The sequence below is a fragment of the Paraconexibacter sp. AEG42_29 genome (assembly GCF_040581415.1).
Taxonomy (GTDB): Bacteria; Actinomycetota; Thermoleophilia; order Solirubrobacterales; family Solirubrobacteraceae; genus Paraconexibacter.
Genome location: NZ_CP114014.1, coordinates 5,157,319 through 5,385,931 on the forward strand (window position 1 = coordinate 5,157,319; position 228,613 = coordinate 5,385,931).

194 protein-coding genes and 2 tRNA genes (2 of these 196 running past the window's edge) are annotated in these 228,613 nt (G+C 73.6%); 101 read left to right on the top strand and 95 right to left on the bottom strand.

Translation table 11 applies throughout. From position 1 onward, the window contains the following. The 5 genes in view from DSM112329_RS24570 to DSM112329_RS24590 are tightly spaced (at most 34 nt apart) and all read left to right on the top strand, a layout consistent with a single transcriptional unit that may run on beyond the window. On the top strand, positions 1-128 hold the 3' portion of the coding sequence (locus DSM112329_RS24570; protein WP_354699202.1) for a delta-60 repeat domain-containing protein. Its footprint begins 1,669 nt before the window's first position; the window shows 128 of its 1,797 coding nt (coding positions 1,670-1,797); its start codon lies beyond the left edge, outside the window; the stop codon is at positions 126-128. Next, entirely contained in the window at positions 125-2,095 is a 1,971-nt protein-coding gene (locus tag DSM112329_RS24575; protein WP_354699203.1) for a delta-60 repeat domain-containing protein, read from the top strand. Before DSM112329_RS24570 ends, DSM112329_RS24575 begins: the two co-directional genes overlap by 4 nt. Before the next feature lie 8 nt (positions 2,096-2,103). Next, positions 2,104-2,826, top strand: a complete 723-nt coding sequence (locus tag DSM112329_RS24580; RefSeq protein WP_354699204.1) for a class I SAM-dependent methyltransferase — start codon at positions 2,104-2,106, stop codon at positions 2,824-2,826. An 8-nt stretch (positions 2,827-2,834) separates the two neighbouring features. Then, positions 2,835-4,046 carry a class I SAM-dependent methyltransferase gene (locus DSM112329_RS24585; protein WP_354699205.1) on the top strand — a complete coding sequence of 404 codons (1,212 nt, stop codon included), beginning with the start codon at positions 2,835-2,837 and terminating at the stop codon, positions 4,044-4,046. Positions 4,047-4,080: 34 nt separating this feature from the next. Further along, positions 4,081-5,250, top strand: coding sequence for a class I SAM-dependent methyltransferase (locus DSM112329_RS24590; RefSeq protein ID WP_354699206.1), 1,170 nt, complete (start codon positions 4,081-4,083; stop codon positions 5,248-5,250). A gap of 75 nt (positions 5,251-5,325) precedes the next feature. Here DSM112329_RS24590 and DSM112329_RS24595 read toward each other — a convergent pair whose 3' ends face one another. Genes DSM112329_RS24595 through DSM112329_RS24610 form a run of 4 tightly spaced genes read right to left on the bottom strand, consistent with a single transcriptional unit; the run spans position 5,326 to position 11,028 of the window. After that, entirely contained in the window at positions 5,326-6,213 is an 888-nt protein-coding gene (locus DSM112329_RS24595; RefSeq protein ID WP_354699207.1) for a class I SAM-dependent methyltransferase, read from the bottom strand. After that, positions 6,210-7,241 carry a class I SAM-dependent methyltransferase gene (locus tag DSM112329_RS24600; protein ID WP_354699208.1) on the bottom strand — a complete coding sequence of 344 codons (1,032 nt, stop codon included), beginning with the start codon at positions 7,239-7,241 and terminating at the stop codon, positions 6,210-6,212. The genes DSM112329_RS24595 and DSM112329_RS24600 overlap by 4 nt, the downstream gene beginning before the upstream one ends. After that, positions 7,220-9,208, bottom strand: a complete 1,989-nt coding sequence (locus DSM112329_RS24605; RefSeq protein WP_354699209.1) for a glycosyltransferase — start codon at positions 9,206-9,208, stop codon at positions 7,220-7,222. The genes DSM112329_RS24600 and DSM112329_RS24605 overlap by 22 nt, the downstream gene beginning before the upstream one ends. Next, positions 9,205-11,028: a glycosyltransferase family 2 protein gene (locus tag DSM112329_RS24610; RefSeq protein ID WP_354699210.1), complete on the bottom strand. Its 1,824-nt coding sequence runs from the start codon at positions 11,026-11,028 to the stop codon at positions 9,205-9,207. The genes DSM112329_RS24605 and DSM112329_RS24610 overlap by 4 nt, the downstream gene beginning before the upstream one ends. Before the next feature lie 70 nt (positions 11,029-11,098). On the opposite strand from DSM112329_RS24610, the gene DSM112329_RS24615 reads away from it, so the two are divergent. Further along, entirely contained in the window at positions 11,099-11,650 is a 552-nt protein-coding gene (locus DSM112329_RS24615; protein WP_354699211.1) for a hypothetical protein, read from the top strand. A 19-nt stretch (positions 11,651-11,669) separates the two neighbouring features. Here DSM112329_RS24615 and rfbC read toward each other — a convergent pair whose 3' ends face one another. The 8 genes from rfbC to DSM112329_RS24655 form a co-directional block, all read right to left on the bottom strand. Then, the gene (gene rfbC, locus DSM112329_RS24620) at positions 11,670-12,227 is read right to left on the bottom strand and encodes a dTDP-4-dehydrorhamnose 3,5-epimerase (RefSeq protein WP_354699212.1); all 558 of its coding nucleotides are present in this window, start codon (positions 12,225-12,227) and stop codon (positions 11,670-11,672) included. Between the two features lie 575 nt (positions 12,228-12,802). Beyond that, a complete protein-coding gene (locus DSM112329_RS24625; RefSeq protein WP_354699213.1) occupies positions 12,803-13,561 on the bottom strand; it encodes a glycosyltransferase family 2 protein in 759 nt (252 codons plus the stop codon). Further along, entirely contained in the window at positions 13,558-15,738 is a 2,181-nt protein-coding gene (locus tag DSM112329_RS24630) for a glycosyltransferase (RefSeq protein ID WP_354699214.1), read from the bottom strand. Before DSM112329_RS24630 ends, DSM112329_RS24625 begins: the two co-directional genes overlap by 4 nt. A gap of 9 nt (positions 15,739-15,747) precedes the next feature. Further along, a complete protein-coding gene (locus DSM112329_RS24635) occupies positions 15,748-16,014 on the bottom strand; it encodes a hypothetical protein (protein WP_354699215.1) in 267 nt (88 codons plus the stop codon). Further along, complete coding sequence (locus tag DSM112329_RS24640) at positions 16,011-17,018, bottom strand: class I SAM-dependent methyltransferase (RefSeq protein ID WP_354699216.1); 1,008 nt, start codon at positions 17,016-17,018, stop codon at positions 16,011-16,013. The genes DSM112329_RS24635 and DSM112329_RS24640 overlap by 4 nt, the downstream gene beginning before the upstream one ends. Before the next feature lie 6 nt (positions 17,019-17,024). Then, on the bottom strand, positions 17,025-17,909 hold the full coding sequence (locus DSM112329_RS24645; RefSeq protein WP_354699217.1) for an ABC transporter permease: 885 nt from the start codon (positions 17,907-17,909) through the stop codon (positions 17,025-17,027). Further along, positions 17,906-19,159, bottom strand: a complete 1,254-nt coding sequence (locus DSM112329_RS24650; RefSeq protein ID WP_354699218.1) for an ABC transporter ATP-binding protein — start codon at positions 19,157-19,159, stop codon at positions 17,906-17,908. The genes DSM112329_RS24645 and DSM112329_RS24650 overlap by 4 nt, the downstream gene beginning before the upstream one ends. 324 nt (positions 19,160-19,483) lie before the next feature. After that, positions 19,484-20,509 carry a type IV toxin-antitoxin system AbiEi family antitoxin domain-containing protein gene (locus DSM112329_RS24655; protein WP_354699219.1) on the bottom strand — a complete coding sequence of 342 codons (1,026 nt, stop codon included), beginning with the start codon at positions 20,507-20,509 and terminating at the stop codon, positions 19,484-19,486. A 336-nt stretch (positions 20,510-20,845) separates the two neighbouring features. Here DSM112329_RS24655 and hrpA point away from each other — a divergent pair, with 336 nt between their 5' ends. The 4 genes from hrpA to DSM112329_RS24675 all read left to right on the top strand — a co-directional run bounded on the left by hrpA (position 20,846) and on the right by DSM112329_RS24675 (position 26,882). Next, the gene (hrpA, locus tag DSM112329_RS24660) at positions 20,846-24,733 is read left to right on the top strand and encodes an ATP-dependent RNA helicase HrpA (protein WP_354699220.1); all 3,888 of its coding nucleotides are present in this window, start codon (positions 20,846-20,848) and stop codon (positions 24,731-24,733) included. Positions 24,734-25,033: 300 nt separating this feature from the next. Then, positions 25,034-25,282 (top strand): AbrB/MazE/SpoVT family DNA-binding domain-containing protein, encoded by a 249-nt coding sequence (locus DSM112329_RS24665; RefSeq protein WP_354699221.1) that lies wholly within the window; start codon positions 25,034-25,036, stop codon positions 25,280-25,282. Further along, positions 25,279-25,686 carry a PIN domain-containing protein gene (locus DSM112329_RS24670; RefSeq protein ID WP_354699222.1) on the top strand — a complete coding sequence of 136 codons (408 nt, stop codon included), beginning with the start codon at positions 25,279-25,281 and terminating at the stop codon, positions 25,684-25,686. The genes DSM112329_RS24665 and DSM112329_RS24670 overlap by 4 nt, the downstream gene beginning before the upstream one ends. After that, complete coding sequence (locus DSM112329_RS24675) at positions 25,683-26,882, top strand: glycosyltransferase family 4 protein (protein WP_354699223.1); 1,200 nt, start codon at positions 25,683-25,685, stop codon at positions 26,880-26,882. Before DSM112329_RS24670 ends, DSM112329_RS24675 begins: the two co-directional genes overlap by 4 nt. A gap of 251 nt (positions 26,883-27,133) precedes the next feature. Here the strand turns inward: DSM112329_RS24675 and DSM112329_RS24680 are convergent, their stop codons facing one another. Beyond that, the gene (locus DSM112329_RS24680; protein ID WP_354699224.1) at positions 27,134-29,509 is read right to left on the bottom strand and encodes a hypothetical protein; all 2,376 of its coding nucleotides are present in this window, start codon (positions 29,507-29,509) and stop codon (positions 27,134-27,136) included. Between the two features lie 24 nt (positions 29,510-29,533). Next, positions 29,534-30,721: a glycosyltransferase family 2 protein gene (locus tag DSM112329_RS24685; protein WP_354699225.1), complete on the bottom strand. Its 1,188-nt coding sequence runs from the start codon at positions 30,719-30,721 to the stop codon at positions 29,534-29,536. 110 nt (positions 30,722-30,831) lie between these two features. On the opposite strand from DSM112329_RS24685, the gene DSM112329_RS24690 reads away from it, so the two are divergent. Next, positions 30,832-32,016 carry a glycosyltransferase gene (locus DSM112329_RS24690; protein ID WP_354699226.1) on the top strand — a complete coding sequence of 395 codons (1,185 nt, stop codon included), beginning with the start codon at positions 30,832-30,834 and terminating at the stop codon, positions 32,014-32,016. A 55-nt stretch (positions 32,017-32,071) separates the two neighbouring features. On the opposite strand, the gene DSM112329_RS24695 is transcribed toward DSM112329_RS24690, so the two are convergent. Genes DSM112329_RS24695 through DSM112329_RS24705 form a run of 3 tightly spaced genes read right to left on the bottom strand, consistent with a single transcriptional unit; the run spans position 32,072 to position 35,947 of the window. Next, the gene (locus tag DSM112329_RS24695) at positions 32,072-33,205 is read right to left on the bottom strand and encodes a glycosyltransferase family 1 protein (protein WP_354699227.1); all 1,134 of its coding nucleotides are present in this window, start codon (positions 33,203-33,205) and stop codon (positions 32,072-32,074) included. An 11-nt stretch (positions 33,206-33,216) separates the two neighbouring features. Next, a complete protein-coding gene (locus tag DSM112329_RS24700; protein ID WP_354699228.1) occupies positions 33,217-34,446 on the bottom strand; it encodes a glycosyltransferase family 1 protein in 1,230 nt (409 codons plus the stop codon). Positions 34,447-34,459: 13 nt separating this feature from the next. Then, on the bottom strand, positions 34,460-35,947 hold the full coding sequence (locus tag DSM112329_RS24705) for an oligosaccharide flippase family protein (protein ID WP_354699229.1): 1,488 nt from the start codon (positions 35,945-35,947) through the stop codon (positions 34,460-34,462). A gap of 40 nt (positions 35,948-35,987) precedes the next feature. Between DSM112329_RS24705 and DSM112329_RS24710 the strand changes: the two genes are divergently transcribed. Continuing rightward, on the top strand, positions 35,988-36,878 hold the full coding sequence (locus tag DSM112329_RS24710; RefSeq protein ID WP_354699230.1) for a class I SAM-dependent methyltransferase: 891 nt from the start codon (positions 35,988-35,990) through the stop codon (positions 36,876-36,878). A 10-nt stretch (positions 36,879-36,888) separates the two neighbouring features. Here the strand turns inward: DSM112329_RS24710 and DSM112329_RS24715 are convergent, their stop codons facing one another. Beyond that, positions 36,889-37,878: an FkbM family methyltransferase gene (locus tag DSM112329_RS24715; protein WP_354699231.1), complete on the bottom strand. Its 990-nt coding sequence runs from the start codon at positions 37,876-37,878 to the stop codon at positions 36,889-36,891. A gap of 76 nt (positions 37,879-37,954) precedes the next feature. Here DSM112329_RS24715 and DSM112329_RS24720 point away from each other — a divergent pair, with 76 nt between their 5' ends. Continuing rightward, positions 37,955-38,404: an acyltransferase gene (locus DSM112329_RS24720; RefSeq protein WP_354699232.1), complete on the top strand. Its 450-nt coding sequence runs from the start codon at positions 37,955-37,957 to the stop codon at positions 38,402-38,404. Positions 38,405-38,407: 3 nt separating this feature from the next. Here the strand turns inward: DSM112329_RS24720 and rfbF are convergent, their stop codons facing one another. Together rfbF and rfbG are read right to left on the bottom strand one after the other, a co-directional pair. Further along, a complete protein-coding gene (gene rfbF, locus DSM112329_RS24725; RefSeq protein ID WP_354699233.1) occupies positions 38,408-39,178 on the bottom strand; it encodes a glucose-1-phosphate cytidylyltransferase in 771 nt (256 codons plus the stop codon). Beyond that, positions 39,175-40,299 (bottom strand): CDP-glucose 4,6-dehydratase, encoded by a 1,125-nt coding sequence (gene rfbG / locus DSM112329_RS24730; protein WP_354699234.1) that lies wholly within the window; start codon positions 40,297-40,299, stop codon positions 39,175-39,177. Before rfbG ends, rfbF begins: the two co-directional genes overlap by 4 nt. A 248-nt stretch (positions 40,300-40,547) precedes the next feature. Between rfbG and gmd the strand changes: the two genes are divergently transcribed. The 6 genes from gmd (at position 40,548) to DSM112329_RS24760 (ending at position 44,223) form a co-directional block, all read left to right on the top strand. After that, positions 40,548-41,516, top strand: a complete 969-nt coding sequence (gmd, locus tag DSM112329_RS24735) for a GDP-mannose 4,6-dehydratase (protein ID WP_354699235.1) — start codon at positions 40,548-40,550, stop codon at positions 41,514-41,516. 35 nt (positions 41,517-41,551) lie between these two features. Then, positions 41,552-41,785 (top strand): antitoxin, encoded by a 234-nt coding sequence (locus DSM112329_RS24740; RefSeq protein WP_354699236.1) that lies wholly within the window; start codon positions 41,552-41,554, stop codon positions 41,783-41,785. Continuing rightward, complete coding sequence (locus tag DSM112329_RS24745) at positions 41,785-42,084, top strand: type II toxin-antitoxin system PemK/MazF family toxin (RefSeq protein WP_354699237.1); 300 nt, start codon at positions 41,785-41,787, stop codon at positions 42,082-42,084. The genes DSM112329_RS24740 and DSM112329_RS24745 overlap by 1 nt, the downstream gene beginning before the upstream one ends. A gap of 80 nt (positions 42,085-42,164) precedes the next feature. Continuing rightward, on the top strand, positions 42,165-42,365 hold the full coding sequence (locus DSM112329_RS24750) for a hypothetical protein (RefSeq protein ID WP_354699238.1): 201 nt from the start codon (positions 42,165-42,167) through the stop codon (positions 42,363-42,365). Next, the gene (locus DSM112329_RS24755; RefSeq protein WP_354699239.1) at positions 42,365-42,775 is read left to right on the top strand and encodes a type II toxin-antitoxin system VapC family toxin; all 411 of its coding nucleotides are present in this window, start codon (positions 42,365-42,367) and stop codon (positions 42,773-42,775) included. Before DSM112329_RS24750 ends, DSM112329_RS24755 begins: the two co-directional genes overlap by 1 nt. Further along, positions 42,772-44,223 (top strand): hypothetical protein, encoded by a 1,452-nt coding sequence (locus tag DSM112329_RS24760; protein WP_354699240.1) that lies wholly within the window; start codon positions 42,772-42,774, stop codon positions 44,221-44,223. Before DSM112329_RS24755 ends, DSM112329_RS24760 begins: the two co-directional genes overlap by 4 nt. 13 nt (positions 44,224-44,236) lie before the next feature. On the opposite strand, the gene DSM112329_RS24765 is transcribed toward DSM112329_RS24760, so the two are convergent. Next, a tRNA-Leu gene (locus DSM112329_RS24765) sits at positions 44,237-44,321 on the bottom strand. Positions 44,322-44,365: 44 nt separating this feature from the next. After that, the gene (locus DSM112329_RS24770) at positions 44,366-45,325 is read right to left on the bottom strand and encodes a GDP-mannose 4,6-dehydratase (protein ID WP_354699241.1); all 960 of its coding nucleotides are present in this window, start codon (positions 45,323-45,325) and stop codon (positions 44,366-44,368) included. Positions 45,326-45,601: 276 nt separating this feature from the next. Between DSM112329_RS24770 and DSM112329_RS24775 the strand changes: the two genes are divergently transcribed. The 3 genes from DSM112329_RS24775 (at position 45,602) to DSM112329_RS24785 (ending at position 48,631) form a co-directional block, all read left to right on the top strand. Further along, positions 45,602-46,327, top strand: a complete 726-nt coding sequence (locus tag DSM112329_RS24775) for a WecB/TagA/CpsF family glycosyltransferase (protein ID WP_354699242.1) — start codon at positions 45,602-45,604, stop codon at positions 46,325-46,327. A 63-nt stretch (positions 46,328-46,390) separates the two neighbouring features. Next, positions 46,391-47,638 (top strand): nucleotide sugar dehydrogenase, encoded by a 1,248-nt coding sequence (locus DSM112329_RS24780; protein WP_354699243.1) that lies wholly within the window; start codon positions 46,391-46,393, stop codon positions 47,636-47,638. Between the two features lie 33 nt (positions 47,639-47,671). Further along, a complete protein-coding gene (locus DSM112329_RS24785; RefSeq protein ID WP_354699244.1) occupies positions 47,672-48,631 on the top strand; it encodes an NAD-dependent epimerase/dehydratase family protein in 960 nt (319 codons plus the stop codon). Between the two features lie 26 nt (positions 48,632-48,657). Here the strand turns inward: DSM112329_RS24785 and galE are convergent, their stop codons facing one another. Next, complete coding sequence (gene galE / locus DSM112329_RS24790; RefSeq protein ID WP_354699245.1) at positions 48,658-49,659, bottom strand: UDP-glucose 4-epimerase GalE; 1,002 nt, start codon at positions 49,657-49,659, stop codon at positions 48,658-48,660. A gap of 181 nt (positions 49,660-49,840) precedes the next feature. Beyond that, complete coding sequence (locus tag DSM112329_RS24795; RefSeq protein WP_354699246.1) at positions 49,841-51,025, bottom strand: glycosyltransferase; 1,185 nt, start codon at positions 51,023-51,025, stop codon at positions 49,841-49,843. A gap of 94 nt (positions 51,026-51,119) precedes the next feature. On the opposite strand from DSM112329_RS24795, the gene DSM112329_RS24800 reads away from it, so the two are divergent. From DSM112329_RS24800 to DSM112329_RS24840, 9 genes are all read left to right on the top strand, one after another. Further along, positions 51,120-52,106, top strand: coding sequence for a hypothetical protein (locus DSM112329_RS24800; RefSeq protein ID WP_354699247.1), 987 nt, complete (start codon positions 51,120-51,122; stop codon positions 52,104-52,106). A gap of 64 nt (positions 52,107-52,170) precedes the next feature. After that, complete coding sequence (locus tag DSM112329_RS24805) at positions 52,171-54,099, top strand: glycosyltransferase (RefSeq protein WP_354699248.1); 1,929 nt, start codon at positions 52,171-52,173, stop codon at positions 54,097-54,099. Positions 54,100-54,130: 31 nt separating this feature from the next. Beyond that, a complete protein-coding gene (locus DSM112329_RS24810; protein ID WP_354699249.1) occupies positions 54,131-54,373 on the top strand; it encodes an AbrB/MazE/SpoVT family DNA-binding domain-containing protein in 243 nt (80 codons plus the stop codon). Beyond that, complete coding sequence (locus DSM112329_RS24815; protein ID WP_354699250.1) at positions 54,366-54,779, top strand: type II toxin-antitoxin system VapC family toxin; 414 nt, start codon at positions 54,366-54,368, stop codon at positions 54,777-54,779. Before DSM112329_RS24810 ends, DSM112329_RS24815 begins: the two co-directional genes overlap by 8 nt. After that, positions 54,776-56,032, top strand: coding sequence for a glycosyltransferase (locus DSM112329_RS24820; protein ID WP_354699251.1), 1,257 nt, complete (start codon positions 54,776-54,778; stop codon positions 56,030-56,032). The genes DSM112329_RS24815 and DSM112329_RS24820 overlap by 4 nt, the downstream gene beginning before the upstream one ends. Before the next feature lie 46 nt (positions 56,033-56,078). Then, positions 56,079-57,182, top strand: coding sequence for a glycosyltransferase family 4 protein (locus DSM112329_RS24825; RefSeq protein WP_354699252.1), 1,104 nt, complete (start codon positions 56,079-56,081; stop codon positions 57,180-57,182). A 13-nt stretch (positions 57,183-57,195) separates the two neighbouring features. Further along, positions 57,196-57,843, top strand: coding sequence for a hypothetical protein (locus DSM112329_RS24830; protein WP_354699253.1), 648 nt, complete (start codon positions 57,196-57,198; stop codon positions 57,841-57,843). Beyond that, positions 57,812-60,025, top strand: a complete 2,214-nt coding sequence (locus tag DSM112329_RS24835) for an O-antigen ligase family protein (RefSeq protein WP_354699254.1) — start codon at positions 57,812-57,814, stop codon at positions 60,023-60,025. Before DSM112329_RS24830 ends, DSM112329_RS24835 begins: the two co-directional genes overlap by 32 nt. 36 nt (positions 60,026-60,061) lie before the next feature. Beyond that, a complete protein-coding gene (locus DSM112329_RS24840; RefSeq protein ID WP_354699255.1) occupies positions 60,062-61,729 on the top strand; it encodes a hypothetical protein in 1,668 nt (555 codons plus the stop codon). Here the strand turns inward: DSM112329_RS24840 and DSM112329_RS24845 are convergent. Continuing rightward, positions 61,713-62,984: a glycosyltransferase gene (locus DSM112329_RS24845; protein WP_354699256.1), complete on the bottom strand. Its 1,272-nt coding sequence runs from the start codon at positions 62,982-62,984 to the stop codon at positions 61,713-61,715. The genes DSM112329_RS24840 and DSM112329_RS24845 overlap by 17 nt on opposite strands. Next, a complete protein-coding gene (locus DSM112329_RS24850) occupies positions 62,977-64,062 on the bottom strand; it encodes a glycosyltransferase family 1 protein (protein ID WP_354699257.1) in 1,086 nt (361 codons plus the stop codon). The genes DSM112329_RS24845 and DSM112329_RS24850 overlap by 8 nt, the downstream gene beginning before the upstream one ends. A gap of 118 nt (positions 64,063-64,180) precedes the next feature. On the opposite strand from DSM112329_RS24850, the gene DSM112329_RS24855 reads away from it, so the two are divergent. From DSM112329_RS24855 to DSM112329_RS24865, 3 genes are read left to right on the top strand one after another with little or no spacing between them, the layout of a single operon-like run. Beyond that, positions 64,181-65,119: a hypothetical protein gene (locus DSM112329_RS24855; RefSeq protein ID WP_354699258.1), complete on the top strand. Its 939-nt coding sequence runs from the start codon at positions 64,181-64,183 to the stop codon at positions 65,117-65,119. Next, positions 65,119-66,147 (top strand): glycosyltransferase family 4 protein, encoded by a 1,029-nt coding sequence (locus tag DSM112329_RS24860; RefSeq protein ID WP_354699259.1) that lies wholly within the window; start codon positions 65,119-65,121, stop codon positions 66,145-66,147. Before DSM112329_RS24855 ends, DSM112329_RS24860 begins: the two co-directional genes overlap by 1 nt. After that, a complete protein-coding gene (locus DSM112329_RS24865; protein ID WP_354699260.1) occupies positions 66,144-67,220 on the top strand; it encodes a glycosyltransferase family 1 protein in 1,077 nt (358 codons plus the stop codon). Before DSM112329_RS24860 ends, DSM112329_RS24865 begins: the two co-directional genes overlap by 4 nt. Before the next feature lie 501 nt (positions 67,221-67,721). Here DSM112329_RS24865 and DSM112329_RS24870 read toward each other — a convergent pair. Continuing rightward, a complete protein-coding gene (locus tag DSM112329_RS24870; RefSeq protein WP_354699261.1) occupies positions 67,722-68,540 on the bottom strand; it encodes a fused MFS/spermidine synthase in 819 nt (272 codons plus the stop codon). Positions 68,541-68,555: 15 nt separating this feature from the next. Further along, entirely contained in the window at positions 68,556-69,218 is a 663-nt protein-coding gene (locus DSM112329_RS24875; protein WP_354699262.1) for a TetR family transcriptional regulator, read from the bottom strand. Between the two features lie 137 nt (positions 69,219-69,355). On the opposite strand from DSM112329_RS24875, the gene DSM112329_RS24880 reads away from it, so the two are divergent. Further along, positions 69,356-70,570: an oxygenase MpaB family protein gene (locus DSM112329_RS24880; protein ID WP_354699263.1), complete on the top strand. Its 1,215-nt coding sequence runs from the start codon at positions 69,356-69,358 to the stop codon at positions 70,568-70,570. Positions 70,571-70,638: 68 nt separating this feature from the next. Here the strand turns inward: DSM112329_RS24880 and DSM112329_RS24885 are convergent, their stop codons facing one another. Together DSM112329_RS24885 and DSM112329_RS24890 are read right to left on the bottom strand one after the other, a co-directional pair. After that, on the bottom strand, positions 70,639-71,598 hold the full coding sequence (locus DSM112329_RS24885; RefSeq protein WP_354699264.1) for a glycosyltransferase: 960 nt from the start codon (positions 71,596-71,598) through the stop codon (positions 70,639-70,641). Further along, positions 71,595-72,620 (bottom strand): glycosyltransferase family 1 protein, encoded by a 1,026-nt coding sequence (locus tag DSM112329_RS24890; protein WP_354699265.1) that lies wholly within the window; start codon positions 72,618-72,620, stop codon positions 71,595-71,597. The genes DSM112329_RS24885 and DSM112329_RS24890 overlap by 4 nt, the downstream gene beginning before the upstream one ends. Before the next feature lie 68 nt (positions 72,621-72,688). Between DSM112329_RS24890 and DSM112329_RS24895 the strand changes: the two genes are divergently transcribed. Next, a complete protein-coding gene (locus tag DSM112329_RS24895; protein WP_354699266.1) occupies positions 72,689-73,501 on the top strand; it encodes a WecB/TagA/CpsF family glycosyltransferase in 813 nt (270 codons plus the stop codon). 59 nt (positions 73,502-73,560) lie between these two features. Then, positions 73,561-75,516, top strand: coding sequence for a hypothetical protein (locus DSM112329_RS24900; RefSeq protein WP_354699267.1), 1,956 nt, complete (start codon positions 73,561-73,563; stop codon positions 75,514-75,516). 72 nt (positions 75,517-75,588) lie between these two features. Here DSM112329_RS24900 and DSM112329_RS24905 read toward each other — a convergent pair whose 3' ends face one another. After that, entirely contained in the window at positions 75,589-76,344 is a 756-nt protein-coding gene (locus DSM112329_RS24905; RefSeq protein ID WP_354699268.1) for a methyltransferase domain-containing protein, read from the bottom strand. A gap of 368 nt (positions 76,345-76,712) precedes the next feature. Between DSM112329_RS24905 and DSM112329_RS24910 the strand changes: the two genes are divergently transcribed. Both DSM112329_RS24910 and DSM112329_RS24915 read left to right on the top strand, forming a co-directional pair. Continuing rightward, complete coding sequence (locus DSM112329_RS24910) at positions 76,713-77,054, top strand: PadR family transcriptional regulator (RefSeq protein WP_354699269.1); 342 nt, start codon at positions 76,713-76,715, stop codon at positions 77,052-77,054. Beyond that, on the top strand, positions 77,051-78,097 hold the full coding sequence (locus DSM112329_RS24915) for a hypothetical protein (RefSeq protein ID WP_354699270.1): 1,047 nt from the start codon (positions 77,051-77,053) through the stop codon (positions 78,095-78,097). Before DSM112329_RS24910 ends, DSM112329_RS24915 begins: the two co-directional genes overlap by 4 nt. 254 nt (positions 78,098-78,351) lie before the next feature. Here the strand turns inward: DSM112329_RS24915 and DSM112329_RS24920 are convergent, their stop codons facing one another. From DSM112329_RS24920 to DSM112329_RS24960, 9 genes are all read right to left on the bottom strand, one after another. Continuing rightward, on the bottom strand, positions 78,352-79,434 hold the full coding sequence (locus DSM112329_RS24920; RefSeq protein WP_354699271.1) for a glycosyltransferase family 4 protein: 1,083 nt from the start codon (positions 79,432-79,434) through the stop codon (positions 78,352-78,354). Further along, positions 79,431-80,003 carry a hypothetical protein gene (locus DSM112329_RS24925; protein WP_354699272.1) on the bottom strand — a complete coding sequence of 191 codons (573 nt, stop codon included), beginning with the start codon at positions 80,001-80,003 and terminating at the stop codon, positions 79,431-79,433. The genes DSM112329_RS24920 and DSM112329_RS24925 overlap by 4 nt, the downstream gene beginning before the upstream one ends. Further along, positions 80,000-80,833: an ABC transporter ATP-binding protein gene (locus DSM112329_RS24930; RefSeq protein WP_354699273.1), complete on the bottom strand. Its 834-nt coding sequence runs from the start codon at positions 80,831-80,833 to the stop codon at positions 80,000-80,002. The genes DSM112329_RS24925 and DSM112329_RS24930 overlap by 4 nt, the downstream gene beginning before the upstream one ends. Continuing rightward, positions 80,830-81,606 (bottom strand): ABC transporter permease, encoded by a 777-nt coding sequence (locus DSM112329_RS24935; RefSeq protein ID WP_354699274.1) that lies wholly within the window; start codon positions 81,604-81,606, stop codon positions 80,830-80,832. The genes DSM112329_RS24930 and DSM112329_RS24935 overlap by 4 nt, the downstream gene beginning before the upstream one ends. A 26-nt stretch (positions 81,607-81,632) precedes the next feature. Further along, the gene (locus DSM112329_RS24940; RefSeq protein ID WP_354699275.1) at positions 81,633-82,940 is read right to left on the bottom strand and encodes a hypothetical protein; all 1,308 of its coding nucleotides are present in this window, start codon (positions 82,938-82,940) and stop codon (positions 81,633-81,635) included. Between the two features lie 87 nt (positions 82,941-83,027). After that, on the bottom strand, positions 83,028-85,022 hold the full coding sequence (locus DSM112329_RS24945) for a neutral/alkaline non-lysosomal ceramidase N-terminal domain-containing protein (protein ID WP_354699276.1): 1,995 nt from the start codon (positions 85,020-85,022) through the stop codon (positions 83,028-83,030). A gap of 51 nt (positions 85,023-85,073) precedes the next feature. Then, entirely contained in the window at positions 85,074-86,159 is a 1,086-nt protein-coding gene (locus DSM112329_RS24950) for an endo-1,4-beta-xylanase (RefSeq protein WP_354699277.1), read from the bottom strand. A gap of 3 nt (positions 86,160-86,162) precedes the next feature. Further along, positions 86,163-87,656 carry a sugar transferase gene (locus DSM112329_RS24955; RefSeq protein WP_354699278.1) on the bottom strand — a complete coding sequence of 498 codons (1,494 nt, stop codon included), beginning with the start codon at positions 87,654-87,656 and terminating at the stop codon, positions 86,163-86,165. Between the two features lie 189 nt (positions 87,657-87,845). Further along, entirely contained in the window at positions 87,846-88,793 is a 948-nt protein-coding gene (locus tag DSM112329_RS24960) for a UDP-glucuronic acid decarboxylase family protein (RefSeq protein WP_354699279.1), read from the bottom strand. Positions 88,794-88,840: 47 nt separating this feature from the next. On the opposite strand from DSM112329_RS24960, the gene DSM112329_RS24965 reads away from it, so the two are divergent. From DSM112329_RS24965 to DSM112329_RS24975, 3 genes are all read left to right on the top strand, one after another. Then, complete coding sequence (locus tag DSM112329_RS24965; protein WP_354699280.1) at positions 88,841-90,544, top strand: hypothetical protein; 1,704 nt, start codon at positions 88,841-88,843, stop codon at positions 90,542-90,544. 90 nt (positions 90,545-90,634) lie between these two features. Next, positions 90,635-91,168, top strand: coding sequence for a ferritin (locus tag DSM112329_RS24970; protein ID WP_354699281.1), 534 nt, complete (start codon positions 90,635-90,637; stop codon positions 91,166-91,168). Beyond that, complete coding sequence (locus DSM112329_RS24975) at positions 91,155-91,787, top strand: GNAT family N-acetyltransferase (protein ID WP_354699282.1); 633 nt, start codon at positions 91,155-91,157, stop codon at positions 91,785-91,787. Before DSM112329_RS24970 ends, DSM112329_RS24975 begins: the two co-directional genes overlap by 14 nt. Before the next feature lie 98 nt (positions 91,788-91,885). On the opposite strand, the gene DSM112329_RS24980 is transcribed toward DSM112329_RS24975, so the two are convergent. Next, a complete protein-coding gene (locus tag DSM112329_RS24980; protein WP_354699283.1) occupies positions 91,886-92,536 on the bottom strand; it encodes a molybdenum cofactor biosynthesis protein MoaE in 651 nt (216 codons plus the stop codon). A 35-nt stretch (positions 92,537-92,571) separates the two neighbouring features. Between DSM112329_RS24980 and DSM112329_RS24985 the strand changes: the two genes are divergently transcribed. The 3 genes from DSM112329_RS24985 to DSM112329_RS24995 all read left to right on the top strand — a co-directional run bounded on the left by DSM112329_RS24985 (position 92,572) and on the right by DSM112329_RS24995 (position 95,688). Continuing rightward, entirely contained in the window at positions 92,572-94,194 is a 1,623-nt protein-coding gene (locus DSM112329_RS24985) for a methylmalonyl-CoA mutase family protein (protein WP_354699284.1), read from the top strand. Positions 94,195-94,203: 9 nt separating this feature from the next. Then, on the top strand, positions 94,204-94,701 hold the full coding sequence (locus DSM112329_RS24990; protein ID WP_354699285.1) for a hypothetical protein: 498 nt from the start codon (positions 94,204-94,206) through the stop codon (positions 94,699-94,701). Positions 94,702-94,848: 147 nt separating this feature from the next. Further along, positions 94,849-95,688 (top strand): hypothetical protein, encoded by an 840-nt coding sequence (locus DSM112329_RS24995; protein WP_354699286.1) that lies wholly within the window; start codon positions 94,849-94,851, stop codon positions 95,686-95,688. Between the two features lie 122 nt (positions 95,689-95,810). On the opposite strand, the gene DSM112329_RS25000 is transcribed toward DSM112329_RS24995, so the two are convergent. After that, the gene (locus DSM112329_RS25000) at positions 95,811-96,680 is read right to left on the bottom strand and encodes an alpha/beta hydrolase (RefSeq protein ID WP_354699287.1); all 870 of its coding nucleotides are present in this window, start codon (positions 96,678-96,680) and stop codon (positions 95,811-95,813) included. Between the two features lie 109 nt (positions 96,681-96,789). On the opposite strand from DSM112329_RS25000, the gene DSM112329_RS25005 reads away from it, so the two are divergent. Together DSM112329_RS25005 and DSM112329_RS25010 are read left to right on the top strand one after the other, a co-directional pair. After that, positions 96,790-98,361 carry an acyl-CoA carboxylase subunit beta gene (locus DSM112329_RS25005; RefSeq protein ID WP_354699288.1) on the top strand — a complete coding sequence of 524 codons (1,572 nt, stop codon included), beginning with the start codon at positions 96,790-96,792 and terminating at the stop codon, positions 98,359-98,361. 234 nt (positions 98,362-98,595) lie between these two features. Continuing rightward, a complete protein-coding gene (locus tag DSM112329_RS25010) occupies positions 98,596-99,060 on the top strand; it encodes a hypothetical protein (protein WP_354699289.1) in 465 nt (154 codons plus the stop codon). A 12-nt stretch (positions 99,061-99,072) separates the two neighbouring features. On the opposite strand, the gene DSM112329_RS25015 is transcribed toward DSM112329_RS25010, so the two are convergent. Together DSM112329_RS25015 and DSM112329_RS25020 are read right to left on the bottom strand one after the other, a co-directional pair. Continuing rightward, positions 99,073-99,849: a methyltransferase domain-containing protein gene (locus DSM112329_RS25015; RefSeq protein WP_354699290.1), complete on the bottom strand. Its 777-nt coding sequence runs from the start codon at positions 99,847-99,849 to the stop codon at positions 99,073-99,075. Positions 99,850-99,899: 50 nt separating this feature from the next. Further along, positions 99,900-100,847, bottom strand: coding sequence for an ornithine cyclodeaminase family protein (locus DSM112329_RS25020; RefSeq protein WP_354699291.1), 948 nt, complete (start codon positions 100,845-100,847; stop codon positions 99,900-99,902). Between the two features lie 22 nt (positions 100,848-100,869). Here DSM112329_RS25020 and DSM112329_RS25025 point away from each other — a divergent pair, with 22 nt between their 5' ends. Both DSM112329_RS25025 and DSM112329_RS25030 read left to right on the top strand, forming a co-directional pair. Further along, positions 100,870-101,094, top strand: a complete 225-nt coding sequence (locus DSM112329_RS25025; protein ID WP_354699292.1) for a hypothetical protein — start codon at positions 100,870-100,872, stop codon at positions 101,092-101,094. A gap of 100 nt (positions 101,095-101,194) precedes the next feature. Further along, complete coding sequence (locus DSM112329_RS25030) at positions 101,195-101,767, top strand: hypothetical protein (protein ID WP_354699293.1); 573 nt, start codon at positions 101,195-101,197, stop codon at positions 101,765-101,767. 68 nt (positions 101,768-101,835) lie between these two features. On the opposite strand, the gene DSM112329_RS25035 is transcribed toward DSM112329_RS25030, so the two are convergent. Continuing rightward, a complete protein-coding gene (locus tag DSM112329_RS25035) occupies positions 101,836-102,144 on the bottom strand; it encodes a hypothetical protein (RefSeq protein WP_354699294.1) in 309 nt (102 codons plus the stop codon). 122 nt (positions 102,145-102,266) lie between these two features. On the opposite strand from DSM112329_RS25035, the gene DSM112329_RS25040 reads away from it, so the two are divergent. Genes DSM112329_RS25040 through DSM112329_RS25060 form a run of 5 tightly spaced genes read left to right on the top strand, consistent with a single transcriptional unit; the run spans position 102,267 to position 107,844 of the window. Then, on the top strand, positions 102,267-104,069 hold the full coding sequence (locus DSM112329_RS25040; RefSeq protein ID WP_354699295.1) for a nitrite/sulfite reductase: 1,803 nt from the start codon (positions 102,267-102,269) through the stop codon (positions 104,067-104,069). 2 nt (positions 104,070-104,071) lie between these two features. Next, a complete protein-coding gene (locus tag DSM112329_RS25045; RefSeq protein WP_354699296.1) occupies positions 104,072-104,698 on the top strand; it encodes a phosphoadenylyl-sulfate reductase in 627 nt (208 codons plus the stop codon). Between the two features lie 4 nt (positions 104,699-104,702). After that, the gene (locus DSM112329_RS25050) at positions 104,703-105,632 is read left to right on the top strand and encodes a sulfite exporter TauE/SafE family protein (RefSeq protein WP_354699297.1); all 930 of its coding nucleotides are present in this window, start codon (positions 104,703-104,705) and stop codon (positions 105,630-105,632) included. Then, a complete protein-coding gene (gene cysD / locus DSM112329_RS25055; protein ID WP_354699298.1) occupies positions 105,629-106,561 on the top strand; it encodes a sulfate adenylyltransferase subunit CysD in 933 nt (310 codons plus the stop codon). Before DSM112329_RS25050 ends, cysD begins: the two co-directional genes overlap by 4 nt. Positions 106,562-106,569: 8 nt before the next feature. Continuing rightward, the gene (locus DSM112329_RS25060; RefSeq protein WP_354702527.1) at positions 106,570-107,844 is read left to right on the top strand and encodes a GTP-binding protein; all 1,275 of its coding nucleotides are present in this window, start codon (positions 106,570-106,572) and stop codon (positions 107,842-107,844) included. 183 nt (positions 107,845-108,027) lie between these two features. On the opposite strand, the gene DSM112329_RS25065 is transcribed toward DSM112329_RS25060, so the two are convergent. Next, positions 108,028-110,253 carry a DUF2339 domain-containing protein gene (locus DSM112329_RS25065; RefSeq protein WP_354699299.1) on the bottom strand — a complete coding sequence of 742 codons (2,226 nt, stop codon included), beginning with the start codon at positions 110,251-110,253 and terminating at the stop codon, positions 108,028-108,030. A gap of 116 nt (positions 110,254-110,369) precedes the next feature. On the opposite strand from DSM112329_RS25065, the gene DSM112329_RS25070 reads away from it, so the two are divergent. The 4 genes from DSM112329_RS25070 to DSM112329_RS25085 all read left to right on the top strand — a co-directional run bounded on the left by DSM112329_RS25070 (position 110,370) and on the right by DSM112329_RS25085 (position 113,682). Then, complete coding sequence (locus tag DSM112329_RS25070) at positions 110,370-110,990, top strand: TetR/AcrR family transcriptional regulator (RefSeq protein WP_354699300.1); 621 nt, start codon at positions 110,370-110,372, stop codon at positions 110,988-110,990. A gap of 69 nt (positions 110,991-111,059) precedes the next feature. Further along, positions 111,060-112,856, top strand: coding sequence for an acetyl-CoA carboxylase biotin carboxylase subunit (locus DSM112329_RS25075; protein ID WP_354699301.1), 1,797 nt, complete (start codon positions 111,060-111,062; stop codon positions 112,854-112,856). A 75-nt stretch (positions 112,857-112,931) separates the two neighbouring features. Continuing rightward, positions 112,932-113,171, top strand: coding sequence for a hypothetical protein (locus tag DSM112329_RS25080; RefSeq protein WP_354699302.1), 240 nt, complete (start codon positions 112,932-112,934; stop codon positions 113,169-113,171). Between the two features lie 22 nt (positions 113,172-113,193). Continuing rightward, positions 113,194-113,682 carry a GNAT family N-acetyltransferase gene (locus tag DSM112329_RS25085; protein WP_354699303.1) on the top strand — a complete coding sequence of 163 codons (489 nt, stop codon included), beginning with the start codon at positions 113,194-113,196 and terminating at the stop codon, positions 113,680-113,682. 14 nt (positions 113,683-113,696) lie between these two features. Here DSM112329_RS25085 and DSM112329_RS25090 read toward each other — a convergent pair whose 3' ends face one another. The 5 genes from DSM112329_RS25090 to DSM112329_RS25110 form a co-directional block, all read right to left on the bottom strand. After that, the gene (locus DSM112329_RS25090; protein WP_354699304.1) at positions 113,697-116,705 is read right to left on the bottom strand and encodes a LamG-like jellyroll fold domain-containing protein; all 3,009 of its coding nucleotides are present in this window, start codon (positions 116,703-116,705) and stop codon (positions 113,697-113,699) included. Positions 116,706-116,765: 60 nt separating this feature from the next. Beyond that, a complete protein-coding gene (locus DSM112329_RS25095) occupies positions 116,766-119,840 on the bottom strand; it encodes a LamG-like jellyroll fold domain-containing protein (protein ID WP_354699305.1) in 3,075 nt (1,024 codons plus the stop codon). Between the two features lie 125 nt (positions 119,841-119,965). Then, entirely contained in the window at positions 119,966-120,328 is a 363-nt protein-coding gene (locus DSM112329_RS25100) for a VOC family protein (protein ID WP_354699306.1), read from the bottom strand. Continuing rightward, the gene (locus DSM112329_RS25105) at positions 120,328-121,116 is read right to left on the bottom strand and encodes an MBL fold metallo-hydrolase (RefSeq protein ID WP_354699307.1); all 789 of its coding nucleotides are present in this window, start codon (positions 121,114-121,116) and stop codon (positions 120,328-120,330) included. Before DSM112329_RS25105 ends, DSM112329_RS25100 begins: the two co-directional genes overlap by 1 nt. An 18-nt stretch (positions 121,117-121,134) precedes the next feature. Further along, on the bottom strand, positions 121,135-121,821 hold the full coding sequence (locus DSM112329_RS25110; RefSeq protein ID WP_354699308.1) for an HAD family hydrolase: 687 nt from the start codon (positions 121,819-121,821) through the stop codon (positions 121,135-121,137). Positions 121,822-121,895: 74 nt separating this feature from the next. On the opposite strand from DSM112329_RS25110, the gene DSM112329_RS25115 reads away from it, so the two are divergent. From DSM112329_RS25115 to DSM112329_RS25130, 4 genes are all read left to right on the top strand, one after another. Then, the gene (locus tag DSM112329_RS25115; protein ID WP_354699309.1) at positions 121,896-123,566 is read left to right on the top strand and encodes an FAD-binding dehydrogenase; all 1,671 of its coding nucleotides are present in this window, start codon (positions 121,896-121,898) and stop codon (positions 123,564-123,566) included. Between the two features lie 65 nt (positions 123,567-123,631). Beyond that, positions 123,632-124,780 carry an ADP-forming succinate--CoA ligase subunit beta gene (gene sucC, locus DSM112329_RS25120; RefSeq protein WP_354699310.1) on the top strand — a complete coding sequence of 383 codons (1,149 nt, stop codon included), beginning with the start codon at positions 123,632-123,634 and terminating at the stop codon, positions 124,778-124,780. Position 124,781: 1 nt separating this feature from the next. Further along, positions 124,782-125,666, top strand: a complete 885-nt coding sequence (gene sucD, locus DSM112329_RS25125) for a succinate--CoA ligase subunit alpha (RefSeq protein WP_354699311.1) — start codon at positions 124,782-124,784, stop codon at positions 125,664-125,666. A gap of 379 nt (positions 125,667-126,045) precedes the next feature. After that, positions 126,046-126,933 carry a type IV toxin-antitoxin system AbiEi family antitoxin domain-containing protein gene (locus DSM112329_RS25130; RefSeq protein ID WP_354699312.1) on the top strand — a complete coding sequence of 296 codons (888 nt, stop codon included), beginning with the start codon at positions 126,046-126,048 and terminating at the stop codon, positions 126,931-126,933. 162 nt (positions 126,934-127,095) lie between these two features. Here the strand turns inward: DSM112329_RS25130 and DSM112329_RS25135 are convergent, their stop codons facing one another. The 3 genes from DSM112329_RS25135 to DSM112329_RS25145 form a co-directional block, all read right to left on the bottom strand. Next, positions 127,096-127,764, bottom strand: coding sequence for a Crp/Fnr family transcriptional regulator (locus DSM112329_RS25135; RefSeq protein WP_354699313.1), 669 nt, complete (start codon positions 127,762-127,764; stop codon positions 127,096-127,098). Positions 127,765-127,825: 61 nt separating this feature from the next. Beyond that, positions 127,826-128,680 carry a PhzF family phenazine biosynthesis protein gene (locus DSM112329_RS25140; protein ID WP_354699314.1) on the bottom strand — a complete coding sequence of 285 codons (855 nt, stop codon included), beginning with the start codon at positions 128,678-128,680 and terminating at the stop codon, positions 127,826-127,828. A 31-nt stretch (positions 128,681-128,711) separates the two neighbouring features. Beyond that, positions 128,712-130,883, bottom strand: a complete 2,172-nt coding sequence (locus tag DSM112329_RS25145; RefSeq protein ID WP_354699315.1) for a protein kinase — start codon at positions 130,881-130,883, stop codon at positions 128,712-128,714. 88 nt (positions 130,884-130,971) lie between these two features. Between DSM112329_RS25145 and DSM112329_RS25150 the strand changes: the two genes are divergently transcribed. Both DSM112329_RS25150 and DSM112329_RS25155 read left to right on the top strand, forming a co-directional pair. Then, entirely contained in the window at positions 130,972-131,577 is a 606-nt protein-coding gene (locus tag DSM112329_RS25150) for a TetR/AcrR family transcriptional regulator (RefSeq protein WP_354699316.1), read from the top strand. Between the two features lie 10 nt (positions 131,578-131,587). Further along, the gene (locus DSM112329_RS25155) at positions 131,588-132,397 is read left to right on the top strand and encodes an endo alpha-1,4 polygalactosaminidase (protein WP_354699317.1); all 810 of its coding nucleotides are present in this window, start codon (positions 131,588-131,590) and stop codon (positions 132,395-132,397) included. A gap of 15 nt (positions 132,398-132,412) precedes the next feature. Here the strand turns inward: DSM112329_RS25155 and DSM112329_RS25160 are convergent, their stop codons facing one another. Beyond that, the gene (locus DSM112329_RS25160) at positions 132,413-133,774 is read right to left on the bottom strand and encodes a PLP-dependent aminotransferase family protein (protein WP_354699318.1); all 1,362 of its coding nucleotides are present in this window, start codon (positions 133,772-133,774) and stop codon (positions 132,413-132,415) included. A 126-nt stretch (positions 133,775-133,900) separates the two neighbouring features. Here DSM112329_RS25160 and DSM112329_RS25165 point away from each other — a divergent pair, with 126 nt between their 5' ends. Beyond that, complete coding sequence (locus DSM112329_RS25165; RefSeq protein ID WP_354699319.1) at positions 133,901-134,395, top strand: hypothetical protein; 495 nt, start codon at positions 133,901-133,903, stop codon at positions 134,393-134,395. Positions 134,396-134,477: 82 nt separating this feature from the next. Here DSM112329_RS25165 and DSM112329_RS25170 read toward each other — a convergent pair whose 3' ends face one another. The 5 genes from DSM112329_RS25170 to DSM112329_RS25190 form a co-directional block, all read right to left on the bottom strand. Further along, the gene (locus DSM112329_RS25170) at positions 134,478-135,206 is read right to left on the bottom strand and encodes a TrmH family RNA methyltransferase (protein ID WP_354699320.1); all 729 of its coding nucleotides are present in this window, start codon (positions 135,204-135,206) and stop codon (positions 134,478-134,480) included. Positions 135,207-135,435: 229 nt separating this feature from the next. Beyond that, positions 135,436-136,512: a flippase-like domain-containing protein gene (locus DSM112329_RS25175; RefSeq protein ID WP_354699321.1), complete on the bottom strand. Its 1,077-nt coding sequence runs from the start codon at positions 136,510-136,512 to the stop codon at positions 135,436-135,438. A 128-nt stretch (positions 136,513-136,640) separates the two neighbouring features. After that, a complete protein-coding gene (locus DSM112329_RS25180; protein ID WP_354699322.1) occupies positions 136,641-139,001 on the bottom strand; it encodes an MMPL family transporter in 2,361 nt (786 codons plus the stop codon). A gap of 105 nt (positions 139,002-139,106) precedes the next feature. Continuing rightward, the gene (locus DSM112329_RS25185) at positions 139,107-139,421 is read right to left on the bottom strand and encodes a hypothetical protein (protein ID WP_354699323.1); all 315 of its coding nucleotides are present in this window, start codon (positions 139,419-139,421) and stop codon (positions 139,107-139,109) included. 40 nt (positions 139,422-139,461) lie between these two features. Continuing rightward, positions 139,462-139,935: a hypothetical protein gene (locus tag DSM112329_RS25190; protein WP_354699324.1), complete on the bottom strand. Its 474-nt coding sequence runs from the start codon at positions 139,933-139,935 to the stop codon at positions 139,462-139,464. 113 nt (positions 139,936-140,048) lie between these two features. Between DSM112329_RS25190 and DSM112329_RS25195 the strand changes: the two genes are divergently transcribed. Beyond that, positions 140,049-141,404 carry a GAF domain-containing SpoIIE family protein phosphatase gene (locus DSM112329_RS25195; RefSeq protein ID WP_354699325.1) on the top strand — a complete coding sequence of 452 codons (1,356 nt, stop codon included), beginning with the start codon at positions 140,049-140,051 and terminating at the stop codon, positions 141,402-141,404. 11 nt (positions 141,405-141,415) lie between these two features. On the opposite strand, the gene DSM112329_RS25200 is transcribed toward DSM112329_RS25195, so the two are convergent. From DSM112329_RS25200 to DSM112329_RS25215, 4 genes are all read right to left on the bottom strand, one after another. Then, positions 141,416-142,156, bottom strand: a complete 741-nt coding sequence (locus DSM112329_RS25200; RefSeq protein ID WP_354702528.1) for a DUF4097 family beta strand repeat-containing protein — start codon at positions 142,154-142,156, stop codon at positions 141,416-141,418. A gap of 5 nt (positions 142,157-142,161) precedes the next feature. Next, positions 142,162-142,806, bottom strand: a complete 645-nt coding sequence (locus tag DSM112329_RS25205) for a response regulator transcription factor (protein WP_354699326.1) — start codon at positions 142,804-142,806, stop codon at positions 142,162-142,164. Then, entirely contained in the window at positions 142,794-144,104 is a 1,311-nt protein-coding gene (locus DSM112329_RS25210) for a sensor domain-containing protein (RefSeq protein WP_354699327.1), read from the bottom strand. Before DSM112329_RS25210 ends, DSM112329_RS25205 begins: the two co-directional genes overlap by 13 nt. Positions 144,105-144,208: 104 nt before the next feature. Beyond that, positions 144,209-145,501, bottom strand: coding sequence for an alpha/beta fold hydrolase (locus DSM112329_RS25215; RefSeq protein ID WP_354699328.1), 1,293 nt, complete (start codon positions 145,499-145,501; stop codon positions 144,209-144,211). Positions 145,502-145,655: 154 nt separating this feature from the next. On the opposite strand from DSM112329_RS25215, the gene DSM112329_RS25220 reads away from it, so the two are divergent. From DSM112329_RS25220 to DSM112329_RS25230, 3 genes are all read left to right on the top strand, one after another. Continuing rightward, positions 145,656-146,324: a gamma-glutamyl-gamma-aminobutyrate hydrolase family protein gene (locus DSM112329_RS25220; protein WP_354699329.1), complete on the top strand. Its 669-nt coding sequence runs from the start codon at positions 145,656-145,658 to the stop codon at positions 146,322-146,324. A 136-nt stretch (positions 146,325-146,460) separates the two neighbouring features. Then, positions 146,461-146,784, top strand: a complete 324-nt coding sequence (locus DSM112329_RS25225) for an SMR family transporter (protein WP_354699330.1) — start codon at positions 146,461-146,463, stop codon at positions 146,782-146,784. Further along, positions 146,784-147,380 carry a TetR family transcriptional regulator gene (locus DSM112329_RS25230; RefSeq protein WP_354699331.1) on the top strand — a complete coding sequence of 199 codons (597 nt, stop codon included), beginning with the start codon at positions 146,784-146,786 and terminating at the stop codon, positions 147,378-147,380. The genes DSM112329_RS25225 and DSM112329_RS25230 overlap by 1 nt, the downstream gene beginning before the upstream one ends. A gap of 183 nt (positions 147,381-147,563) precedes the next feature. On the opposite strand, the gene DSM112329_RS25235 is transcribed toward DSM112329_RS25230, so the two are convergent. Beyond that, positions 147,564-148,628, bottom strand: coding sequence for an alkaline phosphatase family protein (locus DSM112329_RS25235; RefSeq protein WP_354699332.1), 1,065 nt, complete (start codon positions 148,626-148,628; stop codon positions 147,564-147,566). Position 148,629: 1 nt separating this feature from the next. Then, positions 148,630-150,237, bottom strand: a complete 1,608-nt coding sequence (locus tag DSM112329_RS25240) for a DHA2 family efflux MFS transporter permease subunit (protein WP_354699333.1) — start codon at positions 150,235-150,237, stop codon at positions 148,630-148,632. Between the two features lie 91 nt (positions 150,238-150,328). Between DSM112329_RS25240 and DSM112329_RS25245 the strand changes: the two genes are divergently transcribed. The 3 genes from DSM112329_RS25245 to DSM112329_RS25255 all read left to right on the top strand — a co-directional run bounded on the left by DSM112329_RS25245 (position 150,329) and on the right by DSM112329_RS25255 (position 152,792). Continuing rightward, entirely contained in the window at positions 150,329-151,267 is a 939-nt protein-coding gene (locus DSM112329_RS25245) for a cation diffusion facilitator family transporter (RefSeq protein ID WP_354699334.1), read from the top strand. Positions 151,268-151,349: 82 nt separating this feature from the next. Then, a complete protein-coding gene (locus DSM112329_RS25250; RefSeq protein ID WP_354699335.1) occupies positions 151,350-152,192 on the top strand; it encodes a CAP domain-containing protein in 843 nt (280 codons plus the stop codon). A gap of 96 nt (positions 152,193-152,288) precedes the next feature. Next, entirely contained in the window at positions 152,289-152,792 is a 504-nt protein-coding gene (locus DSM112329_RS25255; protein WP_354699336.1) for a hypothetical protein, read from the top strand. 13 nt (positions 152,793-152,805) lie between these two features. Here DSM112329_RS25255 and DSM112329_RS25260 read toward each other — a convergent pair whose 3' ends face one another. Continuing rightward, entirely contained in the window at positions 152,806-154,626 is a 1,821-nt protein-coding gene (locus tag DSM112329_RS25260) for an acyl-CoA dehydrogenase (RefSeq protein WP_354699337.1), read from the bottom strand. A gap of 150 nt (positions 154,627-154,776) precedes the next feature. Here DSM112329_RS25260 and DSM112329_RS25265 point away from each other — a divergent pair, with 150 nt between their 5' ends. From DSM112329_RS25265 to DSM112329_RS25290, 6 genes are all read left to right on the top strand, one after another. Beyond that, the gene (locus DSM112329_RS25265) at positions 154,777-155,556 is read left to right on the top strand and encodes a hypothetical protein (RefSeq protein WP_354699338.1); all 780 of its coding nucleotides are present in this window, start codon (positions 154,777-154,779) and stop codon (positions 155,554-155,556) included. A 66-nt stretch (positions 155,557-155,622) separates the two neighbouring features. Next, positions 155,623-155,760, top strand: a complete 138-nt coding sequence (locus DSM112329_RS25270) for a hypothetical protein (RefSeq protein ID WP_354699339.1) — start codon at positions 155,623-155,625, stop codon at positions 155,758-155,760. Between the two features lie 51 nt (positions 155,761-155,811). Next, positions 155,812-155,884: transfer RNA gene (locus DSM112329_RS25275), tRNA-Phe, on the top strand. A 153-nt stretch (positions 155,885-156,037) separates the two neighbouring features. Beyond that, the gene (locus tag DSM112329_RS25280) at positions 156,038-156,325 is read left to right on the top strand and encodes a hypothetical protein (protein ID WP_354699340.1); all 288 of its coding nucleotides are present in this window, start codon (positions 156,038-156,040) and stop codon (positions 156,323-156,325) included. Between the two features lie 66 nt (positions 156,326-156,391). Beyond that, the gene (locus DSM112329_RS25285) at positions 156,392-157,297 is read left to right on the top strand and encodes an ABC transporter permease (RefSeq protein ID WP_354699341.1); all 906 of its coding nucleotides are present in this window, start codon (positions 156,392-156,394) and stop codon (positions 157,295-157,297) included. Positions 157,298-157,509: 212 nt separating this feature from the next. Then, on the top strand, positions 157,510-157,791 hold the full coding sequence (locus tag DSM112329_RS25290; RefSeq protein ID WP_354699342.1) for a hypothetical protein: 282 nt from the start codon (positions 157,510-157,512) through the stop codon (positions 157,789-157,791). Positions 157,792-157,990: 199 nt separating this feature from the next. Here DSM112329_RS25290 and DSM112329_RS25295 read toward each other — a convergent pair whose 3' ends face one another. Next, positions 157,991-158,692 carry an SDR family NAD(P)-dependent oxidoreductase gene (locus tag DSM112329_RS25295; protein ID WP_354699343.1) on the bottom strand — a complete coding sequence of 234 codons (702 nt, stop codon included), beginning with the start codon at positions 158,690-158,692 and terminating at the stop codon, positions 157,991-157,993. 372 nt (positions 158,693-159,064) lie between these two features. Here DSM112329_RS25295 and DSM112329_RS25300 point away from each other — a divergent pair, with 372 nt between their 5' ends. The 8 genes from DSM112329_RS25300 to DSM112329_RS25335 all read left to right on the top strand — a co-directional run bounded on the left by DSM112329_RS25300 (position 159,065) and on the right by DSM112329_RS25335 (position 165,879). Further along, positions 159,065-160,627, top strand: coding sequence for a D-glucuronyl C5-epimerase family protein (locus DSM112329_RS25300; protein ID WP_354699344.1), 1,563 nt, complete (start codon positions 159,065-159,067; stop codon positions 160,625-160,627). 307 nt (positions 160,628-160,934) lie between these two features. Then, complete coding sequence (locus DSM112329_RS25305; RefSeq protein ID WP_354699345.1) at positions 160,935-161,273, top strand: hypothetical protein; 339 nt, start codon at positions 160,935-160,937, stop codon at positions 161,271-161,273. 74 nt (positions 161,274-161,347) lie between these two features. Beyond that, positions 161,348-163,021 carry an alpha/beta hydrolase family protein gene (locus DSM112329_RS25310; RefSeq protein ID WP_354699346.1) on the top strand — a complete coding sequence of 558 codons (1,674 nt, stop codon included), beginning with the start codon at positions 161,348-161,350 and terminating at the stop codon, positions 163,019-163,021. Between the two features lie 56 nt (positions 163,022-163,077). After that, the gene (locus DSM112329_RS25315) at positions 163,078-163,464 is read left to right on the top strand and encodes a hypothetical protein (RefSeq protein ID WP_354699347.1); all 387 of its coding nucleotides are present in this window, start codon (positions 163,078-163,080) and stop codon (positions 163,462-163,464) included. Positions 163,465-163,561: 97 nt separating this feature from the next. Next, positions 163,562-163,756, top strand: a complete 195-nt coding sequence (locus DSM112329_RS25320; protein WP_354699348.1) for a hypothetical protein — start codon at positions 163,562-163,564, stop codon at positions 163,754-163,756. 127 nt (positions 163,757-163,883) lie between these two features. Further along, positions 163,884-164,612 (top strand): hypothetical protein, encoded by a 729-nt coding sequence (locus DSM112329_RS25325; RefSeq protein WP_354699349.1) that lies wholly within the window; start codon positions 163,884-163,886, stop codon positions 164,610-164,612. Positions 164,613-164,809: 197 nt separating this feature from the next. After that, positions 164,810-165,043: a hypothetical protein gene (locus tag DSM112329_RS25330; RefSeq protein ID WP_354699350.1), complete on the top strand. Its 234-nt coding sequence runs from the start codon at positions 164,810-164,812 to the stop codon at positions 165,041-165,043. 86 nt (positions 165,044-165,129) lie between these two features. Further along, on the top strand, positions 165,130-165,879 hold the full coding sequence (locus tag DSM112329_RS25335) for a hypothetical protein (protein WP_354699351.1): 750 nt from the start codon (positions 165,130-165,132) through the stop codon (positions 165,877-165,879). Here the strand turns inward: DSM112329_RS25335 and DSM112329_RS25340 are convergent. From DSM112329_RS25340 to DSM112329_RS25390, 11 genes are all read right to left on the bottom strand, one after another. Further along, positions 165,873-166,307 carry a hypothetical protein gene (locus tag DSM112329_RS25340; protein WP_354699352.1) on the bottom strand — a complete coding sequence of 145 codons (435 nt, stop codon included), beginning with the start codon at positions 166,305-166,307 and terminating at the stop codon, positions 165,873-165,875. The genes DSM112329_RS25335 and DSM112329_RS25340 overlap by 7 nt on opposite strands. A gap of 9 nt (positions 166,308-166,316) precedes the next feature. After that, the gene (locus tag DSM112329_RS25345; RefSeq protein WP_354699353.1) at positions 166,317-167,855 is read right to left on the bottom strand and encodes a pyridoxal-dependent decarboxylase; all 1,539 of its coding nucleotides are present in this window, start codon (positions 167,853-167,855) and stop codon (positions 166,317-166,319) included. Beyond that, on the bottom strand, positions 167,852-169,201 hold the full coding sequence (locus tag DSM112329_RS25350) for a diaminobutyrate--2-oxoglutarate transaminase family protein (protein WP_354699354.1): 1,350 nt from the start codon (positions 169,199-169,201) through the stop codon (positions 167,852-167,854). The genes DSM112329_RS25345 and DSM112329_RS25350 overlap by 4 nt, the downstream gene beginning before the upstream one ends. Then, a complete protein-coding gene (locus tag DSM112329_RS25355) occupies positions 169,198-169,971 on the bottom strand; it encodes an ABC transporter permease (protein ID WP_354699355.1) in 774 nt (257 codons plus the stop codon). Before DSM112329_RS25355 ends, DSM112329_RS25350 begins: the two co-directional genes overlap by 4 nt. Continuing rightward, complete coding sequence (locus tag DSM112329_RS25360; protein ID WP_354699356.1) at positions 169,972-170,925, bottom strand: ABC transporter ATP-binding protein; 954 nt, start codon at positions 170,923-170,925, stop codon at positions 169,972-169,974. It lies immediately after the preceding gene. 55 nt (positions 170,926-170,980) lie between these two features. After that, positions 170,981-171,601, bottom strand: a complete 621-nt coding sequence (locus DSM112329_RS25365) for a GNAT family N-acetyltransferase (RefSeq protein ID WP_354699357.1) — start codon at positions 171,599-171,601, stop codon at positions 170,981-170,983. After that, entirely contained in the window at positions 171,598-173,442 is a 1,845-nt protein-coding gene (locus DSM112329_RS25370; RefSeq protein WP_354699358.1) for an IucA/IucC family protein, read from the bottom strand. The genes DSM112329_RS25365 and DSM112329_RS25370 overlap by 4 nt, the downstream gene beginning before the upstream one ends. After that, positions 173,439-174,842, bottom strand: coding sequence for a SidA/IucD/PvdA family monooxygenase (locus tag DSM112329_RS25375; protein WP_354699359.1), 1,404 nt, complete (start codon positions 174,840-174,842; stop codon positions 173,439-173,441). The genes DSM112329_RS25370 and DSM112329_RS25375 overlap by 4 nt, the downstream gene beginning before the upstream one ends. Further along, positions 174,839-175,393, bottom strand: coding sequence for a GNAT family N-acetyltransferase (locus tag DSM112329_RS25380; protein ID WP_354699360.1), 555 nt, complete (start codon positions 175,391-175,393; stop codon positions 174,839-174,841). The genes DSM112329_RS25375 and DSM112329_RS25380 overlap by 4 nt, the downstream gene beginning before the upstream one ends. Beyond that, a complete protein-coding gene (locus DSM112329_RS25385) occupies positions 175,390-177,231 on the bottom strand; it encodes an IucA/IucC family protein (RefSeq protein WP_354699361.1) in 1,842 nt (613 codons plus the stop codon). The genes DSM112329_RS25380 and DSM112329_RS25385 overlap by 4 nt, the downstream gene beginning before the upstream one ends. Positions 177,232-177,321: 90 nt before the next feature. Continuing rightward, positions 177,322-179,256, bottom strand: a complete 1,935-nt coding sequence (locus tag DSM112329_RS25390) for a hypothetical protein (RefSeq protein WP_354699362.1) — start codon at positions 179,254-179,256, stop codon at positions 177,322-177,324. Between the two features lie 188 nt (positions 179,257-179,444). Between DSM112329_RS25390 and DSM112329_RS25395 the strand changes: the two genes are divergently transcribed. After that, positions 179,445-181,286 (top strand): delta-60 repeat domain-containing protein, encoded by a 1,842-nt coding sequence (locus tag DSM112329_RS25395; RefSeq protein WP_354699363.1) that lies wholly within the window; start codon positions 179,445-179,447, stop codon positions 181,284-181,286. A gap of 54 nt (positions 181,287-181,340) precedes the next feature. Here the strand turns inward: DSM112329_RS25395 and DSM112329_RS25400 are convergent, their stop codons facing one another. Then, positions 181,341-182,042 carry a metal-dependent transcriptional regulator gene (locus DSM112329_RS25400; RefSeq protein ID WP_354699364.1) on the bottom strand — a complete coding sequence of 234 codons (702 nt, stop codon included), beginning with the start codon at positions 182,040-182,042 and terminating at the stop codon, positions 181,341-181,343. A 68-nt stretch (positions 182,043-182,110) separates the two neighbouring features. On the opposite strand from DSM112329_RS25400, the gene DSM112329_RS25405 reads away from it, so the two are divergent. From DSM112329_RS25405 to DSM112329_RS25420, 4 genes are all read left to right on the top strand, one after another. After that, positions 182,111-183,193: a hypothetical protein gene (locus tag DSM112329_RS25405; RefSeq protein WP_354699365.1), complete on the top strand. Its 1,083-nt coding sequence runs from the start codon at positions 182,111-182,113 to the stop codon at positions 183,191-183,193. A 73-nt stretch (positions 183,194-183,266) separates the two neighbouring features. Continuing rightward, complete coding sequence (locus DSM112329_RS25410) at positions 183,267-183,833, top strand: hypothetical protein (protein WP_354699366.1); 567 nt, start codon at positions 183,267-183,269, stop codon at positions 183,831-183,833. 11 nt (positions 183,834-183,844) lie between these two features. Continuing rightward, positions 183,845-193,834: a fatty acid synthase subunit beta domain-containing protein gene (locus tag DSM112329_RS25415; RefSeq protein ID WP_354699367.1), complete on the top strand. Its 9,990-nt coding sequence runs from the start codon at positions 183,845-183,847 to the stop codon at positions 193,832-193,834. 70 nt (positions 193,835-193,904) lie between these two features. Beyond that, positions 193,905-194,318 (top strand): holo-ACP synthase, encoded by a 414-nt coding sequence (locus tag DSM112329_RS25420; RefSeq protein ID WP_354699368.1) that lies wholly within the window; start codon positions 193,905-193,907, stop codon positions 194,316-194,318. Positions 194,319-194,588: 270 nt separating this feature from the next. On the opposite strand, the gene DSM112329_RS25425 is transcribed toward DSM112329_RS25420, so the two are convergent. Beyond that, positions 194,589-195,728 carry a hypothetical protein gene (locus DSM112329_RS25425; protein ID WP_354699369.1) on the bottom strand — a complete coding sequence of 380 codons (1,140 nt, stop codon included), beginning with the start codon at positions 195,726-195,728 and terminating at the stop codon, positions 194,589-194,591. 25 nt (positions 195,729-195,753) lie between these two features. On the opposite strand from DSM112329_RS25425, the gene DSM112329_RS25430 reads away from it, so the two are divergent. Then, positions 195,754-196,605: an ABC transporter ATP-binding protein gene (locus DSM112329_RS25430; RefSeq protein WP_354699370.1), complete on the top strand. Its 852-nt coding sequence runs from the start codon at positions 195,754-195,756 to the stop codon at positions 196,603-196,605. A gap of 56 nt (positions 196,606-196,661) precedes the next feature. On the opposite strand, the gene DSM112329_RS25435 is transcribed toward DSM112329_RS25430, so the two are convergent. The 3 genes from DSM112329_RS25435 to DSM112329_RS25445 all read right to left on the bottom strand — a co-directional run bounded on the left by DSM112329_RS25435 (position 196,662) and on the right by DSM112329_RS25445 (position 201,128). Continuing rightward, on the bottom strand, positions 196,662-198,692 hold the full coding sequence (locus DSM112329_RS25435; protein WP_354699371.1) for an iron ABC transporter permease: 2,031 nt from the start codon (positions 198,690-198,692) through the stop codon (positions 196,662-196,664). 4 nt (positions 198,693-198,696) lie between these two features. Then, complete coding sequence (locus DSM112329_RS25440; RefSeq protein WP_354699372.1) at positions 198,697-199,596, bottom strand: iron-siderophore ABC transporter substrate-binding protein; 900 nt, start codon at positions 199,594-199,596, stop codon at positions 198,697-198,699. A gap of 62 nt (positions 199,597-199,658) precedes the next feature. Then, the gene (locus DSM112329_RS25445; RefSeq protein ID WP_354699373.1) at positions 199,659-201,128 is read right to left on the bottom strand and encodes an endo-1,4-beta-xylanase; all 1,470 of its coding nucleotides are present in this window, start codon (positions 201,126-201,128) and stop codon (positions 199,659-199,661) included. Positions 201,129-201,215: 87 nt separating this feature from the next. Here DSM112329_RS25445 and DSM112329_RS25450 point away from each other — a divergent pair, with 87 nt between their 5' ends. After that, positions 201,216-203,174 (top strand): DEAD/DEAH box helicase, encoded by a 1,959-nt coding sequence (locus tag DSM112329_RS25450; RefSeq protein WP_354699374.1) that lies wholly within the window; start codon positions 201,216-201,218, stop codon positions 203,172-203,174. Positions 203,175-203,239: 65 nt separating this feature from the next. Here the strand turns inward: DSM112329_RS25450 and DSM112329_RS25455 are convergent, their stop codons facing one another. The 3 genes from DSM112329_RS25455 to DSM112329_RS25465 form a co-directional block, all read right to left on the bottom strand. Next, positions 203,240-205,645, bottom strand: coding sequence for a glycosyl hydrolase family 65 protein (locus tag DSM112329_RS25455; protein WP_354699375.1), 2,406 nt, complete (start codon positions 205,643-205,645; stop codon positions 203,240-203,242). Between the two features lie 4 nt (positions 205,646-205,649). Continuing rightward, a complete protein-coding gene (locus tag DSM112329_RS25460) occupies positions 205,650-206,405 on the bottom strand; it encodes a beta-phosphoglucomutase family hydrolase (protein ID WP_354699376.1) in 756 nt (251 codons plus the stop codon). Between the two features lie 112 nt (positions 206,406-206,517). Beyond that, positions 206,518-208,020 carry an NAD(P)/FAD-dependent oxidoreductase gene (locus tag DSM112329_RS25465; protein ID WP_354699377.1) on the bottom strand — a complete coding sequence of 501 codons (1,503 nt, stop codon included), beginning with the start codon at positions 208,018-208,020 and terminating at the stop codon, positions 206,518-206,520. A 119-nt stretch (positions 208,021-208,139) separates the two neighbouring features. Here DSM112329_RS25465 and DSM112329_RS25470 point away from each other — a divergent pair, with 119 nt between their 5' ends. From DSM112329_RS25470 to DSM112329_RS25490, 5 genes are all read left to right on the top strand, one after another. Then, entirely contained in the window at positions 208,140-210,500 is a 2,361-nt protein-coding gene (locus DSM112329_RS25470; RefSeq protein WP_354699378.1) for an ATP-binding protein, read from the top strand. A gap of 78 nt (positions 210,501-210,578) precedes the next feature. Continuing rightward, on the top strand, positions 210,579-212,399 hold the full coding sequence (locus DSM112329_RS25475; protein WP_354699379.1) for an AMP-binding protein: 1,821 nt from the start codon (positions 210,579-210,581) through the stop codon (positions 212,397-212,399). Between the two features lie 73 nt (positions 212,400-212,472). Further along, a complete protein-coding gene (locus DSM112329_RS25480; protein ID WP_354699380.1) occupies positions 212,473-213,078 on the top strand; it encodes a helix-turn-helix domain-containing protein in 606 nt (201 codons plus the stop codon). Continuing rightward, entirely contained in the window at positions 213,075-213,809 is a 735-nt protein-coding gene (locus tag DSM112329_RS25485; RefSeq protein ID WP_354699381.1) for an SRPBCC domain-containing protein, read from the top strand. Before DSM112329_RS25480 ends, DSM112329_RS25485 begins: the two co-directional genes overlap by 4 nt. A gap of 54 nt (positions 213,810-213,863) precedes the next feature. Beyond that, complete coding sequence (locus DSM112329_RS25490) at positions 213,864-214,391, top strand: hypothetical protein (RefSeq protein ID WP_354699382.1); 528 nt, start codon at positions 213,864-213,866, stop codon at positions 214,389-214,391. Positions 214,392-214,401: 10 nt separating this feature from the next. Here the strand turns inward: DSM112329_RS25490 and DSM112329_RS25495 are convergent, their stop codons facing one another. Genes DSM112329_RS25495 through DSM112329_RS25515 form a run of 5 tightly spaced genes read right to left on the bottom strand, consistent with a single transcriptional unit; the run spans position 214,402 to position 221,437 of the window. After that, positions 214,402-215,214, bottom strand: a complete 813-nt coding sequence (locus tag DSM112329_RS25495) for a lysophospholipase (protein WP_354699383.1) — start codon at positions 215,212-215,214, stop codon at positions 214,402-214,404. A gap of 58 nt (positions 215,215-215,272) precedes the next feature. Continuing rightward, entirely contained in the window at positions 215,273-216,676 is a 1,404-nt protein-coding gene (locus DSM112329_RS25500) for a wax ester/triacylglycerol synthase domain-containing protein (RefSeq protein ID WP_354699384.1), read from the bottom strand. Beyond that, a complete protein-coding gene (locus DSM112329_RS25505; RefSeq protein ID WP_354699385.1) occupies positions 216,677-217,687 on the bottom strand; it encodes an NAD(P)H-dependent glycerol-3-phosphate dehydrogenase in 1,011 nt (336 codons plus the stop codon). Next, positions 217,684-219,150 carry an HAD-IB family hydrolase gene (locus DSM112329_RS25510; RefSeq protein ID WP_354699386.1) on the bottom strand — a complete coding sequence of 489 codons (1,467 nt, stop codon included), beginning with the start codon at positions 219,148-219,150 and terminating at the stop codon, positions 217,684-217,686. The genes DSM112329_RS25505 and DSM112329_RS25510 overlap by 4 nt, the downstream gene beginning before the upstream one ends. Next, positions 219,137-221,437 (bottom strand): glycerol-3-phosphate 1-O-acyltransferase, encoded by a 2,301-nt coding sequence (locus DSM112329_RS25515; protein WP_354699387.1) that lies wholly within the window; start codon positions 221,435-221,437, stop codon positions 219,137-219,139. The genes DSM112329_RS25510 and DSM112329_RS25515 overlap by 14 nt, the downstream gene beginning before the upstream one ends. Before the next feature lie 140 nt (positions 221,438-221,577). On the opposite strand from DSM112329_RS25515, the gene DSM112329_RS25520 reads away from it, so the two are divergent. Continuing rightward, the gene (locus DSM112329_RS25520; protein WP_354699388.1) at positions 221,578-223,398 is read left to right on the top strand and encodes a hypothetical protein; all 1,821 of its coding nucleotides are present in this window, start codon (positions 221,578-221,580) and stop codon (positions 223,396-223,398) included. A gap of 109 nt (positions 223,399-223,507) precedes the next feature. On the opposite strand, the gene DSM112329_RS25525 is transcribed toward DSM112329_RS25520, so the two are convergent. The 3 genes from DSM112329_RS25525 to DSM112329_RS25535 form a co-directional block, all read right to left on the bottom strand. Beyond that, complete coding sequence (locus DSM112329_RS25525) at positions 223,508-224,500, bottom strand: M23 family metallopeptidase (protein WP_354699389.1); 993 nt, start codon at positions 224,498-224,500, stop codon at positions 223,508-223,510. 279 nt (positions 224,501-224,779) lie between these two features. Further along, positions 224,780-224,944: a hypothetical protein gene (locus DSM112329_RS25530; protein ID WP_354699390.1), complete on the bottom strand. Its 165-nt coding sequence runs from the start codon at positions 224,942-224,944 to the stop codon at positions 224,780-224,782. Between the two features lie 59 nt (positions 224,945-225,003). Next, positions 225,004-227,301 (bottom strand): DEAD/DEAH box helicase, encoded by a 2,298-nt coding sequence (locus DSM112329_RS25535; protein ID WP_354699391.1) that lies wholly within the window; start codon positions 227,299-227,301, stop codon positions 225,004-225,006. A gap of 107 nt (positions 227,302-227,408) precedes the next feature. Here DSM112329_RS25535 and DSM112329_RS25540 point away from each other — a divergent pair, with 107 nt between their 5' ends. Both DSM112329_RS25540 and DSM112329_RS25545 read left to right on the top strand, forming a co-directional pair. After that, entirely contained in the window at positions 227,409-227,942 is a 534-nt protein-coding gene (locus DSM112329_RS25540) for a DoxX family protein (RefSeq protein ID WP_354699392.1), read from the top strand. A gap of 41 nt (positions 227,943-227,983) precedes the next feature. Then, positions 227,984-228,613: the 5' portion of a hypothetical protein gene (locus DSM112329_RS25545; protein ID WP_354699393.1), read on the top strand. 204 nt of this gene lie beyond the right edge of the window; 630 of the gene's 834 nt are visible here — the first part of the coding sequence; its start codon is at positions 227,984-227,986; the stop codon falls past the right edge of the window.

The following is a 228,613-nucleotide window of genomic DNA, read 5'->3' on the forward strand; positions in this document are numbered from 1 at the left end:
TGACGCTGACCAAGAAGATCACGAACAAGACGCTCAAGCCCGGGACGTACCGCCTCGTGCTGCAGGTGCTGTCGGGCAAGAAGACGACCGGCGCCAAGACGACGAAGACGCTGACGGTGACGAAGTGAGCGCCCTCAAGCAGCGGACCGGGATCACCGGCCGCGGGCTCGCGCTCGGCTGCGCCGCCCTGCTGTGCGGGACCGCGGTCGCGATCGCGGCCGCCCCCGGGACCCCGGCGTCCGGCTCGCCAGGCGCGCTCGTCAGCGGCTTCGGCAACGCGGCCGCCCCGCAGTCCGCCGGGCTCGTGCTCGGCGACGCCGGCAGCCGCTACTACGCGGTGGCCTTCCAGGGCGACGGCAAGATCGTCGTCGCCGGCCAGGCCGGCGTGGACGCCAGCCCGCAGCTCATCGTCGCGCGGTACCTGCCCTCGGGCGCGCTCGACGGCAGCTTCGGCAGCGGCGGCAAGGTCTCCGGCCCGGTCGGCACGATCGGCCGCGGCATCGCGATCCAGGGCGACGGCAAGATCGTCGTCGGCGGCACGAAGGACGGCCGCTTCCTCGCTGCGCGCATGAACACGGACGGCGGGCTCGACGGCAGCTTCGGCTCCGGTGGCCTGGCCACCGGCCCGGCCGCAACCGAGGGCGGCGCCGGTCGGTCGGTCGCACTGGCGGCCGACGGCGGCGTCGTCGTCGCCGGCTCCGCCACGCAGACCGGCGGCTCCGAGCAGCGGATGACGGTCTCCCGCTTCACCTCCACCGGCGCCGTCGACGGTGGCTTCGGGGACAGCGGCGCCCGCCAGGTGCTGGTCAACAACCTCGTCACGCGCGGCGCGAGCGTCGTCGTGCAGTCCGACGGCCACATCGTCGTCGGCGGCAGCATCATCGACCCGTTCGGCGGCCTGTCCGGCATGCTGACGCGCCTCACGGCGACGGGCACCATCGAGAAGACGCTGTTCAAGTCCAAGGCCCGTGGCGGCGCCGCGGCGTCGGAGATCACGAGCGTCGCCAACGGCGCGGCCGGCGGGCTGGTCGTCGCCGGCGCGGCCGGCAACCTCAGCAGCTCGGACTTCTGGGTCTCGCGGCTGGCGGCCGACGGCGAGGACGCCGGTGGCTACACCACCCAGTGGCTCGCGGCGCCGCAGCAGGCGAGCGTCAGCCGCCTGCCGGCCCCTGGCGCACACGCCGTCCTCGCGACGCCGAGCTTCATCTACACGGCGGGGATCGTCGACGTGAACGGCATCCGCCTCGGCGGGCTGTCCGCGCTGAAGGAGTCCGACGGCTCGCCGGTGGCCGGCTTCGGAGCAGCGGTCGGCGGCGATCTGCAGACAGCGTTCGGTGGTGCCAACCGCGAAGGCACGACGTTCACGTTCGTCGACGGCCAGAGCGATAACCCGACGGGCGGCCCGATGAACGAGCCGATGGCGATTGCCCGCGCAGCCGACGGATCCCGTCTGGCCGTGGCCGGCATCTCGGCCGCGCAGCTGAACGGCAGCAAGGAGCCGAAGGGTCCGCGGGGCTTCGTGGCGGTGTACACGCCCGCGACTGAGACCGTGGCGCCGCCGACCGGCACCACGACCACCGGCACGACGACGACCACGACGCCGACGACCACGCCGACCACCACCACGACGACGCCCACCGAGACGGCCACCGTCCCGGCCCCCACGGGCACGACCACCCCGACCACGACCACGACCACGCCGACCACCCCCACGACGCCCAAGCCGCCGACGGTGCCGCAGAAGGTCAGCGGCTCGAAGCTCACGCCGACGGCACTGCGGGCCACGACGAAGGCGAAGCTGACGTTCTCGCTCGCGAAGGCGTCCACGGTGAAGATCACGGTCAGTGAGAAGCGCAGCGGGCGCAAGCGCTCGTCGGGCACGTGCTCGGCGGTCGGCAGCTCGAACCGCCGCGGGGCGAAGTGCACGTACTACGTGACGAAGCCCGGCAGCCGGACCCTCAAGGGCAAGAAGGGCAAGAACACCGTGACGATCACGCGGACGTTCGGTGGGCGCAAGCTGGCGAAGGGCACCTACCGGCTGTCGCTGAAGGCCACGGGCGCGAGCGCGCGCCTCGTGAGCTTCACGGTGCGCTGAGCGCCCCCATGGAGCACGCCGGGCAGGACCAGCCGGCGGATCCCCCGATTCAGGGGGGTCCGCCGGCCGACGGCGCGGACGCCGCGCCGGCGAACGGCGCGACCGCGCAGATCATCGGCCTCTGGGCTGACCCGTCCGCACCGGACTTCGCGTACTTCGAGCGCGTCGAGCAGTACACGGACGACTTCTGGCGGCCCGGCGCGCAGTTCCGCGGCTGGTTCGACCGGCTGGACACGCGCAACGTCCTGGAGATCGCGTGCGGCAAGGGCCGGCACTCCGAGCGGGCCGCGGCGCTGTGCGGGCAGCTCCTGATCTCCGACACGTCGACGACCGCACTCGAGCACGCCGCGGAGCGACTCCGCGATCAGCCGCACGTGCGCAGCGTGCTGTCGCCGGACGGCATGACGCTGCCGGTGGCCGAGGACGGGACGTTCTCCGCGGTCTTCTCCTACGACGCGATGGTCCACTTCGAGTCCGACTGCGTCGCGAGCTACCTGGGCGAGATCGCACGGCTGCTCGAGCCGGGCGGGCTCGCGCTGCTGCACCACTCGAACTACTCGGCGCAGCCGGCGACACCCGTGACGGACGCGCCGGGCTGGCGCAACTACATGAGCCTCGGGCTGCTGGAGCACCTCGCGTCCCGGCGGGGGCTGGCCGTCGTCGAGCAGGAGGCGTTCGACTGGGTCGTCCCTCAGTCCGACGCCCTGTCGTTGCTGCGACGCGTGCAATAGTCGCGCCGATGACGGCCGACGCATCCGTACACCCCGAGTGGCAGCGCCGCCTGGAGCAGGCCCGGGACGAGGTCATCCCGTGGATCGAGAAGGCGATTCCGCTGGTCGGGCGGACCGTGCTGGAGTACGGCTGCGGACAAGGCGCCGTCGCGTGCGCGATCGCGCCCCGGTGCGGGCGGCACATCGGGGTCGACATCGATGCGGGCGAGGTTGCGCTGGCCGAGGGCCACGTCGCCCGCCTGGGCCTCGGGAACGTCGAGCTGCACGCGGCGGCAGTGGACGAGATCCTGGACCACGTGCGGGGCTTCGCCGGCGAGGTCGACGTCATCCTGCTCTACGCGGTGCTGGAGCACCTGACGCTCGACGAACGGCTTGCGGTGCTCCGGGTCGCACGCGAGGTCGTGCGCAAGGACGGCCACATCGTCGTCACCGAGACGCCGAACCGGCTCGTGCCGGTCGACCAGCACACGTCCTACCTGCCGTTCTTCCACGCGCTGCCGCTTCCGCTGGCCGCGCAGTACTACGACCGCTCGCCGCGCAAGGACTTCGTCGCCGCCGTCGACACCGCCGACGCGGCAGGTGGTGGCGCCGCCGTCGAGGAGGCGCTGGCGCGTTGGGGCTGGGGGATGTCGTTCCACGAGTTCGAGCTCGTCTTCGAGGACCTGCCGGCGCACACGGTCGCATCGAGCTACAGCCCGCTGCTCTACCCGGGCCGGCCGGTGCGGTGGGAGGAGCTCCAGCTGGCCGCGACGCTCGACTGCTGGCGGCCGGATCTGCCGCCGTGCTGGTCGCGGAGCTGGATCGACACGATCCTGAGCGCCGAGCCGTCCCCGACACCGCGGACGTTCGTGCGGCCGTGGCAGCTGCAGGTCGAGCACGACGTCCCCGGCGTGGCGATGCTGCCGAACGACCTGATCGAGCTGCGACCGCTCGCGCGGCTGCCGGTCCAGCTGCCGGGGCCGACGAGCGAGCTGCAGGTGGCGCTCACCGCAGCGGCACCCGAGGGAGCGCTGCGGGTGCACCTGCCGGGTGGCGACACGCTCTCCCCGTCCGCCGTCCCCAGCCTGCCTGGCCAGCCCGCGTCGTACGCCGCGGTCCGGCTCGAGACACCGGTCGACCGGGTCGAGCTCGAGCTCGACGGCGGCGGGTGCATCGCCTTCGTGGGATACGCCGGTCCGGCAGACCCCGCGCTGGCGCAGGGTCGCCCGCGCGGCTGGTGACCGTCCCGCGCCGCGCGGTGCAAGAGTTCCGTCCGTGCCCATCGCCTTCCCGGACCCGCGCCCGCCGCTGCCGCCCGACGAGCTGATCTCCCGCGTCCTGCCGCACTTCGGCCCGGACGAGGCGCCCGCGGTCCGCGCGGCATGGCACGAGTACGGCGAGATCACGGTCCGCGCGCAGGAGCGGGCGCTGGCCGGCGTCGGCCGCCGCTTCGACGAGTTCACGCGGGTGCTCGACTTCGGCTGCGGGACCGGCCGCGCGCTGAGCCTGATGGAGGCGCTCACCCCGGGGGTCGAGCTGCACGGGGTCGACATCGACCGGGACGCGATCGCCTGGGCCGGGGCGCACCTGCCCTTCGCGCAGTGGCACGTGGGTCCGCACGAGCCACCGCTCGACTTCCCGGACGGGCACTTCGACCTGATCGTCAACCACAGCGTCTTCACCCATCTGGACGCGCGGATGCAGGACCTGTGGCTCGCGGAGCTGCGGCGCGTCCTGGCTCCCGGCGGGATCGCGCTGCTGACGACGCACGGCGAGACGATGATCCAGCCGCTGCTGGCCGGGCTCGCAGGCGGCGGCGAGGACCCGGTGCCGTACCTGGACACGCTGCGGCGCGAGGGGATCCTGTTCGTCGCGGAGGACGGGTACATCGGCAGCGTCCACCCCGAGTACTACCACTCGACCTACCACGCACCTTGGTACGTCTACTCGCACTGGGGCCAGTTCTTCACGGTGCGCGCGCTCCTGTCGCCGGGGTCGTGGGGCGGGCACGACATCGTGGTGCTGGAGCGGCCGGAAGCCGACGTGCCGGTCCTGGCCCCGATCGTGCCGTCGCTCGCGGGGCAGGGTGCTGATCCGGGGTCAGTCGCTGCGGCGGTCCCGGAGGTGGCGGCGGTCGCTCCCGCCGTGCAGCAGGTGGTCGACGGTTGGCCGGTGCCCCAGAGCGCCGTCGGCCGGCTGAAGCGCCGGCTGCTGGCGTCCGAGTACGACCTCGTGCGGCGGGTGGCAGGGTCGACGGACGCGGCGCTGCAGGCACTGCCGTCGTCGTCCCCGCCGGCCGCCGATGCGGGGGAGCAGGCGCCCTCCCGTCGCGAGCGGATGGTGGCGCTGGCGCTCAAGCAGCAGGCCGAGCGGCTGACCATCGTCGAGCGCGAGTTCCGCGAGCGGCTGGACACCCTGGAGCGCGAGCGTCGCCAGGAGCCGTAGCCGGGACGCCTCAGGGCTACCCGCCCGGGGCCGTCAACCGGAGATTTGCGGGTCCTGGAGCCGCAGAACCCTGGGTCAGCTTCGGGAGAGGGTCCGCTTCGCTGCGCGCAGGGGCGCCGTCACCCGCCACGAGACCGACGTCATGAGGTCCGCCACCAGCGCCTGGTGGTGCGCCGCTTCGGATTCCGCGGCGGCCAGGCGTTCGTCGCCGGCCGCCAGCTCCGCCAGCCGCGCCTCGAGGGCGTCGATGTGCGCGTACGCGTCGCTCAGCTGGCGGGCACGCGGGTCGTGGCCCGACGGGCCCTCGGGCGGGCGGCCGCCGAGGACGTCTCGCGCCACGCTGAGCAGCGCGCCGCCGTGGTGGCGATCGGTCTGCACGGCCGCCCCGGATCCGTAAGCGGGCTGGGCGGCGTCGACCACGATCAGGCCGAGGCCGTACCAGAGCTCCCCCGGGAAGCGGTCCTGCCCGAGGTGACCGGGGACGAAGTCCAGGTCGACGTGCGCGACCTTCGGGTACGCGCCGTACGGCACCGCGTCGAGACCGGCGCGGACCCGCTCGTTGCCGGTGTCGTGCGTGATGATGATCGTGTCGGTCACCGCAGGCGAAGCGAGCAGCGCCTCGACGTCGCGGCGGACGCCCTCTGATGAGTGGTCACCGTCGACGAGCGCGAAGTCGACGCTGCGGCCGGCCTCGGCGAGCTCGGCGAGGAACGCGGGCAGCAGCTGATGCGAGTCGCCGGTGTGGAGCGTCACGTGATCCGGCAGGTCGAGCTGCGGCGTGACGAGGTCGAACGAGTGGACCTCCTGCGCGTGCTGCGCGATGCGGCCTAGGCAGGCGCCCTCGGCTGTTCCCACCTCGATGGCGAGCTGCGGCTGCAGCGCCGACAGGATGCCCTCGATGGCCGCGCGCTCGCCGAGCGCCATCTGCCAGACGGGGTCGTCGAAGAGGTCGCCGATGCTCATGAGCGCGGGAAGCGGTGGCCGGCGAGGCGCGCGGCGAGGTTGGTGAGGCGGCTCGAGTGGACGGCCATGTGGGCCCGACGGTACCCGTCCCGCTCGGCACGGGCGTCTACGGCCTCGGCCTCCAGCGCGGCGAGCTCATCCCGGAGCTGCTGCTCGCGCGCCCCGGCTGCGACGACCGCCGCGTGCAGCGAAGCGACCTCGTCCTCCCGCCGTAGCGCGGCCGACGCGCCGCCGGCTGCGCCGAGGCCCAGGCGCTCGCGGCTGAGCCGGCCGTTGGTGGCCAGCAGCGCCGCGTTCGCGCGCTCGAGCCCGCGCATGTAGCGGTGGTTCACCGGGCCGACGGCGAGGTGCAGGCTCGCGTCGTCCAGCAGCGCGTCCGCGTCCAGCCCCCCGGCGAGGACCAGGAAATGGTTTGCCCAGTCCAGGTCCTGCTCGCCGGTCTCGTGGACTGTGGCCGTAACGGGAGCGGCGGCCGCGCCGCGGATCAGCGAACCCTCCGCGTGGGTCTGGTAGGCGAGCGTGAGGTCGTCGAAGGCGCCGAACAGCGCGCGCGTGGACTCGAGGTCGAAGTCGGTCAGGTGGAACTCGTTGTCCTCCCCGAAGGTCGCGCTGTTGGGGACCGACGCCATCATCGCCGCCCCACCGATGACGAGCCGGTGCAGCTCGGCCACGACGAGGCCGACGTCGGGCAGGTGCTCGAGGCCCTCGAAGCAGACGACCAGGTCGAACGTCCCGGGTGCGACCGAGCGCAGGTACTCCAGGGCGTCGGCGGCGACGAAGGTCACGTCCCGGCCGTTCCCGATCGAGGCCTGCGCGGTGTCGACCGCCGCCGCGTCCCGATCGACGCCGGTGACGGTCCCGCCCGCGTCCGCCAACATCGCGCTGCCGTAGCCCGCGCCGCAGCACAGGTCCAGGACCCGCTTGCCTGGTGCGGCGGCCGCGGCCAGCTCGTAGCGGTGGCGGTGCTCGGCGGCGATCAGCGTGTGCTCGCTGACCGCGTCGAGGCTCAGCCGTTCGTCGACACCCATGTGACCTCCTGCTCGCGGATGAGTGCGTCGACCTCGGCCTGGAGGCGCTCCTCCTGGGGAACGCCGACCGCCTGCAGCATCGAGGTCGGCCTGATGCGGTAGCGCCACAGCATCTCGGGGATGACGTGGCCGAAGCGTCCCGCGTCGTGCAGCTCGCGGTAGAGCGCCCAGTCCTCGAAGGCGGTGAGGTCCTCGAGGTAGTGGTGCTGCTCGAAGAGGCGCCGGCGCAGGACGGCCGTCCCGTCCCCCGCGACGTTGCGCTCGTGCACGATCGCCGACCAGTTGCCGATGGGCCGGTAGCCCTCGTTCGGGGCCGGGTACGGGACGCCGTCGGGGTCGATGAACCGGTTCCAGCTCGTGACGAAGTGAATGTCCTCGCGCGCTTCGAGCAGCGCGACGCAGCGCGCGATGAACGTCGGCTCCAGGACGTTGTCGGCGTCCAGGGGCAGGACGTAGCGGCCGCGGGCCTGGGTGATGCCGAAGTTGCGCGCCGCCGAGAGGCCGCCGTTGGCCTGGCTGATGACCCGTACGGGGTAGCGGGTGGCGACCTCGGCCAGGGCGACGTCCGCCGGCCCGAAGGAGCCGTCGTTGACGACGATGACCTCCACGCGCGGGTACGTCTGGGCGACCACGGAGGCGACGGCCTCCTCGAGGAAGGCGTGCAGGCCGTAGTACGGGATGACGACCGTGACGAGCGGGACGGGGTCGGCCGGCGTGGTCACGACTTGCTTCTGGGTTGTGTCCGCCGGCTTGAGCAGGCTCGCGTAGCCGCGGCGGATCGCGTCCGGATCCGTCAGGGCGGCCACGTGGTTGCGGAGCGCGTGCGGGTCCCGGGCGCTGCGCACGCGGGCCGGCTCGGCGACGAACGGGCCGAGTGCTGCCATCAGCGCTTCCGCCCCCGGCCGGGGCGTGAGCCAGCCCGGGGCTGCGCTGGGCTGGATCAGCTCCGCGAAGCCGCCCACCCTCGGGGCGAGCACGGGCACTCCGGCCTGCATCGCCTCGAGCGCGACGTAGGGCCAGCACTCCCACCGCGACGGCAGGACGACCAGGTCGTGGGCCGCCATCGTCGCGCGGACGTCGGCGCGCGGGATGTCGTCCAGGAACGTGATGCGGTGGTCGCCGGCCGCCTGGAGCTCGAGCGTGCGCCGCATCGACCGGCCGAGCGGCGCGGTGTCCGTGTCCCGGCCGAGAACTGTCAGGCGCCAGTCGGCGGTGAACGCGAGCAGCGCGGCGAACAGATCCTGGACACCCTTGCGGCGCTCGCAGCGGCCGAGGTAGATCATGCGCAGCGGGCCGTCCTCGTTGGTGGCCGGCGCGGTTGCCTGCTCTGTCGTGGGGTCGTCGTCCAGCGGGTGGCGGACCAGCACTCCCGGCGCGAGGTCGTCGCCGTAGAACCGCCGGTAGCTGGCAAGGATGTCGCCGCCGGCGTGCAGCAGGACGTCGGCGTCGCGGAGCGTGCGACGCTCGAGGTCGCGTGAGATCCGCCGCTCGAAGTCGCGGTCCAGGTAGCCGTTGAGGACCTCGCACATCTCGGCGCTCGTGTGTAGCCGGACGGCGATCGTCGTCCCCGCGAAGAAGGGGTCGCCGCCGCGCCGGGCCTGGGTGGCGACGAAGCCCTCGCCCAGGTAGTCGGGGAACTCGATCAGGTCCGGGCCACCGTCCGGGAACAGCGCTCGCAGCCGCTCGACCAGGCGGTGCGAGTACAGGTGCATGTGCGAGTAGAACGTGCCGTACTCGTGCGGTTCCGGCACGTCGACGAACTCGACGCGGGCGCCGTCGTAGTCGACGCGCGGGTCACCGAGCGCAGACAGCTCGGCGTACTTGTCCCGGTACCAGGACGCCGTGAGCATCGTGACGTCGGCGAGCGGCGCCAGGACGCGCGCGGTCTGCGCGATGTAGGTGCCGATGCCACCGCCGCCGAAGGGGAAGAGCTCGCGCGAAGCGATGACGACCTGCGGGCGGCTCACCCGAGCAGCTCCGGGTGCCGCTGCACCATGTCCGCGAGCGAGGCGACGTGGGACAGGTGCAGGTCGGCGCTCATCGAGTCGGCGCGGACGCGGTAGGAGGCCACGAGCTCGGGTACCCAGACGCCGTCCTTGCCGGCTGCGGCGCAGCGGCACCACAGGTCCCAGTCCTCGTAGCCCTGCTCGGGCATGTCGGCCGTGTAGCCGCCGAGCCGGGTCAGCGCATCGCGACGGACGAGCGCCAGCGCATCGATGTAGTTGCCGTGGCGTAGGCGGACCCGATCCCACGGGTACAGACCCCGCAGGCCGATCGGGCCGGTGGCGTCGAACTCCTGCAGGATGCCGTAGGCGAACGTCGCGTCGGGACGGCCGGTGACGGCCTCGAGCAGACGGTGCAGGCCGCGGGGGCGCAGCATGTTGTCGGCGTCGAGAGGCAGCACGTACTCGCCTGACGCGTTGTTCAGGGCAGTGTTCCGGGCGGCGGCGAGGCCGCGGTTGCGCGAGTGGCGCAGGACGGTGACCGGGAGCTCGGGGTGGTCGGCGGCCCAGGCGGCGGCCAGCGCACCGTCGTCCAGCGGCGAGCCGTCGTCGACGACGACGACCTCGGTGCGCGGCGCGTCCGGTCCGGCGGCTGCACGAAGCACGGAGTCGAGTGCCGCCTCGAGCGTGGCGACGGCGCTGTAGCACGGGATCAGCACGCTGACCTGCGTGTCCGGTGGGGGCGCGCCCTGGTGGAGCACGTCGACCGTCGCGGGCGTGGCGGGCTGCTCGAGGTCGGTCAGGCGCTCGTCGAAGTCGCGCAGCGTCCGCAGGATGCGCTGGACGCCGTCGCGCACCGCGGCATCCGGGCGGGCGCGCTCGGCGCGGAGGGTCTCGACGATCGTGGGTGCGTCGGGCGCGGGAGCGGCGTGGTGGCTGAGCTCGGGGCGCTGGGCGGCGGCGCGGGACGCGGTGGTCGGCGTCGCCGTGCTCGGCGCGGCGTCGTCGAGCGCGGCGGCCAGCGACCTCCCCATGTCGGCGAGGGAGCTTGCTGCGCGCCACTGGTCCAGGCCCTGCGCGGCGAGCGCGGCCGCACGGCCCGGGTCGAGCGCGAGCTCACGCCCACGGTGGCAGACCGTCTCGTGGGGGGCGCGGACGATGCTGTTCTCGAGCCCATGCGGAAGCGGGCCGAGCGCCTCGGTCACGATCGCCGTTCCGCCCTCGAGCGCTGCCAGCAGGACGGCCGGATGGGGCGCCGCACCGTCGTACGGCGCGACGTCGACGAAGACCTCGCCGGACGCGAGGACCGCCGGCAGGTCGTCGAGCGGGAACGGCGGCTCGGCCTGGAAGACGTGCGCGCTGCGGAGGTCCTCGAAGGCCGGCGCTGCGGCGGCGATGATGCGCTTGCGGCGCTCCGTCGGTGCGCCGAACGTGACGAGCTGATGGTCGCGGCCTTGGGTCCCGGTGCCGGCCTGATGGCCGTCGTCGCCGGCCGGACGGCAGCCGAGCGGGACGTGGACCGCGCGGCAGCCCAGTCGCCGCAGGTGGTCGACGACCATGGCGTCGGGGTGGCAGACCACGGCCAGCAGACGTGCGATCGCGGCGTCGTCCTGCAGGGTCACCGAGCCGTACGGGGCCAGCGAGTAGCCGACTGCGGTCCCGAGCGTCGCCGCCGACGGGGGCAGCTTCTGCGCGGCGAACCAGGCCGCCGGGTCCACGATCATGCGGGGGGCGTCCGGTGCGGCGGCGACCGCGCCGACCGCGGCCAGGGCCTCCTCGATCCGGCGAACGGTCGCAAGGACGGCCGGCGACCGGCGGGAGCCTGTGACTTGCGCCTGCGACACGGGGCGAAGTGTACGGGCGCCGCGGTCCCGACCACCGGCGGGCAGCAGGGCTCTCGTCTAGGCTGCGGAGGTGGCCGAGACGCACGACGAACGCCCTTTCCCAGCCGCCGGGGACCCGGTCGAGGACCTGCGCCTCGCCTCCGCCCTGACGGCCGACACCGAGGCGGAGCTGCTCGAGCTGCGCGCGGCAGCGATCGCGGTTCAGCGAGAGCTTGCCGCGATCGTCCTGGAACGCGCGGCGATCGACGCGGAGCGCGTGCGGCTGCTCGAGGCGGTGCGCTTGGCGGAGGCCGCCACGGGCGACCTGCGCCACACCCAGAACCTCGAGCGCGACGCCTGGCACCGCCGCGAGTCGGGGTACCACGAGGAGCTCGACGCGCTCCGGGACCAGGCGCGGCAGGCCGTCGCGGCCGAGGGCGCCGACCGCGACGCATGGGACGCGGAACGGTTGTCGCTGCGCGGCCGGATCAGCGAACTCGAAGAGACGACGGCCACGCTGAGCGCGCGCGTGGACGCCGAGACGGAGCTGCGTCGCCACGCCGAGAAGTGGTCGGTCCGCCACCGAGCCGGAGTCGTCGCGCACAAGCTGCCCTTCGTCGGGCGGCGGCGCCTGTCGTCCTGAGGCTCCCGCCGAGCCGGCGTCAGCCCGGGATCGGCTCGGTGAACTCCGCGAGGGTCGGCGCGCCGGAGTCGCGCTCGCTGTAGATCCACTCGTCCCGCGCCACGGGCCACTCGATCCCGATCGCCGGGTCGAGGAACGAGATCCCGCGCTCTACGTCGGTCGAGTAGTAGGCGGACTGCTTGTAGATCACGTCTGCGACGTCGCTCGTGACGCAGAAGCCGTGCCCGAAGCCGACAGGCGCGTAGATCATGCGCATCGTGGTGTCGTCCAGCGTGAACGCCTCCCACTCGCCGAACGTCGGCGAGCCGCGTCGCAGGTCGACCAGGACGTCGACGATCGACCCGCGCCCGCAGCGGACGAGCTTGGAGGCTCCCGCGCCGATCTGGAAGTGGATGCCGCGGATCGTGCCGCGCTTGGATCGCGAGTGGTTGTCCTGCACGAAGTCCTCGTCGATGCCGAACTGCGCCAGCTCGTACGCCCGGAAGGTCTCGGTGAAGAAGCCGCGGTCATCGCCGAAGACCGCCGGCTCGATCAGCAGCGGTCCGGAGAGCCGCGTCGGGATGATCTGGAAGGCCATTGGGCGCAAGGCTGCCACAACCGGGCGCCGGCACGCCGTCTGCGTGCGGAGGAAGCGGCGAGGTGCCTGTGGTCGATGTACAGAGGCGCCTCGCCGCTTACCTCTCCCCCGGTCCTCCAGGGGAAAAGACACCGGAACACGCCTCGGGTCACACCCCGGCGCGGGCACCCGAAAATCCGACGGGGCGCTCTTGGTCGATGTACAAGAGCGCCCCGTCGTCCGGAAGGCTGACACACGTGTCCGGACAGCACCGTTTCAACTGCGTCTCGGTCACATCTCGGCGGTGCGGATGACCACTATGCCGGACGAACGGCGCTCCGCCTAGGGGGCAACGGCCATATCACAAAGACCGGTTAGGCTCTTCGACACCGCCTAGACGATTCGTCCAAGCGGTCAAGTCGCCGAGGGTTCGAGCCGATGCAGGGTGTGGAGAGAAAGTCCAAGCCGGACGTGAGACACCCGGCCTGTCCCACCCCCCAGGCCCTGAGACACCTGGTTTGTCCCAATCGCCTGCGTAGCGGCAGGGCGCCCCTGAACATCGACCGGGGGCGCCCCGCCCTCGACCTTCAGGGCTCCTACGGTCGGTACCGCTCCGGCAGCTGCTCGAACGCGGTGTCGGCGTCCGTCAGCACGTTGAAGTGCACCAGGTGCCAGAGGGCCGCCACGCCATCCCGCCAGTTGATCTTCTTCCCCGACAGCCGCGTGCGCGGGAAGTAGGACACGGGCAGCTCCATCACGCGGGCGCGGACCTTGGCGACGTAGGCGGTCAGCTCGACCTCGACGCCGAACCGCTCCGAGCGCAGGTTCATGGACTGCACGAGGTCGGCGCGGAAGAGCTTGTAACACGTCTCCATGTCACTCAGGTAGATGCCCGAGAAGAGGTTGCTGAGCGCCGTGAGGAAGCGGTTGACCAGGTAGTGGAAGGTGCGGTGGACCTGGTGGCCGTCCTTGCGGAAGCGGCTGCCATAGACGACGTCCGCGCGGTCGTCCAGGAGCGGCTGCAGCAGCGCGGGGATGTCGGCCGGGTCGTACTCGAGGTCGGCGTCCTGGACCATGATGAAGTCGCCGGTGGCCTGCGCGATGCCCTCGGTGATCGCGAGTCCCTTGCCGCCGCGGGCGGTCGCGGGACGGACGATGAGGCGCATGCCGGCCTCCTCCTCCCCGTGCGCGGCGACCCAGTCGCGCAGCAGCTCCGTGGAGCCGTCCGTCGAGCGGTCGTCGACGATGATCCACTCGCGGGGGATCGGGCAGGCGGCGTCCCGGATCCGGTTCAGGACGACGGGCAGGTGCCCGGCCTCGTTGTGGACGGGGATGATCAGCGACAGCGTGCTCACGCGCTGTGGGCCTGCCGCAGGGCCTCGCGCAGACCCGCCTCGATCTGCTGCGCGCCGAGCTCCCACGTCCGGCCCTGGGCCCACTCGCGGCCCGCGGCCGACCGGCGCTCCCACTCGGCGCGGTCGTCCAGCAGCTTCTCCAGCCGGTCGGCCAGCGCGACCGGGTCGAACGGCGCGAACGTGACGCCGCCGTCCTCACCGAAGATGCCCTCGCCGCTGACGCCCGCCAGCTCGACGACCGGCAGGCCGCAGGCGAGCATCTCCTGCGGGATGACCGAGTAGTTCGTCATCGACAGGACGAGGCCGACGGTCGCCCGGGAGAACGTCCAGGCGAGTTCGTCCAGGGTCAGGACACCAAGGTCCTCGTACGGGAACGGCGTGTAGATCGGGTAGTTCGCGCCGAAGCTCAGGACCTTCGTCTGGGGGCGGCGCTCGAGCAGCTCCTGCACCGCCATGATCGCCAGCGGGACGGCGCGGCGGGGCGTCGAGTCGCGGCCGTACATGACGATCGTGTCGGTCTCGCGCGGGGTGTCGCGCGTGTAGTACGTGTCGAGCTCGATGCCGAACGAGAAGCGGGACGAGGTGCCGCCGTAGCGGGTGACCATCGCCTCCAGGTACGGCGACCCGCACAGGTGGTGGAAGCCCAGCGCGTAGGTCTGCTCGGCCCAGTGGGACTCGGCGCCGGTCGAGTAGAACTCGGGCTCGTGGTCCTGCACCAGGTAGGCGCGGGCGCGGCAGCCGGGCAGCATCGCGACGCTGTGGGCGGTCTGCCAGCCGGTGGCCAGGGCGACGTCCGCGCCGAACCACTCGTCGAAGCCCTTGTAGACGGGGGCCTCGAGCGGGACGAACCAGTCGCGGATCTGGCGCCGGATGCGCGCCGGGCGGAAGGCGGACATGTTGCCGAGCTCGTCGTCGATCCAGATCGAGACGTCGTGGCCCATGCGCTCCAGGCGGAGCAGCAGCTGGAAGAGCGACATGTGGCCACCCGACCCACGCGCAAACGGCGGGACGACGACGGCGATGTGCAGCGGCCCCTCGTCGCCCGGACCGTCCGGAGACGGGGGGAGCAGCGGCGTGGTGCCCTCGCGGGCGTGACGGCGGATGGTCTCCCACAGCGGCGTCAGGCGCAGCGGGGGGACGGCGGTGCCGCGCTTGGGTCCCGCTGCGCCGGTGCCGGCCGCCGCGGCTGCGGTCGCGGGCAGGTCGGGGGCGCTCGTGACGACCGTCCCCTCCAGCGAGAGCGTCCGCTGCACCGCGGGCGGCAGCGCGTGCGCCCGCGACCCGAGCGCGCCGAATGCCTTGCGGGAGGAGTGGTGGATCAGGGAGCGTGCCGTCCAGCGGCGCTGCGCGGCGGCGTCCAGGCCGACGTCGCGCATGAACGCGCGGTCGGCGGCGACGAGGCCGCGGACGTCCCCCAGCGCACGCCGCGGGGCCAGCGGCTCGACGTGGCCGACGGTCGCGCGCAGGCCGCGGTACTCGTCGAAGTAGCGGCGGGCGAACTGGGCCGGCGGGTAGTCGTGCGCGTGCGCGACGGCGGCGCCCGGGTGGTAGACCTTCGCCCAGCCTGCGGCGAGCATGGCGGCGCCGAACGCCTGGTCCTCGGAGTACGGCAGGTCGTCGAAGCGGACGGCCGCCCAACAGTCGCGGCGGTAGGCGGCGTTGACGTTCGAAAGCCAGTCCAGGTCACCCGCGCGCTGAATACGAGCCCCACCCACCCCGTTCGGCGCGTCCTGGTCGCCGTGGCCGGCGAAGAACGCGCCCAGCTCGCGGGCGATCATCGGCGACGTGTCGGGACGCGGGCGGTGCGGACCGTAGACCGCGCCCACGTCGTCGGCCAGCGCGAAGCCGTCCACGATCGCCTGCAGCCAGCCGGCGAGCGGCGTGGCGTCCTGGGTGAGGAAGGCGATGACGTCGCCGGTGGTCTCCTCGGCGCCCAGGTTGCGGGTGCGGCCGTGGCCGAACTCCGCGGCCGGGATCTCGAGGACCGTCGCCCCCGCCGCCCGGGCGATCGCGACGCTGTCGTCCGTCGACCCCGAGTCGATGACCAGGACGTCCCGCGTGACCGCGGCGTCGCTGACGACCTGCGCGTCGATCGCGGCGAGCAGCTCGGGCAGGTAGCGCGCGCCGTCCTTGACGGGGACGACGATCGAGACGCTGGTGACCTTGTCCGCGGACATCAGCTGAGGTCAGCCCGCGAGGCGCCGCTTGGCCTTCTTCGCCGCGCGCACGCCGCCGCGCAGCTTCTTGACGGCCTCCAGCGCGGGGACGGCACCGGGCTTGGCCATGATGCGGTCCAGGTCGATGTGCCAGCGCTCGAGCCAGTAGAGCTTCTCCTGCGAGCGGGCGACGATGGCGTTGGTCGCGCGCGACTGCTCGGCGAGCTGCTGCTCGAGCTCGGCCACGTGGGCGCGCAGGATCTCGACCTCGGAGGGGTTGTCGTGAGCGTTCGTCATGTTCTCTCCAGCACGTAAGCGTCCTGATTGCCTTCCAGGCGGCCGCTGCGCAGCAGCCTGATGGACCACTGCGGGGTCGCGTGCTCCACGAGCCAGTCGGCCAGCAGGAAGCTGTTGCCCCAGTCGGGGTCCTTGACGCCCCAGTCGCCCGCCTCGCCGAAGACGTCGATGAACTCGATGCCGTCGGTCAGGACCGTCCCGATGGTGCGCGCCATGATCGCGCGGTCCATCAGGCCGCCGCGGGTGTACTCGGCGAACGTGTTCAGGCCGTGCGTCGTGAGCAGCAGCGCGCCGCCCGGCTTGATGATGCGGTGCATCTCCCCGAGCCAGTCGAGCGCCGCGTCGGCCGAGAAGTGCGACCAGATGGAGATCGCGAACGCGACGTCGACGCTGGCGTCGTCGCAGGGCTCAAGGGGCGGCCGCAGCGGGCTCTGGAACCAGCGCAGGTCGGGGACGGCCTGCTGGGCCCACGTGATCGCGTCGCCGTTGGGGTCGCAGCCGATGCAGTTCAGGTCCGGCCGCCAGGCGGCGAGCGGCCGCAGCACGCGTCCGCTCGAGCAGCCGAAGTCGAGCAGCGTCCCGCCGGCGGGAATCGCGACGCGCGCGTCCTCCAGCGTCCGGACGACCATGTCCGCGATGCCCAGGTCCCCGCCGTGCGCGAGCGGGCCGCGGGCCATCGCGTGGACGTCGTCCGGCGGCTCGGCCGAGGTCAGGCCGATCGCCTTCAGCGCCTCGGGGTCCTGGTAGAAGGCGGCGGCGGACAGCAGCAGGCGATGGCGGTCGCCTTCGTCCAGGTCGTCCCACAGCAGCCGCATGTTGCCCTCGAGCGCTGCTTCCAGCCGGGCCACGTCGACCGCGGACAGTCGGGCGTAAAGCGCGTCGGACACCGGTCCCGTCGTGGGGACGGCCTCCACGAGCGGCTTCGCTGCCACGGCCGCCAGCACGTCGACCTGTGCTTCGTTGCGTGTCCGCACGCGGTGGCGCCACTCGCCCAGCTTCGTCATGCGCCGCTACAGGTTCTCGGCGACGCGCGGGCTCTCGCGCAGGAAGAACCACACGCCGAGCGCGAAGATGCCGAAGATCAGGCCGAGCGGGATCAGGACGAACTCCGGCTGCTCGAACGCGCGGGTGATCGACGGCGCGCCGCCGTCCACCATCGCCTTGCGCATCTGGGTGAAGATCGCGGCCATCGGGTTGCACAGGAAGATCCGGTAGTAGTCCTCCGCGCGCTCGGCGACGAGCGTCGGGACGTAGAGGATCGCCGACGCGTAGAACAGCACCTGCGTGAAGACCTCCCAGATCGGCTGCACGTCGCGGTAGCGGACGTAGAGCACGCTGAGCAGCATCCCGACGCCGGACGCGAGGATGAACAGCACCGCGACGATCACCGGCAGCTCGAGCCAGGTCCACGTCGGATAGACGCCCGTCGCCAGCGAGAAGATGAAGACGGCGATCAGCGTCATCCCGAGGTTCAGCAGCGCGGTCACGCTGATCGCAAGGGGGATCACCACCGGGTTGAACTGCATCTTCCGCAGCAGGTTCTCGCGCGAGACCAGCGCCTGCACGCAGCCGTTCGTCGTCTCCGCGAAGAAGCTGAAGAGGACGAGCGCGTAGAGGATGTACAGCCCGTAGTTCGGGACGTTCTTGTCGAGGCCGGCGATCTCGGTGAAGACGATGTAGATGACGCCGAAGAGCGCGAACGGGCGGACGAGGGTCCAGGCGAGGCCGAGCGCCGAGCCGTAGAAGCGCAGCTTCCAGTCCGACAGCGCGAGGGTCCAGGTCAGCGTGATCAGCCGGCGGATCTCGTCGCCGCGCGTGGGCGGCTCGGCGATCTGGACCACGGGCGGCTCCGACACCGGCGGCGTCTTCAGCATCGTGTCGGTCATCTCCGTCATGAACGGCGCTCGAGCACGAACTGATGCGGAAGATCGACGAGGCCGCCGGTGACGCGGGTGCCGTGGACGTAGACGGCGGCGAGGTCCTCGCGCACGTCCAGGACGTCCGCCCCGCCGTCCCGGGCGATCGACGGGGTCAGGGTGTACTTCGTCGGCGACATCACGGCGTCGACGCTGACGCGGGCGATGACGTCCTCGCCGGCCTCGAACGTCCCCATCGGGACGTTCTGCCACTCGGTGGTGGTGATGAAGAAGGTGTGGCCGACGTCGTTGCGGACGCTGAAGCCGATCACCGGGTCGACGACCTGCTCGTGGAAGCGGATCTGCGCGCACATCGTGAGGCGGTCGTACTGGGCGATCTCGCCGGTCCGCTCGCCCTGCTCGTTCTCGAACCAGGCGTCCCGGACCTCGCAGGCGCGCTGGTCGCCGTAGCGGCCGGTCTCGTCGGTCTCGTGGACCAGGCGGCCGAAGTTCAGCTCGTTGTAGGCGCGTGAGATGGCGTGCGGCTCGCCGATCTTCAGGACGTCCCCGCGCTCGATGAGCATCGCACGGTCGCAGTAGCGCTCGACGGCGCTCATGTCGTGGGTGACGAAGACGACGGTGCGGCCCTCGGCCTTGAGGCGGTTGAACTCCTCGAAGCACTTCTGCTGGAAGGCGGCGTCGCCGACGGCGAGGACCTCGTCGACCAGCAGGACGTCGGCGGACACCTGGATCGCGGTCGCGAAGCCGAGGCGAACGGCCATGCCGGACGAGTAGTTCTTCAGCTTGAGGTCGATGAACTCCTCGAGCTCGGCGAAGGCGATGACCTTGTCGAAGCTCTCCGCGGCCTCCTTGCGGCTGAGGCCCATCATCACGGCGTTGATGACGATGTTGTCGCGCGCGGTGAGGTCCGGGTTGAAGCCCACGCCGAGCTCGATGAAGGGCGACAGGCGGCCGTTGAGCTGGATCGAGCCCTGGTTGGGCTTGTAGATGCCGGCCAGGCACTTGAGCAGCGTGCTCTTGCCGGAGCCGTTGCGGCCGACGATGCCGAAGAACTCGCCCTGCTTGATGGTGAGGTCGACGTCGTTGAGCGCGTGCAGCTCGTCGTAGGTCGTCGAGCGGAACGGGTGCAGGACCCGCTCCTTGAGCGTGGAGTACTGCACGTGCGGCAGGCGGAACGTCTTGGAGACGTGGTCGATGACCACGGCAGGCGGAGCGGAGGCCAGGCGAGCAGCGCGCGCATCTGCCGGCGACTCGGCAAGGGCAGTCACGGGGTCAATGGTAGAGCGCAGCGCCTGCCGCGGGCGGTTCGCCCTCCTGGGTGTGGTCCGCGGAGGATGGCGGGGGTTGTGCCCGTCGGATCCTCCGGGCGGCGTTCGTTCGACGCTCGCCGGCGCGGTGCGCGGAGGATCGTGGGGTTTCTGCCCGCCGGATCCTCCGCTGACGTCCGTCGCCGCGGCCGCGTCACGGTCCGCGGAAGGTCGCGGGGGTCCTGCCCGCCGAATCCTCCGCGGACGCCCGCCCCCGCGGTCCGCGACATGGTCCACGGAAGGTCGCGGGGGTTCTACCCGCCAGGTCCTCCGAGGAGGCGGGCGTTACGACCGTCTGGCGTACTCGAAGACCGGCAGTGGGTCGGCCGTGGTCCAGCGACCGCCCGTGCGTCGCCACGCCCCCGCGTACCGCGCGAAGTCCGCGACGACGCCGGGCCGCTGGTAGCCCACCGCCCACCAGCCGATGCGGACGGGGTGCAGCCCGAGCTTGCGGTAGGCGGCGTCGCGCCGGGCGTCATTGAGCTGCTGCTCGGGGTCGGAGTGTCCGTCACGACCGTCGCCTTCGACGGCCAGCGCGTACTCGGGGATGTAGAGGTCGGGCCTGAGCGTCTGCCCGTCCACGTCGACGCGCCAGTTGCGGTGCGGCTCGGGGAGTCCCGCCTCCACGACGATGTCGCGCAGGTCGGCCTCCAGCTTGTTCGCCGAGCGCCCAATGGCGTACAGACGTTGCTCCCAGAGGCGGCGCAGCTCCGCGGTGCCGGGGGCGCCCTCGTGATCGATGAGGACCTTTGCCAGCGCGGCGTCGTCGAGCTGCCGGCGGTAGATCGCGTCGTGCCAGAGGTGCTCGAGCTGCGTCGAGCGGCACGCCGCGAGCTGGAGCAGCAGCCGGGGCCACGTCGGGCAGGGAACGCCATCCGCGACGGTGCGCTCGTGGGGCAGGACGGCGGAACGGTATGCCGAGACGCCGACTCGCTCGACGCGCCTGGAGGGCGGAATGATGACGTGGACGCTGTGCGGCTCGCGGACCTTGGCTCCGAGCTGCGCTGCGGCCGACAGCTGGCCGAGGACGACATCGGCGCCCGCGGCCAGGACGGCGCCCATCCGCCGCCCGGCACTCGTCGGGACGCTGCTGCCGACCAAGAGGACGCCGACGTGCCGCCGGGTGAGGTGCCCTGATCGGACGCGTTCGCGCAGCTGGTCGCGCGACCATCCGAGCGCGCGGAGCTGCTTCGTCGTGACGTGACCGTGCTGCAGGTCGGCGAGCGCGGTCAGGGTGGCGTCCATGTGTCCCCCGGCGGCACGCCGATGCGCCTTCTTGTCGAAGCCCTCGGGGAAGCGTGCCTCGGCCATCGGCCGATGGTGGCTGGGCTCGTCGCGACGGATCTACCGCGTATCTGTGCCGTCCCCGCGCTATGCGTGCGACAGAACCCCGCGGGCTGCGGCTCCGCGGATGATCACGCGGGCCAGACCCGCCGGATCCTCCGGGCGTGTCGGGCCGACCAGGACGCCCGCGCCCTGGGGAGGATTCGGCGGGACATACCCCCGCGACCCTCCGAACGTCCGGAACCGCGCCGGCACCCGCCCGCGCTCCGCGGAGGATCCGGCGGGACATACCCCCGTCACCCTCCGCGCACCACGGCCCGCCCAGGCGACCCGACCGGCGGGGCGCTCCCTATCCTGGACCCGATGCCTGAGTCCTCGCAGCAGCCGCGGCGGCGTCGCCCGCGGCGTTCTGCGGGCAGCGCGGCGGACCCCGCGCAGGTGGCCGCCCGTCATGCCCGCAGGGCCGCGGCCGTCCCGCCGCAGATCACGTTCCCGCCGGAGCTCCCGGTCACGGGGCGACTGGACGATCTCGAAGCCGCCATCGCGGGGAGCCAGGTCGTCATCGTCGCGGGCGAGACGGGGTCCGGCAAGACCACCCAGCTGCCCAAGCTGTGCCTGCGCATGGGGCGCGGCGTCAGTGGGACGATCGCCCACACGCAGCCCCGCAGGATTGCCGCGCGCACGGTCGCGCAGCGGATCGCCGACGAGCTCGAAGTCCCGCTCGGGACGGCCGTCGGCTACGCGGTCCGGTTCGAGAACAAGGCGACCGACGACACGCTCGTCCGGCTCATGACCGACGGCCTGCTGCTGGCCGAGATCCAGCGCGACCGCCTGCTGAGCCAGTACGACACGATCATCGTGGACGAGGCCCACGAGCGGTCGCTGAACATCGACTTCCTGCTCGGCTACCTGAAGCGGATCCTGCCGCGGCGGCCGGACCTGAAGGTGATCATCACCTCGGCGACGATCGACTCGGATCGGTTCTCGCAGCACTTCTCCGGCGCGCCGGTGATCGAGGTCTCGGGACGCACCTATCCGGTCGAGGTCCGCTACCGGCCGCTGAGCGCGGACGAGGACGACGTCGAGGCGGACGACGACGAGGACCCCGCCGACGCGCGGCAGGGCCACCGGGTGAGCGACCGCGACCAGCCCGACGCGATCGCCGACGCCGTGGACGAGCTGCTGGACGAACCGTCCGGAGACATCCTGGTCTTCCTGAGCGGCGAGCGCGAGATCCGCGACACCGCCGACGTCCTGGCCGGCCGGCTGCCCTCGACGGTCGAGATCCTCCCGCTGTACGCGCGCCTGTCGAGCGCGGAGCAGCAGCGCGTGTTCCGCCGCAGCGAATCGTCGGCCGGCCGCCGCATCGTCCTCGCGACGAACGTGGCCGAGACGTCGCTGACGGTCCCCGGCATCAAGTACGTCGTCGACGCCGGCACCGCCCGCATCAGCCGCTATTCGACGCGGCTGAAGGTGCAGCGGCTGCCGATCGAGCCCGTGTCCCAGGCGTCCGCGCGCCAGCGGGCCGGCCGCTGCGGGCGGACGAGCGACGGCGTCTGCATCCGCCTCTACTCCGAGCAGGACTTCGAGGCCCGCCCCGAGTTCACTGACCCCGAGATCCTGCGCACCTCGCTCGCGGCCGTGATCCTGCAGATGGCGCTGCTGGGGCTCGGCGCGATCGAGGACTACCCGTTCCTGGACCCGCCCGACCGGCGCCAGATCCGGGACGGCGTCCTGCTGCTGCAGGAGCTCGGCGCGATCGAGACCGATACGGCTGCCGCTGCGTCCGGCCCGCGTCTGACCAGAGACGGCCGCCGCCTCGCACAGCTGCCCGTCGACCCGCGGATGGCACGGATGGTCCTCGCGTCCGACCGGCTGGACTGCGCCGAGGAGGTCATCGTCATCGTCGCGGCGCTGTCGATCCAGGACGTGCGCATCCGTCCCGGCGACGAGCGCGCGCGGGCCGACCAGCTGCACGCGCGCTTCAAGGACGAGCACTCCGACTTCCTCACGCTGCTGAACCTGTGGCGCTACCTCGAGGAGCAGCAGCGGGAGCTGTCGGGCTCCAAGTTCCGCAAGCAGTGCAAGGCCGAGTTCCTGCACCACCTGCGGATCCGCGAGTGGCAGGACCTCGTCGCCCGCCTGCGGCAGACCGCCAAGACGACGAAGATCACCCTGAACCAGGTGCCGGGGACGCCGCAGCACATCCACCAGGCGCTGCTGACCGGGCTGCTGTCCCACCTCGGGCTGAAGGACGCCAAGCGCCGCGGCGAGTACCAGGGCGCGCGCGGGTCGCGGTTCCGGGTCTTCCCCGGGTCGGTGCTGGGTCGGTCGGGGCCGGACTGGATCATGGCCGCGGAGCTGGTCGAGACCTCGCAGCTGTTCGCGCGGACGGCCGCCCGGATCGACCCGAAGTGGATCGAGCCGGCGGCGGGGTCGCTGCTGAAGAAGTCCTACTCCGAGCCGCGCTGGGACCGGCGCAAGGCGACGGTCATGGCGACCGAGCGGGCGACGCTCTACGGCATGCCGGTGATCGAGGGGCGCGCGGTCGCGTACGGCGCGATCGACCCGGAGCTCTCGCGCGAGTTCTTCATCCAGCGCGCGCTGGTCGAGGACGACTGGGACACGGAGCACGACTTCGTCGCGGCGAACCGTCGCGTGCTGGCGTCCGTCGAGGCGCTGGAGGACCGCTCGCGCCGCCGGGGCCTGCTGGCGGGGGACCACGTCCGGCAGGCGTTCTTCGAGGCGCGGGTCCCCGACGACGTCGTGTCCGGCCAGCACTTCGACCGCTGGTGGCGGGCGGAGAGGACCGTCCGCCCCGACCTGCTCACCTACACGCGCGAACTGCTGCTGGACCCGGTGGCGCAGGCCGAGCTCGATCCGCAGTCCTACCCGACCGGGTGGCGCCAAGGCGAACTGCTGCTGCGGCTGACGTACCGCTTCGAGCCGGGCGTGGCGGACGACGGCATCACGGTGCACGTGCCGCTGGCGGAGCTCGGCGCGGTGAAGTCGGCGGAGTTCGACTGGATCGTTCCGGGGCTGCGGCACGAGCTGGTGACCGCTCTGCTGCGGGGGCTGCCGAAGGAGCTGCGGCGGCCCTTGGTCCCGATCCCGGAGAGCGCTGCTGCCGTGCTCGAGGGCGTGAAGCCCCGGCGCGAGCCGCTGCTGGACGCGGTCGACCGCGAGCTCGAGCGTCGGTACGGAGTGCGTGCGTCGGACGAGCAGCTCGTCGCGAGCTTCGGGGCACTTCCGGCACACCTGCGGGTCACGTTCCAGGTGGCGGACGCGGACGACGTCGTCCTGGCCCGCGGACCGGACCTCGAGGTCATCCGTGCCCAGCTGCGCCCCAAGCTGCAGCAGCGCCTGGCCGAGGTCACGCCGGAGCTGCAGGCGACCGGGCTGAAGGGCTGGAGCATCGGCACGCTGGCGCGCGAGGTCCGTGTCCCGGGCGCCGACGTGACGGTCTACCCGGCGCTGGTCGACGAGGGGGCGACGGTCGGCGTGCGGGTGCTGGAGACGCGCGGCGCGCAGACGTATGCGATGCGCGCCGGGACACGACGGCTCCTGCTCCTGAACTGCCCGTCGCCGGCGAAGTGGGTCCGCGGTGGGCTTGACCTGCGGCAGCAGCTGGCTCTGGGCGAGCCGGCGCTCGGCGGGATCGACGCGCTGATCGGGGACACGGTGATCGCGAGCGTGGACCAGCTGGTGGCGGCTGCGGGCGGCCCGGCGTGGGACGTCGAGGGGTTTGCGCGGCTGCGGGGCGAGGTCGCCGGCGAGCTGGCAGACACGACGGCGCGGAACGTCGCGATCGTGGCCGACATCGTGGAGCTGCGCGCGCAGATCGTGTCCGCCATCGCGCCGTTGACATCGGACGCGCACGCCGCCGCGCGCGCGGACGTCCTGGCGCACCTGGGCCGGCTGGTCCACCGCGGCTTCCTGCTCACCACTGACGCGGCGCGACTCCCCGACGTCAAGCGCTACCTGAACGGGATCCTGCGTCGTCTGGACCGGTTGCGCACGCACCCGGGGACGGACAACCAGCCGCTGATCGTGGTGACGGAGCTGGAGGCCGAAGCCGCGGCGGCACGGGCGGCCTGGCCGGCGGGGCGCGCGCTGCCGCCGGCGCTGGTGGAGCTGCCGTGGATGCTGGAGGAGCTGCGGGTCAGCCTGTTCGCGCAGGGCCTGGGGACGAAGGTCTCGGTGTCCCCGAAGAAGATCCGCCGCCGGATCGCGGACGCCTCGACGGCCTGACCCAGGGTTCCGCACCCCCGGCGGTGGCCAAAGTCCGGACGACGCCGCAGGCGGGCCACCGCTGGAGCTGAACCCGGGTTCCGCCACCTCGGCGGTGGTCAGAGTCCGGATGACGCGACGCGGGTCACGCGCTTGCGGTGCCCGGCGACGCGTGGAGGGTGATGGGGGTCTGACCCGTCGAATCCTCCGCGGAGCGCGCCGCCCGGGGACGCGTGGAGGGTGGCGCGGGTGTGACCCGCCAGAAGCTCCGCGAAGGCGGCGCCCGAGGCCCATGGCAGGAGCAAAGGTAGATTCAGTGGTATGCGAGTCGCCATCGACGACGCCGGGCGCTTGGTCATTCCCAAGCGACTGCGCGACGAGCTCGGCGTCCAGGCCGCCGCCGAGCTGGACATCCACGCGGTCGACGGTCACTTGGAGCTCTCGGTCCCCGACCCACAGACCGAGGTCCAGGTGCGTGATGGCTTCCCGGTCTTCGCGACCCGCGACGGACGCGAGGAAGCGCTGACCGGCGACGCGACCCGGGCGGCGATCGAGCGCATCCGCCGATGATCGCGCCCGACACGAGCGTCGTGATCGCTGCGCTGAGCCCCTGGCACGAGGGACACGGCCGCGCGCGCGCCGCGCTGCTGGAGACAAGCGACCGGGCGCTCGTCGGGCACGTCGCGCTGGAGACGACCTCCGCCCTGAGCCGGATGCCGGCGGCGCATCGGGTCGCGCCCGCGGTCACGCTCGAAGCCCTGACCCTGGCCTTCCCAGACGACTGGCTCGTGCTCGACGCCGAAGCGCTCCGGGCGACGCTCGGCACGTTGGTCCGCGCCGGTGTGCGCGGCGGGGCGCTGTGCGACGGGGTCATCGGCCTCACCGCGCTCCACCACGGAGCGACGCTCGTCAGCGCCGACCGTCGCGCCGCGTCCACCTACGACGCCCTCGGCGTGCCCGCGGTGTTCGTGTGAGCCCCCGTCTTCCCCGGCGCGGCGGCACCGCCGAGCGCGAGCCCCGTCCCGTCCGCGTCCCGCCGCTGCTGCTGGCCGCGCTCCGCGACGGTGCCGTGCCCCTCCGCAGCGACGCCACCACGGTCACCCCCGACGCCGCACTCCGCGTCGCCGTCGTCATCCCCCAGTTCCGGCGCGGCAGCGGCGGGCACCACACGATCGCCGACCTCGTGCGGGGCCTGGAGGCCCGCGGCCACGCGCTGTCGCTGTGGCTGGTCGACGAGGAGGGCCGCCATGACGGGCAGAACGACGTCGACCTCGGCGAGCTGTTCCAGCGCTTCTTCGGCCCCGTTGCGGCACCCGTCAGGCGCCTGGCGGTGGCAGGGGACGACGACTTCGGCGGCCCCACGCCGGGTGACGTCGACGTCCTGCTCGCGACCGGCTGGCAGACCGTCCCCGCGGTCCTCAGACTCCCCGGCGCCCGGGCTCGGGCCTACCTCGTCCAGGACCACGAGCCCGAGTTCTACGCCACCTCGGCCGAGCGCGACTGGGCGCAGTGGACCTACCGCCAGGGTCTGCACGCCGTGTGCGCGTCGCCGTGGCTCGCGGACCTCGTCACGCGCGAGTACGACTGCAGCGCCTCGTCGTTCGACCTCGGCGTCGCGCACGAGCACTACGTCCCGCTGCCGACCCATCGCCGCGACGACCTCGTCCTCTTCTACGCCCGTGCCACCACGGCACGACGAGCCACCACGCTCGGCGTGCTCGCGCTGCAGGAGCTGCACGCCCGCCGGCCGGACATCGAGATCGCCCTGTTCGGGGACGGGCGCAGGCTCGCCACCCCCTTCCCGCACCGGCACCTGGGCGTCCTCACACCGGACGCCCTCGCGCACGCCTACGCGTCGGCGACCGTCGGCGTCGTCCTGTCGATGACGAACCCGTCGCTCGTCCCCACCGAGATGCTCGCGTGCGGGCTGCCGGTGGTCGACCTGGCGAGCGACTCGATGCTGGCGACCTTCGGGGACGACGGGCCCATCGCGCTCAGTCCGGCGGACCCGATCGCGATCGCCGCGACCGTCGAACGGCTGGTCGACGACCTGCTCGAACGGGCGGAGCGGTCCCGCGGGGGGACGGCGCTGGCGGCCACCCGCACATGGCCGGGTGCGGCCGAGCAGGTCGAAGCGGCGCTGCGCACCGCTCTCCAGCGCGCTGAGTGACAGCGCGCCGACGGCCGACCGAGCGTCCTCGGAGGATCCGGCGGGCCCAACCCCCGCGACCCTCCGCGGACCTCGCCCACCCAGCATCCCCGGAGCATCCGGCGGGCCCAACCCCCACGATCCTCCGCGGACCGCGCCGGGTCACTCTGCCCGACAACCGCTTCGACCCCCGCAGACCGCACCGGCCGAGCATCCTCGGAGGATCCGGCGGGCCCAACCCCCACGACCCTCCGCAGACCGCGTCGATGACGTCAGGCCGGGCCGACCGCTTCGACCCAGTCCAAGGACCGGCCGCACAGCTGCCGCCACCGCGACGGGGCGATCGTCTTGAACGACGCCCCCGCGGCGTCCGGCGTCACGAAGGAGATCGGCCCCAGCAGCCGGTTCTGGCCGCCGTTCCCCGCGTGCAGCGACCCGCCGCTGCTGACCGCGCGGACCTTGTGGCGGCCTGCCGGGACGTCGATCGTCGCGACCAGCTCGCCCGTCCGACGGCCGTTCAGGTGGTAGGCCACCGACCCGATCGTCCGGTCGTCGATCGACACCGACACGCGGCGCCCGATCGACCCCTCGACCCAGACCTCACGCCGACCGCCGCGGCCGAAGTCGACCGCCCCCGTCGCCTGGCCGATCCCGGCCATGCGCAGCACCTGCGGGTCGGTGTCGTCGACCGACCACTTGCCGCTGAAGCCCATGGACGCGACGGCCGGCACGAAGCTCACGGCGTCCGCGCGCGGGACGTAGCGCAGCTCGCCGCCGGCCTCCGACGCCTCGCGGGCCAAGGTCGCGAGGTCGCCCGTGGGCGAGCACGGCGCCGGCGCCGCGGCGTCCCGCGTCTGGACGTTGCCCAGCGCCAGGTGCCTGATGACCCGGGCGGCCTGCGCGTCGTCCCGCTGCCACACGTCGTACCAGCGCCCGTGCTGCGTGCGCGTGAACGCCGACGACGGCCGGGACACCCAGGCGCCGCGCCGCTGCACGAGCGACTTCGCCCCCTCGAGCGCCTCCCACGGGACGTTGTCGATGTCGGACGCCGCCGGTCCGTCGGACGTGTCAGTCGGCGCGGCCTGACGGAGGAAGTGCTTGTTGAACTCCTCGAACTCCGTGGTCAGCGTCGGGCCCTGGCCGTCGAGCGACCGGCCGATGTCCGCCAGCTCGCGGTAGCGGTCGCCGGGGCCGACCGAGACGGCATGGAACGCCATCCCGTTGGAGACGAGGATTCCGACGGCGACCGCGGCCGCCAGCAGGGTCGCCTCGACACGACGCGACGCCGCCCACAGCGCGTAAGCACCGAGGACCACGACGAGGACGACGGCAGGGGACACGATCACCAGCGCCTTGCCGCGCGCCCACGGCGAGCCCTGCTCGGTGACGTACCACCAGCCGACGAGCGACACCGCCGCGTAGCCGATCACGGCCCAGGCGCGCTGACGCGCGATCCACACGAGGCCCATGCCGGCCCCGACCATCGCGACGCCGAGCAGCAGGTAGGTCGCGATCGGTTCCTCGAGCGGCAGGCGGTAGTCGTCGCTGATCCAGATGCCGAACATCTGCAGCGGGTCGAGGGGCGCGAGCAGGTTGCCGAGCTCGACGCCGGCGGTCACCACCTGGTGCGCGACGTCCTCGTACGCCGAGCTGACCTTCAAGGACTGGACGCTGAGCACCGCGACGACGCCCGCGAACAGCGCACCGCCGACCAGGACGTCCCGCTTCCAGCGCCCCGGACGCGCGACGATCGTCCCCGCGATGACGATCAGGCTGAACGGCGCGACCCAGACCCCGGCGGCGGCACCGACCATCGCGATCGCGGTCACGCAGGCGACCGCGAACGGCAGGACGCGTCGTGGTCCGCGGACGCGGTCGGTGGTGACGGTCCACGCGCACGCCGCCATCAGGATCACCGCCCACGCCATCCCGAGCTCCTTCATCGAGCCCTGTAGCGCGTAGGCCAGGACGAGCGCCCCCTGCGGTGCGAGGAACGCCGCCAGGCCGCGCCAGGCGGCCGACCGGACCGCGGTCGCCGCCAGCGCGTACAGGCAGAGCGCCATCATCACCGCGAGCAGCGACAGGAACGACTGGTACGTCCAGGCGACGTCCTGGTGCACGAGCGACGTCAGCACGCCGGCTGTCACCGCGCCGCCGGTGGGGTAGCCGGCGGTCTTGTAGTAGTCGAGGTTCGCCTGCTTGTAGGCCGAGTCCGGCAGCGCGTCGAACGACCGGCCGTCCTTCAGCAGCTGGTCGGCGCCGACGAAGTGGACGGCCGTGTCGCCCAGGACGGTGTAGCCCGCGAAGGCGGGGCTGTCGCTCCACAGCGCGGCGGGCGCGGCGAAGACCAGGTAGACGCCGACCGCGGCGACGGCCGCAGCCCGGTCGATCCGCAGCGGCAGCAGGCGTTCGTGCCCGAGGGCGTAGCCGGCCACCGCGAGCACGAGCACTACCGGGATGGTGAGCGGGGCCGCGAACGCCGCGGCCGTCGTCAGCTGCGTCGACGCGACGATCCCGCCAAGCCCGACGGGCACCAGCAGCACGCCGCTCAGGCTGCCGCCGGCGAGCCGGTCGATCAGCAGGCCGTGCCCGAGCGCGACCACGACGGCGACGACAGGAAACAGCACCCAGGCGGCGAGGAAGCTCATCGACGACGGGCGCGGCGGCGGGCGTCAGCGCTCGACGCGCCGCAGCCCGAGGATGCTCAGGAGGAACGACGAGAACACGGTCTGCAGGCCGATCACGACAAGCGTCGTGGCGAGGATCGCGAGGCGCTCCTCCGACAGCGAGCCGAAGCCCGAGTCGATCCAGATCCCGAAGATCACGGCACCGGTGACGAGCCCGACGACCAGGATCGCCGCGCCCAGCATCAGCCCGTGCTCGAGGCGGAAGCGGCCGCGCATGCGGTCGAACCACGGGTCCTTCTCGCCCATGAAGTACGAGCCGTAGGCGTGGGCGCAGAGCCCGAGGGCGACGACCTGCACGCCGACGATCATCAGCATCGAGCCGCCGACGGTCGTGTGCAGCTGCCACTGGCGGCCGAAGATCTCGATGTTCGCGACGGAGATCAGCGTGATCAGCAGGCCGATGGCGCTGAGGATCGCGCCGGGACCGATGAAGAGGTGGGTCGGCGAGTGGACCAGCAGGAAGCGCAGGTGGCGCCAGCCGTCCCGCCAGGTGTTGAGCTTCGACTCGCCGCCGCGCGGGTGGTAGTCGATCGGGAACTCCGCGATGCGGAGCTTCTCCTTGCCGGCGCGGATGACCATCTCCGACGCGAACTCCATGCCGGTGGTGCGCAGGTCCAGGCGGGGCAGGACGTCGCGGCGCAGGGCACGCATGCCGCAGTGCGCGTCGCTGATGCCGGTCTTGAAGAAGCCGTTGAGGATGCCGCTGAGAACGGGGTTGCCGACGTAGCGGTGCAGCCACGGCATCGCGCCGGGCTGGATGTTGTCCATCCGGTCGCCCATGACGAGCTCGGCGCCGCTGTCGAGCTCCGCGACGAAGCGCGGGATCTCGTTGAAGTCGTAGGTGAGGTCCGCGTCCCCCATGACGATGTACTTCCCGCGGGCCGCGGCGAACCCGGCGAGGTAGGCCGACCCGTAGCCGCGGCGCGGCTCGTGGACGACGCGCGCACCGGCGGCGAGAGCGAGCTCGGCGCTGCGATCGGTCGAGGCGTTGTCCGCCACGACGACCTCGCCGAGGATGTCCGCGTCGTCCATCGCCTGCAGCGCCTGGGCGACGCAGGCCTCGATGTTCTCCTCCTCGTTGAGGCAGGGGATCACGACGGAGACGACGAGGCCGGTGGCTTCTTCGTCGCTGTTGACGGAGCCGGCGGCTGGCGGGGATTCGATGGTGCTCATGGAGATCTGCGCACGGAGCGCTGCTGGGTGCTACCCCGGGCGGCATGAGTGGTAACGCCACGCGGATCCGAATGTCGCGGTGACACGGACGCCATCTAGGGTATCGGCGCGTGCGCGTCTGCCTGGTCTACGACTGCCTCTTCCCCTGGACGGTGGGCGGCGCCGAGCGCCGGATGCGCGAGCTCGCGGAGGCACTGGCGGCGGCCGGCCACGAGGTGACCTACCTGACCCGGCTGCAGTGGCCGCTCGCCGATCCGCCGGCGATCGACGGGGTCCGCGTGGTCGCCGTCTCCCGTGACGAGCCGCTCTACGGACCGGACGGCAACCGCACGATCGGGGAGCCGCTGCGGTTCGGGTTCGGCGTGCTCCGCCACCTGGCCCGGCACGGCCGGGAGTACGACGTCGTCCACACGGCGTCGTTCCCGTACTTCAGCCTGCTGGCCGCGGGGGCGGTGCGGCGCCGCGGCCGCTACCGGCTCGTCACCGACTGGCACGAGGTCTGGAGTCCCGAGTACTGGCGCACGTACGTCGGCGGGCCGCAGGGCGTGGTCGCCCACCAGATCCAGCGGGCCTGCGCGCGGATCCGGCAGACCCCGTTCGCGTTCTCGCGGCTGCACGCCGACCGGCTGGTGGACGAGGGGCTGCGGGGGACGCCGGCCGTCATCTGGGAGGAGTGGGCCGACGACGCGCGGGCGGTGCTGGCGGAGCCCGCTCCGGCTGTCGTCGCCGCGCCGGAGCCGGTCGTGGTCTTCGCCGGGCGGTTCATCGCCGAGAAGCAGGCTCCGTTGGCCGTCGCGGCGATGGCGCTGGCCGCCGCCGAGGTCCCAGGGCTGCGAGGCGTCGTGCTGGGGGACGGGCCGGAGCGGGACGCGGTGCAGGCGGCCGTCGCGGCGGCGCGGTCTGCCGGTGCCGTCGTCGACGCGCCCGGGTTCGTCGAGACCGCGGAGCTCCACGAGACGATCCGCGGCGCGCTGTGCCTGCTGGCGCCGACCCGCCGCGAGGGCTACGGGCTGGTCGTCATCGAGGCGGCGTCGCTGGGGGTGCCGATCGTCCTGGCCGCGGGGGCGGACAACGCGGCGACCGAGCTGATCGAGGAGGGCGTGAACGGCTTCGTCTGCGCGGACGACAGCGCGGAGGCGCTGGCCGCGGCGGTGGTCCGGGTCCATGCGGCGGGCCCGGAGCTGCGGCGGACGACGCTCGAGTGGCACCGGCGGCACCTGGAGCGGGTGGTCGCCCAGGACCCCTTGCAGCGCATCCTGGACGCCTACTCCGCGCCGCCGCCGATGCCCCGCTGACAGGTTCTGCACCGTAGAGGTGCACAACCTGTCAGCGAGCGGCCTCGTCAGGCGGTCAGGCGGTCAAGGTGCGGCGGTAGGCCTGCACCGTCAGGTCCGCCGTCCGCGACCACGTGAACTGCGCGGCCCGCTCCACGCCCGCCGCCGACAGGCGCTCGCGCAGCGCGCCGTCGTCCAGCAGGTGGGTCAGCGCCGACGCGAGGGCGCCCACGTCCTCGGGGTCCACCAGGAGCGCCGCGTCCCCCGCGACCTCCGGCAGCGACGAGCGATCCGAGCAGACGACCGGGACACCGCGCGCCATCGCCTCCAGCACCGGCAGCCCGAAGCCCTCGTGCAGCGACGGGAACACGAACGCGTCGGCCAGGGCGTAGAGCCCCTCGAGGTCGGCGGCGCTGACCCACGCCGGCAGGCGCACGTCGTCCGTCGTCCCGAGCGCCGCCGCGCGGGCGACGAGGTCCGCCTCGTGCGGCGTGGAGTAGCCGGGCAGCACCAGGACCGGGCGCGTGTCAGCCGGCAGCGACGCGTGCGCGTCGAGTAGCCGCAGCAGGTTCTTGTGCGGGCGCTTGGCGGACGCGCTGAGCAGGACGCGGCGGCCCCCCAGCCCAAGCCCCGTGCGCAGCTCCAGCGGCGTCGTCGGCGTGACGGACGCGTCCGGCGGCCGGACCCCGAGCGGGACGACGTCGATCTTCTCGCGGGGCGTGCCGAGCACCTGGACGAGGTCCTCGACGGTCGACGCGGCGTCCACGAGGATCCGGTGCGAGCGGCGCGCCGCGGCCGGCACGAGGGCGCGCATGCCCAGGCCACGCAGGCCGAAGTGCGTGTCGGGGACCATCGCGTAGTTGAGGTCGTGGATCGTCGTCAGGCGCCTGAACGCGCCGCGGAGGGGTGCGGTCGAGGCGAGGCTGTGGACGAGGTCGCAGCCGGCCCGCGCGGCCAGGCCGGGCAGCAGCTGCTGCTCCCCGCGGACCCACTCCACGCGATTCGTGGCCTTGATCGGGACGACCACCGACGGCAACGAGCCGTCTGACCACGGTCCCCCCGCGTCCGCTGCCTCCTGGTTCACGAACAGCGTCAGCTGCAGGTCCGCAGGAGCGTCCGCGACCAGCGCTGCGATCAGCTCGAGCGCCGCGACCTCCATGCCGCCGGTCTCGCCCGGGACGAGGAAGATCAGGTTCAGGCCGACGTGCATCGCGGGAGGCCTCAGCGCCAGGTCCCGTAGACGCCGCGCGTCGCCCGCGTGAGCCGCCGTACCCCGCCGCCCCGGCGCCCGCGGCGATCGGCGATCGCCCGCCGGTAGACGTCCAGCGTCGCTTCCGCCGTCGCCTGCCACGGGAACGCCGCCACACGCTCGCGGCCGCGGGCGACCAGCGACTGCGCCAGCTCGGGATCCGCCAGCAGCCGGTCGATGCAGCCCGCGATCGACGCGGGGTCCTGGGGGTCGAACAGCAGCGCCGCGTCCCCCGCGACCTCCGGCATCGAGGAGCAGTTCGACGTCGCGACCGGGACGTCCCGCGCCATCGCCTCCAGGACCGGCAGGCCGAAGCCCTCCTCGAAGCTCGGCAGGACGAAGCACGCCGCCAGCCGATAGAGGCCCTCGAGGTCCGCGTCCGACAGCCACTCCGGGAAGACGACCCGCTCGGTGATACCCAGGGCCGTGGCCTCCGCGCGCAGCTCGTCCTCGTGCGGCGTGTGGGCGCCGGGCAGGACCAGCACCGCGTCGGGGGACGACACCCGCGCCAGCGCGCGCACCAGGCCCAGCAGGTTCTTGTGCTCGCGCTTCTGGGCGACGCACAGCACCACCGGCGCGGCGGCCGGCAGACCCAGGCGCTCCCGCAGCTCGGCGGCATCCGTTGCCTCTCGCGCCCCCGGCGGGTCGACGCCCAGCCATGTCACGTCGACGCGCGCCGGGTCCAGCCCGATCGTCTCCACGAGGTCCGCCTTGGACGCGTGCGAGATGGCGATCGTCCGGTCGGCGAAGTGCGCGCTCGGGGGCGTGACGAGCTTCATGCCCACCGTCGCGCGGCGCTCCATCGTGTGCGGGTAGCGGACCCAGATGAGGTCCAGGACGGTGACGACGGTCGGGACGCGCGGCGCGACCAGCGGCGTGATGTTCGCGAGGCCGTGGACGACGTCGCAGCCGCGGCGGGCCGCCAGCAGGGGGATCGCGCCCCACTGCGCGCCCATCGTCGCCACGAAGTTGCCGGGCGGGCCGTGCGTCACCGTGAAGGGCATCGGGACCCAGTCCACGTGGCCGCCCCAGTCCCGCGCGACGTACTCCGGCGGGATCTCCTTGGACGTGAACGCCGTCACGCGGGTGTCGGGCTCGGCGGCGAACATCCCGCGCAGCAGCTCCTGGGCGTAGGTCCCCGCGCCGCCCGAGCGCTCCACGAGGTAGAACAGGTTCAGGGCGACATGGAGGGGCTGCGGCACGCGACCGGGCAGGTTAGCGGGAGCGCCGCGCGCGGAGGCCCTGCATCAGCTCGGCGGCCTCGGGCGGGACGGCCCGCAGCGCGACCACCAGCCCGGCGTACAGGACCAGCGCGCCCGCCGTGGCGAGCACGGAGGGGACGTCGAGCAGCTGCGTCGCCGCGAGGCCCGCCCCCACCGCGACCAGGCCCGCGCCCACGACGCGCGCCGTCTCGCCGACGTCGATCCCCAGGGGCACTCCGGCGCGGCGGATCGTGATCGCCAGGCCGACCGCCAGCAGCGACTCGGCGACCGCGGTCCCGATGGCTGCCCCCACGGCGCCGTGCGTGCTCGCCAGGATCCCGACCAGCACCGCCGACACCGCCAGGGCCGAGATGCTCACCGTCAGGATCGCCCGGTGGCGGCGCAGGCTGAGCGCGGCGTAGCCCCAGCCGGCGCCGACGAACGACGCCACCAGTCCGAGCCCGTGGAAGCGCAGCACGTCCTCGGCGGGGGCGAAGTCCGGGCCGGCGACCACCGCGATGACGAACGGCGCGCCGACGATCAGCACGATCGCGACTGCGAGCCCCAGCAGCAGGCAGGCGGCGAAGACCCGGCCGATCGCGTAGCTGAGGCGCTGCAGGTCGTCGCGGGCAGCCCGCGCGAAGATCGGGAAGGCCGAGCTGACCAGCAGCTGCGGCACCACGATCAGGACCTCGACGCCGCGGAACGACGCGCCGAAGTAGCCCGTCTCCTCGGCCGTCGAGATCAGCGAGACGAGGATCAGCGCCAGGCGGAAGTAGATCGCGCCGATCGCCGTCGCCACCGCGTAGGGGACGGTGTCCCGCAGCAGCGCCCCCCAGCGCCGCACGTCGAACGAGGCCCGCAGCGGCATCGAGCCGCGCACGTAGTAGACGGTGATCGCCAGCGCGGCGATCGCGGCCGGGACGTTGGCCGCGTAGAACGGCAGCAGCCCCGCGCCGAGCACCACCAGCACGATGACCGAGACCACGTTGACGACCTGCCGCGCGAGGTCCGCGCCGGCGACCGCGCCGAGCTTCAGCTGCGCCTGCAGCCCGACCGAGTAGGCCGACTGCAGCGCGACGATCAACAGCGCCAGGCCCGCGACGAGCGTGCCGAGGACCATCGGCCCGCTGTAGCCGGCGGCCAGCGCGAAGACCACCGCGCCGCCCAGGCCCGCGACCGTCAGCACGATCCGCAGGCCCAGCAGCTGGCGCATGACGGCGTCCCGCGCGGCGCCGCCGGTCTGCGCGTACTCCCGCACCGCGATCCCTGCGAGCCCGGCGTCCGTCACCCCGCCCGCGACCGCCACCAGGGCCAGGATCGTGACGTAGCGGCCGCTGTCGTCCAGGCCCAGGTGGCGGAACATCAGCGCCGCGGACACCACGCTGAGCAGCGATCCGGCGGCGAAGCTGCCCAGCCGCAGGACGCCGCCACGGATCGCCGCGGGACCGGCCGCGTCGGTGTCCAGCAGGTCCGGCTCGAGGCCGTGTTCAGACGCCACCGCGGGCCATCCTACGGGGCCGCTGTGTGAGACTCAGGCCATGGCCGCGACGAGCACCACGCCACTGCCACGCCACTACGCGGGCGTCTGCCGGCTGGAGGACTTCAGCGATCCGGAGCTTGCCGCGCTGATGGACGACATCTCGCCGGAGAAGCCTGCGAGCCGCCCCCACCGCAAGGCCTGGGAGTTCGCGATGGGCGCGTCCTACCTGCAGGCGACGGGCCTGCTCGACGGGACGAAGGAGATCCTGGACGTCGGCGCCGGCAGCGAGGAGATCGCCTTCTGGCTCGCCGCCCGCGCCCGCTCGGTCACGGCCGTCGACATCTACGGCCGCGGCGCGTTCGGGACGCGTGAGGCGAAGGCGTCGATGCTCGAGGACCCGGCGTCGTTCGCGCCGTACGACTACCCGCAGGACCGTCTGACCGTCCGCGACATGGACGCGCGGAAGCTCGAGTTCCCGGACGCCTCGTTCGACGCGGTCGTCTCGTTCTCGTCGATCGAGCACTTCGGCGGCTTCGCCGGGATCAAGGCGTCCGCCGCGGAGATCGGGCGCGTCCTGCGCCCGGGCGGCCGCGCGTTCCTGGTCACCGAGACCTTCGTCAAGCGCCACCCGATGGACACCGTCGGCGTGCAGGTCGCGATCCGCACGCTGAGCCTGAACCGCAAGTGCACCGGCGCGGACTTCAAGCACCGCTCCACCGAGGTCCTGTCGAGCGCCGAGCTGCAGCGGCTGATCGTCAAGCCGTCCGGCCTGACGCTCGAACAGCCGCTGCAGCTCAAGCCCTCGCCCGCCACGCTGACGAACCTGCACACCGTCCAGCCCGACGGCACGACGACGTCCGCGACGGGGGACCCGTTCCCGCACGTGCTCGTCTCCAACGGCTACTCGACCTTCACCTCGGTCTGCCTGCCGCTGGTCAAGCCGGGCTGAGGGTCTTCGGTCAGGCAGCCCGGCGCGCCGCGATCGCCGCGCGGACCTGAGCCACACCGCGACCGGCGGCGTCGATCACCCGCTGCCGCGTCGCCGGCCAGCCGACGAAGCGGGCCAGCTCGCGCTCGGGCTCGCCGTAGACCGAGTCGCGGTTGCGCACGATCGTGACGTCGACGACGAGGTCGCGGTCCCGCGGGTCCATCGAGACGGCGATCAGCCCGTCCCCGCTGCAGGACTCGTACACGGTGTGCTCGGCGATGACGTGCGCACCGGCGTCCGTCAGCAGCTCGAGGCACTTCTGGTGCGTGAGCGGATCGCCGCTGAAGGTGAAGTGGTGCGTGGAGATCACGAGGAAGCGCAGGCGGCCGTCGCGCAGCGCCGCGGCCGCGCCTTGCAGCATCTGCAGCTCCATGCCCTGGATGTCGCACAGCAGCAGATCGCAGCGCGTCAGGCCGTGGTCGGCGAACAGGCCGTCGAGCGTGACCGTGGGCGTCGGGCGGATCACGCCGTCGCTGTCGAACGGGATCTTGATCGAGCCGCCGTGCTCGGGGCCGACCGCCGCGTGGACGACGGTCGCGTCCACGCCGTTCAGCGCGAAGTTGCGCCGGCCGACGTCCAGGTTGCGCGGATCGGGCTCGACCAGGAGCGACGTCGCGGACGGAACCTCGTGCCGCAGCCACAGCGAGTAGTACGCCCAGAAGCTGCCGAGCTCGATCATCGTGATCGGGCCCTCCTCACCGCGCAGCCGCTCGACGATGGCGGCGAACGCGACCTCCTCCTGGGGCTCGTGGTGGCCGTCCAGGCGGCGGATGATCTCGGTCCCCCAGGCGCCCTGGTAGCAGTCCTTCTCGATCAGGACGCCGTTGTGCATCCGCTGCACGGGCTGCCCGTCGTGGTCGAAGACCTCGCCCGCCCCGGGGACCTTCGGCAGCGCGTCGGTGTCGCGGACCGCGACGGTCCGCTCGATGCGCTCGCGCTCCACGGAGGTGAACTCGGCCATGCCCTGAGTGAACCAGATGGCCTGCGGGGCCCGGCGTGAGCCTGGCCTGCCGGGGCGATTCACTAGCCTCGCGGGCATGCTGAAACGGGCGGGCGCATATCTCCGGGGGCGGCTCGTGAAGAGCCCGGCCTGGGGCGAGCTGGTCCAGGAGACCCTGCGCCTGCACCCGTCGGTCCGCGGGCCACGGGACCGCGTGCTCGCCGACCCGACCGCGGTCCTCAACGGGGCGATGCTCAACACGGTCTCCGGCACGATCACGATCGGCCGGCACGCCTTTCTGGGGGACGACGTGGCGCTGCTGACCGGGACGCACGACCACACGCTGACCGGCCTCGAGCGGCAGCAGGCGGTGCCGGACGGCGGGCGGGACATCGTCGTCGGCGAGGGCGCGTGGATCGCCAGCCGCGCGGTCGTCCTGGGGCCGTGCACGATCGGGGCGAACGCCGTGGTGGCGGCGGGAGCGGTCGTCACCGGGGACGTGGCGGCGGGAGCGATCGTCGCCGGCGTCCCCGCCACCCCGCGCTGACGCTCAGTCCCAGATCCGCCAGGGCGCGTCGCCCGACTGCCACAGCTCCTCGAGCGTGCTGCGGTCCCGCATCGTGTCCATCGCCTGCCAGTAGCCGTGGTGGGCGAACGACGCCAGCTGCCCGGAGGCCGCCAGCGCCCGCAGCGGACCCTGCTCCCAGACCGTGCTGTCGTCGACCAGGTGCTCGGCCACCGACGGGCTGAGGACGAAGAAGCCGCCGTTCATCCAGAGGCCGTCCCCGCGCGGCTTCTCCTCGAACGAGGTGACGCGCCCGTCCTCCACGCCGAGGGCGCCGTAGCGGCCCGGGGGCTGGACGGCGGTGACGGTCGCCTGCAGGCCCTGCTCGCGGTGGTAGGCGATGAGCGCGGTGATGTCGAGGTCCGCGACGCCGTCGCCGTAGGTGAAGCAGAAGTCCTCGTCGCCCAGGTACGGCATGACCCGCCGCAGCCGGCCGCCGGTCATGGACGACGGGCCGGTGTCGACGAGCGTCACGCGCCACGGCTCGGTCGTCGACCGGTGCACCTCCATCTCGCCGGTCCGCATGTCGAACGTCACGTCCGAGGTGTGCAGCGCGTAGTTCGCGAAGTACTCCTTGATGACGTAGCCCTTGTAGCCGAGGCAGACGACGAAGTCGTCGATCCCGTGCGCCGCGTAGAGCTTCATGATATGCCAGAGGATCGGCTTGCCGCCGATCTCCACCATCGGCTTCGGCCGCAGGGTGGTCTCTTCGCTCAGGCGCGAGCCGAAGCCGCCCGCCAGGATCACGGCCTTCATGACGCGGTGAACTCCTCGATCTGCTGCAGGGTGACGGCGCGCAGGTCGGCGCCGTCGCGGTGGGCCAGGTGCCAGGCGACGATCGACTCGAGCGTGCGCTCGAGCGTCCACTTCGACTTCCAGCCGAGGTCGCGCCGGGCCTTGTGCGAGTCGAGCGACAGGTGGGTCGCCTCGTGCGGGTGCGGGCCGGGGTCGACCTGCCAGCGCAGCTCGTCCGGCCACAGGGCGGTCAGCCGCTCGGTGATCCAGCTCACCGGCTGCACCGCGTCGTAGTGGGACGGGCCGAAGTTCCAGCCGTCCGCTGCGTGCAGGCGCGTCCGGGGGGCCTCGGCGCACAGCGCCTGCGCGACCACGAGGTAGCCGCTCAGCGGGCTCAGCACGTGCTGCCACGGGCGGATCGCGTCCGGACGGCGGATGTCGATGACCGATCCGTCGGTCGCCGCCCGCATGATGTCCGGGACGAGGCGGTCCTCCCCCCAGTCCCCGCCGCCGATGACGTTGCCGGCCCGCCCGCTGGCGACGCGCGTCAGCCCGTCGGGGTCGTCGAAGTAGGACCGCCGATACGCGTCGGTCACGAGCTCGGCGGCGCCCTTGGAGCTCGAGTACGGGTCGTGCCCGCCCATGCGGTCGCTCTCGACGAACGGCACCGCGGCGCGCCCGTCGTAGTTGTCGTAGCACTTGTCCGACGTGACGACGACCACCGCGCGCACGCACTCCGCGCCCGCGGTCCGCACGGCGTCGAGGACGTTGACCGTGCCCATGACGTTGACCGCGTAGGTCTCGCGCGGCGCGGCGAACGACCGCCGCACCATCGGCTGGGCGGCCATGTGGATGACGACGTCGGGCCGGGACGCGGCCATCGCAGCGTCGATCGCGTCCGCGTCGCGGATGTCCGCCCGGATGTCATCGCGCAGCCCGTCCGCGACCCCGGCCAGGGCGTAGATCGATGGGGTCGTCGGGACCTCGTCCGCGAAGCCCGTGACCTCGGCGCCGAGCGCCTGCAGCCACAGCGCGAGCCACGCGCCCTTGAAGCCGGTGTGCCCCGTGAGCAGGACGCGCCGCCCACGCCAGAAGGCGGGATCGACGGTGCCATCGGGCTGGTCGGGCGGGGCGTCGGTCACCGGCTGCGAGCGTACCGGCCCGGCGGTCGCGCTCGCGATGTGGACCTGGAAGCGGGTGTGTGGAAGGTCACGATCGACCGAGCGGCCTCGGTGAGCTCCCGGGTTCGCAGCGAACGCCGCCAAGCCTGACCCCCGAAAACCATGAAAATCGTATATCGACGCACCACTACAGGCATTAACAGAACGGGCCTGCGGCACCTGGCGACGGCGGGCGGCCCAGGTCCTGCGTGCGTCGATACGCTCCGCCGATGTCCAAGAAGTCTGCGCTCATCACCGGAGTCACCGGCCAGGACGGCTCCTACCTGGCCGAGTTGCTGCTCGAGCAGGGCTACGACGTGCACGGCATGGTCCGCCGCGCCTCGACCGAGAAGTTCGACCGGATCGAGCACCTGCGCGACCAGATCACGTTCCACCAGGGCGACCTCCTGGACCAGCGCTCGCTGGTCGACGCGATCCGTGCATCCAAGCCGGACGAGATCTACAACCTCGCCGCGATGAGCTTCGTCGCCACGTCGTGGATCCAGCCGACGCTGACCGCCGACTTCACCGGCGTGGGCGTCACGCGCATGCTCGAGGCGATGCGCGAGGCAGCCCCCGAGTCTCGCTTCTACCAGGCCTCCAGCTCGGAGATGTTCGGCAAGGTGCTCGAGGTCCCGCAGACCGAGGCCACCCCGTTCTACCCCCGCTCGCCCTATGGCGTGGCGAAGGCCTACGGCCACTTCATCACCGTCAACTACCGCGAGTCGTACGACCTGCACGCGACGAGCGGGATCCTCTTCAACCACGAGAGCCCCCGCCGCGGGCTCGAGTTCGTGACCCGCAAGATCACGTGGCACGCGGCCGCGATCAAGCACGGGCTGCGCAAGGAGCTGCGCCTCGGCAACCTCGACGCCGAGCGCGACTGGGGCTACGCCAAGGACTACGTCAAGGCCATGTGGCTGATGCTGCAGCAGGACACCGCCGAGGACTACGTCATCGCCACCGGCAAGTCGAACACCGTGCGCGAGTGCTGCGAGGTCGCGTTCGACGAGGCCGGCCTGGGCGACTTCCAGCAGTACGTCGTCCTGGACGAGGAGTTCGTCCGGCCCGCCGAGGTCGACCACCTGATCGGCAGCTACGACAAGGCCGAGCGCGACCTGGGCTGGACACCGGAGACAAGCTTCGAGCAGCTGATCCGGCTGATGACCAAGAGCGACCTGGAGCTGCTCAAGCCCTAGTCCGTTGTCGGGTACCAGATCGGTACCATCGAGGGATGAGCAAGCAGATCGCGGTGCGCCTGTCCGATGACCTGGTGGCGTTCGTCGACGGTGTGGTCGCGTCCGGTGACGAGCGCAGCCGCGCTGCCGTGGTGACGCGCGCACTGGAGCGGGAGCGCCGCCGCGCCGCCGCCGCCCGGGACGCGGAGATCCTCGCGCAGACTGGTGATGACCCCGAGCTCGCCGGGTTCGCCGACTTCGCGGCGAGCATGCCGGTCGAGCTCGACTGATGCGTCCGGTCCACATCGCAGCGCTCGACACGCCGCGCCCTGTCCTCGTGTTGACCCGCGAGCTGGTCCGGCCCCACCTCGGGTCCGTCACGGTCGCTCCCATCACGAGCACCATCCGAGGCCTGTCGACGGAGGTGCGCGTGAACCGGCGCAACGGACTTTCCGGCGACTCTGTCGTCAGCTGCGACAACATCACGACGGTTCCGGTCGCCGCACTGGGCGAGCAGGTCGGCATCCTGCTCGACCACCAGGAGTCCCAGCTCGCCGAGGCGATCGCCATGGCGTTCGACCTCACGTAGTACGACCGCTCGCTCACGCCTGCTACATGCTCCGAGCATGCAACAATGCTCCAAGCATGAAGATGATCCAGATCAGGAACGTGCCTGACGACGTGCACCAGACGCTGAAAGAGCGTGCGGCCCGGGAGCGGACCACGCTGTCGGACATGCTGCTCGTCGAGATCGAACGGCTCGCGCGGATGCCGACGTGGGAGGAGATGCGTGAACGGCTCGAGAGTCGTTCGGTCGTCGACGCGGTCAACGTCGACCGGCTCATCCGTGAGGATCGCGACAGCCGCTGATGCTGGTCGCGGACGCCGGCGCTGTCGTTCGTGTCCTACTCCAGCTCCCCTCGGCAGATGAGATCTGGGCGGCCTTCGCCGGCCATCAGGACGCCGTTCACGCGCCGGAGCTCATGGACGTCGAGGTGCTGAGCGTGCTCCGCAAGCTCGTGCTGCGCGGTGAGCTCTCCGCTGGACGTGCTGCTGAGGCGGTGGCGGACCTTCAGGCACTGCGGGTCGTCCGGCATCGCCATGCGCTGCTCCTTCCGCGGGCGTGGAGCCTGCAGGCGAACGTCACCCCGTACGACGCTCTCTACGTCGCGCTCACCGAGATGCTGGGCGACGCGGCGTCGCTCCTGACCACCGACTCCAGGCTGGCGAGCGCGGCCGCGCAGCACTCGTCCGCACGCGTCGTCGTCGTCGGCCCGTGAACCGCGCCCGCCTCATCGCCGTCGCCCTCTGCGCGGCCGCCCTCCTCGGCGTCTTCGCCCGCGGCCAGGTCTCCACGAGCGACGGCCTGGAGATGTACCGGGTCAGCGTGTCGATCGTCGACGACCGGGACGTGTGGCTGGACGAGGTCGCGCGGGTCGGCGTCGAGGGCCGCGACGGGCACCGCACCTCCAAGTACGGACCGCTGCTGCCGCTGACGGGGGTCGTCCCCGTCCTGCTCGCGACGCCCGTGGCGGCCGTGACGGGCCACGAGGACCAGCTGCGGCAGTTCGCCTGGTCGCTGCTGATCCCGGCGGCGGCGGTCGTGCTGCTGCTGTGGATGATCGCGCTCGGTGTGCGGCTGGGGGCGTCCTTCCGCTGGGCCCTCGCCGCGGCGGCGGGTGCGGTGTTCTGCACCTACGCGCTGCCCTACACCGAGGACTCGTTCACCGAGCCGCTGACCGCGCTGGCGGTGGTCGGCGCCGTCGAGCGGCTGCTGGCCGGACGGCTGGGCACGGCCGGTGCGCTGATCGGGTTCGGCATGCTGGCCCGGCCGCAGCTGGCGCCGGTCGGGGCGCTGCTCCTGGCCGTGGCCGCATGGGACGCGGAGGGCGACCTGCGGGCCCGCGTCCGCACCGCGATCCCGGCCGCGATCGGGCCGGCGACCGCTGCCGCCTTGCTCGCCGCGTACAACCTGCTGCGGTTCGGGGACGTGACGGACACGGGCTACAAGGAGCCGGTCGACCCGGGCTTCACGACCCCGCTGCTGGACGGCCTGGACGGCCTCTTCCTGACCTCGTCCAAGAGCCTGATCCTGTTCGCGCCGCTGGTCCTGCTCGTCCCGTGGGGCGTGCGCACGATCTGGAGGACCGCAGGATCGAGTTCGAACTCCGGGGGACGGGAGCTGCGGCGCAGCGCGGTCGTGTTGCTCGTCGCCAACGCCCTGCTGACCCTGCTGACCGCCGCCACCTGGTGGTCGTGGATGGGGGGCTGGTCGTGGGGACCGCGGCTGTTGCTGCCGGGCCTGATTCCCGTCCTGGTCGTCCTCGGGCCCTGGCTCACCCAGGCCACCGCCGGCCGCACGCTGCGGACCACCCTCGTCCGCTCCTGGCCCGGCCGGGCGTTCGCGGTTGCCTGCGCCGCGGGGTTCGCGGTCTCGGCGTCGACCCTGCTCGTCTCACCGCAGGCCCAGCTGCTGGACCGGCCCGTCCCCGACCCCGGGCCGTCGATCAGCCGCCAGTACGCGATGGTCGGCAGCCGGCTCGACGCGCTCGCGGACCCGGCCGACCCCGTCAAGGGCGGCGACCAGAAGCGGCTCGTCCCCGTCTGGCAGGTCGCGCTCGCCCGCGAGTCGGGGACCAAGCTGTACCTCGTCGGGGCGCTCGGGACGGCAGCGCTCGTGCTCCTCGGGGCGGTGGGCGCCCGTCGCCTGCGTGCCGAGCTGCGCTGAGCACCGCCTGCAGTACCCGGAGGGGGACTCGAACCCCCATGTCCTCACGGACAGCCGGTTTTAAGCCAGCCGCGTCTGACCAGTTCCGCCATCCGGGCGCCCCGGGACGCTACCGCGTCGTCGCGGCCGGGCTCGGCCTGGATCAGCGGTCGGAGGAGCCGAGCTCGGCGAGGTCGACCGCGAGCATGTCCGCGATCGTCTGCTCGAACGGGATCTCGGCGCGCCAGCCCAGGTGCGCAAGCGCGGCGGCCGGGTCCCCGAGCGGCTGCGTGGCCTCGGGGGGACGGACGAACGCCGGATCCACCCGCACGCGTCCGTCCGAGCTGATCCCGGCGGCCGCGAACGCCGCGTCGACCAGGTCCTGCACGGTCCGCGCGACCCCGGAGGCCAGGACGTAGTCGCCGGGCGTGTCGGCCGCGGCCATGAGCTGCAGGCCGCGGACGACGTCGCGGGCGTCGCACCAGTCCCGGACCGCGGCCAGGTCCCCGAGGACGAGCTCCTGCTCGAGGCCGAGCTTGATCGCCGCCGCGCCCCGCGTGACCTTCCGCGGCAGGAACCGGGCCGGCCGGCGCGGGCTCTCGTGGTTGAACGTGATCGCACTCGACACGTGCAGCCCGTGGTGCTCGCGCATCGTCTGCACGATCCCGTGGGCCGCGAGCTTGGCGACGCCGTAGGGGCTGCGCGGGCGCATCGGGGAACGCTCGTTCTGGGGTGACTCGCCGGCGTCCCCGAAGATCTCGGCCGAGGTCGCCACGACGACACGGGCGTCCGGCACGGTCTCGACCACCGCGGCCAGCAGCGTCGCGGTCCCGCCGGCGATCGCCGCCAGCGTGCCGGTCGGGTCGCGCCAGGAATCCGGGACGAAGGTCGGCGCGGCCAGGTGGTAGACGGCGTCCGGGCGGACGTCCGCCACCGCGCGGCGCAGCGACGCCGGGTCCCCCAGGTCGCCGACCACCAGGCCGCTCAGGCCGGCGGCGGCCGGGTCGGGCTCACGCTCGCGGACCAGGCCGACGACGTCCTGCCCGGCGGCGACCAGCGCCTCCGCGAGGTACGAGCCATCCTGCCCACTGACCCCGGTGATGAGCGAACGGATGGCGGCCACCCGGGCAGGGTATCTGCGCCCGGCCCCACGCGGACCCGCGCCGGACCCGGCGTCGCCGCGACGGTCCAGCAATGCGCCGATGCGCCGAAGAAGGGTGAAAGAGAGCAACCTTTGGGGTAGTGGAGCGTTGTCTCACGTACCCTTCTGCTCTGGGAGCTGTAGATGCTTTCGCCCCCTCATATGTCGACGCCCCTTCCGATCCACGACGCCGCACCGAATCTCAGTGCTACCAAAGCGGCCGTCCCACCCCCCACCGCAGACGTCCTCGGCGTGCCCATGGCGCTCACCGACTACGACCGCACGATGGACTGGATCGACGCGACGATCGCCACCGAGGGACGCGGGTACGTCTGCGTGGCCGCCGTCCACACGGTGATGGTCTGCCAGGAGGACGAGGAGCTGCGCGAGGCGGTCATGAACTCCGACCTGATCGTGCCGGACGGGCAGCCGATCGTCTGGGCCATGAACGCCCTCGGCAACAAGCTGAGCTCCCGGGTCTACGGTCCGGAGCTGATGGCGCGGTACTGCGAGCGGTCGGCCGACACCGGCGCGCGCATCTTCCTCTACGGCGGCGCGAACCAGGGCGCCCTCGTCCAGCTCGCGCTCAACCTGCGCCGCCGGTACCCCGGCGTCCGGATCGTCGGCGGCTACTCGCCGCCCTACCGCTCCCTCTCCGACGAGGAAGAGGACGCGGTCGTGAACGAGATCAACGCCAGCGGGGCGGACGTGGTCTGGGTCGGCATCGGCGTGCCGAAGCAGGAGAAGTGGATGGCCGCGATGCGCGACCGCCTGACGGCCCCGGTGCTGGTCGGCGTCGGCGCCGCCTTCGACTTCCACGCCGGGCGCGTGGCACAGGCCCCGGACTGGATGCAGCGCGCCGGCATGGAGTGGGCCTTCCGCCTCAGCCGCGAGCCGCGCCGGCTGTGGAAGCGGTACGCGATGTACAACCCGAAGTTCGTCTTCGGGTTCCTGCGCCAGTACGCGCGCGCCCGCAGCGTGTAGCTCCACCCGTCACCCGCGGTGTCCGATCGCGGCCTCCCGGTTCTCGGTCGTACACTGGTCGGGATGCTCTACGACGTCGCGGTGATCGGATGCGGACGGGTCGGACTGCCGCTGGCGCTGGGCTTCGCCGACGCGGGGCTGCGGACCCTGGGCGTCGACAACGACACACAGCGCCTGGACGCCGTCCGCGAGCGCCGGATGCCGTTCGAGGAGCCCGGGGCGGACGCCATCCTCGCGCGGGCCGAGATCGACTGGAGCAGCCAGGTCAGCGACGCGGCCGGCGCCCAGCACATCGTCATCACGCTGGGGACGCCGTCCTTCAGCCACATCGAGATCGACCTCAGCGCGATCCGCGGCGTGCTCGACGACCTGCTCCCGCACCTGCAGGACGGCCAGTCGCTGACGCTGCGGTCCACGATCGCCCCGCGGACGACCGAGTTCGTGTCGGGCTACCTCGCCAAGCACCGCGGCTTCGACGTCGGCCGCCAGATCTTCGTGGCGCACGCCCCCGAGCGGATCGCCGCCGGCCGCTTCTTCGAGGAGATCGGGACGCTGCCGTGCATCATCGGCGGAGTCGGCGAGCGCTCGGGCGAGGTCGTCGGCGAGCTCTTCGGGGCGTTCGGCGCCCCGATCGTCCAGACCACCCCGGTCCAGGCCGAGCTCGCGAAGATCTGGACGAACATCCTGCGCTACGCGACGTTCGCGCTGCCCAACCTGCTGATGATGGACTGCGAGCAGTACGACGCGAACGTCTTCGACGTCATCGAGCTGATCAACCGCGACTACCCGCGCGGCGGCATGGCGCAGCCCGGCTTCACCGCCGGCACGTGCCTGCGCAAGGACTTCGCGTTCAGCGAGGAGCGCTCCAACGCGCCCGGCATGCTGCTCGCGGTCTCGCGGGTCAACGAGAGCGTGCCGCTGTTCCTCGTCGAGGGCCTCAAGCGGCGCCTGGGCAGCCTGTCCGGCAAGAAGGTCGCCGTCCTCGGGCTGGCCTTCAAGGCTGACACGGACGACGAGCGGGACTCGCTCTCCCACAAGCTGATCCGCCTGCTCGAGCGTGAGCTGGCGGACGTCGCGATCCACGACCCGCTGGTCGAGACGCCGACGCTCGACCTCGACGAGGCCGTCGCAGGCGCCGACGCCGTCGTCATGGCCGCGAACCACAGCGTGTTCCGCGACCAGGCCGTGCTGCTGTCGATCGGCGAGCGCACCGCCGACGGCGCGCTGATCGCCGACCCGTGGGACTGCTGGGGCTCGGGGCAGGTCTTCGGCTTCGCCCGCGAGCTCGCGGTCCTCAGCGGCACCGCCTGACCGCTCCGCGCCGCGCCGAATACCCTCCGGCGCATGAATCGGGTACTCGTCACCGGCGGAGCCGGGACCATCGGCGCCGCCGTCGTTCGGCGCCTGCTCCGCGATCCCGCGTACGAGGTGCGCGTGTCCGACCAGCGCGAGGCGCCGACCTGGATGCGCGAGGGCTGCGAGGTCCACACGGGCGACCTGCGCGACGTCGAGCAGGCCCGGACCGCGACCGCCGGCTGCTCGCACGTCATCCACCTGGCGGCGATCGTCGGCGGCATCGCGAACTTCCACAAGCTGCCGCACACGCTGACCGAGGTGAACAACGCCCTCTACAACGGCGTGGTCCGGGCGGCGCTCGACCACGACGTCGAGCGGTTCGTCTACGTCTCCTCGTCGATGGTCTTCGAGCGCGCCACCGAGTACCCGACGACCGAGGCGCACGTCCTCGACACGCCGATCCCGCAGTCGGCGTACGGCTTCTCGAAGCTGACCGGCGAGGTCTACGTGAAGGCGGCGCACGACGAACACGGGCTGCCGTACACGATCTGCCGCCCGTTCAACGCCTACGGGCCGGGCGAGATGCCCGAGGACGAGGTCGGGATCGCGCACATGGTCCCGGACGTGATCAAGAAGTGCCTGGCGTTGCCCGCCGGCGCTCCCTTGCCGATCTTCGGGGACGGGACGCAGACGCGGACGATCACGCACATCGACGACATCGCCGACGGAATCGTCGCCGCGATGTCCTCCCCGGCGGGCCTGAACGAGGACTTCAACATCTCCGCCGGCGAGGAGATGACGGTGGCCGAGATCGCGCGGGTGATCTGGGTCGCCTGCGGCCTGGAACCGGCCGCGTTCGCGCTGGAGCACCTGCCGACCTTCGAGGTGGACGTCGTCCGGCGCTGGCCGTCGGTCGAGAAGGCCCGGACGATGCTGGGCTGGGAGGCGCAGATCACGGTCGAGGAGGGTGTCGCGGCGACGGTGGCCTGGCTGCGCGGCGTCCTCTAGCCGGAGTACGTCCCCCGTCAGGGCGGTCAGGCGCCGGGTGGCCCGCCGTGCGTTGCGAGCTGGTGCTGCCATGCAGCCCAGGCGCTGGACGCCATCTCCTGCACGTCACGGGTGGCCCGCCAGCCGAAGTCCTGCTCGAGCCGCGCGGTGCTGCCGATGATGCGCGTCGGGTCCCCGGGACGGCGCGGGAGCAGCTCCGGCTCGAACGCGATGCCCGTGGCCGCGCGCATCGCGTCCATGATCTCCAGGACGGATGTCCCCTCGCCCCGCCCGATGTTATAGGCCGTCTGGCACGGCTCGCCGGCGTCGAGCCGGGCCGCGGCCATCACGTGCGCGTCGGCGAGGTCGACGACGTGGACGTAGTCGCGGATGCAGGTGCCGTCCCGCGTCGGGTAGTCCGTCCCGAAGACCGTCGGCCGCTCGCCGCTCGTGAGCGCCTTCAGGATGCGCGGGAACAGGTTGTGCGGGCTGTGGTCCGCAAGCTCCGGCGGGCCCGAGCCGACGACGTTGAAGTACCGCAGCGACGTGTGCCGGAAGGCCGGCCGCGTCGTGCCGACGTTGCGGAGGAGCCACTCGCTGATGAGCTTGGACTCGCCGTAGGGGCTCTCGGGGCGACTGGTCTCGGCGTCCTCGCCGACGACCTCGACGTCCGGGGTGCCGTAGACCGACGAGCTGGAGGAGAAGACGAAGCGGTCGATCCCGCGCTCGAGCGTGGCCTCGAGCAGCACCTGCATGCCGGTGACGTTCTGGTGGTAGCAGTGCAGCGGCTGGTCGACGGAGACGCCGGCGTACTTGAAGCCGCCCAGGTGCACGATGCCGGTGACGCCGAGGTCGAGCGCTTGCCGCACGTCGGCCGGCTCGGTGATCGATCCGTGGACGAACGGCACATCGTCGGGGACGAACGCGCGGAAGCCGGTGGAGAGGTCGTCGAGGACGACGACCGGAATGCCGGCGGCCTGGAACGCACGCACGGTGTGCGAGCCGATGTACCCGGCGCCGCCGGTGAGGAGCCAGGTGGGCTGCGACATCGGCGCAGTCTATTGGCGTCGTCTTGTGGTTCCGCTGGGTGGAGCCCGGGGGTCCGGTGGGGTCGAGCGGGGGTCTTGGGGGAGTCGCTCCGCCGGACCTTGCGCGCTGGTGCATGTCATGCATGCGCTGGCGCGCAAGGTCCCCCTGGTCATGCGCCGCCGACGGGGACCGCAAGTGCCGTCAGCCGACGGAGGACCGTGCGGTGGCGTAGATCGCCGCCAGCTGGGGCGCCACCACCCCCGGCCCCGCGATCCGGGCCGCCGCTAGCGGCCCGCTGACCGCGGCCACCGCTGCCGACGCCCGTGCCGCCGGCAGCGCCGCCGCGATGGCCGCCGCGTCACCCGGAGCCACGAGCGTGACCGGGTCCGGCAGCGCGGCCAGGGCGCCGACCGCGCTCGCGATCACCGGCAGCCCGGCCGCCAGCGCCTCGATCGCGGTGAGGCCGAAGGTCTCATGGGCAAGGGACGGCAGCAGCTCGACGCTTGCCGACGCCCGCAGGGCGGCGAGGGCGTCGTCGTCGACCCGCCCCGTGAACCGCACCGCACCACTGCCCGGCGCCGGACCCCCGGCCCCCTCGAGCACGTCGAGCCCGGCGGCCACGGCGACGAGGCGGAGCGCGGCGGCCTCCGGGCCGTCCCCCGCGACGACAAGCCCGACACCTGCGGCCGCGCAGGCCTGGACCGCGAAGGCGACGCCCTTCTCGGGCGCCAGCCGCGACACCACGATCGCCGGCCCCCGGGCGTCACCGCCGGGGACCGGTGACGGGTCGGCCGCCGCCCGCACGACGTGCGGGACCACCCGCACGCCGTCGACCGGCGCGCCCAGAGCGTGGAGGCGGTCGGCGGCCGCCGCGCTCGGGACGACGACCACGTCGGCGTGGCGGACCATCCGCGCCTGCCACGTCGCCAGTGCCGCCGCGTAGACCGCGGCCTCCGGCAGCGAGCCGCGGCAGCCCTGACGCAGCCCCGGCCCCGTGCGGCGCCCGTGGCAGCGCGTGCAGTCCTCTCCGGCGGGGTCCACGCACGTCCCCACCGCGCAGACCAGCCGGTAGTTGTGCAGGTGCAGGACCGTCGCGGCGCCGGCCGCCTGCGCCGCCGCGAGCGCGCGCCAGCCGAACGCCGGCAGCAGGTTGTGCGCGTGGACGACGTCGGCGCGGGTCCGGCGGACGGCGTCCGTCACGTCCTCGGGGTGCAGGCCGCCGCGCAGCAGGCCGCGGGCCGCCCCTGCCCGACCGAGCGCCGCGGAGTCGCGTTCCAGTTCCTCGACGTCCTCACCGAGGTGCTCGCGGGCGAGCCAGATCAGGTCCTCGATGGCCCGCTCCTCCCCGCCGGTGGTGCGGTAGCGGGTGTGGAGCGCGAGGATCACGAGCCGCCGAGGCTAGCCGGGAGCGTCCGCTCGCGCACCGGTCGGAGCCCGCAACCCGGACACGGGCATTGGTCATAAATAGACTGACCGGCCCATGCGCTCCTTCCTGCTCGCCGCCGGCGCCGCCCTCCTCACCGCCGCCACTCTGCCGGGCGCGGCCATGGCCGCGGCCACCGCCACCCCGGAGATCCCGCTCGGGATCCAGTTCGACCCCCTCGAGTGCGTGCAGACCGTCGTCGACACGTCCGGGGCCGGCGCGGTGTTCTCGGTCCAGTCCCGCGGGACCATCGACCTCGACACGCTCGAGGACGCGGACTTCAACCGGACCGCGGCGCAGTACACGTTCGACCCGCCGGTCGGCGCCGAGGAGCCCGGCACCTGGGCGTGGAGCGGCCGCGTGACCTTCCCGAGCGGCCCCCTCAGCGCGGCGTCCGGGTACTCGCTGCTGGGCACCGCGCCGGCCAAGCCCGTCGCCATGCCGCACGACCCCAACCGGAGCCGGACCTTCCCGCTGGTCCTGGCGTCGACCGCCACGCCGTCGGTCGCCGGCGCCCCGCCGATCGCCGAGGGCGGCGACAGCTACTGGTACTGCGGCGCGAAGGGCTACGAGCCGGCGAAGCTCGTCGGCGCGAAGGCGATCGCGAAGCTGAAGGCCGTCTCCAAGATCCCCGTCACCCTGCCGGGCTTCTTCCGCCCGACCCAGCAGACCCCGAACAACCGCACCGGCCTCACGGCCCAGACGAAGACGCTCAAGCGCGGCACCTGGCGCGTGCAGCTGAGCTCGTCGCCCTGCGGTCGGGGCAACAGCTGCTCGGCCGTGGTCTTCGCCGCACACCGCTTGGGCCCGAAGGAGAAGCGGTACACCGCGACGCCCGTGACGCTCGCCGGTGGCATCCGCGGCACCCAGAACAGCGTCGGCTGCGGCTTCGACCCCAAGCCGTCCTGGGCCCCGTACTACTGCGGGCAGCGGATCGTCACCTGGGTCCGCAAGGGCGTCGAGTACGCCGTCCAGATGAACTCGTCCGAGCCCGACTTCCAGGAGCTCATCCGCTACGCGAACGCGATGATCCGGGGCCGCTGAGCGGGACGCCGCGCCGCCCGGACGGCGTCCACGCGGGGGCGCCGCTACCGTCAGGCGCGCCCCGATGCGCCCGTCCGCGACCGTCATCCTCCCGACCCGCCATCGCGCCGCGTACCTCGACGTGGCGCTCGCGTCGATCGTCCCGCAGGCGCGGGCGGCCGGCGCCGGGGTGCTGGTGGTGGACGACGGCCCCTCCGCCGACACGCAGGCGGTCGCCGCGCGGCACGCGGTCGAGTACCTGCCAAACGACACGGGCACGCCGGGCCTGAACGTCGCCCGCAACCTGGGGCTCGACGCGATCACGACGGACCTCGCGATCTACGTCGACGACGACGTCCGCGTGCACGCGGGCTGGCTCGACGCGCTCCTGGGCGCAGCCGCAGCGCTGCCGGACGACGTGGGCGTCCTCACCGGTCCGATCGTCCCCGTCTTCGAGGACCACGCGCTGCGGATGTGCGGGCGCGAGGGCGCGCCGATCACCTTCCTGGACCACGGGCCGGACGACGCCGACGTGCCCTACGGATGGGGCGCCAACATGGCGATCCGCCGCAGCGCCGTCGCTCGCGTGGGGCCGTTCGACGTCAGCCGGACGTCGGCGGGCGACGAGGCCGAGTGGCAGGACCGCTTCCGCGCCGCCGGCGGGCGCGTGCGGTACGTCGCCGCCGCCGGACTCGACCACCGCAGGGCGGGCGACGACAGCCGGCTGCGCTCGCTGTCGCTGGCCGCCTACGGCCGTGGTCGCGGGGCCCGCCGGTACGACGTCTTCAAGGGCACCGCGCCGGGGCTGCGCGGCGAGCTGCGGGTGTTGGCCGGCTGCCTGCTGCACAGCGTCCGCTATCGCTGCGCGAACGGGCTGGTGCTGGCCGCGCACTCGTGGGGACGGGTCCGCGAGGCCTGGGCGCCGCAGCCGCCCCCGGCCACCCCAGGGGTCGACGACTTCCTCTCCGGCAGCAGCGGGACCGTCGGCGGGCTGCGAGGCAGGCTGCGCCACGCGGCCGACGTCGTGGCCGACGTCCGGACGGCCGCCCCGCGGGCGCGGGCGCGCGCGCTGGCCGGTGGCGCCGCGATCCGGGACGCCCCGACGACCACCGGAGGTGAGCGTCGGTTCCCCCGCGTCCCGGCGTGGGGAAACCGACGCTCGGTGATCGGAGACGCACGAGCCGGAAGTGAACGTCGGTTCTCCCGCTCTCTCGCGTGGGGAAATCGACGTTCGGGCCCACGGGAGGCGGACGCGCATGGCGAACGACGGGGCGCGGACGCGCAGGCCGAACGACGGTTCTCCCGCGACCTCGCGTGGGGAAATCGACGTTCGGTTCCGGAGGGCACAGGCGGCGCCGGGGGCGCGACCCCCGACGCCAGCGTGCTGGTGGTGGGCGTCGAGCGGCCCGGCAGCCTCATGCCCGCCGCCCTCGACGAGCTCGCACGCAGCCGCCACCCCGTCATCGTCGCCGTCGGCCCGCTCCACCCCGGCCGCGGCAAGTTCGAGCACCTGAACGACCAGCTCGCCGCGCACGCACTGGACGACCACGACTGGCTGCTCGTGCTCGACGACGACGTCGCACTGCCGCCCGCGTTCCTGGACGTCCTGATCGACCAGGCGACCCGCAACGGGCTGAAACTCGCCCAGCCCGCCCATCGCCTGCACTCGCACGCCGCCTGGCCCGTGACGCGCCGCCACGGCGCAGGCACCCGGCGGACCACGTTCGTCGAGATCGGCCCCGTGACGCTCTTCCACCGGGACACGTTCGACACGCTGCTCCCGTTCCCGCAGGAGCTGCGGATGGGCTGGGGCCTCGACGCCCACTGGGCCGCGGTCGCCCGTGACCGGGGCTGGCCGATCGGCGTCGTGGACGCCGTCCCCGTCGGTCACACGCAGGCCCCGGCCGGCGCCGGCTACTCCCGTGAAGCGGCCGTGGACGAGGCCCGCGCGTTCCTCGCAGGCCGGCCCTACGTCACCCGCGACGAGGTCCGCTCGCTAGAGTCTTACCGGTAACACCGTCGATCTCCTGAAGTCAGGACCCGCAATGCGCCTCACCTCGAAGGGCCAGGTCACGATCCCGAAGGACCTCCGCGAACGCCACGGCCTCGCGCCGGGGACCGAGGTCGAGTTCGTCTCGGACGGGACGGTGCTCCAGCTGCGCCGCGCGTGGACCGCGCCCACGCCGGACGAGCTCGAGTCGCGCCTGTCCGGGCTCGAGGCCGCGAAGGACAGCTGGAACGGCATGACCGCCGACGAGGTCATGCGGCTGACCCGTGGCGATGCCTGACGCCGTCACCACACTGGTCGACGCGAACGTGCTCATCGACGTGATGTCCGGCGACCCCGCGAATCACGCTGGGTCGCGACGAGCGCTGGCGATTGCCGCTTCGGAGGGGCCGGTCGCGATCAACCCCATCGTCTACGCCGAGGTGTCGACGCCGTTCGGGTCCGCGGACGCCGTCGACCGGGCGCTCGCGTCCATGGAGCTGGCGCGGCTCGATCTGCCATGGTCAGCCGCCTACCGCACCTCGCAGGCGTTCCTCGCCTACCGGCGCGCCGGCGGATCGCGGCGCTCACCGCTCCCCGACTTTTACATCGGCGCACACGCAGAGCTGGCCGGGCTCCGCCTCCTCACGCGCGACAACGCCCGCTACGCCACGTACTTCCCGACCGTCGAGCTCATGGCGCCTTGAGCAACCCGTATTCCCCGACTCCTGCGGCGCCGCGGTCGGCCGACGGACCCCGGCTGAAGGTCTGCATCGTCGCCGAGTTCTACCCCCGTGCGGACGACCCCGTCCTCGGCATCTGGGCGCACCGGCAGGCCATCGCCGCGCAGGACGCCGGGGCCGAGGTGCACGTCCTGGTCCTGTACCGGCCGATCCCGCCGCTCTCCACGCCGCGCCGGGAGCTGCCGGCGGCCGCGCGGATCCTGCTCGCCCAGCCGCGGACCACGACGCTCGACGGCATACCCGTCACCTACGTCCGCTTCGTCTCGCCGCCGCGACCGCAGACCTACGGCAGCTGGGGACGCTGGGCCGCGTGGCCGCTGGCGCGTGCCCTCAAGCGCCTGCGGGCGACGGGCTTCGCGTTCGACCTGATCCACGCGCACAACGCGGTCCCGGCCGGCGAAGCCGTCCGGCGGGCCGGGCTGGCCGACGTCCCGCTCGTCGTGTCCGTCCACGGCGGCGACATCTTCCACACCGCCCCGCACTCGCCGGCCGGCAAGGCCGCCGTCCGGGCGACGTTCGCGCGCGCCGACCTCGTCCTGGCCAACTCGGCCGGGATGGCCCGCGACGCGCGCGGCCTGGACGCCCGCGAGGCTCGGGTCGTCCGGCTCGGCACGGACATGCCCGCGGCGCTCGAGTCCCGCCCCGGCGACCCCACCCTGGTCACGGTCGCGCACCTGGTGGGTCGCAAGCGCCACCAGGACGTGCTGCGCGCCATGTGGGCGCTGCGCAAGACGATGCCGAAGCTCCGCTACGTGATCGTGGGGGACGGTCCCGAGCGCGGCCGGCTGGCCGCCCTCGCCGACGAGCTGGGCCTCAGCGACCGCGTCGAGTTCACCGGCCAGCTGCCCCATCCGGAGGCGGTGGCGCGGGCCCGCCGCGCGCACCTCTTCGTCATGCCGTCCGTCGACGAGGCCTTCGGCGTGGCCTACGTCGAGGCGATGGCCGCCGGCGTCCCGGTAATCGGCTGCCTCGGGGAGCCGGGACCGCAGGAGATCGCCGCGGCCGGCGACGGCATCGTGCTCGTCCCGCCCGGCGACGTCGAGGCGCTCGCGGACGCCATCCGGACCGAGCTGGAGGACCCGCGGGAGCTCGCGGTCCGCAGCACCCGTGCGCGGGAGACCGTCAGCGCCCACTTCACCTGGGAGCGCTGCGGCGCGCAGACGGTCTACGCGTACGGCCTCGCGGTCCGCCGGCACGCCGGCTCCACGGGCGCGTGATGCCGAAGGACTCGCCCAGGGGCTCGTTCGCCCACTCGGCGGCAGCATGAGCATGCAGGACCCCCGGCCAGTCCTGTTCGTCACGAACCTCGTGGCGCCGGACCGCGTCGGCGCGTTCGCGGCGCTCCACGCCCGGACCCGGGTCGAGCTCGCGCTCTTCGGCGGCCGCTCGCACCATGCGACGGGCGCCGTCGCCGACCCCGGCGTCCCGCACCGGCACGTCACCCAGACCGAGGTCCGCGCGCTCGCGGCGTCGGGCGACTACCGCGCCGTCGTCTGCGGGACCGCGGGCCGGACCGCGCTGCCCGCCGCCTTCAGCGGGGCGCGGACGGCAGGCATCCCGTTCGTCCTGTGGAGCGCGCTGTGGGGGCAGCTGCAGTCGCCGGCGCACCTCGCCGCGTGGCCACTCATGCGCCTGGTCTACCGCCAGGCCGCCCACGTCGTGACCTACGGCGAGCACGTCAGCGCGTTCGCGCGCTCCCAGGGCGCGCGCCGGACGACCGTCGCCCCGCAGGCGGTCGACAACGCGTTCTGGGCCGCCGACGGGCCGTTCCCGCCGCCGCAGCCGATCGTGTCCGCCGTCGAACGTCCCTTCGTCGCGATGTTCGCCGGACGGCCCACGCGGGAAAAGGGTGTGCAGGTTCTGCTCGATGCCTGGCGTGCCTCCAGGCTTGGGTCTGCACCCACCGCGCTCGTTCTCGCCGGCGTCACCCCGGACTTCATCTCGGTCGACGCCGGCGGCGCGGTGCACGCCGTAGGGCACCTGGACCCCGAGTCACTGCGCAACTTCCTGCACCACTCGGACGTCTTGGTCATACCGTCGGTCCCCACCCGCAGCTTCAGGGAGCCGTGGGGCCTGATCGCCAACGAAGCCATGAACCAGCGCCTGCCCATCATCGCCTCCGACGCCGTCGGCGCCGCCGCGGGTGGGCTCGTCCGCGACGGGCGCAACGGCCTCGTCGTCCCGGCCGGTGACGTCGCTGCCCTGAGCGGCGCGCTGACCCGGCTCCAGCAGGACCCCGACCTCCGCACCACGCTCGGCGCCCAGGCCGCGCGCGACGTCGCGCCGTTCACGCATGCTGCGTGGGCGGACGCCTTCGCCGCCGCCCTGGACGACGCCGGGTCCCCCACCCCAATGAAGGAGTGTTAACGTGGCCGCCGCATTGCCCCGAACCACTTTCCGTTCCGTCGCCCCGCGCCTGATCGCCTGCCTCCTGGCCGTCGGCGCGATCACCCCGGCCGCTGCCCACGCCGGCGTCGGGACGAAGGTCGTCGCCGACTGCGCCGACGACAGCAAGCTCACGAAGAAGTACAGCGCGGCGGAGTACGCGGACGCGCTGCGCAACATCCCGACCGACGTGGACGAGTACACCGACTGCCGCGACGTCATCCGGCGCGCGCAGCTCGGCATCGGCGGGACATCCACCGGCGGGGACTCGGGCTCCGGGTCCGGCGCGGGCGGGACGACCGGCGGCTCCGGGGGCGGCACCGGCAGCGCCGGCGGAGCGGGTGGCGACACCGGCTCGGGCGGCGGGACCGGGTCCGGCCTCGGCGACTACGACGCCGCGCTGTCCACGGCGACCCCGCAGGAGCGCGCGTCGATCGACAAGCTCAAGGCCGCGCCCAGCACCGTCGACATCGGCGGCCAGCAGCTGCGCTCGGACTCGCTCGGCCACGGGGAGCTCGGCTCGCTGAACTCCCTGCCGTCGCCGTTCGTGGTCATCCTGCTGCTCATGGCGCTCGGCACCGTCTGCGCCCTCATCCCGAAGCTGCGAAGCCTTGTCCGCACCCGCGTTCAGCGCACGGCCTGACGTCCGCGGCCGGGCGGCCGCGCTGCCCCTGGGGCTGCGCCGGCCGTCCGCCGACCTGCTCTTCGGCGGTGCTCTGGCGCTGCTCATGGCCGCGGTCGCCCTGGAGGGCGGCGGCGGCCTCAGCCTCGGGCCGACCACCACGGTGGAGATGGGCCTGCAGCTCATCGGCGGCCTGGTCGGCGCGCTCGCGCTGCTGCTGACCGGCGCGCGGCGGCTGCACGGCGGCCTGTCGCTGCTGCTCTTCGCGGTGCTCGCCGCGGTGACGATCGCCTCGATCGGGTGGGCCGTCCAGCCCGCGGACGCCTGGCTCGAGAGCGCCCGCACGCTGGCGTACCTGGCGACGTTCGGCCTGGGCATCGCGCTCGTGCGCCTGGCGCCGGGGCGCTGGTCCGCCCTGCTCGGGGCGATCCTCGCCGCAGTGCTCGTCGTCTCCGCCTACGCGCTGGCGACCAAGGTCTTCCCCGGCGCGCTCGCCGAGGACGAGACCTACGCCCGCCTGCGCGAGCCGTTCGGCTACTGGAACGCCGTGGGCCTGATGGCCGCGCTCGGCGTCCCCGGCTGCCTGTGGCTGGGCGCGCGCCGCTCCGGCCACGCCGCCGTCAACGCGCTCGCCACGCCGCTGCTCGGGCTGCTGCTGGTCGTCGTCCTGCTGGCCTACTCGCGCGGGTCGATCCTGGCCGCCGTCGCCGGCGCCGCCTTCTGGTTCACCGTCGTCCCGCTGCGCCTGCGCGGCGTCGCGGTGCTCGCCCCCGCCGCCGCCGGTGCGCTGCTCGTCAGCACCTGGGCCTTCAACACCGACGCGCTCAGCAAGGACCGCGTCCCGCTCGAGGACCGTGCCACCGCCGGCCACGAGCTCGGTTTCGCGGTGCTGGGCCTGTCGCTGCTGCTGCTCGCCGTCGGCCTCGCGGTCGGCTTCGCGCGGTCGCGGCAGGCGCCCTCCCTGCGTGCACGCCGCCGCGCCGGAGCCGTCTGCTTCGCGGTTTTGGCCCTGGTCCCGGTCGCCGGTGCCGGCGTGCTGGCGTCCTCCGACCGCGGCCTGCAGGGCTCGATCTCCCACACGTGGAACCAGCTGACCGACCCGGACGCGATCACCCCCGCGAACGACCCGGGGCGCCTGACCGCGGTCGGCAGCGTGCGCGCGACGTACTACGAGCAGTCCCTCAAGATCTACAAGGCACGGCCGCTCTACGGCGCCGGCGCCGGCGGCTTCGCGACGGCCCGCGCCCGCTTCCGCGAGGACGGCTACGAGGTCAAGCACGCCCACGGCTACCTCTTCCAGACCGCCGCCGACCTCGGCCTGATCGGCCTCGCCGCGAGCCTGCTGCTGCTCATCGGGTGGGGCGTCGCCGCGGCACGCACCACCGGGCTCACGCCGCGCCGCTGGCGGCAGGAGCCGTTCGACCCCGAGCGCGTCGGCCTGCTCACGCTGACCGCGATCGTCGTGGTCTTCGGCGTGCACTCCGCCGTCGACTGGACGTGGTTCGTCCCCGGGACCGCCGTCATCGCGCTGCTCTGCGCGGGCTGGGTCGCCGGTCGCGGCGACCACCGCCTCGCCCCCGTCCCGCTGACGGACCCGGCCGCCGCCGGCGCGACCGGCACGTCCACCGCCACCGGCCCGCGGGCCGCCGCGACCGCGGCTGTCGCCCGGCTCCGCGACGGCGCACGCAACCCCGTCGCCCTCGTCGCGGCGGCGGTCACCGTGGTGCTGGCCGTCTCGTTCGCCTGGGCGACGTGGCAGCCGCTGCGGTCCTTCAACGCCGGCAACGACGCCCTCGCGTTGCTCGGCGAGAACAAGGTCGACGCGGCCCGGGAGGCCGCCCAGCGCGCGGTCGACCGCGATCCGCTGTCGATCGACCCGCTGCTGACGCTGTCCGCCGTCGAAGGCGCCGCGAAGCAGCCGAAGGCGGCCCGCGCGGCGCTTGAGCGCGCGGTCGCGCTGCAGCCCCAGAACCCGACTCCGTGGATCTACCTGGCCAGCTACGACCTGGGCGTCGGGAACGCCGCGCAGGCGCTGAAGGAGCTGGGGCCCGCGCTCTACCTCGACCCGCGGTCGACCCAGGGTGTCACACTGTTCCTGGAGGCCAGCCGCAGGACCGGCGCGACCGCCGTCACCGGCCAGACCGGGACGCCGGCAACCCCCGCCGGCGGCACTGCACCGGCTCCCGGCAGCGCAACTCCCTGACCCGTGACGGGTCCTCCGGACATCACCCCCTTTCGCATGCCCCTGCTCCGCCCGCTCCGCACCCTCGCCCTCACCTGCCTCGCGCTGCTGTGCGTGTCGCTCGCCGTCACCGCAGGCCCCGCGAGTGCCAAGAAGGACCTGGAGTCGATGTTCCAGGACGACAACTCGCTGATCTTCAACGACGCCCCCGGGGCGACCGCGAAGGTCATGGACGAGCTCAAGACGCTCGGCGTCGACCGGATCCGCGTGTCGGTCTTCTGGGCCACCGTCGCGCCCGACAGCAAGAACACCGTCCGGCCCGCCGACTTCGACGCGACGAACCCGGACGCCTATCCCCCGGGCGCCTGGGCTCGGTACGACCAGATCGTCCGCCTCGCCCGCGAGCGCAACATCGCCGTGAACTTCAACGTCACCTCGCCGGCGCCGTTCTGGGCCACGGGGACCCCGGCCGCCGGCCGTGAGGACCTGAAGGAGACCTTCGACCCCCGGCCGAAGGAGTTCGGGCAGTTCGTCGTCGCGCTCGGCAAGCGCTACAGCGGGGCGTGGACCGCCGACGGGTCCCTGATCCCGCGCGTGCGCTACTGGTCGATCTGGAACGAGCCGAACCAGGCGGCCTGGCTGTCCCCGCAGTCCGCCCGCGACCCCCGGTCCAAGAAGGCGTTCGTCGAGACCGCGCCCGTCCTCTACCGCAACCTCGTCGACGCCGCCTGGAGCGCGCTGCAGCTGACCGATCACGGCAAGGACACGATCCTGATCGGCGAGACGGCGCCGAAGGGCCGCAAGAACGAGCTCGACACGAGCCTGCCGATGGACCCGCTGCGGTTCATCCGCAACGTCTACTGCCTCGACAAGAACCTGCAGCTGTACAAGGGCTCGTCCGCGATCATCCGCAGCTGCCCGGTCGGCCCGAAGGCGCTCACCGACTTCGTCACGCAGCACCCGGCGCTGTTCCAGGCGACGGGCTTCGCGCACCATCCGTACGCGCTGACCTCCAAGCCGACGGCGAAGTTCACGTCCAAGGACTGGGTGACGATCGGCAACCTGCCGGACCTCACGAAGCTGCTGCGCAAGATCTACCAGCGGTACCGCCAGCTGATCCCGGACAAGCAGAAGAACGTGCCGCTGTACCTGACCGAGTTCGGGTACCAGTCACGCCCGCCGGACCCGACCGGCGTGAGCCTCAAGCAGCAGGCCGCGTTCAACAACGAGTCCGAGTACCTCGCGTGGAAGGACCCGAACGCGCGGACGCTGAGCCAGTTCCTGCTCGTCGACGACAAGCCGATCGAGGGCAAATCGGACCTCGAGCGCTTCGGCAAGACGTTCCAGACCGGGCTGCTCAGCTGCACCTACATCAAGGCGTCGGACACCTGCGAGACCGGCAAGCGCAAGCCCGCGTACGGCGCCTACGCGCTGGGGATCCACCTGCCGTCCGCCCGCGCGACCTCGACCCGGAACCTGAAGGTCTGGGGCGTCGCGCGGATCGCCCCGCGGGGCAAGGTCAAGATCACCGTCGAGCTGCGCTCAGCGAAGAAGGGCAGCCGCTTCAAGAAGGCGGGGTCGCTGACGACCGACGCCAAGCGCGGCTACGTCTTCGGCAACGTGAAGGTCGCCCGCGCCGGCGACGTGCGGCTGGCCTACAAGGCGGCGAACGGGCTGACGTACCACTCCCGCCCGGTCGCCTTCGCGCTCAAGAAGAAGAAGTAGCGCCCGGGCCGCCGAGGGCGGGGCCGGACGCGGCGCGGTCGTCCGCGTCGTCCAGCAGCTCGGGCGGGAGCCGCCCGGGACCGCCGGCGTCCGTCGCGGCGCGCAGGAGCTGCTCGTACTCGTCGGTGACCGCGCTCCACGAGTAGCGCTTGGCGCGCTCCAGCGCCTTCGCCCGGAGGTCCTTGACCAGCTCAGGCTCGGCGAGCAGGCGCTCGAGCTGCGCCGTGAGCGACGGGACGCCCTCCTGGCCGCTGAACGTCAGGCCGGCGTCGCCGACCGTCTCCACGTTCGGGGCGTGGTCGTTGACCAGCACCGCGTTGCCCGCCGCGAGCGCTTCCAGGATGACCGGGTGCGTCCCGCCGACCTCGGTGGGCGCGCAGAAGACGTAGGCGTGGCGCTGCAGCTCCCAGTAGCCCTGGCCGAAGATGTAGCCGGGGAAGATGACGCGGGGGTCGCCCTTGCGGCGGACCTGGCGGATGTACTCGTCCGCGTACGGCGCCCCGCCGACGATCACGAGCTTCATGCCCTTGGCCTTCGCCTCCGGTATGCGGGCGAACGCGTCGACGAGCAGGTGCGGGTTGTTCTCGGGCTCGAGGCGGCCGACGAACAGGATGTAGCGGTCGGGCTCCAGGCCGAGGCGGTCGAGCGTCGCGCTGCCCTCGAACCCCGGATCCTCGACGCCGTAGGGGACGACGCCGATCCGCCGGCCGTAGCGCTCGCCGAAGATCTCGGCGACGGCGTGGCTGTCGGTGATCGCGGTGTCGGCCCAGCGGGGTGACTGGCGCTCGGCGAAGCGCAGGTAGGCCTTCGCGATGGCGGGCCACTTGGAGCGGTCGGAGTCCAGGCCGTCGACGTTGATGACCGTCGGGATGCCGGCGGCGCGCGTGATCAGGCACATCGGCGAGTTTCCGGCGATGAAGAACAGCGCCACGTCCGGCTTCAGCGTGCGGGCGGCGTGCACCGCCGACAGGAACGTGTGCGTGAACGTGTCCAGGTACTTGTTGCGGACCGTCGGGATGTGGACCAGGCGCGCGCCCTTCCACTCCTTCAGGCGCGGATCGACCACGTGCGGACGGCAGTAGACGATGACCTCGTGGCCCTTCGCGGTCAGCCGGCTGGCCAGCTGCTCGGCGGCCGTCTCGAAACCGCTGTAGGACGCCGGGATGCCGCGGGTCCCGAGGATCGCGATGCGCAGCGGTCGACCCGTCGGTCCGGGCGGGTTCGTCGCGGTCTCGCCCGCGGGGGTCCTAGCCATCGGCCGCGAGGTTATAGGCCCGCACATGGGCACGGGCGGCCCGTACCCAGGAGAGCTCGGCGGCCTGCCGGCGGCCGCGTTCGGTCAGGTCCGCGCGGAGCGCCCGGTCGGAGGTGACGCGGCGGATCGTCGCTGCGAGGTCCTGCGGGTCGTAGGGGTCGACGTAGAGCGCCGCGTCGCCGCAGGTCTCGGTCAGGCCGGGGGAGCGGGCGGCGATCACCGGGACGCCGGCGGCCATGGCCTCGACGGCGGTCAGGCCGAAGCCCTCGTGGAGGCTGGGGAGGACGAGCGCGATCGCGTCGTTCAGCAGGGCGGCGAGCGTCTCGGGCTCAGGGCGGTCGACGACGTGGATGCCGTCGTTCGCGCGGGGGTGGCCGACCGGTGGCCGGGCCGTCCCCGCGAGGACGAGCGGCGGGGCGGCGTTCCGGTCCGCGGCGGTCTCCGCGTCTGTCCCTGCCGCGGTGAGGACGTCCGCCCGGAGCAGCCGGTGGGCCGCCAGGAGCAGACCGAGGTTCTTGCGCGGCTCGTCGTCCCCGATGTAGAGGAGGTGGCTGGCCCCGCCGCGCGGGCGGCTCGCGTCGACCTCCTGGCCGGGACCGTGCCGCGCCACCACGATGCGCTCCTCGGGGACGCCCCAGCGCGCGCGGACGTCCATCGCGGTCGTGTGGGAGACCGCGACGACGGCGTCGGCGTGGCGGGCCGCGGTCCGGTGCGTGATCGACGCCCAGCGGCGGAAGGCCGGGTCGAAGCACTCGGGGACGCGCTCGAAGGCGAGGTCGTGGACGGTCACGACCTGTGGGGTGCGGGTGCGCGGCGCGTAGGCCGGGAGCGGGTGGTGGATGACGTCGGCCTGGACGGCGGCCGCGCGGGCGGGCAGGGCGACGGTCGTCCACCAGGCGTCCGTCCCGGCGTTGAGCGCGCTGCGCCAGCCCCCGCCTGCGGGGGCCCGGCGGGCGGTGTTCTGCGCCTCGACGACCTCGACGCCTAGCGGCTGCAGCGCGTCGATGAGCCGCGCGAGGTAGACGCCGGTGCCGGAGGGGCCGCGGAGGGCGAAGGTGGTGTCGATCAGGACGCGCATGGGGTGGTCCGCGGGCTGCGTGCCCGCGCCGGGTGCCAGCGTATGCGGTCGGCCGCCCGTGGGTGCGGGTGCGGGGACGGGGCGACATGGCACGGCCGTCCCACTACGCTCTGCCCCGGTGTCCCCGTTCGTCGTCGCCATCCCCGTCGCCGCGGGGACCGTGGACCATGCGAGGGTCGCCGACCTGCTCGCGTCGATCGCGGCGCACGAACCCCGCGCGACCGACGTCCTGATCGTCGACGACGAGGGCGGCCGCGCACCGGCCCCGCGCAGCTGGCCCCACCCGTCCTCCCCGTCCCGCCCGCCGGGGGCGGCGTTCACCGTCAGCGTGCTGCCCAACCCCCGCCGCGGCCGCGGGATCCCGTCGCTCGGGGGGACGACGGCCGGGACGCTCGCGGCGCTCGCCTGGGCGCACGCACGCCGGCCCGGGGCCTGGGTCCTGCGCCTCGATGCCGACGCGCTCGTCATCGGCCCGTTTGCCGACGCGATCGACGCGGCACTCCAGCCGGGGGACGGCATCCTCGGCTCCTGTCACCGCACGTGCAACGGGAACGTCCGCGACGTGGGCGCGATCGCCGCGGAGGTCGCGCGCCACCGCCGTCCCGTCTGGGCCTGGCGACACCCGCCGCGCCGCCCGTGGTGGATCCGCCCGGCGGACCCGCACGTGCGCGACGTCCTGCGCGGCGCGGCCCGCAGCGGCTACGTACCCGGCGAGCACTGCATCGCCGCCGGGTGCGCGATCAGCCCCGCGCTGGTCGGCGCCCTCGCCGCCCGCGGGTGGCTCGACGACCCCACGCGCTGGCTCCACGCGCGGCTCGGGGACGACATGGTCCTCGGCGCTATGACGCGGGCGTGCGGCCTTGCGCTCCGCGACCTGCCGGCCGTCTTCGGGATCACCCACCGCGGGCTGCCGGACAGCCCGCCCGCACTCCGCGAGCGCGGGTTCGCCATCATCCACTCCGTGAAGAACGACCCGGCGTCGTCCGAGGAGCAGATCCGCGCGTTCTTCGCCGCCGCGCGCGACAGCGCCACGCCGGCCGCGGAGCCCGTCGCCTGATGCGCATGCTCGGCGTGCATCCGGTCGACCATCCCGGCGGGGCGGAGGTCGGCTTCCTGCGCCTGTCGCAGCGGCTGCGCGACCGCGGCTGGGACATCACGATGAGCACCCCGGGCGACGACGGGCCGCTGACGACCGCGGGCTTCGCGCACACCAAGCTCGACGTTGGCCGCCTCGGCGCCGGCGAGGGCGCCCGGGCCGTCGCCTCCTGGCCGCGGGCGCGCAGCCTGGCGAAGGACACGGACGTCGTCTACCTGAACTCCACCGTCTGCGGGCGGCTGCTCCCCGCGCTGCGCGGCCTCCACACCGTCCTGCACGTCCACGACATCGTCGACCGCGTCCCGCGGCACTGGCACCACGCCAAGGTCGTCCTCGCCGACTCCGAGGCCGTCGCCGAGCGCCTCACCGGCCTCGACGCCCACGTCGTCTACTGCCCGATCGAGCTCGACCCACCGGCCGCCGACGCCCCGTGGCCCGCGACGATCGGCGGCGACGGTGCATCCGTCGTCCCCGACGGCCCGATCATCGGCTTCGTCGGCCGCATCGAACCGCGCAAAGGCGTCATCGACCTCGTCAACGCCGCGCCCGCGCTGCACGCCGCCCTGCCCGGCGCGCGGATCATCGTCATGGGCGACGACCCGTACGAGTCGAACCCCGCCTACCTCGCGGAGGTCAGGGCGGCGACCGCGGTCGAGCACCTGCCGTGGATCGCCAACGCGTCGGGCGTCATGCGCCACCTCGACGTGCTGGTCGCGCCGTCGCACCAGGAGCCGTTCGGGACCGTGCTCAGCGAGGCGATGGCGGTCGGCACACCGGTCGTCGCCACGCGGGTCGGCGGGCTCGCGGAGGTCGTCGAGGACGGTGTCACCGGCGTCCTCGTGGAACCCGGCCAGCCGGACGCGCTGGCCGCCGGCGTCCTCCGGGTCCTCGCCGACCGCACGCAGATGGGGAGCGCCGCCCGGGTCGCAGCACAGCGCTTCGGCGCCGACGCCTACGCCGATCGCGTCGAGGCGCTCATCCGCCCGTGACCGCGCCCCGCCGCCCGTCGAGTGCCCCGTCCGACAGCGCGAAGGCCGCGGCCGCTGAGGAAGAGGTCCAGCGCGAGGCCCGCGCCCGTCGCCGGCGCGAGCGCCGCGCCAGCCGTGCCGCCGGGGGTCCCGAGGGCCTGCGCGTGTGCTTCGACAGCCGCGCCGCCGGCGACCCACGCGGCATCGGCCGCTACGTGCGGAGCCTGCTCGACGCGCTGCAGCGGACCGCCGAGCCGGGCGACGAGATCATCGAGGGGCACCGGCCGCGCGGTGTCGACGTCTACCACTCGCCGTGGATCGACGGGGCCGCGCTACGCGCCGCGATCCCGCAGGTGGTGACGCTGCACGACCTCGTCCCCCTCAAGCGCCGTGCCGAGTACCTGCGCACCGGCGTCCGGTTCCGGCTGCGCTACGCGGCCATCGCTAGGGCGCAGCGGGTGATCGTCCCGACGCAGGCGGTCGCCGACGACGCGGTCAAGCACCTGCGCGTCCCGGAGGCGAACCTCGTCGTCGTCAGCGAGGCCCCGATCGCCGCGATGTATCCGCGTCCCGACGACGAGGTCGCGGCGGTCCGTGCCCGGTACGGACTACCCGACGGCGAGTACCTCGTCTGGGTCGGCGGCATGGAGCACCCCGACCCGCGCAAGCGCGTCGCCGCACTGGCCGACACGCCGCGTGACCTGCCGTTGGTGCTCGTCGGCCCGGCCCGTCCGTGGGCGAAGGACCTCGGCAAGCGCGAGGGCATCACGATCACCGGCCACGTGACCGACGATGAACTGGCCGCGCTCTACACCGGTGCCCGCGCGCTCGTGTTCCCGTCCGACGACGAGGGCTTCGGGCTGCCGACGGTCGAGGCGCTCGCGTGCGGCACGCCCGTCGTCGCCTGCGACGTCCCGGCGCTGCGCGAGGTCCTCGGGGAGCGCGCGGTCTTCGTCGCGCAGGACGACCTGCCGGGGTTGATGGCCGCGGGGGCCGCGGCGAGCCGGCCCGCGCCGCCGCCGCCGCCGTTCACGTGGGAGGACGCGGCCCGAGCGACGTGGGGTGTGTACCGGGACGTGGCCGGAAGACGCTGACGGGCTGGGTCGGCGGGGCTTCGGGCTTCGGGCTTCGGGCTTCGGGCTTCGGGCTTCGGGCTTCGGGCGAGGGTGGTCGGTGCTGTGCTCTGAGGCGTGTTCGTCGGTGCCGCCGGGTGTCGGCCGTCCCCCTACGCCGCTGGTTCGCGCGGCATCCAGGGACCAGGCCACCTGCGCTCGCTCACGAACGCGGCTCCGCGGGACAGCCCACTCCCGGCTCGCGGCGGGGTGGCACGTCCGTCCCGGATGGGATGGGATTGCTAGTTGGGCGATAACCCGGTGCCCGGTCCGCGGGACAGCCCACTCCCGGCTCGCGGGTGGCACCCCGCCCCGGGTGGGAGGGGACTGCTCGTTCGGCAATAACCGGGGTTCGATGTGCCACCACGTTCGCCGGTGGCGTGTGGTGGCACATCGGGCACCGCTCCGCGACCGCGCCGTGCCCCGCCGGCGCAACCGCTCGTTCAGGGCATCGGCCAGACGACTCGATGTGCCACTGGGTGCCTATGTGGCGCGTGGTGGCACATCGGGCGCGGCACCGGCGGACGGCTCGCCGTCAGGGTCGTGGCGGGGGATGCGGCCCAGCGTCTGGCGGGCCACGTCCGCCGGGGCGACCAGGCGGGCCGGGGAGCGGTCCGCTGCTGCGCGCGCCGTGATGCGGTCCCACGGGAGTGGGTCCGCACTGCCGATCAGGACCACGTTCCCGCCGCGGAGCCCACGGGCGCCCAGCGCCGCCACCGACGGGTAAGCCATCTGCAGCGCGGCCGCGATCGACCAGGTGGCGTCCAGCGTGCGGGTGTCGACGATGTTCACCACGGTCAGCGGCGCGACGCGCGCGGCGTCCGCCAAGGCCTCGACCGTCACGAGGTGGGCCGGGACGCGGGCACCGACGAACGCGTCCAGGACGATCGCGTCGACGCTCCCGTCGGCGCGGGCCGCCACGCGCTCGCGGCCGTCGCCCACCCGGACGCGGAGCCCGGGCATGCGGCGCAGCCCGAGGTGCTCACGCGCGATGTCGAGGACGGCCGGGTCGACCTCGACGACCTCGTGCCGCCCGTCCGGGTCCGACGCCACCAGGGCCCGCGCCAGCGCGCAGGCCGCGCCCCCGACGTGGAGGACGCGGCGTGCCCCGGCGCTCTGGAGGACGATCCGCGCCCAGCGCAGGTAGTCGAACTCGAGGTGCTGCGCGTCCGCGAGGTCGATGTACGACGCGTCCATGTCGTCCTGCAGCAGGAGCCGGCCCGTGGGACGCAGCGGATCGCGCAGGACGGTGAGCCCGCCGGCTCGTGCCACGACGGGGTCGGGTGTGCGGCGGCGCGACACGCCCGTCCGCGGCCGTCAGGCTCCGGTCGCGCGACGGCGGCCGATCGCGATCGCACCCTCGCCCGTGATCACGAACAGCTCGGCGAGGTCCTCGATCAGCTGCTCGCGGTCGATGCCGAGCCGGCCGTCGAGCCACGCGATCAGCAGCTCGGTCGACCCGCCGACCAGGAGCGCCGCGGCCACATCGGCGATCGGGTCCTCGTCGTCCTCGCGCCCGTAGTAACCGCGGGCGAAGGTGGCGAGGATGCGCCACAGGTCGCGCATCCCGTCCAGCCGCCGGCGAGCGAGCACCTCGTTGCCGAGCGCCTCGACGAACAGGACGCGGGCAAGCCGCGGGTCGTCGGTCACCGCGCGGACGAGCGTGCCGATCGCCAGGCGGGCGGCCCCCTGCGGATCGTCCCGCGGCGCCGCGGCGGCAGCGCTCAGCACGGTACGGGTGACGTCGAGCGAGACCGCGTCGAAGACCGCCACCACGAGCGCATCGAGGTCCGCGAAGGACTCGTAGAAGTAGCGCGGGTTGAGCTTCGCGTGCGCGCACACCGAGCGGACCGTCGTCCCCGACCAGCCCTCGGTGCCGAGCAGCTCGAGCGCCGTGGCCATCAGCCGGTCCCGCCGCTCGACGAGGCGCTCCTCGGCGCTGGACCCGCCGTAGCGGCCGGTGGGCTTCAGGGGAGCCATCGGCGAGTCATGCTCGCAGGATCTGGCAACAGGCGTTTCCGAGTGGTAGCGTGCCAAGTGGAAACATCCGTTGCCTGACCTCCAGGAACTGGTCGTCACGCCGATGTCCCCTAGGACCACCCGACCCGACCGGAACCATGACCACCGCGCACGATCTCGCCACCCGCTTCCGTGACGTCGACGCCGCCCGCCGGACACACGGTGCAGAGCTCGTCGATCGTGTGGTCGAGGGCTGCTTCACGGCCGACCCGGCCGCGGACGCAGTGGTCAGAGCGTTCCGCGAGCTGCCCGGCGGCGCCGGCTGGCGCCTCCTGGAGCAGGGCATCGCCGGCGGGCCAGGCGCCCTCCCGCGCGATGCCCCGGACGCGCTGCGCGAGCTCCTCGAGCCACTCGAGACGGTCCCCGACTGGGTGGACCCGAACCGCCTGCGCGCCGGCGCGATCGCCTACTGGCGGGCAGGCGCGGGCCCACTGTCGTTGTCGCTGACCTGCGGCGCGCTCGCGTTCGGCTACCAGAGCGCGAGCCTGTCGCGCCCGCTGGCCGCCACGGGGCGCCTGGAGCGGATGGCCCCGCGCCGCCTGGCCGAGACCGCCCACTGGGTCGTCGACGTCACGACCCCGGGCGCGATGCTCCCGGGCGGCGCCGGATACGCGGGCTCGATCCGCGTGCGCATCGTGCACGCCCTCGTCCGCGATCACCTGCTGCGCGACGGCGGGGGCTGGGACACCGTCAACTGGGGCATCCCCATCAGCGCGAGCGACTCCGGGTCGACGGCGATCGGCGGGTTCCTGACGATCCACCTCGACGCGATGCACGACCTCGGCGTCCACTACCGCCGCCAGGAGCTCGAGGACATGACGCACCTGTGGGCCTACATCGCCCACGTGATGGGCGTCCCGCTCGACCTCGCGCCGCCGGACTACGCCGCCGCCCGCGCGCAGATGCGCGCCGCGCTCGCCATCGACAGCGGTCCCGGCGAGGAGGGACCGCAGCTCATGCACGCGCTGCTGCACAGCCCGGCGGCCGCGATCCAGGCGCTGCCGGGCCCGGCCCAGCGGCCGGCGACCGCGCTGAACGCCTACGTGCTGGCGGGCTTCACCCGGCGCTGGATGGGCGACGCGATGGCCGACCGGCTGCAGGTCGGCCACACCCCGCTCACGCAGGCGGCCCTGCTGCTGCGCCCGCTGTCCTTCGCCCGCGGGGCCGTGACGGGGGTCATCGGCCAGGAGGAGCGCATCGGCGCGCTCGAGCGGGCGACGGTCCGCCGGGTGCTGGCCCGCGGCCGCGCGGCCAAGGCGCCGATCGCACCGCAGGACGCCGCCGCGGCCCCGGTCCTCCGCGCCGTGGCCTGATCCAGGGCGCTTTCAACGGCGGCGCGTGGCCCAGAGCTGGTTATACGAGCTCTGGACCGCACGCCGCCCTAAGACGGTGGTGGGCGCAGGCCGAACGGGACACGGCGACCCACCGCCCGTCGCGGCTGGATCGCCCGGCGCCGCTCGCGCGCACGGCCCGCGAGCCGCCAGGCGTCCCGGTAGCCGCCCAACAGGTGACGCTCGCGCAGCAGGACGTGCCCCAGGGCAAGGACCTCGTACACGGCGATCCACGGCAGATCGCGCAGCACGCCCGCCGGCGTGTCGTTCTTGAGCATCATCAGGTAGCGGTTGCGGAACTGCAGGCGCCGGTGATGCTCGGGCAGGGCGGCACGGGTGGTCGGCGAGTAGAACCGCTGGTGCCAGGCGATCGCCCCCGGCTCGTAGACGCACGTCCAGCCCAGCAGCTGCGCCCGCCACGCCAGGTCCACGTCGGACGCCCACAGCTCCATGTCCTCGTCGAACACCTCGTTGCCGACCGCGCACGCCTTCAGCACCTCACGGCGGTAGAGGACGCACGCGCCGTCCCCGCCGAAGACCTCCGCCGAGCGCGGGTAGCCCGTCCGTGGCGTCCCGTGCCCGACCAGCCCGTTCTTGCGGCGCCGGTCGACGAACATCGCGGCGGTGTCGAGGACGTCGAGGCGCTCGGCCACCTCGGCACCCGTCGCGCGGATGAGCCGCGGCGCGACCGACCCGACCCCGTCCCGGTACAGGCGCACCACCGCCGCCTCCAGGAACCCGGGATCCAGGACGCAGTCGGCGTTCAGCAGCAGGACCGCGTCCCCGTCCGTCCCCTGGATCCCGGCGTTGATCGCCGCGGCGTACGAGCGGCGCTCGCGCAGCCGGACGAGCGTCACGCCCAGGCGCTCGCAGAGGCTGACGGTCCCGTCCGTGCACGCGTTGTCGATCACGACGACCCGCGCCCCGGTCCCCTGCGCCAGGGCGGCCGGCAGGCACGACTCGAGCAGGGGCGCCTCGTCGACGCTCAGGACGAGGATGGTGGTGGTCAAAGGAGCTCGCGGTACACGTCGGCCGTCGCGTCGGCGCAGGCCTGCCAGGAGAAGCCCTTGGTGCGCTCGAGCCCCAGCGCCCGCAGCTGTGCGGCGCGGTCCGGGGCGACGGCCCGCAGGATCGCAGCCGCGAGGTCGTCGACGTCGAGCGGGTCGAAGCGCTCGGCCGCGTCGCCGGCGACCTCGGGCAGGGACGTCGCGTCGGCGATCGCGACCGGGACGCCGCGGGCCAGCGCCTCCGCGACCACGAGCCCGAAGCCCTCGTACAGCGACGCGTGCACGACCAGCGCCGCCCCGCGCATGACCGCGTCGAGTTCCGCGTCGGACAGGAACCCGGTGACCACGAGCCCGTCCGGCAGCGGCGCGCCCGCCGGCAGGCCGAGGGCGGCGACGTCCCCGTGCCCGGCGACGACCAGCCGGTGCGGCAGCTCCCCGGCGGACCGGAGCGCCATCCACGCGGCCACGACCCGGGCGAGGTTCTTCTTCGCCCGCAGGTCGCCGACGGCGAGGAGGTACGGCTCCCCGCCCGCGACCGACGGCGGCAGCGGCGCGTCCCCGATCGCCAGGGAGGACGCGTAGGGGACGATGCGCAGCTTGCCGGCGTCGATCCCGTACCGGGTCACGAGGTCGTCGGCGGTCGCCTGCGAGGGGACCAGGACACGAGCCGCCCGGCGCGCCGCGCGCGGAGTGATCCAGCGGTACTTCGTCCCCGTCCGGCGCGAGAAGTCGTCCGGGTAGGCCTCGAACGCGAGGTCCTGCACGGTCACCACACCGGCACCTCGGTGGACCAGCGGCAGGAAGCAGTTTGGTGCGTGGATGACCTTGACGCCGGCGCGCCAGCCGACCACCGGGAGCGCGAGCTGCTCGGCCAGGACCTGCGGACCCGGCAATTGCCCTCGATACACCGTCACGAGGTCTGTCGGCAGGCGACGGGAGAGCTCGAGCGCGTACCGTCCCCAGCCCCGCAGGGGCGAGGCGAACGCGTCGCGCGCGTCCAGTAGTACTCCCGGTGGGTTCGTCATTGCAGTCGAAGCCTACGTCCGCCATAGTTGCCCTGCGGTAGGGGTACCGAAGGGGCACGGGAGCAAGAATGTCAGTCATCGATGACGCAGCCGTCACGAGCGCAACGCCAGACACAGGGCCGAACACGACGTCGCGGATCTTCGGGATCCCGATCGACCTCGCGCGCCCGGCCGACCTGCTCGAACGGATCACGGGCTGGGTCGGGGACGGCGGTGGCGCACGGCGCGTCATGTACGTCAACGCCCACGTCCTGAACCAGTCGCAGGAGAACCCCGAGCTCCACAAGGCGCTCACCGAGGCCGACCTCGTCTACTGCGACGGCTACGGCGTGCGCCTGGCCGCCAAGGCGATGGAGGCCGAGGTCCCGCACCGGATGACCGGAGCGGACTGGGTCTGGGGTCTGTCCTCGCTCTGCGAGACGCAGGAGCTGTCGGTGTACCTGCTCGGTGGGGACCCCGGCGTCGCCGCCGAGGCCGCCGAGCGCCTGCACCGCTGGTACCCGCGCCTGCGCATCGCCGGCACGCACCACGGCTACTTCGAGATCGGCTCCGAGCACGGACAGCGGGTCGTCGAGGACATCAACGCGCGCCGCCCGGACATCGTCCTCGTCGGCATGGGCTCCCCCAAGCAGGAGGAGTGGGTCGGCCGCCACGGGGACGAACTGGACACCGACGTCCTGTGGACCGTCGGCGCGCTTTTCGACTACGTCAGCGGACGCGTACCGCGCGCACCGGCCTGGTTGTCGGACAATGGGCTTGAATGGATCTTCCGACTCGCCATCGAACCCAACCGGATGTGGCGGCGGTACCTGCTGGGGAACCCGGTCTTCGTCAGCCGGGTCATGACCCAGGCTCGCCGGCACCACACGGTTCACAGCTGACCCGCCTCAAGGCCTGGGCCTCCCGCCATCGCGAGATCCTCCTCGCGGCGCTCGCGGGGATGCTGGCGATTCGCCTCGCCGATCAGGCGGGCGTGCAGGGCAAAGCCGCAGTACCGGACCTCGCGCGGGCGATCGTCGCCGCGCTGACGTTGTTCGCGGTCACCGGCTGGGGCCTGACGCGGCTGCTGCTGCCGGACGGGCTGCGCCGCTACGAGCTGCTGTGGGTGGCCCCGGTCGGCGCCTGCGCGACGGGCCTGAGCATGACCGTGCTGGGCTTCGCCGCCGTCCCGTACAGGATCAACCTGGGCCTGGTCATCGCCGGGGGCGTCGTGCTGGCGGTGGTGGCCTGGCGGCGCCCGCGGTCCGCGCTGCCCCCCGCTGCTGCCCCGTCCGCCAAGGACGAGGCGGGGGCCGCGGCAGCCCAGGACCCGCCCGCGGATGCCGCCGCCCACACCGAGGCCGACCGCGACCTGCGCACCCGTGCCGCCGTCCGCCGCATCGCGTGGCCCGCGTGGATCGCCCTGCTGCTGATCGCGATCTCCCTGATCCCGCTGCTGCGCGCCGGCTTCGCGACCGTCGAGGGCCAGGGGCAGGACGCCCACCTCGCCGTCGGCAGCGCGATCTTCCTGCAGCACAACTACCCCACCGGCGAGGACATCGCCCTCCCGGTCGACCGGATGCCGCTGGTCTGGCGCTCCAAGCAGGCGATCTACTACAACCTCGCCGCGGTCGCGTCGCTGTCCGGGCTGGAGGTGTACCAGACGATCTCGGCGCTGGCCGCCGTCCTGCTGGCGCTCGCGGCGATCGGGTTCTACCTCTTCATCCGGGACGTGCTGAGAGCCCCGGTCTGGGCGGCGGTCGTCGGCATGACGCTGATCGGCCTGGACCGGATGGTCCTGCACACTGTGATGCACCCGTACTTCAACCAGACGTGGGGCTTCTTCGGGCTCGGGTTCGCCTGCGTGCTGTCGTGGTGGGCCGTGAAGGAGCGAACCCGCGGCGGCATCGCGCTGCTGATCGCGTTCCTGGCGATGATCACGCTCGCCTATCCCCTGGCCCTCCCGATCCCGCTGATCCCGCTCGCGATCGTCCTGTGGCCCGAGCTCAAGCGCGTCCGGCCCAAGGGCATCTGGAAGGGCAAGCGCTCGCTGCGCTGGATGATCCCGGTCGGGTTCCTGTTCCTCGCCTCGCTGAACGTCCCGCCGATCAAGGGCGTCTCCGAGAAGTTCTCGACCGCGATGTCCGTCGTTCTCAACCCGTCGCACTCGCTGCAGAACTGGGGCGGTGACCTGAAGGGCTACTTCATCGAGCCGCAGTTCATCGCGATCAACACCTTCGCCGGCCTGGCCCTGATGATCGTCCCGCTGGTTTACGCGATCCACCTCTGCCTGCGCGACCTCGACCGGCCGATGCGCCGCGGGCTGACCGCGCTGCTCGCGTTCACGATCGCGTTCGCGCTCTGGTTCCGGCTGCGCGAGTACGGCTACTACTTCCACTTCAAGCTGCTCGCGTTCGTCGGCCCGGTCGCCCTCGCGCTGGCCGCGGCGGGTGCGGCGAAGGTCCGCCCGGCCCGGACCGGCATCATCGGCGTCGCCGTGCTGCTGACGATGGCGATGAGCGCGGCAGCGCACGAGATCGGGTCGACGTTCGACGAGCTGCCGAAGAACGTCCTGCAGCTGCAGGACATCGACGCGGCCCTCCCGCCCGGGCAGTCTGTGCGGCTGGACATCGACCCGCAGGAGCAGAACTGGGTCGCGTTCATGATGCACGGGCAGCCGCTGTGCTCCCAGAAGCCTCTGCTGGGGACGAACTACCCTCACGTGCAGACGTCCCGCAAGGCGCAGTTCATCCTGGTCCGGCGCGACGCGCCGCGGCCCGCGGACGCCGTCGGCGGACCGGTTCAGCAGATCGAGACCTTCCTCCTCTACCGGATGCGGGCGGATGTCCCGGGCGTGGACCGGTGCTCGCAGGCGATGGTGGAGACCGTCTCCAAGGACGACTTCAAGGGGCCGTAGGCGCGGGTTCCGCGGCGCCGGCGGCCGGGGCCGCCGCGGCCGGGCCACGCGACGCGAGCGAGCCCGTCCGCGTCAGGCCGGAGCGTGGAACGTGAGGCGGGCGACGTTGTCGCCCTTCGCGCTGCCGCGCAGCGGCGTGTGCTTGACGACCTCGTTGCCGGGGGCCTCGACGAAGCCGGCCGTCGTCGCCCACCCACGCAGCGTGGCGAGGTTCGGGATCCACCAGGTGAACTGCGAGCCCGGGGCCGGCGGCCGGTACTCGGCGACCGGGCGCTTGGGATGCAGGCGGGTCAGCCCGACCGAGAAGGCCTCGATCATCAGCAGCGTCCCGCCGGGCTTCAGCGTCTCGCGCATCCGCTCGAGGGCGCCCGTGGGGTCGCGCAGGTGCTGCAGGATCGTGCCGCAGAGCAGGACGTCGACGGGGCCGTCGGTCCAGTCGGGGGTCAGGTCCTTGACGTTGCCCTCGATCCGGCGGACCTTCGATCCCAGGGCTGAATGCGCCAGCTTGAAGCCCGAGCCCCACTCCAGGCCGCTGGCCACGGAGTGCGCGAGGTTCTCCTCCCGGGTGTTCGGCGGCCAGTCGGCCTGGGTGCCGTCCGGGAGGTCGAGCGCGTAGACGACCTCCGGTCCGCGGGCCTCCATCGAGTAGGCCCAGAAGCCGTCGAACGTCCCGACGTCCAGGCACCGCTTGCCGGCCAGCGACGCGGGAAGCGCCTCCGGGGCGAACGGCCGCAGGTCGCAGTACCCGGGCGTGACGACCCCGCCAGGGAGGTCGAGCGCGTGGTACCAGCCCGGGTGGTCGGCCACCCGCTGCGCGAGATCTTCCATGCCCGCCGGACCCTACAAGGAACGTTCGCGGGACTGCTTGTCGGTCATCTGACCGATAGGAGATTGCCGGGATGAGCCGATTTGCGCTTTGATGTTCTAACGGCGGCCCGTCTGCCCCCACAGGGACCGTCCAGTGAACGCCCGTTCCGATTGCCTGATCCGGGACGGGCCCGAGCCGCGAGCACCAAGCCCTGCCGTGTGCGTCTGCCAACGCGCCGGCGGGGCGCTCGTGGTCGCTCGCCTCGTCTTTCCGATTCCCCACTGACGCGCTGCTCCTCGCGGTCGGCCGTCCGACGACGGTGCCCGAGTTCAGACCGGTTGCGTTGCTCGCGCACTACTGCGCGATGTGTAGTACCGTGGATCGCGCAATGAGCCTCGACCGCAGTCAGCTCCTCCGCGGCACCCTCGACGCAGCCGTGCTGGCGGTGGTCGCGCAGGACGACGGCTACGGCTACGACGTCGTGCGCCGGCTACGGGCCGCCGGCCTGGAGGACGTCGGCGACGCATCGGTCTACGGGACGCTGCGGCGCCTGTACCGGGGCGGCGCGCTGACGTCCTACGTCCAGCCGTCCGACGAGGGTCCGCACCGCCGCTACTACGGCATCACCGAGTACGGCCTCGTGACGCTCGCCGGGGCGCGCGTCGTCTGGGCTGAGTTCTCCGCCCGCATCGACCAGCTCCTCGACGTCCACCCGGAGGTGTCCGCATGACCCGGACCGCGCACGTCCCGCCCGCTGCCGCCGCCTACCTCGCCGACCTGCGCGGTGAGCTCGGGGACCTGGAGGCGAGCGAACGCGAGGAGCTGCTCGAGGACGTGGTCGCCTCGCTGGTCGACGCGACGGACGCGGGCGAGCAGACGCCCGTCGCGCGGCTCGGGACGCCGGCGCAGTTCGCCGCGGAGCTGCGGGCCGCCGCCGGGCTGCGACCCCGCGAAGCCGCGGCGGCCCCGGGCGGCGGGTCCTGGGCGCGGCTGCGGTCGCGCGGGCGAGCGCTGCTGGACGGCCCGCAGGTTCGCAGCGGGCTCCGCGTGGCCCGCGAGCTGGCGCCGCTGTGGTGGCTGGCGCGCGCGTACGTCCTCCTGATGGTCGCTGCCCGAATGCTCGAGCAGGACTTCTCCGTCCGCTATCCGTTCCTGCCGCTGCTCCCGGACGCCACGGGGACGGCCTTCTGGGCGGCCGTCGTGGTCGCCGCGTCGCTGGCCGCCGGGGTGTGGACACGGCTGCGGCCGGCGCGCGGCCGCGTCGCCACCGCCGTGGTCCTGGCGAACCTCGCGCTGCTGGCCGCGGCGGTCCCGGTCGCCGAGCACGACATCCGTGCTGACGCCCCGGCGCTCGGCACCGTGCGGGTGCTGCAGGCACCGCCCGCCGGCGTGACCCGGTCGGCGACGTCGGGCGGACGGAATGCCGGGCTGACCTTCCGCGGGAAGGACCTGCGCAACGTCTTCGCCTACGACCGCACCGGCCGGCTCGTCCCCGACGTGCGGCTGTACGACGCCTTCGGGCACCCGCTGGACATCCCGGCCGGGGGCTCGCGGCGGCGTCTGCTGCGCGGCGCCGACGGACGCGAGCTGGGCAACACCTACCCGATCCGCCTCGCCGCCCCGGGGACAGGCCGCACCCTCCCGGCGGGCCGCGGCGCGCTCGGGACGCGGATCTCGCCGATACCGCGCGGCGCCGCCCTCGTCGCGCCGGTGCGGTCGGGCTTCGAGCGCTTCTGCTCAGACAACCCCGGGGCCTGCCCGGCGCGCCCCTGACGAGCTGACGCACGACCGCTGCCCGGAGGATTCGGCGGGTTCAGCCCGCGCGAACCTCCGCGGACTCGCGCGCCACCCCAGCACCGAACGTCGGTTCTCCCGCGTCCCGAGACGGGAAACCGACGCTCGACTCGGGTTCGGCGCCCGCGCGACCCGGAGAGACCGCTGCCCGGAGGATTCGGCGGGTTCAGCCCGCGCGATCCTCCGCGGACCGCCCGAGGGCCCGCGCGAACGCGAACCGCAGGCTGACGCCGCTACGGCTCGCGCGGCAGCGCGGCCGCGTGCTCGAGCAGCTCCCGCAAGGCCGCGGCCGTCCGGTCGTGCCCGTAGACCGTGAGCCGCTCGCGCCCGCGCGCCCGCAGCTCGGCGCGCAGCGGCGCGTCCGTGATCGCGAGCGTGACGAGCTCGGCGATGACCGCGAGGTCGCGGTCGTCCACCAGCAGCGCCCCGCCCGCGGCGACCTCGGGGATCCCGCCGGACGGGCGCGTGACCACCGGCGTGCCCACGTGGAAGGCCTCGAGCAGGGGGATGCAGAACCCCTCGTGCTCGGAGAGGCAGACGAAGACGTCGGCGTCGGCGTAGGCCTGCGCCAGCTCGGCCGGGCTGAGGCCGTGGCGGAACTCGACGGCACCCGGGGCGAGCTCCTCGGCCAGCTGCTGCAGCGCGGCGAGGTAGTTCTTCGTCATCCCCTCGCCGACCAGGACCAGCCGCGCGTCCGGCAGGCGGTGCGCCCGCAGCAGCGCCACGAGGCGGATCAGCTCGTCCTGGCGCTTGTGCGGCGCCATGCGGCCGACGAACAGCAGCGTCGGCGGCCGTCCGGGGCGACCGTCTCGGGCCGGCAGCGCCGCGAGTGGGGCGGGCGGCGCCGGCGGGACGTTCTTCGCCGGGTCGAAGAGGATCGGGACTACGCGATCCGAGCCAAGCTCGCGGGCGTTGTACAGCGACACGCCGGCGACCACGTCGACCTTCTCGGCGTACTCGGGCAGCTGCCGGCGGCCGAGCGCGCACTGCACCGCGATCCCCGCCTCGTAGTCCCAGAACCAGCGGGCCGGGGTGACGTTGTGGCTCAGCAGGACCTTGCGCTGCGGGGTCTCGAGGATCTCGCGCAGGCGGGGCGCGTAGGCCGAGTAGTGGATCAGCAGGAGGTCGTCGGGGCCGGGCGGATCGGTCCGCAGCAGGCTCAGCGGCTGGATCGCCCCCGCCACCCGCGGGTCGATGTGCCAGGCGACGTCGCGGCCACCCCAGCCCCAGCGGCCGAACAGCGCCCGGAAGGCGCGGGCCTGCGAGGTCACCGCGTCCACCGGACCGGCGCCGCTCAGCACCTGATGGACGATCACGGGGTCGGCGGGTCAGCAGGCGGTGCGGGCGCGGCGGCGTCGTCGTCCGGCCCGCCGCCCGTGGCCTCGTCCAGGGCTGACGCCGCATCGTCGAGCGCGGACGCGGCGTCGTCGAGCTTGGCCGCGGCGACGTCCCCGTCGTCCAGCGCGGCCACGGCGTCGTGCAGGGCCGCGGCGGCCGTGTGAGCGGCGGCCTCGCGGACCGCGGCCGCGTCACGCCACGACGTCGTCTCGCGCTCGAGGTCGGCGACCCGGTCCTGCAGCTCGGTGAGCCGCATGAGCAGGTTCATGTTGTAGCGGGCCTGCAGCATCGTCAGCTCGTTGAAGTGCTGCTGCATCCCGCGCAGCAGCAGCCGCTTGAGCCACGTGATCGGGGCGCCGTAGCGGCGGGTGGAGCGCATCAGCGACGCGTCCGGCTCGATCACCGCCCACTCCATCAGCTGCTCGATCGAGATGCGGTCGGTCGGCTCGATCGCGAACCCGGCGAGGTCGGACGTGTACTCGCCGCGGGCCTTGGCGGCCTCGGCGGCGGCGCGGGCCGCGGGCAGGGCGTCCTCGGGCCGGGTCACGGGTCGGGCGTCCCGGTCGGGGCCGACGCCGGCGCGGACGCAGTCGCCGGCGCGGCCTCCACCGGGGTCCCCATCTGGTGGTGGTAGTACGCCATGCCGGGACCCGAGTCGCCGTCGAAGACGACGGTGCCGCCGTCCAGCACGACGACCCGCTCGCAGGTCCGCTCGATGAGCGCCGCGTCGTGGGAGACGAGCACCAGGGTCGCCCCGGCGGCGACCTGCCGCGCGATCTGCGCCTCGCATTTGCGCTGGAAGGCCTCGTCGCCGACGGCGAGGACCTCGTCGATCAGCAGGACGTCGGCGTCCAGGTGCGCGGAGATCGCGAAGCCGAGCCGGACGTACATGCCGCTGGAGTACGTCTTGACGGGGACGTCGATGAAGTCGCCGAGCTCGCTGAAGGCGATGATGTCGTCCATCCGCGCCTCGATCTCGGGCCGGTTCAGGCCGTGGAGCGCGCCGCCGAGCAGGATGTTCTCGCGGCCGGAGAAGTCGCGGCCGAACCCGGCGCCGAGCTCCAGCAGGCTGACGATGCGGCCGCCGATCGTCACGCTCCCCGAGTCCAGGGGGACGATGCCCGCCAGCACCTTCAGCGTCGAGGACTTGCCCGCGCCGTTGCGACCGACGATGCCGACGGTCTGCCCGGGGGTGATCCGCAAGCTGACGTCATCGAGCGCCTGGATCGGCGCCGGTCCGGCGCTGCGGCGCCGCAGCAGCAGCTCCTTCAGCGTCCCGCCGCGGTCGGCGCGGATCGAGAACGCGCGCGACGCGTGGTCGACCACGATCTCGCCGGGTGCCAGGCCGGTGCCGTTGCCGTCCGTGAAACCGCTCATACGATGACGGCCAGCTCCGCCTGCAGGCCACGGAACAGCGCACGTCCGGCAAGGACCGCCAGCACCGCCGCCACGACCACGTACGCCAGCCCCGCCAGCGACGGGGCGTGCCCCTCGTAGAGGATCCGGCGGATCGCCTCGATGTAGGGCGCGATCGGGTTGACCCACTCCATCGCGAACCGGGCCGCGGCTTTGTCCGTGATGTCGCCGGGGGCGAAGAAGATCGGCGACAGGAAGAACCACGGCAGCAGCGCCGCCGACAGGATCGGGGCGACATCGCGGAAGTGCGCGTGCAGCACCGACACGGCGAGGCTGAAGCCGAGGACGAAGCCGTAGAGCGCCAGGAGGACGAACGGCAGCAGCAGCAGCGCCGGCGAGAACGTCCAGCGGACCAGCAGCGTGATGACCGCCACCAGGCCCAGGACGACGAGGAACGTCACGGCCTGCACGGTCACCACGGCGCCGGGGATGATCTCCCGCGGGAACGGCGACTTGCGGATCAGCGCGCCCTGGTCCAGCAGCGACGGCGCCGCGCTCAGCAGCGCCTGGCTGAAGAAGATCCAGATGACCAGGCCGACCATCAGGAACAGCGGGTAGTCGTCGTGCTCGGACAGCGTGAAGACCACGCCGAACATGAAGTAGTACGCGAGCATCAGGACCAGCGGGTTCACGATGTACCACGCGACGCCGAGCGCCGAGCCTTGGTACTTCTGCCGCAGCTCTCGGCGCACCATCTGCTCGAAGAGGTAGCGGTAGCGGGTCAGCTCTGCCATCCACCGCCATTGTCGCGCACCCGCGCTCAGCCGCGCTTGATGCCCTTCGTCTCGATCGCCTCGAACGCGCTCCCGGGGACCTTCTTCAGCGTGTTGAGGTTGTCGTCGTCCCAGGCCGGGTCGGGCGTGCCGGAGATGAACCAGTCGCTGCCGTTGTCCGCCACGATCATCCCGTAGGTCGCCAGGGCGTCGAGGATCGCGCGGGCCTGGCCGGTGTACGGCGTGCGGTCGAAGGACGCCTTCAGCCGCAGCCGCAGGCCCATCGGGGGCAGGTTGCGGTCGGTGCTGAACGACGCCTCGTGGCTTGCCGGCGGGACGTACGCCGCCTGGCTCTTGGACACGGTGAAGCGCAGGGCGTGGCGGATCTTGCCGGCGGACGCCTCGTCGGCCCGGGCCAGGCCCGGCAGGATCGGCAGGCCGGCCGCGTCCGCCGAGGTCCAGCCGTCCGGCCGGTAGGTGCTCTTCGTGAGGTCCCAGACCGCGCCGCCGTCCGCGGAGAAGCCGCCGCCCTCGCGCCTCGCGTGGAAGAGGTCGTACTCCTTGCACTCGCCCTCGCGGACGACGATCACGTGGCGGTCGCCGTCGGCGGGGGCGTTCGGGCCGCCCTCGATGTGCGCGTTCAGCGGAATCGGGTACGGGCCGGGGTCCGACTCGTCTGGGTAGGCGACGAAGCGGATCGGGACGAGCGGCTGGTTGGCGGGCACGACGGCGAACGGGATGCCGAAGTCGCCGTACTGGCCGGAGCCGAAGTCCGGGTGCAGCGTGTCGCCCGCGCCGATCGACTTGATGTAGGCATCAGACCGCGGGTCGACGGGCTCGCTGGAGATGTCGGTGTTCCAAGGGTCGCTTGCGGGCCGCACCGGGCACGAGCCGACCATCGGGACGTCGCCAACCGGCCCGTTCGGGACCGGCGGCGGCGGGGTGCTCGGCGTGCCAGGGGTGGCGGAACCGCGGCCGACGACCGTCGTGAACGCCGACCCGCCGCAGGGGCCGCCGCGCCGGGCGCAGGCCCGGACCTTGACGGTCACGCGCCGGCCGGCCGGCGGAGCGGCGATCGTGATGCGGCTCGTGCCCTTCGGCAAGCGCCGGACGACGCCGAACTGCTTGCCCCCGCGGAACGTCCGCACCTCGATGACCCTCCCCTGCGTGGCCCGGTTGCGCCACGTCATGACGACCTTGCCGTTCCTCGGCGCCGACTGCTTGAGCGTCAGGGGGCTGCGCAGGTCCAGTGCGGCGGCGCTGGCGCTGGACGCCCCGTGGTCGCGGCCGGCGAGCAGCAGCCCGCAGACGAAGGCCAGCAGGGCGACGGGGAGGACACGCGTGATCCAGGTCATGAGGCGAACGTACCGGCGCACCGGCGCCCCGTCACCATCCTTGGGGATGATCCGGCCCTACCCCGGCGGACCTGAGCGCGGCCCGCGTCAGCCGACGGTGAACGTCCGCGTCGTCAGGCCGTACCGCTGGGCGGACACCAGCAGGCGGTAGGTCCCCGCGGGCGCGGAGGCCGGGACGGTCCAGGTCAGGTCATAGGCGCCCTTGGCGTCCACGTGCCAGAGCATGTGCAGGCCGAGGTCGCTGTCGACCGTCCGCCAGCGCTTGCCCACCAGGCGCTGGGCGCTGACAAATGCCTTGTCCACCGGCCGGTCGCGGCCCAGGGGCGCGCCGCTCCAGGTGATCTTGACGTCCTTGCCGCGGGCGACGGTCGCCGGCGGCTGGCCGGTGAGCGAGCCCGCCGCCGCGCCGGCCGGATAGTCCGGGCCGTCGGGCTTGACGCCGTAGGCGACGTCGAGCGGGTAGGGCGGCTCCGCCGGGGCGCCGGACGCCAGCTGGCCCGCCAGCTCCGCGTACCGCTCCTGCAGGAACGTCGCCTGGTTGCGGCCGAAGAGCGTCGAGGCACCCTCGTAGCTCTGCTGGCCGTACTCCTCCGGCGTGGTGATGTACTGGATGAAGTCGCCCGCCAGGCCGGCGATGACCACGTGCTTGATGCCCTTCGGCGCCAGCGGACCGCGGACCGCCCTGCGGACCCGCACGCCGACCTCCTTCGTCGGCTCGCCCGGGACCTGGACCAGCACGCCGTCCCCGATCCGGGTCACGCTGAGCGGGACCGCGGCCGGCGGCGCGCCGACGGGGATCTGGACCTTGTTGCCCTGCACCGGGTCGGACGTCAGGTTCTTGCGCCCCTCGAGTGAGATGCCCGTGAGGTCGAACAGCGGGCCGCGCCCCTCTTCCGAGCCGGTCAGGAACCCGGCCCCCTCGATGCCCTTGCTGTCGACCGGCCCGGTCGCCGTGCTGCGGCCGCAGAAGCACGATCGCGTCCAGCGCACGTCGAGCGCCGGCGTCCGGCTGAGGCGCTTGCCGGCGAGCTTCCAGGCCTCGAACATCTTCGCGGCCTCGGCCGACCCGACGACGGCAGCCCCGTCGAACCCGGTGTGCTTCAGGCCCGCGGTCTGGTCGCCCTCGGCGCCGTTCGGGTAGACGTTGACGACCGTCTGGTTCTTCGGGATGGCGGGCGACGCGCGGCGGACCTTGTCGACGAAGACGCGCCAGGCCGCGGCGTGGTGGTCGCCGGAGTAGACCTGGCTGTCGGCCTTCACGACCGTGCCGTGGTCGGCGAAGTTCGAGTACGCGCCGATCGGGACCCGGACGGTCTTGCCCTTCCGCTTGACGAACTTGTCGACGCGGAGCACGTCGACCGCGGGGTCGATCGTGTCGTCGGCGCCGAGCGGGTCCATCGCCGCCGTCCCCCTGCCCGTCTCCACGTCCAGCCCGTGGTTCGCGAGGTGCGCCTCGATCGAGCGGTTCTCCGTGAGGCCGCGGAGCTCGACCGAGGCCCAGCCGGCCGCCGCCAGGCCGCGGTCGCCGTCGGCCCGCCGGATCGACGCCGCGATCTGCTTCACGAGGAAGGTGTAGAGCGTCGGGTCGGCCGGCTTGGGATCGATGAACTCGATGAACGAGCTCGGGTTGCCGATCGTCGCCGGGCTCGGGGCGGCGGTGTTGTAGGTCGGGTTGTTCGCGTAGCCGCCCGGGCCCGAGTGCGTGTGCGAGGCTGCCATCAGGATCCCGGTCCGGTCGTACCCGAGGTCGGCCACGGCGCGCGCGACGTCCTCCTGCAGGCCGGCCGGGACCGCGAACAGCTCGATGGCGACGAGCGCGATCTTGCGCGTCCCGCGCTGCAGCACGAGCGTGTTGGCGTAGAGCCGTGTCGACTGGCCGAGTGCCAGGCGGTCGGCCCGGGTCCAGCCGCCCAGGTAGTAGCCGGTCTGCGGCGGGGTGATGTCCGCCTGACCGGCGCCCGCGCGCAGCTGCGACACCTTCTTGGCCTTCGGCGTCGCGGCCCCGGAGGGCGACGGCGCGGCGAGGGCCAGCGCCGCAAGCGCGCCCACGACAGCGATACGACGGATATCGATCGACCTCACGCGGTCATCCTACGCGGGCGTTCAGATAAGGCGAGGGGCCGCGGTCAGCGCTCAGCCACCCGCGCGCAGCGCACGCGAGAAGGCGAGGAACGCCGGCTTGGGCTTGAGCTCGTCGTCCAGCAGCGTTGCGCTGCCGTAGCCCGGGGAGCTCTCCGGGATCCAGGAGTGGCGATCGGTGAAGCCCCAGACCGTGATCGACCGACAGCGGGGAACCGCGCGGCAGGTCGTGGCGAGCTCCGCGTAGACGCCGGCCTGCTGCGCCAGCTGGTCGTCCGACGCCGGCTCCTTGAGGCTCACGTCGAACTCCGTGATCGCGACATCGACCCCCGCCGCCGCGAAGCGCTCCATGTTCGCCTTCATCGTGTCCGGCACGCCCGCCGGATCGCCGTCGAGGTTGAAGTGCGACTGGAACCCGACCTCGTCGACCAGCCCGCGGGCCTTGAGCCGCTTGACGACGCGGAGCAGCGTGTCTGACTTGGGGCCGATGCTCTCGCCACCGATCTCGTTGATCGCGAGCCGCGCGTCGGGGTCGGCCTTCCGCGCCGCCGCGAACGCGTCGAAGATGAACGTCGACCCGAGCGCATCCGACCAGACCGACGGGCGCAGCTTGCCGTCGTCCCCGATGACCTCGTTGACGACGTCCCAGGTCTTCACACGCCCCTTGTAGCGCCGCATCGTCCGGCTGATGTGGTCGAGCATGACCTGCCGCAGCTCGGCGGCCGGCAGCTTGCCGTCCGCGATCCAGGCCGGGACCTGGGAGTGCCACACCAGGGTGTGGCCGCGGACCGCGATGCGGCGGTCCGACGCGAAGTCGACGGCCCGGTCGGCAGCGGCCCACTGCAGCTTGCCGCGCTCGGGCTCGAGCGCGTCCCACTTCATCGCGTTCTCGGGGGTGATGACGCTGAACTGCGCCGCGAGGTCCGTGCGGTAGCCGGGCTCGTTGCGGAGCGCGCCGTCGTCGACGGCGGTCCCGATCAGGATGTCGTTCGCCTTGCCGGACGCGCGCAGCGTCGGCCCGGGCAGCGGCTTGGCCGACGGGCCCTCGAGGTTGTCGCGGTGGGACGCGAGCGCGCCGAGCAGCACGAAGACGAACAGCACGCCCGCGACGACGAGCAGCCGTCTGATCCAGCGCCTCACGGGTCAGTAGGAGCCACGGCGCGTGAACACCGCGGGGACCGTCTTCACGAGGATGGTCAGGTCCAGGTAGACCGACCAGCGCTCGAGGTAGAGGAAGTCGAGGCGGACGAGGTCGTCGAAGTCCAGGTCGCTGCGGCCCGACACCTGCCACAGCCCGGTGATGCCCGGCAGCACGAGGTAGCGCTTCTTGTGCCACTCCTCGAGGCGCTCGAAGTCGCGCTGCGGCAGCGGGCGCGGACCGACCAGCGACATGTCGCCCTTGAGGACGTTCATCAGCTGCGGCAGCTCGTCGAGGGAGAACCGGCGCAGGAAGCGGCCGACCGGGGTCATCCGCGGGTCGTCCTTGATCTTGAACAGCGCGCCCGTCGCCTCGTTGACGGACTCGAGGTCCGCCTGGCGCTGGTCGGCGTCGCGGTACATGGTGCGGAACTTCAGGCAGTCGAACGGGACGCCGCCGATGCCCGGGCGCGAGGAGCGGTAGACGATCGGCCCGCGGCTCGTGAACCGGATCAGCAGGGCACTGGCGGCGAGGACCGGCGACAGCGCGATCAGCACCAGGACTGACACCGTCACGTCGAACCCGCGCTTGATCGCGAAGTCGATCCCGTCGAAGACCGGCGGCTTGAGCTCGAACAGCGGCACCGTCTGGCCGGGAACGAACTCCGCCCGGTGGACCAGGATCTCCATCGTCGACGGGGCCACGCGGACGCGGACCCCACGCTGGTGACAGCGCGCGACGAGCTCGACGGCCTCCTGCTGGGGGAAGTCGGGGTCCGCGATGATCACCTCGTCGAGGCGGTGGGCGATGATGATGTGATCGAGGTCCTCGAGGCGGCCGAGGGACGTCAGCCCGTTGTCCGGCCGGGGCACGAGCGAGATGAAGCCGACCACGCTGATCGCGGGATGCGGGCCGTCCTGCAGCGCGTGGCCGACGGCCTCGATGTGCTTGCCGGTCCCGACGATCACGGCTCTTCGCTGGTAGCCGGCGGCCCGCAGCGCCATGCCGGTCAGCCGCTCGTACACGTAGCGCGCGGTGGAGACGTAGGCGACCGCGAAGAACAGCGTGCCGTAGAAGATGTAGTAGCTCGAGAACTTCTCGCCCTGCACGAGCGCGAAGATGACCGTGACGACCATCGTCTGGAACAGCGAGCCGACGATCGTCGCGAGGCCCGGGCGGACGGCGCGCTCGGCGTACAGGCCACTGCGGGCGAAGAGCAGGACGGCGACGAGGTAGGCGAACGCCACCGAGTGGCGGGCCTCGCCGAGCGAGCGGGCGAAGTACCAGTTGTCGCGGAGGAACGCCTTCAGGACGAGCGCGGTGAGGATCGCGCCGAAGATCGCGACGAAGTCGATCGCCAGCAGCGAGACCACGCGGCTCGCGCGCCGAGCGGTGTCCAGCCGCAGGATGAAGCGCAGGACCGGCGGACGGCGCTTGCGCACGTCCTTGTCCGGGAGCGGCCGATCCATCGCGGGATCGGGCTGCTGCGAGACGGTCACGGTGGGCTCTTCAGCGCGCGCGGCATCGTCGTCCGGCCTGACATCCCGTGTCTGACGCGTCGTCGGCATTCCGTGCACCTAACGAGCCAGCGTCGCAGATGTCGGGTGTTTTGTCATCGCGTTCACAAGCCCACGCGGCCGGGCCGGCCGCACGCGTGTGCGCGCAGGCCGCCCCTCCCACGGCCAACCCTAGCGGGCGGGGCCGATGAGACCGGCCCTGCCGGACCCGTCGAGCGTCTTCTGCAGACCCTCCCGGAGGCTGATCTCCGGGGCCCAGCCGAGCCACTCCTGCGCGCGGGTGATGTCCGGCTTGCGCTGCTGCGGGTCGTCGGTCGGCAGGACCTCGTGCACGATCTCGCTCTTGGAGCCCGTCACGTCGACCACGGCGTGCGCGAGCTCGAGCAGCGTGAACTCGTCCGGATTGCCGATGTTGCACGGCTCGTGCTTGCCCGACTCCGCCAGCGCGATCATGCCGCGGATCAGGTCATCGACGTAACAGAACGAGCGGGTCTGGCTGCCGTCGCCGAACACGGTGATCGGCTGGTCCTGCAGCGCCTGCCGCATGAACGTCGGGATCGCGCGCCCGTCGAACGGCCGCATCCGCGGGCCGTACGTGTTGAAGATCCGCATGATCGCCGTGTCCACGCCCTGCTGGCGGTGGTACGCCATCGTCAGCGCCTCGGCGTACCGCTTGGCCTCGTCGTACACGCCGCGCGGGCCGATCGGGTTCACGTGGCCCCAGTACGTCTCGGACTGCGGATGGACCTTCGGGTCGCCGTAGACCTCGGACGTGGACGCGATCAGGAACCGCGCGCGGTGGCGCTTGGCGAGGCCGAGCGCGTGGTGCGTGCCGTGCGAGCCGACCTTCAGCGTGTGCAGCGGCAGCCGCAGGTAGTCGATGGGCGACGCCGGCGAGGCGAGGTGGTAGACGAAGTCGATCGGCTCGTCGACGAAGAACGGCTCGATGATGTCGACCTGGCGGAACGTGAACTCGGGCACGCGGATGTGCGCGATGTTCTGCAGCGACCCGGTCTCCACGTTGTCCACGCAGATCACCCGGTGCCCGCGGGACAGCAGCTCGTCGCACAGATGCGATCCCAGGAACCCGGCGCCGCCGGTGACAAGACACGTGCTCATGGCGCGACAGACTACGGAGCGCGCGACGCGTAGGCTCGTCCGCTCCGATGTCCGCCCGCCGTCCCGTTCTCGCGCTCACGGCTGTTGCCCTGGTGGTCCGCGTCGCGACGCTCGACCTGCAGAGCTTCTGGTCCGACGAGGCCGCCACGGTCGGGGTCCTCCGCCACTCCTTCGGCGGCATGCTGGACGCGGTCTGGGACGGGGAGTCCACCCCGCCGCTCTTCTACGTCCTGATGTGGGCGTGGTCCAAGCTCGCGGGGACCGGCGAGATCGCGCTGCGGCTGCCGGCGGCGGTGCTCGGAGCGGCCGCGGTCCCCGTGGTGGCGGCGCTGGCCGCGCGGGTGGCGGGGTGCCGGCGCGCGCCGAGCGGGACGGGGTCGCGCGTGGAGCCGAGCGGGACACCCGGGGAGCCGGGCGGCGGGTCGCGGATGCCGGACCGCGCCGCGGTCGCCGCCGCGCTGCTCATGGCGCTGAGCCCACTCACGGTCTGGTACTCCCAGGAGGCGCGCGCGTACGCGCTGCTGATCCTGCTCGCCGCCGGATCCACGCTCGCGCTGCTGCGCGCGCTGGAGGCACCGACCCGGGGACGGCTGGCGGCGTGGGCCGCGCTGGCGATCGCCGCCTTCTGGACCCATCACTTCGCGGTCTTCCTCGTTGCCGGCCAGGCGGGCTGGGCGCTGTGGGCCCTGCGCGCCCGCGCGCTCCCGGCGTGCTGTGCGATCGCTGCGGGGGGCGCGGCCCTCGCGCCGCTGCTGCTCCACCAGCGCGCGGCGGGCCGGGCCTCGTTCATCGCCGACGTCCCGCTCCACACGCGGCTGGCGCAGCTCCCGAAGCAGGTGCTTGTCGGGTACGACGGGCCGGCGGACCTGCCGCTGGGCGTGCTCGGCGCGGCGGCCGCGCTGACGGCGCTGGTCGGCCTCGGCCTGGCGCTGACGCGCGCCCGCGCAACGGAGCCTGAGCCGGGACCGGGGTCGCGGTCGGGAGGTGGCAGTGCCTCGTCGCGGGATGCGGGACCCGGCACTGCCACCCCAGCGGGTCCGGACGGGGGTGGCACGGTGGCCGTGCCCGGGCCTCCGGCCGATGTCGTCGTGCTCGGGGTCGTGGCGGCCGGGCTCGTGCTGCCCGGGCTCGCAGCCGCAGTCGGCCAGGACTTCCTCCTGACCCGCAACCTGCTCGGAGCGCTGCCGCTCGTCCTTGCGCTGATCGCCGCCGGAGCGGCCGCGCTGCCCGGGCGGGCCGGCGGGGCGGGCGCCGCCGCGGTCGCGGTCCTGGCCGCGGTCGGGGCGGTCTCCGCGATCGCCGTCGCCGACGACCCGGCCTACCAGCGGGACGACTTCCGCGGCGCGTTCCACGCCGCGCTGGAGGGCGACATCGGCCCGCGGCTGGTGGTGACCGACGGCGAGAGCCGCATCCCCGCGTCGCTCTACCTGGGACCGGGGGCGCGGGTCGTCCCGCCCGGCCGCGTCGAGGACGTCCTCGAGATCGACGTGGTCGTGGTCGCCGCCAACGAGCCCGGGCAGAAGCGGGCGACGCCGGCGCTGCCGGTCGCGGCCGGCGTCCCGCCCGGGTTCGCCCCGGCCGGTGTCGTCCGTGGCGCCACCTGGATCGTCCGCCGCTACGTCGCGCTGCCCCGCCCGCTCGGCGGGGTCGCCCAGCCGACCACAGTGGACCCCGCCGCGGCACTGGCACTGCTGCCGCGCGGCATGCCGCTGGCGCTGCACGTCCCCGTCGTCCCCGCCCGCAGCCGGTGAACGGACCGGGCCGCTGACCGACCGTTCCGCACGGCCGGCGTTCACTCCCGCGCCACGGCCGGCACCGGCGCGTCTTGTACGCTGGCGCACGTGCCCGATCCCGCCTTCACCGCCCGCCTGAACGAGCAGATCGCCTACGAGTTCTCGGCGAGCCAGCAGTACATCGCCGTCGCGGTCTACTACGACGACGAGACCCTTCCGCGGCTGGCCTCGTTCTTCTACGCGCAGGCGCTCGAGGAGCGCAACCACGCGATGATGATGATCAAGTACCTGCAGGACGCGGACGAGCAGGCGATCGTCCCTGCGGTCTCTGCGCCGCGGACGGCGTTCGCGGACATCGTCGAGCCGGTGGCGCTCGCGCTCGAGCAGGAGAAGCGCGTCACGGACCAGATCGGCGAGCTCGCCGGCCTCGCCCGCGACCAGCGCGACTACCAGTCCGAGCAGTTCATGCAGTGGTTCCTCAAGGAGCAGGTCGAGGAGGTCAGCTCGATGAAGGACCTCCTCACCGTCGTGCGACGGTCGGCCGAGAACCCGATGCTCGCCGAGGAGCACCTTGCCCGCGAGGGTGGCGGGGACGAGGGCGAGGACCCGACCGCCCCGCCGGCTGCCGGTGGCGCGGTCTAGCGCCCCGGAGCTGCCGGAGCCCGCGGACTGGCCGCGGGTGCTGTCCGGCGTGCTGGCGGGGTCCCGCGCGCGCCTCGAGCCGCTCGCCGACACTCATCGGGACGCGCTCTTCGCCGCGTCCCGTCACCCGGAGATCTGGCGCTGGATGCGCGACTACCCGTCCTCCCGGGCGGCCTTCGACGGCTGGTTCGACGCCGCGCTGGACGCCTCCGCCGCCGGCGACGAATGGGCCTTCGCGACAGTCGACGCCACGACGGGCAAGGCCGTCGGCTCGACGCGGCTCATGACGCTGCGCCCGGACGACCGCGGCGTGGAGATCGGCTGGACGTGGCTCTCGCCGGCCGCGTGGCGGACCGGGATCAACGTCGAGGCCAAGCTGCTGATGCTGACGCACGCCTTCGAGGCGCTCGGGTGCATCCGCGTCGAGCTGAAGACCCACGCCGAGAACCAGCGTTCACGCGACGCGATGACGGCGATGGGCGCCTGGTTCGAGGGCGTCCACCGCAACCACCGCATCGTCCCGGGCGTCGGGATCCGCGACTCGGCCTGGTTCAGCGTGATCGACGGGGAGTGGCCGGCGGTCAAGCGCGGCCTGCAGGCGCGCCTCGCGGCGCACTGACCCGGTACCTGCTGCGCGCTGCTGCCATGGGCAGCAGGACGCAGCAAGGTCCCGCCCGATGCGCCCGCATCCGGGGCGGCACCCGTGTCGTCGCCCGGTCAGCCGGTGACCGGCGGCTCCCCGACGACCCACTCGCCCTCCTCGGCCTTCCAGATCGGCGCCTTCGCCTTGAGCTCGTCGATCAGCTCGCGCGCCGCGGCGAACGCCTCGGGCCGATGCCCCGAGCTCGTCGCCACGATCACGGACGGCTGCCCGAGCGGGACGCGGCCGATGCGGTGCTCGACGGCGGCGGCCGTCAGGCCGTGGCGCGCGATCGCCAGGTCGACGAGCGACTGGAGCATCGGCGTCGCCATCTCGACGTAGGCCTCGTAGTCCAGGTAGGCGTTCTCGCGGGTCACGCCGGAGAACGTGACGACCGCACCCGCGCGCGGGTCCTCGACCATCCGTGCAAGGCGGTCGAGTGACAGCGGCTCCTCGGTGATGCGGACGTGGTTCACGGGGCCGGCGTCGAGCGGTCCCGAGCCCCCGCTGACCGGCGGGATCAGCGCCAGCTCGTCGCCGGCGTTCAGCACGTGGCTGCCGTCCGCGTACTCGCGGTTCACCGCCATCACGCACGTGACGTCGGCGGTCAGGTCGGACAGCGCCGCGAGGGCGTCGTCCACCCGCGCTCCGTCCGGCAGATCGAGCGCGACGGTGCTCTCCCCGGCACGATCACGCAGCACGGCGAACAGGCGGACGGTGACCTCCATACCGCCGACGATAGGCGAGGCGTACGATTCCCGTCATGGCCATCACGCCCGAGAACGACGAACGCCTGACCGTCGCCCCCATCGTGGGCAAGGAGGACCCGAGGCGCTTCACCGACTCGGGCATCGAGATCAAGGCGCTCTACACCGAGGACGACCTCCCGGAGGAGCTGCGCCTCGGCGAGCCGGGCGACTTCCCGTACACCCGCGGGCCGCACCGCGACATGTACCGCAAGCAGACCTGGACGATGCGCCAGTACGCGGGCTACGCGAGCGCGAAGGAGTCCAACGAGCGGTACCGCTACCTGCTGTCGAAGGGCTCGACGGGCCTGTCGATGGCCTTCGACCTGCCGACGCAGCTGGGCCTGGACTCCGACGATCCGCTCTGCGAGGGCGAGGTCGGCCGCACCGGCGTCGCCATCGACACGATCGACGACATGCGCACGGCCTTCGACCAGATCCCGCTCAGCGAGGTCTCCACGTCGATGACGATCAACGCGCCCGCCGCCGTCCTCCTCTGCCTCTACGAGCTGGTCGGCGACGAGCAGGGCGTCCCGTCCGACCAGCTCCGCGGCACGACGCAGAACGACGTGCTCAAGGAGTACATCGCGCGCGGCAACTACATCTACCCGCCCGAGCCGACCATGCGGCTGACGACGGACCTGTTCGCCTACTGCAAGGAGAACATCCCGCGCTGGAACACGGTGTCGATCTCCGGCTACCACTTCCGCGAGAAGGGCTGCAGCGCCGTCCAGGAGGTCGCGTTCACGCTGTCCAGCGGCATCGCGTACGTGCAGGCCGCGGTCGACGCCGGCCTCGCCGTGGACGACTTCGCCCCGCGGCTCGCGTTCTTCTTCAACGGCCACAACAACGTGTTCCAGGAGGTCGCGAAGTTCCGCGCGGCCCGCCGCATGTGGTCGACGATCATGTCCGAGCGTTTCGGGGCGAAGAACCCCAAGTCGCTGATGCTGCGCTTCCACACGCAGACCGGCGGCGTCACGCTGACCGCGCAGCAGCCGATGAACAACGTCGTCCGCGTCGCGCTGCAGGGCTTCGCCGCGGTCTGCGGCGGGACGCAGTCGCTGCACACCAACGGCTACGACGAGGCGCTGGCCCTCCCCTCCGAGGAGGCCGCGAAGATCGCGCTGCGCACCCAGCAGATCATCGCCTCGGAGTCCGGCGCGACGATGACCGTCGACCCGTTCGCCGGCTCGTACTTCGTCGAGTCGCTGACGGACGAGATCGAGTCGCGCGCCTACGAGCTGATCGGCAAGGTCGACGCGCTCGGTGGGTCGGTCAACGCGATCGAGTTCATCACCGGCGAGATCGACGAGTCGGCCTGGGGCTACCAGGAGCGCTATCGGATCGAGCAGGACATGGTCGTAGGCGTGAACTCGTTCGTCGAGGAGGCCATCGAGGTCCCGGGACTGCTGCGGGTCGACCCGGCGTCCGAGGGCCTTCAGCTCGACCGCCTGAAGAAGTTCAAGGCGGACCGCGACCAGGACCTGGTCGCCAAGCGGCTGGACGAACTGCGCGACGCCGCCCGCGGGACGGACAACCTGCTGCCGTTCATCAAGCAGGCGCTCAAGGACCGCGCGTCCATGGGCGAGGTCTGCGGCGCGATGAAGGACGTCTTCGGCAAGTACGCGCCGACGTTCTAGGTCGTGAACATGGCTCCCGCGATCCTCTTCTACGACATCGTCCTGGCCGTGCACGTCATGGCGGTCGTCGTCGCGTTCGGGGTGACGTTCGCGTACCCGGTGATCGAGACGCAGATCAAGCGCCTGCAGCCGCGGGCGCTGCCGACGTGGCACACGGTCGCCGCGAAGGTCGACGGCAAGCTCGTCACGCCGGCGGCCGCGCTGGCGCTGTTCGCCGGCGTGTACATGGCCTCCGACCGGGAGCTCTTCGACCGCATCTGGGTCCAGGTCCCGTTCGCGGCGCTGATCATCATCTTCGGGGCGGTGGGGTCGTTCCTCACGCCGCAGAGCCGCAAGCTGGCCGAACTCGCCGCCCGCGACGTGGCCGCGAGCCCGGGCGACGGGGCCGTCACCTGGAGCGCCGAGTACGAGGCGCTGTCCAAGCGCGTTGCTGCCGTGGGCGCTGTCATGGGCGGCCTGATCCTGCTGTCGATCTTCCTGATGGTCGCCAAGCCCGGCGGGTACTGATCGGGGCGGCGGCGCAAGGCCTGGGCAGGATCGCCCAGGACGGCCCGCTGCTTGCAGGTTGACGGAACGCTTCCAGGTGGGAAGGAGTCTGCGGCGGCGGGGTGAAATCCGGTGTCGATGGCCCCGCACCAAGCGCAGCGAACCCTCGTGAAGTCCCGTCCGGAGCTGTGGTCGGAGGTCTCCGACCCCGACGCCCTCGGTCGGCACCTGGGCGAGTTCGGCGAGATCACCATCACCCGTCTGGAGCCCGAGACCACCGTCGCCTGGGAGGGCACCGCCGCGCGCGGCACGGTGGAGCTCGAGGCCTCCGGCTGGGGGACGAAGGTCACGCTGACCGCCGAGCTCGTGGAGTCCGCGCCGGCCACCCCGGCCGTCCCGGCTCCGACCGAGCCGACGGCAGCACCCCCCGCGCTCGATGTGCCAGCACACGCCACCGGCGCACGTGGTGGCACATCGAGTGGCGACGGCGGGGCGAGCGCGCCTGCGCCCGCTGTCGAGACCGGGGCCGAACGGGCCGCGGAGCCGTCGCCTGCGGCAGCGCCGGCGGTCGTTCCGGAGCCGCAGGCGCCGACCCCGCCGACCGCGGCCGCGGAACGATCGGCCGCACGCCAGGCCGCGTCCGCACGGCCACCCGCTCACCGCGCGCCGAAGCAGGGTTTCCTGAGCCGCCTCTTCGGCCGCAAGGCAGCCGCGCCGCCGCCCGTTTCCGTTCGCGCCGAGACCCCGCCCGCCGACCCGCCGCCGCTGCGCGTGGTCCCGGACCCCGAGCCCGAGCCACAGGTGATCCCCATCAAGCCCGCGACGCCCGGGCCGGAACCGGATCCCGATCCGCCGCTCGTCGCTGAGGCGGCGCCCGGAGCGGTCGCCGTCCCCGAGGTTGCCCCGACCCCGGTGCGGGTCGTCGACGGCGAGCGCGCGGTCGAGGTCCTCACGGCGGCGCTCGACGACCTGGGTGCGGCGCACCGGCGCCCCTTCAGCCACACCTGAACTACGGCCGCCCGCGCCGTCTGCGCGCGCACCGGCGCCCGTTCAGCCACACCTGAGGCCATCCTTGGGTCCTGTGTCTCGCCTATGCGGACGCAGCGCCCAAGCATCGCTCATGGCCGGCCTCAGACGGACTCCGCCAGGACCTCATCGAGCAGCCACGACGTCACCCGGGCGGGCTGCTCGTCCACGATGAAGTGCCCGCAGTCCGGCACCGTCGTGATCCGCACGTCGTCCGCGTGGTCCTCGAAGCGGTCCAGCATCGACACGTCGATCGCCACGTCATCGAGGCCGAACAGGACCCGGACGGGCGCGCTGATCCGCGCCGTCTCGTAGCGGCCGCGCGCGATGGCGGGCATCTCGCGGGCCAGGAACGTGCGGTAGACCTTCGAGCCGGCGACAGCCCGCCCGGGCGCCCGAAGCGCCGCCCGGAACTCCGCCACCGACGCCTTCGGAAGCCCGGCGCTGCGCATGATCCACCAGAGCGCAGGACTGCGCTGGACGAGCGGCCCGAGGCCCGGCGCGCCGACCAGCGGCTGGTAGTAGAGCCGGTGCAGGTGACGCCCGACGTCCCCGGGGGCCTGCCAGACGTGCGGGATGTTCAGCAGCGCGAGGCGCCGAACCCGCTGCGGGGCACGGATCGCCATGAGCTGCGCGGTCCAGCCGCCCCAGTCGTGTCCGACGAGGTCGAACGCGTCCACGCCGAGCGCGTCGAGCAGACCGAGGACGTCGGTCGCGAACTGCTCCTTGTCGTAGCCGCCGGCCGTGATCTCACTCCAGCCGAACCCGCGCAGGTCGGGTGCCAGCACGCGGTACCCGGCGGCGGAGAGCGGTCCCATCACCTCGTGCCACAGCCACCAGTGCTCGGGCCAGCCGTGCAGCAGGACGACGACCGGACCGTCCGCCGGCCCCATGCTCGCGACGTGCATCCGCAGGCCCTCGGGCGTGACGACGTAGGCGTGCTCGGCGCCCTCGCAGGGCGGGAAGGGGCGCATGCGCACCACCCTAGACGAATTAGTACGGCACCGGATATTCGACCCCGCCGGCGGGGTCCCCGGCCCGGACGCCATGGACGGCCGCCGGTGAATAGCATTCCGCCCCGCTATGACCACGCGCCAGAAGCCGCCCGCGACCTTCGACGAGAAGGTCTCCCAGCTCGCCGACCTGCGCCAGCAGGCCGCGCACTCGAGCCCGGAGGCGGAGGAGAAGCAGCACGCCAAGGGCAAGTACACCGCCCGCGAGCGCATCGAGAAGCTGCTGGACCCCGGCACGTTCAACGAGCTCGACACCTTCGTCCGCCACCGCACGCACGACTTCGACATGCAGAAGTCGCGGGCCTGGGGCGACGCCGTCGTCACCGGCTACGGCGAGATCGACGGCCGCAAGGTCTGCGTCTTCAGCCAGGACTTCACCGTCTTCGGCGGCTCACTCGGCGAGGTCATGTCCGAGAAGATGTGCAAGGTCATGGACCTCGCCGCGCGGATCGGCTGCCCGGTCATCGGCATCAACGACTCCGGCGGAGCCCGCATCCAGGAGGGCGTCGTCTCCCTCGGCGCCTACGGCGACGTCTTCACGCGCAACGTCAACTGCTCCGGCGTGATCCCGCAGATCTCGCTGATCATGGGCCCGTGCGCCGGTGGCGCCGTCTACTCCCCCGCGATCACCGACTTCATCTTCATGGTGAAGGAGACCTCGCACATGTTCATCACCGGCCCCGACGTCATCAAGACGGTCACGGGCGAGGAGGTCGACTTCGAGACCCTCGGCGGCGCGATGTCCCACAACTCGAAGTCCGGCGTCGCGCACCTCGCCGCCGATGACGAGGACCAGGTCATCGAGGACACCCGGTACCTGATGTCGTTCCTGCCGCAGAACAACCTGCAGACGACGCCGCACGTCGCGGCCTCCGACGACCGTGACCGCATGGACCCGGAGCTGGACGACGCGGTCCCGGACAATCCGAACAAGCCGTACGACATGCGGAACGTCATCCGCCTCACGGTCGACGACGGCGAGTTCTTCGAGATCCACGAGCACTGGGCCAAGAACATCGTCTGCGGCTTCAGCCGCCTGGACGGCCACGCCGTCGGCGTCGTCGGCAACCAGCCGGCGCACATGGCGGGCGTGCTGGACATCGACGCGTCCGCGAAGGCCGCGCGCTTCGTCCGCACCTGCGACGCGTTCAACATCCCGATCATCATGTTCACCGACGTGCCCGGCTTCCTGCCCGGCACCTCGCAGGAGTGGGGCGGCATCATCCGCCACGGCGCGAAGCTGCTCTACGCGATCACCGAGGCGACCGTCCCGAAGATCACCGTCATCACGCGCAAGGCGTACGGCGGCGCCTACGACGTCATGGGCTCCAAGCACCTGGGCATGGACTTCAACTTCGCGTGGCCCCAGGCCGAGGTCGCGGTCATGGGCGCCGAGGGCGCGGTCAACATCATCTACCGCCGCGACATCGCCTCCTCGCCGACGCCCGACGAGCGCCGCGCCAAGCTGATGGAGGACTACAAGGCGCGGTTCGCGAACCCGTACGTCGCGGCCGAGCGCGGCTACATCGACGACGTGATCCTGCCGCACGAGACGCGCCCGAAGCTGATCGGCGCGCTCGAGATGCTGCTCACCAAGCGCGAGCCGGGCCCGAAGCGCAAGCACGGCAACATCCCGCTGTAGGCGGGACGGGCGCGGAGCGGGAACGCTGCTCCGCGCGGGACGAGAGGGACGTGGTGATCGCTGGTCGGCAGCGTGGCCTTGCGCCCGTGGTGGCCGGCTCGACCGGGGCCGGTTCTTTCTGCGGTTCGCGGGCGAACGCGCAGCCGGTGCTCAAGGAATCTTCCGGGGTGGCCGTAATACGTCGTGGGTAACGCCGGTTGACAGGGCAGCAGGCGCGCCCCGACCGGACACGACATGACTCCCGACCTCCAGCCATCGACGTACGACCAGGCCGCACAGGACTTCCTCGCGGGCGAGACGGTCCTGGCGGCGACGGGCTGCGTCCGGGCGGGCAGGGCGCTGCCGGACGGCCTCGACGACCTTCATCAGCGTGCGGTCGACCACCACGCGGAGCCGGCGCTCGAGACCCTGCCCGAGCAGTTCCTGCTCGCGGTGACCGATGCGGACGTCGTGATCCTCAAGCTCCCGACCGCCGCCCTCGGCACGCGGCCGCGTGCGGTCGGCGAGCTGCTGCGGGTCCCCCGGGCGGCGTTCGGCATCGCGTCCGGCTCGCGGCTGCGCGGCGGCTCCAAGCTCCGCCTGCAGCACGGGCAGGACACGCTCATGGTGCAGAGCACGGCTCGTGACCTCTCGCAGCGGGTCCTCCAGGCTCTCGGCGCGGCCGGCCCGCGCCGGCGCCACGGCCTCACGGCCGCCTGACCCTGCCGCCCGTCAGCGCCCGACGATCCGGTCCACCACGCGCGAGGCGGCGGCACGGACCGGCTGCCCGACGAGGTAGAAGCTCTGGCGCGCCACGTCCCGCGCCTGGCGGACGACGATCTCGGCGGCCGTCGGCTCGAAGCGCTGATGCAGGTGCCGGGCCAGGTCGCCGTGCAGCGCGGCGTGGTCGTCCGGCGTCAACAGCAGCCGCTCGCGGGCGGGCAGCTGCTCCTCCCAGAAGAGCCCTTGGCGCTCGTCGGCCACCGTCATGCGCTCCTGCCAGCGGGCCGACACCCGCAGGCCCCAGTCGTGGTGGATCGAGTGCGACTTGTGGACGAAGACGAGCTCCCCGCCCTCCATCTGCACGAACCAGCGACGGTGGGCGAGGCCGAGGTGCTGCCCGCCGGCGTCGTCGTCCTCGTGCTGCAGCAGCTCGGCGACCACGGTCGGAACCTCGACGTACCCGGCCTTCGCCACGCGCGTCAGCTCCTGGCACACCCAGATCGGGTCGCGCAGGTCGGCCAGCGTCATGACGCACACGGCCATGTCGAACTGCTTGTCGCGGAACGGCCACGGCGTGCGGTCACAGGCGTCACGGACGACCCACGTGCGCGCGGTGAAGCGCTCGCGCCCGTCGCCGTGGCTGCCGTCCGGCCCGCGCGTGTCGTACGGCTGCGCGTCCAGGACGTAGTCGGCCCGGTTCAGCGGACTCGCCCAGCCACCGACGTCGAGGACGAGCGCGTCCTCGGCGATGACCGTCTCAAGTCTCTCGAGCGCGTCCGGCAGCATCGCGGGCCAGCGTACCGTTACGCGGCGGGAGGTCCGTGCCCGGCCGAGTCCTACAGGCGGACCGTCTGCACCTGCGCGCCGCCCGCACGCGCGATCCCCAGCGCGGCGGCGGCGATCGCGAGGTCCTGGATCGCCAGGCCCGTCGAGTCGAACAGCGTCACCGCGGCGGGGCCGGGCCGCCCGGGCGCCTCCCCGGCCAGCACCGCCCCGAGGTCCGTGACGTCCTCCCGCGTGATCAGCCCGGCCTCGACCGCGCGCGTGAGCTCGCCGCCGTGCGACGCCTGCTCCCACTGGTCGCAGAAGACCGCGCACGAGGCGGGGACGGCGAGGCTCGCCTCGGCCTTGCCCGGTCCGTCGGCCCCGAGCATGTTCAGGTGCAGTCCGGGCCGCAGGTTGCCCATGTCGACGACGACCTCCGCCCCCGGGGTCACGCAGCAGACGATGTCGCACTGCAGCGCGTCGATGCGGGACCCGGTCCGCCAGCCGAGCTCCTCCGCGAGCGCCCCGGCGACGTCCGCGCGCGGGTCGCAGCACACGCCGTCCCCGTAGCCGGCGGTCGCCAGGCAGCGGGCTGCCCACGCGCCGTTGACCCCGCACCCGATGACGCCGACCGTCCGCGCGTCCGCCGGTGCCAGGGCGCGCGCGGCAATCGCGGCGACGGCCCCCGTCCGCAGCGCCGTCACGGCGCTCGCGTCGAGCAGCATCAGCGGCGTGCTGGTCTCGACGTCGTTCACGATGACGACGCCCTGCACCGACGGCAGGCCCCGGCCGGCGTTCGACGGGAACGAGGAGATCCACTTGAGCATCGCGAGGTCGCCACCGCGGGCGGGCATCGCGCGGAAGTCGCCGTTCGGCTGCGCCTGCAGGTAGACCTTGCTCGGCATGACCCACTCGCCGCGGTGGTGGGCGAGGAACGCCTCGTGCACCGCCTCGATCGCGGCGGCGGGGCTCACGGCCGCGAAGACGGCGTCGCGGTCCAGGACGAGGAGATCGGTCACGGCGTGGCATGATGCCTCACGCATGCCCAACCGTCGCCCCCAGCTCAAGATGGTCGTCAGCAGCGCCGCCACCGAGGCGGAGGCCGCGGCCGTCATCGCCGCCGTCGAGCAGTTCCTCCGGGACACCGCCCCGCCGCTCGTGGCCGAGGCGCCCCGGCAGGACCCGTGGCTGCGCGCGGCGCTCCTCGAGCAGACCGGTCGCGAGCCGGACGGACCGACGGAGTGGGGCGACGCCCACCCCTGGTAGCGCGTCCGCTCTCAGGCAGCTCCCAGGCGCGCCGCACAGCGCGCTCAGGCCCGCGGGACATCTTCTCCTTGTCAGTCACCGACGAAGGAGAGCACGTCCCATGAAGTCCAGAACAGCAATGCGCGTCACCGCGATCGGCGCCGTCTGCGCCCTCGGCGGGGCGGGTGCCGGGATCGCGGGCAGCTCCGCGGCCACGAAGCCCTCGAGCACGACCGCCGCGAAGACCACCACGACCGCCAAGGCCGCCGCGGCCGCCAAGGCACGCGCCGGCGGCCCGCGCGGCAAGCACGGTCCCCTCGGCGGGCCCGGTCGCGTCGTCCACAGCGAGGCAACCGTGCTCAACAAGGCCGGCACCGCGTACATCACCGCCACCGAGGATCACGGCACGGTCAAGTCGGTCTCCGGCAACGACGTGACCATCACCGAGGGCACCACCGCCGTGCCCTACAAGGACGTCACCGTCACGGTGGCGAGCGACGCCACGATCGAGCGCAACGGCAAGACGGCCAAGCTCTCCGACCTGAAGGCGGGGGACGACATCCACGTGTCGGTCTCGTCCGACGGCACGGTCGTCCACGCGCACGACGACACGTTCAAGCCGACCCCGCCGGCCAGCGGGAAGGGCGGCCCCGGCCCCGGCGGTCCGCCCCCGGCGCCCCCGACCACTCCGTAACCGCGGACGTGGCAGCGTCAGATGTCGAGAAACGACAGCTGGCGCTGTCACACCCCTCTTCGCCGCGGTCAGACCCGGCCGTCGCGCGGCGTGCCGCCCGCGGCCAGGCCGGCCCGGGCGAGCGCGCTCGCGACGAACCCGCCGACGATGCTCCAGAGCACCGCGGCGAGACCCCAGTTGACCGCCATCTGGGTCTTGCGGTTGTCGATCGAGAAGATGCTGTCGAACGGCCCGACGAACAGATGTGCGAAGTCGTGCACGAACTCCACGACCGAGTTCGTCCGGTTGGCCTCGAACACGCGCAGCAGGATCGCGACCACGATCAACGCCACGATGACCCCGACGACGGTGCGGACGAGTTGCGCGAGAGCAAGCATGCCTGCGGACTACCCCGGAAAGGCGTAAGCCACGCCCGGCCCCCGTCCGCCACCCCCTTCCCTACCATTCCGGTGCGGTAAAACCTGTATTCCGAGTCAGGTTTCGCGCTATTCTCCGGGACATGAGTGCTTCTGGCCGCGGCTCCCTGAGCGACCCCGAGATCTACGAGAACGTCCCGGGCCACGTCATCCCGATCATCGAGCGCGAGTTCGACGACTTCGACACCGAGTCCACGCGGTTCCTCGCGGGTGACTACCCCGAGAACGAGTTCATCGGCTTCCGCCTGAAGCAGGGCGTGTACGGCCAGCGTCAGCCCGACGTGAACATGGTCCGCGTGAAGCTGCCGTTCGGCGGCGTCACCCCGGAGCAGATGGAGGCGTTCGCCGACGTCGTCGAGGAGCACGCCCCGCTGAACAAGGGGCACATCACGACGCGGCAGTGCATCCAGATCCACCACGTCCCGCTCGCCCGGATGGCCAAGCTGATCCGGACGATCTCCGCCGCAAAGCTGTCCAGCCGCGAGGGCTGCGGCAACACCGTCCGCAACGTGACCGCCGACCCGTGGGCCGGCATCTGCGAAGGCGAGGTCTTCGACCCGACCCCGTACATCGGCGCCTACGTCCGCTACTTCGTGCGTCACCCCACGACGCAGCTGATGCCGCGCAAGATCAAGACGGCGTTCAACGGTGTCCCGACCGAGGACCGCTCGATCACGGGCATCCACGACATCGCCTTCATCTCGAAGATCCAGGACGGCGTGAAGGGCTTCGAGATCCGCGTCGGCGGCGGCACGTCGATCATGCCGCGCATCGCGCCCACGCTGTGGGACTTCGCGCGCGCCGACGACGGCGAGTACCTGAAGATCGCCGAGGCCGTCTTCCGGATCTTCGACGCCCAGAGCTGGCTGCGCGTGAACCGCGCCCGTGCCCGCATCAAGGTCCTGGTCGACCGTGACGGCATCGACGCCGTCCGCGACATGGTCAAGGAGCAGCTCGAGGGCGACTGGGTCGCCGAGCGCGACTTCTCGATCGACCACAAGCTGTTCGAGGTCGACGAGGAGTCGCAGGCCCCGGCGCCGTCCGTCGGCTTCTCATCGCCGAACGGCGACGCGGCCGGCTTCGAGGCCTACCAGGCCGAGAACGTCCAGCGCCAGATCCAGGACGGCTTCAGCGCCGTCGAGATCAAGGTCGAGCGCGGTGACCTCACGCCTGAGCAGTTCCGCGGCCTCGCGCAGATCATGCGCGACTACAGCGGCGGCTTCGCCCGGACCACGATCCAGCAGAACCTCGTGCTGCGCTGGGTCCGCGACGAGTCGGTCTATGACGTGTGGCGTGCGCTGCAGGCCCTCGGCCTCGCGGACGTCGGACCGCGCACGATCACGGACGTCGTCTCGTGCCCCGGCACCGACTCGTGCAAGCTCGGGATCACCTCGTCGATGGGCCTGAACCGGGCCGTCAAGACGCGCGTGACCGAGATGGACATCACCGATCCGCTCACCAAGCAGATCCACATCAAGATGTCCGGCTGCCCGAACGGGTGCTCCCAGCACCACATCGCGAACATCGGCTTCTACGGCGCGTCGATCAAGGTCGGCGAGCACACGCTGCCGGCGTACGTCGCGCACATCGGCGGCGTCTACGAGGGCGGCGAGGTCAAGTACGGCACCCGCCTGAAGGTGCGCCTGCCCGCCAAGCGCGTCCCGGACGTGGTCGAGGCGTGGCTGCGTGCCTACGAGGCCGATCGCAACGAGGGCGAGGCGTTCAACGACTACGCCGAGCGCGTCGGGACCAAGACCTTCGAGGACATCGCCAAGCCGCTCGCGCTCCCGGCCCAGTTCGGCCTGGACACGATGAACGAGTTCATCGACTGGACGAAGGACGTCCCGTTCGTCGTGGCCCGCGGCGAAGGCGAGTGCGCGGTCTAGCCATGACCACCGTGTCCCTCACCGAGGAGCTCGAGCAGACGCTCGCGAAGGCCGTCACGCATGAGCCGCTCGTGTTCCTGTGCTCGTTCCAGAAGGAGGAGTCGGTCATCCTCGACGAGCTCGTGCGCCTCGAGGCACTGGACCGCGTCCGCGTCGTCACGATCGACACGGGCGTCCTGTTCCCCGAGACGCTGGCCACCTGGAAGGCGTTCGAGGACCACTACGGCGTCGACATCGCCGTCGAGGACGCCTCGTCGGGCGGCGCACCGTGGAGCGGGCCCGAGCACTGCTGCGGCGTCGAGAAGGTCGCCGCGCTCGAGCGTGCCCTCGACGGGGCGCAGGCGTGGATCACCGGCATCCGCCGCGAGCAGGCCGCGACGCGGGCGAACTCCCAGCTCGTCGAGTGGGACCAGGGCCGCGACATGTGGAAGTACAACCCGCTGGCCGCCTGGACCGAGAAGGACCTGTGGGCGCAGATCACCCACCGCGGCCTGCCGTACCACCCGCTGCACGACCAGGGCTACTCGTCCATCGGCTGCGCGCCGTGCACCCTCCCGGGCTCCGGCCGTGAGGGCCGCTGGGCCGGGACCGAGAAGACCGAGTGCGGCCTGCACGTGGAACCCGCCTGACCCGATGGAGCTGGACCCCCTCGTCATCGCGTTCGGCCTCGGGGTCGGGATCCTCGTCGGGCTGACCGGGATCGGCGGCGGGTCGCTGATGACCCCGCTGCTGATCCTGTTCGCCGGCGTCCAGCCCGTGGTCGCGATCGGCACCGACCTCGCCTACGGCGCGATCACGAAGACGCTCGGCGGCTGGCGGCACCTCAAGAAGGGGACCGTCGACCTGGGCGTCTCCAAGTGGCTCGCGGTCGGCTCCGTCCCCGGCTCGCTGGTCGGCGTCTTCCTCGTGCACCGACTCCACGACAGCTATGGCAAGGGCTTCGACGACGTCCTGCTGATCAGCATCGCCGTCGCGCTCGCCATCGTCGCCGTCACGATCCTCACGCGCGCGCTGTTCATGCCGACGCTCGTGGCACGCGAGAAGCACAGCGTCCTCATCACCCGCTCCGTCAAGATCGGCGCGTCGGGGATGGGCTTCGTCCTCGGCCTGCTCGTCGGCATGACGAGCGTCGGCTCGGGCGCGCTCATCGGCCTCGTCCTGATCCTGGTCTTCCGTCTCACGCCGCACCGCGTCGTCGGCACCGACGTCTTCCACGCCGCCATCCTGCTGTGGGCCGCCGGCCTCGCGCACTGGTTCACCGGCAGCGTCGACTTCGTGCTGATGGCCAACATCCTGATCGGCTCGCTCCCCGGCGTCCTGATCGGCACGCACCTCATCACCAAGGTCCCGTCGGCCGGCCTGCGCCCGGCGCTCGGCTGCGTCCTGATCGGCTCGTCGCTGGGCATCCTCAGCAAGGCGGGGCTCGACATCCCGACCTGGGCCATCCCCGGCATCCCGGCCCTCGTCGGGGTCGCCGCCTTCTTCATCCATCGCCGGCGCCCGCTCGCGTCCGCGTCCCGCTCCACCACCGCCACCACCCGCCCGGAGGTCGCACCCACATGACCCTGATCGAAGATCCCGCCGCCAACCCGCTGCAGCTGAGCCACCTCCGCGTGCTCGAGGCAGAGGCGATCCACATCATGCGCGAGGTCGCGGCCGAGCTCGAGAAGCCCGTCCTGCTCTTCAGCGGCGGCAAGGACTCGATCGTCCTGCTGCGGCTGGCCGAGAAGGCGTTCCGCCCCGGGCGCTTCCCCTTCCCGCTGATGCACGTCGACACCGGCCACAACTTCCCCGAGGTCATCGAGTTTCGCGACCGCCGCGTCGCCGAGCTCGGCGAGCGCCTGATCGTCGCCTCCGTGCAGGAGTCGATCGACGCCGGCCGCGTGAAGGAGGAGACCGGGCCGCGTGCGTCCCGCAACCGCCTGCAGACGACGACGCTCCTGGACGCGATCGAGGCCAACGGCTTCGACGCCGCGTTCGGCGGCGCCCGCCGCGACGAGGAGCGCGCCCGCGCGAAGGAGCGCATCTTCTCCTTCCGCGACGACTTCGGCACGTGGGACCCCAAGCGCCAGCGTCCCGAGCTGTGGTCGCTGTACAACGGCCGCGTCGCGCGCGGCGAGTCCGTCCGCGTCTTCCCGCTCTCGAACTGGACCGAGCTCGACGTGTGGCAGTACATCGCCGAGGAGCAGCTCGAGGTGCCGAACATCTACTTCGCCCACGAGCGCGAGGTCTTCAAGCGCGACGGGATGCTCTACGCCACCAGCGACCACATGGAGCTGATCGACGGCGAGGAGCCGTTCACGACCTCGGTCCGCTACCGCACCGTGGGCGACATGTCGTGCACCGGCGCCGTCGCGTCGACCGCGGCCGACCTGGAGACCGTCGTCGGGGAGATCGCCGCCACGCGCATCACCGAGCGCGGCGAGACCCGGGCGGACGACCGCGTGACCGAGGCCGCCATGGAGGACCGCAAGGTCGCCGGGTACTTCTAGGCCGCGTGATGACTCCCGTGACCGCACTCGAGACCTCCCTCCTCCGCATCGCGACGGCCGGCTCCGTCGACGACGGCAAGTCGACCCTGATCGGGCGGCTGCTGTACGACTCCAAGGCGATCCTCGCCGACCAGCTGGAGCAGGTGCAGGAGGCGTCCGAGCGCCGCTCCGGCGAGGGCGGCCTGGACCTGTCGCTGCTGACCGACGGCCTGCGGGCCGAGCGCGAGCAGGGCATCACCATCGACGTCGCCTACCGCTACTTCCAGACCGCGCGCCGCAAGTTCGTCCTGGCCGACACGCCCGGGCACGTGCAGTACACGCGCAACATGGTCACCGGTGCGTCGACGGCGGACGTCGCGATCATCCTGATCGACGCGCGCCACGGCGTCGTCGAGCAGACGCGCCGCCACACGTTCATCGCGTCGCTGCTCGGCATCCCGCACCTCGCGGTCGCCGTCAACAAGATGGACCTCGTCGACTACGCCGAGGACGTCTTCGACGGCATCGTCCGGGACTTCCTCGCCCTCGCCCGCCAGCTGCGGGTCCCCGACGTGCAGTTCTTCCCGATCAGCGCGAAGCTCGGCGACAACGTGGTCGACGCGTCGACCACGATGCCCTGGTACGCCGGGACGCCGCTGCTCGAGCACCTCGAGACGATGTCGCTGGCCGACGACGTGGCCGGCCAGGACGCGCGCTTCCCCGTGCAGTGGGTCATCCGCGACCACGACGCCGACTACCGCGGCTACGCCGGCACGATCGCCGGGGGCGTCCTGCGTCCCGGCGACGCCGTCGTCGTCCACCCGAGCGGGGTGCGGTCGACGATCGCCGCCGTCGAGACCCTCGACGGCGAGCTCGACGCCGCCGCCGCGCCGATGTCCGTGACGGTCCGGCTGACCGACAACGTCGACGCCTCCCGCGGGGACATGATCGTCAAGGTGCCCTCGGGGGACGACGAGCAGGCCCCGGTCGTCACGCGGAGGATCACCGCCGACGTCGCCTGGATGTCCGAGGACGCGCTGCGGCCCGGCGCGCGCCTGGCGCTGAAGCACACGACGTCGACGGTCCGTGCGATCGTGGACACGCTGGACGACGTGCTCGACATCACGACGCTCGAGCGGGTGGCCGCCCCCGCCGAGCTGACGCTCAACGACATCGGCCGCGTGCAGCTGAAGGTCTCCCGCGAGCTCGCGGTCGACCCCTACGAGCGCAACCGCACGACGGGCTCGTTCATCCTGATCGACGAGTCCACGAACGAGACGGTCGGCGCGGGCATGATCCGCTAGCGCGGGTCGCGCGGAGGACCCGCCGCCCGGCAAGCTGAACCCGGGTTCCGCCACCCCCGCGGTGGTCAGAGTCCGGATGACGCGCCACCGGGCGGCCACCCGAAAGGTGAACCCGGGGTCCGCCACCTCTGCGGTGGTCAGAGTCCGGATGACGCCCGCGGCGGACGGCGCGCTTGCGGGACGTCAGCGGAAGGTGGTCTCCGCCTCGCGGAAGTCCGGCGCCGCCTCCGGGCGCAGCCGGGCGTGGGCGTAGGCGGCGACCAAGAGCAGCAGGCCGACCGCGATGCAGGCGATGACGCGCCACGCGGCGGCGAGCGTCGCCAGGTCGACGAGGAACAGCTTCCCGGCGGACAGGGCGAGCAGGCCGAGGGCTGCGGTCCGCAGCGCCGCGTCGTCCCGGCTGAGGCCGACGATCAGCGCGGCGACGCCGGTGGCCGCCCACAGTGCGGTGAGCTGCAGCTGTCCCTGCATGTCGTCGCCCGACCCGGGCTGGAACGCCACCGCCGTGAGCGACGCGAGGTAAAGCGCCACCAGGCCCGCCCCGGTCGCCAGCGGCAGCGCCCAGGTGTTGAACGACAGGCTGCGGCGCAGCTCGCGGGCGGCCCACGCCCCGGCGAGGCCGACGCCCGCCAGGCCGGCCGCCGCGCGTCCGAGCTCGTCCAGCGGGGCGCCGAGGCCGATCGGCGCGGCCTGGTCGATCAGGCACCAGCCGAGCGCACCGGCAAGGTGGACGACGGCCGCGCCGGCCGCGGTGGGGTCGTCGGTCCGCTGGGCCAGCGTCGCCAGGCCGGCGGCGAACACCGCCCAGACCAGGGTCAGCGTGAGGCCGTCGAGCGTCAGCACCGCGAGCAGGACCAGGGCGGTGAAGCCGAGGACGTCCAGCAGCTGCCGCGGCTCCTCGACCAGCCGCGCCGCGCCGAACGCCGCGCCGGCGCCGGCGGCGAGCAGCAGGCCTGCGACCAGCGTGAGCTCGCCGCCGTCGGACAGCGCGACGTCGAGCTCGGCGCTCACGCCGATCGTGGCGAGCATGACGTGGACGCCGAGGCCGGTCAGCGCGGCGGGACGGTCGGGTGTCGCCAGCGTCCGGCGTGCGAGCCAGGCGAACACCAGGACCGCGACGATCCAGCCGGCCGCGCGGACGGGTCCGTCGAGGGACAGCGTGTAGGTCACCTCGGCGAGCACGGCCCCGACGACCAGGACGAGCACGGTGAGGTCGTTGCCGAGTCGGTCCGACCGGCGCAGCCCGGCCCACGCGGCGAGGTGCGCGGCCGCCAGGGCACCGAGCCAGGCGATGGCGGCGGCGGTCGGCGCGAGCTCGTCGATCAGCGCGTAGCCGGCGATCGCCAGCACGGCCGACGTCGCGAGCTGGAGCATCAGCGACGAGGTGCGCAGCGTCGCGAGCGGCTCACGCAGCTCGCGGCCGACCGCCGACAGGACGCCGAGCGCGCCGAAGCCGATGAGCGTCAACAGCGTGGCCGGCAGGCCGTAGGTGTCGTCGGTCAGCGCGAGCGCGCCGAGCCACTGCGGCGTGGCGGTCGCCGCGATCGCGACGCCCAGCCAGCCCCAACGGCGGTGCAGCGTGACGGCGACGGCGCAGGCCGTCGCGACGAACAGCAGCACGAGGCCGGTCGGCTCGGCGATCGCCTCGGAGATCGACGGCGACAGCACCGCCCCGATCAGACCGAGGCCGGCGATCGCGCTGGCGTTCCAGCGCAAGGCGAGCGACACGCCGAGCGCGCCGACGCCGGCTGCCAGGACGGCTCCGGGGACGGCCGGGATCAGGTCGTAGATGCTGGTGGCGAAGCCGACCGCGAGGAACAGGCCCGCGATGCCGGTGCCGATCGCCGCGAGCGCGGCCGTCGTCCGCCCGCGGCGCTCCTGCAGGAAGCTGCCGACGCCGATGAGGGCGCCGGAGGCGAGGGCGCCGATGAGGCAGCGGCGGGACTCGTCGAGCCAGCCGCTCGAGACGCCGAGCGCGAAGAGGAACGCGAGGCCGGCGAGGATCGCGGCGCCGCCGACCCAGGCGAGGACGCGGCCGCCGAGCAGCTGCTCGACGGTCAGCGCGGGCTTGGCGGCAGCGACGCGAGCCGGGGCCGGGGCCGGGGTTGGCGCTGGCGCCGGTCCGGCCGCCACCGAGCCGTCGAGTGATAGCTGACGCGCGGACGAGTGTGCCTCAGCTATCACTCGGCGCGGGTCGGGCCGGGGGGCCGGGCGCGGGGCAAGGCCGGCCGGGAGCTCCGGAGTCGCCAGCGACGCCGCGCGACCCGCAGCGGGCGCGGGCCATGCGGCAGCCGCGCCGCTCACGGGGGCCGCGGACGCCGGGCGCGCCTCGACGCGGATCAGCCGCTCGCGGGTGTCGCCCATCAGGCGCTCGAGCTCGTCGATGCGATCGGTCGTGGTGGCGGTCATGTGCGGCGGGCTCCTGGAGTAGGCGTCTTGTCGACCATCGGTCAGCGGACCGTAGCACGGCCACTGACCGTCGGTCAACACCTTGTCGACCGGCGGTTGGTACGCTCGATGACACGATGAGCACCCCCGCCTACAAGCGCCTCGAGAACGACGAGCGGCGACGGCGCCTCGTCGAGCTCGGGGAGCAGCTCTTCATCGAGCACTCGTTCGACGAGATCTCGATGGCCCAGATCGCCCGCGAGGCCGGCGTCTCCAAGGCGCTGCTCTACCACTACTTCCCCAGCAAGCAGGAGTTCTTCGTCGCGACGCTCACCACGCGCGCAGAGGAGCTCGTGCAGCGCGTGACCCCCGACCCGTCGCTGCCCCCGGCGCAGGCGCTGCTGCGCAGCCTCTACGCGTACGTCGGCTGGATCAGCGAGCACCGCGACGGCTTCGTCAAGCTCCTGCGCAGCGCGGCGATCGTGCCCGAGGTCGACGACATCGTGCGCCAGGTCCGCGACGGCACCGCGACCCGCATCATCGACGGCCTGGCCGAGGCGTCCGGGGAGACCCCCACGCCGATCGCCCGTATCGCGGTCGCCGGCTGGCTGTCGTTCATGGACGGCGCGATCCTGGCCTGGCTGGACCACCCCGACGTGCAGCAGGACCAGCTGATCGGGCTGTTGGTCGGATCGCTCCTGGGGTCGCTCACCGCGGCCGGCGCGGGCTCGCTCGCCCAGGCAGCCGCCGGGGGCTGAGCCCCGGGTAACGCTCGTTCCGCAGGCAGACCGCGCGCACCCCCGCGGGCGATATAGCCTTCCGGCCCTATGTTCAGCAAGATCCTGATCGCCAACCGTGGTGAGATCGCCATCCGGGTCGCGCGCGCATGCCGCGAGATGGGCATCGCGTCGGTCGCCGTCTATTCAGAGACCGACCGTCACGCGCTGCACCCGACGAAGGCCGACGAGGCGTTCTTCATCGGGGAGGGGCCGGCTGCTGACAACTACCTCAACGTCCAGAAGATCATCGACGTCGCCAAGGAGTCCGGCGCCGAGGCGATCCATCCGGGCTACGGCTTCCTGGCCGAGAACGCGCCCTTCGCCCGCGCCTGCGACGAGGCCGGGATCGTGTTCATCGGCCCGCCCGCCAGCGCGATCGACGCGATGGGCTCGAAGACGATGGCCCGCGAGCTGATGCAGAAGGCGGGCGTCCCGATCGTCCCCGGCACGACCGAGGCCGTCGACACGTACGAGGATGCGCTCCGCATCGCGAACGACGAGATCGGCTTCCCCGTCGCGGTCAAGGCGTCGGCCGGCGGCGGCGGCAAGGGCTTCCGCGTCGCGCTGACCGAGGACAAGCTGAAGGACGCCTTCGAGGGCGCCAGCCGCGAGGGCGAGAAGTTCTTCTCCGACGGCACCGTCTACCTCGAGCGCTACCTCCCCGAGCCGCGCCACGTCGAGGTCCAGATCCTCGCCGACAAGCACGGCAACTGCATCCATCTCGGCGAGCGCGACTGCTCGATCCAGCGCCGCCACCAGAAGCTCATCGAGGAGTCGCCCGCCCCGTCGTGGGTCGTCGACGAGGAGATGCGCGAGCGCATCGGCAAGATCGGCATCGAGGCCGCCAAGGCCGTCGACTACGTCGGTGCCGGCACGATCGAGGGCATGCTGCAGGGCACGGAGTACTTCTTCCTGGAGATGAACACCCGCGTCCAGGTCGAGCACTGCGTGACCGAGATGACGACGGGCATCGACATCGTCAAGCAGGGCATCAAGGCCGCCGCCGGCCTCGAGCTCGACTACAAGCAGGAGGACGTCGTCCTCCGCGGCCACTCGATCGAGTGCCGCATCAACGCCGAGAGCGCGCCGCGCAACTTCGCGCCCGCCCCCGGCCCCATCGGCAACTACAAGGAGCCGACCGGCCCCGGCGTCCGCGTCGACTCCGGCGTGCAGGCCTTCGGCGAGGTCTCGCCGATGTACGACCCGATGGTCTCCAAGCTGATCGTCTGGGACGCGGACCGCGAGCAGGCCACGCAGCGCATGCTGCGCGCGCTGGACGAGTACGAGATCGAGGGCCTCGAGACCCTGATCCCGTTCCACAAGGCGCTGCTGTCGACCAAGGACTGGGCCGAGGGCTCGATCTGCAAGGACCTCGTCGAAGACAAGGAGTGGCTGAAGTCGACGGCTCCCGCGCCCGTCGAGCGCTACGAGAAGGACGACGAGGAGGACCTGATCACGAAGGACTACTTCGTGGAGGTCAACGGCAAGCGGTTCGACGTGAAGGTCACCGGCGAGGGCTTCGAGGGCGGCGCCGTCGCGGCTCCGGCCGGGAAGGGCGGCCCCAAGAAGCGCGGCGAGCGCAAGAAGGCCGCCGGCGGCGGGCCCGACCTGCTCGAGGCGCCGCTGCAGGGGAACATGTGGAAGGTCCTCGTCAAGCAGGGCGACACGGTCGAAGAGGGCCAGCTCATCTGCATCATCGAGGCGATGAAGATGGAGAACGAGATCACCGCGCACAAGGCCGGCACGATCTCCGAGCTTCATATCGAGGAGGGCGCGCCGATCAACACGGGTGCCCCGATCGCCACCATCACGGCGCCGGCCGCGGAACCTGCTGCAGCGGAGTAGCACGGAAATCGACACGCAGTAGACTTTCCGCACAGCTTCTGGCCTGAATCGTCACGGAAGGCGAAGGTGGTGCGGGTGTTCTTCTCAGTCGTCGCAGTGGTGTTCGTCGGTGTTCCGCTGTTTGCCCTTGCCATCAGCGTCGCGCGCACGACGGTCGGCGTCCTGGCGCGACGGCGGGCGGAGCGTGCTGCCGAGGCCGCGCCCGAGCCGGCCCCGCGTCCCCCCGCGGCCGTCTCGCGCCCGATCGGCGCGAGCGCCGAGGCCGAGCTCAAGGTTCCGGGAGCGATGACCGCGGGCGTGCGCGCCCGCGGGTAGCAGTCGCACTACGCTGGGCGCCATGAGTGCCGACGGACCGCACACCTGGATCGCCGAGCGGCACGAGGCCGGGACGGTCGCAGAGCTGCTGATCGGGTTTCGCAACCACCTCGGCTACGACTGGCCGTCCGACGACGCGTTCCGCGCCGGCGTCGAGCGCCTGATCGACGACACCGCCACCGACTACGTGCTCGGCGCCGTCGCCGCCGGTGCCCCGGCCACCGGCGTCGTCCAGCTGCGGTTCCGGTACGGCATCTGGCGCGAGGGCTTCGACTGCCTGGTCGAGGACGTGTACGTGGCCGACGCCGCACGCGGGGCCGGGCTGGGCCGGGCGCTGATGGAGCGCGCCACGGCACGCGCCCTCGAGCGGGGCTGCCGCCGGATGGAGCTCGACGCGAACGAGACAAACGCGGCCGCGGTCGCCCTCTACGAGTCGCTCGGGTTCGTGAGCCAGAGCACCGCCTACGACGGCCGCGACCTCTACTACCGGCGGCACCTGCCGCACGAGTAGCCGGCCGCGCCCGGTCAGCGATGACGCGGAATCACCGCGAACGACAGCTGCTGCGCCTGCACCGGGCCGGCGGAGCCGTGCGCGGCGACCACGAGGACGTAGCGACCGAGGCGCAGCCGGCGCAGCGCCGCCGCGGGGATCTTCACGGCGTTCGGCCCGGCGGTACCGCTCGCGCGGAAGCTCGCCACCGTGCCGCCGCCGGCGCGCCGCACCGTGAGCAGCAGCTGCGCCGGCGTGTCGAGGACGAGCCGGACCCGCGGGACCCGGACCCGGAGCCGCGAGCTGGACTCCAGCAGGGGCGGGAACTGGACCGCCGCAACGGTCGTGGTGGCGGGCCGGCCGACCGTCAGCCGCGCCGGAGGGGACGCGATCCCCTCGGCGCCACCCTCCGTCTGCCTGACCCGGACGGTGTGGGCGCCCGGCCGCAGCAGCGGCCGCCACGTCGCCGCCCGGCACGGCACGGCCGGCCCGCCGTCCAGCGCACAGGCGAACGTCGTCGCAGGGTCCCGGCCGTCTGCGTCCCCGACCGCGACCGCGACCCGGGCTGCCCCGAGCGCGGGCGGCGCGGCCCACGCGTCGAGTCCGATCGACCGGTCGACGCGCGACGGCGTCGGGTCGGCGTTCCCGGCGCGATCGACCGCGCGCACCAGCGTCGTCCCCGCGGGCAGCGCATCGCCGTTCGCGCACGGCGCCCACGCCGACGGCGGCGGCCCGCCGGACGCCGCTCCGGTCGCGCACTCGAAGCCCGCGCTCGCGTCGTCGGATCCCACGGCCAGGATCGAGCCCACGTCGCCGCTGAGCCCGATGACCGCGGCCGCCAGCGTGTCGGGGGCGGCGAGATCGACCGTGAACGACCACGTGCGCGGGGCGGCCTCCTGCCGGCCGAAGCGGTCCGTCGCCCGGACCTGGAGCGTGTGCGGTCCCGCCGGCAGGGCGATCGTGAGCGCCGGTGCGCACGGGACGTCCGTCGTCCCGTCGAGCAGGCAGCGGAACCGCGAGCCGGCACTGCCGGTGCTGAGCGTCGTGACGAACCGGCCCCCGATCACTGCGGGGACGGCAGGACCGGCCCGCGTGACGGGCGTGGCGCCGCCGTCCCCGAAGCGGGCGTGCGAGCGCACCTCGTCCGCGCTGAGCGCGCGACCGTAGACCGCGACCTCGTCGAGCGCGGCCACGTCGTTCCTGAAGCCCTGGAGGGAGAAGTAGCTGGAGCGGACGCCGTCGCGGAGCGGAGCAACGGCCTCCTCGCCCGCCAGCTCGCCGTCGACGAACAGGCGCAGCGACTGCGGGCTGCGCGTGACGGCGACGTGATGCCACCGGTCGGGCGCGAGCGGACGGGGAGCCTGCACCCGGACGTCGCCGGAGTCCTGGAACCCGGCGGCGAGCTCGCCGCTGGTGTCCAGCGACAGGTACTGACGCTGGTAGGCGGAGCGGTCGGGCAGGTAGCCGATGTTGCTGGTGACGACCCAGCTGTCCTCGTCCTTGTGGCGCCCGGGCGTCGTCCGGGTACGGAGCCACAGCTCGATCGTCGACGCCTCGTTGCCGAGCGCCGGCACATCCTCGGAGGACACGTAGGCTCCGTAGCCGGGCGCGGTCATCGCGGTGTCGCCGTCGTCGGTCGCGCCCGGCTCGTCCCAGATGCCGAACGCGCGATCGTCGGCGCGCGTGACCTCGTCGCGGACGGTGGGCGAGAACACCACGCGGCCGTTCTCCACCCGGCTGGGCGGGTTCGGCCCCATGCGCCAGTAGTTCGCCAGACCCGGCGTCTGGCGGACGAGGTCCGCATAGGACTGCGCACCGCCGGGATCCTGCGACCTGGCCACAGCACGCCTGCCGCCGTTGCGACGCACCCGTTCGCAGTCCTTGGCCACCCGGTCGTTGCTGCCGACGTGGACGGTGTCCACGCCCGGCCCGCAGGTCACCCGCGCGGCGGCGGGACCGTTGACATGGACCGTGTCGTTGCCCGGTCCAGAGTCGACCCGGGCCGCCCCGTCGCCGCGCAGGCGCACCGTGTCGTTCCCGGCGCCGGCCCGGATCGTGTTCTTCCCCAGGCCGCCGTTGACGAAGTCGTCCCCCGAGCCGGCGTCGATCGACTGCGGGCCCTGACCGCCGTAGATCGTGTCGTCGCCGGGACCGGCGTCGAGGATGTCCGGCGCCGGCGACGTGACGCCCGCCTGGCGCAGGCCCCAGAGCACGTCGTTCCCCGCGCCGCCGCGGAGGGTGTCCGGACCGGGCCCGCCGAGCAGGAGGTCGTCCTTCGGCGTTCCGGCGCGCACGCCGCCGCCGTCGGGCGCCAGGTATTTGGCGCCCTGGTTCGGGTCGTGCACCGCATCCGTGACGAGGATGCGCTCGCAGTCGGCGGGTTGCAGCGACCGGCGCGGCGCAAGCTCCTCGGCCAGGCCGCTGGGCTGCACGAGGTACAGCACGTCGGCGCCCGTGCCGCAGCTGACCTTGGCGGCCGACGACGCGTCGACGTGGAGCGTGTCGTCCCCCGCGCCGCCGGCGAGCACGTCGCCGCCGCTGTCGGCGTAGAGCGTGTCGTTCCCGTCGTCGCCGCTGACGAGGTCGGGTCCCGAGCCGCCGTGCACGACGTCGTCGCCGGGGCCGCCGCTGATCACGTCGGTGTCGTTCGCGCCGTCGAGCGTGTCGTCGCCGGCGCCGCCCTCGATGCGGTCCGCGCCGAACCCGCCCAGGACGACGTCCGCCCCGTCGCCGCCGCTCAGGGTGTCGCCGCCGGCCGCCCCGGTGATCGTGTCGTCCCCCGCACCGCCCGCGACCCGGTCGGCGCCCGTGTCACCGGTGAGCAGGTCCGCGCCGCCGGCGCCGGAGAGGCGGTCAGGCCCCTCGTGCCCGCGCAGGTAGTCCGCCCGCGCGGTCCCGCGCAGCACGTCCGCCCGGGTGTCGCCGTCGTGGGCACGTGGCCAGGCCCCGGCCGCGGTCGCGGCGGCAGCCCCCGGCGGCAGGGCGAGGGCGGTCGACACGCCGGCGGCGAGCACGAGCCGCAGGACACGAAGACGGAACTGCACCCGTTCCTGGTCGGCCGGCGCGCGCGGGACATGAGCCCCGCCGTCATCATGCGCGCGCGATCAGCGGTTGCGCGGTATGACAGCGAACGGCAGTCGCTCGACGGACAGCGACCCCGAGGGCCCCCGCGCCGCCACCACCAGCGTGTATCGTCCCAGTCCCAGGCGACGGAGGGCCGACGCGGGGATCTTCGGCGCGTTCGGCCCGGTGACTCCGGCGGCCCGGAAGGCCGCGATCTGCTTGCCGTCCGCCCCGGTGACCGCCAGCGCGAGCTCGGCCGGCCCGTCGAGGACCAGCCGGACCCGGGGGACGCGGACGCTCAGCGCGGAGCTCGACTCAACGACGGCGGGGAACTGCACCGCCGTGAGCGTCACGTTCGGCGGCGGGCCGACCCGGATCGCCAGCGGTGCAGCGACGATCCTGGCCCCCGCCAGGCCGTAGCCCGCCTGGGTGATCCGTAGCGTGTGGCCCCCATGGCGCAGCAGCGGCAGCCGGAAGCGGCCGGCACACGCAGCCCCGGCGAGCGCGTCGACCTGGCAGGCGAAGACCGTCGTCGGATCCCGCTGCTCGACCTCGCCGATCACGACGTCCGCCCGGGCGGCGCCGAGCGCAGGGACGACGCCCTGCGCGGCGCTCTCGCGAGCGGCCACGTCGATGCGGCTCGGGGTCGCGTCGACGTTACCGGCGACGTCGACCGCCCGGACGAAGACGCGGGCGGCGGTCGCGTCGGGGATCCGCGTCCCGCTGACGCACGGCGCCCACCGCAGCGCGTCGACGTCGCCGATCGGCACGGTGCCGGCCGGGGCGGTCGCGCACTGGAAGGTCGCGGCGAAGTCGTCGGAGCCGAAGGTGAGCGCGGACGGCACGTTGCCGGTGAGGCCGAGGACGGCCGCGGCCAGGGTCTCGGGGTCGGTGCCGTCGACCGTGAACGAGTAGGTGGCGGGACTCACCTCCTTGCGGCCGAAGCGATCGGTCGCCCGCAGCTGGAGCGTGTGCTCGCCGACGGGCAGGCGCGCCACGAGCGCGGACGGGCAGGAGATGTCCGTCGTGCCGTCGATCAGGCAGCGGAACCGCGAGCCGGCACGCGCGGTGCTGAGCGTCGTCCGGTAGGGACTGCCGATCAGCGCCGGGATCGGGCGGTCGAGCTTCGTGACCGGCGGCCGGCCGTCGTCACCGACCTTCGCGTGGGCGCGGACCGTCTCGGCGTCGAGCGCCCGCGAGTAGAGCGCGAGCTCGTCCAGTCCCGCGAGCGACGCGGAGCTCGCGGTGCCGATCTTCCAGTCCTCGTTCAGCACGGGCCCGGTGGACGCGATGTCCGCCGCGGTCGCGACCTCTACGCCGTCGAGGTAGACGCGGATCGACGTTCCGTCCCGCGTCAGGGCGACGTGGTGCCACGCGCCGGCGCTCACGATCTGCGCCGCCGAGCGGGCGACGGTCGCGGTGCCGCCGTACGGGGTGACGGCCGCCTCGACACCGCCGCTGCGGTTGAACGTCAGCCGGACCGCCTGACCCTGGGACTGGTCGTAGCCGGAGTAGGTGACGAGGTTGTCGGTGCCGGCGCGAGCGGCGGGGTCGGCCGACCGCGCCCACAGCTCGATGGTCGAGCCGGCGCCGCCCAGGACGCTGTCGGCGAGGTACACGCTGAGGGTGCTCCCCTGCGGGACCCAGGAGCCGTCGCCGTCGTCCGTCGCGCCCGGCTCGGTGACGGTCCCGGTCGCGAACGCGCCTCGCCCGCCGACCGCATCGGGGGTGACGGACAGCGCCGCGACGGTGCCGGCCGAGTAGGTCGGCCCCCACGACGAGAGGCGCCACCAGTGCGCGAGTCCCGGGGTCGCGCGGACGAGATCGGCGTACGTGGCGCTGCCTGGAGCCGGCGCGTCGGCAGCTCCGGGCGCGGGGGTCGCCGCCTGCCGCGCGGCCGCGCGCAGCCGGGACGGGCTCGACCCAGGGTTGGCCCTGAGCCGCTCGCAGTCCCTCGCTATGCGGTCGTTGCGGTTCGCGTAGACCGTGTCGGTCCCGGCCCCGCAGCGCACGCGACCCGCCGCCGGCCCGTTGACGTAGATGGTGTCGTTGCCGGCGCCGCCGTCGACCGTCGCGGTCCCGGAACCGCGCAGCCGGATCGTGTCCTTGCCGGCCCCGCCCCTGATCGCGTTCGTGCCGAGCCCGCCGTTGATGAAGTCGTCGCCCGCGCCGCCGTCGATCGTCTGCGGTCCGGGACCGCCGTAGATCGTGTCGTCCCCCGGTCCGGCGTCCAGGACATCCGGCAGGGACGACGTCAGCCCGGCCTGCCGCAGCCCCCAGAGCACGTCGTTGCCCGCCCCGCCGTTCAGGACGTCGGCGCCCGGGCCGCCCAGCAGCAGGTCGTCCCTGGCGGTGCCGGTGCGGGTGCCGCCGCTGTCCGGGGCAAGGTACTTGGCGCCCTGGTTGGGGTCGACGACGGCGTCGGTGAGCACCGTCCGCTCGCAGTCGGGCACCCGCTTGGTGGCACGCGGGCTGAAGTCCTCGGGCAGGTCGGCCGGCTGGACGAAGTAGAGGACGTCGTTGCCCGCGCCACAGCTGATCTTCGACGCCGAGGTGCTGTCGACGAAGATGACGTCGTCGCCCTCACCCCCGGCGAGGACGTCACCGCCGCTGTCGGCGTAGAGCGTGTCGTCGCCCGCGCCGCCGTCGATCAGGTCGGGGCCGGACCCACCGTGGATGAGGTCGTTCCCGGCCCCGCCCTTGATGAAGTCGCTGTCGTTGGCGCCGTCGATGGTGTCGTCGCCCGTACCGCCGTCGATGTGGTCGGACCCGAAGCCGCCGAGGATGACGTCCGCGCCGTCGGCGCCGTTCAGGTGGTCGCCGCCGGCGGCGCCCGTGATCGTGTCGTCGCCCGCGCCCCCGTTGACGATGTCCGCCCCCGTGTCACCGGTGAGGAGATCGGCGCCGCCCTTGCCGAACAGGCGGTCCGGGCCCTCGTGCCCGCGGATGTAGTCGGCCCGGGAGCTGCCGCGCAGGGTGTCGTTCTTCGTGGTGCCGTCGCGGGCGGAGGGCCAGGCGCTGCGGAGGGACGCCGCAGGCGCGACCGTCGCCCCGGCGCTCGCGATGCCGACGAGCGACAGCAGGGCGGCGGTGGCGAGGCGGCGAGGGCTGGGCATGCGGGAGGGCCACGGCCGGACCGTCCGGGTCCCCGCCTCGGCAGGCGTGGAGGCTACCGAGGCCGGTGCCGGCCCTCACCAGTTGGCGCGCGCGCCGCGTGCCGCGGGCGGGTCGGCGGCGTGGGTCAGTCCCGTGGCGCGAAGCCCATGACCTCGATGCGGTGACCGGCGGGGGAGTGCACGAACGCCCGCGGGGAGTCCCAGTAGCGCTCGCGCTCGAGGACCTCGAAGCCGGCCGCGCGCAGGGACGCCAGCGTCGCCTCGTAGTCGGTGCGGACGACGGCGAGGTGCGCGCGGCGGGGGATCGCCGGCGCGTCCTCGTAGACGAGGTGGATCTGGTTGCGGCTCGCGGGGTCCTGCAGCCAGCGGGAGCTCTGCGCGAGCTTCTCGGTCAGGGCCGGGATCTCCGGGTAGCCGAGCAGCGTCCAGAAGGCCACCTCGGCGTCGGCGTCGCCCGCCCGGATCTCGAGCGAGGCGTGGTGGAGCATCAGTCGCCGGCGTGCGCCTGGTTGCGCGCGTGGAGCTTCAGCTGCCCGGGTCCGCGGCGGGCGATCGGCAGCGACCAGTCGGTGAGGTACGCGACGTCCTCGCGGAGGATCGCCAGCGCACGGGCGCTGTCCAGCACCGCGCCGTGGCCGGGGACGACGTGATCGGCCTGCTCGACCAGCGGGCGCAGCCGCTCGAGGGTGGCGAGGTACGCGCTGCGCGAACCGCCGTCGCTGAGCATCGGCAGCTCGACGGGCGAGAGGTGGTCGCCCACGACGAGGACGCGCGCCCACGGCACCCAGACCGCCATCCCGTCCGCGGTGTGGCCGCCGGTCGGGTGCAGCTCGAGGGTCTGGTCGCCGACGTCGAGGTGGCCCGGGACCGGCAGCGCCTGGACGCCGCCCAGGCCGAGCCGGCCCGCGTCGCCGTCGCGCTCGACGTACCACTCGTCGTCGAAGTCGCGCAGGCTCCGGGCGGCGACACCGGGCTCGGCGGTGAGGCGGGCGGCGGTCGTCTCGCAGACCCCGAGCGGCGCGTCGGCGCCGAACGCCAGGCGGCCCAGGAGGTGGTCCCAGTCGCCGTGGGTGGCGAGCAGGCCACTGAACCCGAAGCCCGACTGCTGCAGCAGCGTGGGCAGGACCTCGAGCTCGCTCGGGAGGACCGGCGAGTCGATGACGAACGCCTCGCTCCCGTCACTGTCCGCGACCGTCCCGCGCACGATGGTGCAGGTCGTCTGCCAGACCGCCGACGTGGCGACGAGGACGTCCTGATGCAGCGCGATGACGCGCACGGCGTGCCGTCGTCCCGGCTATAGGCCGAGCAGGCGCGCGGCCTCGAGGAGCGTCTTGCACTCCTCGGTGGGCTTCTTCTGGCCGGTCTCGAGCGGGGCGCCGCTGCGGTTGACCCAGATCACGGGGATCTTGGCCTTCAGGCACGGCTCGACGTCGTGGTAGTAGCTGGAGCCCACGTGGACCCAGCCCTTCTTCGTCCCGATGCGGCGCGCGAACTCGTTGAAGTGGGCCGGGTCCGGCTTGTACGAGCGGACCTGCTGCGCGGTGACGACGAGGTCGTAGTCGCCCGGGATATGACGGCGGGTCTGCCCGAGGAGCTTGTCGTCGATGTTCGAGAGCAGCGCCGTCTGGTACTTGTTGAAGAACTTCTTCATCTGCGGCGCGGTCTCCTTGAACGGCATCCAGCGCGCGACCGAGTCGGGCAGGAAGCCGGAGCGCGAGGGCTCTAGGGCCCAGCCGATCTCCTTGGCGATCTTGACCGCCGTCTGGCGCAGGACCTCGGCGTAAAGCTCGTAGGACCCGCTCTCGACCTGGCGCGAGATCTCGTGGAAGTGCCGGATGATCTCGGCCTTGTCCTTGTCCTCGATCGTGAAACCCTCGCGCGCGGCCTCGCGCTTGAAAGCCTGGAAGACACCAGTTTCCCAATCGATCAACGTGCCGTACACGTCGAAGGTGACCCACTGGACCTTTGCAGGAAGCGCCATGAGCGGTCCATTGTGCCAAAGCCCGACCTTTTGCCGCTTGACGGGTCGCACGCGCGGGCGCGTAGGCTGTCCGCGTGCGTTCATCTGAGGAGTCGGCCGACGTCATCGTGGTGGGAGGCGGGCTCGCCGGCCTGGTCGCCGCCGCAGAGCTCGCGGACGCGGGCCGGAAGGTCATCGTCGTCGACCAGGAGCCGGAGGCCTCGCTCGGCGGTCAGGCGTTCTGGTCGCTCGGCGGGCTGATGTTCGTCGACAGCCCCGAGCAGCGGCGGATGCGGATCAAGGACTCACGCGAGCTCGCGATGGCCGACTGGCTGGGGACGGCCGGCTTCGACCGCCCCGAGGACTTCTGGCCGCGCAAGTGGGCCGAGGCGTACGTCGACTTCGCCGCCGGCGAAAAGCGCGCGTGGCTGCACGCGCAGGGGATGCGCTGGATCCCGAACCCGGGCTGGCCGGAGCGCGGCGGCTCGCAGGCGGACGGTCACGGCAACTCCGTCCCCCGGTTCCACATCACGTGGGGGACGGGGCCCGGGGTGCTCGCGCCGTTCGAGGCGCGGGTGCGGGACGCGGTCAGGCGCGGGCTGATCACGCTGCGGTTCCGCCACCGCGTCACCTCCCTGGTCGTCGACGGCGGGGTCGTGACGGGCGTGACGGGCGAGGTCCTCGTCCCCAGCGACGTGGTCCGCGGCGCGGAGAGCTCTCGCGAGGTCGCCGGGGAGTTCGAGCTGAGCGCCGCCGCCGTCCTCGTCACCAGCGGCGGCATCGGCGGCAACCACGAGCTCGTACGGCGCAACTGGCCGGCCCGGCTGGGAACCGCGCCGCAGCGGATGCTGTCCGGCGTCCCGGCCCACGTCGACGGCCTTATGCAGCAGGCGGCCTGCGCGGGCGGCGCCCGGCAGATCAACGAGGACCGGATGTGGCACTACGTCGAGGGCATCCACAACTGGGACCCGATCTGGCCCCTGCACGCCATCCGGATCATCCCCGGACCGTCGTCGCTGTGGTTCGACGCGCGCGGCAGGCGACTGCCCGCCCCGCTCTACCCCGGGTTCGACACGCTGGGGACGCTCGACCACATCATGGGGACCGGCTTCGACCACACCTGGTTCGTCCTCACCGAGAAGATCATCGAGAAGGAGTTCGCCCTGTCGGGCTCCGAGCAGAACCCGGACACGACGTCGAAGTCGATCCGCGCGGTGCTGAAGGACCGCGTGGGCAGCGGCCCGCCCGCCCCGGTGCAGGCGTTCAAGGACCACGGCGCCGACTTCATCGTCGAGCGGGACCTGGGGACGCTCGTGCGGCGGATGAACGAGCTCGTCGGCGGCGAGCCGCTGATCGACGTGGACGACCTGCGCGCGCAGATCGTCGCGCGGGATCAGCAGATCGCGAACCCCTATTCGAAGGACTCGCAGGTGACGGCGATCCACGGTGCGCGCGCGTACCTGGCGGACAGGATCACGCGCGTGGCGTCGCCGCACCGGATCCTCGACCCGGACGCGGGGCCGCTGATCGCCGTCCGGCTGAACATCCTCACGCGCAAGTCGCTCGGCGGCCTCGAGACCGACCTCTCCGCGCGGGCGCTACAGGCCGACGGGACGCCGCTTCCGGGGCTGTGGGCGGCGGGGGAGGTCGCCGGGTTCGGCGGCGGTGGCATGCACGGGTACCGCGCGCTGGAGGGGACGTTCCTGGGTGGCTGCCTGTTCTCGGGGCGGGTGGCGGGCCGGGCGATCGCGAAGGCCGTGGCCTAGCGCCGAGGACGGCGCGGGCCGTTGACCGCGTAGTCAACGACAGTCCCTATAGCATCGCCCGCGCTATGGACCTCCTCGAATATCAGGGCAAGCAGCTCTTCGGCCGTCACGGGCTCGCCGTCTCCGACGGCAAGGCCGTCACGACCGTCGACGACGCCGTCGCCGCCGCGAACGAGATCGGCTACCCGGTCGTCGTCAAGGCGCAGGTGCTCATCGGCGGACGCGGCAAGGCGGGCGGCGTCAAGCTCGCCGCCAACGAAGCCGAAGCGCGTGAGCACGCCACCAACATCCTCGGCCTGGACATCAAGGGCCACATCGTGCGCACGGTGTGGATCGAGTACGCCTCGGACATCGCGACGGAGTACTACGCGTCGGTGCTCCTGGACCGCGGCGCGAAGAAGCCGCTCGTCATGTTCTCCGTCGAAGGCGGCGTCGAGATCGAGACGGTCGCCGAGGAGACCCCCGAGAAGCTCATCAAGCAGAACGTCGACCCGCTGGTCGGCCTGACCCGCGAGCAGGCGGTCGACATCGCCACCAAGGGCGGTGCGGACGACGACGTCATCGAGGGCGTCGCCGACGCGCTCCTGGCGCTCTACACGGTCTGGATCGAGGAGGACTGCTCCCTCGCCGAGATCAACCCGCTGATCGTGACGCCGGACCGCAAGGTCAAGGCGCTCGACGCGAAGGTCACGCTCGACGGCAACGCGCTGTTCCGCCACCCGGAGAACAAGGACCTCGGCGACTCGGCCAACGCCGACCCGATCGAGGTCAAGGCGGCCGAGCAGGACGTCATCTACGTCAAGCTCGACGGCGACATCGGGATCATGGGCAACGGCGCGGGGCTCGTCATGTCGACGCTGGACGTCGTCGCCGGCGCCGGGGGCAACCCCGCGAACTTCCTGGACGCCGGCGGTGGATCCGACGCCGCCAAGGTCACGCAGGCGATCGAGCTGATCCTCTCGAACGACGCCGTGAACGCGGTCCTGCTGAACATCTTCGGCGGCATCACGCGCTGCGACGAAGTCGCCAAGGGCCTGGTCGAGGCGTTCGCGCAGCTGAAGCCGACCGTCCCGTTCGTCGTCCGCCTGGACGGCACGAACGACGTCGAGGGCCGCAAGATCCTGGAGGACGCCGCCCTGCCGAACGTGCACGCGGCCACCACCATGGACTCGGCGGCCGAACTGGTCGTCAAGCTCGCGAAGGAGAACAGCTGACATGTCGATCCTCATTGACAAGGACACCAAGCTCGCCGTCGCCGGCATCACCGGCCGCGAGGGCTCGTTCCACACGCTGAACAACCGCAAGTACGGCACGAACGTCGTCGGCGGCATCAACCCGAAGAAGGCCGGCGAGAACGTCGAGGGCATCCCCGTCTTCGGCAACTGGAAGGACACCGTCGCGGAGACCGGCGCCAACACGGCGATGATCTTCGTGCCGCCGCCGTTCGCAGCCGCGTCCGCCCAGGAGGCCGCCGAGGCCGGCGTCGAGCTGATCGTCGTCATCACCGAGGGCATCCCGGCGCACGACGAACTGCTGCTCTTCAACCGCCTCAAGCGCGACCACCCGGACACGCGCCTCCTGGGCCCGAACTGCCCCGGCCTGCTGTCCCCCGGCAAGGCGAACGTCGGCATCATCCCGGCGTCGTTCTTCAAGGAGGGCAACGTCGGCGTCGTCTCGCGCTCCGGCACGCTGACCTACCAGATCGGCAACGAGCTGGCCCAGGCCGGCTTCGGCAACTCGTCGATCGTCGGCATCGGCGGCGACCCGGTCCCGGGCTCGTCGTTCATCGACATCCTCACGCTGTTCGAGGCCGATCCGGAGACCGAGCTGATCGTCATGTCCGGCGAGATCGGCGGCGACGCGGAGGAGCAGGCCGCAGCGTTCATCAAGGACAACGTCACCAAGCCGGTCGTCGGCTACATCGCGGGCTTCACGGCCCCCGAGGGCAAGACGATGGGCCACGCGGGCGCGATCGTGTCCGGCTCGGCCGGCACCGCCGCCGCGAAGGCCGAGGCCCTGGAGGCCGTCGGCGTCCAGGTCGGCCGCACGCCGACCCAGGTCGCGAAGATCGCCATGGAGATCCTGGGCGCAGCCGCGTAACGGACACCTCCGTCTGCAGCATCGAGCGCCCCTGGGACCGTCGCGGTCCGGGGGCGCTCGGTCGTCGGTGGGCACTTCGTGAGACGGCCGGCGCGGTGTGCTGTCCGGTTGTGGCTGTGCGTGGTTCCGCTTTCCGCTACGGCGTACTGCCACCAGGGCGGGTGCCTACAGAGGTGGCAGCACGTGGTCCCGCTTCCCGCGATAAGGCACTGCCACCCCACACCCGCGGTCTGCGGCCGGCACCACGCACTCACGTCGCGCGCGCGGCACAGGCGTGTCGTAGCGCCGTGACGGACCGGCATCGCAGGCTTTCCGGATGCCTCGAGCGAGTCGACCCGTCCGCGTCCCCGACAGCGTCGACCCACGCGACGCGCAACTGGTGGTGCTCGCGGCGCGCAGCGGCGGCACCGCGACGCGGGACGAGCTCGCGCGATGTGGGCTGAGTGCCTCGGCTATTCACCGTCGCGTCCGGTCAGGGCGGCTGGTGCGCCTCGGGCCCAGCGTCTACCAGGTCGGACCGGTCGTGACGGACGACGCGCTGCGCTTCGCGGCGCTCAACGTGGGCGGTACGCACTGTGAGCTGAGTCACCACTCGGCCGTCGAGCTCCTCGACGCCGGACCACGCGATCCCGACGCCCACCACATCACGGTGCCGCGCGGCTGCTGCCCGGGACGCTCAAGTGGTGTCGTAGTCCATCACGCGCGCAGCCTGACCGCGGCCGACGTGGTCCGAATCCGCGGGATGCGCGTGACAGCGCCCGGCAGGACGGCGCTGGACATGGCGGCAATTCTCGTCCCAGAGGAACTCGCGGCGCTCGTCACGCGCCTGCTCCACGCCCGCAAGCTCACGCCCGCCGCCTTCGCGGCACTCGCGTCGCGACATCGCGGACACCCAGGGCTCGGCCGGCTCCTGGCCCTGAGCCCCGGCCGCACTCCGACGGAGTCCCCGCTCGAGGACCGCGTCCGGGATCTGATCCTCGATCCGCTCCCGCTGCCCGAGGCCGTCCCGCAGTTCTGGGTGACAGGACTGAGCGGCAGTCGTTACCGCGTCGACTTCGCCTTCCCAGATGCCTGGACGCTGATCGAGGCTGACAGCCGGACCCATCACGACCGGACGGCGGCCTTCGAGGCTGACCGCACGCGGGACGCCGACCTGGCCGCGGTCGGGTGGCTGTCGCTCCGCATCACGCACGATCACGTGGAGCGCCATCGACGGCCCACGCAACAGCGAGTGCTCGCGACGGTGGCCCGCCGACTCCCGGCCTGACGGTCTGCGGCCGGGGGGGGGTGGCAGTGCGGGGTCCCGCATCCCGCGACCAGATCCTGCCACGTCGCGCCGCCTCGCGCGGGTGGCAGTCCGTGGTCCCGGTAGCCGCGATGGCGTACTGCCACCTCGGTGGCGGGCCCATCCCGCTGACCCGCCCCGCCCTCAGCGCCCGCGGGCGGCTCGCGCCTCGAGCTTCGTCCGGTCGGTGATCGCGACCTTCCCGCGCCGCACGTCGACCGTCGCCGCGTCCTTCTCCTCACCCAGGACGCGGTTCACCGTCGCGCGCGACGTGCCGGCCAGGGAGGCGAGGTCCTCCTGGGTGAGGGGGATCGTGACGGGGCCGTCGGGGTCGTCGGCGGCTGCGTACATCGTGGCCAGCTCCACCAGGCGGTGGCGGACGCGGGTGTCGGCCGTGACGTAGAGCGCCTCCACCAGGCGTGCGGACAGGCGCTCGACCTGGCCGCGCAGCGCGTGCAGCAGGACGGTCGACGCGAGCGGGTACTCGCGCAGGACCTTCTCGAAGTCGACGCGATGCAGGGACAGGGTCTCGCCGGCCTCCAGCGCGACGACCGAGGCGGTGCGGATCGAGTCGCCCGACAGCAGCGCCAGCTCCCCGAAGTGGTCGCCCGGCCCCAGGATCGCCATGGTGTTGACGTCGAGCCCACCGCTCGTGTTCTGGACGGCGAACCGGCCCTTGCGCACGACGTGCATCGCGTCGCCGGGGTCGCCCGCATGGAAGACGACCGTCCGCTTCGCGAACACGCGCCGGCGGGCGATCGAGACGACCCGCGTCCGCTCGGGCTCCGGCAGCACGTCGAAGAAGCCGCTCATGAGGCTTGCGACCCTACCGCCCCTGCCAGGCGGCTTCCGCAGCACACCCCGGCGGCGCGCGTCAGGGGATGGGGACCGCGGCGCCGCTGACGCCGACCCCGGCGTTGGGTCCTACGGGAATGTCGACCGTGAGCACCGACGGACGGCCCATGTCGTCGCCCTGATGCACGGTGACGCGAGCCGGGAGGTCGACGAGCGCGAGACTGCGCAGGTAGGCGCCGAACGCCGCCGCCGCGGCACCGGTCGCCGGGTCCTCGACGACGCCGCCGGTCGGGAAGGGGTTGCGGGCGTCGAACGTGAGGCCGGCCGGGTCCGCGGCCCGGCGGTGGACGAGCGTGAGCGTCACGCACTCGCGTGCCTCGAGCAACGCGCGCAGCCGGTCGAAGTCGTAGGCGAGCGCTGTCAGCCGCTCGCGCCGGCCCACGCCGAGGATCAGGTGGCCCGCGCCGGCGTTGGCGAACCGCGGCGGCAGGCGGTCGTCGAGGTCGTCCGCCGTCCAGCCCAGCGCCGCGAGCGCCTCGTCGAGGTCCGCGTCCGGGACGTCCCAGACCCGCGTCGGGACGCTCGTCAGGGTCGCGATCGGGACGCCGTCCTCACCCGCCGCCACCGTGACGTCGATGCGCCCGGCCGCGGTGTCGAGCCGCAGCCGCCCGGGTCCGTGGACATCCGCAAAGGCGACCGCCGTCGCGATCGTGGCGTGGCCGCAGAACGGGACCTCGGACTCCGGGCTGAAGTACCGGACGGCCAGCGTGTCCCCGTCGCGGGCGGTGACGAACGCGGTCTCCGAGTACCCCAGGTCGGCCGCGATCGCGCGCATCGCCGGCTCGTCCAGGCCGGCCGCGTCGAGGACGACGCCCGCCGGGTTTCCGCCGGCCGGATCGCGGGTGAACGCGGAGTAACGGACGATGGTCGGCATGGGCCGGAGCCTACGCCTGCGGCCGGGGTGGTCAGCGGCCGCGACCGCGACCGAGCTCGCGGGCCCGCTCGCGCAGGTTCTTCAGGTACTGCTTCAGCGCCTTCTTCGAGTCGGCCCGTCCGGGCAGCGCGCGCGACCCCGCGTCGGGTTCCGCGGCCCCCGCCGGGTTCTGCGACTCGGCTCCTGGGGGCGTCGCCCCGGCAGGCGGGGCAGCAGCGGCGACGGGCTGCAGGGACATGATCGTCGTCCGTGCCGCCAGTCGCGCCTGCGGGGTCGGACCGGCGATGACCGCGTAGCCGCGGCCGCCCAGGTCGAGCTGGTAGTCGACGCAGCCACCGGCACAGAACTCGGCCGGCACGCCCGTGAAGCGATAGCCGACGACGGGCCCGAGCGGGCCCTGCAGCCGCCGCGTCTCGGTCACCGTCCGGCCTTCGCGCCCGAACGCCGGGGCCATGGTCGGCGTCGCGTCGATCCACAGCTGCTGGCCGTCGGGGCCGGTGAGCGTGGTGCGGATGACGCCGCCCAGGTCCTGCTCCCCCTGGACGCTCCACCCCTCCGCGGCGGGCACCTTGGCGGTGTACCCGCCGCCAGGCGACGTGTAGTCCGTGGTCGCGAGCGGCACGATCTTCACCGGCGCGGGCTTCGGCGCGGCGGCGGCCGTGGTTCCGGGTGCCCCGCTGCCGGTGGACGTGGTCCGCGCTGCGGTGGTCTTGGACGAGGACGTGCCGCCCGCTTTCCGGCCGGTGTCGTCGTCGCCGCCGCCGCGGGTGAGCGCGATCACCAGGAGCACCGCCACGAGTGCGGCGGCGCCGGCGGCGACGAGCCGCGCGGGCGGGCGGTTCACCGGGGTGTCGTCGCCGGACGTCGGGGGCGCGGAGTCGGGGCCGGACGGCGCCGGGCGCGGGGTCCGCAGGGGGGCGACCGGCCTGACCGCGGTCGCCGGATCGTCGAGCGGTCGTGGTTGTGACCGCGGCCGGGGTCGACCGGCGCCGGCCGGGACCACCGGGCGGCGCGGGCCGGGCAGCGGACCTGCGGCGCCCGCGGTGTCGCTCTCGGCGCCCGCAGCGTCATCGGCGCCGGCGCCGGCAGCGGCGCCCGCGGTGCCGTCAGCGTCAGCACCCCCGGCGGAAGCGGCGCCCGCGGCACCCTCAGCGGAAGCACTCCCAACGCCAGGGGCACCAGCGACATCCCCAGTGTCACCGGTGTCGACCGCACCCGCACCGTCAGCGGGCATGACGGCCGTCGTGGCGGCGGCCGGCGGATGGACTTCGGTCGGCGCCGCATCCGCATCCGGACCCGGTCGCGAGTCGGACTCGAGAAGGATGGGCGCCATCGCCATCGTCCGCTGCCCGTCCCCCACCGCGGTATCCGCCACCGCCCGTGCGAACGACCGCGCCAGCGCGCCCGCCGAGGCGTGACGGCGCCGCGGGTCCTTTGCCGTGGCCATCGCGAGGACCGTGTCGATCCGGCCCGGGTCCGGGGCCAGCGCCGTCCCGATGGACGGGAACTCCGCGGTGCTGTGCGCGACGGCCTTCGCCGTGAAGGTGCCGGTGAACGGCAGCTCCCCGGTCAGCGCGTGGTAGAGGACGCAGCCCAGCGCGTAGACGTCGGTCCGCGGGCCGATGACCCCGGCCTCGATCTGCTCGGGCGCCGCGTAGTCGACCGTGCCGACCCACTGCCCGGTCTGGGTGACGCCCCCGTCGGGCTCGCGCGTGAGGCCGAAGTCGGTGAGGTAGAGGTGCTCCTCGTCCCCGGCCCCCGTCAGCAGGACGTTGCCCGGCTTGACGTCGCGGTGCACCAGCCCGCGGGCGTGCGCGGCGTCGAGGGCCGCGCCGAGCTGGCGCCCGAGGCGCGCGACCCGGCCGGGCAGCAGCGCGCCGTCGCGCCGGATGACCTGTCCGAGGTCCTCCCCGTCGACGAGCCGCATCGCGATGAAGCGGACGCCGTCCTCGGTGCCGATCTCGTGGACCGGGACGACGTTGGGGTGCTCGAGCGCGATCGCGACGCGCATCTCCTGCGCGAAGCGGTCCCCGGCGGCCTCGTCGATCAGCCGGTCGGCGCGCAGCACCTTGAGCGCGACGCGGCGGTCCTGCGCCTCGTCGTAGGCCACGTGGACGACGCCCATCCCGCCGCGACCGAGCTCCCCCTCGAGCAGGTAGCGGCCGATGCGGCGCTCGGAGGCGGTGGCGTCGGACGGCGGCACGTCCAGAAGACGGTACCCACATCGGCCTCCCTCAACCCGTCGCCGGCCGGGCCGCGCGTCCCCGGGGCGGCGGTACAGTCCCCGGCAGATGGCGAAGGCACCCACCAGCCCCGCGCTCCGTGAGCGCTACGACCGCCGTCAGGCGCAGGTGGTCGACGACGCCGCCCGCGTCTTCGCCGACCGGGGCTACGACCAGACCTCGGTGCAGGACCTCAGCGACGCGATCGGGCTGGCCGCCGGCGGGATCTACCACTACTTCGGCGGCAAGGAGCAGCTGCTCATCAGCATCTGCGACCGCCTGATGGACCCGCTGCTGGACGAGGCCCGCGCGCTGACCGCCACGCCGGGGGACGCTGCCACGCAGCTGCGCGCGGTCGTCCGCCTGTGGGTCGCGCACGCGCTCGAGCACCGTGACCACATGCTCGTCTTCCAGCAGGAGCGCCACGTCATCGAGCACGGCGACCAGTGGCGCGCCGTGCGGTCCAACCGCAAGGCGTTCGAGCGCCTCGTCCAGGATCTGCTCGCCCGGGCGCACGCCGAGCGCGCCCCGGGCGGCGACCGGCGCCTCCTGCTGGCGGCCCTGCTCGGCATGGTGAACCACTCGGTGCAGTGGTACCGGCCCGGCGGCCGCCTGAAGCCGGAGCAGATCGCCGACGGCTACCTTGACCTGATCCTGCCGCCCGGGTCCGCCTGAGACGGGACCCGTGAGCCGGCGTCCGACGCTCGCCGCAGCTCTCGCTGCAGTCCTCCTCGGCCTCCTCCTGCCGCCGAGCGCGGGCGCCGCGGCGCGGCCCGTACCGTGCGCCGGGTCGTGCTGGGAGCCCCGCCCGACCGTCCGCCCCTGGCAGATCCAGCTCGCCGGCCGGATCGACGTGACCGTCCCCGCGCCGGTCGTCGAGGTCGACTGCGACGGGACGCCGGCCGCGACCGTCCGTGCGCTGCAGCGGCGCGGCGCGAAGGTCCTGGGCTACATCGACGCGGGTTCGCTCGAGTCCTACCGGGCGGATGCGCAGCGCTTCCCGCCGGCGGTCGTCGGCCGGCTCTACGACGGCTATCCGGATGAGCGCTGGCTCGACGTCCGCCGGCTGGACGTCCTGCTACCGCTGCTCCGCGACCGCCTTCGGACCTGCGCCCGGAACGGCTTCGACGGCGTGGACCCCGACAACATGAACGGCTACGAGAACGACACCGGCTTCCCGCTCACCGCCGATGACCAGGTGCGGTTCAACCGCGCGCTCGCGGACGAGGCGCACCGCCAGGGTCTCGCCGTCGTCCTGAAGAACACCGGCGGCCTCGTGCCGCGGCTGCGGCGATGGTTCGACGGCGCCGTCGTCGAGAGCTGCTTCCGCTTCCGCGAGTGCGCGCAGTACGCGCCCTTCGTCGCGGCACGACGGCCCGTCTACGCGATCGAGTACGAGCGCGCGCCGGACCAGTTCTGCGCCGAGGCGCGCCGCCGCAGCTTTAGCGCGATCTTCAAGCGGACCTCGCTGAGCGCGTTCCGGCGGACCTGCTGAGCGAGGGGTCCTGGCTCAGACCGCGGCGAGGATCGTCGTCGTCCCGTCGTCGGCGCAGACCTGCTGCCAGGCCGCGCGCAGCCGCGACGCCGCCTCGACCAGGATCTCGGGGGCGAGCGTGAAGCAGACCCGGACGTGATCGAGGTGCTGGTCGTCCAGCGACCCGACGCCGCCGCCGGCGATCGCCACCCCGTGCTGGAGCGCGGCGTTCACGACCTGCGCCGCGTTGGCCTGCGGCAGCTTGATCCAGAGCCCGTACCCACCGTCGCAGCGACCGATCTCCCACTCGGGCAGCTGCTCGGTGAGCGCGGCCCGCAGGACGGCCTCCCGCTCCTGCGCGAGCCGGCGCCGGCCGACGATGATCTCGTCCAACTGCGGGAGCGCGGCGAGGACGGCGGCCTGGTCCAGCAGGCCCGAGCCCATGTCCTGCGCGGTCCGCAGGCGACCCAGTCGCAGGATCGTCGCGGGATCCGCGCGGATCCAGCCGACCCGCAGGCCGCCCCACAGCACCTTGCTGAACGATCCGATCGCGATGATGCGATCGGGCGCGAGCGCGACCATGTGCGGCGGCGCCTCGCCCGAGAAGCTGAGGTCGGCCATGGTGAGGTCCTCGACCATCAGCACCTCGTGGTCCCGGATCGCGGCGAGCAGCTCGTGACGGCGGCGCTCGGACATGGTCGTGCCCGTCGGGTTGTGGCAGGTGGGGACGAACATCGCCAGGGCCGCTTCGCCGTCGGCGAGCGCGCGCTCGAAGTGCCCGGGCCGCGGGCCGGCGTGGTCGCGCGGGATCCCGTCCACCTGAGCCCCCGCGCGCGAGAACAGCTCGAGCGCCCCCGGGTAGGTCGGCGTGTCGACAATGACCCGGTCCCCCGCGCGCAGGTAGGCCGCGGTGATGAGCTGCAGCGCCCCCTGGGCACCGGGGGTCACGAGGACCTGGGCCGCGGTCGTGGGGACGCCCTGCGCCGACAGCCGTCCGGCGATCGCGTGGCGCAGCGCGGGAAGCCCGAGCGGGGTGTAGCCGTGTGGAGCGGCACCCGCGGCCATGACGTCGGCCGTGTTCGCCTGCAGCCGGGCGACCACGTCGTCGTACACCGGCGCGGCGAGCGACAGGTCGATCGCGACCGCCGGTCCGCTCACCTGGCGCGTGAAGCCGTCGTTGCGCAGGTGGCGTCCGACCGGCGTGCGGCGGCCGGCGGCGACCGACGTGCCGCTGCCCTGGCGACGGACGACCAGCCCCCGGTCGGCGAGGTCCGCGTAGGCCGCGACCACGGTCCCGCGGCTCACGCCGATCTGCTGCGCCAGCGCGCGCTCGGTCGGCAGGCGGGTGCCCTCGTCCAGAAGTCCCTGCGCGACGAGGTCGACAATGGCCTCGGCCAATTGCGCGTACCGCGGTCCTTTTCGATGGGTCCAAGCGCCAAGTTGGTTGGCGAACGCCTCGGCGGCGTCGGATTGGACCCCTGATTGGCTCTGTACGGGGAGGTCCATTCACTCCATGCTAGGCCAATGACTAACCTCAACGCAACTGACCACCCGTCCAGCTCCGCCGTCACGGCCGGTTCTTCGCACCGCGCCGCGGTCCTGGCGCGTGACCCCGGGCGACCTGACGCCCCGCCCCCGGAGGAGGAGCCCACGCGCGGCCCGGCCACGCAGACCGGTCGCCGGGCGCGGGCGCTCCCCGGCGCCGACGTCACGATCCGCTACGCGACCCCGGCCGACGCGGAGGCGCTCCGCGACCTCGCCCGCCTGGACAGCCGCACGCCGCTGGTCGGCGCGTGTCTGGTGGCGGTGGTCGACGGCGACATCCTCGCCGCCCGCGCCCTCGGGACGGGCGAGGCGATCGCCGACCCGTTCACGTTCACCGCGGGCTACGTCGAGCTGCTGCGCCGGCGCGCGGCGGACCTCGATGGGAGCGCGCACCAGCCGGCCCGCCGGGGGCTGCGCGCGGTGTTCGGCTCGCTGGCCGACCGGCCGCAGCACCTGGGGGCCCGGCTCTCCTGACGTTCTGCGCAGCAGCGGCGTCCGTTCTTCCGCGGCCGGGTGCGGAGGAACGGACGCGGTCGTCCGTCGCCGGGGCCGGAGGTCAGGTGCGGCTCGGGAGGCCGTAGAGCACCGCGGCGACCGACGTCGCGAGGTTGAGGCTCGAGACCCCTGGCCGCATCGGCAGGGCCAGCCGCGCGTCGGCCCGTGCGAGCAGCGCGTCGCTGAGGCCGTCGCGCTCGGTCCCGAACGCGAGCACCGCCCGCGGCGGGATCGCCGGCGTCCCCGTTGCGCCCAGGACGTCCCCCTCGGGGTCGAGCGCGATGAGCGCGCGATCGGTCGGCGGTAGCTCGCGGACCCGGCGCACGGGCAGCGCGAAGTGCAGGCCCGCGCCCCCGCGCAGGGCGTCGGCGTGCCACGGATCCTGGTCCCCGGTCGAGATGACCCCCGCCGCCCCGGCGGCCGCGGCGACCCGGACACATGCGCCCAGGTTCCCGAGGTGCCGCGGTGCCTCGAGCAGGATCACCGGCTCCGGTCCGGGCAGCGCGAGCAGCGCCCTTGCATCCGGCTGCACGGGGCGGCGCGCGAGCGCGAGGACCTGCGCGCGCGGGACGACCCGCGTCAGCTCCTCGTGCTCGACGAGCGTGACGGGCGGGAGCGCCAGGTCGGGCGCGAGCCGCTCCCGCAGCGCCTCCAGGGCCGGGCCGTCGGCGGTCCACACCCCGAGGACGTCACCGCCGAAGCGGACGGCGTGCTTCAGCGCGTGGAACCCCTCGAGCACGACCAGCTCGGGGTCGCGCCGGGCGGCCGTGACGTCGTGGAGGCTCGGCACCGGGGGAGCGTAGCCCCGGTCGCTGCGGCAAGGACGGCCGGTGGGTGGCGGATCGCACGGCTGGGACCCCGGTGAATCGTCATTCACACCCGGTCGGGCCGGCCGGATCCAGTGAGTGGTGGATCGCACGGCTCCCACCCCGGTGAATCGTCATTCACAGCCCCGGCGCCGCGGTCCGACCCCGCGCGTCGCGGATCAGCCCGACCCGACCCGCGCGGGCGGCCACGAGTCAGGCCGTCACACCCCGCCGCGCCGCCTCGCGCTCGGCGCCCTCGGTGGTCGCCTCACGGCACAGGTCGGGCCGACCCGGATGGTCGATCGCGCGCTTCAGCGAGACGAACGCCACCGCGCCGGCCAGCAGCGGCAGCCAGAAGAGGATCACCCGGTAGGCCAGCACGGCCGCCGCGGTGCCGGCCGCCGGGGCGCCGTAGACGATTAGCGTCCCGATCAGGCCGCCGTCGATGCCGCCGATGCCGCCGGGGATCGGCAGCAGTCCGCCGAGCTGGCCGATCAGGTAGCCCATCAACACGACCGTCAGCGGGACGTCGACGTCGAACGCGTGCAGGGTGGCCCAGAGGACCGCGTTGTCGAACGCCCAGTAGCCGATCGCGCCGATGATCAGCAGCGGGTCGCCGCGCCGGACGATCACGATCGCGGCCGCCGTGCCCTCGATGAGCGCGGCACGGCCCTTGGCGACTGCGCGCCGCACGCGGCCGGCGCCGTCCCCCGGCACCCGGCCGGGGCCGAATCGCGGCACGCTCAAGATCGCGGCGATCAGCGCGACCGACATCGCCGCCGGCAGCAGGGTCAGCCAGACCGACTCGGACGGCCCGACCCCGGCGAACATGATCACCCCGAGCACCGCGACGGCCACGAAGTTGACCGAGCTCTTGATCAGGAAGAACGCGACCGACCGCTCCGCGACGTGCTCCGCGGACATCCCGTCGCGCGTCAGGACCCAGGCCCCCAGCGCGAGCCCGCCGATCCCGCTGGCCGGTACCAGCGAGCCCATCCCCAGCTCCGACCAGCTGATCTCCATCGCGCTGCGGAAGCTCATCAGCCGGCAGAAGACGGGGCGGAACATTAGGACGTACGACATCCCGGACAGCCCCTCCAGCACGACCGCGACGACGAGCCAGCCCCAGATCGCGTCGTCGAGCTTGGCCCGCAGCTCCCCGAGGCCCGGCGTCAGCATCGCTGCCAGCCCGAGAAGGACCAGGACCGCGATCACCTGCAGCGCGCGGCGGCCGAGCCGGCGCAGGTCCAGTTCGGCGGGAAGGGTCGAGGTGTCGGTCGAGGTGGCCATGGCGCAGGAGCCGCAACAACAAGGTGTATGCGCAACCATCTTATGCCCCACGCCCCGCAACCCAAAGCGGGACGGCGTCCAAGCGGACGCCGTCTCCGGTTTTCCGTCAGGCGGCAGACCGTGGTGGGTCAGGCGCGGGTCAGCGCGCGGCGCTCGCGACGGGCGGCGCGGGCAGCGTCCGGATCCTCGGCGTCGACCGGATCGACGCCGCCCCGCGGCGGCCCGTCCACCAGTCCGGTCGGCACCGCGTCGTGCGCCCGCACCTGCGGCAGCCACTCGAGCCACGACGGGAGGTACCAGTTGCGCTCCCCCAGGAGCGACATCGACGCCGGCAGCAGGACCGCCCGGACGATCGTCGCGTCGAGCAGGATCGCGGTCGCCAGGCCCACGCCCATCTGCTTGAAGTCCACGGCGCTGAGCGTGGCGAAGATCGAGAAGACCGCCACCATCACGAGCGCCGCGCTGGTCACCGTCCCCGCCGTCCCGCGGATGCCGATCGACACGGCGTCGGCGGTGCTCGCGCCGCGGTCCACGGCCTCACGGATGCGGCTGAGGATGAACACGTGGTAGTCCATCGACAGCCCGAACAGGATCACGAACAGGAACATCGGCAGCCAGCTCGTGATGTAGCCGTGCGACGTGAACCCGAGCTGCGACTCCAGGTGGCCGTCCTGGAAGACCCAGACGAGCACGCCGTAGGAGGCGCCGACGGACAGCAGGTTCAGGACGATCGCCTTCAGCGGGATGACGATCGAGCGGAACGTGACCAGCAGCAGCAGGAACGCGAGCGTCAGGACGAACGCGAACACGATCGGCGCGCGGGACTTCATCAGGTCGTTGAAGTCGCGCGAGCCCGCGGTCTGCCCGGTCACGAGCGCCTCGGCCTCACCTGAGCTCGGGAACACCGCCGGGAGGATGCGGTCGCGGAGCTCGTCGAGCGACCGCTCGGACGCGGCGTCGTTGCCGTTGCCGTCGACCGGGACCTCGACGCGGGCGACGCGCTTGTCGGGCGTGACCGAGACCGTGATCGGGCCCTGCAGGCGATCGCTCTTCAGCGCGCGGGCCTTCAGGTCGGCGATCTGGGCGGTGACGGCGGGGGCGGTGACGTCGTCCGCGTGGACGATGACCTGGGCCGGGATCTGGCCACCGGGGAACGCGGCCTGCATGCGGTCGTAGACCTTCATGACCTCGATGGTGCGCGGGATGTCGTCGATCGACGACGTCGCCGTGTGCAGCGAGAACGCCGGGATCGTCAGCGCGACGAGCGCCCCGCCGGAGATGATCGCGGCGACCAGGGGGCGCCGCAGGACCGGGCGCAGGATGAGGTCCCACCCGCGCCCGCCCGCAGCGTCCGCCCCGGCAGCGTCCACCCCATCAACGCCCGCTCCGGCAGCGGGGGCACGGCGCGAGCCGCGGTTCAGCAGGCGGTGCAGGACCGGAATGCGGCCCTTCTCGATCCGGTCGCCGAGCAGCGACAGGGCCGCGGGCAGGACGGTCAGCGAGCCGAGCATCGCGACGGCGACGACCAGCATCGCGCCGACGCCCATGGAGCTGAACGTCGGGTCGCCGGCGAACAGCAGGCCGGCCATCGCGGCCATGACCGTCAGGCCGGAGGTCAGCACCGCACGACCGGACGTGGCGGACGCGATCGCGAGCGCGTCCTGCGCCGAGTGTCCCCTGCGGCGCTCCTCGCGTTCGCGCCGGATGACGAACAGCGAGTAGTCGACGCCCACCGCCATGCCGACCAGCAGGACGACCGACGTCACTGTCTCGTCCATCGGGACCAGCTGGGACACCGGCCCGAGCAGCCCGATCGTGCCGGCGACCGCGGTGGCCGCGAGCAGCAGGGGGACGCCCGCGGCGACGAACGCGCCGAACACCAGGACGAGGATCAGCAGCGTGATCGGCAGCGACAGCTTCTCGGCCTTCGCGAAGTCGTCCTCGAAGATCTTGGAGATCGCCTTGTCGGCACTCGCGTCGCCGAACTGGCCGATGCGCAGCTCCGGGCTGGCGGCGGCGACGAGCTGCACCTTGCGCTCGATGCCGTCGATGCGCTTCTCGTTGGCCTCGGTGTCGCCGCGCAGGTCGACCCGCATCAGCGCCGAGCGGCCGTCGGGGGACACCGTCCCTACGTCGCCGGTGAACGGGTCGTCGATGGCGGTGACCCCGGGGGCCGCCCGCAGCGCGTCCGTCAGCTCGGCCGTGGTGGCCCGGACCGTCGCGGTGCGTATCGGGCCGCCGTCCCGGCGCTGGATGAGCAGCGACTCGACCGTCTTCTCGGGGAAGTGGTCGTCGACCAGGCGGTCGGCCCGGGCGGACTGACCGGTGCCGCCGTCGCTGCCGGACTCCTTGGTGCCGGTGAGCGATCCGGCGAAGATCGCGGCGACGACGAAGGCGAGCCAGAGGCCGATCGCAATGGCGCGATGACGGGTGCTCCAGCGACCGACGCGGGCCGCCAGGGGAAGGGTCTTCGAGGGGGTGGAGGGCATACCCGCACGCTATGAACGGGCCGTCGCCGCGCCCAGCCGGGTGGCGGGCGTCTGCGCGGTTGGGTTAACCCGACCGCCTGACGGCCGCGCGCCCCACCACGGCCGTCAGACGGGGTCGACGCGCATGCGCCCGGCGTCCACGATCCGGACGCGGACCCGAGCCGGCCGCGCCGGACGTGCGGCGGTCGCGAGCGTGAGGAAGTCGCGCACGCGCCCCAGGTGCGCGCAGTACGGGCACTCCATCGCCGTCACCGGCGCGAACGATCCGGGCGGCAGCGCGACCGGCGCATCGCACTCCGGGCAGGCCATCGTGCCGAGGCCGAGGTAGCCGACGCGCACGTCATGGCGGACGTGCTGCATACGGCCCTGATGACCGAACGGATCGGCCGGGCCGGAGTCGCTGCCGCGCTCGAAGCTCACCCGTCGAGTGTAGGAGCCGCGGTCGGGGACCCCGCAGCGATCAGTCGCCCGCGACGATCAGCACCGTCCGCGCCCAGGCCGGCCCGAGCTCCTCGCGGCGGTACGAGCGACCGTGGACCAGCACGTAGTCCCCGGTCCGAGGGTCCATCGGCAGGTCGCGCTCGATCGGGTACCAGGCGTTGTGCTGCTGGATCAGCAGGTTCACCTTCGAGAAGTTCCAGCCCTCGACGGTCTGCGTCCAGGCGGCCTCGAGGCCTTCGGGGTCCCGGGCGTGGGCCTCCTCCAGCCTGGCGTACGCCGCGCGCAGGGCCTGGGCGTGGACGACCGTCCACTGCTCGATCTCCGCCGCGCGCTGCATGTAGCGGGGCATGAGCGAACCGCGCAGGTAGGTCTCGACGCTGCGCTCGCGCTGCATCGCCCGGCGCGACAGCGGCTTGCCGACACCCGACTCGTCGATCAGGGCGCGGGCCACGGCGCGCTCGGCAGGCGTCTGCTGGAAGCCGTCCTCGTCCATCGCGGCCAGGGTAGCCCCACGACGGTGCGGACTGTCCGCATCCGGACACGGTTGGCACGGTTGCGACTCGTTGACGCAGGTAGCTAGAGATTCGACATATGCTGGAAGGCGCGATGCCCGTCAATGGCGACACCCCCCGGGTAGACGACGCCGTGCTGAACGAGCGGCGGCTCGCCGCCCTGCGCCGGGTCGCGCTGCTCGACACGCCGGCGGAGGAGGCGTTCGACCGCCTGACCCGCGCGGCCTGCCTGATCCTCGACGTCCCGGTCGCCCTCGTCTCGCTCGTCGACTCGGGCCGTCAGTTCTTCAAGAGCTGCGTCGGCCTGCCCGAGCCGTACGCGACCACGCGCGAGACGCCCCTGAGCCATTCGTTCTGCCAGCACACGATCGCCAGCGGGGAGCCGCTGATCGTCAGCGACGCGCGGGAGCATCCGGTCGTCCGCGAGAACCTCGCGGTCCGCGACCTGTCGGTCATCGCCTACGCGGGCATCCCGCTGCGGACCACCGACGGCTTCGTGATCGGCAGCTTCTGCGCCATCGGCCACGAGCCGCGCGTCTGGTCCGGCAACGATGTCCTCATCCTCACGGAGCTCGCCGGGTCCGCGATGACGATCATCGAGCTGCGGGCGCAGGCGCTCGACCTCGACGAGACGCGCGAGGAGCGGGACCGCGTGAACGAGCGCCTCATCCTCACGCAGGCCCGCGAGCGCGCCGAGCGGGAGCGACACCTGGCGGACATGGTCGAGGTCAGCGAACGGCTCCAGCGTGAGCTCCTGCCGACCCTCGCGCCGCTGACCATGGCGTGCTCGATCGACACCTTCTACCAGCCGGGCGGCCGGACGCTGCTGATCGGCGGCGACTTCTTCGACGCCATCGAGCACGGCGACGCGGTGCACTTCGTCCTCGCGGACGTCGCCGGACATGGGCCGGAGGCGGCTGCGTTCGCCGTCGGGCTGCGAGCCGCGTGGGTCGCGCTGCAGGAGCAGGACCCGGACCCCGGCGTCCTGCTCGCGCGGCTGAACCGCGTGGCGCTGCGGGAGCGCCGCGAGAACTCGATGTTCATCACGGCCCTCGCCGGGCGCTACGAGTGCGGCACCCGGCGCCTGGAGATCGCGACTGCCGGCCACCCCTGGCCGCTGCAGCTGCACGACGGCCGGGCGGCCGAGGTGGGCCTGACCGGGGGACCGGCCCTCGGCCTGCTCGAGCACAGCGGCTGGACGACCACCGCCACCACCCTGCCCGAAGGCGCCTCGCTGCTGGCGTTCACGGACGGCATCACCGAGGGCCGCGTCGCCCCCGGGGCGGTCGAACGGACGGGAACGCCCGCGCTGCAGCGCTGGGCCGAGCTGCTGCAGCCGCAGTTCCCCGACGGCAGCGAGCTGCTCGAGGCTCTGCACGACGCGGCGACCGTCGCGAACGGCGGCGTGCTGCCGGACGACGTGGCCATGCTGCTGCTCACGCCGACCTGAGGACGGGCGTTCTACCGTCCCCGCGCCTCGACGTCGACGTCGCCGGCGGACGAGCGCGCGACGAGCCGGCGCCTGCTCTCGGGGTCGGTCCTGACGTTGGACCTGCGGTCGCCCGCCGACGTCGAGGCGTCGAGGTCGTACACGACGTCCGGGACGACGACGTGCACGTCCCCCGCCGAGGACTCGGCGCGCAGCTCGGTCGGGGCCGCGGACAGTTCGACGTGCACGTCGCCGGCGCTCGATGAGGCGTCCACGCGACGGCTGCCGACGTCGGTGACGCGGACGTCGCCGGCGCTGCTGCGGACCCGGAGCGTGCCGCGGGCGCGGACTCCGTCGACCGCGATGTCGCCGCCGCTGCTGTCCACGCCGACCGCCGTGCCGTCGGGGACCCCGACCGTCCAGCGGGCCCCGCAGGAGATCACGAGGACGATCGGGCAGTCGGCGTCGAGGGTCAGGTTTCCGTCCTCGTACGTGCGCCTGACGTCCGGGGAGGCGAGCCCGCCGGTGACACGGGCGCGGACCGTGAGCCGTCCGCCGGCGGGGGCGCGGACGAGCTCGACGCGGCCCTCGTCGATCTTGATCGCAAGCCGTGACGGGGCCGCGTACGAGGTGCGGGTCGTGTACGACGCACGGGCCGCGACGTCCAGCAGCGTGACGGCGCCGTTGGCGACCATCGCCACCGCGAGCAGGACGCCGAGGAACGCCGCGGTCGCGCGGATGACCACGGGGCAGCGGTAGCCGGCGGCGGGCATCCCGGTCACGCCCCCAGGTAGGTCAGGACGGCGAGCACGCGGCGGTGCGTGGCGTCGGTCTGCGGCAGGCCGAGCTTCCCGAAGACGTTCTTCACGTGCTTCTCGACCGCGCCGTGGGACACCACCAGGCGCTCGGCGATCGCGGCGTTGCTGAGGCCCTCGGCGAGCAACCCGAGGACCTCGGTCTCGCGCGGGGTGAGGTCGTCCAGGACGTTCACCCGGCGCCGGCGGGAGAGCAGCTGCGCCACCACCTCGGGGTCGATCGCCGTGCCACCGGCGCCGACGCGGGAGGCCGCCGACACGAACTCGCGCACGTCCGCGATGCGGTCCTTGAGCAGGTAGCCGATGCCGGTCGCGCCCCCGCCGAGCAGCTCGGTCGCGTAGCGCTCCTCGACGTGCTGGCTCAGGATCAGGATCGCGACCTCCGGCGCGCGGCGGCGGACCTCGAGCGCGGCGCGCAGCCCCTCGTCGGTCTGGGTCGGCGGCATGCGGACGTCGACGATGCACAGGTCCGGCCGCACGCGCGTCGCGGACTCGACCAGGGCGTCGCCGTCCCCGACGGCGTCGATGACCTCGTGGCCGTGGTCGGTCAGCAGGGACGCCAGGCCCTCCCGGAGGAGGACGAGGTCCTCGGCGATCACGACGCGCATGGCAGTTCCGCTCTGATGGTGGTGGGCCCGCCCGACGGGCTCGTGACGACGAGCCGGCCGTCGAGGGCCTCGAGCCGCTGCGCGAGTCCCTCAAGGCCGGAGCCGGGGGCGCGCCGGGCGCCGCCGTGCCCGTCGTCGGCGATCGTGACCTCGAGCGCGTCGCCCTCCCAGCGGATCTCGACCGTGGCACGGGTCGCGCGGCTGTGGCGGTCGACGTTGGTCAGCGACTCGGCGACGACGAAGTAGGCGGCGGTCTCCACGGCGGCGGGTGGCCGCCGGTCGCCGATGTCCACGCGGATCGCGACCGGGACCGCGCACCGCTCGCCGAGTCCGGAGACGGCGGCGTCGAGCCCGCGGTCGGAGAGGACGGACGGGTGGATGCCGCGGACCAGGTCGCGCAGCTCCTTCATCGCCTTCTTGGACTCGACGTGGGCGCCGTCGAGCAACTCGGCCGCACCTTCGGGGTCCTCGGCGATCTTGTCCTGCGCGCGGCTGAGCGTCATGGCGATGTACGCGAGGCGGTGCTGCGCGCCGTCGTGCAGGTCGCGCTCGATGCGGCGCAGCGTCGCGTCGGCGGAGTCGACGACCCCCGCGCGGGTCTCCTCGAGCGTGCTGACGCGCTGGGCGAGGAGCGCCTCGGCGTCCGGGGCGAGCAGCCGCCGGGCCAGCGCGGCCCAGCCGTGCGCCGCGGCCGAGGTCGCCAGCAGCGCGATCACGCCGACGACCACCCCGCCGGCGACGATGCCGATCGTCAGGTCGTCCCCCTGCCGGACGAACCACGCCTGCTCGGGCATCGTGCCGCGGACGAACGGATACGCCAGCGCGGCGGCGACGGTCGCCCAGAGCGCGACGATGATCGTCGCCATGAGCAGGCCGGCGGACGTCAGGAGCGCGAGGTAGCCGAGGTCGCGCCAGGTGGCCGGGTCGGCCATCCGCTCGCGGGCACGGTCGCGGGCCCGGGCCCCGGTGAGCGGGCGCTCGCTCGGCGGGATCGGCGCACCGAGCACGAGCGCCGCGCGGTCGCGCTCGAGCGAGGCGACGCCGCGCCAGCCCATCATGGTCCAGACCAGGATCGGGATGCCGATGACGAGGACGAACAGCCCCGCGCCGACCGACAGCGCGACGACGAACACCGTCAGCCACAGGACGCCGAGCGGCAGCGCGGCCGTGACGTAGAGGAACTCGGCGGCCGCCTGGCGGATGGGGCCGCGCCGCCGACGGCCGCTGGGCCCCGCGGGCGGGAGCACGCCGGGCATCGGCTCGGTGGGCTCCTCCCCCGCTGTGGCGACCGTGGACATGCCAGGAACCTACGGGCAGCGACGCCTGCGGGCCAGCCTGGCAGCGGGCCGATGGCTGGTGGGGATAACCCCCATCCGGTGGTCGGCCCTGGGCTGGTGGCGGCTCAGCGGCGCGCGCAGGCGACGGTGCGGGCGAGCGTCACGGTGCGGGTGCCGCGGCTCGTGACGAGGCGCAGGCGGATCGTGCGGCGCCCGGGCTTCAGGCCGGTGACCCGGATCGTGCTCAGCGCACGGCCCGTCCGGCGGCCGACCCGTCGAGTCCCGCTGGTGGCGGTCGCCGACCGGACCCGTGCCCCGCCGCGCGTGTACGGCGCGAGGCTCAGGGTCAGCGCGCGGCCGCGGGTGCAGGACCGCTCCTTCGCACCGCCGGCAGCCGAGCCGGTGCTTCTGCCGGTGTCCTTGTCTTTGTCCGCGGCGGGGGCGAGGCCGACCGACGGCGGGTTCGGCGTCCCGAGCGCCGTGACGACGGTGCACGGGACGGGCCGGGCGCGCGTGGGGGCGAGCGCGTTCAGGACCAGCTGCGCGACGACCGGCGAGTAGGCCACCCCGAGGTGCTCGGAGGAGTCGGTCGCGCAGACGTCCTGCAGGAGGATGTTCCTGACGTTGGGTGCCGTGAGGAAGCCGCTCGTGTACGGGATGACGAGCTCGTCGTACTTGGTGGCGATGGTGGTGTAGCTGACGCCCGGGACCGCCGGACCGGCCGCGTTGACCTTGTCGAGGTACTCCGAGCCGCGGGCGAACTGCGGGCACGAGCCGCAGCCGACGCCGGCGAAGGTCGAGTAGACCGCGGGCGCGGCGCCGAGCGTCTTGGCCACGCCGAGCAGATCGCCGATCCCGGCGAGGTTCGTCCCGTTCCAGAGCGGTGTCAGCTGGACGTACTTGTCGACCTTGGCCGCGCCGTCGCGGAACGCCAGGTACCAGCGCGGCATGACGGTGCCCTCGGAGTGGCCGAGCAGGTCGACCTTCTTGGCCCCGGTGGCGGCGAGGACCTTGTCGACGAACACCTCGAGCTCGCCGGAGCTGTCCTCCATCCGCTTCAGCCCGCCGACGAAGTCGAGCCCGGTCTGACGGCCGTAGGTGAGGCCGAAGACGCAGAAGCCGTTGTTCTTCAGCAGCGGCGCCATGGTCGCCCAGTTGTCGCCGAGCGTGGCGCCGAGGCCGTGGACGAGCACGACGGGGTTCAGATGGTCGGCCGACGGCTTGCAGGCGAAGTCGTTGGCGCCGGCGACCGTGTCGGGCGTGAAACCGCCGGCGAGCAGGGGGACGGGGGTGTAGCTGACCGGGAGCGGCGGCGTGCCGGCGGCGGTCGCGGTGGCCGGGACGGCCGCGGTCCCGGTGGCAGCGAGGGTGGCGGCAGAGGCCGCGAGCAGCAGCCGGACGACTCGCGAGCGGGACATGGACGGGACCGTAACATTTCGCCGCGCTGGTTGCTGGCGGTCACCGTCGCGGGCGTCGATGTGCCACCACACGCCACCCGCGCACGTGGCGGCACATCGAGCGCGATGGTGGCGGGGCGATCGCCAGCGGACGGGCTGCACTACGGTCAGCGCCATGGCCGACCTCCTCGTCCTCCAGCATCAGGACGACGCCCCCGCCGGACTGCTCGGCGGCCTCCTGGCCGCGCGCTTCGGCGCCGGCGTGCGCACGGTCCGCGTGGACGCCGAGCCGCTGCCGAGCGGGGACGACCGGCCGCGGGCGGTCGTCGTCCTGGGGGCGGACGCGTCGGCGGTCGACGGCGGAAGCGCGGCGTGGGTGGGGACCGAGATCGCGTGGATCCGCCGGGCCGCGGTCATCGGCGTCCCGGTTCTTGGCGTCTGCTTCGGGATGCAGGTGCTGTCGGCTGCCCTCGGCGGGCGGGTGCACCGGATGCCCGCACCGCAGGTGGGGTGGATCCGCACGCCCAGCATCGACATCCAGGCGCTGCCGTCCGGGCCGTGGCTGTCGTGGCACGAGGACGCCGTGCTGCCGCCGCCCAACGCGCGCGTGCTGGCCCGCGACGAGTTCTGCGTGCAGGCGTTCGCCGCGGGGCCTCACCTGGGCGTCCAGTTCCACCCGGAGGTCACGCCGGCGATCGTCGACGACTGGATCGCCGCCGACGGCCGCGACCTCGCGGCGCGCGTCTACGACCCGGACGAGTTGCGGGCCCAGACCGCGGAGCACGCGCCGGCCGCGGCGCAGGCGGCGCTGCGACTGTTCTCGCGTTGGCTGCGGTCGGTCTGACGCGCCCCCCTGAATAGCTGACCCCGGGTTCCGCACCCCCGGCGGGGGTCAAAGTCCGGACGACGGGTGGCGGTGGACTGCAGCCCAGCCGCGCCCTTCGGAACATTTGTTCCGTTTTCGGTACAGTTGTCCCGACATGCTCCTCGCCTGGCTCTACCTCGCCGCTGCGATCTCGCTCGAGGTCACCGCCACCCTGTCCCTCAGGTCCGCCGGCAACGGGAACCTCCCGGCGCTGGCGGTGGTCGTCGTCGGCTACGTCAGCTCCTTCGCGCTGCTGTTCCTGGTCCTGCGCAAGCTCGACGTGTCGGTGGCTTACGCGGTCTGGTCGGGGGCCGGGACGGCGGTCGTCGCGTTCATCGGCATCGTCGCGCTCGGGGAGTCCTCGTCGCCCGCCAAGATCGCCTCGCTGGCGCTGATCATCGTCGGCGTCGTGGGGCTGAACCTGTCCGGCGCCCACTGATGGCGACGCCGGACCGCCCGCCCCGCGGCGAGGCGCGCCGGGCCGTCATCCTCGAGGCCGCGCTGCAGGTGGTGGCCGACGAGGGTGTCGGCGCGATCACCCACCGGCGCGTGGCAGCCGCGGCCGGGCTTCCCGTGGCCGCGACCACGTACTGGTTCGCGTCCAAGGACGAGCTCCTCACGGCCGCCTATCGCCTCGCGGCCGACCGCGACATCGCGCGCATGCGGACGCTCACCGCGTCCGCTGCGACCCGCGGGCCGGGCGGCCTTCCCGGCGCGCTCACCGACCTGCTGACCGCCGACCTCTCGGGGAGCCGAGCCGCGCTCGTCGCCGCGTACTCGCTGTGGCTCGAGGCCGCCCGGCGACCCGAGCTGCGCGCCATCGAGCGCGAGTGGACGGCGGTCTACGTCGACCTGCTCGACGACCTGCTCACGCGCGCCGGCTCGCGGCAGCCGCAGACGGACGCGCGGCTGCTGGTCGCGACGCTGGACGGCCTGCTCCTCGCCTCCCTGGCCGCACCGCAGGACGATCCGGCGGCGACCCTGCGCCCGCTGCTCGAGCGTCTGGTCGGCGCGCTGCTCGCCCGCGGAGCCTGACGCGGGTCTGACCCCCCGGATCCTCCGCGGAGCAAGCACGCGCCGCTCCCGCACCCGGACGCCTGGAGGGTGACGGGGGTATGCCCCGCCGAATCCTCCGCGGAGCAGCACGCACCGGTCCGTGCCGCGGACGCCCGGAAGACGAAGCGGGTCTGACCGCCAGATCCTCCGGCCTCCCCGTCGTCAGGTCAGGCGCGCCAGGTAGGTCCCGGTCTCGGCCGGGTCCAGGCCGCCGTGGTGCCCGCGGAACACCTGCTCCGGCCCCGCCGCCGACCGCAGCCACGCCTGCCGCCCCGCGACCGGCAGCACCACCACGTCCGCCAGCCGGGCGGCGAGCAACGGGCCGACCCGCGGGAACAGCGAGGCGGCGGGCCGCACCTCGGCCAGCCCGTCGAGCCGGTCCCCCAACCCGGCCAGCACCGCGTCGACGTGGTCCGGCAGCACGTGCAGGAAGCAGTCGCGCGACGAGCCGGCCGGGTGCGCGTGGGACAAGTGGCCGGGGAGCTCCGGCCACAGCTCGTCGAGGTAGTCGACCCGGTCCGGAGCGACGTCGACCTGGCCGTGGTCGGCGGTGAACAGCACCGTGACGCCCTCGAGCGACTCGAGCGCCGTCCACAGCGCGTCGAGCGCGGCCCGTGCCTCGGCGTCGAAGGCGGGGGACGACGGACCGTCGCGATGGCCGACGGCGTCGATCAGGTCCCAGTAGAGGTGCGCGTAGACCGGCCCGTCCGGGTCGCGCATCGCGGCGGCCAGGGCGAGCGCCCCGTCCGCGAGCTCGTCGAACGGGTGGCGCGCGGCCCCGTCCAGTGCGACCGTCCCGAACGGCGACCCGTCGATGCGCCGCGGACCGAACATCGCGCACGGCACCCCGAGCCGGCGGTAGAACGACGGCCCGGGCGCGAGCGCCGCGGGGTCGAGCTTCCCGAGCAGCCCGCCGGGCAGCGGTGCCCCCGACGGCGTGAACATGAACGGGCAGATCACGGTGTCCAGCGTCGGCTCCAGGACGTTCCACTCGTAGAGCCCGTGGTCCTCGACCGGGAGGCCGAAGTGCATGGTGGTCACGTGCGCGGTCGTGGTGGAAGGGAACTGCGAGCGCAGCGGCGTCACCGCCAGGCGCCGCACGAGCGGGTGGTCGTCGTGCCGCTCCAGGAACGCGAGCCCGAGGGCGTCGAGCAGGATCAGGACGACCCGCTCGCCGGCGCGGACTCGGCGCTCGACCTCGGACGGGATCTCGGCGAAGGACTCCATGTCACACAGGCTCCAGGTCGGCGACGGCGGGGGCGGGTGCGCTGATGGCCGCCAGCGGCTGGCCGGCGAGCTGACCGCCGGGGCAGTCCTCGCAGCGGACCTCGCGGCGGGGGTTGCGGATGCCGACCAGGCCCAGCAGACCGCCCAGCCCGACGAGGACCGCGCCGATCCCGATTCCCACGCGGAAGGCGCCGACCGACGCGTCCTCGACGGCCTCCGCGACCGGCGCGCCCACCACGGCCGGATCGACGCGGGACAGCGTGGACCCGCGGGCCTCCGCGAGCGCGGCGCGGGCCGCGGGCGTGCTCGCCAGCGCACCGGCGCGATCGTCGAGCCGGCTGGCGAACTGCGACGCCACCACGGCGCCGATCGCGGCCACGGCCAGCAGCCCGGCCACCCGGGCGATCGCGTTGTTGACCCCGGACGCGATGCCGGCGACGGCCTCGTCGGCGTCCGCGAGCACGGTCGCGGTCAGCGGCGCCACGGTCGCCGACAGGCCGAGGGAGAAGACCACCAGCGCCGGGAACAGGTCGGTCCAGTAGTCCAGCTGCGCGTCGAGGCGCAGCAGCAGCGCCATTCCGGCCGCGGCCAGCAGCGGCCCGCCGCCCATGAAGATCCGCGGGCCCAGGCGATCCGCGAGCCGCCCGGCCCGCTTGGACAGCACGAACATCACGATGGTCGTTGGCAGCGTCGCGAGCCCGGCCTGGAGCGCGTCGTAGCCGGCCACCTGCTGCAGGAAGAGGACCAGGAAGAAGAACGTGACGCTGAGGCCGGCGTACATCGCGAACGTCTGCAGGTTGCCGACGGTGAAGTTGCGCCGCCGGAAGAGGCCGAGCGGCAGCATCGGGTGCGCGGTCCGCGACTCGTGGACGAGGAACGCCGCCAGCAGGACGATGCCGCCGACGCCCGGTCCCCAGACCTGCGCGCTGCCCCAGCCGACCTCGGGCTGGCGGATCAGCGCGAGCACCGGGCCGGCCAGTCCGAAGGCGGTCAGCACCGCGCCGGTCCAGTCGACGTGGACGACCTCGGTCCGGGGCGGCTGCGCCGGGATGGCCACGCGGATGAGCGCCAGGGTCAGCAGGACGAACGGCACGTTGATGGCGAAGATGAGCCGCCAGGAGACGCTGTCGACCAGGTAGCCGCCGGCGAGCGGCCCGATCACGGTGGCGATCCCCGCCCAGGCGGTCCACGAGCCGATCGCGGCGCCACGCTCGGCCGGTGGGAACGCCGCCACGATCACGGCCAGCGCGCTCGGCGTGAGCAGCGCGCCGAAGACGCCCTGCAGGACGCGGCCCAGGACGAGCGCCTCGATCGAGGGGGCCAGCGCGCAGAGCAGCGACGCCAGCCCGAAGCCGGTCACGCCGATCGCGAAGACACGACGCTCGCCGAAGAGGTCCCCGAGCGAGCCGCCGACCAGGATCAGCGACCCGAGCATCAGCAGGTAGGCGTTCGACACCCACTGCTGTCCCGCGAGCCCGCCGCCGAGATCGTCCCGGATCGCGGGCAGCGCGACGTTCACGGCGGTCGCGTCGAGGCCGGCGACGAACGACCCCATGATCGCCGCCGCGAGCGCCAGGCGCTTCGCGCGATCGTCGAGGGGAGCAGACACACGCCCAGCCTAGTCGGGCGCGTGCCTTGGGAACCGGTCCCGTTCCCGGCTCGGCCTCCCGTCGCCGTCCGCGTGCGAGCATGCCTCGCCGATGGGCGACGCGACACCTCAGGGCAGCAGCCACGGCGGCCATTCCGGCCACGGGCACTCGCACGCGATCGGACCCGACGCCAACGTCCGCCGGCTCTCGATCGCGCTGGCGCTGATCGTCAGCTTCATGGTCGTCGAGGTCATCGTCGGCATCGCCGTCTCCTCGCTCGCGCTACTGTCGGACGCCGCGCACATGCTCACCGACGCGGCGGCCATCGTGCTGTCGCTCGTCGCGATCCGGCTGGCGGCACGCCCGGCGAAGGGCGCGCTGACCTACGGCCTGAAGCGCGCGGAGATCCTCGCGGCCCAGGTGAACGGCGCCACGCTGCTCGTGCTCGGCCTCCTGATCGTGATCGAGGGCGTGCAGCGCATCGTCCACCCGCCCGAGGTCGAGGGGGCACCGGTCCTGATCGTGGCCATCGTCGGCGTGGTCGTGAACCTGATCGCGGCGTGGGTGCTCGCAGGGGCCGACCGCCGCAGCCTGAACGTCGAAGGCTCCTTCCAGCACGTCCTCACCGACCTCTACGCGTTCATCGCGACCGCGGTCGCCGGCGCCGTGATGCTGCTCACCGACTGGCGGCAGGCGGACGGCGTGGCGGCGCTGTTCGTCGCGGCGACCATGCTGCGGGCCGCCTACTCGCTGCTGATGGCGTCCGGGCGGGTCTTCCTCGAGGCGGCGCCGGCCGGGCTCGACCCCGAGGCCATCGGGCACGCCATGGCCTGCCAGCCGGACGTCGTCGAGGTGCACGACCTCCACGTGTGGGAGGTGACCTCGGGCTTCCCCGCGCTGTCGGCTCACATCCTGGTCGCCCGCGAGGCGGACTGGCACGCGGTCCGCCTGCGTCTCGCCGAGGCGCTCGAGCGCGACTTCGGCATCACGCACAGCACGATCCAGGTGGACCAGGACGGCGACCAGCTGCTCGAGATCGCGCCGCTCTGACATCCGGTCGGATGCGGCGCAGTGTGACGCCTGTGTGCGCAGCCGCGCAGATCGCGCCCCGCGGACCGGGCAGGATATGGGAATGAATCCGCGCCACTTCGCCGCCCTCGCCGTCGCGCTGGTCACCCTGGCCGCGCCGGCAGCTGGGTCCGCCCAGAGCCCGTCGGGCTGCGCGAACGCGGCGACGCCCATCGCCGAGCTCGACGCCGTGCAGGCGCGCACCGCGCTGAAGTGCGCGCTCGGGAAGCTCCGCTCCGACGCGGGCCTGTCCGCCTACCGCGAGTCCCCGAAGCTCACGAGCGCTGCGCAGGACCACGCGAACGACATGATCGCCCGCGACTACTTCGATCACGTCTCGCCCGGCGGAAGTGACCCCGGCACGCGGGCGAAGAAGGCCGGCTACCCGAACGCCTACGTCGGCGAGATCATCGCCGGCGGCTCCACAGCCGACGAGAACATCGCGCTGTGGCTCGACAGCCCGCCGCACAAGACCGCCATGTTGTCCACCCGCTATGCGGAGGCCGGCTTCGGGAACGCGGCGTCGGCCGATTCGAGCGTCGCCGTCGTCGTGGTCGGGTCCCCCGGGGGCCCGTCGAAGCCGAAGCCCGCCGCTCCCGCGAGCACCCCCTGCACCGTCGACCCACGCAACGGCCCGGTCGCCTTCTGCCCCCGGTACGTGAAGAACTCCGGGAACCAGGGCGTCTACCGGATCCGCGGCCACGTGGTCGGCGAGAGCTACTCGGCGCTGACCATGACCATCAGCCGCGGCCCCCTGACGAAGACCTTCACGATCAAGGTCAGCGCCAACGGCCGTTTCGACAAGGTCGTCAGGGGCCCCAAGCTCCCGAAGAACGGCGGCGTCCTGCGCTACAAGGCGTCGATCGTGGTCGACGGCAGGACCATCAGGTACGGCGGCGACCTCTGAGCCGGCCGTAGGCGCAGCTCCGCCGCGCGGCGGACGACGGCGGACGGCCGGGGGGACGACGGGCGCCGGCCGCGAGCTTCTATGGTCCGCGCGACGATGCGCACCCGCCTCGCCGCCGTCCTGCTGATGTCCCTGCTGCTCCCGGCCTGCGGCTCGTCCGACGACCCTGGTTCGACCGCGCCACCCGGCGCGGCTGCGACGGCCACGTCGGCGACAACGGCGACCGACACCGGCGTCGTGACGATCGCACCACCGCCGCCGAAGCCGGAGACGACGCCGCAGCAGTCGTCCAACGGTGCACCCGAGGGCGCGGCGCCGACGACCGAGGCGGAGTACACGGCGGCGCTCGTCGACCTCTCGAAGAAGCTCGACGACGAGATCGACGACGCCGGGAAGTCCGGCGACAGCACCGGCATCGCCAAGGTCCTGGACCGCATCGTCGACACGCAGGACGCGTGGACGAAGGCGGGCAACGCGGCCGGCGGCGCGACCGCCCTCGTCGCTGCGGCGCAGACGGCGCGCACCGCGGTCGAGAGCCCGCTGCTGCTGGACGAGGCCCACCGCCAGGTCGCGGCCGCCCGCAGCGCGCTCGGCGGCTGACGCCGCCGCCGGATCAGAACCAGGCGTCCTGCATCTCGAGCGTCGTGCGGTCCAGCGACGCGAGCAGGTCCAGCTGCGGGCCGGCCTTCGGGAGCTCGTAGCGCAGGAAGTACGCCGCCGCCTGGCGCTTGCCGTCGTAGAACGCGCCGTCCCGCCCGTCGACCGCGAGCAGCTGCTCGAGCCAGATCCACGCGACGACGATGTGTCCCGCCGCCTCCAGGTACGCGGTCGCGTTGGCCAGCGCGGCCTCCACGTCCGGCTGCCCCCAGATGGTCCCGGTGACCTCCAGCAGGCGTGCCAGCGACGCGGCCAGCGCGTCGGCGTGCGCGGCGGCCTGCCCGCCGCCACCGGACCGCGCCCGGTCGACCGTCGCGGTGATCGTCTCGGCCAGCAGGCCCAGGCCGGCGCCGCCGCGCATCGTGACCTTGCGGCCGAGGAGATCGAGGCCCTGGATCCCGTGGGTCCCCTCGTGGATCGGGTTCAGGCGGTTGTCGCGGTAGTGCTGCTCCACGTCGTACTCGCGCGCGTACCCGTACCCGCCGTGGACCTGGATCGCCAGGTCGTTCGCGGTCACGCACCACTGCGACGGCCACGACTTGGTGATCGGGGTCAGGACGTCCAGCAGCAACGCGGCCCGTGCACGGGCGTCCTCGTCCGGCGCGGTCTGCTCCTCGTCGACCAGCCGGCCGCAGTAGAGGACCAGGCCCATCGCACCCTCGACGTAGGACTTCTGCGCGAGCAGCATCCGCTTGACGTCCGCGTGCTCGATGATCGGCACCTGCGGGGCGGTCCCGCCCTTCGCCGCCAGGGTGCGGCCCTGCGGCCGCTCGCGCGCGTACTGCAGCGCCTTGAGGTAGCCCGTGTAACCGAGGCACGCCGCGCCCAGGCCGACGCCGATCCGGGCCTCGTTCATCATGTGGAACATGTAGGCCAGGCCCTTGTGCGGCTCCCCGACCAGGTACCCGACCGCGCCCGCCGCGCCGCCCGGGCGGTGCGTCCCCTCGCCGAAGCCGAGGACGGTGTTGACCGTGCCGCGGAAGCCCATCTTGTGGTTCAGGCCGGCGAGGACGACGTCGTTGCGCTCGCCCACCGCACCGTCGTCGTCGACCAGCAGGCGGGGGACGACGAACAGGCTGATGCCCTTGACGCCGGGAGGACCGCCCGGGATCTTCGCGAGCACGAGGTGGACGATGTTCTCCGCCAGCTCGTGCTCACCGCCGCTGATCCACATCTTCGTCCCGAAGACGCGATAGCTGCCGTCGTCCTGCGGCTCCGCGCGCGTCGTGACGTCCGCCAGCGACGAGCCCGCCTGCGTCTCCGACAGGCACATCGTCCCGAAGAACCGGCCCTCGATCATCGGGCGCACCCACGTCTCGATCTGCTCCGGCGACCCGTTGACGAGCAGCATGTTCGCCGCCGCCACCGTCAGGAACGGATACGCCGACGACCCCACGTTCGCGGCCTGGAACCACGCGAAGGCGGCGCTGGCAACCACCTGCGGCAGCTGGATCCCGCCGACCGCCTCGTCCATCGCGCCGCCCATCAGGCCCGCGTCCGCGAACGCCGCCAGCGCGGGAGCGACCTCCGGGATCAGCACGACCGTGCCGTCCGGGCCGATGTGCGGCTCGTTCGCGTCCGCCTCGCGGTTGTGCGGCGCGAAGTGATCGGTGGCGATCCGCTCCGCGAGCGTCAGGACCTCATCGAACGTGTCGCGCGAGTGGTCGGCGAAGCGCGGCCGGTCGCAGAGCTCCTCGACCTTCAGCCACTCGTGCAGCAGGAACTGCAGGTCCCGGCGGGACAGAAGGGACGAAGCCGTCAGTGCGGGAGTGCTCATGGAGCCATTCTGCCCGGATGCGAGCACTCGGGTGCACGGGTCAGGGCCGGGATGGCCGGATCGGGGCAGCACGCGCGACGGTCGCCGCGGCGAAAGATCGGGGTGCCGTCCCCCATGTCCCGATGCGGCTGCCCCGGCATCGTGGCGACCATGAACTTCACCCGTCCCGCCCGTCGCGCCGCGCTCGGCCTCCTCACGCTCGGCCTGCTGGCCCTGCCGGCCGCGCCGGCGCCCGCCGCCGCTGCCGCTGCCGCCGCGAAGGCGAAGCCGAAGATCGTCTGCCCCAAGCACAGCGGCGAGCTCGTCGTGCGCCAGGGCTCGGGTGGCGTGCAGCGCGTCTGGCACGACAAGGACTCGCTGTACACGTGCTCCACCCGGCAGCCCTACCGGTCCGCGACCTTGCGCCTCGGCCCGTGGGGCCCCGGCAGCCGGGTCGCGCTCTCCGGCAACCTCGTCGGCTGGACTGTCCCCACGCGGGCCGGGGGCGCGACGGTCGACCGCATCCACTGGGGCCAGACCAACCTGCGCAACACGTTGCTGCGTGGCGTGAAGGCCGCCAAGACCGGCTCCGGTTCGGGCACCGGGCGCGACGCCCGGGTGACGCGGCTCGTCGCGTTCGCCGACGCGCTCGCCTGGGTGACGGCCGACGGCGGCGTCTACGGCGCGCTGCCCCTGGCCGACGATGCGCCGGAGGCGATCGGCGCCCCGCTCGCGCCGTTCGGCGTCTTCGACGGCCGGGTGTTCGCGCTGGGGACCTACGCCGACGTCCCGAACGCCGAGCTCGCACGGTCGCTGAGGATCACGGTGAAGCGCGGGGACGAGAACGTGGAGTGCGTGTACGTGGACGACTACCGCTTCACGGTCGACGTCGGCGGGAGCGTGGTGGGCGGGACGGCCCGGAGCGGGCGCCACGCGCCGTGTCCGTTCTGAACGCGCCGCATGCAGCCGCGCGAGGCCGACCGTGGCACGTAGGCACTCGCCTGTATGGTCGACGCGATGCCTGTGCTCGCGATCCCCAGCCGCTTCGAACTCAGCCCGCAGGGCCTGGCGCTGATCGTCACCCGGGCCGCCGCCCTCGGCATCGACTGCTCGCGGATCTACGCCGCGCTCGGCATCCGCCCGCACGCCGATTGATCTGGACCGGGAAGCGGCAGAGCCGGTGTTCACGGTACGATCCGGCGGCTCGGCACCTTAGCTCAGTTGGTAGAGCACACGACTGAAAATCGTGGTGTCCCCGGTTCAAGTCCGGGAGGTGCCATAGGTCATTCGAGCCCCAGAGATGGGGCTCGATGCGTGTCGCCGGTTCGATGGGTCGCCCGCCGGTCGGCCACACACCCTCGAGGGGCAAGCCCGCCGCGTCGCGGACTGCGGGCGGTGGTGCCATCGTCGGCCGGCGGGTGTACGCACAACTGTGTCCACCCTCGCCGCCGCCGGATCCACCGACCTCACGACCCAGCTCGTCCAGGTCGTCGGCGCCCTGCTCGTGCTGGCCGGGTTCGCCGGCGCGCAGTTCGGCCTGCTGGTGACCCAGTCGCCGCTCTACCTCGTGCTGAACCTCCTCGGCTCCGCGGTCCTGGCCGTGCTGGCGGCGATCGACAGCCAGTACGGGTTCCTGCTGCTCGAGGGGGTGTGGGCGCTCGTGTCGGCCTGGGGCCTGGTCCGCCTCGGCCGGGGGGCGGCACCGGTGTCCGGCCACTGACGCTGCACCACCGCTCCGGGTGCGCCGCGGCCGCCCGGTGCGCCGTCGCTGCGACAATCGCCGCACATGGCCGCCTGGCTGCTGAAGCGCCTCTGCGGCGCCGTCGCCGTCATCGTCGCGACCGTGATCATCACGGCCGCGATCGGCCGCTGGGCGGTCCCGGGGGTCGATTCGCGCAGCTTCCTCGCCGGCGTCGCGCACGACACGGTACGCATGCTGCTGCACCTGGACTTCGGGACCTCGTCCACCATCCCGAGCCGCCCCCGGATCCACGACGTCTTCGCCGAGAACTGGGGCCCGGACCTGGCGCTCGTCCTGGTCGGCGTCCCCCTGGGCGCGCTCGCCGGCCGGTGGGCGGGGACGTACTGCGCCGCGAATCCCGGGGCGCTGCGCACCCGCGCGCTGAACCTCGCCGCGACCCTCTGGCTGTGCGCGCCGATCTACTTCGTCGCCTACGCGCTCCTGCTGCTGTTCGAGCCGAGCTTCGGCCGCCTCCCGATCCCCCTGTTCTTCGAGCCCGGTCACTACGGTCCGCTGCTCGACGAGCCGTGGGGCTGGCTGCAGGCGATGCTCGTCCCGTGGGTCCTCGTCGCTGCGCCGATCGGCGCAGCCGTGCTGCGGGTGACGACCGCCGACGCCCGCGGGCGCCTCGACGAGCCGTACGTGCGGACCGCGCTCGCCAAGGGGCTGTCCTGGGGGACGGTCGCCCGCCGGCATGCGGCGCGCCCCGGGCGGGCGGCGACGGCCGCGTTCGTCGGGGTGAATGCGCGCGTGATCATGCTGAACGTGATCCTGGTCGAGAACGTGTTCTTCGTCCCCGGGTTCCTCGTCAAGGCGCAGCGGGCCGTCGGCGACAAGGACCTGCCGATGCTGCAGGGCCTCGCGGTGTGGACCGCGGTCCTGACGGGCGCGATCGTGCTCGCGGCGGACGTGGCGGCGTACCTCCTGGAACCACGGACGCGGGCGGGCTGACGCGCGCGCAGGCCTGAGTCCCTCGACCCGGGGAACCCAGGTGGGGCGGGGCGGGCTCTCACGTGGTCACTGGGCCAGGGACGTCGCGGTGCGGCGGGGTGGGGCGGGCGCTCGATGTGCCGTCACATGCCTCGGGCGCACGTGGTGGCACATCGACAAGCGGGCACGCCCAGACCGTGGCGCCGCGGCCGCCCGCGGGTAGCCTCGGGTGCATGTCCCAGACCGCCGATGCCCCGCGGTCGTCCCTGACCGGGGTGGTGGAGGGCTCCGCCGTCGTCGCCGCGGTGCTGATCGCCCTGCGCATCAGCGGCCTCGCGCCGCTGGCGAGCTACCTGGTGGCGCTCGCCGCCGGGACCGCGGTCACCGTGGTCCTGTGCCGGCAGCGTGGCGGCCCGCAGCCCGCGGTGGGCATGGCGATCGTGCTGACGGTCGCCTACTCGATGCTCGTGGGCGTGCTGGCGGTCTTCGCGCTCGCGGTGGTCGGCGTCGACTGACGCACGTCGCGCCGTCCGCGCGCTCTTCGGAGGGACCGGGCGACGGGACGCGCGGACCGCACCGCCCCCGTCGACCGCGAGCCTGCGCTGTCCGCGTCCGTCGAGAGGTCCAGGACCTCACGCCGGGCGGCACCGACCCCGAAGTCGAGAAGACCGGGGGGCCCGACGAACGCACCGCACCGCACCGCGTTCGAGCGCGTCAGGCGACGCGCAGCTCGGCAGCCTTCAGGTCCCACGAGAGCTCGCGACGGCCGGCCTCGATCGCGTCGACCAGGACGCGGACGACCTCGACGCTCGAGTGGGCGGTCGGCATCGCGGGCGGCTCGCCGGCCAGCGCGTGGTCGGCGAACGTGGTGTCCAGGTGCGGCAGCCGTGCGTCGATGACGGCGATCCGGCCGCGGCGCAGCTCCCGGCGCAGGGCGACCAGGTAGGCGCTCAGCGCTGCCTTCGACGCGCTGTATGACGCCATGCCCGCGGTCGGGTAGTCGGCGACCATCGCGGTGACGGCCGCCAGGCAGCCACCCGGCTCGAGGTGGGCCGCACCCGCGCGCAGCAGGGCGATCGGGCCGGTCGCGTTGACGGCGATCAGCTCAGCGGTCACCTCGTCGGGCGTGTCCGCACCGGCACCGAACGCCACCGCGCCGATCGCCACGACGACGCCGTCGACACCCTGCATCGCGGCGGCGACGGCGTCGACGGCCAGCGCGCAGGACGTCGCGTCGCGTGCGTCGAACGTCGCGGTCGGGACGCCGCCGAGCTCCTCGGCGACCGCGTCCAGGCGCGTGCGGTCCCGGCCCAGCAGCCCGACCTCGGCGCCGCGGGCGGCCAGCTCACGCGCCAGCGCACCCCCGACCGCGCCGGTCGCGCCCGCGACGATGAACCTGCGCCCGTCGATCTCCATGTGGGTTCCTACGGACCCCGACCCGGCACCGGCTCACTCGGGATCGGGCCCGTCTGCTGCTGCCACGACCAAACAGGACGGGGCCTGCTCGGACCAGGACTCCACCGAAGACCGCCTCCTCGGAGGATCCGGCGGGGCCGACCCGCGCGATCCTCCGACCACCGCCCGGCACCCGCCCGCGGGGCGCCTCTGAGCCTGCGGGCCTGATCGGGCCTGCCCCCTGCTGCCCCACGACACAGGACGGGCCCGCCTGGCCCAGGACTCCACCCTGATGCTCGACGTCCGGCCCGGACCGCCGTCGTGCAGCCGTCCGGCATCGCCCCTGCCGCTACGGCTGACCCGCCGACCCGCCGATGACCCGGGCAAGCCGCTGTGTCCCCCCACGCCCGCCACCCCCGCGCCGCGTTCCCGACGGCCGTCCTCTGGGCGGTCCTCCTCGGCCTGCTCCTCCACGCCGCGGTGCCCGCGCCGGCCCGGGCGAGCCTGACCACCACACCACCGGTCGCCGTGGCCGCGGTGACGACGTCGGCCACCGCGGCGACCGGCGTCCCCGGCCTGCTCGCCACCGCGATCGAGCAGGTGCACCGCGACGCGCGCCGCGCCCGCACGCTCCGCCTGGCGGAGGCTGCGCGCCTGGCCGGCTCGTCGTCGCCCGAGGCCGTCATCCGGCGGCGCTGGCTGCTGCGCCGCACGTCCCGGGCGACCTACGACGCGCAGCGCGGAGTCCTCGTCCGCGCCCGTCGGGCCGCCGCCCGCCTGCCGGGGCTCCGCGGGCGCGAGCAGCGCGCCGCGGTGGCCGTCGCGGACGCCCTGACCGCCCGCGGCCTGCTCACCGCCGACCGCCTGCACGCCGTGCTGCTGACGATCGACCGCAACACCGACTGGTGGTCCCGCCGGGGGGCGCCACCGTACGGGCGGGCGATCGCCCGCGGGAAGGACCCCGTGACGCTCAAGTACGTCCCTGGCCACGGGCTCGTCCTGCACCAGCTCGCGAGCTGGGGCCGGGTCAACTGGCTCGCCGGCGACTGCCTGCGCCACCGCGCCCGGTGTCCCCGGCGCCAGCTCCGCGCGGCCGTCGACACGCTCATGCGCGTCGCCGTCCGGCGCCGCGGCGTCGTCCGCGCGGAGTCCTACTTCGCGTTCGGCGGGGCGCCCGCACCGTGGATCAGCGGCATGACGCAGGGGACCATGATCCAGGCCCTCACCCGTTCGTCGACCGTCCTGCGCAGCGCCGCCGACCGGCGCCGTGCCCGTGCGGCGCTGACGGCGTTCACGCGTCCGGCCCCCGAGGGCGTGGCCGTCGCAGCGCCCGGCGGGACGCACTACCTCATGTACTCCACCCGGCCCGGGCTCCGGATCCTGAACGGCCACCTACAGGCGCTGACCGGGCTGCGGGACCTCGCGCGGATCGGCGGCTCCCGGCAGGCCGGCGAGCGTTACCGCGCCGGGGAGCGGGCGGCTTGGGTACAGCTGCGCCGTGCCGACACCGGGGCCTGGTCGCGCTACGCGGACGGCGGTCCGGAGGCGACGCTCGGCTACCACCGGCTCGTGACCGGCTTCCTCGCGAACCTGTGCGACCGCGACGCGGGCCGCCGCTACTGCCGTGCCGCAGCCCGGTTCCGCCGCTACGTGACCGAGCCGACCCGCGTGTCGCTGCGTCCCGTAGGCCGGCCGCGCTCCCGCCGCCCCGCGCGCCTCGGCGTCTGGCTGTCGAAGGTGTCGGCGGTGAGCGTGAGCGTCCGCGACGCCCGCGGGCGCGTGGTGATGGCGTTCGCCGGACAGCTCGAGCGGGGCTCGCACACGCTGCGCTGGAAGGCGCCGCATCACGGCCGTTACCGGGTGCGGGTGACGGCGGTCGGCCCCGGCGGACCGCCGTCGGGGCGTGCCTCCGCCCGCGTCGACGTGCGCCGCCCGTCGGCCCGCCGCGCCCGCTGAGGACAGCGCGGGTGCGCTCGGGACGACGGGTCGCTCGGCACGCTCAGCGTGTTCGGCGCGATCGGGCAGCGGTTCCGCGGGCCTGTCGGCACGACGGCGGACACCGGGTACATGAAGGACGTCGTCTCCGGCGATCGCGTGCGGTGCATCGGCCCGCCGTCCTCCCTGGACCGCTCGCGTCGCCGTGGCACGTCAACCCGGCACACCGAGTAGGTGCCGGCGCGCTGACCCGGGCTGCGGCCAGGCTGCTGTGCGAGCACCGGCAGCGCGGGTGTCGGCGGCGCCGGGTGACGGGTAGGGGCCCGTCATGCTCAAGAGGCTCGCCCCCCTGCTCGTCGTCCTCGTCGCCGCGACCGCCCTGGCGTCGACCCCCGCCGTCGCCCCGGCCAAGAGCCGCGTGTGCGCCGGCAAGGTGATGGGGAAGTACCCCGTCGTGGTGATCCGCGGCGTGTCGTGCACCACCGCGAAGCGCACGGCCGCGCAGTTCATCCGCTCCCGCGCACCGTCGCCGTGGCTCTGCGGGCTCGCGCACGCGCCGTTCCGCAAGATCGCCGGCGTGAAGATCGGTGCGTCGTGCGGGTACGGCAAGCAGGTCGGCGGCGTCGGGGTCACCGGCCGCACGCACGCGTTCGCCATCGGCGCCTGACGCGGCCGCGCGGGCGGCGACCCCGCGCTGCGGTAAACGAACACGCGTGTTCATCAGGCGGCTATGCTCGCGCGATGCCGTGGCGTCGCCGGATCTCGTCGTGCTTCGCGACCGTCGCCGCGGCGGTCGCGTTCCCGGTCGCCGGCGCGGCCGCCGCCGCGCCGGCCTTCGGTGACGCGGCCGGCCTGCACGTGGTGAGCGTGAAGCAACTCTCGCCTCGACTGCACAAGCTCCGCGTCACCACGGCCGACCTGCCGAGGCCGGTCGACCTGCGAGTGCTGCTGCCGACCGGGTACGACGACCCGGCCGCCGCGGCGCGCCGCTTCCCGGTGCTCTACCTGTTCCACGGCACCAGCGGACGCGCCGCGGACTGGACCACCATGGGCGACGCGGAGGCGATCACGGCCGGACTGCCGCTGATCGTCGTGATGCCCGACGCGGGCTTCGACGGGGACGGCGGCGGATACTTCGCCGACGCGTTCAACGGCGGTGCGGGCGGGCCGCCCCGCTGGGAGAGCTTCCACATCGACGGCGTGCTGCCGTGGGCCGATGCGACGCTGCGAACGATCGCCGAGCGCCGCGGCCGCGCCGTGTACGGCCTGTCCCAGGGCGGCTTCGGCGCCATGCTCCACGCGGCCCGCCACCCCGACCTCTTCGCCGCCGCCGGGTCGTTCTCCGGCCCGCTCGACATCGCCGCCGACCCGGACGCCGCCACCCTGATGACGGCGATCGTGACCGGCACGGAGGTCGGGCTGAACGGCGACGCCCCCGGCAGCATCTTCGGCCCGCGCCTGACGCAGGAGGTCAACTGGCGCGGCCACGACCCCGCCACGCTCGCCGCCAACCTGCGCGGCATGGACCTCCGGCTCTACACGGGCAACGGCAGGCCGGGGCCGCTGGACCCGCCGGGCACCGCCGTGAACCCGATCGAGGCCGGCGCCCATCGGCTGACGAACCTCTTCCACGACCGCCTGCAGGCGCTTCGCATTCCGAGCACGTTCCGCGACTTCGGTCCCGGCACCCACTCGTGGCCGTACTGGGCAGCCGCCCTGCGCGACAGCATCAAGCCCCTGATGGACGTGCTCCTGCATCCGCGACCCGCGCCCGCGCGCGTCGACTACACGACGATCGAGAGCCCCTTCCGCGTCTTCGGCTGGCGCGTAACCGTCGACCGGCCGGCCCGCGAGTTCGCCACGCTCAGCGACGCCGCCGCGGACGGCTTCACGCTCGCCGGCAGCGGCACGGCCCGCGTCCTGACGCCACCCGCGTATGCCCCGCGGACGTCCGCCGCGGTGCGCGTCACGGGCCTGCACGCCGACATGGACCGCACGCTGCGCGCCGACGGCGCCGGGCGGCTGGCGATCGACGTGCCGCTCGGCCCGGGGAACGCGCAGCAGGCGTTCACCCCGGCGGCCCTGCTGGCCGGCGGAACGCCGGTCCACACGACACGGGTACGCATCACCGGGGCGACGGCCGCCGCCGCAGAGTGCGCCGGACGCGCCCTGCGCATCACCCTGCCGCTGCCACGGGGAACGCGGCCGGTAGGCCCGCTGCGCGTCGCCGTGGGGTCCCGACGCGCCGGGCGGGTCGTGCGGCAGGGACGAACCGTGAGGTTCACGTTGCCGGCGCTGCCCACAGGGGTGTACCGGGTCCGGGTGAGCGGGCGTCGCACGCGGGCGGCGGCCGGCGGGACGGTCGCACTGCGGGCGACGCGCACGGTCGCCTGCGGGCCCCACCGGGCCGGATAAGCCCGTCGTACACGCAAACCAGACACGCTGTACAGCGATGCGTTAGCGTTGGCCCCATGAGCGTCGATCCCGCCGTCCGGTCCGTCCAGAAGTCGCTGCGCCTGTGGGCCGCGATCCGCATCGGGTACGGCGTCGTCGCCATCGCGCGACCCGACGTCATGTTCAAGGTCCTGCGGATGCCCGAGCATCCGGACGCGCGGGGCTTCAACGCGTTCCTCGGAAGCCGCGACATCGTCGTCGGCCTCTTCTCCCTGCGTGCCCGCGACCCGCAGCGGATCGCCGACGCCATCCTGCTGAACCAGGCGAACGAGGTCATCGACTCGGTCGTGATCGCGCAGGAGCTGCGGGCCGGGCGGCGCGGCGACATCTTCTCGGTCGTCGGCGTCGTCTTCAACGCGTACGGCTGGCTGACGTGGATCAAGGCCCGCAAGGCGCTGCGCTGACCCGCACGGGAGGCGGCCCGTCCCAGCGGCCCCGAACTGCAGCGCCGGTGGACGGACGTTCGATGCAGGCCTCCCCACTTCTGCCGACCAACGGGTCATGAACACCACGAGGCTGATGCCGCAGCCCCTGACCACCGACGAGCTCCTGGCGTGTGACCGCCTGATGGACGAGCTGCTGGCCGAGGACGCCGCCCCCGCGCCCCTCTGCCTGGCCCGTCTCGCGCAGGATCTCGCTGCCGACGTGCAGGAGGCTGCCGCGCCCGTGGCGCGACAGGTCGCCCAGGTCGCCTGACCCCGCGGCGCACCGGCAGCCGCCGGCCGGGAGCCGACAGCCGGGCGTTGCCCGTCGGTCGCAGGACTGGCCGGCGGCGCTGGGCCTGCGGAAGCCCCTTGCGCGAACATGGGGGCGTGGCCGCCCTATGAGCACGCTCCGGATCCCTGCCCGCTTCAACGGACCGCCGACGACGGCCAACGGCGGGTATGCCGCCGGCCGCCTCGCCGCTCACCTCCCAGCGGCGGCCGCGGCCGCGGGGGTCAGCGTCCGCCTCCGCCGGCCCCCAGCGCTGGACCGCGACCTGACCGTCGCGGTCGACGGCGGGACGGCCGAGCTCCGTGATGGCGAGGACCTCGTCGCCACGGCCACGGCCATGCCGCTCGACCTCGCCGTCCCGGATCTGCCGTCGCTCGAAGAGGCACGCGCGGCGGCGTCCGCGGCGGACCGCACCCGCCCCGGGCATCCGTTCCCCTCGTGCTTCGGCTGCGGCCCGGACCGCGACCGCGACGAGGCGGTCGCCGCGCTCCTGGCCGCGGTTCCCGGCCGCCAGGACGGGCTGTGGGCCTGCACGTGGACGCCGCCGGACGGACTGCCCCATCACGCTGACGGCACGCTCGAGGACGCCATCGTGTGGGTCGCGCTGGACTGTCCCTCGGCGCAGCCGGTCGCGCCCGACGGCGGCGCGCCGCACGTGCTGGGGACGCTCACAGCGCGGCTGGACCACCCCGTCCGGGTCGGCGTCGAGCATCTTCTGCTGGCGTGGCCCCTCGGGCGGGACGGGCGCAAGGCGCACAGCGCAGCGGCCGTCGTGGCGCCGGACGGGACGATCTGCGCCCGGTCGCGCGCGTTGTGGATCGCGCTCCCGAGCGGATGACGACGCCGCGGCAGCGATCTGGCCGCGTGCGGTGCGGGGAGCAACCGGTGCTCGGGCCGCGGGCGGCCCGATCGTCTCCATGCGCAGCGACTGGAGACCGAAATGACCGAGCCCGTACAAGTGCGACATGCTGTCCGGGCCGTGTGCTGACCGGCTACTGGACGATTTTCTAGGCATCTGTCACCGTGATTGGCCGGATGGATTCGAGCGCGTTCGTCGGGGGTTTTGATCAGTCGGCACCAGGGGTGCTGGCCGCGGTCACCTGCGTCGTCGACGACCTCATCTGGGAGACCCTCTGCGGCCTCGACGACACGGTGTTGTTCCACGCCGATCTGTTCGCCGTGCTGGGGCAGCTCCCGAGCCTGATCGTCGGTCCCGACCTGCGGGACGCGATCACGGACCTCGTGCTCAACGGCTCCGGCTTCGACTGAGCACCGCAGGAGCGCCGGCTCGGCGCCGGCCGGACCCGCCCCGCGAGGAATAAGGGCGCCCTGACGCGTCCGCTAGGTTGGGGCGGGTGATCGTGGACGACCTCCCCACGCTGATGGCCTCCGCCTGCACCGCCGACCGCTACCTGGACGGCCGCGCCGAGCCACCCGCCGGCGACGGCAGCTGGGTGCCGATGACCGACCTGCCCGGCAACCTGCCCGGTCTGCTGGACCTGCTGAACACGGTCTACGGCTCGACCGGCTACCGCACGCCCGCGGCCGTCCTGCAGGCGACGATCTGGTGGACGGTCGGCGCCCACGCGGGTGCCTGCCTCGTCGACGGCGGTGCCGTCCCGACGCTGCACCAACCGACGCTCGCGCTGCGCATGGTCCCCGGGCAGTACGGCATGGCGGCGGGCTCCGGCGCGGCGCTGGTGCCGCGGGCCGACCTCGGCGCCTGGCTGCGCGGGGCGACCACCGGGCCGCTCGCCGCCGCGACCACCGCGCTCGCCGACCACGGCGGTGCACGCGAGCGGCTGCTGTGGTCCATCGCCTTCGACGAGCTGGTGACCGGCATCGTCCCCGTGGCCGAGGGCGCAGGGTGGGACGCCGGCGCCGTCGCGGCGCTCATCACCGAGCTCACGGCGGCCGCCGAGGGAACCCCGCTGGCCCCGCGGCACGCGCGGATCACGCGCGTGGAGCTCGAGGGCGCGGAGCGGGCGCGCTGGGAGCGGTCGGCGTGCTGCCGGCGCTTCGACGTCCGGGAGGGGCGGGAGCGCTGCCTCGACTGCCCGGCGGTCCCCGTCGCCGAGCGCCACCTGCTACCGGCGGATCAGTAGCTGATCCGCCCGCTGAGGGTGACCCGCGTGCTGCGGCCGTTCAGCGGGCCGTCGCCCGTGAACTTCAACGAGCGCGCCTTGGCCTTCTTGAACCGCCCGCTGCCGCCGGTGATCCTGGCGGTGCCGCTGTACTTGATGCGCTTCTTGATCTCGACCGTGCCGAAGGCCGTGCCCTTGACCGTCGAGTTGCCGATCACTGCCGTGAAGGTCGCGTTGACCTTCCCCTTCTGGATGAACGTGCGCAGCACGAGCCGGCCCTTGCCGAACGGGCGGGCGTCGAGGTCGCCGCGCTGCGTCGCGCGCAGCCCGTCCCGCTTCGTCGTCTTGAGCTCGGCGGTCGCGTCCAGCGTGCGGGTGGCTGCCCAGGCGGCGGTCGCGCCGGTGAGCAGGACAGCGGCGAGGACGGCGAGGAGCAGCGGACGAAGCATGCCCGTAGCCTACTTGTCAGGCCACCCTGACCGAGCCGTGACGGCCGCTGCCACGACGCGGTCCAGGAGCTGCTCGATGTCCCCGGGCCGGGTGCGCGGATTGATCAACGTCAGCTTCAGCACGACCCGCCCGTTGACCCGGGTGCGGCCGAGAACGGCCTCGCCGCTCGCGAACAGCTCGCGCTGGACGTCGATCGCGCGGGCGTCCCGGTCCGCCGGGTCCTCGCCGGCGAACGCCTCGGCCAGCGCGAACACCACCATCACCGAGGACGGCTCGGCCACGAGCTCCAGCGCCGGGCGGGCGCGGACTGCCGCCGCCGCGCCGTCCGCGAGCGCGACGAGCCGCTCGACCATGGCGCCGAGCTCGCGCCGGCCGATCGTCCGGCCGGACAGCAGCAGCTTCAGGGCGTCGAACCGGCGACTCGTGTCGAGCGAACGGGCGACGAGGTTGAGGGTGCCAGTCGCCCGGTCCTCCGCGCGGTTGAGGTAGTCGCTGTCGTGGTCGAGCGCGGCGAACGCCGCCTCGTCGGCCACGAGCAGCGCGCTGGCCCCGATCGGCTGCCACCAGAGCTTGTGCAGGTCGACGGTCACCGAGTCGGCGCGGCCGATGCCGTCCAGTCGCGGGCGGAGCGTGTCCGACAGCGCGAACGCGGACGCGACCGCGGCGTCGACGTGCAGCCAGGCGCCGTGGTCGCGGGCGCGGCCCGCGATCGCCTCCAGGGGGTCGATCGCACCGAGGTCGGTCGTTCCCGCGGTGGCGACGATCGCCAGCGGCCGCAGGTCGTCGGCGAGCAGGATCGCAAGGGCCTCGTCGAGGGCGGCGATGTCCATCGCCCCGCGCGCGTCGACGGCGACCGGGACGATCGCACGGGCGCCGAGGCCGAGGATCGCCGCGGCGCGGCGGACGCTGTCGTGGGCGACGGCGGACGTCAGGATCCGCCACGAGCGCGCCTCGGCGGGCAGGCCGTGGTCGGCCGCGTCGGGTGCGGCCCGGCCGCGGGCCAGCGTCAGGCCGAGCAGGTTCGACGCCGTCCCCCCGGCCGTCATCACCCCGGACGCCGCCGCCGGCAGCCCGAGCAGCGCGGCGAGGCGGCGGACCAACGCGTCCTCCACGAGCGTCGCCGCGGGCGCCTGGTCGTAGGAGTCCAGCGACTGGTTGGTGGCCCCGATGGCGAGCTCGGCCGCGGCCGCCGGCCAGACGGTGGGCGCGTGCAGGTGGGCCACCGCGTGCGGGTGCCAGGGGTGGACGCCGTGCGCGAGGACGCCGGCGGCGACCTCCGCGAGCGCGGCGTCGAAGCCGACCCCGTCGTCGGGCAGCGGGTCCAGCGCGGCGACGGCGGTGGCGAGCTCGGCCGGGCTCAGCGCGGTCGACGGCGCGGGCCGCCGGGCCGCCTGCTCGACCGCGGCCGCGACCGCGATGGCCGCGGCACCGAGGTCACCGCCGTCCCCGAGGAACCAGCTCCCGGCTTGCCGAACGTCGATCGTGCCCCCTCCAGGGACGGCAGGATCGATGTTCGGCGCCGTAGGGGGCGGGGGTTCCTGGCTCATGCCGGAAGGCTTGCGGCGAAGGCGTCCACGATCCGCTCCGCGTGGGCGGCCTCGAGGATCAGGGGCGGGAGCAGGCGCACGGTCGCGGCGCCGCGACCGCCGACCTCGACGATGACCCCGCGCTCCAGCATCGCCTGCTGCAGCGCGCTCGCGCGCTCGCCGTCGGGCACCGGGACACCGTCCGCGTCGGTGCGTGCCGGGTCCACCAGCTCGATGCCGATCATGAGGCCGCGGCCCCGGACGTCGGCGACCGCCTCGCAGCCGGCGGCGGCGCTGCGCAGCCCGTCCATGAGGGCCGACCCGACCCGGTCGGCCTGCACGTCGAGCCGCTCGGCGGCGACGTGACGGATCGTCGCGGCGCCCGCCGCCATCGCGAGCTGGTTGCCGCGGAAGGTGCCCGCGTGGGCCCCCGGCGCCCAGACGTCGAGCTCCTCGCGGTAGACGATCACTGCCAGCGGCAGGCCTCCGCCGATCGCCTTCGACAGCACGAGGATGTCGGGATCCAGTCCGCGGTCGCTCGCCCACAGGCGCCCGGTCCGCCCGAGGCCGGTCTGCACCTCGTCGGCGATCAGGACGACGCCATGGGCGCGCGTGAGGGCGCGGACCTCGCGCAGGAACGACGTCGGCGCGGGCTGGACGCCGCCCTCGCCCTGCACCGGCTCCAGGATCACCGCGGCCGGCTTCGGCGTGCCGCTGTGGTCGTCCTCCAGCAGCCAGCGCAGCGTCCGCGCGCAGAGGGCCGCACCGGCCTCGCCGCCGACGCCGAACGGACAGCGCAGCGCGGTCGGGAACGGCAGGTGCTGGACGTCGTCGGCCAGCGTCCCCAGGGGCGTCTTCGGCGCATGCGCGCCCGAGAGCGCGAGCGTGCCGTGGGTCATGCCGTGGTACGCGCCGCCGAACGACACGATCCCGCCGCGGCCGGTCGCCGTCCGCGCGAGCTTGACCGCCGCCTCGACCGCGTCCGCCCCGGTCGGCCCGCAGAACTGGATGCGGCCCGCGGCGGCGAGCGACGCCGGCAGCGCGGCGAAGAGCTCCTCGACGAACGCGTCCTTCAGCGGGGTCGTCAGGTCGAGCGTCGTCAGGGGGACGCCGTCCGCGAGCGCAGACTGCAGCGCGTCCACGACCACGGGATGGTGGTGGCCGAGCGCGAGCGCGCCCGCCCCCGCAAGGCAGTCGATGTACGTGCGGCCGGCGCTGTCGCGGACCTCGACGCCTGCGCCGTGGACGAGCGCCAGCGGAAGCCGGCGGGAGTAGGTCCGGGCCGCCGACTCGCGGGCCGTCTGGCGCGCCAGCAGCGGGTCGGCGGTGGCCGTGGCGGGGGTGGTGGAGGGGCCGGGGCGCCTCATCCCCAGGTCCGCTTGGGCGCGTCGATGTTGCGTCGCAGCGCGAGCGTCGCGACGAGCGCGAAGCCCGCCGCGAACGCGAGCAGGACGAGGCACGGGTTCACGACGTCCCGCACGCCGACGTCGTACTCGAGGAACGCGGTCCGGTAGCCGTCCATCGCCCACTTGACCGGCGAGCCCGGCGCCAGCGGCTGCACCCAGTCCGGCAGGAGCGACACCGGGACGAAGCCGCCGCCCAGGCCGCCGGCGATCATCGCCCCCAGGTTCGTGACGGCGTTGAGCTGCTGCACGGTCGACAGCAGCGCCGTCGCCGCGAGGCCCGCCGCGAGGACGACCGCGCTGAAGCACGTCGCGACGAGGGCGGCAGCCACCCAGGAGCCGTTGGCCCGCAGGTCGAGGAACTGGTAGCCGACGGCGAACAGGATCACGTGCTGGCCGGCGAGCAGGAGGGTCGGCAGCAGCAGCTTGCCGAGGATCAGCGACGGCCCGCTCAGTCCGGACAGGCGCAGGCGCGTCCAGGTTCGCCAGCCGTGCTCGCGGAAGACGCCGAACCCCAGGATCCCGACGCCGAAGAACGCGAACACGCACGCCATGCCGGGGACGGTCTGCGTGCTGCCGGGGGCGTTGAAGCCCTCGTACGCGAGCGGCAGGTCCATCGACCGGCTAAGCAGCGCCATCAGCACGATCGGCATCGCGACGAGGATCGCCGGGGGGACGGGGTCGTGGCGCAGGAGCCGGACCTCGTTGCGCAGGACGGCGAGCGAGCCGGTCATCTAGGCCGGGACCTCCACCAGGTCGGGGACGCCCGAGTCCGTGGCCGCACGGCCGGTCAGCGCGAGGTAGGCCGCCTCCAGGGACGGCTGCACGATGGCGACGTCGGCCAGGCGCGAGCTGTCCGGCCCGAGCGCGTTGAGGAGCGCGCGCAGCGCCTCGGCGGGCTCGCTGGCCCGGACGGTCACCGTGCCGTTGTCCTGGATCGCGGCGCCGTCGAACGCCGAGGCCGCGACGGGGACCGGCCCGTCGGTGAAGCGCAGCACGAGCGCCGCGTCGCCGTGCGCCGCGATCAGGCCGGCGACGGTCCCGGTGACGATGACGCGGCCCTGCTCGAGGATCGCGACGCGCGCGTCCAGGCGCTCGACCTCGGGCAGGTAGTGGGTCGTGTAGAGGACTGCCGCGCCGTCGGCGGCGAGGTCGAGGACAGCGTCCAGGATGCCCTCCCGCGTGGCCGGGTCGGCGCCCGCGGTGGGCTCGTCGAGCAGGATCACCGACGGACGGTGGACGAGCGCGGCCGCCGTGTGCAGCCGGCGCTGCTCGCCGCCCGACAGGCGGCCGGCGGTGCGATCGGCGAGCGCGCTCAGCGCGAATGGCTCCAGGAGCTCCTCGGCGCGGGTGCGGGCGTCGCGGCGCCGCAGGCCGGCCGCCTCGCCGAACGCGCGCAGGTTCTGCGCGACCGTCAGCTGGGGGTAGATGCCGATCTCCTGCGGGGCGACGCCGACGCGCCGGCGGGCCGCGAGTGAGCGGCGCGGGTCCTCGCCGAGGACCCGGACCGTCCCCTCGTTCGGCCGCTCGAGGCCGGCGCAGAGGCGCACGAGGGTCGACTTGCCGGCGCCGTTCGGGCCCAGCAGCGCGAGCACGGTCCCTGGCTCGATCGCGAGGTCGACGCCGTCGAGGGCGGCCGTCGCGCCGTAGCGGCGACGGACCCCGACGATCTCCAGAGCAGCGCTCATCGTCGACACCTCGCTGGGCGAACGAGCCCTCCGGGCGAGTCCTTCGGCGCGGCCGTCATGACAGCGTCCTCCGGCGCCGGCTCGCGAGGCGCTCGAAGTCCGCGCGCTCGCAGACCATGAACGCCGCGCGCTTGTCCGGCAGGTCGATCTCGCTGTGCTTCTTGAAGCCGAGGAAGGCCAGCAGCGAGAGGAAGTTGTGGTTGCGCACGTCTGGCTCGCCGACGATGCGGCGGACCTCGGGGCGCTTGAAGAGGAAGCGGACGACGGCCCGCCCGAGCGCCACCGAGTAGCGGCCCAGGTACTCCTCCTCGCCGATCAGGACGTGGGCGCCCAGGTCGCCGGGCAGGATCGGCGCGTGGGCGCCGAGGACGTCGCCGGCGGGGTCGTAGACCTCCACGTAGCCGACGGGCGTGTCGTCGACGAAGCCCAGGTACGGCGTGCGCGCGGGGTCCTCGAGCTGGCGGACGAGGTAGTCGGCGATCCAGTCCTGCGGCCACGCCATCTCCCAGAACTCGGAGACGTGCGGGCGCTGCATCCAGTCGTGGAGCAGCGGCACGTCCTCGCCGGCGAGCATCTGCCGGCACCAGAGCCGGCGGTTCAGCGCGGCCTCGTGCTCGCTGTAGGCCGCGAGCTCGGGGTGGGGGTTCACGGTCGCGCGGGGCGCAGGCTGCGTCATGTCGTCACCGGCGCGGGCGCTGGGGCATGGAGGGGGTTGTCGATCCAGCCGCTGGCGGCAGCGATGGGACGCTCGGCGCCGTCGCGGTAGCCGCGCTCGAGGATCCGGACGCGGTTCAGGCAGAGCTTCACGAACACGGGCGCATCGAGGTCGAAGAGGTCGAAGCGCGGGCCGAGCTCATCCTCGAAGCGGTCCTGGTAGCCGTGCAGCGCCGCGCGCGCGGCAGCCCAGAACGCGGCCTCCGGATAGCCGCAGCGGTCGGCCAGGAGCTCGGCGATGTAGCGGTGCGCGCAGACCAGCAGACCAGCCTGGATCCACTGCGTGATGACGGCGGGCTCGACCCCGTCGCCGAGCGCGGCGCGGACCGCGGGGCTCAGGTCCAGCAGCTCGGGGAGCGGCTCCGCGCAGATCGTCGCGTCGTCCACGAAGTCCTTGACGACGATGCGGGTGGGGACGTCGTCCCGCAGCACGACGAGCGTGTTCTGGCCGTGCGGCGAGAAGGTCGCCCCGTAGCGGTACAGGACGTGGCACAGCGGCGGGAGCGACACCTCGTGCAGCGCACGCACCCAGGCGTCGACGGTCAGGCCGCTGCGCGCGATGAGGTGCTCGATCAGCGACTCGCCGGCGGGGTCGACGTGGAAGAGGGCCGCGAGCGGGAGCGCGCGCTCGCCCTCGTGCAGCTGCGCCGCGACCGGCTCGCGCCAGATCGCGCCGAGCATCTCGGTGTGCTGGTAGGGCACGCCCTCGATCGTGCCGAACGCGGTGTGGGCGACGCTGGCGGACGCGACCTCGCCGAGCAGGACGAGGCCGGTCTCCTGCAGGAACGGGTCGCGATCGACGCAGCCGACGAGCCACTCGGTGAGGACCGGCGCCGCGAGCGCCCGGGCGCGCGGCAGTCCGCGGTAGACGCTCGTGTTGAGGATCGACAGCGGGAGCTTCAGCTCGCGGCGGAGCTCGCCGTCGGGGCCGGCGTCGACCAGCGTGCGGATCGACTGCCGGGCGCGGTAGGTCGGTGCTGCGGTGCCGAGGTGGGTGATCGCGCCGGACGCGAGGTCGGCGGCGTGCAGCGCGAGGATGCGCTCGCGCCACTGCCAGGGATGGACGGGCAGCAGGACCGTCGTGTCCGGGTCGTGGCCGGCGGCGGCGGCGCGCGCCCGCAGCCGGTCGGCCTCCTGGGCGCCGAGCTGCTCGTCGACCACCTGCCGGTGGGTCAGCCCCGGCAGCGCGCGCGTGTCGATCCGGTCCGCCGCGACGGCGAGCCAGTCCAGCTGCAGCGTGCGCTGCGCCTCGGGGGCGTAGTGGTCCAGGTCGCCCGAGTCGAACCCGATGCGGCCCTTGGCGGCGACGATCCACGGGTGGCCGCGCAGCTCGGCCTCGACGTCGATGGGGGCCGCGTCCAGGAGCTCGCGCGCCGGGCGGCCGCGGTGCAGCTGGACCGCGTCCGAGAGGACGGTCGCGGCGACCTCGGCGACGAGGCCGGCCGTCGTGGACGCGTCGGCGCCGGCGGCGGGGGCGCCGAGGGCGACGACCAGGGCGGGGTCCGGCAGCGGGCGCGCGGCGCCGGTCGCGGCGTCGCGGGCCGTGAGGGACGCTGGGGCCACCCGCCAGTGCCCGAGGGAGCGGCGGCGGGCCCGGCCGCTGACGATGAGGTCGCCGAGCGCCAGCTCGAGCACCGCGGCGTCCGGGCCGGGAAGGTCGGCGTCCGGGTCGGAGAGGATCGCGGGCGTCAGGACGTCCTCGAACGTCAGCTCCCCGATCAGCTTGGCGAGCAGCTCGCGGCCGGCCTGCGCGTAGGCGGCGCCGCCGTCGCTGGTGAGCGCGTCGAGCGTCCGCGCGCTCATGTCGCCCCCCTCCCGGCGCCGAGACCCGTCTTCCATCCGACTGGGTGATGACGAACGGGTGTCGGCCCCTGGCGGGGGCTCTCGGTGACCGGAGCGCCCACGCCCGGCCCCGGGGCACCGAAGGTCTGGAAGACGTTGCGGTCGCGGACCTTGTAGACCTCGCGCCCACAGAGGCCGTTCACGATCACGCTGTTGCGGAACGCGCCCAGGCCGAGGTCCGGCGTGCCCACGCCGTGCGTGTGCAGCTCGGCGTTCTGCACGTAGAGCGCCGGCGCGTCCGGGTCGCGGAGGGCGACGCGGTAGTCCAGGCCGACGCGCAGCCGGCCGCGCTCGTCGGCGTCGGCCAGGGCGGCGAGTCCGCTGATGGGCAGCGGCGTGGACTCGTAGCCCGTCCCGAGCACGACGGCGTCGGTCTCGTGCCTGAACGTGATGTCCTGGTCGCGCTGGTGCAGGGTCAGGCGCAGCCCGCCGGCCGCCCGCTCGATCCCGACGAGCTCGCACGAGGCCGCGTACGCCGCGCCCGGGTCCTCGCCGCCCACGCTGCGGTCGTAGATCGCGTCGTAGATCGCGGCACTGGTCTCGGCCGAGATCCCCTTGTAGAGCAGGTCCTGCCCGGCTCGCAGGGTGTCGCGGCGACCAGGCTCCAGGCCGTGGAAGTACCGCGTGTACTCGGGCGTGAAGTGCTCCAGGCCGAGCTTCGAGTACTCCATCGGGAAGAACCCGCGGCTGCGCGTGAACCACTGCAGCCGCGTCCCGCCGGCGTGCCCGAGCAGGTCCAGGAAGACCTCGGCCGCGCTCTGTCCCGATCCGATGACCGTGACCCGGCGCGCGCGCCGCAGCGCCGCGCGGTGGTCGAGGTAGGCAGCGGAGTGCAGGACGCCGCCGTCACCATCGTCGACCAGGGCCTGCGCGCACGGCGGGACGTACGGCCGCCCGCCCACCCCGGCGACCAGCGCGCGGGAACGGTGCTCGGTGACGCTGCCGTCGGCGCCCGCGACCGTCAGCGTCCACAGCCCGTCGTCGCCGACCCCGGCGTCGACCACCCGCGCGCCGAACCGGCAGCTCGCCAGCCGCCCCGCGACCCAGCGGCAGTAGTGCTCGTACTCGCGGCGCGACGGGTGCCAGCGCTCGGCGAAGTAGAAGCGATAGAGGCGCTCGTGCTCGTGCAGGTAGTTGAGGAAGCCGTGCCGGCTGGTGGGGTCGGCGAGCGTGACCAGGTCCGCCAGGTGCGGGACCTGCAGCGCCGCGCCGTCGAGCATCAGGCCGGGGTGCCACCGCAGCGTCGGCTGCGCCTCGAAGAACGCGGCGTCGACCTCGCCGACCGGGTCCAGCAGCGCGGCCAGCCCGAGGTTGAACGGGCCCAGGCCGATGCCCGCGACGTCGTGGACCCGAGCGCTCATCCGACCGCCCCGGGGCGGGGCGAACGTGCCCGCTGGGCGAGATCGCCCGGCGTCCACGCGATGAGCGCCGCGGTCTTGTCGGGCAGCGTCAGGGTCGCGATCCGCTCGCCGCCGACCGCCGCGCAGAACGCGAGCATCCGCGCGTTGCGGGCGTCCGGCTCGCAGAGCACGCGCGTCGCACCGGGCTCGTCGAGCAGGCGGTCGACGACCAGCCGGGCCAGCGCCCGCGCGGCGCCGGTCCCCAGCTGGGAGGCGGGGCCGACGAGGATGTGCCAGCCGCGGTCCCCGGGCTGCGCGTCGTAGTGCGCCGCGAGCGGGTCGTCGCTGACCGTGTACGTCTCGACGTACGCGAACGGCTCGTCGCCCACGGCTCCGACCCAGCTGCGCTGGTGCGCGAGCGCGGCGGCGCCCGCGAGGTAGGCGGCGGTCCGCTCGGGCGGCCCCGCGAGGTTCCACCACGGGCTGACGTGCGGCTCCTGCATCCAGCCGTGGAGCAGGGTCAGGTCGGCGACCGCGTCCAGCGGCCGCAGCGTCACCATGGCCGTCGTCATGCCGCGGCCCGGCGCAGCGGGTTCGGGATCGTGCCGTAGACCGACTGCGTGGCGATGTCCCCGACGAGCTCGTCCATGTCGTGCAGCCGTGTACGCAGGTTGCCCTTGCACGGCCAGCGCTCGTCGTCAAGCAACCGGTCGAGCAGCGTGTGCGGGTAGCGGCCGCCCTGCCGGCGCTCGTCGGCGAGCGTGTCGCGCAGCACGGCGAGCAGCTCCGGCCCGTCGGCGCAGCCGTCCAGGACGAGGGTGTCGATCGTCCCCACCGCCGCGTTCAGGAACGGGTAGTAGACGAGGCGCTCGTCGGCGAGCGCCTCGGGGAAGATCGACTCGCTGGCCTCGCCCAGACCCGGGACCACGCGCGTGAGGTCGGCGTGGGCGGCCTCGCGGTGGAAGTAACCCTGGCTGTCGCGGATCAGGCAGCGGTCCGGCCAGCCGTGGCGGTCCAGCTGCAGGAGGGTGTTCTGCTGGTGCGGCTCGAAGCAGAGGCCGACGTCGAGGTAGAGGCGGACCAGCGACCGCACGACGACGTCGCAGTAGCGGCGGATCCACTCGGTGGCGACGTCCGCCTCGGTCCGGCCGCGCGTCGCCGCGATCCGGCCGACGACGTTCCCGAGGCGGCTGCGCCCGCCAAACGGGTGCCGCTCGCAGAGCGACGCCAGGCAGATGGGGCGCTCGCCGGCGAACGAATTCGCCCGCAGGAGGACCGAGAGGCTGTCGATCAGCGGTTCGCCGACGCCCGCCCGGACCGCGAGGAAGGCAGGGTCGTGGACGACGCGCAGCCGCGGTGCGGCGGCACGGGCCGCGGCACCCACGCGGGTGAACGCCTCCAGGTGGGCGGCCTCGGCGGCGCGCGTGAGCTCCTTGGGCAGCGTCACCCGCAGGGAGTTCGTCACGCGCACGTCGAGGGAGAACTTCAGCTGCCAACCCCAGTCCTCGCGGTACACGGTCCGCACCGAGCTGGTCGGCGTGACGGGGGCGCCGAGCGGCCCGAGGTCGACGATGTCGTCGTCCGCCAGCAGCGCCGCCACCGACGGGTCGGCGCCGAGGTGCGCCAGCTGCCAGGGGTGGGCGGGGATCAGGATCCTTGGGCCCAGGCCGGTGAGCGCGGCGCGCAGCTCGTGCTCGTCGACCGCCGGATCGCCGTGCAGCAGGCGCCCCACGAGGGTCGGCGCGTCCTCGCGCTCACCGCTGCCGTGGTGCACGAGCGACGGGACGACGGCAAGCCAGTGCAGCGCGAAGCGCCCACGCGTCTCGGGCGAGTAGACGTCCCGCTCGTCGGCCGAGAGCTCGACACGGCTCTTGGCCGTCGGGTGCAGCGGGTGGCCGACGAGCAGCCCCTGCTCGCTGTCGATGAACGGCAGCGTCCGCCCGTCGTAGAGGTCGTCCAGGCCGCCGTCGGTGGCCCGCAGCTCGAGGTGGTGGGCGGTCTGCGCGATGCTGTCCCGGATCCGCTCGAGCAGGACCTCGGGCGCGCCGTCGCCGCGCGGGTCGCCGGCCTGCAGGTGACCCAGGAGCAGGTCGGCCAGCGCCTCGACGGAGAGCTCGTCGTCGACCACGTCGCCGTCGTCCCCGACAAGGATGGGCGGGCCGGCGAGCAGGCAGCGGTCGGTCGGCGTGCGGCGGGCGACCCCGACCTGCAGCCGGGTCCCGGGCCGCTGGGCGAGCGTCAGGACAGCGGTCTGCGGCGCGGCGTCGTCCCCGGCGCGCGGGACGAACTGCCAGTCGCCGGTCTCCCGGATGTGGCAGTTGACGAGCGCCGACGTCGCCGCTGCGGTCGCCGCGGCCCGGGCGCGACCGGCCGGAGGCGCCCCTGCCGCGGTGACGATGGACTCGCGCATCTGCGCGATAAGGTTACCCTAACTCCGACTGCGCCGGTCGGAAAGGACCGGCGCCGTCCGGGGCGGGCTGCGGTGCGGCCCCGGCCCCGCTCAGCGGCTGAGGGTGAGCTGCTTCGTGACCGTCTTCCCGCTCGACGGCCTCAGCGTGACCCGCACGGCGAGGCGGCCCGTCCGGCGCAGCAGCGCCTTGGCGTCCTTCCCGAGGACGAGCGTGAGCGTCTTCTTCGCGCCGGCCTTCACGACGTAGGCCTGCGCACGGGCGATCGTGAGCGTCACGAGACGGCGGCCGACGCGGACCTTGGCGCGGCTCTGCACGCGGACGGTCCCGCGGCAGGACGCCGACCCGGCGGGGCAGCGGACGACCAGCGGCGCGCGGCCCTTCGCGTCGGCCTTCAGCTTCAGCGAGCTGATCGCCCCGGGACGCGGCGCCGGAGCCTTCGGCGGGGTCGGCTTGGTCGGCGACGTGGGCGTGGCCGGGACCGTCGGGGTGGTGGGCGTGGTGGGTGTCGTCGGCGTCGTGGGCGTCGTCGGGACGGTCGGCGGCGGGCTGACGGGGATGGCCATCGTGATCCCCGGCGGGACCGGGGAGGCGGATGTCGCGTAGCGGCCGAGCGAGCCGTCCGACGGCGCGATGCGCCCGCGCGTGGCGTACGGCACCGCGTCGTCCTTCACGTCGATGGCCGCCTGGGCGCAGTCGAGCGTCGTCGGGTTGGCCTCGGTCCCGGCCCGCACGACGAAGGAGCCGTAGGGCGTCGCCGAGAAGGTCGACGTCACGATCGGGCCGCCCGGGCCGCCGGCCGCCGGGCCGGTGAACGTGAGCGCGGGCGTGGATCCCACCGGCCCGGCGGAGAACCGCGGGACGGTGCCACCGGCGGCGTTCCAGGTGCTGTCGGGCAGCGTCACGTCGATGGTGGTCGCCTCGAAGCCGCTCCCCGCCTGGCGCAGGCGGTAGGTGCCCTCGGCACGGAAGGTCTGCGTGCCCTGGGTCGTGCCGGCGCCGGCGAGCGTCACCCAGACGGTCACCGGATAGTCCTTGCCGGTGACGTACAGCGGCGTACCCGCGCTCTGCGAGCGGGCGAGCGTCGCCACGGTGTCGGGGGACAGCGTGAGCCGCGCCTGCACCGAGCTGAGCGTGAACGGCCCGCCCCCGGAGGCGCCGGCCGGCAGCGGCGGCGAACGCAGCTCCATCCGCGCGGGGTCCAGCTCGCGCGTCAGGCCGGCCGGCAGGTTGGCCGCCGCGCCCGAGGCCAGGCGGCCGAGCTCGTTGATGCAGGTGGCGTTCTGCGGGCCGAGCTCGGAGTCGATGACCGCCGCCGGCGACGGCACGACCTCGGTCCCGCCCTCGTCGAACTGGACGTTGGCGGCGCTGCCGGGCTGGCAGTCGAAGACCACGTTGGTGCTGCCCGAGAAGGAGGCCTGGACGACCGTGCTGCCCTTCGTCGGACGCAGCGCGCCGCTCGGCCCGGTCGGCAGCTGGGGCAGCGCGCCCGCGTCCGCCTGGCTGAAGACGACGTCGCCGCCGGTCGCGGTCCAGGTGGTCGCCGGCAGGTCGTTGCCGGAGTAGGTGAACGGCGTCGACGCGAGGTAGCGGTTGTCGTCCGCCGGGTCGACGGTGATGTCCGTCGTCGCCGTCACCTCGATCGGTCCGATGACCTGCACGTGCTCGGCGGTGTTCGTCGCCTTCACCGCGACCCAGACCTTGGCTGTGATCGTGTTCGGCCCCGCCTTCAGCAGCCCGAGCGCGTACCCGAACTTCGCGAGGTACTCGGGCAGCTGCACGTCGACCTTTCCGGCGGACAGCGCGACCCGCTGACCCGGGACGACCTCCGTGCTCGACGGGTGACGCGCGTCCGTGACGAGGCTGCTGGTGGCGTTCAGCGTCACCGTCTGGCTGCGGTAGAACTCGTCGAGCGGGTAGAAGCACGCGTTCGGCGACGTCGCCGCGGCGGCGCTTCCGGCGCTCGCGAGGACTGCAAGGACGGCCAGCGCCGGTACCCACACGCGGGTGCGGCGACGGGCTCCCACAGGCAGGCTGGGGGCGGGGCGGGACGACAGGCGCGAGAAGGACACAGGGCTCCGTGGTGCAGCGGGCCGCGTATGGCTGCCCTGACGATGAACGGGTGCCCATGCTACCTTCGCCTCGGGTAAGGGTCGCCTTACTCAGTTCGACCACCCACCCACCGACGTTCCCAGGCCTTCAGGAGGCTACGACGATGAGACGGACCCCCACCACCCTCGGCGCCCTCGCGCTGGGCGCGGCGCTGCTCAGCGCGGGCCAGGCGCAGGCCGCCTCGCTCGACGCGTCCTTCGGCACCAGCGGCACCGCGTTCTCGCCGCTGTCCGCCACGCTCGGCGACCGCTACTTCGATGCCGTGACCGGCCCCGCCGGCGGCACCTACAACGCCGGCTACACCACCGTCGCCGGCACCGACCAGGCCTTCGCCGTCAGCCGCACCGATGCGAGCGGCGCGCTCGTGACCAGCTTCGGCACCGGTGGCGTGGCCAGCGTCAACGTCACCGCCGCCCCCTTCGCGGCGCCTCCGGCCGGCACCGCGCCGACCGGCACCACCGAGATCGCCCGCAGCATCGCGCTGCAGGCCGACGGCAAGATCGTGATCGCCGGCACCGCCGAGGCGACCGGCGGCGCCGACAGCCGCGACACCGACGCCGTCGTGGTCCGCTTCAACACCGACGGCACCCCGGACGCCACGTTCGGCACCGGCGGCGTCGCCCGCCTGAACCTGAGCGACGGCCGCACGCCGGCCGCGCTCGAGACGATCGTGGGCGACCAGGCGTGGGGCGTGAAGATCCGCCCGACCGGCCAGATCGTCGTCGCCGCCTCCAAGGGCGTGCAGAGCGACGAGGTCCCCGCCCGCACGACCAGGACGATCGCGGCGGTCCAGCTCACGAGCGCCGGTGCGCTCGACGCGTCGTTCGGCACCGCCGGCGTCGGGCTGTCCGAGACCGGTGGCTCGCTGAACGTCCGCAACGGCACCCTCACCGACGACGGCGACTTCTTGATCGCCAGCTACGGCGGCACGCCCGTCCGTCCGTCCATCCACCGCTTCCTCGCGAACGGCGCGAAGGACACGACCTGGGGCAACGCCGGCGTGGCGTCCGGCGCGATCGGCGGTCCCGCACCAGGCTTCGCCGAGGCGTACACCGTCGTCCCGCACGGCTCCGGCGTCATCGGCGTGGGCTACGGCTCGCGTTCGACGACCCCCGCCAACGGCGTGGACGCCGTCGCCTACCGCTTCAACGCGGCCGGCGTCTGGGACCAGACGTTCGGCAACGGCGGCCTGCTGTCGTACGACCGCGTCGCCGGCGCCGACCGCCTGCGCAACGTCGTCGCACTGCCGGACGGCCGCTTCGCCGGCGTCGGCAGCACCGAGGACCCGGCGGTCACCGGTCCGCCGGCCGTGGCCTCCAACGTGAACGGGCTCGTCCTGTTCTTCGACGGCGACGGCAACATCGACACCAGCGAGGGCACCGGCGGGGCGTTCAACGTCGACCTCGGCGGCACGTCCGACGCGTTCTTCGGCGCCGCGCTGGTCAGCGGCGGCAGGAAGCTCGTCGCCGCGGGCCACAAGGCCGGCACGCCGACCTCCGGTGACGACGCCGCGCTCACGCGCCTGAACCTCGTCAACGCCGTGTCCGGCCCCGCCGGTCCGGCGGGCGCTGCCGGCACCGCGGGTGCGCCGGGCGCAGCCGGTCCGGCCGGTCCCGCGGGCGCCAAGGGCGCCACCGGTGCGAAGGGCGCGAAGGGCGCCAAGGGCAGCTCGGCGCTGCCGCTGCGCGTCACGTGCAAGCTCGTCAGCGTGAAGAAGCGCAAGATCACCTGCACGGCCAAGAAGGTCGGCACGCGCGGGTCGGTCCGCGTCTCGCTGCTGCGCGGGGGCCGCACGGTCGCCGCCGGCAAGGCGCTGGCGACGAAGGGCACCGCCGCGGTCGCGCTGCGCGGCGCCGTGAAGGCGGGTCGCTACACGCTGGTCACCACGATCCCGACCGCGGCCGGCGGCCGCGTGAAGGTGACGCGGACGATCACGCTGCGGTAGGAGGAGCCGCCCCTCTCCGCACTCGCGGGGAGGGCCCCTCGCTCGCGGGCCTGCTCAGGTCGCGGTGACGAAGACCTGGCTGGCCGCGCGATCGGCGACCACCACGTCCTGCGCGGCGCGGCCGCGGCCAAGGCCGACCGTCACGTGGCCCGCCGCGGGCTGCACGTCGCGGATCCTCAGGCCGGTCCCCGGGACCAGCCCCACGTCGAAGAGCCAGCTGACGAGCTCGGCGTCGCTCTCGGCGACCCCGACGATCTCGCACTTCGTCCCCGCCTCGAGCTCGATCAGCCGGCGGAGCGACCCGGCCTCGGCCCGCTCGTCCGCCTTCGCGACCGGCCACCCGTGCGGGCAGCGGGCCGGCGACCCGAGCTTCTCGTGCAGGCGCTCGACCATCTCGGGCGTGAAGGCGTCGCGCATCTCCATCGCGCGTCCGTGCACCTCGCCCGGCGGGTAGCCCAGGTAGTCGACGAGGAACCCCTCGATCACGCGGGTCGCGCGGACCCCGTGCTCGGCCAGCGCGATCCCCGCCGGGGTCAGCGCGAGCGCACGGCCGGGACCACGGTCGACGAGGCCCTGGTCGCTGAGTCGGCGCAGCATCTCGCCCGCGGAAGCGCGCGACACGCCCAGGCGCTCGGCGACCCGCGCAGCGATCGGCGCGGTGGCCTCGGACGGGCGGTACTCGCCGACCGGGAAGAGCAGCCCGTACAGCACCTCGACGTAGTCGAGCGATCGAGGGCTGCCGGTCGGTTGGGCCACGCTGAGCATCCTATGGCGTACCTCGGCCAGCGCGCTCGACAGCGCTCGCTGAGTAAGGTGCGCCTTACATGGCCGCCCGCTGCATCCTGCCCCTCGCGCTGGCGTTCGCCGCCCTGGCCAGCACCCCCGCGGGTGCCGCCACGGTCGCGACGCCGAACTCCTGCAAGTGGAGCATCGACGACGTCTACCGCGATCTCGACGTGACGCTGAGCGGGACCGTGGCCCCGTCCCCGCTGGTCCCCGGCGCGCCCGCAGCCCTGTCGGCGACGTCCGCACGGGCCCGAATTCCTGACTACATCGCCTCCAGCGGCTACAACACCGGCCTGCTCAAGGCGGGCGCGAACTCGATTCCGTCGACCGTCTGGCTGAGCGTCGGGTCGGGCGCCGAGACGCGGGTCGTCTCCGCGACGGTGACCGTGACGACGACGATCACCGTCGACGCCGAGCAGAACTTCGTGTCGGCGACGCCGATGGACGTGACGGTCCCGCTCGCCGATACGAGCTGGACGGCGCCGCAAGCGGGCGCGCTCGCGCTGGCGCAGGCCGCGGCCGGGACCCTGCCCCGGCTGCCGATCGGCACGAACAACGCGCTCCGGCAGCCACTGGGCAGCGTCGTGATCCAGGCGGCGCTCAGCAACGACGTGCGGATCGTGCTCGACTGCCAGCCCGGCCGCTCGCGGCCCGGGGGCGTCACCGTCGCCGCCGCCGCGCCGTTCGAGTCCGTCCCGGTCGCGACCCCCGACCCCGGCAGCCCGCCGGTCGTCCAGCCACCGGTCACGACCCCGCCCGTGGTCACCCCTCCGGCTCTCGCGGCACCGAAGCCGACCCTGTTCTCGCGGTCCCTGCGGCTGCGCCGGAACGCCATCAACGTCCTGGTCGGCTGCGGCAAGGGCGCAGGCGCGTGCTTCGGGACGGTCGAGCTGCGGACCGCGGTCAAGCAGCGGGTCGGCAGGCGGCTCGTGTACGTCACGGTCGCGCGCGGCAGCTACGCGACGGGGGCCGGGGCGCGCCGCACCCTGGAGCTCACCCCGACGGCCGCCGGTCGCGCCCTCATGAAGCGCAAGGCGTCCGTTGCGGTCCGCGTCCAGCTGCTCCCGCGGGACACGCCGAAGGTCGCAGCGGTGTCCAGGAAGGTCCCCCTCCGGACTTGAGGAATCCCGACCGGCAGAGTATGTATTAGGGTCTCCTAATCATCGCTCCGTCGTTCGACCCCAGGATCCCGTCATGACCTGCATCTCCGACAGCTGCCGCACGGCGTCCGACTGCACCCGGCACCTGAGCCTGCTGCTGCAGACGGACGACACGTCCACGCGGCTGAAGGCCGAAAAGCGGATCGCCGCGCTGGCCGAGGACCTGCGCGCGCTGCGGAGCGGCTCGGCCCGGAACGAGCTCGTGGCCGCCGGATCGCTGCTCCGGGCCCGGTTCACGGTCGACGCGTCCGGCTCCCGCGCGTCGCTGCGCCCGACGGACGTCCTCGAGACCGCGCAGGGCAACCCGCTCGTGCTCGGCGCGGTGGCCGTGACAGCGGCCCGGCAGGCCGGCATGGCGCTCGGCCTGCTCGCCGGTGCCCGTGGCCGCTTCGTGGTCGCCCACGCCACGCTCGCCCGGCCGCTCGTCCTCGACCTGCACGACGGCTTCGCGCTGCGCAACGTCGACGGCGACGAGTCCTCCTTCCGCTGGCTCTGCGCGCACGTGACGGCGCAGCGGGTCGGCGAGCTGCTCGCACCGCAGCCCGTCCGCCGGGTGCGCACCGGGGACACCCCGGCCCGGTTGGTCGCCTCGCCCAACTGATCACCCGACCGATGAGCATCACCGAACCGTCCCCGGTGATGCCCGCCGTGCAGTCCCTCGTCGCCCGGCTGCGGGACAACCACGCGACTGCCGCGCTCACGTTCGCGGGCCAGGGCGCGGACCCGCTCGCCGAGCTGAGCGCGCTCGTCCGCACCGCGCCGGCGCTGCGTCCGCTGCTGGAAGGGGGCGCGCTCGCGGTGCAGCGCGCGGCCGCCGAGCCGGCGCTGCGCGACAGCGGGCTGCTGCGCCACGGCTTCGACGTCGCCGCCTGGCTCGACGATCCCGACGGCGCGCCGGACGCCGACTACCTGCGGTCCGCGCCGGTGTCCGCCCCGCTCGTGCTGCTGGCGCAGGCGCTGCTGTGGGAGGCCGCCCGCACCGACGGCCTGCACGAGGCGGTCGCCGCCGGCGCGATCACCCGGACGGCCGGGCACTCCCTCGGCCTGCTCGGCGCACTGCTCGTCGCGGAGGCGCCGGAGGACGCGGTCGACGACGCGCGGCTGGCCCGTTACCTGCGGATCGCGCTCGGCCACGGGGTGCACGCGCTCGCCGCGACGCCCGCCGGCGCGTCCGCGCGCCCCACCGCTCCCGCCACGCCGATGGCGGCGGTCGGCGGGGTCCGCCACGACCGGCTTGCGGCCGTCGTCGCCCGCCTGAACCACGAGCGGCTGCGCCCGCAGGACGCCGTCCGCTGCGCGCTGGTGAACACCCGCACCCGCACCGTGGTCAGCGGTCCACCCGCGGCGCTCACGGTGCTCCGCGACGAGCTCGAGCGGCTCGCCCGCGACGAGGAGGCCGCCCAGCGCGCCGGCCGGCGCGGGGGCTCGCCGCTGCGCTTCACCTGGAGCCCATTGCCCGTCGACGTCCCGTACCACGCGCTCTCGGACGCGGCTGCGGTGGACTTCGCCGGATGGCTGCGCGGGAGCGGGCTGCTCCCGGTCGCCCCCGACCTCGAGCTGCCGGTGCTGTCCGGGAGCGACGCCCGCGACCTGCGCGCCCACCCCGACCTGGCTGCCGCGGTCGCCGCCGCGCAGCTCCGCGAGACCGTGCGCTGGGACCTGGTCTGCGGCGCGCTGGCCGCCGGCGAGACGGACTGGGTGCTGGACCTCGGGCCTGGGACCGCGGTCGCCCACCTGACCGCCGAGAACCTGCGCGGGAGCGGGGTGCGGACGCTCGGCCTCGCGTCGCCCGAGGGCCGCCGGCGCCTGGTGACCGCGGGCGCCGTCCCCGCGGGCCGCGACCTCGAGTACGCAGCCTTCGCGCCGAGCGTCGTCGAGCTCCCGGACGGCCGGCGCCACGTGGAGACGCGCTACACGCAGCGGCTGGGCCGGCCGCCGATCGTGCTCGCGGGGATGACGCCGACGACGACGGATGCGCCGATCGTCGCTGCCGCCGTCAACGCCGGGTACACCGCCGAGCTGGCGGGCGGCGGCCAGCCCGACCGCTGGACGCTGCACCGGCGGCTGGCCGAGCTCGAGGAGCTGCTCGAGCCCGGGCGGGAGCTCGTCTTCAACACGCTGCTGCTGGACCGCCACCTCTGGGACCTGCACGTCGAGGGTGCTGCGCTGGTGCCGCAGGCGCGGGCCGCGGGCGCACCGCTCGCCGGGCTGACCGTGTCCGCCGGCATCCCGGACGCCGACGAGGCGATCGCCCTGCTGGACCGGCTCACCGCGCTCGGCATGCACGCCAACGCGTTCAAGCCGGGCACGCGCGAGCAGGTGGGCCGCGTCCTGGCGATCGCCGACGCGGCGCCGCACCACCTGGTCTGCGTGCAGCTCGAGGGCGGACGCGGCGGCGGCCACCACTCGTGGGAGGACCTGCAGGACCTGCTGCTGGACACCTACGACGACCTGCGCCGCCGGGCGAACGTCGTCCTCTGCGTGGCCGGCGGGATCGCCACCCCCGCCGAGGCGGCCGACCTGCTGACGGGCGCGTGGTCGGTGGCGCACGGCGAGCCGGCGATGCCGGTGGACGCCGTGCTGCTGGGGACGGTCGCCATGGCCTGCCGGGAGGCCGCGGCGTCGCCGGCGGTCAAGGCCGCGCTGGTGGCGGCGCCGGGCTCCGCGGAGTGGGTCCCGCGGCGGGCGGTCGACGGCGGCGTCACGTCGGCCCGCAGCAACCTCAACGCCGACATCCACCTGCTCGACAACGCCGCGGCGCGGACGGCGCACCTGCTCGAATCGGTCGCCGGCGATGCCGCGGCCGTCGCTGAGCGGGCGGACGAGATCGTCGCGGCGCTGGCCACGACCGCGAAGCCGTACCTGGGCGATCTGCGCGGGATGACCTACCTGGAGACGGTCGAGGCGCTGACCGCGCGCCTGGCCACCGGCCGCGGCGGGCGCTACGACGACGGCGCGTGGGGCCATCCGAGCTGGCGCGAGCGGGCGCTGCTCGTATACCGGCGGTTCGCGGCGCGGCTGGATCCGGTGGACGAGGGCGTCGTCGTGCCCGCGGTGGGGCACCTCGGCGACCTCGACGATCCGGCTGCTGCACTGTCGGCGTTCGCCGCCGCCTACCCCGATGCCGGCAGCACGCTGCTGGACCCGGCGGACGTCGCGCACGTGCTGGCGGTCTGTGACGGACCCGGCAAGCCCGTCCCGTTCGTCCCGGTCCTCGACGGCGAGGTCCGGCGCTGGTACATGGCCGACGCGCTGTGGCAGGCGCAGGACGACCGCCTGGGGGCCGACGGCGTCTTCGTCATTCCCGGGCCGCACGCGGTCGCCGGGATCACCCGCGCGGACGAGCCGGTGGCCGATCTGCTGCGGCGCTTCGAGGACGGTGTCCTGGACGCTCTGGGGGACGACGCGCAGGTCGCGGTCCGCGACCGCCTGGCCACCGAGGGGCCGCGGACGTCCGCGCTGGCGCGGCTGGCCGGGACGCGGTCGGGGGTGGTGGCCGGGCTGTGCGTGGCGCCGACGGTCGTCGCCGACGGGACGCGCACGGCGCCGAACCCGCTGCTGCGCCTGATCGGCGCCGAGGACGAGCTGGAGCTGGACGAGGCGCCCGACGGGACGATCGAGCGCCTGGTGGCTCGCTGCGGCAGCGAGCAGGTGGTCGTGAGCGTGGCGCCGGACGACGCGTCGGTGGTGCTGGTGACTGCGAGCGACGCGGTGTCCCGGTCCGTGAGTTCGTCAGGGCTGTTCGGGTCGTCCGCGCCGACGGGGTCGTCCGCGTCGTCCTCGTTGGAGGCCGACCCGTCGCGGTACGAGACGCCGGGTGGTCTGCAGCTGCGGTTCCGGGCGCTCGGCGACGGGCGGTTCGCGGCGCTGGACTCCGGGGCGGCGCTGGCCGCCTACGCCGCGGGCGGCCTGGGCGTCGAGCCGCTGGCGCCCGGGGCGGACCCGTTCGGCGCGGGGGTCCGAGCGGCCTGGGCGTGTCCCGCCGGCCTGGCCGCGTCCTACGGCGCGCTGACCGGCGCCGCCCACCGCGGCGTCCCGCTCGACCTGGCCTTCACGCTCGCGTGGCCGGCGCTCGGCCGGCTGCTCGGCAGCCCGCCGCTGGCGGCGCACCTCAGCGCGCTGCTGCACGCCGAGCACGCCGTCACGCCGCTGGCCGCGTGGCCGCCGCGCGTGGACGAGGCGGGGACGGTCGTGGTCCGCGTCGTCGCGGTCGAGGACCCGGCCGACGCCCCCACGACCGTCCGGTGCCGCGCCCACCTGGCCGGCGAGCGGGGCCCGCTGGCCGACGTGGAGACCGTCCTGATCGTGCGGACCCCGGGTCCGGTGTTCGGGACGGGGGCGGGCGCATGGTCGTCGAGCGGCGGGATCGCCGGGCCGTCGTCGGCGGCGGACGGGACAGCGGGCCCGTCTGCGGTCGCCCCGGCAACACCAGACAGGCCCGATCCCCACGCGTCGGCCGCTGACGACGACCAGTCCGCCCCGGCTCCGGTCACCACAGGCCCGTCGTCTGTCGCCAGCGCGACACCGAACGGGCCAGATCCGGCCCCCGGTCCCGGTCCCGGAGTCGACGCGGACCGCCCCCGCACCGCACGCCCCGCGCTCGTGCTCGCCCGGGCCGAGGACGTCGCGCCCGACACCGGCGGGGCCTTCGCCCGGGTCGGCGGCGACCACAACCCGCTGCACCGCTCGGTCCTCTCTGCGCGCCTTGCCGGCATCGATCGTCCGGTCGTGCACGGGGCGTGGACCGCCGCGCGGGCCGGGGCGTTCCTGGTCGACGCGGTCTGCGGCGGCGACCCGGCGCGTGTGCGGTCGTGGCACGTCCGCTTCGTCGCGCCCGTCTTCCCGCACGCGCTGCTCGACCTGACCGCCGAGCGGGTCGGCGTCCGCGACGGGCGGCGGGTCGTCGCCGTCCGGGTCGAGGCCGACGGCGTGCTGGTGGCCGCGGCCGAGGCCGAGGTGCTGCCCGAGGCCACCGCGCTCGTCTTCCCGGGCCAGGGGGTCCAGCGACCGGGGCTCGGGAGCGAGAGCCGGGACCGCTCGCGCGCTGCCCGCGCCGTCTGGGACCGCGCCGATCGCTTCCTCCGCAGCCGATTCGGCGTGCCGCTGCTGGATGTCGTCGAACGCAACCCGGCGGCGCTGCGCCGCGACGACGGGACCGTCGTCCGCCACCCGGAGGGCGTGCTGTTCCGGACCGAGCTGACGCAGCCGGCACTGGTCGCCCTCGCGGCCGCCCAGTCGGCGGAGCTGACCGATGCGGGGGTCGTCTCCCACGACGGACCGCCGGTCGCCGCAGGGCACAGCGTCGGCGAGTTCTCGGCGCTCGTGGCGCTTGGGGTGCTCGACCTGGAGGCCGCGCTCGAGCTGGTCTACCGGCGCGGAGAGGCCATGCAGCGGCACGTCCCGCGCGACGCTGCGGGGCGGTCCGCGTTCGGCCTCGCCGTGGTGGACCCGTCGCGGACGACGGACCTGGACCCCACCACGCTGGCCGCCCTGGTCGCGGACATCGCGCAGCGGACCGGTGCCGTCCTGGAGATCGTCAACCACAACGCACTCGGCCAGCAGTACGCCGTCGCGGGCGACCGGGCCGCGCTCGACGCGCTGGTGGCTCGCGTCGGTGCGCGGGCCGTGCTCGTGGTGCCAGGCATCGACGTGCCGTTCCACTCGTCGGTGCTGCAGCCCGCCGTCGCCGACCTGCGGACCGCGCTGGAAGACCTGGTCGGGGCGGTCGACCATCGCCGCCTCGTCGACCGCTGGGTGCCGAACCTCGTCGGCCGGCCGTTCACCCTCGAGCCGGCGTTCGTGGCGGACGTCGCGGCGCGGACCGGCGAGGCGTTCGACGCGGCCGCCGGCCCCGACGACCTCGCGCGCGGGCTGCTGATCGCCCTGCTTGCGCACCAACTGGCCGCGCCGGTGCAGTGGATCAACAGCGTGCACGCCCTCACCGGGCCGGCCGCGACGGGTGGCCTCGGCGTCACGCGCATCGTCGAGGTCGGGCCGGCCGCCGCGCCGGTCCTGACGGGCCTGACCCGCGCGACTCTCGCGCACGCGGGCGGCGAGCCGCCGGCCGTGATCCTGCACAGCGAGCTCGACCGGACCGCGGTGCTGGACGCCGAGGAGCCGCCTGTCGAGGTCGAGGTCGACGCCGGCCTGAGCGTCGCCTCTGACACGGGCCGTCCCCCCGCGGCACCGAGCGTCCGTTCCCCCGCGTCAGGCGGCGGGGAAACCGACGGTCAACGCGCGCGATCGTCCGGCTCCGCCTCGAACGTCCAATCCCCCACACCAGGCGGCGGGGAAACCGACGGTCAACGCGCGGGATCGTCCGGCTCCGCCTCGAACGTCCATTCCCCCACACCAGGCGGCGGGGAAACCGACGGTCGGCCCGCGGGGCCGGCCGGTGCCCCCGCCCGACCGGTCGCCGACCAGCCGCTGCACGCCGGGCTCGCGCTCCGGCTCGCACTGGCCGCGCAGGCCCGCGTCCGCCCCGACCAGCTCGACGGGTCGGAGACCATCGACCAGCTGTTCCAGGGTGTCTCCTCGCGGCGCAACCAGGTCCTGATCGACATCGGCCGCGAGCTCGCGCTGTCCGGCGCGGAGGGCGTGCAGCGCCAGACGGTCGGCGAGCTCGTCGAAGCGCTTGCGGCGCACGCGTCCTACCGGTTCCCGGGGCCGTACCTGCGCGAGGTCATGGCCGCCGGGCTGTCCCGGGCGCTCGGTCGTTCCGGGCTCGGACGGCCGCAGGCGGCTCAGCACCTGAGTGTGCGGTGGGGCCTCGGGCCGGGCCTCACCGAGCAGGCCCTCGCGGTCGCTGCCCTCGAGAGCCGCGAGGGCGCGTCCGCGCGCGGCGGGCCGCTCGGCCGGCTGGCGGACGACCTGCCCGCGAGTCCGGCCGACGCGCGTACCTACCTTGACGGGGCTGTCGCGCTGTTGGCGGACGACCTGGGCATCGTCCTGAGACCCTTCGCGGCCGCGGCGCCGAGCGCGTCGGCGGCGGTCGACCCGGCGGCCCTCACCCGCGTGGAGCAGGCCGTCCGCGCCGCGGCGCACGACCTGGTGGCGGCGCTCGACGGCGATGCCGATGACGGGGCGCCGCCCACGGCTCCGGCGGACGACGCCGCAGCCGACCGCGCACGGCTGGCCGTCCTCGATGCCGAACTCGGGACGGGCCGCGCGGACGAGGTCGCGCCGGCGTTCGACGCGCGCCGCCACGTCCGCTTCGACGACGCCGGGGCGACGGCCCGCTGGGACCTCGTCCGCGCCTACCACGCCGCTCTGGACGACCGGCTCGACCGGGACGGGCTCACGCACGCCGTCGCGCAGCTGGCGCTCCACGGCGCGGACCCGGTGCTGACCGGCTCGGCGCTGCACCTGGCCGAGCGCGCCGCGCAGCTCGGCCGTCCCGACGTCGCCGTCGCCCTGCGTGCGGCGGCCGTCCCGCGGGCGACCCCGCTGCCACCGGCGGGGCTCGGCGCGGACGGCAGTCCCGACGCGGCGCGTCCGGCCGACCTGCTGGACCGCCTCGTCGCCGCCGGCCACGAGCACCTCGCCGCCGCGCTCGCGAGCGCCCTCGAGACCGCCCCCGACCTGCGCGACGAGCGTGCCCTGGTGACCGGCGCGAGCCCGGGTTCGATCGGCGCGGCGCTCGTCCGCCACCTCCTGCGCAGCGGTGCGACGGTCGTGGTGACCACCTCGACGGACACCGCGGCGCGGCGGCGCTGGTACCGCGACCTCTACCGCGCGGCCGCGGCCCCGGGCGCTGTCCTGCACGTGCTGCCCGCGAACCTCGGCTCGTTCGCGGACGTCGATGCCCTCGCGGCGTGGCTGCGCGAGCCCGGCGGCGCCCGGCGTGGCCGGCCCGAGCTGGCGCTCGACCCGCTCCCGCCCACCCTGGTCGCGCCGTTCGCGGCGCTGCCCACGGCCGGCGACCTCGACACCGCCGGGGCGGCGTCCGAGGCGGCCGTCCGCCTGCAGCTGCTTGGGGTCCAGCGGCTGATCGGCGCCCTGGCCGCGGACGCGTCGCCCGGTCGGCCGCCCGCCGTCCTGCTGCCGCTCTCCCCGAACCACGGGACGTTCGGCGGCGACGGCATCTACAGCGAGACGAAGGCCGCGCTCGAGGTCGCCCTGCGTCGCTGGCACGCCGAGCAGGCCACGTGGGGCGGCCGCGTGCGGCTGCTCGCGCCGCGGATCGGCTGGGTGCGCGGCACGGGCCTCATGGGTGCGAACGACCCCGCGGCGCGGACCGCGGAGGCAGCGCTCGGCATCCGGACCCTCACGGCCGACGAGATGGGCTGGCTGCTGACGGGACTGCTGTCCCCGGCCGTCCGGACCGCGTCCGCGCGTGCGCCCTACGAGGTCGACCTGACCGGCGGCCTGGCCGACGCGACCGGTGCGGGCGGGTTGCTGGGCGCGGTCCCTACCGGCACCGCCGGGTCCACACCGCCGCCGGTCGCCCCCACACCGTCTGACGTCCATTTGTTGTCGTCCGGACAGCCAGAAACGGACGTCAGACCGGTCGCGGAGCCCGAGCCCGCGCTGCCCGGTCCGCTGACGGGCTTCGCCGTCCGGCCGCGGATCCCGCCGCCGCCCGCCCCGACCGCGACCGTCGACGGCACCGGCACCGGCATCGCCGACACAGGCCCCGTCGCGTCCCCCCGCCTCGAGCCCCGCGACCTCGTGGTGATCGTCGGGACCGGCGAGCTGGGCCCGGGCGGCAGCGCCCGCACGCGCGCCGAGCTCGAGCGTGGCGGGCCGCTGTCCCCGCGCGCCGTCGTCGAGCTCGCCTGGGCGTGCGGCCTCGTCCGCGCCGAGCGCGACCGCTACGCGATCCGCTGGGTCGACGCGGCGTCGGGCGCCGTGGTCGCCGAGGGCGACCTGGCCGGCCGCTACCGCGACGCGGTCCGCGGCCGCATCGGGCTGCGGCCGCTGCACGACGACGGCGTCCTGGACCCGGAGGGGTTCACGGTGCTCGCGACGGTGCCGCTCGACCGCGAGCTGCGATTCGAGGTCGCAGGCCGCGAGGAGGCGGAGACGTTCCTCGCCGCCGACCCCGAGCGCACCCGCATCGCGCCGGCGGAGGACGGCGGCCCCGCTTGGACCGTCACCCAGGCGGCCGGATCGCTCGTGCGCGTCCCGCGGACCGTCCCCCACACCCGCCGGACGGTCGGCCAGCTTCCCGACGGCCTCGACCTCGGGCTGCTCGGCGTCCCCGACGACCTGCTCGCCACCGCCGACCGCATGGCGCTCGTCAACCTCGCCTGCAGCGACGCGGCGTTCCAGGACGCCGGCCTGACGCCCGAGCAGCTGCTGACCGGGGTGCACCCGGCGCTCGTCGCCAACACGCAGGGCGCCGGGATGGGCGGGATGGCGTCGCTGCGGCGGCTGTTGCTCGACCACCTGCTGGGTCGCGACCGCCAGACCGACCGGCTCCAGGAGTCGCTCGGCAACGTGGTCGCCGCGCACGTCGTGCAGGGATACGTCGGGTCGTACGGCTCGATGGTGCACCCCGTCGCCGCCTGCGCGACCGCGGCCGTGTCGCTCGAGGAGGCGCACGACATGATCCGCCTCGGCAAGGCGGACGCGGTCCTCGCCGGGGGCTACGACGACCTGACGCCCGAGGGCATGCACGGGTTCGCGGACATGGGCGCGACCGCGGACGGCGCGGTACAGGCGGCGGCCGGGCTGGATCCGGCCGAGTCCTCCCGGCCGAACGACCTGCGGCGGAGCGGGTTCGTCGAGGCGCAGGGTGGCGGCGCGCTGCTGTGCGTCCGCGGGGACGTCGCCCTGGACCTCGGCCTGCCGGTGCGCGGCGTGCTGCTGCACGCGCAGTCGACGGCGGACGGCATCCACGCGTCGATCCCGGCGCCGGGGATGGGGATCCTCGCGACGGCACTCGGCGGGCCGGACGCGCCGCTCGCCCGCGCGCTGGGGCGCCACGGCCTGACGGTCGATGACATCGGGATCGTCAGCAAGCACGACACGTCGACGGAGATGAACGACCCGAACGAGGCCGACCTCCACGAGCGTATGCAGGCGGCGCTCGGGCGCACGCCGGGCCGGCCGCTGCTCGTGGTCTCGCAGAAGGCCGTGACCGGGCACGCGAAGGGCGGCGCGGCGGCCTGGCAGGTGGCCGGCGCGCTGCAGGCGATGGCCGAGGGCATCGTCCCCGGCAATCCCAACCTCGAGTCGGTCGATCCGCTGGTCGCCGGCGGGGCCAGCCTGACGCTCGGCGACACGACGCTCCGGGTCTCCGCGGCCGACCCGGTGCGCGCGGCCGTCGTCACGAGCCTCGGCTTCGGGCACGTCTCGGCGCTCGTCGCGGTCGCCCACCCGGACGTCTTCCTGGACGCCGTGCCGCCCGCCGTCCGGGACGAATACCGCACCCGCGCCGCGCGGCGGCGGGCCGACGGCGAGCGCGCGCGGCTGGAGCGGATGCTCGGCGACGGCGAGGACCTGCGCCGCAGCGACCGGCGCTTCGGCGGCGGCGGGGACGGAGCAGGGACCGGCGAGGGGGACGCGGCGGATAGGCGCGAGGCGGAGGCGGCCCTGCTCCTGGATCCGGACGCGCGCCTGGGCGACGACGGCCGCTACCCACCCCGACAAAGGTGACCCAGGGTTCCCCCACCCCCGCGGTGGCCAAAGTCCGGACGACGCCGCCGCACCGGGCCGGTGGCCGACCGTGAGCGTCCGCGGGCTCGGCATCGACGTCGTCGACGTGCCGGCGTTCGCCGTGCAGCTCACCGAACCCGGGTCGGGGTTCGTCGCCGGGACGTTCACGGCCGGCGAGCAGGCCGCGTCCCAGGCGGGCCCGGGCACGCCGGCCCTGGCCTACGCGGCACGGTTCGCTGCGAAGGAGGCGTTCGTGAAGGCCTGGTCCGTCGGCCGCCTCGGGCGCGCGCCGCAGCTCGGGGAGCTCGACCTGCGCGAGGTCGAGCTCGTCAGCGATCCGTGGTCCCGCCCGTCCCTGGTCCTCCACGGCCAGGTCCGGGACGCGGTCCGCGAGGCCCTCGGCCCGGATGTCGCGATTCACGTCTCGCTCAGCCACGACGGCCCGGCGGCGGTGGCGGTCGTGCTGCTCGAGACGCCGGACTGACACCCCGTCATCAGGACGTTGACCACCGCCCCGGTTGCGGAACCCGGGGTCAGGGACGGGAGCTCTGGTAAGACCGTCATCCGGAGATCGACCACCGCGGCGGTGGGGGAACCGTGGGTCAGGCTGCCGGTCGGCCCGTGTGGTGCCCGGCGCGCCGTCGATGTGCCGCCGCGTGCGCGGGTGGCGTGTGGTGGCACATCGAGCACGGCCGCTCGCCACAACCGACCGTCATCCGGACATTGACCACCGCCGCGGTGGCGGAACCCGGGGTCAGGGTCGAGAAGGCGCCGGGCAGAGCGCCGGGAGGACCATGCACGGCGGCAGCGCCGGGGTTCCCGGCGCGGTGCCCGGGCCCGCTGCCGCCGACCCCGGCGTACAGGCGACGGTCGCTGCCTCCGTCTGCCGGGCCCCGCCGCGGAACAGCAGCCGCGCCTCGAACGCCCACTGGCCGCCCGCCCCGCACGGCCCCGCCGCCAGCGCGCCCACCGGCGGCGTCAGGGCGGCATCGGCCCGCGTGGCCGCACCTCGCCAGGCCGGCCCCATAGGCGGCGGCGACCCCCCGCCGCCGCCGATCGCGCCCGACCGCGGCGTCGCCCTCGCGACAGCGACGGCAGCGGCGACGGCGGACCGCGGCCGGACCACCTTGCGCTTCTCGAACCGGCGGTTGAAGCACCGCCGCGCCTTTCCGCGGCCGCGGCACGTGTAGCAGAGCGTGCGACTCGTCCCCTTCACCGCGCGGCAGTACTTGTAGCGCTTGGCCTTCGGCGCCTGGCCCGCGTCACCCAGCCCGCCGCGCGGCAGGTCGAGCGTGACCTGCGTCAGGGAGGTCGTCCCCGTGGACGCGTCCGCGACCTCGCGCAGGTCGAAGGTGACGACCGGGCCGGACGCCGCGTCGCCGGGGGTGACCGTCCCCGGGAAGACGAAGGCGAGCGTCGTCGGCTGCGTGACGTGGAGGTACAGCAGGACCTTGCCCGGACCGGCCGCATAGAGCGCCATCGCGTCCGTCGTCCCGCGGATGCGGAGCGACGACGGCAGGTAGACGAAGCTCGCCTGACCGGCACCGATCTGCGATCCGGACGGGCAGGCCGTCGGCCCGCGGACGCCGAGGTCCTCGGCATCGCACACGGCCGCCCGCACGCCGGTGAACGTGAAGCCCTGCGGGAACGCGACGGCCAGCTCGCGCGCCTCGGCCGGCGGGCGGTCCTGGCTGCCCACCGCGAGCGTGAGCCGCGCAGCGACCGGCGACGGCGCGGCCGCCGTCCCGCCCACGGCCGGGTCGACCGCGACACCGAAGCGGACCTTCTCCGCAGCGACGGCCGTCGCGGGCCCTGCCGCGCCGGCCACAGCGGCACAGACCACCACGACAACGAGCGTGAGCACGAAGCGAAGGAGGGCGGACAGGACGCGCACCGGCGTTAGGTTACCCTTACCTCAGATGCCGGAGGGTCCCAGCAGCGGTGCGCCGCTCCAGGTCGACGCGCTGACGCTCGCGTACGGGGACCGCACGATCGTCGCGGACCTCACCACGCTGATCCCGGGCGGCCGGATCACCGCGATCGTCGGCCCGAACGCGTGCGGCAAGTCCACGCTGCTGCGGTCCATGGCCCGGCTGCTCGCGCCGCGGTCCGGCGCCGTGCTCCTGGATGGGGACGCCGTGCACCGCCTCAAGACCCGCGACGTCGCCCGCCGCATCGGCCTGCTGCCCCAGAGCCCGATCACCCCGGAGGGCATCACGGTCAAGGAGCTCGTCGAGCGCGGGCGCTTCCCGCACCGGAAAGCGCTGCGGCCGCCCAGCCGCGAGGACCGTGACAAGGTCGCCTGGGCGCTGGAGGCGACCGGCGTCGCCGACCTGCAGGACCGGCCGGTGGACGAGCTGTCCGGCGGCCAGCGCCAGCGGGCCTGGATCGCCCTCGCGCTGGCCCAGGACACCGGCGTCCTGCTGCTGGACGAGCCGACCACCTACCTGGACATCGCGCACCAGATCGAGGTCCTCGACCTGGTCCACCGCCTGAACCGCCAGGACGGCCGGACGATCGCGCTCGTGCTCCACGACCTGAACCAGGCCTGCCGCTACGCCGACCACCTGATCGCCCTGCGTGACGGCCGGCTCCACGCCGCGGGACCGCCCGCCGAGGTCGTCGACGCCGCGCTCGTGCAGGACGTCTTCGGCGTGGCGGTGACGGTGATGGAGGACCCGGTGTGCGGCGTGCCGATGACGGTGCCGCTGGGTCTGCCGGGCGGCGGCGTGGCCCCCGCGAAGGCCCTGTCCACCCCACGAGGCGACTGACAGGTCCGGAGCCGCAAGGCCGCCGAACACCCGAGTCGGCGGGGCCGGCCACCGCGTCAGGTCGCCGCGCCCCGCGACCGCGACATCAGCCACGCCAGGTACGGCGCGCCGATGAGCGCCACCACGATTCCCGACGGCACCTCGGTCGGCGGGAGCGCCAGCCGGCCGACGACGTCCGCTGCCGCCAGCAGCGCCGCCCCCAGCGCCATCGCGCTCAGCAGCACCCGCCGGTGGGACCCGCCCGCCACGAGCCGCGCCGCGTGCGGCGCGACCAGGCCGACGAAGGCGATCGTCCCCGCGGCCGCGACCGCGACGCACGCGAGCGCCCCGCCGGCCAGCAGCAGGACGACCCGCGCCCGCGCCCGCGGCAGCCCCAGCGCGGACGCGGCGTCGTCGCCCAGCGCCATGACGTCCATCCACGGCGTGAGCGCAAGGACGAGCGGGATCAGGACCAGGGCGGGGATGCCGACGACCGCCAGGTCACCGCCGTCCGATCCGTAGGTCGAGCCCGCGAGGAAGACCAGCGCCGACGCGGCGGCCGGGGACGCGTGCAGCACCATGAGCGTCGTCACCCCCGCGCAGAACGCCGTCACCGCGACGCCGACCAGGATCAGGCGCCCGGGGGACGACCCGCGGCCCGACGCCAGCAGCACCAGGAACAGCGCCGCCATGCCGCCCGCGAACGCCGCCGCCGGCAGCGCGCCGCCCGGCGCATCCGACCAGACCAGGATGACCGCGAACGCCGCCACGGACGCGCCGCCCGTCACCCCGAGCAGCTCGGGGCTCGCGAGCGGGTTGCGGACCGTCGCCTGCAGTGCCGTCCCGGACGCCGCCAGGCACGCCCCCGCCACCAGCGCGACCGCCAGCCGCGGCCCGCGCAGGTCGACCGCGAGGTCTGCCAGCGGGTCGTCGCCGAAGCCGAAGACCGCCCCCAGCGCAGCCGGCACCGACACACCCAGCTCGCCGAAGCACAGCCCGGCGAGCGCCGCCGCCACCGCCAGGACCGGCGGCAGCCACAGCAGCCACGGCCGCCGGCGGGCGCGGATCCCCAGGCCGCCACCGTCCGCGCCGGACCCGACGAGCCCCGACCGCGCGACGAGCACCAGCGCGGGCGCCCCGATCAGCGCGCAGACGACGCCGACGGGCGTCTCGTTCGCCGCGCCCAGCAGCAGCCGGCCGAGGACGTCGGCGGCGAGCACGATCACCGCACCCACGAGCGCGGACAGCGCCAGCAGCGCCGCGGTCGATCGTGGCCGGGCGACCACCCGCGCGATGTGCGCGGCACCGAGGCCGACGAACGCCAGCGGCCCCGCGACCCCGACCGCGACCGCGACGAGCACCGCCGCGACCGCCAGCGTCAGCAGCCGCGTGCGTGCCGCGCGCAGCCCGAGCGAGCGCGCCGCCTGCTCCCCGAGCGCCGCGACGTCGAGGCGCCGGCCCAGCGCCAGCGCTGCCACCGCGGCCAGCCCACCGACGATCGCCCCGATCCGCACTTGCTCCCAACCCGCCTGGATCAGCGTCCCGCCGCCCCAGAGGAACAGGGCGGACGTCTCGTTCTCGCGGACCAGCTGGATCGCCGCGACGATCGCCGAGAACGCGAGGCCGACCGCCGTCCCCGCCAGCACCAGGCGCAGCGGCCCGTCCGGCGCCGAGCGCCCGATCCCCCCGATGACGAGCCCGGCGAAGAGGACGCCGGCGAACGCCACGAGGATCGTCGGCGCGTCCGACGCGAACCCGCCGTAGGCGGCCACCAGGGTGACGGCGAGCTGGCCGCCGGCCGACAGGCCGAGCGTCGACGGGTCGGCCAGCCGGTTGCGCGTGATCGCCTGCAGCAGCACCGCCGCCAACCCGAGCGCCGCGCCCGCGACGATCCCGGCGACCGCGCGGGGGAGGCGCAGGTCCAGGACGAACTGCCCGTCCGCGTCGCTTGCGCCGTGCAGCACGGCATCGACCACGGTGTGCGCCGGTATTCCCCCGGCGCCCTGCAGGATGTCCCCGGCGAACGCCGCGAGCAGCGCGACGAGGCCCGCGACCGCGGCCACCGCGACGCGCACCGGGCGCGCCGGCCCGGCGGGCCCTGCCTTCACGGCGCTACTTCTTCACGAGCTGATCGACGATCCGGTACGCGAGCAGCTTCGTCGAGGCCGGCCCGCCGAAGGTCCAGCTGTTGCCGCGCAGGTACCGGACCCGCTTCTTCTTGACCATCGTCAGGCTCTTGTACGAGCGCAGCTTCTGGAACTTCTTGATCAGGCTCTCGAACTGGTTCGGGTAGACGAACGCGAAGTAGCCCGACTGCACGCGCTTGAGGCTCTCGATCCCGGCCGTCGAGAAGCCGTACTTCGGATCGCCGTCGCTCCACGAGTTGCGCAGCCCCAGCCGGTTCAGGACGGAGCCGGCGACCGAGTTGCGGGTGAACAGCCGCACCTGCGGGGAGGACGCTGTGCCCGCCGGCTGCGCGACCGCGATCTTCACGCCGTCCCGGTTGGCCTTCGCGAGCCGCTTGCGCAGGCGCGGGTAGGCGGCGTCGAGATCCCGGATGATGCGGTTCGCGCGCGAGCTGCGCCCGAGCGCCGACCCGATCGCGCGGAAGGCGCTGACCATCTGCTTGTACTGGGTGCCGCTGCCCTGGTCGCCCGGGTAGGGGTTCAGCACGAGGACCTTCGCGATCCGCTTCAGCTGCGAGAGGTTCTTCCCGACGCGCCACTTCGGCACGATGATGAGGTCGGGGCGGAGCTTCGCGATGCGCTCGATGTTGGGCTGCTGGCGCGTGCCGACGTCGGTGATGCCGCTCGGCAACGAGATCGAGACGTAGGTGCGGTAGCCGCGCAGGTCTGCGCCGCCCACCGGCTTGACGCCCAGGCGGGCGACGTCCTCGAGGTACTCCCACTCGAGCGCGACGACGCGCTTGGGCGCTGCCTCCGCGGTTGCGGTGGACGCGGCGACCAGGCCGACGGCGAGCAGGGACGACATGAGGACAGCGGGCAGGCGCATGATGCGGGTAAGGGTACCCAAACACCGCGCCGGTGGGGTCCCGCACAGCGGCGGGCGTGACGTCAGGGGACGCGGGCGACAGGAACGTCGAGCGCGAAGCTCCGCGTGACGAACGGTCCCGATCCGATCCGGGCCTTGAGGCGCACCGTCCCCTTGCGCCGCAGCGCGGTGACGCGGCGCTTCGCGGCCGCGGTCAGCTTCACCCGCGTGCTGTGGCCGGCGGTGCTGGTGACCGGGACGGTGCGCGCGCCGAGCCGCACCCCGCCCAGGGACAGCGTCAGGCTGACCGTGCAGGGCGGCGTCCCGGGGCAGCGGGACTTGATCAGCACGCCGCGGCGGGCGAGCGTCGCCGCGGTGATGCGGCGCGGGGCCTCCAGCACCGGGACGGTGGCCAGCAGGCTCTCGCCGCTCGCGGCGCGCACCGTGGGCGCGCGAGGCGGCGCGCTCGCGAACAGCGCCTGGATCGTGGGCAGGGCCGACTTCGGCCGGTACTCGGAGTCCAGCAGCAGCGGCGCAGCGACCAGGCCGCGCCACGACAGCGCGTCGCCGACGCCCCACACGGTCATGCCACTGCACGCCGGCAGGTTCGCGCAGTCGCGCGCGATCTGCTCGTACCCGGCCTGCTGCTGCGCGACGTTCGCGGCGCCGAAGGGCGGGACGATCCCGATGTCGAGCTCGGTGATGGCGACGCGCAGGCCGAGGTCGGCGTAGCGGTTCATGATCGTCAGCCGCTCGGCAGCGGAGGGGACCGGGCCCGCCATGCCCAGGTGCATCTGCATCCCGATGCCGTTCAGCGGGACGCCGCGCGCGACGAAGTCCTTCGCGAGCGCGTACACGGCCGCCGACCGCTTGTTGGGCTGGTCGGAGTTGTAGTCGTTGTAGTAGAGGAGCGCGTCCGGGTCGGCCTCGCGGGCGTAGCGGAAGGCCAGCTCGACGTAGTCGCTCCCGATCACCCGGCTCAGCAGGTTGCTGGTGAGCTGCCCGTTGTCGTCGTAGGCCTCGTTCACGACGTCCCACTCGCGGATGACGCCGGGGAACTTGTCGCGGAAGTGGTGCATGACGGTGGCGATGTGCTTGCGGAGCGCGTTGCTCAGGAGCGCTCGCGTCCAGTCCCCGCGGTTCGTCATCCAGCGCGGCAGGTCGGAGCCGAACACGAGCGTGTGCCCGCGGACCTTCATCCCGCGCGCCTGCGCGTAGGCCGCCATCTGGTCGGCGAGCCTGAAGTCGAACTCCCCGAGCTTCGGCTGCAGGAACGGCAGCTTCATCTCGTTCTCGGGGACGATCATCCCGTACGGCTGATCGACCTCGGCAAGCGCCTTGGGGTAGCGCCCGTCGTAGGTCTTCGGGCAGCGCAGCTGCACCGGCCCGCTGTAGTCCGGGCTCATGCAGGCCCACCACACCGCCGTGCCGAGGGGGATCACCGGGGCCGCGGGCGCGGCGGTCGCCGGGCCGAGGACGGCAGCAGTCAGCGTGGCGGCAAGCGCGATCCAGAACCCCCTCCGCGATCGCTCGCGCACCGCCGAACGTGCCATGACGGGCGACAGCCTAACGCCGTGCGCGACCCGCGGTGCCGATTCGGGCAGCGGCCGGTGCTGTCCGCCTGCGACCATAGAGGGTCGATGACCGACTCACCCGTCCCGCCCCCCGCCGCCGCAGCCCACGAGGAGCCGCTCGAGACCCCCACTCCGGCGGCGACCGACAGCACTCCCGAGCCCGCCGCCGCAGCGCCGATCCCGGACGCCGAGCCCGCCGCCGCAGCGCCGACTCCGGACGCCGCGCCCGCCGCCGCCCCGGAGCCTACGCCGGACCCAGACCCGGACGCGGTCCCGGATCCGGAGGGCACCACGTTCGCGGACCTCGAACTGCGTCCCGAGCTCATGCAGGCCCTCACGGCCCTCGGCTACGAGGAGCCCACGCCGATCCAGCGCGAGGCGATCCCCCCGGTCATCGCCGGTCGCGACCTCCTCGGCCAGGCCGCGACGGGCACCGGCAAGACGGCCGCGTTCGCCCTGCCGATCCTGCACCGCATGGGCGCCGTCGCGCGCGACGCGCGCGGCAAGCACCCGGCGGCGCTCGTCCTCGTCCCCACCCGCGAGCTGGCGATCCAGGTCTCGGAGGCCATCCACAAGTACGGCATGCCGCTGGGCGCGCGCGTCCTGCCGATCTACGGCGGCCAGCCGATGCAGCGCCAGCTGAAGGTGCTGAATGCCGGTGTCGACGTCATCGTCGCCACCCCCGGCCGCGCGCTGGACCACATCAACCGCGGGTCGCTGCGCCTCGAGAACCTCGACATGGTCGTCCTCGACGAGGCGGACGAGATGCTCGACATGGGCTTCGCGGAGGACCTCGAGTCGATCCTCGACGCCACCCCCGACGGCCGCCAGACGGTCCTCTTCTCCGCGACGATGCCGGGCCGGATCGGCAAGCTCGCGCGCAAGCACCTGAAGGACCCGATCACCATCCAGATCGAGCGCGAGCGGACGGCCTCCGGCGAGGAGCCGCAGGTCCGCCAGAACGCGTTCATCGTCTCGCGGTTCCACAAGCCGGCCGCACTCGGCCGGATCCTCGACGTGGAGGCGCCGACCGCGGCGATCGTCTTCTGCCGCACGCGCGACCAAGTCGACCAGCTGACCGACACGCTGAACGGCCGCGGCCACCGCGCCGAGGCCCTGCACGGCGGGATGACCCAGGAGCAGCGCGACAAGGTGATGGGCCGCCTGCGCTCGGGGACGGCCGAGCTGCTCGTCGCCACCGACGTCGCCGCCCGCGGGCTGGACATCGACACGCTCACGCACGTCGTCAACTACGACGTGCCGGCAGCCGCAGAGGCGTACGTGCACCGCATCGGCCGCGTCGGCCGCGCGGGCCGCGAGGGCGTCGCGATCACCCTGGCCGAGCCGCGTGAGCACCGCATGCTGAAGACGATCGAGCGCGTCACCAAGCAGAAGATCAGCGTCGAGAAGATCCCGACGATCGCCGACCTGCACGCCCGCCGCCTGGAGGCGACCCGCGCGGCGCTGCACGAGCTGCTGGTCGAGGACGACCTCGACGGCGCCCGGGTCGTCGTCGAGACCCTGACCGACGAGTTCGACCTGATGCAGGTCGCGCTCGCGGCCGTGAAGCTCGCCCACGACGGCCTCGGCGGGGGCGAGCCGGAGGACGAGGACGAGATCCCGCAGCCGACGATCCGTCCCGAGCACAGCGGCCCCGGCGCCGGCCCTCCCGGCAGGGGCGGCCCGAAGGGCAAGTGGGACAAGAAGGGCGGGGCGGGCGGGACCGGTTCGCCGGGTCCCGGCGGTCCTGGCAGGCCCGGCGGCAAGAAGCATGCCACCGACGGCCGACCGATGACGCGCATCTTCATCGGGGCGGGCCGTATGGGCCACATCCGCCCGGCGGACCTCGTCGGCGCCATCACCGGCGAGTCGCACATCACCGGCCGGGACATCGGCGCGATCCAGATCTCGGACAAGTTCTCGCTGGTCGAGGTCCCCACGCCTGACGCCGATCAGGTCATCGCGGCGCTCAAAGCGGGCACGATCAAGGGCAAGAAGACGACCGTCCGCCGCGAGAAGTTCTGACGCACCGCGCGCGGCTGACAGCTTCTGCCCACATAGAGGTGCAGAACCTGTCAGCCGGGGGCCGGTCAGGAGCCGGGCTGGGACCGCGTCGCCCGGTGGCGCGCGTCGCTCCCGTCGGGCCGCACCACCCCCGGCTCGCGGCCTGCGGGCTGCGACGGCGGGACGCGGTCGTGCGGCCACGGCGCCAGCGGGTGCTCGGCCGGCTCGTCCGCGGTCACGACGCACCGCTCCTGCTCGTGCGTGAGCTCGAAGGAGCCGTCGCCCTCGACCGTGTAACGCGCGCGGCCGTCTGCGAGCTCGACGCGCAGCAACGTCCCGCCGACCGTGACCGGGAAGCACAGCCGGTCGATCCCTGCGGGCAGCCGCGGACGGAACGTGATCGTCCCGGCGTGGTCGCGGAAGCCGCCCAGGCCCGCCACGACGGCGATGACCGCACCCGCCAGTGACGCCAGGTGCACGCCGTCGCCCGTGTTGCGCGCGAGGTCGCGCACGTCCATGAAGGCGGCCTCGCGCAGGTGGTCCATCGCCAGGTCCAGGTGGCCGACCTCGGCGGCCATCACGGCCTGGGTGCAGGCCGACAGCGACGAGTCGCGGACCGTGATCGACTCGTAGTAGTCGAAGTTCGCGCGCTTCTGCTCGGGCGTGAAGGCGTCGCCGCGGACGTGCATCGCGAGCACCAGGTCGGCCTGCTTGATGACCTGCCGCGCGTAGAGCCGCACGTACGGGTAGTGCAGCAGCAGCGGGTAGTGCTCGGCGGGGGTCGCCTCGAAGTCCCAGGTCTCGTGCTCGAGGAACGCCGAGTCCTGCGGGTGCAGGCCGCGCTCCTCGTCGTACGGGACGTGCATTGCGTCGGCCGCACGGACCCAGGCCGCCCGCTCGTCGTCGTCGACCCCCAGCACCGCCGCGGCATCGCCGTAGCGGTCGGCCGCCGCGGCCGCCGACCACAGGTTCTGCTGCGCGGTGAGGTTCGTGTAGACGTTGTCGTCGACGAGCGCCGTGTACTCGTCGGGACCGGTGACGCCCGGCAGGTGGAAGGCGCCCGCGTCGTCGTGGAAGCCGAGGCTGACCCACAGCCGCGCGGACTCGACGAGCAGCTCGAGGCCCGCGCCGGCGCCGAACTCCGTGTCCCCCGTCGCGGTCACGTAGCGCACCACCGCGCCGGCGACCGCAGCGTTCACGTGGAAGGCCGCGGTGCTCGCCGGCCAGTAACCCGAGCACTCCTCGCCGTGGATCGTGCGCCACGGCAGCGTCGCCCCGCCGAGCCCCAGCTGCGCGGCCCGCTCGCGCGCCAGGTCGAGCGTCGAGTGCCGCCACTCGAGCGCCGCCCGCACGACCTTCGGCATGACGTAGGTGAGGACGGGGAGCACGTAGCCCTCGGTGTCCCAGAAGGCGTGGCCGTCGTAGCCGGTGCCGGTCAGGCCCTTGGCGGCGAGGGCCCGGCCGGACGCATGGAAGGACTGCTGGCAGAGCTGGAACATGGCGAAGCGGAGCGCCTGCTGGAGCTCGTCGTCGCCGTCGATGACGATGTCCCCGCGCGACCAGAACTCGTCCATGATTTCGCGCTGCGCGTCGAGCAGGCCGTCGAAGCCCTCGTCGCGCGCGCTCTCCAGGCTCGCGTCGACCTGATCGCGCAGCCACTCGACGGACTGCTGCCCGGACCAGTGGTACGCGAGCAGCTTCGTCAGCTTCAGCGGGCTGCCGGGCTCGAGCTCGGCCGAGAGCGTCACCCGCCCGAAGTCCGGCTCGGACCGGGTGAGCTGCGTCGGATGCCCGTCGTGCTCGATGAGGTGGTCCATGCCCGCGGCGCACACCAGGCGCGACTCCCGGGTGCGGTGGGCGAGCACCACCCGCAGGTCGTGGTCCACGTGCAGGCACGGCTCCAGCGTGTCCTGAAGCTGCTTGGCCTTGCGCGGATCGCCCGACCCCTGCACCTGCCGCTCGTTCGCCTGCAGGTTCGACTGCAGCGCCACGCGCACCGGGCCGTCCAGCGCCTCCACCTCGTAGCTGATGGCGACGATCGAGCGCAGGCTCAGCGACACGAGCCGCCGCGTGGTGACGCGCACCCGGTGTCCCCCGGACGAGCGCCAGATCAGCGTCCGCTCGAGCGTCCCGGTGCGGAAGTCCAGTCGCCGCGTGTGCTCTTCCAGGGCGCCGCGGTGCACGTCGAGCGGCTCGTCCTCGACCTGCAGCCGGATCAGCTTGCCGTCGGTGACGTTGACGACGACCTGGCCGTCCTCCGCGAAGCCGTAGCCGCGCTCGCCGTACTCCAGCGGGTAGGACTCGTAGAAGCCGTTGAGGTAGGTGCCGCTGAGCTCGCGCGGCTCGCCCTCGTCGAGGTTGCCGCGCAGTCCGATGTGCCCGTTGGAGAGCGCGAACAGCGACTCGGCGCGGCCGAGGTTGTCGAGGTCGATGCCCTCCTCGGTCAGCGCCCAGGGGTCGATGACACGGCGGTGATCGTCGGCGGCGGCCACGGGATCAGGATCCGGGCAGCAGGTCGATCAGGTCCTCGACGACCTGATCGGCGCCACCGTGCACGAGCGCCGCGCGGTGATCGACGCGGTCCACCCCCACGACCCAGCAGAAGCCGCCGCGCGCCCCGGCCTGCACGCCCGACACCGCGTCCTCGAAGACGGCCGCGGCGGACGGCAGCACCCCCATCTCCTTCGCCGCGGCCAGGAAGGTGTCCGGCGCGGGCTTGCCCTTGAGCCCGTCGCGGGCGGCCGTCTCGCCGTCGACCCGGTGCTCGAGGTAGCCCTCGATGCCGGCGGCGCGGATGACCTGCAGGCAGTTGGCGCTCGCCGACACGACCGCGGTCGGGATGCCGGCCGCGCGCACGGTCTGCAGGTAGCCGATGGACCCCGGGTAGGCCTCGACGCCGTCGCGCGCGATGACCCGCTGCACGAGGTCGTTCTTGCGGGTCCCGAGGCCGATGACCGTCTCGGCGTCGGCCGGGTCGTCCGCCTCGCCCTCCGGCAGCTCGATCCCGCGCGAGGCCAGGAAGTCGCGCACGCCGTCCGCGCGCGGCTTGCCGTCGACGTGCTCGTTGTAGTCGGCCTGCGTGAACGGCCGCGTGTCCCCGTCCGTGCGGCCCTCCAGGAACGCGTCGAACATCTCCGTCCACGCCTGCGCGTGGACGACGGCGGTCTTGGTCAGCACCCCGTCGAGGTCGAACAGGCAGGCCCGCACCTGGGTGGGGAGGCCGATCGACGACAGCGTGCTGGCGGTGTTCATCCGGGATGACTACCCGCGCCGGGCCGTCGTGTATCCCGCCGGCCGAAGGCCAGGCGCGGTCGGGCGTCGCGGGGGCCGTCCGCGCGGACCGCTGGGACGGCCCCGACCCGGGTCAGACCGCGACCGGCTCCGGCCGCGCGGCGACGTCGTCGGCCGGCGTCGTCACGTGCTCGGTGAGGTCGAACGCCCGCGTGCGCTTCTCGAACGCGGCCATGAGGTCGGGCCACAGCGTGACGTTGCGCCCGTCGTCCGCCAGGTACCAGGACGAGCAGCCGCCGCTGAGCCAGACCGTTCCCTGGCTGCGCTGCTGCACGTCGACGTTGAAGGCGTGCTGGACGTCCTCGCGCGGCTCGATCGTGGCCAGCCGGTGCGTGTCCATGGCGTCCAGGCAGGCGACCGCGTAGTCCAGCTGCGCCTCGATCATCGTGACGATCGACCCGGCCCCCAGGCCAGTGTTCGGCCCGAGCAGGGTGAAGAGGTTCGGGAAACCGGCGACCGTCGTCCCGAGGTAGGCCTCGGGCGACCCCGACCAGACGTCCTGCAGCGTACGCCCGTCCCGCCCGACGACCCGGGCCGCCGCGGGCATCTCCGTGACCTGGAAGCCGGTGCCGAGCACGAGGACGTCGAGCTCGTGCCGGACCCCGTCGCGCGTCGTGATGCCGCCCGCATCGACCGCCACCATGCCCTCGGTGACGAGCTCCACGTGGGGCCTTCCGAAGGTCCGGAGGTAGTGGTTCGAGAGCGTGATGCGCTTGCAGCCCAGGCGGTAGTCCGGCGTCAGCTTGGCGTGCAGCTGCGGATGGTCCGGCAGCTGGCGCTTGAGGTGCCAGCGGCTGATCGCCTCGAGCGTCCGGAACAGCCCGGGCCGGCGGGTCATGATCAGGTTGCCGACCTCCATGTAGACGGTCGTGAACGCCCGGTCGGCGCGCTGCGTGACCGGGAAGCGCCTGAAGAGCGCCCGCTCCAGCCGCGACGTGCGGCGGTTCATGTGCGGCAGGACCCAGGCGGGCGTGCGTTGGAACACGTCGAGGTGGCCGGCGACCTTCGCGAGCTCCGGGATGACCTGGATGCTGGACGAGCCGGTGCCGATGACGCCGACGCGCTTGCCGGCCAGGTCGAGGGAGTGGTCCCAGCGCGCGGTGTGGACGACCCGGCCCGCGAAGCTGTCGAGGCCGTCGATCTCCGGCAGCTTCGGCTCGACGAGTCCGCCCGTCCCCGTGATGAGGCGCTCCGCGAGCAGTTCGCCGTCGCTCGTCTGCAGGCGCCACGCGACGGCGTCCTCGTCCCACGCCGCCCGGTCGAGCGAGACCCCGAAGCGGATGTGCGGCAGGACGCCCTCGTCTTCGGCGCATCGGCGGAGGTAGCGCTGGATCTCCCCGCGGGGCGAGAACGTCTCCGGCCAGTCAGGGTTCGGCAGGAACGAGAACGAGTAGAGGTTGGACGGGACGTCGCAGCGACAGCCCGGGTAGGTGTTGTCCCACCAGGTGCCGCCGACGTCGGGCGAGCGCTCCAGGACGACGAAGTCGTGGTGGCCCGCGCGGCGCAGGGCGATCGCGGCCCCCAGGCCCGAGAACCCTGCCCCGATCACGGCGGTGCGGATGCGCTGCGGCGTCATATGCAGGACTGTACATAGCTCCGTCCGCGGGGTTACGCCTGCGTACATTCAGCGTCCGGGTCCTTCCGCGCCACGAAGTAGCGGATCGCGGGGGCACCCCGTACCGTTCACCCCTGGTAATGGAGCTGCCAGCACGGATCGCGAGGCACACGTTCCGGCCGGCGGCCCGGCTGGACGCACCGCAGGACATCGTCGATGCGGCCGATCGCGTCGGCCTGCGCGCGCTGCTGCTCGCCCGGGTCGCGACGCTTCCGACCGGGATCTACCTCGGGCTGAGCTCGGCCGACGTCGCGTTCGCGGTGACGCTCGCCAACAGCATCTTCGCGGTCGTCTGGGTGCTCGGGACCAACGCGCTCGTCGCGCGGCGCGGGCTCAGCGTCCGGGCGGGCCTCCTGATCCTGGTCGTCGACACCGCCGTCGCGCTGACCGGCGTCGTCGCCACCGGCGACGTGCACAGCCGCATGTGCGTGCTGCTCGGCGTCCTGCCGCTCGCGATCGCGTTCACGTTCGGCGGCGCCGTCGTGCTGACCGCGACCGGGGCCGGCGTGGCGACCCTGCTCGTCGTGGGCAGCGGCGACGTGGCGGCGACCGCGCCGATCGTGGTGGTCCTGACCTGGTCGGGCATCGCCGGGGTCGCCCTCGCGCACGATCGCCGGACCGCGCTACGCCGGATCGAGGAGGAGGCGGCACGGCGCACCCGGCTGCTGCGCGCGCACGCGGGCGCGGGCGCCCGCGAGCGCCTGCGCGCGGCGGACGAGCTGCACGAGGGCGCCCTCGTCGACGTCCGGCGGCTGCGGACCGACGCGGAGGCGGGCGTCGATCCCGTCGCGCTCGCCGAGCGCTGCCGGATCGCGTCCCGGACCATCCGCGGCCTCGTGAGCGAGCTGCACGCGATGTCGGCGCGCCCGACCGCCCTGCGCACCGCCGTCGAGCAGCTCGCTGCCCGACGCGCGGCGGTGACCGGCCGCGCGATCACGACATCGGTCGACCCGGGCGCCCAGGGCCGCCGCGACGACCTTGTCCTCGTCGTCGTCCGGGACCTGCTCGACGGGATACCGACCGAGCACCCGGCCGACACGGTGGCGATCGAGGTCCACGCGCGCGACGGCAGCGTGGTCGAGGTCGCCATGACCGTCGGGGTCGCGGCCGCCGCCGGGACCGCCGACCCCCGTGGGGACCGCGGCGCGGAACCGCTCGACCCGGACCACCTGACGCTCGCGCTGCTGCGCGAGCGGCTGGACTGGGTGCCCGACGCCGCACTGGCGGTCACCCCGACCGGCGCCCGCGCGACCCTGCCCGCCACCGGCGGATCGGCGGACCGCGCACCCGTGGCGATCGAGAACCCGTTGCTCGCGCTCGGCGGGCCGGCGAGCAGCGGACTGCTCGCAATCGTCGCAATCGCCGTGAACGCCGGCACCCGCGACCCGGTGTTCTGGGCGCTCGTCGCGGTGTCGGTCGTCGTGTCGCTGCCGCTCATCCAGATGCTGGCGCGGACCCCCATCACCACCGGGATCCTCGGTGCGCTCGCGCTCTACAACTCCGTGATGATCGTCCTGCTGGTCGCCTTCGCGGGCCCGGCCCAGGACGACCTGCTGCTGCTCGTCGTCGGGCTCGTGCCGATCTTCGCCTTCGCGCTGCGGCCCGGGGGTGTCGCCGTGCTGTCGGCGGGGCTCGGGACGGGCGCAGCGCTCGCTGCGGGTGCGGACACCCCCTTCGTCGTCGCGTACCTGTGGGCGACCGCGGTGGCGCTGCTCCTGGCCGAGGCGTCCGGACGGTCCTCGGCGATCGTCGCGGACCTGCTGGCGGGCCGACGGGCCGACCTGCAGCGGCTGATGACCGCGGAGGAGGAGGCGCGCCGCGCCGTGGCCCGGCGCCTGCACGACGACGCGCTGCAGCTGCTGCTCGCCGCCGGCCAGGAGCTCGACGACGCGGCCAGTGGCGGTGCGGACGCCATGTGCGCCCTGACCCGCGCGACGCGGATCCTGCAGCGGGCGGAGACGGTCGTCGCGGGCTCCTCGCTCGCGACGGGCGGGGACGAGCTGCCGGCCGGGGGCCTGGAGCCTGCCCTGGCCGAGCTCGCGGCGGACGCCGCGCGCGATGGCGTCCTGACCGTCGAGGTGGACGTCGACGCCGCGCTCCCTTCGGGGCCCCACGAGGCGCTCATCTACGGCGTGGCCCGCGAGCTGCTGACCAACGTCGTCCGGCACGCCGACGCCGACGCCGCCCGTGTCAGCGTGACGGCGGGGCCGGGCGCCGAGCTCGTGCTGCGGGTGACGGACGACGGCCGCGGCATCGACCGCGGCCGCCTGGAGGCCGCCGTCGCCGAAGGCCACGTCGGGCTGTCGGCCGCCCGCGACCGCCTGGCCCGGGCCGGCGGCCGGCTGGAGATCGCCGATCGGGTCGGCGATCGCGGGACCGCCGCGACCGCGACGGTCCCTGCTCCCGTCGGGCAATCGGCCGCGCCGGCTGCGCGTACATGAGAGCATCCTTAGCCACGACATGATCGCCACCCGGCGACCATGCGAGATCCGTCGTCCGTCATCTCCCGAGGAGCCTGAATGTCGTTGTCACAAGACGCGCCCGCCGTAACGAGCGAGGGCGACCCGCTCACCGGAGCGACCACGCTCTGCGACCTCTTCCAGGCCACGATCGCGCGGGTCCCGGACACGGTGGCCGCACGGACCGTCGGCGGCGGGACCGAGATCACCTGGCGCGAGTACGGCGAGCGCGTGGAGTCGATCGCCGGGGGGCTCGCGGGGCTCGGCGTCGCGCGCGGCGACACGGTCGCGCTGATGATGACCAACCGCCCGGAGTTCGCGCTGGTCGACACCGCGGCGTTCCACCTCGGGGCGACGCCGTTCTCGGTTTACAACACCCTCCCGGCCGACGAGATCGCGTTCCTCTTCCGCAACGCGGGCAACAAGGTGGTGGTCTGCGAGGCGCAGTTCGCCGAGCGCGTGCTCGCAGCGGCCGCCAACGACACGGCGATCGAGCACGTCCTCTGCATCGACGGAGCCCCCGACGGCACCCGTGCCCTCGCCGACGCGGAGGCCGCACCGGCGGACGGCTTCGACTTCGCCGCCACCTGGGGCGCCGTCACCGGGGAGGACGTCCTCACGCTCATCTACACGTCCGGCACCACCGGGCCGCCGAAGGGCGTCGAGCTCACCCACTCGAACCTGCTCGCGGAGCTGCGCGGCACGGGCGCGGTGCTACCGCTGGAGCCGGGCGACCGGACCCTGTCGTTCCTGCCGCACGCCCACATCGCCGACCGCTGGGCCACCTACTACCAGGCGATGGTCTACGGGATGACCGTCACGTCGGTCGCCGACCCGACGCAGCTGCTGGCCGGCCTGCACGAGGCCCGCCCGACCGTCTGGGGCGCCGTGCCGCGGATCTGGGAGAAGTTCAAGGCCGCGCTCGACGCGGGCATCGCGGCCGAGACGGACGACGCCAAGCGGGCCGGCATCGCCAAGGCGCTCGAGGTCGGTCACGCCTACTCGGCGCTGAAGGAGGCGGGCGAGCCCATCCCCGACGACCTCACCGCCGCCCACGCGCAGCTCGATGCCGCCGTCCTGAGCAAGTTCCGCGAGAAGCTCGGCCTCGACCAGACGCGCTGGATCGTCGTCGGCGCCGCCCCCTCCCCGCCCGGCCTGCTCGAGTTCTTCGGGGCCATCGGCCTGCCGGTTCTCGAGCTCTGGGGCATGTCCGAGACGTCCTGCTGCGTGGTCATCAACCCGATCGGTGGCAACCGCATCGGCACGGTCGGCAAGCCGGTGGGCGGCGTGCAGGTCCGGCTGGCCGAGGACGGCGAGCTCGAGGTCCACGGCGACCTGGTCATGCGCGGCTACCGCGGCCAGCCCGAGAAGACCGCCGAGACGATGACCGACGACGGCTGGCTGAAGACCGGCGACATCGCCGAGATCTCCGACGACGGCTACGTGAAGATCGTCGACCGCAAGAAGGAGCTGATCATCAACGCGGCCGGCAAGAACATGTCGCCGGCCAACATCGAGTCGCACCTGAAGAGCTCCCACGCGCTCATCGGGCAGGCGCTGTGCGTCGGCGACGGCCGCCCGTACAACGTCGCCCTGCTGGTGCTGGACCCCGACGCCGTGCCGGGCTTCGCGAAGTCGGTCGGGGCCGAGGGCGCCTCGCCCGCCGAGATCGCCGAGCGGGACGACGTGCGCGAGCTCCTGGGTGCGGCGGTGGAGGAGGCCAACGGCCACCTGTCCCGCGTCGAGCAGATCAAGAAGTTCGCGGTCCTGGGCGACGAGTGGCTCCCGGGCGGCACGGAGCTCACGCCGACCATGAAGCTGAAGCGTAAGCCGATCGCGGCCAAGTACGCCGAGGTGATCGAAGGGCTCTACGCGAAGTAGGTCCGCGCGCGGCCACCGTAAGACAGGAAGATCTGTCTTGACAAAATAAATTGTCGGTGAGAGGGTGACGTCCGTGCACGACGTCACCGTCATCGATGACCCCGCCGCCGCCGGGGCCTCGCTGGACCCGATCCGCGCCCGCCTGCTCGCCGAGCTGGCGGTGCCCGGGTCGGCCAGCACCCTCGCGGCGCGGGTCGGGCTCACCCGCCAGAAGGCGAACTACCACCTACGGGCGCTCGAGTCGCACGGCCTGATCGAGCTCGTCGAGGAGCGCCGCAAGGGCAACATGACCGAGCGGGTCCTGCAGGCGACCGCCGCGTCCTACGTGATCTCTCCGGCAGCGCTGTCCGCGGTCGCCCCCGATCCCTCCCGCGCCCCGGACCAGCGCTCGGCCCGCTGGCTGCTCGCCGTCGCCGGACGCCTCGTCAGCGAGGTCGGCGCGCTCATCACCGGCGCGAGCGCCGCCGGGCAGCCGCTCGCGACGCTCGGCATCGACAGCCGGGTCCGCTTCGCGTCCGCCAAGGACCGCGCCGCCTTCGCCGCCGAGCTGGCGAGCGCCGTGAACGGCCTCGTCGCGAGGTACCACGACGAGGCCGCCCCGGGTGGGCGCGAGCACCGCTTCATCGTCGCCCTGCATCCCACGATCACCAACCCCACCCCAGAGGAGCCCCAGCCATGAGCCGTCCGTTCGAGGTCGTCCGCGAGATCGACCTGCCCGCCGCCCCCGACGACGTCTGGACCGCGATCACCGCCGAGAACGCCGCGTGGCAGTTCCCGGGCATGGAGCTCGATCCCGCCGCCGCGAGCCCACCGGAGGGCAGCCCGATCACGACCTGGGACCCGCCGTCCCGCCTCGTGATCCGCATGGACGCCCCGGACGGCACCTTCAACGCGCTGGAGTACGCCATCGAGGCCCGCGACGGCGGCACGGCCCACGTGCGCTACGTCCACAGCGGGATCCTCTCCGACGAGTGGGAGGACCAGTACGACGCGGTCGGCCCGCACACGGACTTCTACTTCCACACGCTCGGCCAGTACCTCGAGCACTTCCGCGGGCAGCGGGTGACATACGTCGGGCAGCCCACGTCCGGGATCGAGGCCGCCCCGGCCGCCGCCGGGGCGCCGGACGCGATGGACCGCCTCCGCGCGGCACTGGGAATCGCCCCGGACGCGCAGGCGGGCGACCGCGTCCAGACCTCGCTGGGGGCGGCCGGCCCGCTCGACGGGGTCATCGACTACGTCACCCCGCAGTTCATCGGCCTGCGGGACGACGACGGCCTGTGGCGCTTCTTCGGCCGCAACCACTTCGGCGGGGTCGTGGGCATGAGCGCCCACGTGTTCCGCGACGACGTCGACCCCGTTGCCGCCGAGGCGGTCCTCCAGGAGTGGCTCGACGGCGTCTACGCGTAGAACGATCGCCGGTTGCGCCTTGTACGTGGTCGTCCGGACCGCGATCATGGCCCGATGGAGCTGCTCGAGCAGGAGGAGGCCTACCTGCTCGCCTGGCTCGCGGCGATGGAGGCCGCGGGCCGGCCGGAGAGCGAGCTGTTCGTCGAGCACCTGTCGGGCAAGCCGACCCTCGCCCAACAGCGCCGGCTTGCGGCCGCCCGGTCCAACGACCACGCGAAGATGGTGTTCAGCCTCGGCCATCCCGGGGCCGAGGCGACCCGCAGCTTCACCCGCCGGCTGGTGCAGCAGGAGAGCCACGAGCAGGCCTGGATCGCGGTGCAGCGCGAGCTCCCCCAGGCCGAGCGCGTCGGCTGGCGCCTCGGCCGGGTCGAGTGGTCGCTGCCGCCGGTCGCCCTCGGCGAGGCCGACCAGAACGTGCAGCGCTCCGGGTTGCTGGTCCTGCTGACCGACGGCGAGTTCCGCGCGCTCGACGGCTACGGCTACCTCACCGCAGCCGCCGACTGGCAGCTCGTGTGGCGCCGGAGCGCCCTCCCGCGGATGCGCGCCCTGGCGGCCGCCCGCGGGCTCGACGTCGCTCCCTGAGGACGACGCCTCAGGCGAGCTTCGGACCCAGGAAGGCGATGACGTCGGCGATGACCTCGTCCTTGTTCGTCTCGTTGAAGATCTCGTGCTGGGCGCCCGGGTAGGTCTTGGCCTGCAGGTCGCTGCCCTTGATGTTCTCCACGGCCGGGCCGGTGTGCTCCAGCGGAACGAGCTGGTCCTGCTCACCGTGGAGCCACAGCGTCGGCAGGTCCCCGAGCGAGCCGGCACCCGCGATGGTCTCGATGGCGCCGCCCATGGCGAGCAGGGTCTGGCGCTTGAACGGCCCGTGGTAGACGAGGTCGTCCGCCGCGTACGCCTCGCCGACGGCGGGGTCGTTCGACAGGATCGCCGGGTCGATCGGGACGTCCGGGATCGGGTCCATCTCCACCAGGCCGATGAGCGCCGGGTTGCCGCCGATCGCGGGGCCGGACAGCACGAGGGCCTTCAGCTCGCTGCCGTACTGCTGCGCGTACCGGGTCGCGATGATGCCGCCCATCGAATGACCGATCAGGACGGTCGGCAGCCCCGGGTGCTCACCTGCCGCGAGACCGGCCACGCTGCGCAGGTCGGCGACGACGTCCTCGATGTCGTCGATCAGCGCCGGCTCGCCCTCGGACCGGCCGTGGCCGAGGTGGTCGGGCGCGTAGACCGTGCCGCCTGCCGAGAGCAGCGCCTGCGCCACGTGCTCGTACCGGCCGGCGTGCTCGCCGTAGCCGTGGGCCAGCAGGACGACGAACGACGGCTGCGGGTTCTGCCAGTGATGCACGGAGATGCGGCCGCGGACGCCGTCGAGGGTGTGCTCGTGTGAGGTGATCGTGGTCATGGGGTGTGGGGTTCTCCTGAGGGGCGGGACACGGAACGTGGGCGGTCAGACCGCAGGGTCAGCTCGCGAGGGCGAGGACCTCGTCGAAGCCCTCGCGCAGGCAGCGCTCGAAGCGCTCGAGGTCGGTGATGGCGGCCGGGTCGACGTTGATGCCGATGCAGCAGAGGTCGCCGTGGGAGACCAGCGTGATCATCGTCGCGCAGCCGGGCAGCGGGCCGAAGCCGTAGGCCCGCTCGATCCGCGCCCCGGCGACATATCGGTCCTCGCGGATGCCCGGGACGTTGCTCGCCTGCAGGTCGTTCGCCTTCGTCAGGCCGCCGGCCAGCTGCGAGATCACGGGCGCCGGGAGCCGGGACAGCGCCGGGGCGATGAGGCCGAGCGCCGCCACCGCCGGCTCCTCGCGGGCCTGGGCGACCTGCAGGCCGATGATCCGCATACGCTCCTGCGGGTCGACGACGCCGACCGGCGCCGCCAGGCGGGCCCCGGCGAACGCGTTGCCGCCTTCCGGGTCGTCTGCCTTGCGCACCGAGATCGGGATCGCGATCGGCATCGAGTCGACCGGGACGCCGAGCTCGTCGTGGTAGCGCCGGAAGCCACCGAGGAGCGCCGCGACGAACGCATCGTTGAGCGACCCGCCGACCGTCTTGGACGCCGCCCGCAGCGGGGCGAACGGGATGTCCATCGTCATGAACCGCCACGACAGCGAACGGCCCGCCAGCAGCGGCGAGCCGTCGCTGTCGGGGTCGGCGAGCACGCGCCGCAGCGACGCGGTGAAGCGGACGGCGGCCCGCAGCGAGCGCTCAGGGCTCGCGACCGACCGCACGAGGCCGGCGGCGTGCCTGGCCCCCAGCGCCGGGAGCGCGGCCGCGTCCTGCGTCAGTTGCCGGGTGAAGAGGTTCGTGGGGGTCGTGTACTCGAACTCGGGCGCGCTGACCTGCGGCTTCTCCGGGCTCGGCTCGCGCCTGCTCGAGTGCAGCATCCCCAGCAGCTGCACGGCGCCGAGGCCGTCCGTCGTCGCGTGGTGGAGCTTCAGCAGGAACGCGCTCTTGCCGTCCGGCAGGCCCTCGATCAGGGTCGCCTCCCAGGGCGAGCGCGAGCGGTCGAACGGCACCATCGCGAGCTGCTCGGCGAGCGCGAGCGCGTCGGTCCAGACGCTGCCCGGCGGCAGGCCCACGCGCCGCACGTGGTAGTGCAGATCGAAGTTGCGATCGACCACCCACGACGGCACGCCGACGCCGAGCGCGGGCTCGACCACCCGCTGGCGGAACCGCGGCACGAGCCGCGTGGCCCAGTCGTGGGCGGCGAGGAACCGGTCCCAGTCGGGCGTGCAGTCCAGCAGCTCGAGGGAGCTGATCGTCGAGCGCAGCCGCGGGTCCCCCTCCGCGCGCCACATCAGCGCCTCGAGGCCGTTCATCTCGCGCGCCTGTCCCCAGGCGCCCGGCTGCGCGTCGTGCTCGGCCATCTAGTAGACGCCGTGATGCTCGGCGCGCGCGGTCTCGCGCTGCAGGCCGCGGTACGCCTCCGTGGCGGTGCGGCCCTCGTTGACGACCGCGTCCACCTCGCAGCAGATCGGCAACGCGACGTCGTGCTCCGCGCCGAGCTCCATGACGGTCCGCGCCGTCTTGACGCCCTCGGCCACCTGACCCATCTCCTCGATGACCTGCTCGACGGTCTTGCCGGTCGCGATGCCCTCGCCGACCCGTCGGTTGCGCGACTGCGGGCTCATGCACGTCGCCATCAGGTCGCCGAGGCCGGTCAGGCCGGCGAACGTGCGCGCCTGCCCGCCCATCGCCTCGCCGAGGCGCGTCATCTCCGCCAGGCCGCGGGTCAGGACCATCGCCCGCGTGTTGTCGCCGACCCCGAGCCCCTCGGCCATGCCGGCGGCGATCGCGATGACGTTCTTCAGCACGCCGCCGAGCTCGGACCCGAGCAGGTCGTCGTTGCGGTAGACGCGGAAGACCCGGTTGTGGAAGAGCGTCTGGAGCGACTGCGCGACGCGGTCGTCGGCCATGGCGACGACCGCCGCGGCGGCCATGCCGTCCAGGACCTCCTTCGCGAGGTTCGGGCCCGCCATCAGGCCGACCGGATGGCCGGGCAGCACCTCGGAGATGACCTGCGTCGGCCGCAGGCGCGTCCCCTGCTCGAGGCCCTTGGCCAGGGAGATCACAGGCACCCACGGCCGCAGGTGGGGCGCGACGTCCTCCAGCGCCGAGCGCATCGCGTGGGACGGGACACCCATGACGAGGACGTCGGCGGCGGTCACCGCCTCGGCGATGTCGCTGGTCGCCTCCAGCGACTCGGGCAGCTCGCGGTCGTCGAGGTAGCGCGTGTTGGTGTGCTGCTCGTTGACCTCGCGCGCGACGTCGTCGTCCCGGGCCCAGAGGATCGCGGGGGTGTTGCGGGCGGCGAGCGCGGCGACGGTGGTCCCCCAGGAACCTCCGCCGAGCACGGCGACGCGGATCGGACGGGTCATGGCTGGGCAACCTCTCGGTCGTTGGAGTCGGACGGCCAGTGGGCCAGGGTCTCTACGAACTGCGCGCGGACCTCGGCGACGTGCTCGGACACGGTCGCGGGCGTCCATTGCGACGTGTCGACCGGCGGCAGGACCGCCACCTCGACGCGTCCGGGCCGGACGGTCTGCGCACCGCGCCACATGACCTCGCCGGCGTTGCGGATGACGATCGGCACCATCGGCACCTCCGCCTGCATGGCGAGGTGGAACGCGCCCTTCTTGAACTTGCCCAGCCGCGGCGTCGGGGACCGCGTGCCCTCGGGGGCGATGACCAGCGAGGTGCCGGCCCGCAGCTTGTCGACCGCGGGGGCCATCGCCGCGCGCGCCTGCCCGGCATCGGCCCGGTCGATGAACGCGACCCCGGCGATCGCGAACGCCTGGCCGAAGCCGGGCACGTTCCTGGCCTCCTGCTTGGCGACGCCGGTGAAGCCGCCGCGCAGCAGCTTCATCAGCAGGATCGGGTCGATCTTCGACTGGTGGTTGAACGCGAACACGCACGGCCTGGCGGACCACAGGTGCTCGGCGCCGACCACGATGTCCACGTCGATGCCCGCGACCGCCAGCGACACGTCGGCGCCCACGCCCCCGGTGATGTTGATCAGCGTCTCGCGCGAGCGGTTCAGCACGCCGAGGCCGATGCCGGTCCCGAACGCCCCGGCCAGCCCGCCGTAGAAGGCCGCGGTCCGGACGATGTCGACCGGGCCCGGGGTGCCGCCGCGCGAGGCGCAGCGCAGGACGGGCCAGCCGCGCTGCGCGGCGATCTTCGTCAGGCCGCTGTCGGGTTCGACGCACACCGGGTTGCCGGCGCGGGAGAGGAACGCCACGTCCTCGTGGCCGTTCGAGTACGCGAACGACTGCTCGAGGTCGTAGCCCTCGGCGGCGGCAAGGCGGTCGACGGCGGCGGCTTTGCCCCCGGCCCACATCGCGAAGCCGGTCGAACGTCCCGTCAGCAGTCCGTCCACGACCTCCAGCTCCGTGCACAGGAGGTGGGACGCACCGATCTCGGCCGCCATCGGCTCGACCTGGAAACGGGTCGCCGACGACGCCAGGACGACGGTGTGGCCCTGCTCGTGGTGGGCCTGGGCCAAGCGCCAGGTCTCTGCATGGAGCTGCCCGGCGATGCGGTGCTTGAAGAGGTTCTGGCTCAGCTCCTGCATGTCCTCCAGCCGCTTGCCCTTCCACGAGCTCAGCGAGATCGAGAGGAAGTCGGCGAAGTCCTCCTCGCTGGTGATGCCGCGGGCGGTCGCCAGCATCGTCCGCACCAGCTCCTGCGGCCCGAGCTGGAGCGACAGGATCCGGTGGCGGTAGAACGCGGTCGCCGAGTACCCGCTGATGACCGTCCCGTCGTAGTCGAAGAACGCCGCGACCTCAGGGCCGCGCGGCGCCTCGCGGACCGCGCGGACCAGCTCGTCAACGCTCGGCATCCAGCACCTTCTGCAGGCGCGCGCTGTCCAGCTTCCCGATGTACGCGACGCGCTCCAGCACCTCTTCGATCTCGGCCAGGAAGGCGAGCCGCGCCTCGCGGACCTCGTCGCGGCCGGGGTCGACGACGTCCCGGTTCTGCGCGAGCTGCAGCGCCGCGGCGTACAGCTCCTGCGACACGGACTCCGGGCCGTGGAGCTGACCCTGCAGCAGCAGCTGGCGGCCGACGCCGAGGCACTCGTCGAGGAACTGCGCCTTGTCGAAGCCCTCGCGCGGGCTGCGCTCGGCCAGGATGCGGGCGACGACCATCTGCGCGTCGACGAACGACCGCAGCGCGCGGTGGGCGACGAACGTCGGCGTGGACTCGAGCAGCTCACCGAGCTGCTCGGGCGAGTTCAGGCGCTGGTGCCAGTCCGGGGCGAAGCGGTCCAGCTCGACGCCGAGCTCGAGCCGGAATGCCTGCTTGTCGGCGAAGAAGAACTCGAACTTCAGGATGTCACGCAGCTGGAGGACGTCCTCCCACGCCGCCTCCACCGGGTCGTCGACCGCGGGGCCCCGGCTGAGCTTCACCAGGGCCAGCTCCACGATCGCGCGGTTGATGAGGTGGTGGATCATGCCGTTGCGGTAGAACGCCGCGACGTGGTGGCGCCCGGGGGCGATCGACCACACCGGCTCCTTGCCGCCGTCGTAGCAGTTGACGACGTCGGCGGCGCACAGCTGGTTGAGGGTCGCGCGCAGCGCGTGCTCGCCGCGGAGCTCCGCCAGCGGGCCCGCCACGCCGCGCTCGTCCATGAGGTCCAGGACACGGGCGACGATCAGCTCCACCTGGCGGAACGTGAACGCGCGGTCACGGGTCCCGAGCAGCGCGAACGTCACCAGCGACGTCGAGGCGACCGGCGTCGCGCGGTTGATCCCGGTGCAGACCCGGAACGCGACCTTCTCGAGGCGGTTCGCGTCCTCGCCCGGCTCCTCGAGCGCCCCCCGCAGCGAGAACGCCTCGCCGAAGACGACCTGCGCGCGGCCGGCGTTCGTCCGCTGCGCGCGGATGTAGTCGGCCATCCACTTCAGGCCCTCGCTCGACTTCTTCGCGCCGCGCTGCTCGGCGGCCATCGCGCCGACCTCGGACTGCTGGTCGTAGACGATCGAGACCGGGACCAGGATGACGTCCTCCGCCCGGCCGTCGTCCAGCGCGCGGACCAGGTAGTGGAGCAACCCGAAGCGCGGCGGGCGCAGCTTGCCGGTGCGGGTGCGGCCGCCCTCGATGTACCACTCGATGTTGAAGCGCTTGGCGACGAGGTGGCCGAAGTACTCGCGGATCGCCAGCTTGTAGACCTGGTCGTCGCCGAACGTGCGGCGGATGAAGATCACGCCGGCGCGCTTGCCGAGCGGCCCGATCGGCCAGAACGCCATGTTCGACCCGCCCAGCAGGTGGTTGCGCGGGAAGTCGTGCTCGTCGAGGACGTTCGCCAGGACGAGCGGATCCACGTACGCGCGGTGCGAGGGCAGGAACACGAGCGCGTGCTTCTTGTTGAGCTCGCGCAGGCGCTCCAGGCTCTCGACGTCGACCTCCACGTTCCAGGCACGGTTGTGCATCGGGCCCATCACCGCGCGGAACGCGTCGATGGCGAGCCGGCTCTGGACGGTGACGAGCTCGTTGAGCGCGCTCTTGGCGTCGAGCAGGACGTCGTCGTACGGTCGTCCGAGCTTGCCCGAGAGCTTGGTGACCTCGTCGCGGAAGCGGGCCGACGCGGTGATCTGCTCGGTCACCAGGCGCGGCACCTTGTAGCGGTCGCCGATGATCGAGCGCTCGGCGCGCTCGCAGGCCAGGACCGCCTGGCGGTCGACGAACGCGGCGAAGGCGGCGCTGCCGCCGCCCGTCCCGGACTCGCTGCGGAACCGCTGCCGCATGTCGGCGACGGTCGCGGGCTCGCCGTCGGTGACGCGGACCCGGTCGGGCTCGTTGCGCCGGATCCGCGCCTGCAGCGGCGACCACGGCCGATGCGGGTTCGTCAGCGCCAGCAGGTCCGCCGCCCGCGCCTGCCGGCCGCCGTCGCGCTCGCGCGGGAGCCACGTGACGCGGACGGGGAGCACCAGCTGCTCGTCGAGCCCGGCGAGCTTCTCGGCCAGGTCGGCGTCCCCGACGTACATCACGGCCGCTTCGGGGTGCGTCTGCGCCGCCCACTCCTCCACCAGCTCGCGCTCGGTTGCCGTCCCGGCGTCCGCGAGGACCACCAGCGGCGGTCCACCCCCTACCGGACGCAGGTGCCGTGCGGTCGTTGCGCTCTCCATGGCTCGACTCTACGCGGGTGAGCGGGTCGCGTCGCAAGCTGCCCCCCAAGCAGGGGGCGATACGTCACGGTATGACGGGATCCGGCGCCATGTGCCCGGACGATTCCCAAGATCCGGGTCGGTCGAATAGGTTCCTCGCAGTGAGCACGCGAGCCCAAGCCGTCTCCGCTCTGGCCGCCGGGTTCGTCTTCACGGTCATCGCCCTCATCTGGGTCTTCTCGAACGGCAGCCCCGAGAAGGTCGGCCGCGACCCGGCGGGCGCGACGATCACCGAGCCGCTGGCCGACGCGCTGCGCTACATCCCGCGCTCGGCCCCTGCGGTCGCGGTGATCGACACCGACACCGGCGCAGGCCCGCTGCGCAAGGCGCTGGACCTGCTCGGCAGCGTCCCCGGCGGCCCCGAGCTCGGCGAGCGGGTCGACACGCTGCTGACGGAGTCCGTGGGGGTCTCCCCGACCGACGACGGCGCGGCGCTCGCCGGGTCGCCCCTGGTGGTGTCGGCGACGGGCTCGACCGGGTCGCCGAAGCTGCTGGCGGCCTGGGTCACCCCGGACGCGGGAACGCTCGCCGGGGTCATCGGGTCCCGGGTGCAGGGCGGCGAGCTCGCCGACGACGGGTCCTACCGCGGCGCGACGACGTTCCTGCGCAGCGACGGCGGCGGCGCCGTGGCGCAGGACGGCCGGCTGCTGCTGGTCGCGGCGGACAAGAAGACCCTCAGGACGGCGCTGGACCGCGGCGTGCGGCGGGGCGCGAGCGCCGCGACCGGGCTGACCCCCGAGTCGTTCGCGTCGCGCTCGGCGTCGGGCGTCTCCGCCACGGCGGCGGTCATCCGGCTGGGCATCAGCGGTCCGATGCTGCGCCGCTTCGTCTCGGACCTGCAGCCGAACGCCGGGCAGCTGCCGTACCTGGCCGCGGTCGACCGTGCGGGCATCGGCATCCGCACCGACGCGAACGGGCTCCACCTGAAGGTGAAGCTGCGCACGGACGAGGGGATCCTCACCGAGGCCGACCTGCCGCTGGCCCCGGGCTCCGAGGCCCCGGAGCTGACCGGGGAGGAGCCGATCCGCGTCGGGGTCCGCAGCCCGGCCCAGACCGGCACCTTCATCCTGCGCTCGCTGCGGCTGATCGCACCGGCGCGGCTGAAGACGTACGACGCGGTCAAGGAGCTGATCGCGAAGTTCGGGAAGGTGGACCTCGAGACGGACGTGCTGGGGACGCTGACCGGGTCCGCGACGCTCGCGGTCGCCGACTCGACGGTGACGCTGCGGGCCCGCAGCGGGGACCCGGAGAAGGTGCGCACGACCCTGCAGCAGCTGTCGCGGCTCGGGCCGGTCAGCAACTACTCCGGCGGCTCGGCGCTCCCGGTGAGCGCGACCGGCCTCAGCCTGAAGCCGGCGACGGACGTCGTCTCCAGCCCGCCGGACGACTCGGAGGACCCGCTCGACGAGGAGCCGGCCCCGGACGACGGGTCCGCGACCGACGACGGGACGTCCACCGACGGGACCGCGGCGGACGGGACGACCACGGGCGACGGGACCGCGACGGACGACGGGACGTCCACGGACGGCGGGGTCGAGCCGGACGACACCACCGACGACTCGTTCGACGACGGTGCGAGCTTCACGGACACCCCCGAGCCGGACACCTACCAGCTGCTGCGCGCCGACGTCCCGATCGCGATCGTGGCGCTCCGCGGCGACATCCTGGTCGTGTCGAGCGACCCGGACAGCGACGTGGACGCCATCGCCGACGGCACGCAGTCGGGTGACGCCCCGCGGGGGAAGGACGGATCGCTGCACGCACTGCTGGGGGGCTCCGAGCTCGGCGGCGTGCTGGTCGACACGCTCGGGTTCCCGGCGGGTCTGCGCGATGGCCTCACGCCGTTCGGCAGGTTCGCCGTGACAGCGCGGGCCGAGCTCGGCGCGGTGACGATCGCCGTGGACACCGCGGCAGCAGACTGACCGCGGCGACACCTGCACGGGGCGGGCGGCGGCCGGGGGCGGGCGCGGCCGGGCGGGCGGGCGCGCTGCAGTGGCACGACCTCGTCGTTCTCGCGGGACGGACCGGCGCTCAGCGCGCCCAGCGGCGGAGCTGCGGCAGGGGGTCGACCGGCGCGGTGTTCGCGATGTCGCGCCAGCCGTCCGGCCAGAGCTCGAAGTGCAGGTGCGGGCCGCTCGAGCGGCCGGTCGACCCCACCCGGCACAGCACCGCGCCGGCGGCGACGCGCTGGCCCGGGGCGACGGTCGTCGAGTGGCGGATGCAGTGGGCGAGGAAGATGTCGCGGCCGTCGGCGAGCCGCGCGACGATGTACTCGCCGGCCGCCGACGACTGGTAGTCGGTGTAGCGCACCGTCGCCGCGGTCGGCGCGACGACGTTCGTGCCGGCGGCCGCCGCGATGTCGACGCCCTGGTGGCCGTAGCCGTCGCGCGCGGCCCCGAAGCCATCGGTGAAGGTGAACGGGCCGGCGACCGGGAAGCGCCCGCCGACGGTCGGCCGGGGGGTCGCTGGGGTCGCCGGGCCGGACGGTGCCGGGGCCGGCTTCGGCGTGGGAGCGGGCTTCGGCTTCGGCTTGGGGCGGACGTCCAGCGTCACGCGGCCGGGGGCACGGCGGGGCCGCGCGAGCGTCAGCCCACCGATGTCGGTGGCGTGGATCCGGACGGTGTAGCGGCCGGCGCGCAGGCGCGCGCCCTTCGGCCACCCGGGGCGCAGCGTGCGGCCCACGCGGATCTGCCCGAGGACGATCCGCACCGACCGCCCGCCCGTCCCCCGCGCCGGGGTGACGTCGAGGCGGGCGCGCACGCGCGTGCTGCCCGGTTGCGCGATCCGCAGGACGATGGCGGGCAGGCGGCCGCCGGCGGTCACCGTCCGCGGGCTCACGCTGAAGCGGACAGCCTGCGGCCGCGGGACCCCGCCGAGCGGGCTGCCGTAGGCGGCGCCGCCGGCACCGCCCCCGGCGGTCGGGACCTCGGCGCCGCCGGTGCCGGCGCTCGCTCCGGGGGCAGCGACGAGCACCGCGAGGACGCCCGCGGCGAGTGCACTCCAGAACGGCCGGTCCGTCGGCATGCCCGGAGGATCGGTCCCCGCCCCCCGACCTGGACCGTTGACCGCAGCTTTGCGCAGGTTTGCGCAGCGATGTGGCGTCCCGCTGCCCGTCTTTCCGCCACTTCACGGTATCCCGACCCGCGGCTCCGCTTCCACCGCCCCCCGCGCCGAACGTCCATTTCCCCGCCCCGACACGTGGGGAAACCGACGCTCACCGCGGCAACGAGCGCCGTCCGGCACCGAACGTCCATTCCCCCGTCCCGAGACGCGGGGAAACCGACGCTCACCGCAGCGGCGGCGTCAGAGCAGCAGCGTCGTGAGCGCGACCATCCCGACCAGCAGCGCCAGGAAGACCGCCACGCACAGCAGGTCGGCCCCGAGCCACAGCACGACGCCGGCGCCCAGCGCCAGACCTCCGGCGACGTGCAGCGGGCGGAGGGTTGTCGACGGCGCGCCCGTGCTCATACCTGGGCGTTCACTGTGCCAGCCCGCGCCGCCGCGCGCGCCGGGTCCAGGACGCACCCTCACGCGCGGGCGAGCATCGCCTCCAGCACCGTCAGGGCCCCGCGCTTGTGCAGCGGGTCGTTGAGGTTGCCGCACTTCGGCGACTGGATGCACGACGGGCAGCCGGTCTCGCAGGGACACTCCGAGATTAGCCGGTGCGCGTCGCGCGCCAGCCGCTCGAACGCCTTGAAGCCCTGCCGCGTGATGCCGATGCCGCCGGGATGGCCGTCGTAGATGAAGATCGCCGGGCCGCCGGTCTGCGGGTGCAGATTGGTCGACAGGCCGCCGATGTCCCAGCGGTCGCACATCGCGATCAGGGGCAGGACGGCGATCTGCGCGTGCTCGACGGCGTGCAGCGCGCCGAGCAGGACGTCGGGGCCGAGGTCGTTCAGCACGGTGTCGTCCAGCTCGTACCAGAGGGCGCGGGTCGTGAACGCGGTCGGCGGCAGGTCCAGCGTCTGCAGGTCGATCACCTCCTGCGACGGGAGCCGCTTGCGCTGGAAGGCGTGGACGGTGTCGGTGACGGTCACCACGCCGTAGGAGAGGACGACGCCCAGCGCGTCGCGCCGGTCCAGCAGCCGCTCGATGAAGGTGTCGGTCTCCTTCTTCGGCTGCGTGTACCAGTTGCCGTCGAACGGGTGCACGAGCGCGCGGCGGCCGTCGAGGTCGAGCTCGTCCACCTCGTAGGACCGGCCCTGGTGCAGGTAGATCGCGTGGTGGTGGACGGTCGTGTGCGACCGCGCCGCCTCGATCGTCCCCAGCAGCTCGCCGGTCGAGGTGTCGACGATCGCGACCGAGTCGGGGGACGCCGACCGCAGCGACACCCGGGCCGCCGGGTAGTCCTCCTGGCGGCGCAGGACGAACACCCCGCGGCGCTCCACGAGCTCCCCCGTCGAGACGAGCGCCTCGCACGCCGCGCGGACGCCGGCCCCGAGCGTGGCGACGTCGCCGACCGGATCGACCGGGCCCTCGTGCGCGGCGCAGAGCAGGTGCGCGGCGTAGATCTCCTCGCTCTCGTGGTCGAGGATCGCCGCCTCGACCGGACGGCCGAGGAACTCGTCCGGGTGACGGCAGAAGAACTGGTCCAGCGCGTCGTCCCCCGCGATGTAGACGGCCAGCCCGCGGCCGCGCCGGCCGGCGCGGCCCCACATCTGCCGCAGCGAGGCGACCGTCCCCGGGAAGGTGACGACGACGCACGCGTCGAGCGCCCCGATGTCGATCCCGAGCTCCAGCGCGTCCGTCGTGATGACGGCGAGCAGGTCGCCGCGCGTCAGCTGCGCCTCGAGCTCCCGGCGCTGGGCGGGGGTGTAGCCCGCGCGGTACGGGGCGACCCGCTCGGCCTGGTGCTTGTCGAGGCGCTCGCGGGTCAGCTTGGCGACGAGCTCGACGCCCTTGCGCGACTTGATGAAGCAGATCGTCCGGGCGCCCTCGCGGACCAGCTCGGAGACGATCTCGGCGGCCTCGGCGAGGGCCGAGGCGCGGGTCTGCAGCGCCTCGTCGACGACCGGCGGATTCCACATCGCGATCTGCCGGCGGGCCCCGGGCGCGCCGTCCTCGTCGACGAGCGCGATGTCCTCCAGGCCGGTCAGGCGCTCCGCGAGCTCGACCGGGTTGGCCACCGTCGCCGACGCCAGCAGGAAGCGCGGCTCGGTCCCGTAGGCGTTCGCGATCCGGCGCAGGCGGCGCAGGACGTTCGCCACGTGCGAGCCGAACACCCCGCGGTAGACGTGGGCCTCGTCCACGACGACGATCGCCAGGTTGGCGAACAGGTCCCCCCACAGCCGGTGGTGGGGCAGCACGCCCGTGTGGAGCATGTCCGGGTTCGTGATCAGGAGGTTCGCGTTCTTGCGGATCGCGCGGCGGTCCTCCTGCCGGGTGTCGCCGTCGTAGATCGCCGGCCGCACCTGCTTGTGCAGCCCGAACCCGTGCAGCGACCGCGCCTGGTCCTGGGAGAGCGCCTTCGTCGGGTAGAGGTAGATCGCCCGCGCCTTCGCGTCGCGGCAGAGCACATCCAGCGTCGGCAGCGTGAAGCACAGCGACTTGCCGGACGCCGTCCCCGTGGTGACGATCGTCGGACCGGCCCACGCGGCCTCGATCGCCTCGGCCTGGTGCGTGTAGAGCCGGGTGATGCCGCGGCGACCGAGCGCCTCGACGACCAGCGGGTGCAGCGCGTCCGGGATGGGGACGGTGCGTGCGTCCCGTGGCCGTTCCACGGCCTCGCGGACGAGGCGGTCGTCGGTGCGGCCCACCTCCAGCAGCGCGTGCCACGGATCGTCGGGGTCGGGGCCGAGCTGGGGCGTGATTGGGCTGGTGGCCATACGGGGAGAGGGCAAGGTAGCGCTCGGTGGAGCCGTCGCCCCGGTAGGGCGGACGTCCTCCCCGCAGATTGCGCACGACAACGTCAAAGCAAGCAGAGGTGGACCTGATGGGACTCGGAACGACGGCATTGCGAGTGGTGGTCGGAGGGCTGTTCGTCGGCCACGGGCTGCAGAAGCTGAACGGCTCGTTCGGGGGCTACGGCCTCGACGCGACGGCCGAGGCCTTCGAGGGCATGGGCCTGAAGCCCGGCCGGCTGCACGCGACCGCCGCCGGCGCGGCCGAAGCTGGCGGCGGCGCGCTGCTCGCCGCGGGCTTCCTGACGCCGCTCGGCGCGACCGCAGTCACCGGGACCATGGCGATGGCGATCGAGAAGGTCCACAAGCAGAACGGCCCGTGGGTGACGGAGAACGGCTTCGAGTACAACCTCGTTCTGATGGCCGCCGTCTTCGCGATCGCGGCGGACGGCCCGGGCAGGCTGTCCCTGGACTGGTTCCGCGACGCGGACGAGGGCAGCCTGTTCGCGGCGGTCGCGCAGCTGGTGGCGGGTGTCGGCGGTGCCTACGCGCTGCTGAAGGCCACCGAGGCCGGCCTGCTGGACAGCCTGGACCCGTCCGCCGGCGGTCAGTCCACGGGTGCCTGAGAGGCCCGCACCCGTGCGCCGCGCGCTGTAGCCTGCCGCCGGTGCCGAGCCTCAGCTGCGTCTACACCGACCTGGACGGCACGCTGATCGGCCCCGGCGGCAACCTCTTCCTGAACGGCGACGGTCGCCCGTCCCTGGACGGTGCCCGGGCCGTCGAGGCCTGCGCCCGGTCCGGCGCCGAGCTGTGCATCGTCACGGGCCGGCGCAGCGACAGCGTGATCGCGCTCGCGCGTCTGCTCGGGCAGACCAGCGCGGTCTTCGAGGCCGGGGCGGGCGTCCTGCTCGACGGCGAGGTGCACTGGCTGACCGGGGAGTGGCAGCCTGCAGGCGGCGCCAGCGTCCACGACCAGATCGGCGCGGCGGGGGCACCGGCTTTGCTGCTCGAGCACTTCCCCGGGCGGCTGGAGGTCCACCACCCGTGGGCCGACGGGCGCGAGGTCAGCCACCTGCTGCGCGGCCTCGTCGACACCGACGAGGCGGACGCCCTCCTGGCCGGCGCGGGCCTGGGGTCGCTCAGGCTGCTCGACAACGGCGGCGTGCACCGGCGCTCGGAGGCGCTGGCCGGCCTGGAGCAGGTGCGGGCCTACCACCTCGTCCCCCGGACGGTGTCGAAGGCGGCCGGCGTCGCGTTCCACCAGCGCGCCCGCATGCACGAGCCCGCCGGGACGATC

Bases quoted from the DNA above. Each gene is read 5' to 3' on its own strand.
- DSM112329_RS24580 (WP_354699204.1), top strand. From the start codon at position 2,104: ATGGAGCACGCCGGGCAGGACCAGCCGGCGGATCCCCCGATTCAGGGG.
- DSM112329_RS24585 (WP_354699205.1), top strand. From the start codon at position 2,835: ATGACGGCCGACGCATCCGTACACCCCGAGTGGCAGCGCCGCCTGGAG.
- DSM112329_RS24595 (WP_354699207.1), bottom strand. From the start codon at position 6,213: ATGAGCATCGGCGACCTCTTCGACGACCCCGTCTGGCAGATGGCGCTC.
- DSM112329_RS24600 (WP_354699208.1), bottom strand. From the start codon at position 7,241: ATGGGTGTCGACGAACGGCTGAGCCTCGACGCGGTCAGCGAGCACACG.
- rfbC (WP_354699212.1), bottom strand. From the start codon at position 12,227: ATGGCCTTCCAGATCATCCCGACGCGGCTCTCCGGACCGCTGCTGATC.
- DSM112329_RS24630 (WP_354699214.1), bottom strand. From the start codon at position 15,738: ATGTCCGCGGACAAGGTCACCAGCGTCTCGATCGTCGTCCCCGTCAAG.
- DSM112329_RS24635 (WP_354699215.1), bottom strand. From the start codon at position 16,014: ATGACGAACGCTCACGACAACCCCTCCGAGGTCGAGATCCTGCGCGCC.
- DSM112329_RS24640 (WP_354699216.1), bottom strand. From the start codon at position 17,018: ATGACGAAGCTGGGCGAGTGGCGCCACCGCGTGCGGACACGCAACGAA.
- DSM112329_RS24645 (WP_354699217.1), bottom strand. From the start codon at position 17,909: ATGACGGAGATGACCGACACGATGCTGAAGACGCCGCCGGTGTCGGAG.
- DSM112329_RS24655 (WP_354699219.1), bottom strand. From the start codon at position 20,509: ATGGCCGAGGCACGCTTCCCCGAGGGCTTCGACAAGAAGGCGCATCGG.
- hrpA (WP_354699220.1), top strand. From the start codon at position 20,846: ATGCCTGAGTCCTCGCAGCAGCCGCGGCGGCGTCGCCCGCGGCGTTCT.
- DSM112329_RS24665 (WP_354699221.1), top strand. From the start codon at position 25,034: ATGCGAGTCGCCATCGACGACGCCGGGCGCTTGGTCATTCCCAAGCGA.
- DSM112329_RS24670 (WP_354699222.1), top strand. From the start codon at position 25,279: ATGATCGCGCCCGACACGAGCGTCGTGATCGCTGCGCTGAGCCCCTGG.
- DSM112329_RS24680 (WP_354699224.1), bottom strand. From the start codon at position 29,509: ATGAGCTTCCTCGCCGCCTGGGTGCTGTTTCCTGTCGTCGCCGTCGTG.
- DSM112329_RS24685 (WP_354699225.1), bottom strand. From the start codon at position 30,721: ATGAGCACCATCGAATCCCCGCCAGCCGCCGGCTCCGTCAACAGCGAC.
- DSM112329_RS24695 (WP_354699227.1), bottom strand. From the start codon at position 33,205: ATGCACGTCGGCCTGAACCTGATCTTCCTCGTCCCGGGCGAGACCGGC.
- DSM112329_RS24710 (WP_354699230.1), top strand. From the start codon at position 35,988: ATGGCCGCGACGAGCACCACGCCACTGCCACGCCACTACGCGGGCGTC.
- DSM112329_RS24715 (WP_354699231.1), bottom strand. From the start codon at position 37,878: ATGGCCGAGTTCACCTCCGTGGAGCGCGAGCGCATCGAGCGGACCGTC.
- DSM112329_RS24720 (WP_354699232.1), top strand. From the start codon at position 37,955: ATGCTGAAACGGGCGGGCGCATATCTCCGGGGGCGGCTCGTGAAGAGC.
- rfbF (WP_354699233.1), bottom strand. From the start codon at position 39,178: ATGAAGGCCGTGATCCTGGCGGGCGGCTTCGGCTCGCGCCTGAGCGAA.
- gmd (WP_354699235.1), top strand. From the start codon at position 40,548: ATGTCCAAGAAGTCTGCGCTCATCACCGGAGTCACCGGCCAGGACGGC.
- DSM112329_RS24740 (WP_354699236.1), top strand. From the start codon at position 41,552: ATGAGCAAGCAGATCGCGGTGCGCCTGTCCGATGACCTGGTGGCGTTC.
- DSM112329_RS24745 (WP_354699237.1), top strand. From the start codon at position 41,785: ATGCGTCCGGTCCACATCGCAGCGCTCGACACGCCGCGCCCTGTCCTC.
- DSM112329_RS24755 (WP_354699239.1), top strand. From the start codon at position 42,365: ATGCTGGTCGCGGACGCCGGCGCTGTCGTTCGTGTCCTACTCCAGCTC.
- DSM112329_RS24775 (WP_354699242.1), top strand. From the start codon at position 45,602: ATGGCGCTCACCGACTACGACCGCACGATGGACTGGATCGACGCGACG.
- DSM112329_RS24780 (WP_354699243.1), top strand. From the start codon at position 46,391: ATGCTCTACGACGTCGCGGTGATCGGATGCGGACGGGTCGGACTGCCG.
- DSM112329_RS24785 (WP_354699244.1), top strand. From the start codon at position 47,672: ATGAATCGGGTACTCGTCACCGGCGGAGCCGGGACCATCGGCGCCGCC.
- galE (WP_354699245.1), bottom strand. From the start codon at position 49,659: ATGTCGCAGCCCACCTGGCTCCTCACCGGCGGCGCCGGGTACATCGGC.
- DSM112329_RS24800 (WP_354699247.1), top strand. From the start codon at position 51,120: ATGCGCTCCTTCCTGCTCGCCGCCGGCGCCGCCCTCCTCACCGCCGCC.
- DSM112329_RS24805 (WP_354699248.1), top strand. From the start codon at position 52,171: ATGCGCCCGTCCGCGACCGTCATCCTCCCGACCCGCCATCGCGCCGCG.
- DSM112329_RS24810 (WP_354699249.1), top strand. From the start codon at position 54,131: ATGCGCCTCACCTCGAAGGGCCAGGTCACGATCCCGAAGGACCTCCGC.
- DSM112329_RS24815 (WP_354699250.1), top strand. From the start codon at position 54,366: ATGCCTGACGCCGTCACCACACTGGTCGACGCGAACGTGCTCATCGAC.
- DSM112329_RS24825 (WP_354699252.1), top strand. From the start codon at position 56,079: ATGAGCATGCAGGACCCCCGGCCAGTCCTGTTCGTCACGAACCTCGTG.
- DSM112329_RS24840 (WP_354699255.1), top strand. From the start codon at position 60,062: ATGCCCCTGCTCCGCCCGCTCCGCACCCTCGCCCTCACCTGCCTCGCG.
- DSM112329_RS24845 (WP_354699256.1), bottom strand. From the start codon at position 62,984: ATGGCTAGGACCCCCGCGGGCGAGACCGCGACGAACCCGCCCGGACCG.
- DSM112329_RS24850 (WP_354699257.1), bottom strand. From the start codon at position 64,062: ATGCGCGTCCTGATCGACACCACCTTCGCCCTCCGCGGCCCCTCCGGC.
- DSM112329_RS24860 (WP_354699259.1), top strand. From the start codon at position 65,119: ATGCGCATGCTCGGCGTGCATCCGGTCGACCATCCCGGCGGGGCGGAG.
- DSM112329_RS24875 (WP_354699262.1), bottom strand. From the start codon at position 69,218: ATGGCTCCCCTGAAGCCCACCGGCCGCTACGGCGGGTCCAGCGCCGAG.
- DSM112329_RS24880 (WP_354699263.1), top strand. From the start codon at position 69,356: ATGACCACCGCGCACGATCTCGCCACCCGCTTCCGTGACGTCGACGCC.
- DSM112329_RS24890 (WP_354699265.1), bottom strand. From the start codon at position 72,620: ATGACGAACCCACCGGGAGTACTACTGGACGCGCGCGACGCGTTCGCC.
- DSM112329_RS24895 (WP_354699266.1), top strand. From the start codon at position 72,689: ATGTCAGTCATCGATGACGCAGCCGTCACGAGCGCAACGCCAGACACA.
- DSM112329_RS24900 (WP_354699267.1), top strand. From the start codon at position 73,561: ATGCTGGCGATTCGCCTCGCCGATCAGGCGGGCGTGCAGGGCAAAGCC.
- DSM112329_RS24905 (WP_354699268.1), bottom strand. From the start codon at position 76,344: ATGGAAGATCTCGCGCAGCGGGTGGCCGACCACCCGGGCTGGTACCAC.
- DSM112329_RS24910 (WP_354699269.1), top strand. From the start codon at position 76,713: ATGAGCCTCGACCGCAGTCAGCTCCTCCGCGGCACCCTCGACGCAGCC.
- DSM112329_RS24915 (WP_354699270.1), top strand. From the start codon at position 77,051: ATGACCCGGACCGCGCACGTCCCGCCCGCTGCCGCCGCCTACCTCGCC.
- DSM112329_RS24930 (WP_354699273.1), bottom strand. From the start codon at position 80,833: ATGAGCGGTTTCACGGACGGCAACGGCACCGGCCTGGCACCCGGCGAG.
- DSM112329_RS24935 (WP_354699274.1), bottom strand. From the start codon at position 81,606: ATGGCAGAGCTGACCCGCTACCGCTACCTCTTCGAGCAGATGGTGCGC.
- DSM112329_RS24940 (WP_354699275.1), bottom strand. From the start codon at position 82,940: ATGACCTGGATCACGCGTGTCCTCCCCGTCGCCCTGCTGGCCTTCGTC.
- DSM112329_RS24960 (WP_354699279.1), bottom strand. From the start codon at position 88,793: ATGAGCACGTGTCTTGTCACCGGCGGCGCCGGGTTCCTGGGATCGCAT.
- DSM112329_RS24965 (WP_354699280.1), top strand. From the start codon at position 88,841: ATGTCCGCCCGCCGTCCCGTTCTCGCGCTCACGGCTGTTGCCCTGGTG.
- DSM112329_RS24980 (WP_354699283.1), bottom strand. From the start codon at position 92,536: ATGGAGGTCACCGTCCGCCTGTTCGCCGTGCTGCGTGATCGTGCCGGG.
- DSM112329_RS24985 (WP_354699284.1), top strand. From the start codon at position 92,572: ATGGCCATCACGCCCGAGAACGACGAACGCCTGACCGTCGCCCCCATC.
- DSM112329_RS24990 (WP_354699285.1), top strand. From the start codon at position 94,204: ATGGCTCCCGCGATCCTCTTCTACGACATCGTCCTGGCCGTGCACGTC.
- DSM112329_RS25000 (WP_354699287.1), bottom strand. From the start codon at position 96,680: ATGCGCCCCTTCCCGCCCTGCGAGGGCGCCGAGCACGCCTACGTCGTC.
- DSM112329_RS25005 (WP_354699288.1), top strand. From the start codon at position 96,790: ATGACCACGCGCCAGAAGCCGCCCGCGACCTTCGACGAGAAGGTCTCC.
- DSM112329_RS25010 (WP_354699289.1), top strand. From the start codon at position 98,596: ATGACTCCCGACCTCCAGCCATCGACGTACGACCAGGCCGCACAGGAC.
- DSM112329_RS25015 (WP_354699290.1), bottom strand. From the start codon at position 99,849: ATGCTGCCGGACGCGCTCGAGAGACTTGAGACGGTCATCGCCGAGGAC.
- DSM112329_RS25025 (WP_354699292.1), top strand. From the start codon at position 100,870: ATGCCCAACCGTCGCCCCCAGCTCAAGATGGTCGTCAGCAGCGCCGCC.
- DSM112329_RS25030 (WP_354699293.1), top strand. From the start codon at position 101,195: ATGAAGTCCAGAACAGCAATGCGCGTCACCGCGATCGGCGCCGTCTGC.
- DSM112329_RS25035 (WP_354699294.1), bottom strand. From the start codon at position 102,144: ATGCTTGCTCTCGCGCAACTCGTCCGCACCGTCGTCGGGGTCATCGTG.
- DSM112329_RS25040 (WP_354699295.1), top strand. From the start codon at position 102,267: ATGAGTGCTTCTGGCCGCGGCTCCCTGAGCGACCCCGAGATCTACGAG.
- DSM112329_RS25045 (WP_354699296.1), top strand. From the start codon at position 104,072: ATGACCACCGTGTCCCTCACCGAGGAGCTCGAGCAGACGCTCGCGAAG.
- DSM112329_RS25050 (WP_354699297.1), top strand. From the start codon at position 104,703: ATGGAGCTGGACCCCCTCGTCATCGCGTTCGGCCTCGGGGTCGGGATC.
- cysD (WP_354699298.1), top strand. From the start codon at position 105,629: ATGACCCTGATCGAAGATCCCGCCGCCAACCCGCTGCAGCTGAGCCAC.
- DSM112329_RS25060 (WP_354702527.1), top strand. From the start codon at position 106,570: ATGACTCCCGTGACCGCACTCGAGACCTCCCTCCTCCGCATCGCGACG.
- DSM112329_RS25065 (WP_354699299.1), bottom strand. From the start codon at position 110,253: ATGACCGCCACCACGACCGATCGCATCGACGAGCTCGAGCGCCTGATG.
- DSM112329_RS25070 (WP_354699300.1), top strand. From the start codon at position 110,370: ATGAGCACCCCCGCCTACAAGCGCCTCGAGAACGACGAGCGGCGACGG.
- DSM112329_RS25075 (WP_354699301.1), top strand. From the start codon at position 111,060: ATGTTCAGCAAGATCCTGATCGCCAACCGTGGTGAGATCGCCATCCGG.
- DSM112329_RS25085 (WP_354699303.1), top strand. From the start codon at position 113,194: ATGAGTGCCGACGGACCGCACACCTGGATCGCCGAGCGGCACGAGGCC.
- DSM112329_RS25095 (WP_354699305.1), bottom strand. From the start codon at position 119,840: ATGCCCAGCCCTCGCCGCCTCGCCACCGCCGCCCTGCTGTCGCTCGTC.
- DSM112329_RS25100 (WP_354699306.1), bottom strand. From the start codon at position 120,328: ATGCTCCACCACGCCTCGCTCGAGATCCGGGCGGGCGACGCCGACGCC.
- DSM112329_RS25110 (WP_354699308.1), bottom strand. From the start codon at position 121,821: ATGGCGCTTCCTGCAAAGGTCCAGTGGGTCACCTTCGACGTGTACGGC.
- sucC (WP_354699310.1), top strand. From the start codon at position 123,632: ATGGACCTCCTCGAATATCAGGGCAAGCAGCTCTTCGGCCGTCACGGG.
- sucD (WP_354699311.1), top strand. From the start codon at position 124,782: ATGTCGATCCTCATTGACAAGGACACCAAGCTCGCCGTCGCCGGCATC.
- DSM112329_RS25135 (WP_354699313.1), bottom strand. From the start codon at position 127,764: ATGAGCGGCTTCTTCGACGTGCTGCCGGAGCCCGAGCGGACGCGGGTC.
- DSM112329_RS25140 (WP_354699314.1), bottom strand. From the start codon at position 128,680: ATGCCGACCATCGTCCGTTACTCCGCGTTCACCCGCGATCCGGCCGGC.
- DSM112329_RS25150 (WP_354699316.1), top strand. From the start codon at position 130,972: ATGGCGAAGGCACCCACCAGCCCCGCGCTCCGTGAGCGCTACGACCGC.
- DSM112329_RS25165 (WP_354699319.1), top strand. From the start codon at position 133,901: ATGACTAACCTCAACGCAACTGACCACCCGTCCAGCTCCGCCGTCACG.
- DSM112329_RS25175 (WP_354699321.1), bottom strand. From the start codon at position 136,512: ATGGCCACCTCGACCGACACCTCGACCCTTCCCGCCGAACTGGACCTG.
- DSM112329_RS25180 (WP_354699322.1), bottom strand. From the start codon at position 139,001: ATGCCCTCCACCCCCTCGAAGACCCTTCCCCTGGCGGCCCGCGTCGGT.
- DSM112329_RS25190 (WP_354699324.1), bottom strand. From the start codon at position 139,935: ATGGACGAGGACGGCTTCCAGCAGACGCCTGCCGAGCGCGCCGTGGCC.
- DSM112329_RS25195 (WP_354699325.1), top strand. From the start codon at position 140,049: ATGCCCGTCAATGGCGACACCCCCCGGGTAGACGACGCCGTGCTGAAC.
- DSM112329_RS25200 (WP_354702528.1), bottom strand. From the start codon at position 142,156: ATGCCCGCCGCCGGCTACCGCTGCCCCGTGGTCATCCGCGCGACCGCG.
- DSM112329_RS25205 (WP_354699326.1), bottom strand. From the start codon at position 142,806: ATGCGCGTCGTGATCGCCGAGGACCTCGTCCTCCTCCGGGAGGGCCTG.
- DSM112329_RS25210 (WP_354699327.1), bottom strand. From the start codon at position 144,104: ATGTCCACGGTCGCCACAGCGGGGGAGGAGCCCACCGAGCCGATGCCC.
- DSM112329_RS25215 (WP_354699328.1), bottom strand. From the start codon at position 145,501: ATGTCCCGCTCGCGAGTCGTCCGGCTGCTGCTCGCGGCCTCTGCCGCC.
- DSM112329_RS25220 (WP_354699329.1), top strand. From the start codon at position 145,656: ATGGCCGACCTCCTCGTCCTCCAGCATCAGGACGACGCCCCCGCCGGA.
- DSM112329_RS25225 (WP_354699330.1), top strand. From the start codon at position 146,461: ATGCTCCTCGCCTGGCTCTACCTCGCCGCTGCGATCTCGCTCGAGGTC.
- DSM112329_RS25230 (WP_354699331.1), top strand. From the start codon at position 146,784: ATGGCGACGCCGGACCGCCCGCCCCGCGGCGAGGCGCGCCGGGCCGTC.
- DSM112329_RS25235 (WP_354699332.1), bottom strand. From the start codon at position 148,628: ATGGAGTCCTTCGCCGAGATCCCGTCCGAGGTCGAGCGCCGAGTCCGC.
- DSM112329_RS25245 (WP_354699334.1), top strand. From the start codon at position 150,329: ATGGGCGACGCGACACCTCAGGGCAGCAGCCACGGCGGCCATTCCGGC.
- DSM112329_RS25250 (WP_354699335.1), top strand. From the start codon at position 151,350: ATGAATCCGCGCCACTTCGCCGCCCTCGCCGTCGCGCTGGTCACCCTG.
- DSM112329_RS25255 (WP_354699336.1), top strand. From the start codon at position 152,289: ATGCGCACCCGCCTCGCCGCCGTCCTGCTGATGTCCCTGCTGCTCCCG.
- DSM112329_RS25260 (WP_354699337.1), bottom strand. From the start codon at position 154,626: ATGAGCACTCCCGCACTGACGGCTTCGTCCCTTCTGTCCCGCCGGGAC.
- DSM112329_RS25265 (WP_354699338.1), top strand. From the start codon at position 154,777: ATGAACTTCACCCGTCCCGCCCGTCGCGCCGCGCTCGGCCTCCTCACG.
- DSM112329_RS25270 (WP_354699339.1), top strand. From the start codon at position 155,623: ATGCCTGTGCTCGCGATCCCCAGCCGCTTCGAACTCAGCCCGCAGGGC.
- DSM112329_RS25285 (WP_354699341.1), top strand. From the start codon at position 156,392: ATGGCCGCCTGGCTGCTGAAGCGCCTCTGCGGCGCCGTCGCCGTCATC.
- DSM112329_RS25290 (WP_354699342.1), top strand. From the start codon at position 157,510: ATGTCCCAGACCGCCGATGCCCCGCGGTCGTCCCTGACCGGGGTGGTG.
- DSM112329_RS25295 (WP_354699343.1), bottom strand. From the start codon at position 158,692: ATGGAGATCGACGGGCGCAGGTTCATCGTCGCGGGCGCGACCGGCGCG.
- DSM112329_RS25305 (WP_354699345.1), top strand. From the start codon at position 160,935: ATGCTCAAGAGGCTCGCCCCCCTGCTCGTCGTCCTCGTCGCCGCGACC.
- DSM112329_RS25310 (WP_354699346.1), top strand. From the start codon at position 161,348: ATGCCGTGGCGTCGCCGGATCTCGTCGTGCTTCGCGACCGTCGCCGCG.
- DSM112329_RS25315 (WP_354699347.1), top strand. From the start codon at position 163,078: ATGAGCGTCGATCCCGCCGTCCGGTCCGTCCAGAAGTCGCTGCGCCTG.
- DSM112329_RS25320 (WP_354699348.1), top strand. From the start codon at position 163,562: ATGAACACCACGAGGCTGATGCCGCAGCCCCTGACCACCGACGAGCTC.
- DSM112329_RS25325 (WP_354699349.1), top strand. From the start codon at position 163,884: ATGAGCACGCTCCGGATCCCTGCCCGCTTCAACGGACCGCCGACGACG.
- DSM112329_RS25330 (WP_354699350.1), top strand. From the start codon at position 164,810: ATGGATTCGAGCGCGTTCGTCGGGGGTTTTGATCAGTCGGCACCAGGG.
- DSM112329_RS25340 (WP_354699352.1), bottom strand. From the start codon at position 166,307: ATGCTTCGTCCGCTGCTCCTCGCCGTCCTCGCCGCTGTCCTGCTCACC.
- DSM112329_RS25345 (WP_354699353.1), bottom strand. From the start codon at position 167,855: ATGAGCCAGGAACCCCCGCCCCCTACGGCGCCGAACATCGATCCTGCC.
- DSM112329_RS25350 (WP_354699354.1), bottom strand. From the start codon at position 169,201: ATGAGGCGCCCCGGCCCCTCCACCACCCCCGCCACGGCCACCGCCGAC.
- DSM112329_RS25355 (WP_354699355.1), bottom strand. From the start codon at position 169,971: ATGACCGGCTCGCTCGCCGTCCTGCGCAACGAGGTCCGGCTCCTGCGC.
- DSM112329_RS25360 (WP_354699356.1), bottom strand. From the start codon at position 170,925: ATGAGCGCTGCTCTGGAGATCGTCGGGGTCCGTCGCCGCTACGGCGCG.
- DSM112329_RS25365 (WP_354699357.1), bottom strand. From the start codon at position 171,601: ATGACGCAGCCTGCGCCCCGCGCGACCGTGAACCCCCACCCCGAGCTC.
- DSM112329_RS25370 (WP_354699358.1), bottom strand. From the start codon at position 173,442: ATGAGCGCGCGGACGCTCGACGCGCTCACCAGCGACGGCGGCGCCGCC.
- DSM112329_RS25375 (WP_354699359.1), bottom strand. From the start codon at position 174,842: ATGAGCGCTCGGGTCCACGACGTCGCGGGCATCGGCCTGGGCCCGTTC.
- DSM112329_RS25380 (WP_354699360.1), bottom strand. From the start codon at position 175,393: ATGACGACGGCCATGGTGACGCTGCGGCCGCTGGACGCGGTCGCCGAC.
- DSM112329_RS25385 (WP_354699361.1), bottom strand. From the start codon at position 177,231: ATGCGCGAGTCCATCGTCACCGCGGCAGGGGCGCCTCCGGCCGGTCGC.
- DSM112329_RS25395 (WP_354699363.1), top strand. From the start codon at position 179,445: ATGAGACGGACCCCCACCACCCTCGGCGCCCTCGCGCTGGGCGCGGCG.
- DSM112329_RS25405 (WP_354699365.1), top strand. From the start codon at position 182,111: ATGGCCGCCCGCTGCATCCTGCCCCTCGCGCTGGCGTTCGCCGCCCTG.
- DSM112329_RS25410 (WP_354699366.1), top strand. From the start codon at position 183,267: ATGACCTGCATCTCCGACAGCTGCCGCACGGCGTCCGACTGCACCCGG.
- DSM112329_RS25415 (WP_354699367.1), top strand. From the start codon at position 183,845: ATGAGCATCACCGAACCGTCCCCGGTGATGCCCGCCGTGCAGTCCCTC.
- DSM112329_RS25430 (WP_354699370.1), top strand. From the start codon at position 195,754: ATGCCGGAGGGTCCCAGCAGCGGTGCGCCGCTCCAGGTCGACGCGCTG.
- DSM112329_RS25440 (WP_354699372.1), bottom strand. From the start codon at position 199,596: ATGCGCCTGCCCGCTGTCCTCATGTCGTCCCTGCTCGCCGTCGGCCTG.
- DSM112329_RS25445 (WP_354699373.1), bottom strand. From the start codon at position 201,128: ATGGCACGTTCGGCGGTGCGCGAGCGATCGCGGAGGGGGTTCTGGATC.
- DSM112329_RS25450 (WP_354699374.1), top strand. From the start codon at position 201,216: ATGACCGACTCACCCGTCCCGCCCCCCGCCGCCGCAGCCCACGAGGAG.
- DSM112329_RS25460 (WP_354699376.1), bottom strand. From the start codon at position 206,405: ATGAACACCGCCAGCACGCTGTCGTCGATCGGCCTCCCCACCCAGGTG.
- DSM112329_RS25465 (WP_354699377.1), bottom strand. From the start codon at position 208,020: ATGACGCCGCAGCGCATCCGCACCGCCGTGATCGGGGCAGGGTTCTCG.
- DSM112329_RS25470 (WP_354699378.1), top strand. From the start codon at position 208,140: ATGGAGCTGCCAGCACGGATCGCGAGGCACACGTTCCGGCCGGCGGCC.
- DSM112329_RS25475 (WP_354699379.1), top strand. From the start codon at position 210,579: ATGTCGTTGTCACAAGACGCGCCCGCCGTAACGAGCGAGGGCGACCCG.
- DSM112329_RS25485 (WP_354699381.1), top strand. From the start codon at position 213,075: ATGAGCCGTCCGTTCGAGGTCGTCCGCGAGATCGACCTGCCCGCCGCC.
- DSM112329_RS25490 (WP_354699382.1), top strand. From the start codon at position 213,864: ATGGAGCTGCTCGAGCAGGAGGAGGCCTACCTGCTCGCCTGGCTCGCG.
- DSM112329_RS25495 (WP_354699383.1), bottom strand. From the start codon at position 215,214: ATGACCACGATCACCTCACACGAGCACACCCTCGACGGCGTCCGCGGC.
- DSM112329_RS25500 (WP_354699384.1), bottom strand. From the start codon at position 216,676: ATGGCCGAGCACGACGCGCAGCCGGGCGCCTGGGGACAGGCGCGCGAG.
- DSM112329_RS25505 (WP_354699385.1), bottom strand. From the start codon at position 217,687: ATGACCCGTCCGATCCGCGTCGCCGTGCTCGGCGGAGGTTCCTGGGGG.
- DSM112329_RS25510 (WP_354699386.1), bottom strand. From the start codon at position 219,150: ATGCCGAGCGTTGACGAGCTGGTCCGCGCGGTCCGCGAGGCGCCGCGC.
- DSM112329_RS25515 (WP_354699387.1), bottom strand. From the start codon at position 221,437: ATGGAGAGCGCAACGACCGCACGGCACCTGCGTCCGGTAGGGGGTGGA.
- DSM112329_RS25525 (WP_354699389.1), bottom strand. From the start codon at position 224,500: ATGCCGACGGACCGGCCGTTCTGGAGTGCACTCGCCGCGGGCGTCCTC.
- DSM112329_RS25530 (WP_354699390.1), bottom strand. From the start codon at position 224,944: ATGAGCACGGGCGCGCCGTCGACAACCCTCCGCCCGCTGCACGTCGCC.
- DSM112329_RS25535 (WP_354699391.1), bottom strand. From the start codon at position 227,301: ATGGCCACCAGCCCAATCACGCCCCAGCTCGGCCCCGACCCCGACGAT.
- DSM112329_RS25540 (WP_354699392.1), top strand. From the start codon at position 227,409: ATGGGACTCGGAACGACGGCATTGCGAGTGGTGGTCGGAGGGCTGTTC.